This is a genomic window from Microbulbifer celer, assembly GCF_020991125.1.
Taxonomy (GTDB): Bacteria; Pseudomonadota; Gammaproteobacteria; order Pseudomonadales; family Cellvibrionaceae; genus Microbulbifer; species Microbulbifer celer.
This window is the reverse complement of the sequence record NZ_CP087715.1, coordinates 230,687-461,372: the sequence shown is the minus strand read 5'-3', so window position 1 is coordinate 461,372 and position 230,686 is coordinate 230,687. Positions and strand designations below refer to the sequence as shown.

The window sequence follows — 230,686 nt, the reverse complement described above, 5'->3', positions numbered from 1 at the left end:
ATAAGCACAGGTACGCGGTAACCAGGTGAAACTGCGCGCGTCAGCGGGCTTTAACTGGATACAGTCGGGCACATAACGACGCCTTACCGGATAGCGCGTACAACGGCAGCTATGGGTGTCCAACAGTTTACAGGAAACCCGCGTCGCATAGACCTCGCCGGTATCCTCATCTTCCAGCCGGTGCAGACAGCAGCGCCCACAACCGTCACAGAGCGACTCCCACTCCGTCTGTGTCATTTCTTCCAGCCGCTTGCGCTGCCAGAAAGGAACTGCACTCACCGTCAGCCCCGGGGCAATTTGGTGTTCTGGACTGCGATCGCCCGCATTTCGTCGTCCACCACGGGCGGCATCTGCAGATAATAGCCCTGTTCCTGCAACGCCTGCATGACCCGGTCCACATCTGCACGCGCCAGTTTACGCTCCGCAGTCAGCAACATGGTCGTTACGTGCACCGGTTTGCCGAACAGCGCCCTGAGCTTCTCCGGCACTTTCTCCATGCCCTGCTGTTTGTCCACATACAGATACAATTCTTCGTCTTTGGGACTGCGGTAAATATCACTCACGACTTTCATCAGGCAATTCTCGTCATTGGGTACTTCTCATGTTGGCCAGCTCGGCCAGTAATCGCTCGCCGATAATCTGTCGCCGCCATCCCGTAAGGCGCCCTTCCAGTTTTGGCTCGGAAGATTGCAGCAACGCCTCAAGCTCTTTTTTGCGCACCAGGATCTCTGGGGGCAAGTTATTCTCCTCCGCCCACTGATTCACCGCCTGTCGCAACGCCTTGAGTTGATCCCCCTGGCTGCGATTCAGTGGTTGCGGCAATGGCGGTGGCACATCTGTGCGTTCGGCTGCGCGGGCGATAATTTCCAGCAGTGTTTCGCCGTACTTGCGCACGGTTTTTCCTTCCAGCCCCGGCTGCGCCAGTGTCGCCAGATACCTGGGCATGGACTGGGCCAATGACAGGCAGACATTCTCTTTCAGCAGGTGATTGCGCGGCATGTCTCTTTCTCGCGCTTCCCGCTCACGCCATGCACAGAGGTCCTGCAACACTGCAACCTGATTCCCTCGCAGGCGCCAGGCACCTTTCACTCGGAGATAATAAAGTTCCGGTGGCTCCGGGTTGCGCGCGCTCGCCACCATGGCTGCGCAATCTTCCTGCAGCCATGCCAGGCGGTCGCGCTCACGCAGCTTTTTCAGTTCCAACCCGTAAACCAATGGCAGCCAGGCTACATCCAACGCCGCATAGTTTTTCTGGGACTCACTCAACGGGCGCTGCAACCAGTCAGAGCGCGTCTCGCTTTTGGGCAACTCGATTTGCAGTAGTTGACTGACCGTTGCCGCGTAACCCAGACCGTGCCCCAGCCCGGTAAGTGCACCGGCAATCTGGGTATCAAAAATCGGATCCGGCACGATACCGAGCAAACGATCAAAGGTTTCCAGGTCTTCGCTGCAGGAGTGCATGATTTTCACCACGCGGGTATCCAGCAGTAACGCCTTGAGTGGCGACAGGTCAGCGATAGCGAGGTTATCGATCAGGTAGCAGTTTTTGCCATCCCCCACCTGCACCAGCGCCGGCACCGGATAAAAAGTGCGGCTGCGCATAAACTCGGTATCCAGCGCTATGGCATTCTGTTGCTGCCACTGTTCACACAGCCGGGCCAGCTCTTTGCCGCTATCGACCCAGATGGGTGTGGTATCCACCAGTTTTTTAGCCTGTTCCATCACTCTCCCCCGGTCTCTCTGCTGCCCCATTTGAGACGCATCATCAGACACCCACTCCAATCAAACATCAGAGCACCGTACGACTGTTGAAGGCGTGCGCGAGTGTACCGCCGTCGATGTATTCCAGCTCACCCCCAATAGGTACACCGTGAGCAATCCGACTGACGGATACGCCCTTGGCGCGGGCACGCTCGGCGATGAACTGGGCCGTAGCCTCGCCCTCTACCGTCGGATTGGTGGCAATGATGAGCTCCGCAATTTCGTCGTTGCCGAATCGCTCGCCCAGCACGTCCAACCCCAAGTCCGCCGGGCCGACACCATCGATGGGCGAGAGGTGGCCGTGCAGCACAAAATAGAGACCGTGGTAATTGCCCGCCTGCTCGATGGCGAGCACATCCGCCGGTGTTTCCACCACGCATAACAGACTGTGATCGCGCCGGGTGCTGCTACACAGGGAACAGACGTCCTGCTCGGTGAGTGTGCGGCAGCGATTACAGCGCCCTACTTTCTCCACGGCCTGCTGCAAGGTACTGGCCAACAGTCCCGCGGCGTCGCGGTCTTTCTCTAGTAGGTACATGGCCATACGCTGGGCGGATTTCGGTCCAACCCCGGGCAGGCAGCGCAGGGCGCGAATCAGGTCTTCAATCAGTGGGCTGAACATACAATGGGCTAAACGTCGTTATTTCTGAGAAACAAAAGGGCCCGCTGGCGGGCCCTGGGAATGCATTGCGTTTCGGACTCAAGCAGTTTGGGCTCAACCAAAGGGAAACTTGAATCCTTCCGGCAGGTTCATACCTGCAGTCATGCCACCCATCTGCTCTTTCTGCATTTTCTGGGTGATTTCCTCTACCCGACGCACCGTATCATTGACGGCCGCGGCCAGCAGGTCTTCGAGCATTTCTTTGTCTTCCCCCAGCAGGCTGGGATCAATATCCACACTGGTCACATCGTGGCGACCATTCATGGTGACTTTGACCATGCCGGCGCCGGCTTCGCCGGTCACCCGAAGTTCCACCAGTTCCTTCTGCATCTTCTCCATGCGTTCCTGCATGTCGGACTGCATTTTCTGCGCCTGCTGCATCAGGTCGCCCAAACCTTTCATCATATCGTTCACCGCTTTGTGTAAATTGCGTTGGCTGCTATCTGATCACTATCTGATTCCGGCTACCACTTTATTCAAGCGATCAGCCCAAATATTCCACGGACTCCGGGTCCAGCCGCGCACCTAGCTCTGATTGCAGCTCCTGTACCAATGGGTCTTTCTGCAGGGACTCGCGCGCGGCCTGTATCTGCGCCTCTTTGGTAGCGGCAATCAGGCGCGCGGGGGTGCCCCCGTGCACTTCGCCCACCTGAATCTGTACGGATAGCGGTTGCTGAAAAAAGTCTCTCAGCACATCCGCGAGACGGCGCTGATGCCCCTCGTCGTACAGACTGCTGAAAGAATGGTCCAGCGTAAATGACAGTATATTGTCGTGCCGCCCCAACAGCTCCAGATGCGAGGCAATGGAGTGCAGGATACCCGTTACCCCAATCTGGGGGTACATCGCCGGCCAACTACCGGGCGTAAGCGCATCCAGTCGCGCAGGCGGCTCAGACTCAGTAGCCGGGGCCGGCGGCGCTTTCACTGGCTGCGGTTCCGCTGCAGACACCGGCGCCGACTCAACCTGGGCAACCTGTTGACGCAACTGAGCACGCAGCGCCTCGCGGGAGTCTTCTTGAGGTGTGGGGGCCGCCTCGGGGGGCGCGGTCATCACCTCAGGTGCCACAGGGGATTCCGGTTTTGGTTTTGGTTGCGACCGCGGCTCCGGCTGACGGTCGCTTACAGACTGGGGAGCGTCTTCCCACGGCGGCGTTTCCTGCGGCTGGGGGCTCTTACTCTCAGGCACCGGTTGCGGCGGTGTGAACTGGGGCTCTGCGGACTTCACAGGAGCCGGCGCCGCAGCAGGCTGCGGTGCGGCGTCAACCGGGGGCTTTTTTTCTGAGATCGACGTCTCTTGGGGCCCCGGCGGGGTGACCGCTGGGGGAGCTGGAGAAATGTCCGCGGCGGGCTCTTGAGAAATACCCGCAGACGGCGCTGGAGGTGGAGCAGGCTGAGCTTGCGCCTGCGTAGCCTCTCCCGCTGACGGCAGACTGGCGGTAGGAATGTCGGCGACGCCCTGAGGCTTGAACGCCAGCATACGCAGCAGCGCCATTTCAAATCCGCCGCGGGGATCCGGGGCCATGGGTAGATCCCGTCGAGCCAGTAGCGCCATCTGGTAAAACAGCTGTACGTTCTCACTTGGCAGGGTGGCGGCAGTCTGCTGCAGCAGCTCCCCATCCCCCAGCGCATTGTCGATCGCCTGGGGCAAAACCTGGGCGATGGCGATGCGGTGCAGAATGGCCGCCAGTTCTGCCAGTGCGCCGCTGTAGTCCGGTGCCTGTTGTGACAGCTCTTCGACAGCGGCAAACAGGGCCGCGGGATCATCGGCGGCGAGCGCCTGGATCAGTTTCCATACCAGCGCACTGTCGAGGGTGCCAAGCATCGCCCGCACTTCCCCTTCGCTGACTTTACCGCCACCGAAAGCTATCGCCTGGTCGGTCAGGCTCATGGCGTCGCGCATGCTGCCGTCGGCAGCGCGCCCCAGATGCCAAAGTGCAGCCTCCTCGAAGGGCACCATTTCCTGTTCGAGTACGAAACGCAGGTGTTCCACCACCCGTTCCAGGCCCATGTTCTTGAGATTGAACTGTAAACAGCGGGACAGCACGGTCACCGGCAACTTCTGCGGATCCGTGGTGGCGAGCAGGAACTTGACGTGGGGAGGCGGCTCTTCGAGCGTCTTCAGCAGGGCGTTGAAGGAGCTGTTGGAGAGCATGTGCACTTCGTCGATCAGATAGACCTTGTAGCGCCCTCTTGTAGGCGCGTACTGGACGTTCTCCAGCAGTTCGCGGGTATCTTCCACCTTGGTGCGGGAGGCGGCGTCCACTTCGATCAGATCGACAAAGCGGCCATCGGCAATCTCGGTACAAATGGAGCACTGGCCACAGGGCTCCGAGCTCACGCCGGTCTCGCAATTGAGGCACTTGGCCAGAATCCGGGCAATGGTAGTTTTGCCCACCCCGCGGGTACCAGCGAACAGGTAGGCGTGATGCAGACGATTGTTGTCCAGGGCATTGATCAGCGCCTGGAGCACATGCTCCTGACCAACCATTTCCCGAAACAATCTCGGCCGCCACTTGCGTGCCAGTACTTGATAACTCATTCAATCTCCGCGCTGGTTTGCGAGTCTCTGTCGGGGCACCACAGATTCGGCGGAATACCCCGAGATTCAAGAAGGCGGCCATTATACCGGCATCCCCCGCGAGGGATAGACGCCAGTGGTGTTCCCCCCCATTTCGCTTTGCCGCGCCACAACCACCACTCGTCGACAGCGACTTCGTTGTGTTATAACTGACTCCACCCGCCTTATAACAACGAAAATGCGTGCAGTTCCCGGGATTTTACTGACTGATGAATAACGACCGGAAGACACTTCTGGAAAAGCTTTTTACCGACCACGGCCAAGCCCTGGTGCGCTTCGTGACGCGTATCGTCCGCAGCACTGAAGATGCTGAGGATATCGCTCAGTACGCATACCTGCGGCTGCAGAAGCTCACTAGTGAGAAAGAGCTGGAAAACCCCCGCGCCTACCTGTTCCAGATTGCAAACAATCTGGCGGTCGATCAACTTCGCCGTGGCAAACTGCACATCGACTACGTCAGCCAGCAAATGCCCGCAGAGGGCGCGACACCGGCCGAAGACGACTACGCCAATCATCACTCTCCAGAACGGGTGCTTGCCGCCAGGCAACAGCTGCAGGCCATTCACAACGCGATGGACAACCTGCCACTCAAATGTCGCCAGGCGTTTTTACTGCATCGCAACCGGGGGCTTTCCTACTCCGACATTGCCCATGAAATGAATATTTCTGTCAGCAGCGTGGAGAAATATATCCTTCAGGCGCTCAAAGCCTGCAGGAGAACAGCCGGGAGTTGAACATTTCCCCTCACAGCCGCTTCCACTACTTTCAACCCGCTGCGTAGAATCAGACTGCAGCGCACCATAACGGTGCAATCCTGACCCGCGACGCACAGCGTTGCCGCAGCCAGCTCAAATTTTTGTTGAGGCACTGCTCTTCTAATCCGTCTTATCGGTAACCCCGGATAAAAGTCCATGAAAAGCCGGACTCCCGGGACAATATGTGCTAAATTTTGCTTTAATTCATTGCAAAGATTGCGCAGATTGCATGAAATCACAGTTTTTTAGTTAAGACAGGTTGCACCGATTTGGCGCACCTGACTTTTCTGGCAAATTGCACACCCCAGACCTGCAGGTGGAACAAGTCGACTCTGGAGGCTTTTCAAGTACAGCAGGTAATCGGTCATAAAAGGTATTGGTGCGGTGAACCCTCAGGAAGTACAAGACGTGCACTCGGAAGACAGACTCGATCAGGCCTGCACCTGGATCGCCCGCCTGCGTTCCGACTCAATCAGCCAGGCTGACCGCCGGGCTTTTGCCGCATGGATGGCCGCGTCTGAAGAAAATCACAAAGCATTCGATGAAATGGCGGAGCTGTGGGGCGACCTCGGTGCCCTCTCTCACCTGCCACTGGATGAACTCTACCCCGAAAGCGTGCCCAGCGCGCAATTCCGCGAACAGACAGGCGCCGGTTGTTCTGGCGCTACTGACGCCTTCAATACCGGTAAAGCTCAAGCAGGGAAAGCCCGGGAGAGTACCGGCAGCTGGCACCTGCCACAGTGGTTGATGGGGGGCAGCGCAGTAGCGGCCTGCCTGGCCGTAGCCCTCTGGGTTGGCAATCAATGGTTGCGGCAGAGCCCGGTACAACAACAGATGTACACAACGGCGGTGGGCGAGACCCGCATACTTTCCCTGCCAGATGGCTCCGAAGTCCAACTCAATACCAATTCCGAGCTGATCGTCAACTTCAGCCGCGAAGAGCGTCGCACCCAGCTGGTTCGTGGCGAGGCCTATTTCGACGTTGCCCGCCAGACTGCCCGCCCCTTCACCGTGGCGGCAGGCCGCGCTAACATCCGCGTACTGGGCACCCGGTTCAATGTGGAACGCAACCCGGAAAATACCCGGGTATCCGTTACCGGCGGCACCGTGGCCGTCAGCGAATCCCGCAGTGCTCACGGTCTGCAGCCGGACTCCGTCAAGCTGACCCGCAATCAGAAAGTGAGCGTATCCCAAAGTGGGCTTGGCAATGTAGACCGCACGTCAGAAGACGAGGCGATCGACTGGATTCACGGCCAGCTGGTGTTCGATGAAACCCCGCTTACAGAGGCCCTGGAAGAACTCAACCGCTACCTGAAAGTCCCCGCCGCCGCCGCGCCGGGCGCCGGAGAGAGAAGACTCTCCGGTACTTTCGAGTTGACGGATCCAGAGAGCACCCTCTCCGCCATCGCCACTGCGCTGGATCTGGACACAGACACCAGCGATCCCAAACTGACTCTCTTGTCTCCCAAGTCTAACTAGGATATAACCTTCCCCTGGGTGATCGTTTATTAGCCAAAAGCAACGATTACCCCCGCCACACTCAGGGCAATCTGGCCCGAACGACAACAACAAATCTGATGCTGACCGCTGATCGCGCAAGGCACAGGAGTGGGACGAGAAGGTGAGAATCCGGCATTGGGCACCCCTGCCACTGACAGGTCTGATAGCGCTCGGCGTATTGTCCGAAAGCGCAATTGCCGCCTGCCCGGAATCCGGCGTCCGGCTGCCTGCCGGCAACCTTTCCCGCGCCCTGATCTCCTTCGGTCGCCAGTGTCGTGTATCACTGCTGGTTCAGACCGACAGCGCCAACGCCATCATTATTCCCGAACAGCAACTGGAAACACCAGACGGCAGGATTGCCCCTGCGCTCACGCAGTTACTGAAGCATACGCCGCTCACCTATACGCATGCAGGCACCAATGCTGTGGCGATTGTTTCGCGTGGGCCGGTCGCGGAAGAGTTGGAAGAGTATGGGGCGCAGACCCATTTACCCGCAGAAGAAGTCACGGTTACCGGTCACAGCCTCACGGGTAGCCACCTGCGCCACCTGAAGTTGGACAGCTATGCACCGATTGATGTGCTGGCGCAACCAGAGCTGGAAATTACTGGCGCGCAAACGGTATCAGAGCTCCTCAAGTACCTGCCCGCGGTTTCCGGCAACTCCACCAGTACCTCAGTCACCAACGGCGGCAACGGTACTGCGACAGTCACACTGCGTGGCCTGCCTGCCAGCAATACCCTGGTGTTGATCAACGGGCGTCGCATTGTCAGCAATGGTTTTGGTGGCGAGGCCGCAGATCTCAACACCATTCCCCTGTCCGCTGTGGACCGTATCGAGATCCTGAAAGACGGCGCTTCCGCCGTGTATGGCTCTGACGCGATTGCCGGCGTAGTCAATGTCATACTGCGACGGGACTTTGAAGGGCTGGACATCAATACCTACTACGGCCAGAGTCGATACAACGATCAGCAAACCGAATCCCATTCCCTGACCTGGGGGGCGGGCAGCGATTCCGGGCACCTGATGTTGAGCCTGGCCCACTATCGTCAGGGAGAGGTGCTAAGCCGGGATCGCGCGCTTTCTGACAATGCCGACAACCGGCTTCGCGGCGGCACCGACCAGCGTTCATCCGCTTCCCCCCAGGGTTATATTGCGTTGTCAGATCGGGTTGTTACCAACTCGGATACTGGCTATCGGGAGTGGACCAGCGAAGACCTGTACAACTTCCGCGACTATACCTCTGCGTTGGTACCGTCAGAACGCCAGTCTCTTTATCTTTCCGCGGATCGCACGCTCTCCGATTCGGTAGATGCGTTTGCAGAACTGATGGCGGTGCGCACCCGCTCGGAATCCGATCTGGCCCCCACACCGCTCTTCACCCGATTCGACAATGGCGACCTGCGTATTTCAGCCGATCAGGTGTACAACCCCTTTGGCGAAGAAATCACCGATGTACGAAAGCGCCTACTGGAGCTCGGCCCACGGGTTCAATACAACGGCACCGATACGCTGCGTTTCAATACCGGCCTGAAGGGCTTGATCAACGATTGGCAATGGGAGCTGACCGCGGCAACGCACTACACACACGCCCAGGAGACCCTCAGCAATCTGGTAAACCCCGAGCACCTTACTCTCGGCCTGAAAGGCCCCGATATCTGCAACGCAAGTACAGAGTGTGTGCCGATCAACCTGCTCGGTCCTACGGGCAGCATTACCAGTGAGCAGATCAGCTATATCCGTGCGGCAAACGATGTGGACGGTGTGAGCCGGATGACATCACTGACTTATATCGCCAACGGCGCCCTGGGAGAAAATACCGCTGGGGAAATTCTCGCCGCCGCCGGTGTCGAGCTGCGCCGGGAGTCCATTGATTTCAATTCCACCGACCACACGGGGCAATCCCCCATTGGTAGCGTAGCGTCCGGTTCCGCATTGGGCCGAAGAATCATCGGTGAAGCCTTTGCCGAGATTTCTCTCCCGTTACGTAGAGATTCCCTGTGGCTGGATGGGGCCGTTCGATACTCCGACTACAGCGACTTTGGTAACAGCGGCAACCCCAAAATAGCCTTGCGGTGGCGACCATGGCCCGCATTAATGGTGCGGGCCAGTTATGCTACCGGCTTTAAAGCACCCACACTGGTGGATATGAATCAGTCGGGGCACCAGAGCCAGGAATACCTGTTTGACCCCTGTACCAACAGCAACGCGAATACACTACCGGGGTGTAACGGCCAGGCGGACCAGGCGCGCATCCAGTATCTGACGGAGTTCGGTGGCAACCGGAACCTGCAGCCGGAAACCTCCGACAACCGTTCGCTCGGTATTGTGTGGACTCCCGGCGACTTCACCGGTTTTCACGCCAGTCTGGATCTGTTTGAAATCCGCCAGAACGAGGTAATCGATACCAGCCCCCAGTACCTGATAAATCAGAATGCGCACTACGGTCTGTTCCGCGATCGGGTGCATCGTGATACCCAAGGCGATATCACCAGTGTCACCGCAACCCGCCTCAATATCGGCTCGCGAGAAGTGATGGGTGCCGACGCTACTCTGCGTTACCAGTATCAATCAAAAGAGCTGGGCCTGCTGCGCTGGTCTTTTAATAGCAGCCACATTCACCGCTACCTGAATCAGCTCGCGCCCGGCAGCCCGGTAGAAGATCTGGCCGGTACTTTTGTTGACGCCGCCAGTGGTGGTGCCGGCGCATTGCCACACTGGAAAGCGAACACCGGCGTCTACTGGCAACGAGGACGCTGGGAAGGCGGGTACACTATTCATTTTGTCGGAGAGCTCGAAGAGCAATTTACGCTCAACGATGCGCCTGTGACCCGCACCATTGAGAGCTGGACTTCGCACGATTTACAAGTCGCTTACAACATTCCCAGCGGATTCCGATTCGCTCTCGGGGTTGATAACCTGATGGACACACCGCCGCCCTTCGCAGCAACCGCATTTAACGACAATTTTGATGCCCGCACGTACGACCTCACCGGACGCTACTGGTATACCACTTTTGGCGTCAGTTTCTGAATTTCCTGCCTAATAATTCTTGGACCTCAGTAATAACCGTCTACGCTTGTGCTGAGTTCACTGTTTACAGCCACTGACTCAAAAATCCCGCCTACTAAGGGGAATTGCGCACAGTTTATTCGCTTTTTCCGTCTGCCTTGACGCCACAATTGGTACCAGCGAACCAAAGGCGCAATTTCATTCACGATTTACCTTGAAGAAAGAAAAATTGTTCTAGGGTTGTAAGCATGCCTCTATTGATAGAAGTACGCAGTTGTCAGGGAGGGCGTGGCCAAATTCGGCGAACATTACCGGTATCAGGAGAGGTATACCATGGACAGAACCCGTCTTTCTCGGGCAATCAAGGGTGTCATCGCGACCGCAGCCATAACATCCACTTTTTCTAGTGCTTCTTTTGCCCAGGATACTCAGGCCCAGGTAGAAGAAATCGTCGTCACCGGTTCGCGTATTCAACGCGCCACGGACGCCAACAGTGCAACGCCAATCAGTGTTTTTGATGCTGCGCAGCTAGAACAATCCGGCCAGACAACACTGGAGGACTTCCTGCAGGATGTCCCCTCCATGACCGGTGGCCAACTGGGCTCGTCAGTGAACAATGGCAGTGCCGGTCTCGCAACCGTTTCGCTGCGCGGTCTGGGCTCAGCCCGCACATTGATTCTGATGAATGGCCGCCGTTTGAGCTCTGCGGCAGGGGCGACCGGCGTGGTCGACCTGAACACCATTCCTACATCCATTATCGAGCGCGTAGAAATTCTGCGCGACGGCGCCTCCACCATTTACGGCTCCGATGCTATCGCCGGCGTGATCAACATCATCACTCGCAAAAATTTTGAAGGTGCCGAGATCACCGCTGACTACGGTGCATCCACCCACGGTGATGGTGACGAGTACCTTGCCGCGATGACCTTCGGCACCGGCAACGACAAAGGCCATGTGATGCTCAACGCGCAATATACGAAACGCGAAGACATCTGGCAGTATGAGCGCAACTTTTCAGAATGTCCGCTGGCTGAAATCGGCGGCAGCATCGTATGTTCCGGTAGCTTTACCACGACCCCGGCGCGCTTTTCTCCGACCGCCAATGACGATCAACTGATCGTTGACCCAGTAACCGGTGTGGTTCGGGATTTCAGTGCGACGACCGATAGCTATAACTTCGCAGCAGCCAGTTACCTGAGTACACCGCAAGAAGTCGCTTCCATGTATGGCTACGGCACCTACGAGCTGTGGGACTGGAAAGACGTCACCACGGTTAATGGTTTCTCGGAGCTATCCTTCGTAAATCGCCGTTCCGACCAGCTACTCGCGGCAGAGGGTACTTTCTGGGGACCGGAAGTTCCAGTCAGCAACCCGTACAACCCCATCGGAGAGCCAGTGAACATCGGCCGCCGCCTGGAAGAAACCGGTGGCCGCCAATTTACTCAGGATCTGAACACCTGGCGCGGTGTACTCGGCCTCGAAGGTGAAATCTGTAACGAGTGGACCTGGGACCTGTCCTACAACTATGCACGCTGGGTCGATTCCCAGATTGACCGCGGTCGCGGTAATACCGTGCGCTTCCAGAATCTGCTGGACCCAGTAGCTTGTGCAGAAGACCCAGATTGCCAAGCCGCGCTGGATGCATCCGGAGTACCAGCCTGGAACCCCTTTGCTCGGGATACACTGACCCAGGAAATGCAGGACTATGCACTGGTCACAAACTCGCCGGTAGAGCGCTCTACCCTGCGCAGCTTGCAAGCCAACCTGGTAGGCGACTTTGGAGAGTGGGCACTGACCGGTGAAGCCCCAGCTTGGGCGATCGGCTATGAGCACCGTTCTGAAAGTGTCGATATCATCGCTGATGGCGCCGCACAAATCGGCCAGATTTATTTCGTCAGTGGCGATAGCTGGGACGGCCACTATAGCGTCGATGAATTCTACGGTGAGGTTCGCGTGCCGATCCTTGAAGGGCGCCCGTGGGCCGACATCCTGGCATTCGAGGCTTCCGCCCGTTACTCCGACTACAATACCATTGGTAGCGACACCACATTCGGTGCGGTACTCGAGTACGCACCTCTGGAAGAGCTGCGCTTCCGCGCGACCTATTCCGAAGGCTTCCGTGCACCGGGTCTGGATGACCTCTTTCTACCACCCACAGTTTCCGCGGAAACCTACGCCGATCCATGCGATGAGTACAGCAGTGGTGATAACGCCAATGTTGTTGCTAACTGCCAGGCGGACGGCATCGCTCCGGGCACCACCATCGGCACCCAGGCAACGGGCCTGTTTGGCGGTAACGAGGATCTGAAAGCGGAGAAATCGGAGAGCTGGACTCTGGGTATTGTGTGGACCCCCAGCTGGACCGACGATATGGGCTTCACCGTCGATTACTTCGATATCAGCATCGACGATGCAATCGGTACGCTCACTACCAACACCATTGTTCAGGGATGCTATGAGAGCGCCAACTTCAGCTCACCACTATGTGACCTGATTACCGGCGGTTCTGCAGTGGGCACCAGCCCATCACCATCCGCGCCCACTCGCCGGGCCAACGACAACACCATTGCCGGCCAGCTGCTGAATAGCCAGAACGTTGCCACCTTTGAAACCTCCGGTGTCGACTTCGGTTTCGACTACAGCATGGAAGCCGGTCCGGGACTTGTGACTTTTAATGCTACTGCTACTTATCTCCACGAGTGGAAGTATCGCGGCAGCCCAGAGGATCCCACCATCGACCTCGCCGGCTACTTCGGTGCTGATCCGGTAACCACTGCCATCGTGGCGTTCCCCGAATGGAAATTCTACGGAACAGTGGGCTACGAGTACGACTGCTGGAGTGCATTCACTACAGTGCGCATGCTCGGTGAAGTAGATGACTTCGATCCCGCCCCCGGCGATTTCGCAACCCACATCGACAACACCTGGTACCAGGATGTGAACTTCAACTACTTCCGCTGGGAGAACGTGACCCTCTCCGGCGGCATCCGCAACGTCTGGAACCAGCAACCGCCTTATGTCACCAACAACGATGACATGAATACCCTGATGAGAAGCTACGACACCGTCGGCCGCTTCTTCTACGGCAGTGTGACTTTCCAGTTCTAACCCTTCGAGAACAACGTAGCTCTTACCTTCAGCCCCGTCATTTGACGGGGCTTTTTTGTTTTCTGATGATCCAGCAATTAGAAACCACCATTAAAGACCACATAACATGCAAAACCTGACTTTTTAACCCACGTAAACTCCATTCATCTCTTGAGGGACTCCTTTCCTCGCCCGTTATACAAACGTTGGGAACGGAGGTGGCCGCTTGGGGGTAGCCATTTCCAAAGCCAAAAAAGGCAAAACTATACAAGTCCAACGTTCAAGAGAGGATTTCCAATGAAAAAGAACCTTCTGTCCGTAGCCGTTGCTGCGTCGATTATGGTTCCAGCTCTGCCCGCGTTCGCGCAAGAAGATGCGACTCTAGTTGAAGAGGTCGTTGTAACCGGGTCACGGATTGCACGAGACGATTTTAGTTCTTCCAGTCCTATCAATTCATACGGAACTGAAGAGTTGAGTAAAGCTGGCCTAGCCAGTGTCGATGAGTTCCTGAAAGAAGATCCCGCATTCACCGGTTATCAGATGGGCGCCTCTACCAATAATGGTAGTGATCAGGGGCAGAAGAAGGTCGACATGCGCGGTCTTGGCTTCAACCGTACTCTGGTATTGATCAACGGCCGCCGCCAGGCCGGCGACGCAACCGGTGATGGTGCTGTAGATATCAACACTATCCCTGAAGCCATGATCGAACGCGTAGAAGTTCTGAAGGACGGTGCTTCTACCATCTATGGCTCTGACGCTCTCGCAGGTGTAGTCAACTTCATCCTTAAAGATGACTTCGAAGGCTTCGAGATAAACGCCAACCTGGGGCAGGGCATGGAAGATGGCCAGGCTCAGAATAGCGGCTTCTCCATGCTCGCAGGCATTAATGGCGACCGTGGCAATATGGTCATGTCTTTGGGCTACTCCGTTCAGGAAGAGATGTATCAGGCTGAGCGCCCCTGGGCAACAGAAGCGCTTTACCCGGTTCTACAGGAAGATGGCACATTCAAAGCCATCGGTTCCGGCTCTTCCAATAGCCGGAAAATCGCCGTCCCGGGACATGGCAACTACATTTACGATTCAGCATTAGGCAAGGCTCGTCCGTTCACCTCTGACGACGTATATAACTATGCACCGGTGAATGCCCTGATCACCCCCAACGAGCGTTGGCAGTTTGGTGCTCTAGGTAGCGTGGAAATTTCCGATAACGTGGAGGGCTACGTAGAAGCGCTCTATACCCGCCGAACGTCCCATCAGCGCCTCGCACCAGATGCATCCTTTGCAGTAACCGACGATATTCAAACTCCAAACAACGGCCTGCAGTGGAACGATTGGGTGCCGGCAAACAACCCGTACAACCCTTTCGGAGATAATGCACAAAACGATCTCGGCATTTCTGGAATCGGTGTTCGTGTGAACCGTCGCTTCGAAGAGTCAGGCGGCCGCCTTTTCACTCAAACAGCTGACTCCTACCGTATGGTTGCTGGCTTCACGGGCGAAATCGCTGGAAAAGTTGACTGGGACTTCAGCTATACGTTTGCCGAAAACCAAACTATGGATGAAACGACTAATTATGGTCGTTTCGACCGCTGGGCAATTGCAGTAGACCCTGATGCTTGCGCTGCTAATGCAGCGTGTGCCGAAGCTGGTGTACTCAACCCATTTGGTGAATTTGGAAGTATTTCCCCTGCACAAATGGCGTTCCTCACTGCAGGCTCTCTGAAAGACGTCTACAAATCCCGCATGGAAGTCGCTTCATTGTCGTTTAGTGGTGACATGATCGAAATGCCAGGCGGTACCGCAGGCTGGGCAGTTGGGTTTGACAGCCGTCAGGAAGAAGGTCAGTACGTCCCGGATGAATTTGTTTCTGAAGGTCTGACTACTGGCGGTGCCGGCGATCCGCTGAAAGGTGGCTACGGGGTTAAAGAAGTATTTGCCGAAGTACTTCTGCCTGTTATGGACAACCTGGACGTGAACGCCTCCACTCGTTACTCCGACTACGACACTTCCGCCGGTGAAGCTACCACCTACAAAATTGGTGCTGACTACCAGCCGCTGGAAGATCTGCGTATTCGTGCCGGTTTCGCGACAGGCTTCCGCGCTCCGAACATCTCTGAGCTGAACCAGGGTCAATCCGGCGGCTTCCCGATCGTTGAGCCGCTGTGTGAGTTCGGTGATCGTCGTCTGGAATCAGGGGATATCACTCAAACGCTGTACGACAACTGTCAGGCTCTGGGTATTGATACTACCGATGCAGGCGAACTTGGTTTCGCGTGGCAGTCTTATTACGAGACATCTGCTCCCGCAGAGCCGCTGGAACCAGAAGAGTCTGAGTCCATCAACTTTGGCTTCGTTTACACTCCTGGTTTCGCTGAAGGTCTGTCCCTCAGCGTTGACTACTGGAGCATCGAAATCGATAACGTGATTGGTTCCGAGGACATCAACGACCTGATGTCTGCCTGTATGAACTCCGTAGAACTGAGTAGTGCTGCGTGCTCCGTACTGTATGGGTTTGACGGAAGCGAACAGGGCAATCCGTACCTGAACGCATACGGTGGTGTTCCGTATCCGGGTGATGCTTACGCCGCATTCGGTAACCTGGGTACTCTAACGACCAGTGGTTTCGATTTTGCCGCGAAATACCACGGCGACCTGAGCGTAGGCCCGATGCAAGGGTATACCTTGGGCTGGATGGCGACCCTGGTAGACAGCTATGAACGCGCTTACCCATTGGCGGGATCCCGCGAACTGGTTGGCACCGCCAACGGCTTTGAGGTATTCCCTGAGTGGCGCTGGAATAGCAACGTTGGCGTTTTCGGCGATAACTGGACTCTGGACTGGGATATGCGTTTTATCGATAAAACCGTCGACGCGCTGCGCCCAGCTTCCGTGACAGACGACGCAGTAGCTGAAAGCATCATCTACCATGACCTGATCGGTACTTATACTTGGCAGAACATCAACTTCTCCTTCGGTATCAACAATGTTACTGACGAAGATGCACCTCGCTTCCACAGCGCGTTCAATGCCAATACCGAACCGGGCATGTACGATGTAATCGGCCGCCGCTTCTTTACAGGTGCTAACATTAAGTTCTAACATCTGCAAAGTTTTAGCGATAGAAGGGGCCCTCAGGGGCCCCTTTTTTAATTCAGAGTCGAATAGAATTTGAGCACCATATGGACACATTAACCGCCTTCCTCACCCTCCTCTTCGTCATGGACCCCCTGGGTAACATCCCGGTGTTCCTGTCCGCCCTGAAGAACGTCCCCCCCAAACGCCAGCTCTATGTGATCATGCGCGAGCTCATTTTTGCGCTGATTGTGTTGCTGGTGTTCCTCTACGGCGGGCGCTTTGTGCTGGCCTGGCTGGGGTTGTCGCAGGAGGCGATCCGGATTGCGGGGGCGATTATTCTGTTCCTGATTGCGATTCGGATGGTGTTTCCCATCGAGGGCGGCATTATGGGTGAGCGGCTGGAAGGGGAGCCGTTCTTTGTACCGTTGGCGGTGCCGCTGGTGGCGGGCCCCTCGACAATGGCAATTTTGATGCTGATGACCAACAGCGAGGGGGAACAACTCTGGAATTGGACGCTGGCGTTGCTGGGCGCTTGGGGGGTCTCCGCGGTTATTCTGCTGGCATCATCCCCCTTGGCGAAATTGCTGGGGAACCGGGGTTTGATCGCCGTAGAGCGATTGATGGGGATGGTATTGGTTATGCTGGCCGTGCAATTGTTTCTCGATGGAATGAAACAGAGCTTAGGCTAATCGGTTCGCATCTCATACGGTGTGCGGGGCTCAGCCCCGCACCACACTCGTAATACCCTCAGCGCCCACCCCTACCCATTTTCAACGAAAAAAATGTTATTTGCAGTTAAAAAGTCTGAAAATATTCCAACTTACAAACAATTAGGCCAAGATGGCTCGCCCTATCATTTTAGTTACACTCATCCTAAATTTTTATTAAAAATCGCAATCCCCTCATAATTTTTACGTCTATAAGCGACAATCTCCCCCCACCTCCGAACACAAAGCAACCACACCGGTCAATAAGCAACCACCTTGACTGAATCGTACGCGACTCACAAATGTCACGTTAGTTCCCTAAAAGATTTACATCCTTTAAAGTCACGCCGCACTCAAATTACAACAACCAGATAATTTCTTTGTAAGTGCCCCAAGTACATAAAGGATGCATTATGATCAAGACCAAGTTGAGTATTGCTGTTGCAGCATTCAGCGCTGTCGCCGCTGCTGGCGTATCAGCCCAAGAAGCGGTTCCCGGCCCTACCGTTGAAGAAGTGATCGTTACCGGCTCTCGCATTGCCCGCGATCCGCTCTCCACTACTGGCCCCATCACTATCGTTGATTCCGAAGCGATCAGCCGCTCCGGCGTCGGCACCATCGACGAGCTGCTGAACCAGCTGCCGTCCATGGGCACCACCGGCATCAACGCCAACGACAACAACGGCGGCATGGGTCTGGCATTTGTCGACCTGCGCAACCTGGGCTCTGCTCGTACTCTGGTACTGGTAAATGGCCGTCGCTTCGTATCCTCCGCATCCGGCGTTAGCTCCGCGGTTGATATGAATAACATCCCGGTAGACATGATTGACCGTATCGAAGTTCTGACCGACGGTGCATCTGCGGTATACGGCGCCGACGCGGTTGCCGGTGTTATCAACGTCGTGATGAAAGATTCCTACGACGGTCTGCGCATCAATGCGCGCGCCGGTTCCACCACTGAAGGTGGCGGCGAGAACGGCGAGATCTCCTTCACTTTCGGTAACGAAGGTGAGCGCGGTAACTTCATCGCCAACATTTCCCACAGCCAGCGCGATGAAATCACTTACAACGATCGCGACTGGGCTGGCCTGCAGAGCTCCATGTCTCCCAACGGCAACATCCTGACCAGCTACGGCAACTTCGCGATCGGCGAAGACGGCGTATCTCTGGGCGAGTACAGCACTTACGACATCGGCCAGCACATGTGGCTGTCCGGCGCGATGGAGCGGACTTCTGCGACGGCATCCGGCACTTTCTCCCTGACCAACTCTGTTGAGCTGTTCGGTGAAGCGAGCTACACCACCAAAACCACCAATCAGCAGCTGGCTGCACAGCCTATGTACGCTGGTAATGGCTTCGAGTTGGATGCGGAAAAACACCTGCCGGCTGAAATCCAGTCCCAGCTGCAAGAAGCCTGGCAAGAAGCCTACGACGCATGGGAAGCCAATGGCTCCAACCCGGATGACGAAAAATTCCCCTACCCGGGCGACACTTGGGCTTACGGTATCGGTGACGATGGCATTGACGGGTTCAATGACCTGCGCATCCGTCCAGTTGCCGGCGGTACCCGTGACTCCGAACAGAAAACCGACACTTACCGTTTCCTCGGCGGTATTCGCGGTGACCTGAACAACGGCTGGAGCTGGGACGCATTCGCAAGCTACGGCAAGAACGAAGGCGAGAACGTTACTGCAAACTCCTATAACAAGACCAAGCTGAATGAAATTTTCAGCGGTGAAGCAGGTCTGGATTACGAGTTTGCCGGTGGCATGAGCCCGGAAATCATCAACTACTTCAGCTACGACGACCGTGAAGACAACGAGTACGAGCTGATCAACATCGGTGCGAGCCTGACCGGTGACATCGAAGCGGTTCAGTTCCAGGGCGGCGCACTCGGTTTTGCTACCGGTGTGGAATACCGTGAAGAGTCTGGTGAGTTCAACCCGTCTCCAGAAACCCAGAGCGGAGAGACCTTCGGTAACCAGCAAGACGCCACCGGTGGCGAGTACGATGTTGCTGAAGTATTTGCCGAATTCAACCTGCCGATTCTGGCGGGTGTGAAAGGCGCCGAAGAGCTGACTGCCGACGTAGCCGTGCGCTACTCCGACTTCAGTACCTTCGGCGGCGAGAGCACTGGTAAAGTTGGCCTGCTTTACGCGCCGATCGAAGACGTGCGTATACGCTCCAGCTTCTCCACCTCTTTCCGTGCACCGGGCATCTACGAGCTGTTCAGCGGTAGCGCCCAGAGCTACGAAACCCTGACCGACCCCTGCAGCACCGGCGAAGCCAACACCAAGGGCCAGGGTGCCTACTGTGACAAGGTCAGCCCGGGCTTTGAACAGGCTGGCAGCCAGGTTCCGACCAACATTGGCGGTAACCAGGAACTGCAACCGGAAGAAGCGGAATCCTTCACTTTCGGTGTCGTCTGGACTCCGAGCTTCGTAGACGATCTGTCCATCACACTGGACTACTACGACATCTCCGTAGAAAACGCGATCACCAATCCGGACCTGCAGCGTATCCTGGACGACTGCTTCCGTGACGGTATCGCAACTGCCTGTAACTCTGTTACTCGCGGTGCCGGCGATCAGATCGTTCGCCTGGAAGGTGCGCAGATGAATATCGGTCAGATCGACACCCGCGGTGTTGATATCGATATCGTCCAGAACCTGCACTTCGACGCCGGCCGTCTGGCGCTGCGTGCTCAGGCAACCCGTATGCTCGAGTACACCGAGTACAACGAACAGACCGAAACTGAATCCGATTACCTGGGTGAAGTAGGTCTCACCGGCGGTATGTACGTCGATTGGCGCGGTCTGGCTAGTGCCACCTGGTACGGCAACGGCTGGGATGCGGGCATCCAGGCACAGTACTTTGACAGTGGCATCAGCGCCTCTCCGTACGAGCTGGCGATCGATAGCCAAACCTACCTGAACCTGCGTGGTGGCTGGGATGCGACTGACTCTCTGCGCGTATCTGCCGGTCTGGACAATGTAACCAACGAGGAGCCGCAAGACACCTCCGGTTACAGCGACTGGAACAGCTTCTACGACTTCCAGGGTCGTTACTACTGGGCTGGTGTTTCTTACCAGTTCTAAGAGCTGACTTCGGTCACACTAAAAAGGGGATGCCGCAAGGCATCCCCTTTTTTATTGCTCAAAGATTTTTTTCTATTTCCCATCCCGCAACACGTCCAGCTTGCGCGAATAGGCCTGTCTGGTACCCGCATTCTCCGCCAGGGAAAACGCTTGCGAAAGATGCGTACGGGAATCGTCGTAGTCTCCCAGCCGATAGCTGGTAAGCCCCATCAGAAAATGGAAGCGATGGTCGTTTTCATGCTGCCATAGCGCCCGTTTCAGCTGCTTTCTGGCGGAGCGATAATCTCCGTGTTCGTAGGCATTGCGTGCCTGATAATAGAGGAAGTACGGGTTGCGCTCGCGGTGATAACGGGAACGTCCAGCGTAGTAATCGGCCAGCTCATTACGCTGTGCATTCCGATACAATCGCTCAAGGTTACTCAGCGCGATGGCGTGCCCCGAGTCCAACACCAAAGCCTGCTGATAACCCTGCTCCGCCAGATCAAAAAGCCGGTTACGGCTGTACAGCGCCCCCAGATTCGCCCACAGGTCGGCGCTGCCGGGCTTCAGATCCAAGGCCTTGCGCATATAGCGAAACGCATTCTCCTGATCTCCCTCCTGCATCAGCTCCAGGCCGCGATTACTGTAATACTGGGCAAGTGCTTCGATATCGGAGAGCTTCCGTTGGTCATAAAGAGGATCGTAGGCAGCGAGATTGAAATCCACGACCCGGCGGCCGCGGACATTTTCAGACACCATATTGATATGGCGGTACACCACAAACGTGCGCGCCTCGTCATGATCCCAGACCGGTGGCACCTCCGCCTGGTTGAAGCTGGCATCCGCCCCCAGAGCCCGCGCCATGGCCACCATCATCAGGGTAAAGGCCATGCAGTTGCCTTTCTGCTGCCGGTAGGTTTCCTCGGCGGTCAGTGTTGCCTGGGCATCGTATTCGACGACAAATTCGCGGTTCTGGAAAGCCCGCAGTAGCGCCTGCAGGCGCGCATCGCCGCCTGCCCCGGGGGAGATCTGCGCGAGATAGGCGCGCATCTCCGAGGATAATGTCAGGGTGCCGTCTTCGGGTAACGTGGCGATGTCAATGGGACTACCCAGCAACGCGGTACCAGTGAGCAGTGCGTTCGTATCAATGCGAGGGGCAGATTGTGGTGGACTGGCAGCACAGCCTGCTAGTACGGCAGCACCGAGAAGAAACCATGCCGTCAGGGGGCCGGAATACCGGCGCTTCAGGCTTATTTGTGACTGGTTCCACCGCTGCAGTGCAGAATTATGCGGGGTTTTCATCGTTATTTTCCCCATTTGATTTCCCGAAACGGTAGTTTTCCACTATTCCTGTCGTGATGGAATCCTTTTTGCAGTTGCATGCCCTGTTTCATTTGTAACCATTCGCCTGATTTAAACACCGCTGGTAAACTCGGGCTGTTTACTAAAGCTATAACAACTGGAATCCCTGATATGTCGTCAAATACGCATCAGAACAGTGCCGGCTTCTTCGGCCACCCCAAGGGGCTCTCGACCCTCTTCTTTACCGAAATGTGGGAGCGCATGAGTTACTACGGCATGCGGGCGCTGCTGGTCCTGTTTATGACCGCCAGCCTGCAGCAGGAAGGCCTCGCCTTTACGGTAGCCGCCGCCACCGCCATCTACGGCCTCTACACCGGTGCGGTGTACTTTCTGGGGCTCCCCGGCGGCTGGATTGCCGACCGGCTGCTCGGCGGCCAGAGAACCGTATGGTACGGCGGCATCATCATCATGTGTGGCCATATCGTGCTGGCCATCCCCAGTGACAGTACCTTCTTTATCGGCCTGATCCTGGTAGCTACCGGTACCGGCCTGTTGAAGCCAAATATCAGCGCCCTGGTGGGTCACCTCTATGCACACGACGACGTACGCCGTGACAGTGGCTACGCGCTCTACTACATGGGCATCAACATCGGCTCCATGCTGGGTTACCTCGTCTGTGGCTACTTCGGCGAGAAAATCGGCTGGCACTGGGGCTTCGGCGCTGCCGCGGTAGGCATGGGCATCGGCCTGATCCAGTACCGCAAGACCATCGGCAACCTGGGGGATGCGAGCCTGAAGCCGGAGCACCCGATGACGCCGGAAGGCGCCAAAAAGGCCTGGGGAGCGATCTGGGCAATTGTGGCCATTGTTACAGTGGTTGCCGTGCTGTCCATCGCCGGCGTGATCATCATTAACCCGGTGGCAGTTGCCCAGAATACCGCCATCATCTTCACCCTGATCTTCTTCGCCTACTACGCCTACATCTACTTTGGCGGCAAGCTGAGCCAGGTGGAAAAAAAGCGCATGTGGGCTCTGTTCCTGGTGTGTATTGCTTCTGCCTGCTTCTGGTCCGGCTTTGAACAGGCTGGCTCCTCGCTAAACCTGTTCGGCCGCGATTACACCGATCGCCTGATCGGCTCCTTCGAGATCCCGGCGTCCTGGTTCCAGAACGTGAACCCGATGTTCATCATCATCCTGTCACCGTTCTTCGCCGCCCTGTGGATCAATCTGGGCAAGCGCATGATCTCCCCGTCTTACGGCATGAAATGTGCGATCGGCCTGATGATCATGGCCAGTGGCTTTATCGTCATGTTCTTCGCGGCCCAACAGGCGGCACAGGGCCTGAAAGTCGCCCCCATGTGGCTGGTAACCACTTACTTCCTGCATACTGTGGGTGAACTGTGCCTGAGCCCGGTAGCCCTGAGTGCGGTGAGCAAGCTGTCTCCACGCCGCTTCGCCGGCCAGATGATGGGTGTGTTTGTACTCACCTACTCCATCGGCAATGTAATCGCCGGCCTGCTGGCGGGTAACTTCGATCCAGAGAATGTCTCTGCACTGCCCAATCTGTACATCCAGATCGCAATATTCAGTATTGGTATCGGTGCGGTAATTGCGCTGATCAGCCTGAAATCCAAGACTTGGGAAGGTGAGGGGCAGGATCACATTGAAGCGGTGGAGCCGGCGGAAGCGCCAGCGAAGACCGTCTGATCTGAAGACGCTTATTCAAGCTGAAAAAGGCCGCTGCGGGAAACCGCAGCGGCCTTTTTATTGCCTTATTCCCTACAATGGGGATTGGTCAACTCGCCAACACGGCCGTGTAGTTCAGCCAGATAAACCGCGCACCGATAATAAACAGCAATCCGGCAAAGCAGTTCTTAAGCAGCTGTGGCGACAGCCGGTGGGCCAGAATCGCGCCCAAGCGGGCAAACCAGGTACTGGCCAGTACAATACCAAGAAACGCCGGCCAGTAGATGTAGCCGGTACTCCACTCGGGCAACTGCGGGCTGTTCCAGCCCTGTACCGCAAAACTCAATGCACCGGCTACCGCGATGGGCAGACCACAGGCCGCAGAGGTGGCGACTGAACGCTGCATGATGACATGACAGCGGTTCAGGAACGGCACAGTGAGTGAGCCCCCACCAATGCCGAAGATCGCTGACGCCCAGCCGATAAACGCACCGACCGCGGACAATCCCACCCTGCCCGGCACGCGGCTGCCGTCGGTGGGCAGCTCGGCTTTGCGCAGTCCATCCCGCCACATTTTCAGGGCGATCCCCACGGCAAAGACACCAATCAGCAATTGCAGCCAGGCGCCACTCAGCCAATCGGCGGTCATGCCCCCCAGCCAGGAGCCGATGAGAATCCCCGGCGCCATGGCGGCAAAGATCTTCCAGTCCACGGCGCGCTTGGCGTGATGGGTACGGATAGAGCTGATCGATGTGATGATGATGGTGGCCAGCGATGTGCCCACCGCCATATGGGTGAGGATCTCCGGGGCAATCCCCTGGGCGGTAAATACCAGTACCAGTGCCGGTACGATGATCAGGCCACCACCAACGCCGAACAGACCGGCGATGGTCCCCGCCGCCATACCCAGCACCAGATAGATCAGTAAAATTTCCATGACTTTCTCCTTAAGCCCCGATGAGCCAAATTCAGGGCAAAAAAAACGGTGGCCTGTAGCCACCGTTCTTGGATCCGCCCCCGCACCTTTCAACAAAGTACGGTGGCGGTCAGGCACCGGGTATTCACTTTTGAAACCGCTGTAAATACATCCCTGTACGCTGCGTCGGCGACATCCCTGTCGCCGACGCTTTCAAAAGTGAATCCCCGCCACCTGCCCTTCTCATTCGGCTTCAGGTATTTATCCCGAACTGAATGGAAGGTGAGGATTACTCCTCGCCAGTAGCCTCATCCGCCTGTTCGGCTTCTTCAGCTTTGGCTTCCTTGATGGACAGCTTGATGCGGCCGCGCTGGTCTACGTCCAGTACCTTGACCTTCACCATCTGACCTTCGCTCAGGTAGTCGGAAACCGCGTTGACACGCTCTTCCGCGATCTGGGAGATATGGACCAGACCGTCTTTACCCGGCAGGAAGTTAACGAATGCACCGAAGTCCACAATGCGGACCACTTTACCTTCATAGATAGCCCCAATTTCGGCTTCCGCGGTGATTTCCTCGATGCGGGTGACTGCCGCTTCCAGGCTCTCACCGTCTTCACCGAATACCTTGATGCTGCCATCGTCTTCGATATCGATGGAGGCACCGGTCTCTTCGGTGATGGAGCGGATGGTCGCACCGCCTTTACCGATCACGTCGCGGATCTTGTCCGGGTGGATCTTCAGGGTGGCGTAGCGCGGTGCGTTCTCGTTGACCACATCGCGGGAGGTGCCGATTACCTTGTTCATTTCCGCCAGGATATGCAGGCGTGCGTGCAGGGCCTGCTCCAGCGCGGTTTCCATGATCTCTTCGGTGATACCTTCGATCTTGATGTCCATCTGCAGCGCGGTCACACCAGAGGCGGTACCGGCTACTTTGAAGTCCATGTCGCCGAGGTGGTCTTCGTCACCCAGGATGTCGGTCAGGACCGCAACACCTTCGTCTTCTTTCACCAGGCCCATGGCGATACCGGCAACCGGCGCTTTCAGCGGGACACCCGCGTCCATCAGTGCCAGGCTGGAACCACATACGGAAGCCATGGAGCTGGAACCGTTGGATTCGGTGATCTCGGATACCACACGCAGGGTGTAGGGGAACTCTTCTGGATTCGGCAGTACCGCGGCGATACCGCGACGGGCCAGACGACCGTGGCCGATTTCGCGGCGGCCGGTTGCACCAACACGGCCCGCTTCACCTACGGAGTAGGGAGGGAAGTTGTAGTGCAGCATGAAGTAGTCTTTGCGCTCGCCTTCCAGGGCGTCGATGATCTGTGCATCGCGGGTCGCGCCGAGGGTGGAGACTACCAGTGCCTGGGTTTCACCGCGGGTGAACAGCGCGGAACCGTGGGCTTTCGGCAGTACGCCAACTTCTACGGAAATCGGACGTACGGTCTTGGTGTCGCGACCGTCGATACGGGGCTCACCGCGTACCACAGCACCGCGTACGGTTTTCTTCTCAAGCTTGCCGAAGTAGCTTTTTACGGTGCCTTCGTCCAGCTCTTCAGTGGCCAGGGCCGCTACCGCTTCATTGCGCAGTTCGCCCAGGCGGGTGGTGCGCTGCTGCTTGTCGGTGATTTTATAGGCTTCGGCGACTTTCTCGCCAAACTGAGCTTCCAGTGCAGACTTCAACTCTTCGTTGACCGCTTCCGGCTGCCAGTCCCAGGTGGGCTTGCCCGCTTCCGCTTTCAGCTCTTCACAGACCTTAACCACGGCCTGCATTTCCTGGTGCGCGAACAGTACTGCGCCCAGCATGATGTCTTCGGGCAGCTCGGCGGCTTCGGATTCAACCATCAGTACGGCGTCTTTGGTACCGGCCACAACCATGTCCAGCTCGGACTCTTTCAGCTCGCTGTAACGCGGATTCAGCAGGTAGCCGTCTTTCTCGGTGTAACCCACGCGCGCAGCGCCAATCGGGCCACCGAACGGGATGCCGGATACGGACAGCGCCGCGGAGGTACCGATCATACCGGCGATATCCGGATCCACGTCTTTTTCTGCAGACAGTACGGTGATCATCACCTGTACTTCGTTCATGAAACCATTCGGGAACAGCGGGCGGATAGGACGGTCGATCAGACGGGAGGTCAGGGTTTCTTTCTCTGACGGGCGACCTTCACGCTTGAAAAAGCCACCGGGAATTTTGCCGGCCGCGTAGGCCTTTTCTACATAGTGCACGGACAGCGGGAAGAAGCTCTGGTCAGGCTTCGCTTCCTTGGCACCGACAACGGTACACAGCACCACGGTTTCACCCATGGTGACCAGCGCGGCACCGGTGGCCTGGCGCGCAACCCGGCCAGTCTCGATGGTGACCTGCTGATTTCCGTACTGGAATGTTTTAGTTACTGGATTCACTAGACTCTTTTCCTGTTTCCTGTGCGTGCTGGCCCATTCCAGCAACGCCTTACCTACAGATATGAACAACACTCTGTTCATCTGTGCGCTGTACTTCACCCTACTTCGGTCCATACAAACGCGAAAATCCGCTGACGGCGCACCGACAGCGGAAATAGTTGCGGGCTGTACCCGCCTGCTCCGGGAGAGCCTCTCACGGAACACGAATTTTATATAGAACAATGCCCGCCAGAGGCGGGCATTGCAGGGTCTTAACGACGCAGGCCGAGCTTGGCAATCAGCTGTGCGTAACGGTTGAGATCCTTACTCTTCAGGTAATCCAGCAGCTTACGACGCTGGTTTACCATGCGGATCAGACCACGACGAGAGTGGTGGTCTTGCTTGTGAGAAGCAAAGTGACCCTGAAGCTTGTTGATGTTGGCAGTCAGCAGGGCTACCTGGACTTCCGGAGAACCGGTATCACCTTCAGACTGGCCGTGCTCTTTCAGGATGGCTGCTTTTTCGTTTGCAGACAGTGCCATAACGAATTACCTCGTTCGTAACATGCTTTAAAGATCCGGCTGGCCCGTGCATGTTTACAGACCAGCTAGTCGTCGTTTGCGGACATAGCCCGCTGTAGTCGCTCCACTCGTCATTCCGCACTAGATCCGGTATGACGACGGTGAGGAACGATTACTTTACCAACCGGCGGGGAGCGACCCGCCCGTCATCAGTAATCTCTCCAACGCCCAGAAATTCACCACTTTCCAGGAAAAGGCGCACCATATCACCTTCATCGCCCAAGCGGTAGACCTGCATATCCATTACCGGCTGGCCCTGACGCAGATAGTAACCCGTGTCGTCGTCGAGGGTCATTTGGGGCAGTCCCGAGGCGGGAGAGTCCACCGGCAGCAGGTGGTGATCCAGCACTTCCGCCCGATCTTCCCCACGCTCCTCAGTGAGCTCGTCCAGGGTGATTGAGTCGTCCTCGTGGTACGGGCCGGCAGCGCTGCGGTGCAGCTTCTCGACAAAGGCACCCACTCCCAGCGCTTTACCGAGATCTTCGGCCAGGCTGCGCACATAAGTGCCCTTGGAGCAGTGGACCTCGATTTCCGCACGAGGCAAGTTGTCCGCTGAATCGGCACTCGGGATAAATCGCAGCAACTCGTAAGAGTAGATTTTTACCTGCCGCGGCTCCCGCTCCACCTCGATCCCCTGGCGTGCCAGCTTGTACAGCGGCTGGCCATTGTGCTTGAGGGCGGAATACATGGAAGGCACCTGGCTGATGGTGCCGCGGAACGCCTCCATCGCATCGCGAACCTGCTGTTCGGTCACGCCAGAGGCATCGCTGGTGGACACTACATTGCCATCGGCATCACCGGTTTCCGTGGTCATACCCAGGCAGAAAGTGCTGCGATAGCGTTTGTCGGCATCCAACAGATACTGGGAGAACTTGGTGGCTTCACCGAAGCAGACAGGCAATACACCGGTCGCCAACGGATCCAACGCGCCGGTATGACCGGCGCGATTGGCAAAGAAGAGGCGTTTGGCTTTCTGCAGGGCGTCGTTGGCGGAGATGCCGGCGGGCTTGTTCAGCAACAGCACGCCATTTACCTGCCGGCCCCATTTTGGTCGGCGGCCCATCAGTCGTTGTCTTTCCCGCTGTCTTCGTCGCGCTCACCAGATTTACTCTGGTCCGACTTGACCGCCTTGTCGATCAGCGCCGAGAGTTGCTGACCCCGTACGGAAGTCTCGTCGTAGCGGAACTGCAGACGGGGAATGGTGCGAATCTGGATCGCCTTCGCCAGCTGGCTGCGCAGGAATCCCGCGGCCTTGTTCAGGGCTTCCAGAGAGGCATCGATCTTGCTGCGATCGTCTTCTCCCACCAGGGTGACATACACCTTGGCGAAAGCGAGGTCGCGGCTCACTTCGACGTCGTTGATATTGACCATACCAACCCGCGGATCACGCACTTCGTGCTGAATCAGCTGGGCCAGCTCCCGACGCATGGCGTCGGCGACGCGGTCGGCGCGGTGGAATTCTTTGGCCATTGTTTACCTATTCAGAATGGCAGGCGTATTGCCATTCCGGCGCATGCCGGAATCCAGAAAACACAGGAGGCCGACTAGCCCCGGTGCGGATTCCCTGGATTCCGGCATGCGCCGGGATGACGATTTTATATTCGCCGCGGTGACAGACAATTACAGTTCGCGAGCAACCTTCACGATATCGTAGACCTCGATCTGGTCACCGGACTTGACGTCATTGTAGTCTTTAACGCCAATACCACACTCCATCCCGTTGCGCACTTCCTGGACATCGTCCTTGAAGCGACGCAGGGACTCGAGTTCGCCCTGATAGATCACCACGTTGTCGCGCAGTACGCGGATCGGCTTGTTGCGGTATACGGTCCCTTCGATGACCATACAGCCGGCAATCGCACCAAACTTCGGAGAGCGGAACACATCGCGCACCTGCGCGATACCTACAATCTCTTCGCGCAGCTCCGGGTCCAGCATACCGGACAGGGCCTGTTTCACTTCGTCCAGCAGGTTGTAGATCACGCTGTAGTAACGGATTTCAACGCTTTCGGTTTCTGCCAGCTTACGTGCGGACACGTCGGCACGGGTATTGAAGCCGATCACGATGGCACCAGAGGTCAACGCCAGGTTGATATCGTTCTCCACGATGCCACCAACGCCGCTGGAGACCACATTGACGGACACTTCTTCGTTGCCGATCTCGGCCAGCGCGGACTGGATCGCCTCGAGGGAACCGCGCACGTCGGCCTTGACGATCACCGGCAGCACTTTCTTCTCGCCGGCTTCCATGTTGGCAAACATATTCTCCAGCTTCGCCGCCTGCTGGCGCTGCATGCGCTCGGAACGCTCTTTGTCTGAACGCTGCTGAGCCACTTCACGGGCTTTGCGCTCATCGGCTACCACCAGGAACTCATCACCCGCATTGGGCGTGCTATCCAAGCCCAGAAGCTCCACCGGCGTGGACGGGCCGGCTTCCTTGACGGATTTGCCCAGCTCGTTGGTCATGGCGCGGACACGGCCGTAAGCCTGACCCGCCAGCACGATATCGCCGCGCTTCAGTTCGCCGCTCTGTACCAGCAACGTGGCAACCACACCGCGGCCTTTTTCCAGGCGGGATTCGATCACTACGCCAGTTGCGGGTACGCCAACTTTGGTTTTCAGTTCCAGCATTTCCGCCTGCAGAGAAACCGCTTCCAGCAGTTCGTCGATGCCCTGGCCGGTATGGGCAGAGACTTCAATAAACTGTGTATCACCACCCCAGTCTTCCGGGATCACGTCCTTGGCAGCCAGTTCGTTCTTGACGCGATCCGGGTCCGCACCTTCTTTGTCGCACTTGTTAATCGCGACAACCAGCGGCACCCCGGCAGCCTTGGCGTGAGCCACGGCCTCTTCGGTCTGTGGCATTACACCATCGTCTGCGGCTACTACCAGGATCACCACATCGGTGGCCTGGGCACCGCGGGCGCGCATGGCGGTAAACGCGGCGTGTCCGGGGGTATCCAGGAAGGCGACTTCGCCCTGGCTGGTTTTCACCCGGTAGGCGCCAATGTGCTGGGTAATGCCACCGGCTTCACCGGACGCGACCTTGGTTTTACGGATGTAATCGAGCAGGGAAGTTTTACCGTGGTCAACGTGACCCATGACGGTAACGACCGGCGCGCGGCCTGCCTCTTCACCTTCTATATCCTGTGTTTGCGCAACCAGCTTTTCTTCAAGCTCATTCTCGGAGCGCAGTACGACTTTGTGGCCCATCTCTTCAACGATCAGGGACGCAGTTTCGCGATCCAGGCTTTGATTGATGGTGACCATTTCACCCATTTTCATCAGGTGCTTGATCAGTTCGCCGGCCTTGATATTCAACTGCTTGGCAAGATCGCCGACGGTGATCGTCTCGCCCAGTTGTACTTCGTACACTTGCTTTCCTGTCGGCCTTTTGAAGCCGTGTGTGTTCTTGACCTTGAGGGTCGGACGAGACAGCGAGCGGGTGCTGCGCTTTTCGTGCTCGTCAGATTCAAACGCTTCCAGCGCTGCATCGTACAGCGATGTCTTGCTGGTTTTCTTGGGACCGCTCTTGCTACGACGGCTGCGACGCTTGCGCGGTTGCTCATCATCGTCGCGATCATTGTCTGCCAGCTGCTTGCGGCGCAGCGAAGGCTTGACCGCAGCTGAGTCCGCTTCCGTGGCCGCGGGCTGCTGCTTGGCTTTCTCCGCACGCTCTTTCTGCTCTTGCTCAAGGCGCGCACGCTCTGCTTCCACGCGGGCCTTTTTCTCTTCCAGCTCTGCCGCTTCGCGCTCCGCTTCTTTCTTGCGGCGCTCCATGGCGGCAATACGCATGGCTTCGATATCGTCTACATAGGTAGAGCGGATAGGCGCGGGTTCGGGTTTGGGCTGGGGTTTTGCTTGAGGTTTGGGTTCTGGCTTGGCTTCGGACTCAGCCTCGGGCTTCGCCTCGGCAGCTTCGCTCTTGCTCTCGGCTTCAGAGGCCTTTTTCGCCGCCTCGGCAGCCCTGGCCTCTTCTTCTGCTTTTGCTTTGGCCTCTTCTTCGGCCTTGGCTTCCTCTTCAGCGCGGGCCTTGGCTTCAGCCTCGGCAGCTTCCGCCTCGAGACGAGCACGCTCTTCCGCCGCTTTTTCTGCCGCCGCAAGCTCTTCTTCCGCCTGCTGCAGCGCAGAGGTATCCGGCTCTTGCTCCTGCTCTTCCTCGGCGCGCTTGACGTAAGTGCGCTTTTTACGCACTTCCACATTCACGGTCTTGCGGCCGGTGCCAGAGCCGGTTTTGAGCGTGGTGGTCGTCTTGCGTTTGAGGGTGATTTTTTTCGGCGACGCGCCCTGCTCCCCATGACTGGTTTTAAGGAAGTTGAGCAGGACCTGTTTCTCTTCTGCGGATACAGGCGCATCTGCTGAAGTGTGGGGCAAACCCGCTTCCTGCATCTGCTTAAGCAGACGCTCTTCGGTGGCACCAACCGATTTGGCGAGTTCGCTAACTGTTACTTCGGCCATTCTCTCTCCTAAAAGTCTCTGGGTAGCGGCGCAGTCTTAATTCATTTTACTGCTCCGCCCTTGACCTGCTGAGCAGGCAATTCGGAACACACGGAACATCAACGTGTGTGTTGCCGGGGCCAGCCCCGGCACTCGGGCATTAAGCCTCTTGATCACTGTCTTCAGCGAACCAGGGCTCGCGGGCTTTCATGATCAGGGCGGCGGCGCGTTCCTGGTCCACGCCTTCAATATCCAGCAGGTCATCGACGGCCTGCTCGGCCAGGTCTTCCATGGTGGCCACACCACGGCTCGCCAGCTTAAACGCCAGCTGACGATCCATACCTTCCATGTTCAACAAATCTTCCTGAGGCTCGGAGGCGTCCAGCTCCTCTTCAGAAGCCAGCGCCTGTGTGAGCAGCGCGTCTTTGGCACGCGCACGCAATTCCTCGGCAATGTCTTCATCAAACCCTTCGATACCGAGCATTTCTTCCATCGGCACGTAGGCCACCTCTTCCAAGGTGGTGAAACCTTCTTCGACCAGGACACTGGCGACATCTTCATCGATATCCAGGCGCGCCATAAAGGTTTCCATGATGCTGCCGGATTCCGCTTCCTGCTTGGCCTGCCACTCGTCAATGCTCATGACATTGATCTGCCACTGGGTCAGCTCAGAGGCGAGGCGCACGTTCTGGCCACTGCGGCCAATGGCCATGGCCAGGTTTTCTTCCGCGACGGCAACGTCCATGGACCCAGCATCTTCGTCCACTACGATGGACTCGATTTCTGCCGGGGCCATCGCGTTGATCACGAACTGGGCCGGGTTGTCGTCCCACAGCACAATGTCGACACGCTCACCGGACAGCTCGTTGGAGACCGCCTGAACCCGCGCACCGCGCATGCCAACACACGCCCCTACCGGGTCGATACGACCGTCATTGGTATTGACGGCAATTTTTGCACGCAGGCCAGGATCGCGAGCTGCACCGCGGATCTCGATCACCTGCTCGGAAATCTCCGGCACTTCAATGCGGAACAGCTCGATCAGCATTTCAGGGCAGGAACGGCTCAATTTCAATTGTGGCCCGCGGGCTTCCGGCTCAATTTCCAGCAGGATCGCACGCACGCGATCGCCGAGACGGAAGATTTCACGGCCAACCAGTTGATCGCGCGGCAGACGCGCTTCTGCATTGTTGCCCAGGTCTACGGCAATAAAGTCGCGAGTCACTTTTTTCACGGTGCCGCTCACCAGGTCACCGACGCGATCGCGATATTCATCAACGATCTTGGCGCGCTCGGCTTCGCGTACTTTCTGCACAATCACCTGCTTGGCAGTCTGCGCGGCGATACGGCCAAACTCTACGTTCTCAACCAGCTCGCGGTGCACATCTCCGGCTTTCAGTTCCGGATTCACTTCGTGCGCCTCCTCCAGAGTGAACTGGGTGCCAAGCTCTGCGAGGGTATCGTCATCCACCACTTCCCAACTACGGTAAGTCTCGTAGTCACCGGAGCGACGATCAATGATCACTTCGATGCTGGAATCTTCGTCGTAGCGCTTCTTGGTGGCCGTTGCCAGGGCCGCCTCGATTGCCTGGAAGATGATATCCCGGTCAACGCCCTTCTCGTTGGACACTGCCTCGGCTACCAGCAAGATCTCTTTGTTCATGCAGCTGCCTCTTCAAAAACGCTACGTGCTTGGACTGCAATGCTCAAAAGGCCTGCAATAACCTCTTGCATCTCTAGCATTGCCCTGTGAATTCACTATGACGACCCGGCAATTCTTTCCGGGCTCCCGGCCGAACTTACTTCTTGTCGAACTGGGGAATGATATTGGCCTTCTCGATACTGTCGATTGGCAAAAGATATTCGTTTTCGCTGTCGATCCGCAGAACGATCTCATCGCCTTCAACGCCGGCGAGCAAACCGCGCCACTTGCGCTGTCCGTCCAGAGGCATTCGCAGACGCAACTCCACCTGGGCACCGACAAAACGCTGATAATGGTCCAGCTTATACAGCGGACGATCCATCCCCGGGGAAGAAACTTCCAGGGTGTACCTGCTGCTGATAGGGTCTTCCACATCCAGCACCGCGCTGGACTGACGACTCACCTTTTCACAGTCATCGACACTGATACCACGCTCCGCATCAATATAGATACGCAGTAGAGCGTTGCGGCCGTGGGTCTGATACTCGATCCCCCATAGCTCACAATCCAGTGATTCCACCACCGGAGCCAACAACTCTTCCAACTGTTCGCGTTTGCTTGCCATATCACCACTTTGGCCCGACCTGGAGGTCGGATCGTTGCATCTGCCCAGCAGATTACAAAAACAAAAAATGGGCAGCGGAGCTGACCCCACGGTCCGAATGAGAAACCGCGGCGCCGACTCCCGGCCCATTCGGATGGCAAACCAGCCCAGGCTGTTTGCCGCAGATACGAAAAAGCCCCTAACAGGGGCTTTTACTACGCAAAAGCGCCCTCAAGCACTTTTGCAAAATTTGGTAGCGGAGGCAGGATTTAAACCCTAGACCTTCGCCCGGCCATGCCGGCCAGAGGTAAAAGAGAGCCCGTCGGGCGTCTCGCCAAGTACCACTGGCACCGAATTTGGTAGCGGGGGCAGGATTTGAACCTACGACCTTCGGGTTATGAGCCCGACGAGCTACCAGGCTGCTCCACCCCGCAACAACTCTGGGGATTGGCGACCGACTTAAACCTCATGAAGTATAAGCAGTATCTGATATCAGCGACAGACATTGAAGCCTGATATATCGACGACTAAGCCGCCAAAATTTCCAACATCAAATTTGGTAGCGGGGGCAGGATTCGAACCTACGACCTTCGGGTTATGAGCCCGACGAGCTACCAGGCTGCTCCACCCCGCACCAACAAACCCTTGAAAGCCGCCCTGGTAAATGTTCGGCTTTCTGCGGTGGGTTGCCCCAACCGCTCAGAGGCTGCGCATTCTATGGGTGACACCCAGGTGAGTCAAGTTACTTTTGGCATTTATTCACTCAATGGCAAGACATCCATCGAGCCGGGCTCGAACGCCTTCCCTGCAACGCGCTTCTCTCTTCCTTAAGGTGGCCTCGCCAGGCAAAATCTAACCGGCTACTGACGCCCGGCATACGCACGGCGCGTACAGCCAGTCACCGTCAGAGCAATGCCCACCAACACCCGATATTGATAAACATTCTCACTTGCAATAAGATCCGCGACAATCTGGCGGGCCACGCATCTCATCGATAACACCAATCACCGATGACGCCAATGCCTAAACCCGCCCACCGGGTTTCCCCATAAAAATCCACTGCCTTCATCACTATTACCATTGCAAGGAGCATCCATGCGTCGCTTCAAGACCTCTCTCGCACTGGCCGTTGCCACCGCCGGCACCAACACGATTGCCGCTGCAGATACTAACCAGCGTATTGATGAGGAAGTCGTCGTTACCGCCAGCCGTACCGAAAAGCCGCTGAGCTCGATTCCCAACACTGTCACCCTGATCGACAAACAGGCCCTGAACGAGCAGTTGGCCGCCACCAGTGACCTGTCCACCATTCTCGGCAACCTGATCCCCGGTTTTTCCCCCAGCCGTCAGAAAATGACCAGCTCCGGCGAGAGCCTGCGCGGGCGCAAGCCGCTGTACCTGATCGACGGTGTGCCTCAGTCCAATCCATTGCGCAACGGCGGCCGCGATGGTCACACCATTGACCCGCTGATGCTGGAGCGTGTGGAAGTGATCCACGGTGCCAATGCCATTCACGGTATGGGCGCTTCCGGTGGCATCATCAACCTGATTACCCGCACCCCCAGTGACGAGCTCCAGCAGCGTGTGCGGGTCGAATCGGCCCTGCAGACCGAATCACTGAGTGACTCACTGGGTTACAACGGCAGTTACAGCGTATCCGGCAAGGTCGAGGACATCGATGTGCTCGCCAGCGTGACCTACCGCGATACCGGCATCCGCTATGACGCCAACGGTGACATTGTCGGTTTCGACAATACCCAGGGCGACACCATGGACAGCAATACCACCAACGCGTTTATCAAGACTGGCTATAGCTGGGGAGAGCAGCGGGTCCAACTGACGATCAACCACTATCTGGTAGAAGGCAACAACAACTGGTTGAGTGTGGACGGCGATATTTCGGAAGGCATCGCCACCGGTGCCATCGAAGCGGAAGTACCGGGCAAATCCCCATCCAATGAAGTCACCACCATCAACCTGCAGTACACCAACGAGGCATTCCTCGGGCAAAAGCTGCGCGCGCAAATATTTTCCCAGGATTTTGCCGGCACCTACGGCGCCACCAACAGCGGCACTTTCCAGGATGAGGATGCCTACGGTCCGGATTTATTCGATCAATCCCAGAACAATTCCGAGAAACGCGGCCTCAAACTGACCCTGATCAAAGATGACATCGCCGGCGCGCCGGTGAGTCTGGCCTACGGTGTGGACTTCCTGCAGGACGAGACCTGGCAGCAACTGATCCTTACCAATCGCGCCTGGGTTCCGCCCACCCAATATGAAAACATCGCCCCTTACGTGCAGGCGGAATTCAGCGGCATCGATAGCATGACCATCACCGCCGGCGTGCGCCATGAGATCTCCGAGCTCAAAGTGGACGATTTCACCACCCTCCACTCCTATAACGGCGGCCAGTCAGTAGAAGGCGGTAACCCGGAGTTCAGCGAGACCCTCGGCAACATCGGTGCCACCTACGCGATCAACGATGGGTGGCGGGTGTACGCCAATTACTCGGAAGGTTTTTCCATGCCGGATGTGGGCCGTGTTCTGCGCGGTATCAATACCCCAGGACAAGATGTTGAGAGCTTTCTCGATATGCAGCCCATCCTCACCCAGAACCAGGAAATGGGTGTGGACTTCAGTGGTGAACAGTTTGCCGCGCAACTGGCCTACTACACCTCGGACTCCGATTTTGGCCAGCGACTCGCCCTGGGCGATGATGGTATTTACAGTGTAAAACGGGAACAGACGGAAATTGACGGCCTGGAACTGCGCGGCCAATGGTTCGCCTCTGCGACGGATACCATCGAAGCGCGTTACGCCTATACCGATGGCCGCTACGACTCCGATCAGGACGGCAAGGTAGATACCGATCTCGGCGGCCGTAACATTGCGCCCAACCGCTTCAACCTGAGCTGGGCACGCAACTGGAGCGACGCGTTCAGCACCCGACTGCAGGCCAACTGGCTGCTGGACCGCAACTTCGAAAACAGTGCCGGTGAAGTCACCACCAAATTCAAAGGCTACACCATCATCGATGCCAGCGCACAGCTGGAAGCACTGGGTGGAGAGTTCACGCTGGGTATCCAGAACCTCACGAATGAAGACTATTTCACGTACTATTCCCAGACCGCCGGCAACGATATCCGCAACTTCAAGGGACTGGGCCGAAACATGAACCTGTCTTACTCCCGGGTTTTCTGATTTTTCGCCATAGCCGCGCAAGCGGGAGTCCGGTCTGTATGATCTGCCCCCGGTAAGAACAACAGCACTGGATTCCGGCCTGCGCCGGAATGACGACATCACTGAATCACCATGCGTAAAACGTTTTTCATTCTGCACAAATACGCCGGCCTCACTCTGGGGCTACTGTTGTCGTTGATCGGTCTCACCGGCAGCCTGCTGGTGTTCGATCATGTGCTGGATGAAACCCTGGAGCCCCACACTGTCGCTTTCCGTCCTTCAGCGCGCCCTGCAACCTACGCAGAAGTCCTGGACGCGGCACGCGCGGCGATGCCGGGCAATCCCGCCCCCACGCGACTGATGACCCAGCGCCAAGCTGGCAGTCCGCACGTGGTGCGCTTCCCTACTCCGGAAGGCGCGCCCGGGCCGATTGAGGTCAATGTTTCACCCACCGATGCGGAAGTACTTTCGGTGCGCGGCTGGGGCACCCCCGAGTACACCATGACCTGGCTTTACCGCCTGCACTACACCCTCTTGGCCGGCAAGAACGGCAAAACCGTCGTCGGCCTGACGGGACTGCTGTTGATGGTGTTCTGTATCACCGGCGCAGTGCTGTGGTGGCCAAAGCGGACCCGGCGGGGCAAACGCCAGTGGCGTCGTGCGTTTCGCATTGACCGCAACGGCAACCGCTTCCGCTTCTATTTCGATGTGCACAAGGTCTTTGGTATTTACTTCCTGCCGGTGTTGCTGATGGTAAGCTTTTCCGGTGTCACCCTGGTGTTTCCGACCCAGGTCGAGGCGGTGGTCGACAGTCTGTTCGAGGTCGAGCCACGCCCGGCTCTGCCCCGCTCCCGCACTGACAGCGGCAACCCCATCTCGCCGGATGAAGCCGTCGCCATCGGCCAGCGGGCTTTTCCCGGCGGGGAACTGAAGCGCCTCTATCTACCGCGGGATGCGGGAGATAGCTACGGCCTGACGTTTCGCGCCCGAGGGGAAGCGTGGACCAATTATGGTGCCAGTATCGCCCGCGTTGATCAGTACAGCGGCGAGTTGCTGATGACGCGGAACGTGACCGAGATTCCACTGGGCAACAAGATCCTGCGCTGGCAGTTTCCCCTACACAATGGCGATGCACTGGGGATCTGGGGCCGCTGGCTGGTTCTGATCTCCGGGCTAGTGCCCACCCTGCTGTTCGGCACGGGGATCTATCTATGGTGGAAGAAGCGTGTACTAAAACGCAACGCCAGCAAGATTGCCGCCAAGCGCCCTACCAAGCACCCCAACAAGCACCAGGGGAAAAGTGCAGAGCCACCGAATCCAGGTTCGTCGCTGGCTCGGTAACGCGGTAAATTAAACAAGCACCCCAAAGCGTCAATCACCGCATCTTCAGACGAAGATCACAGTCCTATCTTCTATGCTCTCCTACTATTGATTGTTAACTAGCGCACTTGAACTGATGCGGCTATTGAAAGTCCCAAATCGAGATTTGTAAAAGCGAATAAGCATCATCAGGACGCCAAAGCTCACAAGGCACGGATCTAAAAGGCGCCGGTGAAGAGAACAGAAAAGGGAGTTTCCACATGAAAGCTGTCGGCTTGTATCAATACCTGCCTATCGACAACGAAGAGTCCCTCGTTGACGTCCAGATTGACCGCCCAGAGCCCGGGCCACGAGATTTGCTGGTCGCGGTCAAGGCGATTGCCGTCAACCCGGTCGATACCAAACTACGCGCACCGAAATCGGAGCCGATCGTCGAAACCACACCAAGGATCCTCGGCTGGGATGCCGCGGGAGAAGTGGTTGCGGTCGGGGATGCGGTCAGCCAATTCCAGGTGGGAGAGCGGGTGTACTACGCCGGGGATGTACGGCGGCCCGGTTGCTACAGCGAGTTTCAGCTGGTAGACGAGCGTCTGGTCGGCAAGATGCCCCGCACTCAGGACTTTACTGCGGCCGCCGCGATGCCGCTGACCAGCCTTACGGCCTGGGAGGCGCTATTTGATCGCCTGGGTATTTCCCGCAGCGGCGATGATGCGGGCAAATCCATCCTGATCATTGGTGGCGCCGGCGGCGTTGGCTCCGTTGCGATTCAACTGGCCACCACCTTGGCCGGGTTGAAGGTGACTGCCACCGCTTCGCGCACCAAATCGAGTATGTGGATCAAACAGCTGGGAGCGACGCATGTGGTCAACCACCGAAATCCGGTGGACCAAGGCTTGCACGACATCGGCATCGATGCCGTGGATTACGTCCTGTGTCTGGCGGATACTGACCAGCACTTTATGGCCATGGTCAATGCCATCAAGCCACAGGGGAAAATCTGCTGCGTTGTGGATAATCGCGAGCCCCTGCCCCTCAACCTTCTGAAACCCAAAAGCGCTACTTTTGTGTGGGAATTCATGTTTACCCGCAGCAAATTTGAAACGGAAGATATGGATCGTCAGGGGTGGATTCTGGATCGGATCGCGGAACTCATCGACAATGATCAACTGATCACCACCGTAGGAGACAGCATCGAGCCCATCAATGCCGCCAATCTGCGACTGGCACACAGACAGTTGGAGACCGGCAGCACCGTGGGCAAGATTGTATTGGCGGGCTGGGAGTAGTCTGGAGTCAGGCCCCCGGGGCGGCACATCGCCCCTCGGAAACCTCCCCCCCGGAACCTCAACTCGGGAACGTCCGTTAGAACTTGCCTACCATATTCAGGAATATGCCCTGACTGTCGTAATCCAGATCCGTCAGGTCATCTGAGAAGTCGGTAAAGTTGTAACCCACACCGGCTTTAAAATTGCGTCCCATCTGACGGTACAACGCCAACAGCACACCACTTCTGCTATCGCCGGCATCCGGCAGGTCGAGCATGCGGCCTTCGATCAACAGATCCCATTTGTTGACGAAGTGCCAGTCGGCGCGCAGTACATACAGGCTCGCGGTACTGTCGAAAAACTCTGGATCTTCCCGATCCATGCTCAACTGACCGAGGCGGTAGGCGTACTTGGCACCAATGGTCCAACGCTGGCTGATGTCGTAGTTGGTGTCCACAGAGAAGATATGACTCTTCTGAACAAACTCCGAGGCGCTGCTGGTACTGTTGGAAGTAACCAGCACTTGGTCGGTGGTGGGCACATTGTAGAAGTAGGTGTACTTCAGCAGCGTGTTCCAGCGATCGTTATCCACAGGGCGGTAGGCGTAGCCCATCACGCCTTCGGTGAACTTGCCATCGTAGAACTCACCCTGTGAACTCTGGCTGTCGGAATAATTCAGTTTACCCACAAGACGCCAGTCCGGACTGATCTGGAAACCCAGGGTATTTTTCATCAGCCAGGTCTTGCGCTCGTTTTCCACCACGGTTTCAGGGTCAGTCAACGTCTGCATATTGTCGATGCGATACTCCACCGCACTGGACAGGCGCAGATCGCCGTCGTTGAACCCCATGCTGGCGCCCAACGCACGGCGCTCGGTCTCCGCGCCGGTGCGGGGATCTTCCAGGGTACCCGCTTCCAGGCTGGTGCCGTAATTCCACACATCGCTGGGAGCCAGATCCACGCCCAGTGCGTGGGTCAGGCCGGTGGAGACATCGCCGTGGGTGTAGCGCTCTTCACCATAGATACTCGTAGTATCGCTGAAACGGCTGCGGAAACCGCTGTTCAGATTCCCCTTGCGCGCGCGCACGCCGGTATCGGTGCGCTCGTTATCCAGGGTGTAATTCAGGTAGAGATTGGTGCGATCGGTGACCAGAAAATCGGTACCCACACGTGCGGCCGTCCCGGTATCACCACCGGAGAGTTCACTATCCAGGGTCAACCGCTCACTGACACGATAGGCGCCGCCAAAACCGACACGATTGTTTTCATCCCGGTTACCGGAGATTTCTGCCGTGCGCTGCACAAAGCCGAAGGCATTCCAGTCTGCGCCGGAATCGTAACTGGCCTGCATGGCCACGTCGGTGCGGTCGCCCTGGCGTTGCGTAACAGGAACCACGGACGATAAGTCTTCACGGGAGTCGGAGCGGGCCGCGGCGGCAATCCGCCAGCGCTCGCTGAGCCGGTATCCGAGTTCCACATCGGTAGCAGAAGTCTGCAGCCCCTGCTGCTGTTCTTTGGTGTCCGCTTTCAGGCCCACATCAAAACGCTCGCCGACGGGCATATTGATCATGGCACCGTACTGTTCTGTCTCTCGGGTAGCCAGCTGTCCGGGGCCAGAGAAGCCCGCATCCCGCTGTTGTGCATAGACAGATGCAGAGCCGCGCGCGCCTTCAAAAAAATCTCCAACCTGCAGTGCGGCCTCAAACTTGCTGGCGCCGGCTCTGGCGTCGGGATCAAACGGCTCGCCCTGGTCCAAACCGGGCTGATTGAAGCTGTAACCACCATCGAGGGACGACAGGCTGTCCAGGGTGTTGCCCTCGCTCTCAGCCACTTCCACTTTCATCCAGGTACCCGCGCTCTTGCGCAGGGTCAGGTCGACACCATTGAGAGAGGACTCGTTGTCTTCCTCGTCCTGCTGGCTGGCACTCACTCCAATCTTGACGTGATCACCGGCCCAGTAGTGAGCGCGGCCACCCACGGCGAGGGTATCCAGATCATCAAAGCCCGGAGTGTATTCATAGCGTGCCACCAGATATTGGGGATTACCATTGTAGGAGCCGTCCTGGACAATCAGATTGTCGTTGGCAATGGCCGACAGCGGACGGTTCAACAGTACCCGCCCCTGAATATAGTCCACATCGTAATCGATCACCGGAGTAAGGTTTTTCACTCCCAGTACCAGGCCGGAGTTTTTATCCCGCACTTCAATACGCAGACGTTCGGATCCGGTAAGAATATCCTGGTGACGCATGTAGTAGAGCGAACCGCCGGTGCCCCGGAATTCATCGCGGCCGGCAATGGTGCCCGGTTCCGCACTGAAGGCATCAATCTGGAAGCGCTTGTCACCAAAGTCGGTGACGTCGTCGGTTTCGAAATGGAAGTTCGCCCCGTACAGCGCGCGGTCGATATGCGCCAGCTCGTTATCGGTATAGGACGCGTTGAAGTTACCCCACAGGCCGTAGTCGTCGTAGTTTTCCAGCTTGATGTAGAACTTGCCGGAGGTGGGCGCATCTTCCACCACGGTGGAGTCATCACCAAACGTGGGATAGTAAAGATCGCTATCGAGACGACGGAACAGCGCGTCCGGATTTTTCTCCATAAAGTTGGTGAACAGATCCTCTACCGGGCCTTCTTCCGTATCCGCACTGGCAGACAGGCGCCAGCCATCGCCGAAACTGCCGCTGGTGTAGAACGCCAGGCGGCCGTCATAGCTGGCGGAATTTTCGTAGTGGGTTTCGTCACCGGTCACCAGCGCCGCGGGACCATTGGTATCGTCCCGCGCGACGGTGAGGTCGGCAATGCCCACGGTAAACCAGTCATCGCGGGTAAATTCCAGATCCCGCAGGAACAGCTCACCATTACCCGCATCGTCCAGTACGGCCACTTCTACGGTATGCAGCCCCTTGGCAAAAATTTCCTCGGCAACAAACTCGCCGCTGTTGCTTACCGGTACCTCACGGCCCGCCAGCCACACACTGTGATTGGCCGGGATATCCGCACCGTTAACCAGCACTGCGTTGCCGTTAACTGGAATATGCTGCTCGGCGAGACGGTTTTCCCCGTACCCCACCAACAGCTCTTCTTCCGTTGTGGCCTCCTGCAATTGCGGTTCGAAGTTATCCACAAGCCACAGGGTCTGCGGCCGGGTTTCATCAAAACGCTGTTTCCAGTCGTAGACCCGCAACACGTACTGCAATTTTTTCAGGGGCGCCTGATAAGCTTCGAAATCCGCATCCCAGCTGCCCTCCCCGTTCTGATCCAGAGTGACCACAGCCAGCGGTGCATCGCGCAGGGACTGATCCTCTTCAAAAATACGTACTTCGGCACGGGTAATAAACGACGGATAATTGGTATAACGCTTGAACTGCACCCGGCTGTCGACAATCTCCGTTTCGGGGTCGTCCGCATAGCGGATGGTGCTGGGAAAGGCACTGACATTCAGCCGCGGCTGCATGCTCTGGTTATCAAAGCGGAACTGGATATTGGCACTTTCCAACGCGACGTCGGTACAGCGCTGCAGGTCAGCAGAGTTTTTGTAAGGGTCGTATTCCGGCGCACCGTCCACGGTAATACGCATCAGATTCAGCGCGTAAGGGTTATGGGCTTCGGCCTCCTGCTGAATGCGTTCAATCTCAAGACGGTCTTTTTCCGCCAGCACTGCCAACTCATCGTAGAGCACCTGCACTTCTACCCGGGCGCCATCCATGTGAATAAAGCCGGTCTGCACCACATCTTTGGATTCCACATAACCGCGGCCTTCAAACTCCACCTGCTCATCGGTCAACCCGAGGTGCTGCTGTACCGCGTGCATGGTTTTCTCGGCGCGCGCGGATGACAATCCCACATCGTCGCCATAGACCATCGCCTCACGGCGCTCCATGCGTTCGTTGTCGCTGTAACCGACAAAACTCAGGCGCACGTTCTGTTTGCCGGCAACTTCGTCCATCATGCGCTGCATCTGCCCCAGCTGGGCGGCGGTAATCTGCGGCTCACCACTGTTGATGGAGATCGGTGGAATGGTGCCGGTGGGCGATTCATGCGCGATGGTGATGGTTTCTGCGGTGGCAGATTCCGGGCAGGCCTGGAGGCCATCAGACGCTGTTTCCAATAAATCGTCGTACCAGAATTCCACTTCCACCCGGCGGTTCAGGGCGCGGCCTTTCGCGGTGTCATTGGCGGCGATGGGCTGGCTGGAACCTTTGCCACTACTGGTTACCATGTACCCGGGCAGGTTCAACTGGTCGGCCACTGCCAGCGCCACCCGGCGCGCTTCCGCGCGCGAGAGCATCATATTATCGTTGTACAGTTCCGCCGGCCCCTCCGGCAGCGGTTTGCCGTCGGTGTGACCGACAAAGTGAATGCGCAGATTGGGCTTATCCAACAGGGTGTTGCGCACTTCCTGAATCCGGCGCACAAACGCTCGTGGCAGATCGATCTGCCCCGGGGCCAGGCGCAGGGGAGATACCAGATTCTTGAGTCGCGCGCGCTTGTCGGCACCGGCGGTATAGCGCAGTTTACATACGGTTTCCTGGCGGCAGACCTTCACCCGGTTCAATTGCGCGGCTTCCGCGCGACGCTGGGCTTCGCGGGCTTGTTGATCCAGCTCGAAATAGCGCAGCTGTACCTGTACCCGACGGTTCTGCTCCCGTCCCTGAGCAGTGATGTTTTCCGTTAGCGGCTCGCTGTCGCCCCGGCCTTTGAATACCACCGCCGTTTCCGGCAGGTCCAGAGAAGTCTGGAAATATTCCGCCACCCGTTTGGCGCGCGCCTCGGTAAAAGTCTCTTTATCCGCAAACGCCGACTGTTGCTCCTCGGTGAGAGGATCGCTGCCGGTATGGCCGGTAAAAATCAGCTGTAGTTCGTGGGAATCCTCAAGCTCGGCAAGCTTTTCCTGCAGGATTTCCACCAGGTCGGGATCGATCTCATCGTCCACTTCCCGGTACCGTAGCGGAGCCAACACCGCATCTTCTACAACCGCCTCTTCAGCGACGACAAAGACTTCTGCATCCTGCACCCATAACTGTCCTGCAGCCGGGATCAAAGAAGCCTCGGTATTGTTGCCCAACGGCTTTTCACTGTAATCCGCGGTGGTCTCGACTTCGGGGGAGAGTCCGGGGATTTTCTGCCACCAGGACTCTACCTCAACTGGCTGCACATCGCTGTTTTCACTGCCCGTATCCTGGGCAAACACACACACACTCGCCGACAGTGCAACAACAAAGGCACAGGCTGGCTGAATGGCTCGTTTCCATTTATTAGAAGTAGAAGGACGGAACATCACTGGAATCCTCCCTGATCGCTGTCATTTCCCAATGCGCGATCCACACTGCGTTTAAGGCCATCGAGCAATCCACCCCGGGTTGGGGGCGCACCACGGCGCCAGAATATTTCGGTTTCGATATTGAGCGGATAACAGCAGTCGAGCGCTGCCCAGTCTTGTGCAATCCGTGCCTTGATGGTTTCAAGGCGCGCCTCTACCAGCGACGGATCTTCGTTTTCCGCCAGGTAGGACAGACGCAGTACGGACGGCGCCTGCTGCAGTTTTTCCAGCAACAGTTCCGTGCGGGAATTCCACTGCGGACGCAGCTCGGTGGAACCGGGCTCGAACACCGCTTCCGCCAGATCCAGACGCACTACGCGGTGCAGGCTGGTACCGAAGTTGAACTCCAGCATCTTGCCTCGGGTAGCGCGCTGGACACGCGGGTTTTCCGTGGTCAGGCGATAGCCACTGGGCAGGCTGCGATCATCCAGCTTCAGAACAAAGTTGGAACCGCGATCCTGGTTCGGCACCGCTGCACAGGTGATGTGGAAGCGACCGTGGGCATCGGACGTGGCCTTGAGGCCATTCGCCGTCACCACACGCGCACCAGCCACACCGCCTTCACCCTGATCCTGGTAACCGTTCAGGTTTTTATCGTCGTACACCTTGCCGATCACATCGGTACAGTCGAAGGTCGGATCCGGCACCACGCGCACCGTCGCCGTGGCTTCGCCAGACGCCTGCTGACCGGAAAGCTCGTTGAACATCCGCGCACGGTTCACATACTTGCCTTCACCCACACCGGAGCCCACCACCAGCAACAGCTTCAGGGTACGGGTCTGTTCCCCTTCGGCGCGCAGGTGCGGCCACTGCAGTTGCAGGCCGTTGACCACCGGCTCCACCGGCACACCGTCGAGGTTTGCGGAACCCGCCACATACTTGAAGCCGGCCGGGAAGTAATCCACCAGCTGCAGGTCGGTCAGCGGTACCGGCATGGTGTTGGTAAAGGTGATGGTGTACGGCACCAGCTGGCTGCGGGTCACATTGAGCATGGCCGCGGTTTTGGTCAGCGCCAGGGCGCCTTCCAGTTGCGGGTCCAGGGCAATGTGGTTGTTGAACAGCTGGCTGCTGCCGGGCTGGTTGCTGTCGTCCAGGTTCAGGCGGAGGTAATAATCCGTCTCGCTGGAACGCGCATCCATATCAATCGTCGGTGCCAGTTCGGAAAGTTGTATCTCACAGTGATTCGCCGTGGCCGGAATCACGTCCGAGCCGCTGCCAAGGCAGGCGCCCACATCGAAGCTGCCGGTTTCCACGCCCGTTTGCGGCGGAATGATCTGCGACGGACCGGAGACGTAATCGTCACTGGGCACTTCCACTTCGATCAGGTAATCCGCGTTAGTCGCACAGGCGGCACTGCTGAAGTTCAGATCGAACTTGTAATAACCCCCCGGCAGGGTCAACTGATTCTGTTGCGCGGGATCCTCGAAGCAGCTATCCGGCAGTGGCTGACCGCTGGAGGCCTGCAGCATGCGCACCATCGCGCCCGCGATGGGGGCACGCTGTACGGAATCGTAGATCACTCCGTTGGGGGTAATCGGCAGATTCAGGTTCTGCGGGTTGGCACCAGAGCCGATGTAAATCTGGCGGATCTCCTGCGGACCATTGGCGAAGTCGGAACTGGCGGTACCCAGAGACGCGGTGGATTCCACCGCGTTCGGCGCCAGGTAGCGCAGCTCGTAACTGGCGCCTTCCATATTCGCACCGTCCATGTTCGGTACCAGACCGTCGAACTGGAAGTAGCCGTTCTCATCACTCTGCCCGGTTTCCAGCAGCGCATTGTTGAAGTACAGCTCCACGGTCCAGTTGGTGAGCAGCCGCTCCTCACTGTCTGCGGTTTCGCTGAAGTTCACATCGTGCCAGAGGTAACCGGAGAGGTTGGCAATGCCCGGGGTACCACCGATATCGATGGCCACGGAGGCCTCGTTGGACACCGGCGGATCATTCCATTTCACCTCGGCGGTATTCACCACCGAGTAACCCATCTCCAGGTTCTCACCCAGCTTGGCCTGGAAGCGCAGGGTGATGGATTCACTGGGTTCCAGATCCCCGTAATTGGTGCTGTAGTCGACGGTAATCAGAGAGCCGTTGACCATCACACCATCCGGCCGGCCGTTCAGGCGCGCGGAGTCTTCCACGTAAGTGAGCACACCCTCACCGGCGGTAAGCAGGTCATCGTAAATGCTCACCAGGCTCGCGGGCACCGCACTGATATTGGTGACCTCTACCAGGTATTCCAGCACCTCACCGGGTTCGGCAGCACCGCCGCCAACCACAGCCACTTCTTTGGTAATGGACAGCTGCTGTGCATCACCAACGACTACTTCTGTCGGCTGCGCTCCGTTACCGGTATTGCCGTCGGCATCGGTCAGGGTCAGCGGCAGCTCCAGGCTGTACACATTACCCTGGTTGCTGATGATGGTGCCGCGCTCAGTTTCCGCATCCACCATCACATCAAACACGATGGTCGCGGTCTGCGCTGTGGTGATCACACCCTCGCCTGTTGCCGGCAGCGGCGGCGTCAGGTCTTCACTGCTGATGGCAATGCCGGCCACCAGTGGCGATTCCGTGCCGTCATCGGCTACCGCAGTGCCATTCAACAGGGTGCTGCCAGCGACATAAGTGGTGTGCTCCGGCACCAGGTCCACCAGGCGTGCTTCGGTGGCGTCTTTGCCGCCCCGATTGCTGACGGTGATGGTGTAACGCAGCACGTCTTCCGGATCGACGATGCCCGCGGTCATGTTATCCACAACCAGCTCGACGGTTTTCTGCACCCGCAACAGCGGTACATTACCGACAATATCGATGGTGGGATCGTCGGCCACTTCGGTAGTGGGATCGTCCGACGGCTTTTCATCCAGTGGCGCCCCGCCACCGGCGCCGACGCCGTTGGCGAAGCCCTGGTTGGAAATCACCGTACCGTCGTTAACCTCATTGATGGTCACATCAAAGGTGACTACCGCTGCGTGAGCGCCGCCCGCTTCCGGATCCGCCAGCAGCTCACCGGCTTCTGCACCGGGAGACTGGATTTCCAGTGTCTGTGCCAGCGGCGTGCTGCCGTCGATATCGTCCAGCGCGGTACCGTTCAGCGTGGTGGAACCGGCAACGTACACGGTGTTGGCCGGCACCTGGTCGCGCAGGCTGGCCTCCAACATGTTTTCGTTGCCGATGTTTTCCACCCGCAGGGTGTAGCGCAGGGTATCGCCGGGCATCAGGCTGTCTGCTTCGCCGGTGAGATCTTCGGAAGTTTTTTCAACCTGGAAGATCGGGGCGGATTCGATGATGACCCGGGTGGGGTCTTCATCGCCGGAAACCTGCGGGTCCGCGGCGCCGTTGATATTCGGGTCGTCACTGTCGATCAGCGGCTGACCGGGCAGCTGTACCTGGGCCTGATTCAGTACCGCGGATGCACTGTCGATCACATTGATCAACTGCACCTGATACACCAGCTGGACTTCAGCGGTGCCACTGCCCGCAGCGCCCAGGGTCAGGCTGGAGACATCCACCAGGCCGGTACCGTTGCCACCGCCAGTGGCGTTGGTCGCGGAGCTGTCTGCATCCACCGGCGCGGAGATCAATTGCAAAGTGCCCGCTGCAAACAATGCCGGCGCATTGAGGCGGTCCAGTTCATCGGTAATAGAAACATCTTCCACTTCCATATCACTGACGTTGCGCAGGGTCAGGGTGTACTGCAATACATCCCCCGGAGCCGCCATGGTCGCGGGGCTGTCACCGGAAGTGATGTTTTCCACCACTTTTTCGAATACCACACTCGGCACCGCGGCGATCACGGTAAACACATCCTCGTGATCTTCCACCGACGGCGTGCCGTTGGGTGGGTCCGCAGCGTAGGTGCGCTCATAAACGCGCGCGTCCGGGCCGGTGCTGTCCCAGCTGTACCAGCGCTCGGCGCCGGCGACATTATCCAGTTCAGTGCCATCGACGGTGTTCTCATCCAACCATGCGTCGTAGGCAAATTGCAGGTGATGATCCACCGGCAGTGCCGCGTTGGCACCACTGGCAGTGAACATCAGAGTGCAGTTTTCCGCATCAAATACGCTGGTGAAGTCACTGCCTTCACTCAGTGTGGCAACCGCGTTTCCGCCGGCATCCACTACTGTGGCTGCAAAGTTGGCCGGCGGTGTCTCACACATGCCGCCCTGCTCGGTAGCGGGCAGGAAATCGCGCACGGTCAGATCCCACGCCGGGCCGGTGCCACGGTTATGGACATCCAGGGTGAAGCGACCCGGCTGACCGGATTGCACCTGTGCATCACCGGTTTTGGTCATCACCAGCTCAGTGGGCTCCACGATCTCGATCGGTGCCGAGTATTCGCTGACTTCACCCATGCCGCGGCCCGCATTCGGGTCGTCGTTGGCATAGCTATAGCTGTAGCTGGCGCGAGAGCTGAAGGCGTTCCCGAACTGGTTCTGGTCGGTATCGCGCAGTCGCAGGGTGACATCGATCACCGCTTCGCTACCGGCTTCGATATCAATACCGCTGGCGTTATCGGTAATCGTCAGCAGTCCGCCATCGATGGAGCCCTGAGGATTGAACGCGATGTTGCCGGAGACCTGCTCGGCGCTGACAAATGCCAGGTCCACCGGGTCAATACCGGAATCAGCGAGGTCCATCTGTACCGCCACATCGTGCAGCGCCCCCGCAGCCGGAATCGTCAGGCGATAGACAAACGGTTCGCCAATGGAAGCCAGTTCGCGGGTGGCAGGCTCAACGGCAATCTGCAGCGGCTCGGCATCCGGTGTGCTGAACTGCACACTCACCGCATCACTGGGGCCGTAGGGCTGACGGTTTTCCAGCACCGCGCCTTCGGGAACCTCTCTCTCGCCGAAGGAGTAATACCATTCGATAAACGCGTTGTTGCCGATCTGCAGGCCAGCGGCGAGATCGCTGTCGGTCGTTACCTGATACACCACCTCCAACACATCCCCGGCGGGAATAGCATCGGCAAAATTCCATACGGCTTCGCCGGTAGCCGGATCAAAGGTTGGCTGTACCAACCCAGAAGTAGCGCCATTGATCGAAATGGTCTCCACTCCAGCATTGCGCATGCCCACAGGGATTTCATCGCGCAGCACAGGGTCATACGCGGGTGCGGTACCGTTATTGGTAATCGTCGCGGTAAAGGTGATGGTCTGCTCCGGCATCAATGCCGCGGTACCATCGGGCGTGGCGGTCAGAGCAAACTGGAGATCCGGTTGCAGCAGATTCAGGGCCTGCTCCGTCAACAGTGGCTCACTCGGGCCTGCGGCCGTGTCGAACTGGAAGCTCGCCGCATTGCGCATTTCGATACTGGCCGCATTCAACGTCAGTACATCTTTCTGCACTCGCGTGCGGTAGGTAATTACCAGCTCTTCTCCCGCGGTATTCACCAGTGACCCCAGATTCCAGATAATTTCGCCGGCAGCTTCTGCAACCGGCTCCTGGGTGAGGTCATAGGTCATGCCATCGGCAGCGATGGAAACGGTATCCACAAACACCATGCCTTCCGGCAGGGTATCGCTCACAACCGCATTGGGAAGCGTGCCGCGCTGGGCACCCAAGCGCAGTTCATAAGTGACCAGGTCACCGATACGCAACTCGCCATCGTTCAGCGGTGCGGTTTCACTGAGGACGTTTTTCTCAAGCGTGGCGGTATTGCTAATTGCCAGTGGCGGCAACTGTTCCGGGCCGAGGAAATAATTATTTAGTGCAGACGCATCCGGCATATCGGAACCGTCCCGCTCCACATGCTCGGCCGTTCCAGCCTGGCTGGTCCACTGTGCAGTAGTGCTGCCGGTCAGCTCCTGGCCCGCGAGCACGCTGTCCAGTACGCGCACAGCAAATTCCAGGGTGCGGGTTTCACCGGCAGGTATATCGGTATTGGCCACCGCATCCCAATTCAGGCTCTGGGCGGTAGCAACACCGTCACCGACAATTGTTGGATCTGCAATGGCAGTACCATTGAAAGTCGCCGTGCCAGCCTCGTAAACCCAGCCGGTACTCAGCTCTTCCAGTACCGACAGATCGTATGCTGCAGAGCCATTAGCACCCTGCTCCGCCAGCGCCAGACTGAAGCGATAAATATCACCGGCTACCGGCTCGGTATTCCCGCTCTGGTTGACGGCGCTCTGGGTCAGCCTCAGTTCGGGCTCGACAATGGTGAGGGTTTCGGAACCGCCCCCCATTTCTGTCACCACGCCGGCTTCGCTATAGGTATAAGTGGCGCTGATATCAAAGGTCTGCCCGGACTGGGCGTTTGCATGGTTCGCGACCCAGCCGGTGAAAACTATTTCACGCACTTCGTTGGGCGGAATATCTCCCACAGCGATGGTGAACTGCTCGCCCGCGGGAACCGTTACCGGCTCACCGTCGATGGTCACGGTGTCCAGCGCAATCGCGGTGTCGCGGCCTTCGAGGGTATGTTCGACCTGCACGTCCGCCAGGGTAGAACTCGCGATGGGACTCGCCGGCACCGTAATGCGATAGCTGACCGGTGCACCGATGGGCGCGCGGCCGTCGGACGGCTCCATCAATTGCAGGGTGAGGTCTTCCGGATCAGCGACCGAAGTCATCAACTGGAAGCAGTTGTTTGAGAGTGCGGATTCACAGGCCGGTACAGTGCCCTCATAAAGGCGACTGCTGGTACTGTCGATATCGTTGGAAACGTAGTTATCGATATGGAAGCGGTTGTACCAGGTATGGCCGCTGGGAATATCGAGATTCAAGCCGACTTCGTAATCGATCTGGATAACGGCGTTTTCAGGCACTACATCGGCAAGGGTAAATTCGATGATGCCGCCGTTCACCACGTGGGTGTAGTTGGCCGGCTGGCCGTCGACCTGTACCTCAATATTATTGAGTGTTGTTTCATCGAACTCCGGATTGGCCGGATCACTATTCAGGATATCTGCAATCACAACACCGTAGGCGGGAGCGCCGCCGAGGTTCTGTGCCCGTAGACGGAAGTTCATGACTTCGTTGGTGATATCCACCACCGTGTGGGGGCTGGTAACACCAGAGCGGGTATCGGTTTTCTGCAGATCGGTGATGTTCGGCTGTACTACCCAGATACTCGCCTGATCCTCGAGTAATTCCGCAGCACCATCGTAAATCAACTCGGCGCTGTTTGTGCGTTCTATCTCGCCGCTGTTGGCCGGGAACACGGTCTCGTCATCGAGCACTACCGCGGTATACACAATGGTAAACGGCGGAGTTGAATCGCTTTCCGCGTCGATATTTCCCAGCTGCCACTGGAGTGTGCCGGTTGCGCCGGGGGCCGGCTCGACCGGTGTCAGAGAACAGGTAAAGCCGTTGGTGCCGCAATCGATACTATCTACGGAAACCAGCTCCAGGCCCGCCGGTAGTTCATCGGTAACGACAACGTTGCGGGTAAGTCCCGGCTGGATACCGAGGTTCAGGGTGTACTGCACCGTATCGCCGATACGCGCGCGGTCGGCATCACCCCAGGCGTCAGACACTGCGGTTTTGGAGAAATCGGTGCTGTCTTCGGTAGCTACCGTTTCATTAATAAAAGTGCAGTACTCATTCGGTGCAACCGTAACCGGGCAGCCTTTGCCGTGTCGCTGATAGTCGCCGGGATAGGTATCCTGACCGGGAACACCGTGATCCAGCGAGGTCCAGTCCACGTGCACGGTATTTTCGATTTCACTGCCAAACGCCGATAGCACCGTGGTGTTGTAGATCAGCGTCATGGATTCACCGGGGGCGATATCCAGGCTGTTGTCGTCACCGTTTTCACGTCCCCAGACAAAGGCGCCGTCAGCACGTGTACCGGGCATATAGTCGGCACCATCAAGCGTCGCGTTGTCCAAACGTAACTGCTCCGGTAGCAGGTCGGCAATATTGACATCGAACGCGGTGGAAACATTCGCACCGGTGTCGTTGGTGATCTCGATGGTGTACTCGAGGGTATCGCCACTGACCGCGCTGGTTGCACCGGCGGTTTTGGTTACCGTCAGAGCCGGTTCCGCCACTTCAATGGGGTCGACATCCGCAGTCAGCGTGGTCGGTGCATTCATGTAATCCAGCTCCGCACTGTTGGAAAGCACGGTGCCGGCAACAACGCTGCCGTCGTTCTCGATACGGGCGACATAGTAGATATGAATAACCGGGTCGATAGCATTGGTGGCGCCCTCACCGGTGTCGTCTTCGGTGTGAGTTGCGACTTTACCTATGTTCCAAGAGAGCGTGCCGGTATCGCCATTTTGCGGCAGCGCGCCGGCAAACTGACCACAGGAAGCATCTGGAGACTGATCATTAATCTCCAGAATGGTGTCGTCGTACTCACAGCGAATTTCGTAACCGTGGTCTGAATTGGCGATCGCATAGCCATTGGACAATGTATCGGTTACCACCACATTTTCGGTCACGCCTTCTGGCAGGAAAATATCCAGTCGGAAGGTACGGTGGGCGCCGATGGTGCGGGACTCCGGTGTAGTGCCGTTTTCGGTGACGTCCGCTTTTACCAGCTCAAGGCCGCCGACTTCGGTACGATCTTCGGCGGTAGTTTCGTAGTCATTGATATTCGGCTGAGGATCGGTTTCCGTGGTAAACCAGCCGTTGCGTATCCCGTCTTCCGCACCATCCTCACCAATCGCACCGTCCTTAGAGGCGGGATCAATATTCAGATTCAGGTTGCGATTGGGCAGGGACTGCCAGGTGGCCTCAATGGTATTGGGCAGCTCTTCATGAGGCGCGATATCGGCAGCGTCATCGTTTTCGCCAACCACTCGCACCTGGAAACTGAACGCTACGCTAGCCCCCTGGGTAATGGCGTAAGGCGCCGCCCAGTTAGTGCCGGCAGGCGCATCCGGAGACGGATCGTCCCAATAGAAAATAGGCGCGTCGGGGTTATCGTCGGCAAAACGCACCTGCGGCGCGGGCACACCATTCACGCCCTGCTGGCTGTCAGGAACGTAGCGGTATTTGGTATCCCGCAGATCGTCCAGCACTTCCAGATTAAACGCCGTGGCACTGGTGGAACCTTCATCGTTGTCAGTGTTGGTCGCCGTCACCGTTACGGTAATGACATCGTCACCATCCACGCTGGCGATCGCGTCATCAAAGGTTTTTTCCAGTGCGATGCGCGGTCCGTTGACATGCACGGTAATGGGCGGCGGCACAAATACACTGCGCTCACCGCTGCTGGCGCCCGCCGGCAGGTAGGACATGTACGCGTCGCCAGCGCCATTGACCACCAGCTCTGCACCGTGACTGGCCGTCACATTGTTTTCTACCCGCACCACAAAAGTGACTTCAACCGGAATCAGCCCGTCTGGGTAGGTATTGCGGTTGTACTCAAGCAAGTGCTGATCGCCGTAATCCCAGTGCACGAAGGTGCCGTCGCCACCACTGCTTTCACAACCGGTAACGGTTGGGGTCAGCGGAGTGCTTCCATCTCCAGGAAACCAGGTAGTATCCGGGATACTACGCAGGTCTTTCTGTTCCGCATCAATACAGCGTAGTCCTTCCGGTAACGGTGCATGGAAGGTGAACTCTCCCAGGCGTGCGGCCGGCACTTCACCGGTGAGGCGCAAACGAACTTCTTCGCCCACAACCGCTTCAATTTCTCCCTGCTTCGGAGCATATTCTCCCAGCGTCGACTGGCCAACGGCCTCAATGGGATCAACTTCTACCTGGTAAATGGTGACGTTGGCGCTGTCCGATTCGCAGTACTCACTCTCATCGTCGGCATTGATACAGTAAATACGCGCACCACCGGAGCGTGGAGTGTCCGGGGTAGCCGGCAATTCGCTGCCATCCGTCAGCGGGTGGTTCAGGTTTGTAACGGGGATCACCGTCTGGTTACCGGCGTCTTCAAACAGGCTGTCGTAGCGGTAAATATCCGCAACCGCATCAAACACCTGACCCGGTGCCACGGTACGGTGCGGCGTTACCCGGTATTGCAACACCACTTCCGCACCCGGATTTATCTGTTTGAGCAGGCTCGACTCTTTGTAGGAAAAAGTGATATGCGCCGGACTGCCACCGTTCAGGCAGTGCGGTGAGGCTTCCGGGTCCAGATGGTCGTAGGTGTAGTTCGTCAGGCCGATAGCCGTGCCGATTTCCCCGGCATCGGGGTTGGCATCACCGGGAATATTATCAATACCATCGTCACCAAAGGCACCATCAACGGCCCAGACACACATCTGGCCGCCGTCGTCCTGCACATCGGTGATGACCACATCGTAGGCAGGTGCCCGATTGATGCCCTCTGCTGCCGCCTCATTGGCAACGGTCAGGCGGTAAACAAAATCATCGAACTTGCTGCCTTCAGCGGACTCCGCCCAACTGCAGCCATTCACATCGCCGGCGGCTTCGCTCAGGTTACAGACTTCTTTGGTGACGCTCAGGCGCGGTTCGGTAATCTGGGTTTGCGCGGTCCAATCCTGCCATTGTGGATAACCCGGGTAATCCGGATTACAGCTCTGCCCACTGCCGAATACCGGATTTTCCCATTCGTCGTTCTGCTTGAAACAGGCACTATTGGATACATTATCGGGCGTGCCAACTGGCGTGCCATCCTCCATTTCAAAACGCACACTGAAATCGCTGCGCCCATAGTCGACACTGCGGTCACCATGTACGTTGGAACCTGCAACCTGATCGGCGTCAGTATTGCGCATCCTGGTAGTCAGGTTTGCGAGAAACCAGCGGTCTTTAATAGTGATTTCGGTACCGCTGAAAGCCCAGCTTAGGTCACCATCAGTCAGCTCACTCCCCGGCATAAAACCGGAAGGCGAGATCACGTCACTACATACGGAGTTCGGCGAATCCGGCAGGCCTCCTGCATGGCAGATATCGGTGAGTTCCCGTTTGCTCACGTAGTACTGCAAGCCCGTATTACTGTCATCACCACCGGCGTGTACTGGCAACGCGTCCGCCACACTGATGTTGGCTACCGTGATATTCCAGCCGGGGGTCTCAAACCCGAACCAGCCGCCGGCGTAAATGTCGAAGTCACACTCTTCCCCCAATAGAATCTGGGGCGGGATACTTTGGCCATCGCCATCACCACTGGGGCGGGTATCCGCTTCCTTGCAGCTGCCCGGCACATAGCGCTTCAGCAGGTTGAACCCGAGCGCCTTGGCCCGCACCGCATCCAGGGTGTAATTATTAGAGAGCTGTTGCGACGGCGTGGTGCCGTCAACGCCGGTCAGATTGGCCGGCGTCGGATAAACCAGGGCTTCACCACTGCTGGTCCAATCCGCCTCCTGGCCGGGTACCGCCAGGGTAATCTGGCCGATCACGTCGGCACGCATGGTCAGGTCATCGCCGTTACCGTGATTTTTACTTACGGTAAAGGTCAGGGTGCTACTGTCCCCACCAGCCAAGTCACCGACTGTACACGCATAAACCACCGCATTGTCCGGCAACGGATTGCCATCGCCATTCGGATCAGAATCACCTCTCCACGCGGGAGTATTCCACAACGGCGCCTGCTGCCCATCAATCTCCGGAGGATTGCCAGGCTCAGTACACTGCCCACCATCAATGGACTCCACATTGATGGTTTGGCCAAAAGTCACATAGAAAGAATAATCACTCGCCGTGTGGCCACCACTGTTCCAGATGTTGACCGTTACTGGCGTGGTTCCCTCATCGCGAATGATATACAAGGGGTGCGGGATATCGACGTTGAGGTTTTCCGGGTCGGGAGTAAACTCGGTAGTGACAATGTCGCTTTGATCGAAGCCGTTTTCGCTACAGAAATCACTCCAGTCCACCTGCAGCTGATTCTCCAGCGGCCCGATGTCTGGCGGGTCAATACGCGTATCGCTACCACCACTTTCATCGTGATTGTCCAGGTTAGCTCTCAGATCGTAAAAGTCCCATGGGTGGCTGGGGTCCTGGTTGACCTGCACGATACGAAAGGTGATGACCGCGGTATCACCGTGACGCATCAGGTTTACCTGATCTGGATTTTCGTTTGCCTCGGGGCCTGCGTCGTTACCGTCGCTGACCAGGCGAAATACCGGTTTTTTCAGACCGGAATCCGCCAAATAGCTCTGGTTACCCGCCGTTGGCGTTACGCTGTTTGTCCAATCGATCTCGGAAATACGTCCCGCATAATTGCTATATCCATCAAACGAGGTGACTTCCAGCTGCGGCTCAAAGTTGGGATCGAGAATGTATTGGTCCGGCAGCGTATCGGTCAGTACCAGATTGTTGACGGTACCGCCGGAGAGGTTCTGCAGGGTGATTCGTACCATCCCGCGCATACCGACGGGCTCACTGGTACCATTCAGGCCGAAAAACTCAACCTGATAATTCAGGTCATTTTCAGAATTCGGATTTTGCAAGGGATTGCCGAGTTCGCCCGAGGACAGTACCCGGAACTCTGCCTGGCTGTTGGAGTAATCGGGTAGACCGTTGGCAATTGCTTGCTCGATATCGCCATGGTTGTTTTCGGGCAAACTATTATTATTGAAGCAGCCCCACTCCACACCATTGGCAGTATTGACCTGAGAAGTACAGGAATTGCGTAGGCGACCGGCGATAAACATTTCCACGCGCCTGTTTATACCAATGGTATTCGGGTAACCAAATTCCTCAATGCGACGATCAGATAGTGAATCACCAGAGATGGCCGTACAGGTATCTCCAAGCGATTCGCCATTGGCCACCGCCTCGGCCTGCCCCTCATCGCGACACAGGGCGAGCATCTCCATATTGGCTGCGCCCGCAGGGTTCATAGAATCATCGAACAACACGTCGCGCATCGGCGCGTCGCCACCATTTTCAATACGTATACGCCAGATAATGCCGTCATCTTCATGGCCGTAGACGCGGTCACCACTGGGTGCAGCTACATCGGAAAATTGGCCGGGCACCATACCCGCATCAATATTACGTACATCTTTGGTAACAACCGCACCCGGTTCGCGAACGCTCAGATTGCTGGTGCCGATTTCTTGTTCGCCCGTCGGGCTCCCTTGACCCGGTAGCGATTCCCAGTCGCCCCAGTTGCTGTTCCAACCGCCGCAGCCACCCCAACCATTATTCTCACACCGCCGATACTCTTCCCCACCGCAATTTGCATACTCAAATGTGGCGGTTGCGGTAATTTCCTGTGGGTCGAAACGATCGACCAGATCTTCGCGCACACCGTCTTGCGCAATCAGGCTGAAAGTCTGGGTTTCCGTCTGACCCCGACCGAGGTTGCCGAAATTAAAATTGTACTGGCTGGCGTTGTAGACGGCCTCCAGGTCCCCGAGATCAACTGCTACCCAAACATTGGAAAAATCCCGGTTCTCATCTCGATATTCCAGCCAGTTGGAATCGCCGGGCTGGCCATTGGTGCCATTGGAAACAGTGAGTCTCACCTGCCCACCACCGCAAAGCTCGCAATAACCGGTAATCTGAATATTGAGTTCGGCAGAGGGGCAAGACTGCTGCGCCCAGGCCCCTCCTACAGGCAGCAAAATGCCAACACAGGTCAAAACCAACGTTGCCAGTGCATTTCTGAAAGATTTTCGCCCTGTTACTTCAGACTTCATCGCTTTCCGCTGCCAGTGAAATTATAAATTTGCCAACTGCCGCACAGGCGACAGCGCCGGGAGAGACTCCGGCGATGGAACTTTATTGCAGGGAGATAGTCGGCGCCGTGAAGCAAGTCATACTTGCGGCACCAGGGAGGGAACTTTTTCTACGTTTGCCAAACAGTTCTCGGGCAAACTTCAGGTGGTTTGTGAAGTGGTAGCACAACCACTTCGCCAGAGGCGAAATGGTTGTGCTGATTGCGGAGCTGGAGCTCCGCGGTCCCGGCTGGTCAGGCGGCCGGCAGGAAGTCGATCGGGTAGAGGATGGTGATTGTTGGCACGCCCTCTTTGGCCCCGAAGTTGAACCGCTTTACACGGGCAACAATTTTGCTGTCCAGTGTGGGCGAATCCATATCACTGCTCTCGACCTGTGCCAGTGATACCGAACCGTCGGGCTCGATGGTAATCTTGAGTACCATTTTGCCCTGCAGTGCGGGGTTGTTACGCAGTTCGCGGTTGTAGATCCGGTACAGGGCCGCTTTGTAGCGGTCGAATACGATCTGGATCTCTTCGTCGGTACGGGACGGGCCCATGCCTTCGCTGAGCGGGCGTTCTTCCCCGGCAAAGTCACCTTCGGTGCCAATACCACTGGAAACCCGGGAGAAACTCACCCCATCCAACGCAGTACCTACACCACCGGCGTTGCGGCTGAGGGCTTCGGTATTGATGCCGTCGGAGCCGGACTTCGCAGCGGCGGTAATAAGCGAGCGCTGACTGCGGTTTTCTTTCTTACCTTCGGTGCTCAGCTGGGTCTGTTTGCCAAGGCGTTTGTCGAGATCGTCCTCGATAAGATCCTGGAAGTTATCCTTGAACGCGAGTACGCCAGAGCGCTCGACCTTCTTGCGAACCTGCTTTTTCTCCTGATTGGAGGGCTTGGGTTCTTCCTTGGCCACTTCCTGCTTCGGCTTTTCAGGGTCTTTCTGTTTCTCCTCGAGCTTTTTCTTTTCGGGCTCGGGTGGCGGCTTGGGCTTAGTTTTCTTCTCCAGTACCAGCTTGGCCAGGCGCTCGGGCACCTCAACCACTTCGTCTTCGTCCGGTTCCGGCAACTGCCAGATATGGATTCCGAAGCCCAGGGTAAATGCCATAAACAGACACGCCAGCACACTGATGCGGAAACGGCGTTCGTCTTCGCCATTGGTGTTCCACGGCATGATGGCACTGCGGAAGGCGCCGTCACCGAGTTCACGGGTGACCTCAAACTCGTAATGTACCTCTTCCTCTTCCTGACGGATCTCGCGGAAGCAGGCATCCAGGTCGAAGAGGTCATCGCGGCAGTCCTCGATCTGATCGTGGACCTTACGTTGACGCTCCTGTAGCAGGTCGAGGTTGGCATTAAAGATACTGACAGTCTGCTGCAGGCGTTGGATCAGGGCCTTTGAGGCATTCTCCCGATAGTGTTCCGCCCAGAACAGCTCCCCTGCGCCTTCGTCTTCCAGTTGACCCAGGCGCTCGGAAATCTCATCCAGCAACTGATGCTTGCCTTCATCCCGGTGCAGCGCTTCCAGCTTGCCATCAATCTCTTCGCGTTCGGACTCGAGCGCGGACAGACGACGGCGCACAGCTTCCTGCTGCGCAGTCAGTGCTTGCTTTTGCTGATCAAAATTACTCACAAACGTTCACTAACTCTGAGATGCTTTCTGAATTACCGCCAGGGAAATTCGCGTATAACCAGCGTTGGTACAGCTGGACATGACTTTCTTGAGCACAGTAAATGGCACGGTACGGTCGGCCAGAATGTTCACTTCCGGCGGTTCCGCCAGTAGTTCGGCCATGGCTTCGCGCACGTCTTCGCCCGCGGCGGCACGCTCTGCCAGGTCTGCCTTGGCCTCTTCCAGCTCGGTTTCTGCCATGGTCACGGCCTTGCCGACTTCTTCCACCATGGCCTGCTGAATGGCCGCGATCACCAGCTCTTCACTCTGATAAAGCTCTTCGGTGGTCATGACCGGCTTGGCTTCGATCAGTACTTCGTCGTGGGTCACCATGAGGGTAACGGTTTCCCGCGGTTTTGATTCCACCACCGAATCCGGCAACGTAATGACCTTGGGCGCCTCGATGGCTTCGTTACTGGCACTGTTGGTCAGTAGGAAGAACACCAGAATGGTAAAAACATCCATCAGGGAGGTCAGATTCATTCCCTGCGTTTTGCGCTTGCGGCTGCGCGCCATGCGCTTCATGCGTCTACTTTCACGTTTCATGGCGCGTCTCCCAGGGAAATATCGGGGAACAGTTCCATTCTCTGCGGAGAAGCCTCCGGGTCGGGCTCGGCACCCTCTTCGGGCTTGGGCATGACCTCAGTGCCGCGCACCGCGTCCATAATGCCCACAAGGTGCTCGTAGGCCACATCCGGTTCCATCAATATGGTGGAGTCGGTCTTGTCCGGGTAGGTCTCTTTAATCCGCAGCAGGTTCTCTCTCAACTGTACGAGGTCGTAGACTTCAGCCGTGGGCGGGATGATCGGCAGTCCGTTTTCATCCACAGCACCCTCAGCTCCCGCGTCTTCGGTTTCGGCCGTCTCGGCTACTGCGCCTTCCTCGCCCTGATTCAGGTTAGGGAAGCGCGCAATGACCTTTTCACCGTCGCTGATTTCGAGAACATCTTTACGCACGACAACTTCCAGCGAGACACCAGGATCTTCCGCTCCGCCACCGGCACCGGTGGGCATATTGAGTTCCAGGATTGTGACCCGCGAAAACACGGCAGAAACCAGCAGAAACGGCACCAGTACCACCATCAAGTTCAGGAAGGCGGTGATGTCCAGTTCCGGCGCTTCTTTTACTCTAGCGTGACGCCTGCTTCTCATTACGCAGATTCCGGCTTGCTGTTCTCTTCACTTTCCGTCGCGTTCGCTTGTGCTTCCTGGGTTTGCGCTACGTCGGGGTTTACCGGCTTCTCTTCGGCCTTGGGCTCGTCATTCCTGGAGGACTCGCTGGCAACCTCACTGCGGCGACGGGTACCGGAGGACATGATATTCAATGCCTTGACCGATACCATCTCCAGGCTGTCGACAATCTGGCCGGTAAGGGAGTTCAGCAGCGCGTGTACGATCAGCAGTGCAATACCCACCATCAGGCCGAATGCGGTGGTGTTCATGGCAACAGAAATACTGGCGGACAGCAGGTCTGCTTTCTCTGCCGGGTTGGCGTTGGCCACCGCGGTAAAGGCTTCAATCAGCCCCATAATGGTACCGAGCAGACCGAGCAGTGTGGCGATGTTGGAACCGAGCGCCACATAGGGAGTGCGTTTTTCCAGCTGGGGAATACTCTCCATGATGCTCTCTTCCATGGCGATCTCGATATCTTCACGGCGACGCACTGCCCCCTGACGCTCGAGGCCCATGGCCAACAGCCGGCCAACACCGGTGTTGTCGTCTTTGACCAGATTGCGCGCGCGGTCAAAATCACCAGAGTTGAGTACCGGCTGTACCTTGTCCCAGGTGGCGCGGTTGGTGTGCCGCTCGTAGACCAGGCGGATGTAGCGCTCAATGGCTACGGCGGTGCCCAGCGCGAATACCACCAGAATGGGGTACATGAACGCACCACCAGTCTGAAAAAACGCGATTACGCTGTTAAAGAAATCCATCACAAGCCCTCTTGGTTTTCTTTTCGGTTCCGCGGTTGAGCCGCCTTCCCCGTAATTTGACCGTTTTGGTCACTGTTGAAATTAAACGTCAAAATTAAAGGCTGGGTCAGTCTTCAGTCTGACTCAGCTCGTAAAACTCCAGCTCACGCATAAACACTTCTTTGTCTAATGGCTGCAAGCTGGGATCCAGCAAACTGGAATTCAATCCGGTTTCCACGCCGACTTCGGAGCTCTTCCAAGGCACGATGTAGAGCGACTTGGGCGCTTCTTCGTTACCGATAATGGAGATGCCGGACAGCTCCTTGACCTCACTATCGACTTTCTTTTCCGCCGCTTTCTCTGCCGTCTTGGCCGTGTCCGACTCCGAACTTTCCTGAGCGCTCAGAACCGGCGTGGCGAGAATGGCCGTTGCCGCGACTATGGAACAAACAATCTGTTGTATGTGCTGCATCAATTAGCCCGCCGTTTCAGTCCTGCCACCCAGATTGAGACCTTGGAGTCATCCGGCGCATATTTCAGGTATTGCTGAAATTGCGCGAGTGCACAATTCACATCCTGAAGATAGAGATCACAAAGGATTCCCAGATTCTTGATCAGTGGCAGGTTTTCAGGATTGTTCTGCAACGCTTCTTCGTAAGTAGTGCGCGCTTCGTCGAAACGCCCCTGACGACGGTACAGCACTGCAAGCTCGTTGCTGGCAACGGGGTCAAGCGGGGCTGCGCGCAAGGCTTCCAAAAATGCTTCCTCCGCCTGCTTTTGATCGCCGGAGCGGTAATAAGCGATTCCCAGATTGACATAGGGGGCAGAAAGGCGCTGCTCGCGATCGACCACACTTTGCAGCAGCTCAATGGCCTCTGGATAGCGCTCCCCCTGTATCAGCTGCACGGCCTCCAGGAAATCGCGATTTACACTCCCGGACACATCGACGCTCATGGGATCGACAGGCTTATTGGAGGTTTTGGGACCGCTGGCACAGCCCCCAAGCAGCAATACCAGAACACATATACAGAGGCGTAATAGATTATTCTTCAGCATCAACCCTGACCCCCTTCGGCTGTATTCTCAGCAACGACGTCTGCCGGTTGCGCTTCACCAGACGGCTCACCTTCGGTTGCCGGCGCGGTGGGATCCGCCGCGGCCTGTGCCGGAGCTGCCGGCTCTTCGGGTTGCTTCGGAACGGGAACGATCGTCTGCACAATTTTGCCCGCGTCTTCTTTACGGTCGTAGCGCGCGGGCACCAGATCCGCCAACTGATCGATACTCTTCGCCACCCACTGGTTGTAAATCCCCGTGCCCAGCAGTTCGATGTTCTTTTCGTGCACTGATATCGATTTTTCCTCAAACGGATAGATCTGCTCTTCCAGTGCCAGCTCGTATTCTTCCAGCTCCATCGGGTTCAGGTTGGTGGGTCGCTCGGACTCTTTTAGCGCGCGACTGAAATGCAGGTAAATTTCGCCCAGATAGAAAGTGGCTGCAGTGGTGACGTCGGCCACTTGGTAATCCACCAGGTCTGAGAGTTCAGAAATTGCCGCTTTCATACGGGCACGTTTGGCATTCAGGTTGCGCTCCAGTGGCGCAACCAGTTGGATCTCGCGGAAGGCTTCGTAACTCGGCTCCGCAAGTACCAGTGCCGCATTGCCAGCGAGGTAGCGCGTTCGATCATTGCGCTCGTTACCCGCACGCAGTTCGACCCGTACCATCTCTTCCAGAGTCTTGAAGTACGCTTCACGATTGCCGCCATCGTTGTAGATATCCGCAATCTTCCGACGGGTCTCCAGTGCCGGCTCTACCGGGTTGGGGAACAGCTTCACGTAACGATTCAATACCGCCAGCGCTTTCTGTGGGTTTTTCGCCGCAGCGTAGAGGTCCGCGGCCTGGGTCAAGGCTTCACGACGAACATCCTCGTCTTCAGACTCCCGCTCGATACGTTCAAACTCGGCGCCGGCGAGAAGCAGTTCGCCGCTTTCCTGGTAAACCACCGCCAGCTTTTTGGTGACTTCTTTCTGCAACTCATGCTGTGGATGATTGGAGCGGAAAGCTTTCAGGACACTGGCTGCCCGGCCCCAGTTTTCCAGTTCAATCAGGGAAGCCGCGGCATCATATTCGGCGGTCGCCAGAATACTTGCGCCCGGGGCAGCTACGCGGATGCGCAGGAAGTGTTCCGCTGCGGCCAGGTGATTCTCCGCTTTGCGTTCCACATCCCCCTGTTGATAAATGGAACCCGCGAGGTTATCCACAAGGTCGGCGCGATCCTTGGCATCACTGGCAGTGAGTGCCAGCGCCTGTTGATAAGCACCTTCCGCATCAACGTAAGCCTCGGTATCAAACGAGGCGTGCGCAACCAGAACCCAGGCGGTGCGACGAATTTCCTGCTCTGCGCTGGGAAATTTCTCCAGTAGCAGGCGGCCGTTCTGGATGGTTTCCGGGAAACTCTTCAGCTTGTACAGATCATCCACCGCACCCAGCAGGATCTGCGGTGCCTTGCCGTGCTCAGGAAAGGTTTCCGAGAAGGTCAGGGAGGAGCGGATAATCTCTTTTTTGACTGCGACTTTTTCTACCGCGGCACTTTCGCCCATGTTGTTTTTCAGATGTTCGCGATAGGCGAATACAGCTGCGTAGCCGGCTTCGCTGGCATCCTTGTGTACCGGATACTGATACGCGGTGCGCTCGTATTCCTGCGCCGCATTCATGAAATCGCGATTTTCCAGCATCAGGCCGGCGAGCTGGTAGTTGATACCGGGCGCCTTGGGCTGATCTGCGAAGGAGTTGAGGTAACGGCGATACCAGTGGATCGCTTCCGCGTAGCTCTCACTTTTCTTTTTCTGGAACTGCTGGTCCTCGGGCTTCACGTTCTGGTAAGCCGCATGGTAGTGGCTTGCCAGATCAACCAGGTTGGTCTGCAGGAATTCCACCACCGTGGCGTATTCCTGAATATCAAATACGCTCCAGTACTCTGCTTCCAGCGCGTAGGTATTGGCAAAGGCTTTTTTCGCTTCCAGCACCAGACGTGGGAAGCCGCCCTTCTGATAAATTTCGATCACACGGATGGAGAAGTCAGGCGCAACCTTGTGTAGCGGGTTGCGCTCCACAAATACATCGTAGGCTTTCGCCGCATCCTGATAGCGGCGCTTCTCCAGGTAGTATTCACCGAGGTGGCTGTATACGTACGATTCGTAGTCCCGCGCCCCTTTGCGGCTGAAGTAATCCACAATGGAATCCGCACCACCGAGATAAGAGAAACTCAGGCTGACGACGCGGAAGGTATCTTCAATATGCTTGCGCTGGGTTTCGTTGGTCTGCTGCTCGAAGTCGTAACCCTCGGCGACCTTGTAATCGAGCATGCGCACGAAGTCGTCCAGGGCCATTTCGTACATATCCTGCTTGAACAGGGCCCAGCCGCGCTTGTACAGCGCAATTTCGTAGAAACTGGAAGACTCGCCCATATCCACCACGCGGCCGTAGGACTCTTCCGCATCGAGGAATTTTTTGCGAACGAAGTAGTACTCGCCGAGACGGAAGTGCGCCTCATCCAGGTGACGGGATGCCGGGTATTCCGCGACCAGTTTGCGCAACACTGCTACGGCCTCGTCAATCTCTCCCGTTTCTTCATAGGCCCGGGAGAGCTGGTACATCACCTGGTCATTGCGTTCGTATTGCGGATACTGAGTCAGGAGCTTTTTATACAGCGCAATCGCTTCGCGGGCATTCGCCGCCAACAAAGCGTCGGGGTTGTCGCCGGGCAGACTGGCATTGAGATCCTGACTGCCACCAGCACTGTCCGCGATATCCACCGCGGCACTGGCACGGGCCTCAAAATCTGCCTGGCTTTCGCCGCTCGCCGGATTCCCGCTGCCCTGCGCCACTGCCGTCACAGCAATCGCTGAGGACCGGGGTGCGTCCAGTTCTCCGGATCCGGTGGCTGCGCGCTTGGCTGCCGCCGCGTCCACCGCCGCGCTCACTTCTTCTGCAGACAATGTACGCGCCTCGGTATTCGATGCGTAAGCGCCCTCTTCCGCACGGTGTGCCTGTTTGATTTTCAGGTCGGCAATCCGGCGGATGGCTTCCGGTGTCAGTGCGGTTTCCGGCGTTTCCTGCAGGTATTTCTGATAACTGGCCAATGCCTTTTCCAGGCTGCCGTCAATGCGGGTTTCCTGAATCTGGATATCCACTTTCTGCAGGCTGCCAATGGTTTTACCACTATTGCTGGCACAGGCGGACAGCAACAGCGCGGCGGAGGCCATTCCAATCAGACCGACATTTCCAAACATTGAACCAAGGCGTGACTTATTCACCCGACGCCTCCTGCTCTGCATTGTCCGGCGTCAGCTCCGGCGGGTTATCCGTGGGCAGCGCCTCACCATCCGCGGTCGCTGCCGCCTCGGCCTCTTTCATCTGCTCCACTTTCTGGCGGTATTGCTCGATTTTCTGCTCGTCCTGCCTGCGTTCCTGCAGCTCGTTGGCGCGGTCGTAACTGTCGGCGAGCGCAAAGCGGGCCTTGATCTGGTAGTTCTCGAGCTTCGCGCGATGTGCCTCCAACTCTTGAATGGCCAGCTGTTCCAGCATGTTCCCCTGTCGCGCCATCAGTTGATCAATCGTACCCTGAGCACGGTTCAGGCCGGCTCTCAACGTGACAATCTGATCGCTGTAACCTTCGTAACTATGGGTGGCAGCCTGACGGCTGCGTACGTAGCGTTGGTAGGTGTCCTGCAGGGTTTCAATGACCTCATCCAGCGCCTGCAGGCGCTTATAGGCCCTGGTCAGACGCTCGTCGAATTCGCGGGATAGACGGAATTTCAGAATCCCCTCTAGACGCGCGACGCGCGCATCTGTCTCTTCGCTGTTCAGCTGTGGGTTGGATGACAGGATGTTGCGAATGTTTTCCAGCAACAGGCGGGATTCGGTTTCCTCACTTTTTGCCAGCAGTTCCGGGCGGCGATTTACCAGCAGGTTGTCGATACGACTGGCGAGACGCTGGCGCTGTTCCAGACGCATCGTGATGCGCGCATCGATCTGCCGGAACTGGACATCCAGCCCCGGCAAAATGGGTTCGTAATAACTGCGACGCAAAGCGATGATCTCTTCAAACGCATCGAGGCTCTGCAACCAGGACTTGTTGCGCTCAAACAGGTCATTGAGATCCTGATAGTTACGCAGAAATTCCTGGTAATCGTTAGACGCCATCAGGTCCAGAAGATAGTGGGTTTCCGGTGCACCGGGCAGTTTGCGCAGCTCCACCACCCAGTTTTGCACCTGGCTCGCTTCTTTGCGGCGCAGGGCTTCGAGCAATTTGCCTTCACGGATGCTTTCGATGGAATGGGTCAGCGTATCCACCTGCTCGCCGAACAGATCCAGCGCCTGGCCATAATTCACTGCCGCAGTGCTGTGTACATCGAGCTTGCCGTAGGCATAGGGTACCGCCAGCATGGCCTCATGCACTGCGGCATCGGTAGCGCGGCGCTGCTTCAGCAATTGCCAGGGGACCAGCGCGCGATCGTAGCGCCCCGCATGGGCTTCCACCCAGCCCGCCCCCAGCAGCGCTTGATCAGAAAATGGGCCGGACAACTGCACGCGATCAAAGTAGTTGCGCGCGCGATCAAACTCTTCCGCTTTCATCAGCTGGTTGCCCAGCAACAGGTTGGTTTTATCCTGCAGCGCCTGTATTCCCGGGGTTGATCCGGTTTTACGGCCGAGCCCATCCAGCTCGAGAATACCCTCTTCCGTTTCTCCCGCTTTCAGCAGAGCAATGCCGAGGTTGTACTGCACAAACCCGGAGAGCGCTTTTTCTCCTTTCAATTCCTGCAACAGGGTAACCGCTTCCTCAAAGCGCCCCAGCTGCATATATACCCGCGCGCGCAGAAACTGTTCTTCGGCACGCACCCGCTCCGGCACTCGCCCCTGGATCATTTCCAGCGCGTGCAGGGCATTGGCAAACTGCTGCTTGTGGTAGTGAATCTTTGCCAGACGGTAGGCGGCTTCATTCTTGATCGGCTGGGAGACGTTGCCCTCGAGCACGGCCTGAATTGCGCGTCCCGCTTCCCGGTGCATACGGTAGGACAGCTCCAGATCGCCTACGGCAAAGGCCGCCTGGCCGTAGTGGATACTGAATGGATCGAGTTCAGGGTCGTCTAGCAGGCGATGCTGTTTGAGTTCTGTATCCAGCCCGACAATGGCATCAAAGTATTCGTCTTGATAGGCGTGAAACAGTGCCTCGCCAAAGAACAGGTCTTTCAGCTCCCTGGTCTCCAGCGCGGTCGGGTCAACGGGTTCTTCGGCCTGAGCAGATATCGGCAAACTACCGAGCGCCATCGCTACCGACAGCACAGTACCGGCGAAGGCACCGGCAAAGGTACAGGCCAGACGGGGAAACATGCTTACCAGTCCTTGAAGTTGATAGCGGACTGAGTGCCGGCGATCTGGATTTCAACAAACTTGGGGCCTACCGCCTTGTCGACACTGTAACTTGCGGAAGCGCGGTACTCTTTACCGGATTTGGATTTGCCGAAATAACTGACTTCCAGGGTGTGCGCACCGGTCTGAACATTGGCGGTATGGATGCGCTGTACTCCCCCCTGCTGCAGGGCCTCGATTTCACGGTAGGTGTAGAGATGGTGAGCGACGACCTGGTTATCCAACTTGACCTCGACAGACTCGAGGCTGAACTCGTTGCCGTCGGGTAGCGAAACAAAGAATGCGGCCTCGGTATTGGAGGGGTACAGCAGCTTCTCTTCCAGACGGTTCAGCTCGGAAGTGAGACCGATCACATCCTGCTTGACGTCCTGAATCTGTTCGTCGAGACCGCGGATTTCTTCGCGGCTCACATTTTGCGCACTGGCAACCATCGAAACAGATAGCAACCAGGCTGCTACCAGAGAGATCAGAATTCTGCACATATCCCTTTTACCTCAGACCCGCCCCTGACTCGGAAGCAAAACACCCGTGAACGGACTCCACGGGCAATCAGCGCGGGAATTGTATTGCAAGGAAGGCAGGGGGGTATGTGAGGCGCGTCAAAACTCACGCAGAGAGTTAGAGATGACTTTTTTCTTAAAATTCAAAGGACAAGAGCAAAAAACTCGAAAATGTGACAGGTTTCTCTCACCGCTTGCTCGAACCGCCGTGAACAGGTTGGCAATTTACCTGTGATTTTTTGATAGCAGGTCGATATTCCGAAATTAAAAAAGTGCAATGAAGGTGACAGGGTATGCGCATCGATAGCGACCACTCACTAACAAATACGGACAAACCGGACTCACCATTTTTTCAGCGCGTCCTCATCACTGTTTCGCGCCTCTACCCAATTGCCCTCCATTTCCCCTGCAGCCCGCTCTTTTTTCCAGAAAGGTGCGCGGCTTTTGAGGAAATCCATAATATAAGCGCAGGCATCGAAAGCGGCCTGGCGGTGCGGGGAGGTCACCCCCACGAACACGATTTCTTCACCAGCTTTCAGGGGGCCGTAGCGATGAATCACTCGTACCCGGCCCAGGGGCCAGCGATCCGCCGCGGCACGCGCAATGGCAGTGAGCGCCGACTCCGCCATGCCGGGATAGTGCTCCAGCTCCAAGACGCTGGCTGCCGCTTTGTGTCCAATGGAAGCGGAAGAGATATCCCGCACATTGCCCACAAACATTGCGGTGGCACCATCGGCGTGATTGGTGCTGCGCAATTGCTGGTACTCGACGCCGGGATCAAACCCTTCGGGCTGCACCGCAATGGAGATACTGGGAGATAAATCGGCTGTAGACATCTCAGCCTCCGGTAACCGGCGGAAAAAAGGCCACTTCATCGCCGTCACTCACCACCGCATCGGCACTACTCAGCTGCTGGTTCAATGCGACCTGCAGTCGCTCATCGGCAAGGGCGGTTTGCCACACCGCGCCTTTTCCGGCGAGTTGCTGGCGCAGGTCGCCGACCGTGCTCAGGCCATCTACTGCGACTTCGAGCGCATCGCAATCCAGTTGCTCGCGCAGGCTGGCAAAGAACAGTACTTTGATCATTGCTTTTTCTCCTCTTCCGTTGGCGACGCTTCCGCCTGCCAGTGTCCGCGCTTGCCACCCACTTTTTCCTGCAGTTTGGTGGGCCCGATCACCATGGCCGGGTCCACAGCTTTGCACATGTCGTAAATGGTCAGTGCGGCGACACTCGCCGCAGTGAGCGCTTCCATTTCCACCCCGGTACGGCCGGCAAGGCGACAGTAGCTTTCGATATGGACGGTATGGTTTTCGTCATCGAGGGCAAAGTCGACTTTCACTTTGGTGAGTGCGAGAGGGTGGCACAGGGGAATCAGGTCTGCGGTTTTCTTGGCGGCCTGGATACCTGCGATGCGGGCGGTGGCAAGCACATCGCCTTTTTTGTTGTTGCCGGCTTGCAGCTGCGCGAAGGCGTCCGCTGACATGGCAACTGCCGATTGTGCGCGGGCGGCGCGGTCGGTGATGTCTTTCTCGGTGACGTCCACCATGCTGGCTTCGCCCTGTTGGTTCAGGTGTGTGAGGGTCATTGCAATTCTGATGTTCTGTTATCGGGTGGTGTGCGGTTACTTGGTCAGATAGCCGACGAAGTTGCAGGGCATGTGGGTAGCGGTGAGCTGTTCCTGTAGCAGTTTGCTCCAGCCGGTTTTGCACGCGCCCGTGGAGCCTGGGAGGCAGGCGATGAGGGTGCGATTGGCGAGGCCGGCGACGGCGCGGGACTGGATGGTGGAGGAGCCGATTTCCTCGTAACTGATGGAGCGGAACATTTCGCCGAAGCCGTCGATGTGTTTGTCGAACAGGGGGACGAGGGCTTCGGGGGTGGAGTCGCGCCCGGCGAAGCCGGTGCCGCCGGTGGTGAGGATGACTTGGATTTCGGGGTCGGCGATCCAGGCGGAGACTTGGGCGCGCAGTCGGTATTTGTCATCGATGACGATGGCTTTGTCGGCGAGGTGGTGGCCGTCTGCCTGCAGTGCTTCGACGAGGTATTGTCCGGAGGTGTCGTTTTCTTCGGTTCGGGTATCGGACACGGTCAGGACGGCGATATTGAGTTTCTGGTTTTTATCGATTGGCTCGTGTGCCATTTTTGTGCTCCGTAGCGATTAGGTGCTTTGGTTACATCCGGTGGCGACCGGTCATCGGGTGAAGGGTTTCAGGACCGCTGTGAATACATCCCTGTACGCTTCGTCGGCAACGTCCCTGTTGCCGACGATCCTGAAACCCTTCACCCGACGCCCAGTCTTCAATTCTTACTTGTGTACTTCGTAAGCCTGCAATTCCTGGTTATCCGCCAATAATCGAGAGATTCTGGGTTCCCCCGGTATCTCCCCGCTGCAGGTAGTGGCTCAACTCTTTATTACCAATCAATGCCCGTACCCGTTCCGCCACCGCTTGCACGTCGCCGGTACGGATGGTTTCTCTGAGATCCAGCCCGGCGTCGGCGAACAGGCACAGGTGCAGTTTGCCCTGGGCGGAGATGCGCAGGCGGTTGCAGCTGTCGCAGAAGTCTTTGCTGTACGGGGTGATCAACCCGATGCGGCCGGCGTAGCCCGGGTGGACGTATTCCCGGGCGGGGCCGGCGTCGATGGAGCGCGGGAGCAGTTGCCAGCCGCTGTCGATGAGCTGCTGCTCTATGGTGGCGCCGCGCAGGTGGTTGCTGGCGAAGTAGTCGCGGTTGTCGCCGGTCTGCATGAGTTCGATAAAGCGCAGGGTGACCGGGGTGGTTTTGAGCCAGGCGAGGAATTGCTGCAGGCGGGCTTGGGCGCCGTCGCTCAGCAGTACGGCGTTGGTTTTTACCTGTACGCCGAGTTCCAGTGCGCGGTCGATGCCGGTGAGGATTTTGGGCAGGCAGTCGTGGCCGGTGATGCGGGCGAATTCGTCCGTATCGAGGCTGTCGATGCTGATGTTCAACTGGTCGAGGCCGTTCTGGTGCCAGGTGTCGATGACGCTGGGGAGTTTGTAGCCATTGCTGGTGATTGCCACGCGCTCAATGCCGGGGGTCTGGCTGGCGGCGCGGATCATTTCTGGCAGGTCTTTGCGCAGGGAGGGTTCGCCGCCGCTCAGGCGTACTTTGCGGGTGCCCAGTTGTGCGAAGGCGCGGATGACGGTCTCGGCTTCCGCTGTGGATAACTCCGGTTGCTGGTGTCCACTGGCCCGGTAGCCATCGGGCAAGCAGTAGTCGCAGCGGAAGTTGCAGACGTCGGTCACGGACAGGCGCAGGTAGTAGAACCGGCGGCCGTAGCGGTCCTGCAGGGGTTCTTGCAGGTTTTTTTGCGAAATTTCTTGTTTATTCATCACCTTTCCAAATTCGGGAGGCCGGTCGGTTTCCCTTGCGACCCTGGCGAGCTGGCGGTGCCGCTCGCGGCCTTTCGCGCGTATATCCAGAGGTCGGTTGCTCTGGGGACTTAGCGCGGGAGGCTCGGTGTATTGTCAGATTATCGGCTGATTAGTGGTTCAGTGCGCTTCCTCATCTCAACGGTCAGTGACTCTATTCGGCCAACCAGTACAGTAAAAGGCTGGCGGTCTTCCAGTTAACTGGCCCGCTGTCCGAGTATGGACATCAGGTCAATGCTGGCATCTCTAGCGCTCAGGTCCATAAGATGTTCCAGGCTGTTGAGGTGGTCCACGATGGCTTTGCGGGCCCCTTCGCCATCGCCGGAGCGGAGGCTTTTCAACAGACGGGTATGATCTCCCTTGAGAAAACAGGACGCCAGCCCTTCCCGCTTGTACAGCGCAATCACGATGGATGTGCGCAGTACCAAGTCTGTCAGGAAATTCCCCAGCACACGGTTTGGCGACAGATCCGCCAACATGTGGTGAATTGCCAAGGAGTGCTCGATCCGGGCGGGCTCATCCCCTGCCCCGTGCGCATCCACTTCTGCTTGCACCAATTTTTCCAGCGCTTTCAGCTGGGCGGGTTTCAGTTGTCCCGCCAGCAGCGCACAGACTTCGCCTTCCACCAGTCTGCGCGCGGCGAAGGTCTCGCGGGTCTCGTCGATGGAGGGGGCCCGTACCCGGGCGACCTGGTTTGGCGCCTGGGTGATCACATGGTCAGCATCCAGCCGGGTCAGCGCCTTGCGGATCACAGAGCGGCTGACCCCGAAGATTTCCCCCAGGGTCACTTCCGGCAGCCGGGTGTTGGGTGGCAACCGCTGAGTCAGCACTGCCTTGCGGATTTTGTCCACAACGTGCTGGTCGGTGACTCTGGCACCTATCTTCGCCCCCGCCTTTACCTCTGCCAGCACTTCTTGCTGCCAGGATTCACTCATGTCGCTATTCCCGCTGGTGGCTGTACAGCATGGGCGAGTCGTCGCCCCGCCGGTGTGGCAGCCAATTATCTTCTCAACTGTTGCCACCCAGTGTATACGATCTGCCCACTCCCATGTAATCAACCTGCGCCATCAATTCTCGACCTGCAGGATCTTCAGGGTATTGGTACCACCGTGAGACTGCATCAGGTCCCCGCGGATCAGGATCACGTGGTCCCCCGCGGCAACGATGCCGCGCTCTTTCAGGGTCTCCAGGGCGCGCAGGTTCAGTTCTTTATCCCCTTCATTTTCGCCGGGCTCGAACAACACCGAGATCACCCCCCGGTACAGGGCCATCCGCCGCTGGGCGACGGGATCGTGGGCCAGTCCAACAATGGGCAGGCCGGAGCGGATGCGGGAGGCGATCAGGGCGGTGTAGCCGGTCTGGGTCATGCAGGCAATGGCTGTGACACCTTCCATATGGTTGGCGGCGTACATGGCGGACAGGGAGATGGTTTCATCAATCCGGGTAAAACCCTGATGCATTCGGTGGCCGGACTCCTGCGCCGAACGCTCGCGCTCGGCGCCCAGGCACAGCCGCTGCATGGTTTCCACCGCCTCTACCGGGTACCCTCCGGCGGCGGTCTCCGCAGACAGCATGACCGCATCGGTGCCGTCGAGTACCGCGTTGGCCACGTCGAACACTTCGGCCCGTGTGGGCATGGGGGCGGTGATCATGGTTTCCATCATCTGGGTGGCGGTGATCACCGCGCGATTCAGTTGCCGGGCACGTTTGATCATGCGCTTCTGCACGCCGATCAATGCCGCATCACCGATTTCCACCCCCAGGTCGCCGCGGGCAACCATCACCGCATCGGATGCCTTGATAATCTCGTCCAGGGTCTGGTCACTGGCGACCGCTTCGGCGCGCTCCACCTTGGCCACCAGGCCGATATGTTCGCCGGCTTTGCCCAGCAGCGCGCGCGCTTCCTGCATATCCTCGGCGCTGCGGGGGAAGGACACCGCCAGGTAGTCCACCCCGATGTCGATCGCGGTTTTCAGGTCGGCTTTGTCTTTATCGGTCAATGCTGCCGCCGACAGTCCACCGCCCTGCTTATTGATGCCTTTGTTGTTGGACAGCCGCCCACCCACGGTGACGCGAGTATGGACCTCGGTATCGGAGACCGAATCCACCTGCAGCACCACGCGGCCGTCATCCAGCAGCAGGGTGTCGCCGGCGGCGACATCTTGCACCAGGTCTTTGTAATCGCAGCCAACACGCTTCTCGTCGCCTTCATTGGCATCCAGGGCCATGTCCAGCACGAATTCCTGGCCTTCCTGCAGGATGATGGCGTTGTCGCGGAAGCGGGCAATGCGGATCTTAGGCCCCTGTAGATCCCCCAGGGCGGCGACGGTTTTTCCCAGGCGATCGGCAATTTCCCGCACCTGCTGCAGGCGACGGCGATGGTCGTCTGCGGTGCCGTGGGAGAAGTTCAGTCGCACCACGTCCACGCCGGCCTTCAACATCCGTTCGAGCACGCCCTCTTTATCGCTGGCCGGACCGAGGGTAGCGACAATTTTGGTACGACGGATCGGGCTGGAGACGCGCTCGATCACTGGGGAAGAACCTGAGGAGGAACTCATGAAAACCTCGTTATATTTCTCAAAGCCATTTCTTACACCGCCGGCAAAATCAGAATTGCGCGGAAATCATTGACGTTGGTTCGTGTCGGGCCGGTCACAATCAGATTTTCCAGTTCTGCAAAGAAACTATAGGCATCGTTGTTGGCCAGGTATTCCCGCGGGTTCAGCCCCTGCGCCTGCATCTTCGCCCAGTCGTCCGGTGTAAACAGGGCACCGGCGTTGTCTTCCGAGCCATCGATGCCATCGGTGTCGATGGCCAGGCCATAGATACCAACTGCACCTGCGAGCGCGGTAAACAGGCCCAGCAGATACTCCACATTGCGCCCACCGCGACCATTGCCTTTGACGGTCACGCTGGTTTCACCGCCGGAGAGGATCACCAGCGGATGGGTGATTTCCCGCTGCGCCTGCAGCGCCAACCGGGCATGCGCTTGCCCCAGATCACGAGCCTCGCCTTCCAGGTTGTCTCCCAGCACGCGCACGTCGACGCCGGCCTTGATGGACGCGTCGCTGGCGGCGTCCAGCGCATCGCTGGCTTTTGCCAGTACCCGCGCGGTATCCCGATTGAAAGCACGATCTCCAAACTTCGGCGCTTTTGTATCGCCCTGCAGGTGGTCGCGTACGGCGTCATCGATTTCGATCTTGTAGCGCTGGAGGATTTCCAGTGCATCTGCCGGCGTGGAGGTATCCGGCAATGTGGGGCCGGAGGCGATAAGGGTGGGGTCGTCACCGGGTACGTCGGAGATAAGATAGGTGACGACCCGCGCCGGATGTGCGGCGGCGGCGAGGCGGCCGCCTTTGATCGCGGACAGGTGACGACGCACGGTGTTGATTTCGCGAATGGGCGCGCCGCATCGCAGTAGGGCTTTGTTGATGGCCTGTTTTTGCTCTAGTTTGAGTCCTGGTGCGGGCAGGGTCATGAGGGCGGAGCCGCCGCCGGAGATGAGGGCGATGACGAGGTCGTTTTTACCCAGGCCTTTTACTGCGGAGAGCATTCGCTTGGCGGCAACTTCTCCCATGTTGTCGGGCATGGGGTGGGAGGCTTCGAGCACTTCGATTTTTTTGCAGGGGGCGCCGTGGTCGTAGCGGGTGACGACGAGGCCTTGGATGTCGGCGCGCATGTATTTTTTGGCCCAGGCTTTTTCGAGCGCGGCGGCCATGGCGGCGGCGGCTTTGCCGGCGCCGATGACGATGGTACGGCCGGTGGGGGGCTCGGGAAGACGCGAGGGCAACAGGGTCTCCGGGTGCACCGAGGAGACAGCAATTTCGGAGAGCCCCCGCAGCCAGGCAGAGTAGTCCGCCGGACGGTTCAGGGTCTCGAGTTTGGGCAGTTTGTTCATCGGCGAAGACCTCTTCATTTTTATTCCTGGGCTCGAGCTTCGATCGACCCTCGAACTCTTCTTACCAAGGCTCAATGGCGGGGCGGCCCAGGGTGAAAGGTTTCGAAACCACTGTGAATACATCCCTGTACGCTGCGGCGGCGACGTCCCTGTCGCCGACGCTTTCGAAACCTTTCCCCCAGCACCGCCCCTTCTATTCTCAGCTCAATACTCCGTAAGCTTGCATCTCGCAACATTGTAGTGGAGTAACGCATCATGCAAGCCGGATAAGGGAAACGTGTCCGACAGCTTGGCTCACGGAGAAGAGCCTTACTGGGGAGTCCGTGGACACGTCTCCCTTATCCAGCCTGTTTTGCGATTCTGCTTCTAGTCTAAATAGAACAATGCAAAAACAGTTCCGGAAAAAGCCGCTGGCAACGGCGATTCATCGTTGCCAGCGGAAACACTGGGTTACTTTCCTATCTCATGGTCGGCCAGATTCTCAAGAGCACGCACGATGCCGGCGTGATCCCAGTCGGCGCCGCCGTTGGCGGCGCAGGCCTGGAACAGTTGCTGGGCATTGGCGGTGCCCGGCAGGCTGAGGTTGAAGGCGCGGGCGCTTTCCAGGGCCAGGTTGAGATCCTTCTGGTGCAGACGGATACGGAAGCCGGGGTCGAAGGTGCGGTTGATCATGCGTTCGCCGTGGACTTCCAGGATTTTGGAAGATGCGAGGCCGCCCAGCAGGGATTCCCGTACCTTGGCGACGTCGGCACCGGCGCGGGAGGCAAACAGCAGGCCTTCGGATACGGCTTCGATGGTGAGCGCGACAATGATCTGGTTGGCCACCTTGCAGGTCTGGCCGGCACCCTGGGGGCCGATGTGAGTAATGGTTTTGCCCATTACTTCAAGGATCGGCTGGGCGCGGACAAAGCCTTCTTCGGTGGCGCCGACCATAATGGTCAGTGCGGCATTGATGGCACCGCCCTCGCCGCCGGATACCGGTGCGTCTACGTATTCCCCACCCGCTGCGGCGATGCGCTTGGCAAATTCCTGGGTGGGCACCGGGGCGATGGAGCTCATGTCGATCACCAGGGTGCCCGGCTGCAGGCCTTCGATAACGCCATCCTCGCCAAACAGAACGGACTCCACGTCTGGGGTGTCCGGTACCATGGTGATGACGACTTCACAGTGTTCCGCTACGGCCTTGGGACTGGCGACGACCTGCATGCCCTTTTCTGCGAGACCTTTATCCAGTTCGCGGCCGCGGTCGTTGGTGTAGAGTTCGTGGCCAGCGTCCAGCAGGTGTCCGGCCATTGGGCGGCCCATGATGCCGAGGCCGATAAATCCGATCTTGCTCATTTTCTCTCTCCAGATTTCTGCATTTATTGTCAACGGTGATTCGCGATCTCACCCGTGCGCGCTGTCCAACCAGCCAAGCCCTTCAGTGGTGGTGGCTTTGGGCTTGTACTCACAACCGATCCAGCCCTGATACCCCAGCTTGTCCAGGTGCTGGAACAGGAAGGGATAGTTGATTTCGCCGGTACCCGGTTCGTGACGGCCGGGGTTGTCGGCGAGTTGGATATGCGCGATACGGTCGAGATGCTTTTCCATCGTAGGCGCGAGATCGCCTTCCATGATCTGCATGTGGTAGATGTCGTACTGCAGCTTGAGATTCGAGCTGCCCACCTCGTCAAATATTTCCAGCGCTTGCTCGGTGCGGTTGAGGAAAAAACCGGGAATGTCGCGGGTGTTGATGGGCTCGGCAATCAGCAGGATACCGGCGGCTTTCAGTTTATCTGCAGCAAAACACAGGTTTCCCACCAAGGTCGCACGCGCCTGCTGCTTCGAGACACCATCGGGCACGATGCCGGCGAGGCAGTTCACCTGTTTGCAGCCCAGCGCGGTGGCGTATTCAATAGCCTTGTCCACGCCCGCGCGAAACTCTTCCACACGATCCGGATGGCAGGCGATCCCGCGCTCACCGGCACCCCAGTCACCGGCGGGCAGGTTGTGCAATACCTGGGTCAAGCCGTTGTCATCCAGACGCTGTTTGATTTCTTCAATGCTGTAATCGTAGGGAAACAGATATTCCACCCCCTTGAAGCCGGCCTCTGCGGCGGCCTGGAAGCGATCGAGAAAATCCACTTCGGTGAACAGCATGCTCAGGTTCGCGGTGAATTTTGGCATTGAGCTTCTCCTGTTATTGAGTTCGTCAGTTCCAAATGGACGCTGATCCCGCACTCCGAATACTGGATCCCGGCCTTCACCGGGATGACGGGAATGAGTCAACGCATCTTTTCTATCTGCTCAGTTCTATCAGGTCAGTGCAGCGATCGAGGTGGGCGCATCGCTATCGCCTTCCGCCAGCGCTTCAAATTCGTTGACGCCATCCAGATCCACACCCATGGAAATATTGGTGACGCGCTCCAGAATTACCTCGACCACAACCGGTACCCGGTGTTTATTCATCAGCTCGCGGGCCTGCTCCAATGCCGGTGCAATATCATCCGGGTGGGTAACCCGTAGCGCTTTACAACCGAGGCCTTCCACCACGGATACGTGATCCACGCCGTATCCGTCGATCTCCGGGCAATTGATGTTTTCGAATGCCAGCTGCACGCAGTAATCCATATCGAAATTGCGCTGTGCCTGACGAATCAACCCGAGGTAGGAATTGTTTACCAGCACATGGATATACGGCAGGTTGAACTGTGCTCCAGCAGCAAGTTCTTCCACCATAAACTGGAAATCGTAGTCACCGGAGAGTGCGACAATTTCCGCCTCCGGGTCCGCCTTGGCGACACCCAGCGCTGCAGGTACGGTCCAGCCCAGAGGGCCGGCCTGGCCGCAGTTGATCCAGTGGCGCGGCTTGTACACGTGCAGGAACTGCGCGCCGGCAATCTGTGAGAGACCAATAGTGGAAACGTAGCGGGCGTTTTTGCCGAACACCTTGTTCATTTCTTCGTACACGCGCTGGGGTTTTACCGGCACATTGTCGAAGTGGGTTTTGCGCAGCAGGGTGCGCTTGCGCTCCTGACAATCGTTCACCCATTCCGAGCGATCTTTCAGGCGACCGGCGGCCTTCCACTCGCTGGCCACTTCAATAAACAATTGCAGCGCTGCTTTGGCATCGGAAACGATGCCGTAGTCCGGACCGAAGATACGACCGATCTGGGTCGGCTCGATATCCACGTGCACGAACTTGCGGCCTTCCGTGTAGGTATCCACATTACCGGTGTGACGGTTGGCCCAGCGGTTGCCGATCCCCATGACAAAGTCCGAAGCCAGTAGCGTGGCATTGCCGTAGCGGTGGGAAGTCTGCAGGCCGACCATGCCCGCCATCAGAGGATGGTCATCCGGAATCGTGCCCCAGCCCATCAGGGTGGGGATCACCGGCACTCCGGTGATTTCCGCAAATTCCGTAAGCAGATCGCTGGCATCGGCGTTGATTACACCACCACCGGCAACTAGCAGAGGTCTGTCGGCTTCGTTCAACATGGTCAGGGCTTTTTCAACCTGTGCACGAGTAGCCTCCGGCTTGTAGGCGGGCAGCGGCTCGTAGGTGTCCGGGTCGAATTCGATTTCAGTCATCTGCACATCGATGGGCAGATCGATCAGAACCGGTCCCGGGCGCGCGCTGCGCATCAGGTGGAATGCCTGCTGGAAGGCGCGCGGTACCTGCGCCGCCTCGAGTACGGTTACCGCCCACTTGGTAACCGGGCCGGCAATGGCTTTGATATCGACTGCCTGGAAATCTTCCTTGTGCAGTTTGGATACCGGCGCCTGACCGGTAATACACAGGATGGGAATGGAATCCGCGCTGGCGGAGTACAGCCCGGTCACCATATCGGTGCCGGCGGGGCCGGAGGTGCCAATACACACGCCGATATTGCCGGCTTTGGTGCGGGTATAGCCCTCCGCCATGTGTGAGGCGCCCTCTACGTGTCGCGCCAGGGTGTGATCGATTCCACCTACTTTGCGCAGAGCGGAATAGAACGGGTTGATTGCCGCACCGGGCACGCCAAAGGCAACATCAATGCCTTCTTTTCTCAGAACGTGAACCGCGGCTTCAGCAGCTGTCATGCGAGCCATAGTTTTCTCCCACTGAAGATCGCTTCTTCAGAAATTGCTTGGTTATTCTTTATTCCTGCACCGGTACAGCTGGTGCTTTTGGAGCTTTCTTTTTTCGTCGTTTCCGCGCACGCGGGAATTCAGGTTCTCCGGGCTCTGGATCCCGTACCGGATCAAGTCCCGCATGACGTACGCCGGGATGACGCTTTATTCAGTTCAGGCAGTAGCCAGGGCTTCTTCACCGACCACAACATCCTCTACATGCACCCGGATATCCATCGGGTACTCATCGCAGTTTTTTCCTTTACCTCCGCGATCGACCACCACAAACTCTCCCTTGCGCTCGATTACCGACTGCACCCCGTGCCACAGCCCCGCGCGGTAATTCACGCCCTGACGGCCATCGGTAATAAATGCGCGCACATCTTTTGGATCAATGGTTTCGCCCTTGGGCGCCACCACGATGACAAAGCGCTCTTCGTGCATTGGAATAAACGCCTGACTGCCCAGCGGGTGTCGCTCGAGGTAGGTCAGTTCCAGTGGCAGTTCAACAGGCTCACTGATGAAAATACTCACCAGCGGGCGCGCTTCTTCACCCAGAGTTTCGACCTGTACCAGGTCGTGATAACGCTGCGCTTTGCCACCGTTGATGGAAAAAGAATCCGCGTTACGACTGTCGATGACATCGCCGTAGGGCGCGAAGGCTTCTGCGGTCAGCGGTTGTGCCTTGAGTTCGAGCATGGTGGTTCTCTCCATTTTTTATTGAAATTTTGGGCGCATGTGGGCCGTGCGTGAAGCGCTGTAGCAAAGGAGCACAGCCAAAATTTTCAGATCAAGGCGAGAATGCGCTGGAATAGTGGTTCTATTTCGAGCTTTCTCAACGCAGAGCTGGACATTTTGGCGAAGCGAACTGTTACAGAGCTTTGCGTACGGCCCACTCCTTCCGTGTATACGCATAGCAATTAGCGCTGCCCGAATCCGCCCAGCTTCATTTGACGGTTCACGTCTTTGTAGAGGAGGTATCGGAACGGGCCGGGGCCGCCGGCATAACAGGCCTGGGGGCAGAAAGCGCGCAGCCACATGTAGTCTCCCGCCTCGACTTCCACCCAGTCTTTATTCAGCAGGTAAGCCGCTTTCCCCTGCAGGACATAGAGGCCGTGTTCCATCACGTGAGTCTCCGCAAACGGAATCACGCCGCCGGGCTGGAATGTCACGATGTTCACGTGCATGTCGTGCCGGAAGTCCTCGATATCCACGAAGCGGGTAGTGGCCCAGCAACCCTCGGTGTCGGGCATCTCGATGGGTTTGATATCTTTTTCGTTGGTTACAAACGCTTCCGGCACATCAATGCCTTCCACACGCTCGTAATATTTTCTGATCCAGTGAAAACGCAGGGTGGAAGCGCATTCGTTGTGTACCTTCCAGTCACTGCCGGGCGGGATAAAGGCATAGCCGCCCTCTTCCATGCGGAAGCGTTGGCCGTTGAGGGTCAGAGTCAGCTCCCCCTCCACAACAAACAGTACGCCCTCCGCGTTGGGGTCTGACTCAGGGCGGTCACTACCACCACCGGACTGCACTTCCATAATGTACTGGGAGAAAGTCTCGGCAAATCCTGATAATGGGCGCGACAACACCCACAGGCGGGTCTTCTCCCAGAACGGCAGGTAACTGGTGACGATATCGCGCATGACACCTTTGGGAATGACCGCGTAGGCCTCGGTAAATACCGCGCGATCAGATAACAATTGTGTCTGCGGCGGATGCCCTCCTTTGGGTGCGTAATAGGTATGCATTGGGTACTTCAAGTTAGTCATTGTTAATCCAGTGCTGTGTCCAAACTGCTACAAACCGATTTTTTATCTGCCCTTCGGAATTCACCTTGGGCGGGGTGGTGTTCTGCCCAGTGACGGGCAATATCGACGCGACGGGTTACCCATACCCGATCGTGCCGCTCGATATGATCGAGAAATTTCTGTAACCCGCGGAACCGGCCTGGGCGCCCGACCAGTCGACAGTGCAGACCGACGCTCATCATTTTTGGGGTTTCCTCCCCTTCGGCATAAAGCACATCGAATGCATCGCGCAGGTATTCGAAGAAGTGTTCGCCTGTGTTGAACCCCTGGGGCGTGGCAAAACGCATATCGTTAGTGTCGAGGGTATAGGGCACCACGAGATGACGGTGTTGCACGCCTTCACTGTCTGCTCCCAGGGTCCAGAACGGCAGGTCGTCGCCGTAGTTGTCGCTGTCGTACAGAAAGCTGCCCTCATCCAGCACCAGGCGCCGGGTATTGGGGCTGTCGCGCCCGGTGTACCAGCCCTGCGGCTTGTGCCCGTACAGTTTCTGAAAGATCTCGATGGCACGACGCATGTGCTCGCGCTCTATGTTCTCTGGCACATGCTGGTAGTGAATCCAGCGCAACCCATGACACGCCACCTCGTGACCGAGCTCCTGAAAAGCCAGAGCCACTTCCGGGTGACGCTCCAGCGCCATGGCCACACCGAATACCGTGAGTGGCAGGCCGCGCTGTTCAAATTCTTTGAGGATCCGCCAGACCCCTGCACGGGAGCCGTACTCGTAAATTGATTCCATACTCATATGGCGATCGGTATAGGCTTCCGCACCCACGATTTCCGAAAGGAAGCGCTCCGAGTGACTGTCTCCATGCAAGACACAGCTCTCCCCGCCCTCTTCGTAATTCAGCACAAACTGCACGGCGATCTTTGCCCGCCCGGGCCAGTTGGCCTGGGGCTGCGCACGCCCGTAGCCGATCAGGTCACGGGGATACGAATCGCGGTCTGAAAAATTCACGGTGGTTATTCCTTTGCTTCGCTGCGGGTACTTCTGGCAACCGGCCGCCGGAGACGCTCAGCAGCGACCCCATCCGAGGTTTCTCCGGCGACGAGCCTCACATTGAATACAATCCTGTGGACCAATTTGGCAACGCTTTTGTATACAAGAAAACAATATAGTGTATTCAAGAAGAATGCAATCACTGCATGGTGATTTATCGGGAGATTTTTATGGGTGCGCCGGGAAGCCGCGGCGACTGCCGCGCCTAAAAAGTAGAAAGAGGAATGGGAATAGATTTCAGGTACAGGAAGCGAGTGCAGGGTGGATAAGCGTTGCGCCTATCCACCATAAAGGGCTTGGAAGAAGGATCAGGCTGGGGAGATCAACTGCCGAAAATACTGTAGAGATCCGGCACTTCTTCGGCACCCTCGACGATAGACAGGGAAGCTTCTACTGACTTCAGATGATTCAGCATAAACTGGGAGGCGCCGGCCCCATCCCCATCTTTCAGTAAGCGTACGAGTTCATTGTGATCGTGGGACTCACACCCCATAGGCTCACCGCCGGAACTGCCGTAAACCGCCAGGATCAACGAGGAGCGGGAGCACAGGCGCCCGACAAACTCCGCCAGGGTTTTATTCCCCGACATCTGCGCAAGGCGCTCGTGGAATTCCGAGGAGGTGCGGATCGCGAGGCTTTTATTCCCCTCCGCCAGTGCATTCACTTCCCGCCGGGTCAAGGCATCCAGCTCCATCAGTTCTCCCGAAGTGATGCGACTCGCGACCTCAGCCATCAGGCCACACTCCACCATCTGCCGCGCCGCAAACACCTCGTGCGCCTCATCCGCGGTGGGGCGGGCAACACTCGCACCGCGGCGCGGCGCGATGGTCACCAGCTGCTCTATCGCTAGGCGTTGCAACACCTTGCGGATACCGGTGCGGCTCACGCCAAACACTTCTGCCAGCGCATCTTCACGCAGACGGGAGCCCGGTTTCAGACGGTGTTCGACGATGGCGTCACTGATCGACTGATGGATCGCATCTTCGCGCTCAGTACCATCCTGACGTTTGCGCTTGGTACCGGGTGCCGCGCCTGCTGTTGCTTGAACCATTCTCCTCGCGTTCCTGTATTCAGATAGTGGTATTGGAAACCGCCTATTGTATACAAAAACGGGATAACAATCCTATTCGCGCCAGGCAGCAATCACTGCCCGCTCTTCGTCGCTCATGCCGGTCATATTGCCAAGCGGCATATACCCACTGGCCACCGCCGCCTGAATCTTGGCTTTGGTCCGCTCGATCTGCTCGCGGTTGTCGAAGGCAAATCCGGCGGGCGGTGCTGAGAAGCCTGGCTGAGTCGGCGCCTGGGAATGGCAGGAGGCGCAGTGTTGTTCCACTAAAGCGAACGGGCCTTCCTGCTCTTCATGTCCAGCTTCAGATTCCGGCTGTTGACCCGATTCCACGATTTCTGCCTTCGTTTGCTCGTCAATTTCTGCAGCCGTTTCTTCTTGGGGTGCTTGCTTTGCGTCACTTGCTTTGGCGTCATTCACTGCGGCAACCTTCACTTCTTCGGGCTGAGATGGATCATTTGTCTGGGCTGAGGACTCTTTCCCCGCTGAGGGCTCTTTCCCCGCTGAGGGCTCTTTCCCCGCTGAGGGCTCTTTCATTTTCGCTGAGAGCTCTTCCCCCTCCGCTGGTGCGCTTTTTTCCTCCGCTGATGGCTCATTCACCCCCGCTGACGGCTCCTCCACCTGCGCCACCGGGGCTTCAGGCTGGGGTGCCGCCTGTGGCGAGACGATCCAGAAGGCGACCATGATCATTGCTACACCGGCGACCGGGTAGGCGGGTTTGATCTGGCCCGAGTGCATGAGTACGAAGAATTGACGGATGGTAGCGCCGGCAAAAATAAACAGGGCCATGATTACCCAGGCGTATTCATGGGTGTAGGTGAAGGCGTAGTGGTTGCTGATCATGAGCAGCACTACTGGCAGGGTGAAGTAGGTATTGTGTACGGAGCGCTGCTTACCGCGTTTGCCGTCCAGCGGGTTCGGTTCTTCACCGTTTTTCATGGCGTTGACCATGCGACGCTGCCCGGGAATGATCCAGAAAAATACGTTGGCAGACATGGCGGTGGCCATGACGGCGCCGGTCATGAGGAAGGCGGCGCGGCCGGCGAACAGTTGGGTGCTGACGTAGGCGACGCCGATCATCATGACACCGACGGCAATACTGAGGAGGCCGTCCCGTTCCATGTTGGGGCTGATACGTTTACACAGTTCGTTGTAGATGACCCAGCCTGAAAGCAGAAAGAGGATGGCGGTGAGGTTGGCTTGCCAGCCGGTGAGGTTTGCAGCCCACGCCCAGTCGCTCTGGGTGTTGATGAGGTAGAAGGCCGGGTTGGTCATATACAGCAATATGAACAGGGCGAAACCGGAGAGCCAGGTGGTGTAGGATTTCCAGAAGGACCAGTGGAGGTCGTCCGGTAGCTTTTCGGGGCTGGTTGCGTATTTCTGGTTGTGATAGAAACCGCCGCCGTGCACGGCCCACATTTCTCCGAAGACGCCTTTTTTGCGGCAGGCTTCGCTTTCCGGTTTTTTCAGGCCGTTGTCCAGCATGACGAAGTAGATGGATTCGCCAATCCAGGCGATGGCGGCAATCACGTGCAGCCAGCGCAGCATAAAGTTTGCAAATTCCAGGATAAAAGATTCCATAGCCCGCTCTCTTCTCGCATTATTTTTTTGAAAAAGTGCAAAACTCAGGTCTTGCCCTTCCGGGCCCACTCTCTCCGTATAAGCAGGCCCTGTGGCGGACGGGCACCGGGTATCGGTTTTCAAAACCGCTGTAAACCCATCCCTGGGCGCTGCGGCGCAAACATCCTGTTTGCGACGCTTTTGAAAACCGATCCCCGGCACCCGCCCTTCGCATCCGGCTTTTGGCTTCGTTAGCAAGCCAGAAAAAAACGACTCCCTTTGAACTCTTGTCAGCTACCCCGGTACGTGGAGTAGCTGTACGGGGACACCAGCAATGGCACGTGATAGTGCTGCGAAGCATCGGCAACGCCGAAGCGCAGCGGGATCACATCCAGAAAGCGCGGCTCGCCGTTTTTGTTGCCCTGGCGGCGCAGGTAGTCGCCGGCATGGAACACCAGCTCGTATTCACCGACTTCGAGGTCATCACCTTCAAGGATCGGGCCGTCGCAGCGTCCGTCGTCGTTGGTGACCACCTCTTTCAGCCAGGTGCGGTTGCCGCCGGTCAGGCGGTATACCTCTACCCGGATCCCCTGCCCCGGTAGGCCGAGAGCGGTGTCCAGTACATGCGTGGTCAGTCGTCCCATGGTTTTCTCCTGAATCTGTCTTCTCGCTATTACTTGCCCATTACCAGCTGTTTATACGGTTGCGCTCTACACCGTTGCATGCAGCGCCCATGTATCAGGCTGGTGATTACAGCGCTATCTGTACGCTGCATTATGGATTCATTTTTACACCAATTATGGATACATATTCAAACACTTTTTGTATACAATGAATACATCAAAATAAATACACCTGTTTTGCACCCGCAGGAGGGATTGATATGACCGCAATGACCGAGGCACTGAAACTGACGCCAAGCCCGAGCTCGCTCACCCGTGAGGATTTTGTTGCGCAGTTTGGGGATATCTTCGAACACTCGCCCTGGATTGCCGCTGAGGCCTGGGATTCAGGGCTTACCAGTACCCATGACGATCCTCTGGTGCTGGCGGAGTCGATGGCGGAGATTCTGCGGAGTGCAGCGAGCGAGCGGCAGATGCAGGTGATCTGTGCTCACCCGGATCTGGCGGGCAAGGCGGCTCTGGCCGGTGAGTTGACGGATGATTCGACCAGGGAGCAGGCCGGCGTGGGCCTGGATCAGTGTACGCCGGAGGAGCTTGCGCGTTTCGAGACGCTGAACAATGCCTATAAGGAACGCTTCGGTTTTCCGTTCATCATGGCGGTGAAAGGCAGCAACCGGTTTCTGATTCTGGATGCATTTGAAGTAAGGCTGAAAAACAGCATTGAAGAGGAACAGAAAACCGCAGTGGAACAGATCAACAAGATTGCGCGTTTGCGGCTCGTAGATAGAGCTGAGTAACAACCTAAAAGTTGCACCGACAGGTACCTCGCTTTTAGCTACAAAGCGATGCTCTTGATGCGAAGGTGGAGTGCTGGGGATTGTTTTTCGGAAGCGTCGGCGACAGGGACGTCGCCGCCGCAGCGCCCATGGATGGGTTCACAGCGGTTTCGAAAAACAATACCCAGTGATCCACCGCCACTGCACGGTAAACGAGCGAACCACTGAACGCCGACCAATAAAAATGCCCGAGTATTACTACCCGGGCATTTTCATAACGTGAACTCAGTAGTTAAAAGTAAAACTTCACCAACGCACTTACCGCGTTCTCGGTATCAATGGCGCGGCTACCGAACTTGTTGCGCCAGTAGGAGTACTCGATACCGGCAAACATCACGCCCGGATTATCCGTCAGGCTGCCCACATCCAGAGTCAGCTGTGGGTTGATATGGGTCTCGGCGGCCTGGGCGCCGCCGACACCGGAGGAATAATCAGCATAGCCATCGAACAGGAACTTGGCAGAGCCAATCTCGAACGGCGCGCCCCAGGTAATGGTTGCCTGCCAGTCGTTGGGGTCATCGAACGCGGTATTGTTATCCACGTAATATACATTGGTATTAAAGTACTGCAGACCGGGCAAGTCCCAGCTTACGCCAACACCCGCGAGATAGTTATCCGCATCGGCGCCACCACCAAACTCATAAGTACCTGCCAATAGTACATCTTTTATTACACCAAACTGCAGGTCGTTGCCCGTCAGCCAGCTCAGGCTGACCCGGGGTGCAAACTCGCCGTAGAGATCATTGACTCCGGTGTCTTCATCTTCGACCTGATAACGGTCAATAAAGAAGAAGCTGTCACCCCAGTTGTTGGCGGCGATATTTTCAAAGGTGAAGACAGTGGCATCTTCCCGTACACCGCCGAAGGTCTGGTACTGGCCACTGTGCAGTAATGACAAGGTCGATGTGCCGAAAAAGCGTTCTGCATGTGCCGCCGGTGAAATGGCTGCGGCCACTGCGGTGGCCATCAGGATTTTTTTGAATACTTTCACAACTCAGTCTCTCAGGTTATTTTTCTGGAAATGCGCTTGGGATTGCGCATGGTCGAAATTGGTCGTCGACTGCGAACTTCCAACAACCGGATTGCGAGCTCTTGGTGGCCCGTTAATTCCTCAATATCCGTGCCCCACTCGAACAGGCAAGGGGCCGTCCAAGCCGGGAAATAATTCCCGGCAGGATATGTGCAGGTGATATCGGTTCAGTCTTGCTTGAGGGTAAAACTCAGAGAACGTCGCGCTATAAAGCGACTTACAGGAACGCAAACTTCGCGATAAAAATCACACTCAGCACATACAGGCTGATGGACACTTTCTCATGCTGCCCGGTAAACAGCTTCATCACGGTGTAAGTCAGGAAGCCCAGGGCGATACCGTTGGCAATGGAGAAGGTCAGCGGCATCATCACCACAGTGACAATCGCGGGAATGGTATCGGTGTGATCCTTCCAGTTGATGTGCGCCATACCACTCATCATCAGCATTGCGACATAGATGAGGGCACCAGCGGTAGCGTAGGCCGGAATCATGCCCGCCAGCGGAGCAAAGAACATAGCCAGCAGGAACAGGATACCCACGGTGACAGCAGTGAGACCGGTGCGGCCACCAGCGGCAACGCCGGACGCGCTTTCCACATAACTGGTTACCGGTGGGCAGCCGACGAAGGAACCCATCACACTGGAGGTGGAATCCGCTTTCAACGCCCGCGATAGGTTCTTGATGCGACCATCGTCGTCCACCAGGTGCGCGCGGTGTGCAACCCCCATCAGCGTACCGGCGGTATCAAACATATTCACGAACAGGAATGCCAGAATCACACTCACCATGCCTACGTTCAACGCACCTGCGATGTCCATCGCCATCCAGGTCGGCCCCAAGCTCGGCGGAGCGGAAACCAGCCCCTGATATTCCACCAACCCCATCGCCCAACCGACGGCCGTCACCCCCAGCATACTGAACAGGATGGCACCAAACATTTTGCGCTGACTGAGAATGGCGATCAGAAGAAAACAGACGCCGGCGAGCAGGGTCGACGGTTCGCCAAAGCTGCCCATGGACAACAGAGTCGCCGGGTTATCCACAACGATGCCCGCCGTTTTGAGGCCAATCAGCCCCAGGAATAGGCCCACACCGGCACCCATGGCAAATCGCAGGCTGAGAGGAATACTGTTCAACAGCCACTCGCGGATACGCGACAGGCTCATGATCATGAACAGTACACCGGACAGGAATACGGCCCCTAAGGCAACCTGCCAGCTGTAGCCCATATCCCCCACCACGGTGTAGGTGAAGAAGGCGTTGAGCCCCATCCCCGGTGCCAGGCCCACAGGCCAGTTGGCATACAGCCCCATCAGGAAACAGGCCAACGCGGCACCGATACAGGTAGCGACAAACGCCGCTCCGTGGTCCACACCAGCTGCGGCCATGATATTCGGGTTCACGAAAATCACGTATGCCATGGTGAAGAAGGTCGTCAGACCCGCCACCAGTTCCGTTTTGATCGTGGTTTCGTGCTGCCGCAGCTTGAATATCCGGTCCAGAAGGCCGGGGTTTGCTGAATTCACAGAACTCGGTATCGCGCTGTCCGATTGATTGAGTACATGCTGGTCTTGCTTGATCGTTTCCACAAGTGATCCTCTCATTATTGTTGTTTCACCCGGAGTACGCACTTCAGTCTCAGGGAGGTGATGGCCTGGCCCGCCTTTCCTGCGTTTTTTACTGCCGTCCTGATCGCCCTTGATTTCCTCTCTCTACTTCCTTTCAGGGTTTATAAACAGTATTTGTTAATTATTTTTTGACTTAAAGGTCAAGAAGTAAGGCCTGATTCGATAATAATTCTGTATACAATGATTGCAACAATATTTTTTTAAATAGTACATCATCTATTAACAATCAAAATAACCATCATATATATCAATAAATTAAGAATTATTTTTACCAAGTAACCGTAAATAAACAGTATGACTATAACGAACCAATATGATCATTTTTCAACCGCCAGACTAGTTCACAGTTATTTTCCGAACTAGTCGACACAATCGCTTGAGTATGAAAATAATTATCGCGCCATTAACCACCCATCGCTCAGGAGATTTGGTCCACGTAGATCGCGGGCATAAAAAAGGGGCCTGCAGCCCCTGAGATATGTAAAAGACAAACTAGACGACATGCGGATTATTTGCGGTGTCGACAGACACCAGCGGCATAAGTGGCCTTAACGGCGCGGTCATCCCCAAGGATCATCAGCGCAAAAAGTTTTTCAGTCAGATTGGACGCCTGCGCCATCCGGCGGCTGATCAGCGGCGTTGCCTGGTAGTCGAGGACCACGAAATCCGCATCTTTACCAGGATCCAGGTTGCCGATACGGTCGTCCAGATACAGGGAGCGGGCGCCCCCCAGAGTGGCGAGATACAGTGCCTTAAACGGATCCAGCTTTTTGCCCTGTAACTGCATGACTTTGTACGCCTCATTGAGGCTCTGCAATTGTGAGAAACTGGTGCCGGCACCCACGTCTGTACCCAGCCCCACACGCACACCACGCTCTTCAAGTAAATCCAGGTTCAGCAAGCCACTGCCGAGGAACAGATTGGACGTAGGACAGAAGGCAACCGCAGATCCGGTTTCACCGAGGCGCTGGCACTCTTCATCACACAGGTGCACGCCGTGGGCAAACACCGAGCGCTCACCAATCAGGCCGTGATGATCGTACACATCCAGGTACCCTTTGCGCTCGGGGAAAAGGGACTTCACCCATTCGATCTCCTGCTTGTTCTCGGAGATGTGCGTATGCATATACAGCCCGGGATATTCGTGAAACAGCTTGCCCGCCAGGGTCAATTGCTCCGGGGTACTCGTCGGCGCAAACCTCGGGGTAACGGCGTAATGCAACCGCCCCTTGCCATGCCAGCGCTCGATCAGCTCTTTGCTGTCTGAATAGGCGCTCTCGGGGGTATCACAGAGGTATTCCGGGGCGTTGCGGTCCATCATCACCTTGCCGGCGATCATGCGCAGATCGAGCTTTTCCGCCTCGGTGAAGAAGGCGTCGATAGATTCCTTGTGAACGGAGCCGAACACCAGTGCCGTGGTGGTACCGTTGCGGAGCAGTTCCTTGAGGAACACCCCGGCCAGTTCACTGGCGTGTTGCGGGCTTTCAAATTTACGCTCGGCGGGGAAGGTATAGGTTTCCAGCCATTCCAGCAGCTGCTCACCATAGGCGCCAATAATATCCACCTGCGGATAGTGAATATGGGTGTCGATAAAGCCGGAGGTGATCAGGGTATCGGTATATTCCACCAGATCGGCATCCTGAAACTGGCCGAGCAGGGTTTCGGCGTGCCCGATGGCGAGGATTTTACCGTTTTCGACCACGAGGAGGCCGTCGTCGAAATATTCGTAAGAAGCCTCGATTCCGACCTCCCGGGGGTCGCCGATACTGTGGAGAATGGCGGAACGGTGGGCTGTGCGATGGGACATGCTGACTCTCATTACTGTTTTATTTTAATGCCGCCAGCGGTCTCTCCCCTCCGCAGGCAGGAAAAAATTAAACCAGTGATGATGGTTGCGTCAAGAAAAACCTGATCAAATGGTCAGAAACTGAAAGGGACATCGTGCCGGACTCGATCCGGCATCCAGCTTCGTACCACTGGATTCCGGGTCAGATCCGGAATGACGATTTGGCTTATTCGAAATCCAGATCCACTTCCACCGACTCAAATGGCGGCACTTCCAGCCCGCATCCGCGCAGAATCACCTCAATCAGAAACTTCGCCGCGTGATCGAAATCCTCCCGGGTGTATTCCGCCTTGTTCTCGATCACCAGAATCTGGGTCTGGAAGTCCGCATAGTGCTGGGTGGAGGACCAGATCAGCAGGATCAGTTGCACCGGGTCCACCGGGGCCATACGGCCTTCATCGATCCACTGCTGTATCACCCCGGAGCGGTCGCGCACCCAGTCGCGCATGTTGGTGCGCAGATGCTCTTTCAATACCGGCGCCCCCTGGATCACTTCCATGGCAAACAGGCGCGATGCCAGGGGATGGGTGCGGGACATTTCCACCTTGGCCTTGATAAACCGCGCCAGGGTCATGGCCGGATCATCTTCCGGCCTGATCGACTCGAGCATCACATTCCAGCGCCCGGTAATGGCGTCGAAAAGGGCGGTGTAAATGCGCTCCTTGTTACTGAAGTAGTAGAGCACGTTGGATTTCGGCAGCTCCGCCCGCTCGGCGATGCGCTGGATGGTGGTGCCGCGAAAGCCATGCTGGGCGAACTCCTCCTCCGCCGCCGCCAGAATCCGCTCGCGGTTGCGCACGCGGATTTTCCCCGGGCGTTTCTTGCGGCCCGGCTTGTCCGGGCCTTCGGCATCCATATCCAGTGCGCGGGCGAGTTCGGCTTCTTCGGTACTCTGACGGGGTTCGGATTTCTGGTGAGGCATAGCGGCAATTTGTGATTGTTTCCTACAAGCGGCCGACAATAGCTCAACCACCGGGCTCAGGCAAAGTGACGCCGCGGCCAGACCAGACTCCACCGCTCTTCCCACCCTTCCTGAAGAACCCAAAACGCGCTTTCGGTCACCGAAAATAATCGACCACATGATCAGCTTTCATGCCGCTCCCCGCTGTGCCACCCGAAAAACCTGACCATTCAATCTAAATTTTTACTTGTCCATTTGGTCAAGAAAATGTAAAACATTGGTTCGCCGGGTTATTCGGAGCGCTGTCCTGGCGGCTCTATGTTCAGCGTGAAGTAGAGATAGAGAGAAAACCGGCCGGCACCTGGAACCAGAAACTAACCAGTGAGCCGGCAAGAACCGTCGCAAAACCAATAAGCAAACGAGAAATGCGGGGATAACAGTGATCGAGTTTTATCTGAATGGTCGGCATCAGCAGCTGGCGAGCGTCGACCCCAACCTCACCGTGCTGGAATGGCTGCGCACACAAGCCCGCCTGACCGGAACCAAAGAAGGCTGTGCTTCCGGAGACTGCGGTGCCTGTACCGTGGCCATCGGTAGCCTTGAACCATCCGACCAGAAATCCACAGGCACCGGCGACCGACTGCGCTACGACGCGGTCAACAGTTGCATCGCCCTGGTGGGCAGCCTGCACGGCAAACACCTGATCAGTGTGGATGGCCTGCAGACGGAACCGGCGCACCCGGTGCAAAAAGAAATGGTGGAATGCCACGGTGCCCAGTGCGGCTTCTGTACCCCGGGCATCATCATGTCCCTGTTCGCACTGCACACCGAAAGCGTCGCCACTGGCAAAACCTCAGACGACGCGGCGCTGATGGAATCCCTCTCCGGAAACCTGTGCCGCTGCACCGGCTACCGTCCGATTGTGGAAGCCGGGCGCAAGGCGGCAGTGCAGAGCTGGGAACCGGCTGACGGGGCCGAGCAGAAAACGTCTTCTTCCGAGATCGACCTGCGCGGCCCCGCCTGGCTGCAGCACCCGGACATGATCGCCACCCTGAAACAGGTACAGAACAAAAGCGTTTCCATCACCGCCGAATCCGGCCGACGCTACGATGCCCCTAACAGTCTCGAACAACTGCGCCAGTTGCGCGCAGAATTCCCCGAAGCGCGACTGGTGGCCGGTGCCACCGATCTGTCTCTGGAAATCACCCAGCTCCTGAGAGACCTGGAACATGTGATCGGGGTGAACAATATTCCCGAACTGCAGCAGATCCGCGAGCAGCAAGACGGGCTCTACCTCGGTGCCGCCGCCAGCTATCGCGCCGCGCAGCACGCACTGGCCAGCCGCTGGCCGCACTTCCACACCATGCTGGAACGCCTCGGCTCCTTGCAGATCCGCAACCGCGGCACCGTGGGTGGCAATATCGGCAACGCGTCTCCCATCGGCGATATGCCGCCGGCGCTGATCGCCCTCGGCGCAGAGCTGGAACTGGACAGCGTGGACGGCGTACGCCGTTTACCGATTCAGGATTTTTTCCACGATTACAAAAAAACCGATCTGCGCAAAAACGAATTTATTCGCGGGGTGTGGATTCCTGCACCGGCGGCGGACGAACAGCTGTTGATCTACAAGATCTCCAAACGTCTGGACGACGATATCTCCGCAGTGCTGGGCGCATTCTGGTTCCGGCTCGACGGCGCCATTGTGGAAGATTGCCGGCTCGCCTTTGGGGGCATGGCTGCCATTCCCAAGCGTGCGGCCCATGCGGAAAACGCGCTCCGCGGCCAGCCGTGGACACTGAGCACCGTGGCCAATGCCATTGCTGCGCTGGACCGTGATTTCACCCCCATGAGTGACGTGCGCAGTTCCGCCGCCTACCGCCAGCAGGTGGCCGGCAACCTGCTGCGCCGCGCTTTACTCGACTCCGCGCGCAGTGACTTCAAGCCCGTCCAACACCACGACCAGAACCAGAAAAAACCGCTGATGGTGACCGAATATGCGTAAACTCCCGGAAATCGATCGCACCCCAAACCCCGCGGGCCACGCCAACAGCGCCCGCGGTGTCGCCGGCAATTCTGCCATGCACGACAGCGCGTGGAAGCATGTGCGCGGCGAAGCCCGTTATATCGACGACATGCCGGAACCGGAAGGTGTACTGCACGCGGCGGTGGGGCACAGCACCCACGCCCACGCCAAGATCAAATCCATGGACCTGTCTGCGGTGCGCGCTTTCCCCGGTGTGGTGGCCGTGCTTACCGTGGACGATGTCCCCGGGCATATCGATATCGGCCCGGTGTTCCCCGGCGATCCAGTGCTCGCCAACGGCCTGGTGGAACACGTGGGCCAACCCCTGTTCGCCGTCGCCGCCACCAGCCTGCGCGCCGCGCGCCAGGCCGCGCGCCAGGCAAAAGTGGAATACGAGCCACTGGATCACGCGGTCACCGTGCACGACGCGCTGGAAAAACAATTGTTCGTGCGTCCGGATCACACCCAGCAGCGAGGGGATTTTGAAAAAGCACTAAACGAATCCCCCCATCGCCTGCAGGGCGCCATCAACGTGGGCGGCCAGGAACACTTTTATCTGGAAAGCCAGGCCTGTCTGGTAGAGCCCAGTGAAGATGCGGGCGTACACGTCCACACCTCCAGCCAGCACCCGTCGGAAGTGCAGACCCTGGTGGCAGAAGTACTCGGCCTGCCGATTCACGAAGTCACCGCGGAAGTCCGCCGTATGGGTGGCGGCTTCGGCGGCAAGGAAACCCAGGCCGCACCGCTCGCCTGTGTGGCCGCGCTACTGGCCCGACACACCGGCCGCGCGGTGAAGTACCGCCTCGCCCGTTACGACGATATGGTGCAGACCGGTAAACGTCACGACTTTTACAACACCTACGACATCGGTTTTGATGACGACGGTGTATTGCAGGGCGCCGACATAATGGTCGCCGGCCGCTGTGGTTACTCCCCGGATCTGTCCGATGCCATCGTCGACCGCGCCATGTTCCATTCGGACAATGCCTACAGTCTCGGCCCCGCGCGTGTCACCGGTCACCGCTGTAAAACCCACACGGTATCCAATACCGCGTTCCGCGGCTTCGGCGGTCCCCAGGGCATGATGACCATTGAAATGGCCATGGACGATATCGCCCGTCACCTGGGCCAGGATCCGCTGGATATCCGCAAACGCAATCTCTACCGTCCGGGACGCGACACCACCCATTACGGTCAGGTGGTGGAACAGCATGTGCTGGCGGAGCTGATGGAAAAACTGGAAATCAGCGCCGACTACCGCAAGCGCCGCGAAGAGATTGTCACCTTCAACCGCGACAACCCGGTGCTGAAACGGGGCATTGCCCTCACGCCGGTGAAGTTCGGTATTTCCTTTACCGTGCAGCACCTGAACCAGGCCGGCGCGCTGGTACATATCTACACCGATGGCAGCATCCTGGTGAACCACGGCGGTACCGAAATGGGCCAGGGGCTGTATATCAAGGTCGCGCAGGTCGTCGCAGCAGCGTTCCAGGTGGATCTCGAGCGGATCAAGGTCACTTCCACCCGCACCGACAAGGTCCCCAATACCTCCCCCACCGCCGCCTCTTCCGGCTCGGACCTTAACGGCATGGCGGCGCTGGATGCCTGTGAAAAAATCAAAGCCAATCTGGCCGACTACGCCGCACAAAAGTTCGGTGTGGACGCAAGCGAAGTGCGTTTTGCCAACAACCAGGTCATCGCTGGCGAACACGCCGTGGACTGGGCCGAGTTTGTGCAGGGCGCCTACACCGCGCGCATCCCGCTGTTCTCCAGCGGCTACTACCAAACCCCCAAAATCCACTACGACCGCAACACCGGCCAGGGCCGACCGTTCTACTACTACGCCAACGGTGCCGCCTGCTCCGAAGTGATTGTGGATACCCTCACCGGGGAGTACCGCATTCTGCGCTCGGATATCCTTCACGATGTGGGCCAGTCCCTGAACCCGGCAATCGATATCGGCCAGATTGAAGGCGCGTTTATCCAGGGCGCCGGCTGGCTGACCACCGAAGAACTGGTGTACGCGGACGACGGCCGCCTGCTCTCCAACGGGCCGGCCACCTACAAGATCCCCGCCGTATCCGACGCGCCGCTGGACTTCCGTGTCAGCCTGCTGGAAAACAGTCCCAATAAAGAGGCCACGGTGTTCCGCTCCAAGGCCGTGGGCGAACCGCCATTTATGCTTGGCATGTCGGTGTGGTCCGCGCTGCGCGACGCCGTCGCCAGTGTTGCCGACTACCGTCACAGCACACCGCTGGACACACCCGCCACACCGGAACGCGTGCTCGGCGCCGTTACCCGCACCCAGGAGTGGCTGGAGCAACAGCGCGCAAAAGACACCGCACATAAGGGTGAAAAGGAAGGTAACAGGAAAGGTGCACCGGCATGATGCAATCCCTCCCCTGGCACAAGGCCGTGGCAGACTGCGAACAACGTGGAACACCCTACGTACTGGTCACGGTACTCGGGGTAGCCGGCTCTGTGCCGCGGGAGCCCGCGAGCAAAATGGTGATCACCACCACCGATACGTTCGACACCATTGGTGGTGGCCACCTGGAGTACAAGGTCATCGAGCGCGCCCGCGGACGCCTCGAGCAGCGAGAATACGGCTTTGACCTCTCGCACTTCCCCCTGGGCGCCAGCCTGGGGCAGTGCTGCGGCGGCAGTGTGGCGGTATTGCTCGAGGCCCATGGCAGCAGTGATGCACGCCTGGTGGTATTCGGTGCGGGCCATGTGGCCCAGGCCATCATGACCATTGCCGGCCAACTCCCGTGGCAGATCACCTGGGTGGATTCCCGTGCGGAAACCTTTCCCACTGAAGTGCCGGCCAATGTCACCGTGCATCACACCGACGACCCGGCAGGCGATGCCGCGGAACTCTGCCACAACGCCCACGTGCTGATCCTCACTCACAATCACGCGCTGGACTTTGACCTGTGCTGGAAGCTGCTCGAACAACAACGTAACGGCAAAGCGCCGGCCTCCATCGGTCTGATCGGATCGCAGACCAAAGCGGTGCGTTTTCAACAACGGCTGCAGCAGCGGGGATTCGGTGAAGAAGAGATTGGCTCCATCCGCTGCCCGGTCGGGCGCACGGATGTACCCGGGAAACGTCCCATGGAAGTGGCGGTCTCCATTACCGCGGAAATGATTGCACTGGTGGCAACGGGAACCGGTACAGCAGAAAAGCAAACCCGACGTGGATTGCAGTGGAACCAGCTCAAGGCATTGAAAGTGGCAGATTCAGCGGAGGCAGTAAACGCGAAGGCCGGCTAAAACCGGCCCCGCCAAACGATGTTCACTCAAGGGTATTAACACCTACCCTGTCTTTTTGACCGGCCTGGTAAACCACTAGCGCCGGTCTTTTTTTAGGCCCCGAATCGCTTCATTTCCCCCGGCGCCGCCATTAAAATCATCGCTCTATCGGATACCAGAGATACCGGAGCACCCACCCATGGGCAGAGCTTACCAAAACCGCAAAGAATCAATGGCCAAGACCTCGAACATGAAGGCCCGGGTCTACAGTCGCTATGGCCGCGAAATCTACGTGAGCGCAAAGTCTGGAGGCACCGACCCCAACGGCAACCTCGCGCTCCGCAGCCTGATCGAGCGCGCCAAGAAAGACCAGGTGCCCAGCCACGTCATCGAGAAAGCCATCGACAAAGCCAAAGGCGGTGCCGGTGAAGACTTTGCCCGCGCCCGCTACGAAGGCTTCGGCCCCGGCGGCTGCATGGCCATCATCGAATGTCTCACCGACAACCCCAACCGCACCTTTGGTGACGTGCGCCAGGCCTTCACCAAAACCCACTGCAAGATCGGCACCGAAGGTTCCGTCAGCCACAGCTTCGATCACCTGGCCATCCTCGTGTTCAAACACGATGACGAAGAAGCGGTACTGGAAGCGCTGATGGAAGCGGATGTGGATGTGACCGATATCGAGAATGAGGACGGCAAACTCTCCGTCTTCGCCCCACATACCGACTACAACAAAGCCAAGCAGGCGTTAATTGAAGCGTTTGGTGAGATCGATTTTGAGGTGGACGAAATTCAGTTTGTACCGCAGACGTATACCACGGTGAGCGGGGATGATGTGGCGCTGTTCGAGAAGTTTACCGCCATGCTGGATGACTTAGAGGATGTGCAGGCGGTTTATCATAATGTGGAGGGTGTGTAGACAAACTTCGCACACTGCCGTTTCTCCCCCAACAGTAGGCAAAAAAGCGCTCCTTGACTGCTGCATAAACCCTGAATGCACTGGTCCAGATTCCGGACTCTGGACCAGATCGTGAAATTTCAGAGCTCTCACACTCTCATCTGGAGGGGCACGCCACTATCTGGAACGGCAACGCCTGTTCCGATAAATGCTACTTTCCAATATCCCAAAAGGCCTATTTATGGGAACTCAAAAGCAGGCACTCCTCTTTCTGAGTCTCTGTCTGCTCTCTGCCTGCAGCAAAAGCACTGCATCAGATAATCAGAAAACCACCAAAGAAGAACAGGATTTCCGCAAGTACGCCACTGCCATCTGCCTGGGATCTTCTTTCAGTGAAGAGTCAATAATGGCCGACGCCAATCGCTCTGCGAATGTCTATTTAGGCAATGTGGATCTCGCCGCATATGACGCCTTGAGAACTCAATTGAAGGAATGGAAGCCAGACGGATTCACCACCAAGAATGGCCCACAGGCCGCCATTGCTCGCTGTATGGAATTCTCGGAATCTGAGGCAGTCAACGATGTATTCCTACAGTTTGATCCCTGTGGGAATGAGGAAGCCTGGCTAGACGAAAAGGACTTTACGGCTCAATGCAAATGACTCATTGAAAGTGAAGAACTGACCAAGTTAAGCGATTTCATTGAATCGCTTTCGTATCAGCGAAACCACGCGAAATAAAGGGCCATCTAATTAATCAACCGGCCAGTAGATCCGCACAAGTGGTACCAGTGCCCGGCCTTCCAAATCGAAACTCTCGTAGTGGCTGACAATCAAATCGGCCAGATCGTCGAGGTCGACTAGGGTGAGCGGGAAAGTAGAACGGTCGGCCTCGTAGCGCGCCTCTCGGCTGAAGCCCCCCGTGCTGACGAACAGGCCGGAATCCCCTTCCCTCAGCGCGCCGATAAATCCGCGGATTGCCGGGGCACCCATGGATCCATCGCGGTGCTTTACCTCCGCCTTGATGCGCGGCTGAGTAAGGCCAAGGCCGTCAGGTGAGGCTATAACGTCGACACCGCGATCCGGGCCCTTGGGGGATACCTTGGCCTTATTTTGACTCTTTTAGGGTACTCATAGTGCCAATATAGGAAATTTTTTAAACCCAATCGATAATTTTGTTTAATTATTTTTCAATATGGGTACTTAAAGTACCTAAATACGGAAAAATATAAACTCTAATTATAGAAACAAGTAAGGAAGAATCCATTGGGTAAATAAGAATGAAGAACGGCTGCTGGAGTGGGCGAAACGCACCCTCAGGAACACAAAAGCCCCGCAATGCGGGGCTTTCGGAAGAAACCGGTCGAACGATCCGGCTTTTGATGTGGTGCCCAGGGCGGGACTTGAACCCGCACGAGCATAGCTCACTACCCCCTCAAGATAGCGTGTCTACCAATTCCACCACCTGGGCAAAAACTTTCGTTTTTGATTTAAGCCTTTCGGCTTACTGAGGCTGCTCCTCAGTTTCTGCTTCGCTGCCGGCTTCCGGCAGTTCGGCTTGCGGCGCTTCCTCTACGGAGGGCAGCTCGTCGGAAGCCGGGGCTTCCTGCTGCACTTCCGGGATGTCGTCGGAAGCGGCCGGTGCGTCACCGGACTGCTCTCTGGATTCGACTGCGGCCGGTACTTGCGGCATGCCGTCGATTGCCGGTGCTTCGTCGCGGCTGGCGAGGATGGCCAAGCCGAAGCTGGTGACGAAGAATACGGTTGCCAGAATTCCTGTCAAGCGGGAAAAGAAATTTCCGCTGCCCTGGCTACCAAATACGGTGTTGGAAGCACCCGCGCCGAAAGAGGCACCGGCTTCTGCGCCTTTACCCTGCTGCAGCAGAATCAGGCCGATGATGGCCAGTGCTGTCAGGATATGGACGATCAATACCAGTTTTTCCATTGTCCAGAAAACCTGTTGCTCGGGCCTTGGCCCATAAATGAAATTTACTCGCTGCCCGCGGTGGCCAGGTTAAAACTGGCACTCAACCCGCCGCGCGACAGATACTTACAAACTCTTCCGCCTTTAAAGAGGCGCCGCCCACCAGGGCTCCATCGATGTCCGCCTGGGCGAACAGTTCTGCAGCGTTTGCACTCTTAACGCTGCCCCCGTACAGGATTTGTACGGATGCGCCTTTGTCGCCCAGTTGCTCGCGGATAAACCGGTGCACTTCCTGGGCCTGTTCCGGCGTTGCGGTCTTGCCGGTGCCGATGGCCCAGACGGGCTCGTAGGCAACCACGGCATTGTGCCAAGTATCCGCCAGATTAAGCTGGCTTACCGCGGCGATCTGCTCGGCGACCACATCGAGGGTCTTGCCGGATTCCCGCTCCTCGAGGGACTCGCCCACACACAGGATCGGGATCAGGCCGGCGCCTTTAGCGGCGGCAAACTTGTCCGCGACCAGGGCACTGCTTTCGCCGTACAGGCTGCGCCGCTCGGAGTGACCAACAATCACATAACGGACGCCGCAATCCTGCAGCATCTCGGCGGATACTTCGCCGGTAAATGCACCACTGGCATGCTCGCTGAGGTTCTGCGCCCCCAGTTGCAGTCTGCTACTTCCGGCTTCCGCCACCTGGGTCAGGTAGGGGAAAGGCGGACAGATCACCACGCTGGTGGAACACTCATCGGATGCCAGCCCTTCGGCCAGCGCCGCCAGCAACTGGTCGGCAAATGCCTTGGTTCCGTGCATTTTCCAGTTGGCAGCTACTAGGGGTGTGCGCATGTGTGCTCCTCCAAGGGGCGCAAATCTTAGCGACATTGCCGGCAACATACAACCAGCGACGCGCAATATTTACCGGTTAATCAACAACTTCCAGCGCGCCGCCGACGATCGGCGGAAATCGGGCCGGGGAACGGGCCTCAGGCGTTGCCGGCCTGCTCCACTACGGCGGCGATATCCGCGGCCAGCTTCTCCACCAGGGCGTGATCCTTGCCTTCGACCATGACCCGGATCAATGGCTCGGTGCCGGACGGGCGCAACAGCACGCGGCCGTTGTCCGCCAGCTCGCCTTCCGCCTCTTCTACCGCCTTGATCACCCGGGCATTCTCCAGCACCCCGTCGCGGCTGGTGAGACGGACATTGATCATGTGTTGGGGCAGCATCTGCATGCGCTGGCTGAGCTGATCCAGCGGCTCACCGAAATCGCTCACCGCGCGCAACACCTGCAGCGCGGAGATGATGCCGTCGCCGGTGGTGGTGACATCGGTACAGACGATATGCCCGGAGGATTCGCCGCCCACGTGCCAGCCATTCTTGCTCATCATCTCCAGCACATAGCGGTCGCCCACCTTGGCGCGAACAAACGGGATCTTGCGCTCTTTCAGGGCCAGCTCAAAACCGTAGTTGCTCATCTGGGTGCCCACCACGCCGTTACAACCGCCGAGGAACTGCTGGCGGTGGATGGCGATGAGGAACAGCAGCTGGTCGCCGTCGATCAGGTTGCCCCTGCTGTCCACGAACATGACCCGGTCGCCGTCACCATCGAAGGCGATACCGAGATCCGCGCCCTGTTCAACCACCACCTTCTGCAGCTGCTCCGGTTTGGTGGAACCGCAATCGAGGTTGATGTTCACGCCGTCCGGCTGAATGCCGATGGCGTGCACCTCCGCGCCCAGTTCGCGGAATACCTTGGGGGCGATGTGATAGGTGGCGCCGTTGGCGCAATCAAGCACGATCTTGAGCCCTTCGAGGGAGTAGCGCCAGGGTGTGCTGGCCTTGCAGAATTCGATATAGCGGCCCACCGCATCGTCGATGCGCCAGGCCTTGCCGAGATCTTTGGCGGTGACCATAGGCAGGTCCAGCGCGGCCTCGATATCCTGCTCTACCTGATCCGGCAGCTTGCTGCCGTCGGCACTGAAGAACTTGATGCCGTTATCCTGGTAGGGATTGTGGGAGGCACTGATCACGATCCCCGCCTGAGCGTGGAAGGTGCGGGTGAGATAGGCGATGGCCGGGGTGGGCATGGGGCCCAGCAGGCCGACATCGACACCGGCATTGATCAGGCCGGCTTCCAACGCGGCCTCGAACATGTAGCCGGATACCCGGGTGTCTTTACCGATCAGGATACGGTTGCGACCGCCGGATTGGTTGGTGGCGCCCAGCACCTTGCCCGCGGCATAGCCGAGGCGCAGCATGAAATCCGGGGTAATGGCGCCTTCGCCTACCTGCCCGCGGATGCCGTCGGTGCCAAAATACTTTCTCGCCATCTTTAAACTCTCTTACTTCTCATTGGTACGCACTCGTACTGATCAATTTCTTTTTCTTTCAAATCGACATCAGGGACAGTCGACCATCTGCTGTAATTTCAGCACGTCTACGGTTTCCGCCACGTCGTGTACGCGGATAATACCAGCACCGCGCTGGGCAGACAGCATCGCCAGCGCCAGGCTGCCGGGCAGGCGCTCGTCCACGGGGCGGTCCAGCAGGCGGCCGATCATGGATTTGCGCGACATGCCCACCAGCAGCGGAATATCTTCCGGCGCCAGTTCACGCTGACGGCGCAGCAGTGTCAGGTTGTGTTCGTCGTTTTTGCCGAAGCCGAATCCCGGATCGTAGATCACCCGCTCGCGGGGAATGCCGGCGGCGATGCAGGCTGCCAGGCGCTCGTCGAGAAACGCACGCACTTCTGCCACCACGTCGGTGTACTCGGGGTTGGACTGCATGGAGCCGGGCTCGCCCTGCATATGCATCACGCAAACCGGCAGCCCGGTCTCAGCGGCGGTTTCCAGCGCACCGTCTCGTTTGAGCGCGCGCACGTCGTTGATCAGGCCGGCGCCGGCGCTCGCGGACTCGCGCATGACGGCGGGGGTACTGGTATCCACCGAAATCACCACATCCAGGCGTTGGGCGATGGCTTCCACTACCGGCACCACCCGCTCCAGTTCCTGCTGCTCGGTCACTGTTGCGGCACCGGGACGCGTGGATTCGCCGCCGATGTCGATGATAGCGCCGCCCTCGCTGCAAATCTGCTCGGCGCGTCGCAGCGCGAGCTCCAGGTCGAGGCCGCCTTGCGCGTAATAGCTGCCGCCGTCAGAGAAGGAATCCGGAGTGGTATTCAGGATGCCCATTACTTGTGGGCGGGAGAGATCCAGAATGCGCTTGCCGCAGGTTAGTTGCATGGGAGGGATACCGCTCAGCAGGAAGTTATTTTAAAGATTTAGACTTACAGGCTTGGATTGACATGCCACTAGCTGGAAAGCCAGCACGCAAAAGCGGGCCAGAGGCCCGCTTTTGCGGACGGGAGCCTGAGCTTCAGGCGTCCCGACGGGGACGAGAGTGCGCCGGGTCAGTGGTCGTTGACCGGGCCGCCCACCGGAGTATCGCCGTCTTTGGCATCGTCTAACGGCTTGGGTGGCACGTCGGAAACTTTTTCCGCCGGGCCGCCACCACCATAGTCGTTGTCGTGCCAGTCCTTGGGCGGACGCACTTTGCGACGGGCCATAAGATCGTCCACCTGCTCCGCATCCAGGGTCTCGTATTCCATCAGAGCGTCTTTCATTGCTTCGAGAATATCGCGGTTCTCTTGCAGCAGGGTCTCCGCGCGCTCGTAACAGGTGTCGATGATGCGGCGCACCTCGGTGTCGATCTCGTTAGACGTATTGCCGGATACCGGGTTGCCATGTCCGGGCTGGCCGGTCTCATCTTCACCGTAGTGCAGCGGGCCGAGTTTCTCCGACAGGCCCCACTTGGTCACCATGTTGCGGGCGATATCCGTGGCGCGCTCGATATCGTTGGAGGCACCGGTGGTCACTCCGTCCGCTCCCAGGGTCATCTCTTCGGCGATACGGCCACCGAACAGGGAGCACAGCTGGGATTCCAGGGCGCGCTTGGACAGGCTGTACTTGTCCTCTTCCGGCAGGAACTGGGTCACCCCAAGAGCACGGCCGCGGGGAATGATGGTGACCTTGTGCACCGGGTCGTGCTCCGGCACCAGGCGACCAATAATGGCGTGGCCGGCTTCGTGGTACGCGGTATTGGTCTTTTCTTTTTCGTTCATCACCATGGACTTGCGCTCGGCACCCATCATGATCTTGTCGCGGGCGCGTTCGAACTCTTCCATGCTCACCATGCGGCGGTTGGCGCGGGCGGCAAACAGCGCGGCCTCGTTCACCAGGTTGGCCAAGTCCGCACCGGAGAAGCCGGGGGTGCCACGGGCGATAGTCTGCGGGTCCACATGCTCTTCCATCGGCACTTTGCGCATGTGCACTTTGAGGATCTGTTCACGGCCGCGGATATCCGGTAGGCCGACGAATACCTGGCGGTCGAAACGGCCCGGGCGCAGCAGGGCCTTATCCAGTACGTCGGGACGGTTGGTGGCGGCGATGACGATCACGCCCTCGTTGCCTTCAAAGCCGTCCATTTCCACCAGCAACTGGTTCAGGGTCTGCTCGCGCTCGTCGTGGCCACCGCCCATACCGGCGCCGCGGTGACGGCCTACGGCGTCGATCTCATCGATAAAGATGATGCACGGAGCCTGTTTTTTGGCCTGCTCGAACATGTCGCGCACCCGGGAGGCACCCACACCCACGAACATCTCCACGAAGTCGGAACCGGAGATCGAGAAGAACGGTACCTTGGCCTCACCGGCAATCGCCTTGGCCAGCAGGGTTTTACCGGTACCGGGAGGGCCCGCCATCAGTACGCCGCGGGGAATGGCACCGCCGAGACGCTGGAACTTGGATGGGTCCTGCAGGAACTCCACCAGCTCCTGCACGTCTTCTTTGGCTTCATCCACCCCGGCCACATCGGCGAAGGTGGTCTTGATCTGGTCTTCACCCAGCAGGCGCGCCTTGCTCTTGCCAAAGGACATGGGGCCGGAACGCCCGCCGGCGCCGCCCTGCATCTGGCGCATGAAGAACATGAACACGGCAATGATGATCAGGATCGGGAAGCTGGCCACCAGCAGCTGCTGCCAGATGCTGGGGGATTCGGGCTCGCGGCCGTTGAACTGCACGCCACTGCGCACCATCTCGTTGATCAGTTCATCGTCAATGATCTGCGGCTGGATGGTTTTAAAGTGGCTGCCATCGGCTTTTTCGCCGGTGATGACCAGGCCGTCGACCAGTACGTTTTTCACCTGACCGGCCTGAACGTCCTCCACAAAGGCGGAATAGTTGATGGATTCGTCCCGGGATTGCGGTTTGAAATTCTGAAAGACCATCAGCAGCACCGCCGCGATGATCAACCACAACACCAGATTCTTTGCCATATCATTCAAAGGGATTGCCCTCTTGCCGTTGCCTTTGCAGGTACATCCATTCCACCCAGTATAGGCGGCGGTATAAATCGATTGTGTCGGCGCCGGTCTGGCGCCGAACAGGACCCGTGGTGACGGGCCGGGTTCAGCCTTGCGGTGTGCTTCTACGACGCCTTACTGCGATCGGCTCCCTACACCAGATAGCTGTGCTATCGGCTGGTTGCAAATCCGCTACCGTCCTGACCGCCTTCCTTTTGTGCCTTCAGGCGGTCGCCGGTCAAACCACAGCCTTTTAACACACAGAGACGCCGGCGCCCAAACTTTCGGCCGGCGAATCTGTGAGCGGGTCATCCCTTGAAGCCTTTGGCCACCACGTAGACCTCTCGTGAGCGCGGCCGGGATGCACCGGGCTTGCGGGTCACCACGGTCTGGAAGCGGGCGCGCAGGTCGCGGTAGAGTTCGTCAAAACCCTCGCCCTGGAACACTTTGGCCACAAAGGCACCGCCCGGCTTCAGTACATGACCGGCCATGTCCACCGCCAGTTCCACCAGATACATGGAGGCCGGCTGATCTACAGCACGCACTCCACTCATATTGGGGGCCATATCAGAAATCACAAGGTCGGCGCGCTCTTCGCCGAGGGTTTCCAGCAGGGTTTCGAATACCGATTCTTCGGTAAAGTCCCCCTGCACAAACTCGACCCCGGCGAGGGCGTCCATTTCGAGGATATCCGAGGCCAGCACACGGCCTTTGTGACCCACCAGTTCCGCCGCCACCTGGGACCAGCCGCCGGGGGCGGCGCCGAGGTCCACCACGGTCATGCCGGGTTTGATCAGTCGGTCTTTGTCCTGCAGTTCCTGCAGCTTGTAGGAAGCACGGGATCTGTAGCCTTCCTTCTGGGACTGTTTGACGTACTGGTCGTTAAAATGTTCACGCAGCCAGCGATGGCTGCTCTTGGATCGGCCCATCAGTTACAATACATCGTCAAAGGGTTGATCGGGCAGGAGACACAGACTGCCATCAGCCGTGCCACTCGCAAGCCCCCCGTTCTTTCGAATCTCCCGATTCTCTCGGTTTTCTCGAACCTGACGGACGGAGCCTGCCACTAATCCTACTGGAAATCCTGCTGTAAGGATGGAGTATTGTATGCCTTTAACCGCCGAGCGTAAAAAAGCCCTGCGCACAGTCGGTCATAACCTCAAGCCGGTGGTCACCGTTGCCGACAAGGGACTGACCGAAGGGGTGCTCGAAGAACTGAACCGCGCACTGGAAGATCACGAGCTGATCAAGGTGAAACTGGCGGTGAATGACCGCGATGTACGCCGCGAAGTGATCGCAGAACTGTGCCAGAAAAGCGGCGCCGAACTGGTGCAGGAAATCGGCAAGATCGCGCTGATCTTCCGCAAGGCCGAGAAGCCCAACGCACGGCTATCCAACCTGCTGCGCCCGTAATTGCCCACCGGCTACCACACCTGAACGGGGCACAGCATCGGCCTGCCCCCGCCCCGGGGCTGGACGCCCGATCCAGCCCCACCGGTTGATCCCGACAACTCCTCTACACTGAAAACGAGCTACTGCCCGCGCCAGGCGCCATTCCCAGGCGTATTTCAATGTACCGGAGGCCCCCTGTGAAGATTCCGCCCAAGATCTGGGTGCTACCTGCCCTGCTCTGCGGTGCATTGCTGGCAGCGATTTCCGGTAATGCCCAGAATGCCGAGGACAACACGGCTCAGGACGAGGGGATCAAACCCCGCGGTGAACCTTTCACCCCCCAGCAAGACACCACCCCCACCCCGCCGGAACCAGTAGGCGACGCCACCCGCGATATTCCGGGTTTCCCCAAAGAAGCCGAAGTCTGCGTTGAATGCCACGACCTTCAGGGGGAAGGACGCCCGGGGCTGGGGCCACGCCTCGCCGGGTTGCCGGTGGAGTACTTCCGCGAGCAGGTGCACGGGTTCCAGGCCGATAAGCGCAAAAACACCACCATGCATGTGCTGTCCGGGGAAGTCACAGACCCGGTGCTGAACAGGATCGCCGCCTACTTTTCCTCACGGCCACTGCCTCCAATCACCCCCAAACTCCGTGGTACTCAGGTGGTATTCCGCAACCCGGCGGAGAAACTCGCCTATCAGGGTGACTGGTCCCGCGAGATACCCGCTTGTGTCACCTGCCACGGCGCCTCCGGAATCGGCTCCGGGAATATTCCGCCCCTCGCCGGACAGCAGGAGGCATACCTCAGCGCACAATTGCAGGACTGGAAAAGCGGCAAACGCACCACCGACCAGGACAAGGTGATGACAAAGATCACCAGCCAACTGAGCAAAGAAGAAATAGACGCGCTGGCCAGTTACTTCTCCAATATCGGCCAGCAGGGAGAATAGTGATGCGTCAATTTCTATCCACACTGCTCATCGTTGCGCTCGGCGTGACACTCACCGCCTGTGACCGCGGCGAATCGGGCCAGCCCGATACCGAATTACCGGACCGCCAGGCGCCGATTCCGAACCCGGATGCGGACTCCGGCCTGCCCAGAATCCAGCCGCGCCCTCTGGAGCAGATTCCCGAAGGCGCGTTTGGCGATAAAGTGAAGCGCGGCTATCAACTGTTTGTGAACACCCAGGAACTGCGCGGCAAATATGTGGGCAACGCGCTCAACTGCGTGCACTGCCATATGGATGCCGGGCGCCGCGCCAATGCCGCGCCCCTGTGGGCGGCCTATTTCGCCTACCCCGCCTACCGCAAGAAAAACGACAAGGTAAACAGTTTTGCCGAACGCGTTCAGGGCTGCTTCACCTATTCCACCAACGGCGCCCCGCCACCGGCCGACAGCCCGGAAATGATCGCCATTGCCGCCTACGCCTACTGGCTGGCCATGGGCGGGCTGATGGATCACTTTGGCATCAATGGCGAGGTCCCGGAAATCTCCGACACGGACCTGGTAACCGGAGCCAAACGGGAAGACTTCCCGCTGCCCGTCGACATCGCCAGGGCGCTGCCGGTGGACCAGCGGGACAAACTGCCGGGGCGCGGTTACCCGAAGCTGGACAAGCCTGCGCGCGACTATTCGCCGGAAAAAGGCGCGGAAGTGTATACCGCCCACTGCATGGCCTGTCACGGCCCGGACGGTCAGGGCTACGAAGCCGCAGGGGTTCACAACCTGCCGCCGTTGTGGGGGAAAGACAGCTACAACTGGGGCGCAGGCATGCACCGGGTCAACACCGCGGCGGCGTTTATCCACGAGAATATGCCGCTGGGCAAAGGTATCCAGCTGACACCGCAGCAGGCGTGGGATGTAGCGGCGTATATCAATTCACGGGAGCGCCCGCAGGACCCGCGCTTTGAGGGCGACGTGGAAGCATTGCGCAAACGGTATCACAATCATCCCGGTTACTACGGAAAAGCGGTGGATGGGAAAGTCCTGGGGGAAAATGCGTTCCCGGACTTCAAGCAGATGCAGCAGGAAAATTAAAAAGGGAGAACGCAAGGCGAGCAATAAAAGACGAGCAGAGTGCTGAAAGATTCTCAGCACTCTACTCGGTCAAATCAGTATTTTAAAGCCAGGTGCTTCGGATCCGGTGTCCGCAGGCGTTTGCTCAGTGGATGCTCGCGCTTGCGCAATTCATCCAGAACCAACTGCGCCACTTCCCGCGCGCCCATATGGTTCAAGTGGGTATCGTCGCGCACACCCACCGGATAATTGGGATGCTTGCCCGGGGCGATGTGCATAAAGCGCAGGGCACTGTCCCGATCTCCCATGACCTGGAAATATTCCCGGGTCACCACTTCCATATCGATGAAGAATACATCTTCTTCCGCAGCCACTTCGCGCACCAACGGCGCGTAGGGATGGGTGTGCTTGATCTTGTTGGCACCGTCAAAATAGCGACGGGTGATGGGAGACATCAGGATCGGTTCGGCATCTGCCGCGCGTACATCGTTGATAAAGCGCGCCAGGTTGGCCTTGTATTCTTTGGGCGTGGTGTAGCGGTCTTTTTTGCTTTCGGACTCGTCATTGTGGCCGAACTGGATGACGACGTAATCTCCCGCCTGCAGTTCTTCCATGATGCCGGCCCAGCGGCCTTCCTCGATAAAGGTGCGGGTACTGCGGCCATTGCGGGCCCGGTTGTCCACCTCGATACCGTCTTCAAAAAATACCGCAAAGGGCACGCCCCAGCCGGTTTCCGGGTAGTCCTTGATATCCTTGATGGACATGGTGGAGTCACCGGCCATGAATACCTTGGTGGTCTCGCGCTCGGCGGCCTCTTCCGCCGCCAACGCACTGGACGCGCCGAGGGCGAGGCTGCCCAGTAGTAGCAGCTGTTTTGATAGGGATTTAAAGGTTCTCGTCATCACACTCTCCTTCTTCGAGTTTTTTATCTGTGTTCGCCGGACTGCTGGTATTCCCGGGCTACGCAAAGTCAGAACCGCGTGGGCGGATTGAAGCTCCGAGGTAGCTGTGTCGGCATAGGGGCTTTTGCATTGGGTTTGGATACCTCGTAGCGCAGTACGCCGTAGCTGCCGGCGCAGGACGGATTCAGGTTTTGCACCCAGTTTTCACCGGCGCAAAGGCTGATCGGCGTCAGTCCCAGCAGGTGATCCTCCGCCTGGGGCCCAGCTTCCGGCAGCAGTTCATAAACAGCAGCCTTGGCCCGCTCGCGAATATTCTCATCACCAATGCGGTTGCGCTGGCCCTGGGCCACCACATAATCCTCGGCATAGGGCGAATTCGGCTGGTTGGTGACCGCGATATCCCGCTGGATGCCGTAGCGCAGGCTCATCATGGTCTCCTCGAACAGCATCGCGGTGTCTTCCCACTTTGAGGAATAGGCATAGAAATCGTTGGCGGTATCGGGAAAGAAAAAGTCGGCGATATCCTCTGCCAGATAACTCTTCTGCATTTCACTGGCCTCGGCACCGGCGTAACGCACCTCTGCCAGATCAAACAGTGGCTGGGACAACAGCGGATTGATGCTGGCCACATACTCATTGACCGGGTCACCGGAAGAGGCCTCATTGAAGAAAATTTCGCTCTCATCCAGGCCGGCATCGATTCTGGCCGGCGACATGGCGTCATTGGCGTGGGCCAGTTCGTGATACATCAGAGATCCCAAATCGAGTTCCACCTCCTGCAGAGTACGGCTTTCCCGATTCGCCACCGGGTAGCTGGTGAACGCGTAATTGTTGTTTTTCACGTAGCGCCAGGGCGTGGCGAACTGCAGTGCGGAACCGAAGCCACTGCGGTAATCCGGCTGCTCGTTGATCACGTCCCGCTCAGCCGGGGTCAACCACAGGCTGTCCGGATCCAGATAGATGGCGCCGGTGAGCTGCCAGTAGAACGAGGGGCGGATATCGCTGGAAATGACGATCGCGGTGGTGGACCGCAGCAGACGCGCAAAATCGTGATTGGTCTTGTCCATCTCCCGCAGGAAAGTCTCAAAGCGCTGCCCCATCCAGTCGTGGGAGACCAGCACGTGATCCATGATCTGGTCCACGGTGGGCATGTCGCTTTGCATACCGATCAGCGGCAGCGCTCCCAGAGTACAGAAGCGTTCGTCGGTGAGCTGATTGGAATAGACACAGTCCGCGAGATAATCCCGGTAGGGGCTGTCGCTGCGGTAGGTGTAAACGTTATTCAGAGGCGAGTCAGTGCCGCAGTATTCACCACTGCCATCACAAAAATATTCACTGGTGACCTCGGGGCGGTCCTGCACCACCACATAGGCGGTATCCGTAATCCGGCGGCCATCCACTTGCAGCTCCGCCTCGAATTCCAGCACCCGGTCTCCTGACACCTTGGGCGCGGTGACAAACGCCACCACCTCGTAATCGTCAAACTCAACGGTGGCCGTAGGGCCGGACACCTGGCGGATATTCCAGTCGTCAGGCTCCGTATACAGACCGCTGGCGGTCAGACGCAGGGAGAACTCTGCGCCTTCACTCACCGCGCGGTCCGCCCGCAGGTGTGCGCGGACATCATCGTCGCCCGGGGACACCCACAGGCTGTAGGTGTCCGAGACGCTGTCGCCCTGGCGGTTGGTGGCGGTAAAACTGAATGCATAGGTATCGGCGGCGGGCGCGTCGAAGCTGATCCCGGCGGTGCCCTGACCGGCGAGAGGCACCTTGGGCCCGGCAATCTGCTCCCATTCAAAACGGTGGTAGCCGGATTCGGAAACAGCGGCGACAACCCCCACAGAGTCGTAGCGATCGGCGTTGCTGTCACCAGCAAAAGTTACCGACACGGGCTTCGGCCCCGGCGCGGGGCCGCCGGTATCCGGATCTGAAGAGGAGCCGCCTCCGCCACCACAAGCGGTGAGCAGGGAGACAATCAAGGAGACACTGGAGGTAAACAGGGCGGTTCGAACGGTGCAGGAAAGGTTTCGGTTCATAGTCTGACTTTTTTGTTATAGACCTGATTTGTAAAAGCAGCGTTCAAGGTTATCACCGACGCCAACCAGCGGCGACCGGATGTCGTGTCTAGTGCTCCGAGCAAATTGGCCTGTCCACTTTACTACTCTGTCCGACCAGTCTCAATCCCTTTACTGTCCTCCTGTACTATCCCCCTTATCTACCCCCTCCCCTGTCGTCTCTTACTTCTCATCTTCATCTAACAACGGCTTCAGCAAACAGTGACCCCGCAAACAAAAAACGGGCGAGCCCCGAAGGGCCCGCCCGTTTTTAGAGAACCTCTGACGCAGGTTGCGTCAGGCGCTTATCATCATGCGCCAGCCATTTTACCCAACACACTCTGCAGGCTGTCTTTGGCATCGCCGAACAGCATGCGCGAGTTGTCTTTGTAGAACAGCGGGTTGGCAACGCCGGCATAACCGGAGGCCATGGAGCGCTTCAGCACGACCACTTTGCCCGCCTTCCACACTTCCAGCACTGGCATACCGGCGATGGGAGAACCGGGTTTTTCCACCGCATCCGGGTTGACGGTGTCGTTGGCGCCGATCACCAGAACTAGGTCGGTTTCCGGAAAGTCGTCGTTGATTTCTTCCATCTCCAGCACGATGTCGTAAGGCACATTGGCTTCCGCCAGCAGTACGTTCATGTGTCCGGGCAGGCGGCCCGCTACCGGATGAATACCGAAACGTACGGTCTTGCCCGCTTTGCGAAGCTTGTCGGTGAGGTCGCTCACCGCCTGCTGAGCGTGGGCCACGGCCATACCGAATCCGGGCACGATCACTACGCTGTCGGCGTTTTTGAGGTCGTCCGCCAGCTCGTCGTGGGTGGTGGCAACCGCTTCGCCTTGCTCTTCACCTTCACCACTGACGTCCGCGCCATCGGAGCCGAAGCCGCCCAGGATCACGCTGATAAAGGAACGGTTCATACCGCGACACATGATGTAGCTCAGGATGGCACCGGAGGAACCGACAAGGGCACCCGTCACAATCAGCAGGTCGTTGCTGAGCATGAAGCCGGTGGCTGCCGCCGCCCAGCCGGAGTAGCTGTTCAGCATGGAGATCACCACCGGCATGTCCGCACCGCCGATCGCCGCGATCAGGTGGATACCCAACAGCAGTGCGATGGAGGTCATCACCAGCAGGTTGATGATAGTGGTGGAGCTCTGGTCGGCGGGGATGAACTGCGCTCCCAGTACCACACACACCAGTATGGCGATCAGGTTCAGCCAGTGGCGCGCCGGCAGCATCAGCGGTTTACCGGAGATCAACCCCTGCAGCTTGCCGAAAGCGACGATGGAACCGGTCAGAGTGATGGCACCAATAAACACACCGATGTAGATCTCACTATTGTGCACAATGTGCTCGGCACCGTGCAGGTCCAGGCGCGGATCCAGGTAGCCGCCCCAGCCGATCAGTACCGCGGCCAGACCCACAAAGCTGTGCAGCAGGGCCACCAGCTGTGGCATCGCGGTCATCTCCACCTTGCGTGCCAGGTGGATACCCACCACGGCGCCGACGCCCATGGCGATGCCGACCGGCAGGTAAGCTCCGCTGGTAACGCCGGCAACGGTGGCGATGATGGCAACCGCCATCCCCACCATGCCGTAGTAGTTACCGCGACGCGCGGTTTCATGTGTGGACAGTCCGCCGAGGCTCAGGATAAACATCACCGCGGAGAACAGATAAGCCATGGAAATTACACTATTCATGTCTGCTTCTCCTTAGCGACGGAACATTTTCAGCATGCGGTGGGTCACGAAGAAACCACCGAAGATGTTGATGCTGGCAAACAGCACCGCGATAAACGCGAGCACCGTCACCAGGAAGGAACCGGTGGCTCCCACCTGCAACAGCGCACCGACAATGACGATGCCGGAAATGGCGTTGGTCACACTCATCAGCGGCGTGTGCAACGCGTGGGACACATTCCAGATCACCTGCCAGCCGATAAAGATCGACAATACAAACACGGTGAAGTGGGCCACGAAGTCCGCCGGGGCAGATTTACCCAGCCCCAGCAGCAGTGCACCGGCAATGGCCCAGAAGGCCACCAGCGACAGCGGTGAGGTTTTCTTCTCCGGCTTCGGTTCCACGTCGATTTGCGGCTCCGGCTCTTTCGGCTTCTGCGGCGCGGCAGAGATTTTCGGCGCGGGCGGCGGCCAGGTGATTTCCCCCTCCTTCACCACGGTGGCACCGCGGATGGCCTCGTCCTCGAAATTGATGGTGATCTGGCCATCCTTCTCCGGCGTCATGTCCGTCAACAGATGACACAGGTTGGTGGCATACAGGGTGGAAGACTGGGTAGCGGCCCGGCTCGCGAGATTGGTGTAACCGAGAATAGTCACGCCACTCTTGACCACCTTCTGGTCCGCCTCGGTGAAATCGCAGTTACCGCCCATTTCCGCCGCCAGATCCACAACCACTGAGCCCTCGGCCATGGTTTCCACCATGTCCGCCAGCCACAGTTTGGGGGCCGGTTTGCCCGGGATCAGGGCGGTGGTGATGACAATGTCCACTTCCTTGGCCTGTTCACGGAACAGGGCCATTTCCGCATCGATGAATTCCTTCGACATCTGCTTGGCATAACCGCCAGAGCCGGAACCGTCTTCCTCGATCTCCACGGTGAGGAATTCCGCTCCCATGGACTCTACCTGCTCGCGGACTTCCGGGCGGGTATCGAAGGCGCGCACAATGGCACCCATGCTCTTGGCGGTACCGATGGCGGAAAGGCCCGCAACACCGGCGCCAATGACCAGTACCTTGGCCGGCGGAACCTTGCCCGCCGCGGTAATCTGGCCGGTAAAGAAGCGACCAAACTCGTGCGCCGCCTCGATCACCGCGCGGTAGCCAGCAATGTTGGCCATGGAGCTGAGTGCGTCCATTTTCTGCGCGCGGGAAATACGCGGGATGGACTCCACCGCCAGCGCATTGATGTTTTTGTCGGCAAACTTCTTCAGCAGCGCTTCGTTCTGGGCCGGCTTCAGGAACGCCACCAGGGTGGCGCCACTGGGGATCAGGTCCAGCTCCTCATCACTGGGCTGCTGTACTTTCAGTACGATGCCCGCCTGCCCCAGGCAGTCGGCGGCGCTGTCACTGAGTTTCGCACCCGCCTTTTCATACTCTGCGTCGGGAAAGCTGGCCGCTTCCCCCGCGCCTTTCTCGATTACAACGTCAAAGCCCAGCGCCTGTAATCGCTTAACGCTGGCTGGCGTTGCCGCGACCCGCGCCTCTCCCGGCGCTGTCTCCTTTGGTATGGCAATAATCACCGTTTGTGCTCCCGTTTTATTGATTTCTCATTTTTATTGCGCTCCGGAAAGCGGAGCTTTTCTTGTGAAGGTCAATCCCTCGAATACAGCGGACATTTAATCCTGAAACCGGACAGATTAATACGGGCCGTGAAAAGAAATATTCCACTAAGAACATTCCCGCGTCTGAATTCATGACCGGAGTATTGGCGACCACAGTATTCGTGAAGAGAGCCGAGCATTAAAGGGAAAATATCCGGATATAGGAAATAGAGGATTCTTATTACTCGTTTTGTGGAATTCTATTAAGAACTGCGGAAAATCGCTCAAAAAACCGCACATACGGTTGCCAACGTGACAACATTGCCGAATTTTTGCCTGAAATGTGCTTAAAGCAGGCGATTTCCGACAATCCTCTTATCCCGAACATAAACGTTTGCATCGCACTTTTCATTTCATATAAGGAATTCTTTAATCAGGTATTCCAAAGAGTTTAACTTGAGAATAACCCTTTGAAATAGTTATCAGTCAATATTGGAATAGGTAACAGTTAAAACCAAATATTTGCCAGTTTGATTACCTCGATATTGGTTTTACCTGAAACCGTAATCACTGAAACCGATATCCGAAATAGGCGCCACTGATATCAATTGGCGTTATTTTCCGCGCACAAATCCGAGGTCGGATAAACGGGCCTGTACCCGATCCGAGCGTAGAAACTGCACAAACTGGATTGCCAGGGTGCGCTCGCGGGTGCTGCGGAGAATGACCAACTGATGATTCAGAGCCGGGTAAAAACGCTGAGGGACCCGCATATACTGCCCACGGTTGCCGGAAGCCAGCGCCAGGCTGTGGGGAATCAGCCCCATCTCTCCCTCCCCCTGCACCAGCATGATCTGGGCGTGGCCGGCATTGCCGGCGTAGATCATGCGGCTGCGCAAACGCGGCCAAAGTCGCAGCTTCTTCAACATGCTTACCGCGCTGTGCCCATCTGCGGCCAGTTGCGGATCGGCCACCACCACCCGGTGTTTGCCGCGGCCGAGCAACAGGATCAGCTGGCGCGGTGTCAGTTCTTCACTGGAAAGGCTGGCGAGGGTGGAAAAGCCGGAATTGTGATCGCGGGAGATATCCCGGCTGACCCACAGCGCGAGCTGACCGCGGGCGTAGGTCTGGCGGCTGGCTGGCACAATCAGGGATGCCTGTTGCAACTGCCGGGGGCGGTCGCTGTCGGCGGAGAGAAATACATCGTATTCCCCGCCTTCGCGAATCTGGCTATAGAGCAGGCCACTGGCTCCGGCGGTGACTTCCAGACGACAGCCACACTGCTGTTCAAACTCGCCGCGCAGGGCCGCGAGTGCGGGCAGGAATCCCGCCGCCACCGCAACCTTGAGGGTCGCCGGCGGGCGCGGGCCACAACTGGCCAGTAGCAAAACCGCGAGCAAGATCGGACTCAGCTTCCAGTGCAGCGGCCAATTCACAGTATGCGTCCCGGTTCCAATGGATTCATCCGCTTTCACCCGCAATCGCTTTCCACCCCCAGAGCCACGGTCCTGGAGTCTCGCCACAATTACATACCGGTCAACGATCAAACACCGCGACGATACGGGCAAAGTCCTCCGGGCGATTGGCGTTCAGGTGCCAGTCACCCACCGGCACCGGTAACTGCCTGCAGCCCAGATAGCCGTAAAGAGCACGCATGGAACCAATGGCTTCTCCGGCGGCGGCCGCATCCAGATACCGCACGGTGCGATCGGTCAGCGGCAGCCAGGCGGGCAGATAGTAGTCGCCGAAGCACACCGCCTGTTCCACACCCCGACCAGTGGCACACAGGGTCTGCAACTCCCCGGCGCCCAGCAACGGCATATCCACCGGGATCACCAGCAGCGCATCACAGGGCTGCTCACCCTTGCTGAGTTCTCTGAGCCGATGCGCAATGGCGTGCAGTCCTCCCAGCGGCCCTGCCCGCGGCACACGATCCGGAATACCATTGGCGCGATCGCCGCTGATCAGGACCGGGGCAAAGCATACGCCCGCAGGCGGCTTCACCCCTTCCAGCAACGTCTGCGCGCGGGACAATAACGTCTCGCCATCTGGTAATTCTAGCAGCGCCTTGTCGCGCCCCATGCGACTGGACAGACCGCCCGCCAACACCACGGGACAGACGTTTCTGTGGGTATTGCGGGAGGCGGTTTGAGCATTGGCATCCATGTGGCCAGCTGACACTGGTGGTATGTTCATCTTGCGGTTGTCGCTTTTTTATCTGATCCGGTTGTTCCAATTCCGGTGCTATAGCGCATGGACCGCTAGAAACGCCATACGACTAACGCCTGCACTGCACTCTCATCCACATCGGTGCCCAGTTTGTTGCGCCAGTACTGGTACTCAATACCGATGAACAACTGCTTCGGGCTTTTGAACAGCGCCTTGCCAAGATCCCAGCGAAACTGCGGTTGCGCAAATATCCAGCCTTTCACGGTGCCGAACTCACTGGTGCGATTGTGGATGTATTCAATGTGCCCCTCAATACTGAAGTCCTGATCACCGATACTGAATGGGAAAGCACCATTAAAGTCGATCATGTAGCTGTCGCTTTCTTTCGGCGCACCATCGCCGTAACCAATATCCTGGTATCCGGTGATATCGGTATTCAGGAATCCATCTCCGGGAATGGCCCAGGCGACACGTACCCCCGGTAGGAACTTTTCCACATTGGCGTCCGAGGAGAAATTGAACCCGGCCAGCACACCAAAATCCTCGACCGGTCCAAAGCTCAGATCACACCCGGTAATCTTTCCCAGACTGAAGTTTGGATACCACTCGGCGTAAACGTCCGTGTCATTGAAGCCATCACGCAGGCCATCATTGATGAAATCGACAAAGAAAAAATTGTCGCCATATTTCCAGCCGCTCGCATGCTGCAGGGTAAGAATCGTGGTATCGGCCGTCTCCCCGTTATAGGGATTATCCAGGCTGCCGTACTGTAGCTGCGCTTCGGTCGTTGACCACTCCGCCGCCTGGGCAGACATCACTATCGACGTTAGCGGGAACAGAAGCAGGTTGAAAGCGGCAGGGTTGCGCAGCCGACCGACACTTTTCATTCTGCCACATCCAGATAGCCGTGCTCCTGCAACTGGTGGCGGATTTCCGCCACATCCTCCAACGACACTTCTTGTTCGGCGCCCCCCCAGGCGGTGCGCATAAAATTCACCAGCCCGGCCACCCGCTCGTCGTTCAGCTCACGGTGGAATCCCGGCATACCCGCGCGCGCGTTTGTACGGCTCATACGCTGGGCCGGCAGGCCACGCAGTATGACGGCGATCGTATTGTGTGCATTGCCGCTGCGAATTGCCGCGTTGCGATCCAGGGGAGGAGCAAAGGGAAGGGTTATCCCGCTGCCCTCCCGGCCATGACAGGCGGCGCAGTAGGCGACAAAGTCTGCACGCCCCTGTGTGTATCGCTCTGCCGCAACCTGGGGATCGCCCCTGTCAACGGATACCGCCTGGCTGTCATCAAGCAGGTAGGTAATGATTGCATTGATGTCATCTTCAGAAAGGTGCCTGAGGCTGTGCTTCACCACGCTGTACATTTCGCCAAAGGCAGTGCCGTGCTCACTGGCGCCAGTGGTGAACAGTTGCTGCAGATGCTCCCTGTCCCAACCCTGGCGGCGCAGCGCCGCGGGCCGGATATCGACCGCGTCCCATCCTTCGAGTACATTGCCAGAGAACGTCTCATCCTTTTTCATCGCAAAGGCGAAATTGCGCGGCGTATGACATTCGCCACAATGACCTAACGCATTGACGAGGTAATTGCCCCGCTGCCATTCGGGACTTTTGTTTTCCCCCTGTGCCAGTGGCGATGCATCAAAGAACATCCAGTTCCAGAGGTTCAGACCAAACCGAAGATTCGCGGGGAAATACAGATCGTTTTTCGGCGCCACATACTCTACCGGCGGTAGCTGCATAAAGTAGGCATACAGCGCCGCGATATCTTCGTCCGTAATCAGGTAATAGGACGTATACGGCATCGCCGGATAGAGGTTTCCGTGAACGCCTTTTCCCCGCCGCATGGCGGCCGTAAAATCCTTGAGCGTATAGTTGCCGATACCGGTTTTTTTATCCGGCGTGATATTGGTGGAGTACAGGGTTCCAAACGGGGTGTGAAAGGGCCTTCCACCAATCAGCGGGCGGCCATTGGTCGCCGTGTGACAGGCAACGCAGTCTCCAGCGGCAGCCAGGTAACGACCTTTTTCCACCGCGGACTGCGCGATTGCGCCATGTCCCACCAATAGAGTGAGGAGAAGAGCAAGGAGTCTGTTCATTTATTCCTTCTCCTTCAGCAACCCGGGGGTGGATTCAATAACCTCCCTCACCGCACGGAAGTAGCGCACATATCCGGTACAGCGGCAGATATGCTCACCCAACGCTTTATCGATAACATCTTCCACCTCGTTCGCCGCCACCGGCTCACGTTTGAGACGGTCGAGTAGCGCCGTGGCCGCGTTGACGAAACCCGAGGTACACCAGCCGCACTGGAAAGAAAAATTGCGCAGGAATGCCTGTTGGATCGGCGACAGCGACAGGATTTCGCCCTCGCTATCCGTTTCAGCCTGCCCTTCGACCGTTGTCACCGTTGCACCATTGAAACGCCCCACGTTATTGGTACAGGCGCGCACCGGTGCCAGCGAGCCATCGTCACCTTCGACCACGATTGTACACGCGCGACAGACGCCGATACCGCAGCCGAGTTTGGTGCCGGTCAGGTTCAGGTACTCCTGCAGGAAATCCAGCATGGAGGTGTATTCATCCACCTCGATCGGGCCAACCTTGTCGCCATTCACTATCATCGAAACCGGAATCTTCGCCATCTGTTTCACCTCCTCACAGTATCTGCGGATTGAGCGCGCGGCGTAGTTTTTCCGGCGTGATCGGTGTGTCGGTAAAGCGTTTGCCGGTAGCCTGGTAAATCGCTTCCGCCAGGGCGGGGACAATCGGAATCATCACGACTTCGGCGATCCCTTTGTGCGGGTCCTGTTCGGATTCCGGTGGTAGAATTTCGTGCTGCTGCCGCCACACCGGCACATGTTTCGCCAGGGGCACCTGATAGCGATTAAGATTCCAGGTGCCATTACCCCCTCCCTCGCCTAGGGGCGGCAGAACTTCGTACAAGGCATGGCCGATCCCCATCGCCACCCCGCCTTCAATCTGCCCCTCCACCAACTGGCGCACGATGGGGCGGCCACAATCCATATAGTTCTGCAGTCCGTGAATTTTGACTTCACCCGTGCCCGGGTTTACGGCCACCTCTACCAGTGCAGCGGTGGGCGCATAGTAGGTAACCATCGCATTATTCAACGCGGTGCCGGGATAGCGCACCCCGGTGCGCTTCTGAACCTGGTATTCGTCGGCGCGCACTTTCTCGGCACTGCCGCCGCGGCGCAGTGCCAAGCCATCAATACGCCAGGTGGCCTGCTCTCCATTCACGTCAAAATCCGCCTCGGCCCACTCCCAGCGATTGAAGCCATGCACCATCACGCCGGTGATATCCCCATTGCGGTGGGCCTCTGCAGCAAGTTGTGCCAGCGTCAATGGCGGCAGATCCGCGCAATGCAAACTGCCCTCACGCCACTGCACCTGCTGCCGGTCAAGCTCTGGCCTCTTCCACAGGCGGCGGGCAACGGGCAACAAACTGTGCTGGAACAGTATTTCCGCCGCCCGCTGGGTCGCGTGGCTCTGGAAATACGAGGACATGGACGCGGAACTCGCCATGGCCGTCACCGGTGTCCACAGGGGATCACGGGACATCTGATCCTGGTGTTGCTGACTCATGGTATAGGGGCTTTCAGTCTGGAACTGCTGCAGGGCGTGCCAGGCATCCACCTCCCCCAGCTCGCAGTGGTCTGCGGCCCGCCCGAGTATTTCCTCGAGCAGCATGGACTGGGAGGTGCCGACACCGGTGCCCATCTCCATAAACTCAATCGCCATGACCAGCCGCCCCTTGGCATCAAACTGGATCGCGGTGCTCGGCGCCGCCGCCCCGGTGCCGTAATCCTTGGTGGCGATGGCATAACCGGTACCGAACAGCTGCCCGGGATTATCTCGTTCGAAGGCTTTCTTGCGCTCCGCCCGCTCCCGCCAGATGGGGTGTTCCCTGGCGCGCTCCAGTAATTCGCGGTAGCGCACACTCACCTGAGGTATCGCTCCCTGGGTATTGCGCCAACCGGTCTGGAACGCATTGCGCAGTCGCAGTTCTATCGGATCAATGCCCAGCTCTTCGGCTGCCTGGTTCACCATCATTTCCATTGCCGACATCGTCTGCAGCGTGCCATAGCCTCGCATGGACCCGGAGTCCACATTCATGGATTGATTGGCGACCGAAGAAATATCATTGCGCGGCAGATAGTAGATACTCTGGATCGCACTGGCACCCACCATCGACACTGAGGGACTGAAGTTTTGCCGGCCGCCACCGTCCACCTGCATTTCTGCAATCAATGCCTGAAATTTTCCGCTCTTCTTGTCGATTGCCAGTGTATTGCGCATATGGAAAGGATGCCGCTTCAGACCGGCCTGAAACTGCTCAAACCGGTTATTGGGCAAGCGCACCGGCGCGGTACCGAACAGCCCGGCAACCAGCCCGTAGTAGGGGAAAATAGAGTGGTCCTTGGCACCAAAACCGCCGCCGACGACAGAGGAATGCACCACGATATTTTTTATCTCACCAGAAAAAGTGCTTTCCGCAATCAACTGTGCAGCCAGTTCCTGGAAGTCCTGTGGCGACTGGCTGGTGATGACTACATGTAACGTTTGCTGCGCACGGTCGAGCCAGACGTTAGCCGCCTCCGGCTCCATCATCATCGGATCGACGATCTGGGTATGGTATTCACCGCGCACCAGGTGCCAATTACCGGAAGCGGCTTCACTCCGGATCTGATTGCGAATCTCCTGCGCATAGAAGATACCGCGCTCACTGACGCTGCCGGATTGATCCGCGGTGGTCGGCCACTCCGCTTTGCGATCGCGATAGCTGGGGAAGAAGAGACCATCCTGCAGTGGAGAGTAGAGGTCCTCCCCCGTGGGCCCCTGTGGGCCTTCAACGCGAATGATCCGCCAGCTGGCATAGGGATCTCTCTCGAACGGCGGAGTTTGCTCACCGTAGCGAATCACGCGAGGATTAAATTGCAGGGCCTGTTTTGCGGTGGCGTATTTTTCGAAGTCGTCGAACAGCAGTATGGCCACTGCATGGCCGTAGTAGTGTGGTGAACTCCCCTCGGGCAATAGCATCGCTTCGCCATAGAAAGGCGGCAGTTTCACTTTTTTATCCGCCAGCGTCTGCGCGGTGATCGTTGTATACGGCTGGGCGTCTGTGGGAATCTGACTCCAGTCGACACCATTGAAGCGCCGTTCAACCCGGTCACAACGCAGTATCAGGGCATAGTGTTGTTGCTGCTGCCACCCCGGCATGTCTCTGGCGCGAAAGTCCCGGCCAAATATTTTCTGACCGGTTACCTTGGCGATACCATCGGTACGGAATGCGGGGTCCTGGCCAGCGCCTCGCCAGTTCAGAGACTCACCGATGGCCTTAACCTGCCGGGCGTTGCCTAGCTGCCACAGCGCGGGGGCCGCAAATAATGTGATACCTGCAACGGTGCAGAGTTTGATGAAGTTGCGCCGATCGGGGTGGAATCCTTCCATAATGATCCTTTTTTATTGATCCTTTTTTAGCCGCAATCGCGCCCTGAACAGCAGTGATGGGGATTGAGACTGCGCTTATAGCCGCCGACACCCGATCATCCGCCTGTTTTCCACACCGAGCCCATAGAGCTGCCCACAAAACTAATAGCTCCTAGTCCGCCGAAGTTCCACACGCTCGGCGCCGAATTCCCCAACAGCGCCATCCACTCCAGGCACTAAAAGGGCGCATTGCCGTCGCGACTCGCACCGTCTGCGTGCAAAACTCTGCCAGTGCCAAGGTATGGAATCAGCACCGGGCTTCAGGGCTAGTGGTCCATGCGGAAAATTTGGTAACTAAAGCACACAGTCACAGGCTCCAGAGTGGCGTTGAAAAAACGCAGGACTAGCAGCGTTAATTCAAGCTTTTTCAGCGTCGCCCTGTAGCCTGTGACGAAGTGATCGGTTACGGGGTTTTCCGTATGGACTACTAGATTGCGGCGTCTGGCATCAAGATTGCAGCAATACTGCATAAGCTCCGCAGCGAGCGTGATACCCGGGATTACGGCAACAGGCTGGATCTGGTCGCCTCCACTGCGCTATAAAAATATTGATCTGCGGGTCGGGTACACCAGTGTGCGACGCTGATACATTCAATATCGGTTCCGGCTGCAGTTCGACTTGAAGTTTTAAATGCGATGACGACAACAATCAGTATTCTGCTGGTAGACGACCAACCCGAACGCGCCACCATGGTGGCCGAGCAGCTGACTGCTGCCGGGTACGATCTGCTGGCACAGCTCACCAGTGCCGAGGGCCTGTTGTTCCAGGTGGAGAAGTACCGCCCGGATATCGTCCTGATCGATATCGAGTCCCCGGATCGCGACATTCTCGAAAGTCTCTCGGTCATCAATCAACACAACCCCACGCCCGTTGCCATGTTTTCCGCCCGCGGTGGAGCCGAGTTCATCACCAGCGCGGTGGAAGCCGGTGTCAGCGCGTATATGTCTGAGGGTATGTCTCCGGACCGGGTTGCACCGGCCATCGAAATCGCCATGGCCCAGTTCCGCAGCTACCAGCAACTGCGCCTGTCTCTGGCGCGTACCCAGAAGCAGCTGGACGAGCGCAAGATCATCGAGCGTGCCAAAGGGCTGTTGATGGCCCGCAAGAACATCTCCGAACAGTCCGCCCACCAGACCCTGCGCACCCTGGCAATGAACAGTAATTCCACCATGCAGCAGGTGGCAGAGCAGGTGGTGGAGCATCTGCAGTCACCGGTGCGCTGAAATCGCGGAACAGACCATTGAAGCCCGCGCCCCGCTCACCGGAAGACGCAGTGGCAGAACAGAACAACAGTGAGTATTCGATCGTGACAAGCCTGCAAGCAGAAAAGCGTAACCTGAAGCTGCTCTATCTCCGCCTGACCGACAGCGCGCCCTTGATCGTGGCCCGCGAACTGGGCTACTTCAAGCGATACGGACTCAATGTGGAACTGCAGCGGGAAACATCCTGGGCCACCCTGCGCGATAAATTGATCGGTGGCGCCGCCGACGCCGCGGCCATGCTGGCACCGATGCCGCTGACCGTGAAGCAGACTCTGCCGCACTGTGAGGAGGCCCTGCTGACCGGACTGATCCTGAGCTGCAACGGCAACGCCATTACCCTGTCGGAAAAACTGGTACAACAGCTGAACGTCCCCAGAGGCTCCACCAATGGCGATCTACTGGGCACCGCACTGAAAACACATATCGAGCATCGAAAAGGCAAACCGTCACTGAAATTCGCCAGCGTGTATCCCTTTGCCAGCCACACCCTGCAGTTGCGCCACTGGCTTGCCAGTGCCGGCATCAGCCCCGATACCGACGTCCAGCTGCTGGTACTGCCGCCGGAGCAGATGGTGGATCACCTGCGCCGAGGTGATATCGATGGCTATTGCGTCGGCGAGCCCTGGAACACCCTTGCGGTACAGAAAGGTATCGGTGTGATCGCTACCCCCTGTAACCGCCTGATGCCCGCGATGCCAGAGAAAGTACTCGCGGTCACCGCCAGCTGGCACGAACAGAATCCGGCCACCCACCTGGCACTGCGCGCGGCGCTGCTGGAAGCCTGCAGCTGGCTCAATGATGGCGCCCAACGCCGGGATGCCGTGGGCTTGCTGGGCCGTGAAAATTACCTGAACCTGCCCCGGGAGACGCTGACCCCTTCATTGGATGACAGGCTCAGCATCCGTCCCGGCTCCCCTCCCACCACCAACCCAGGCTGGCACCTGTTTTCCAATTTCCAGAGCGATCATGGCCGCCCAACGGAAAAGAAAGCGCGAGAATTGCTTTCACTATGCAACGAAATTGCCTCCATAAATGAAGAGGAAGCACAAGTATTCCGCGCTGACCTGTATCAGCAGACGCTGGATTTCCTACGCAACCTGAACTCACATAACACGCGCACCGTTTGATGGCAGGGCGCCCAGCAAAAGTGCAGTCATAACCCCAAAACGGGGCGTGGCACTTTATGCTTGCGCCCCACGTATTCTCCCTGCCCTACCACAAGCCGCCGCCGCGCACCGCACAGAGCGAGTCGCACAGCAATGGCACAGATATTGAATATCTTGCAATGAAGGTCGCCGCTGATCCGCTCCGTTCCAGATTCAGACGGCACCTCAAACACAACAATAAGTGAAGCAAGACGGATAGCCGTCAGGCAACGCTTCACCACGGGCAATGAAGTCCACCGGCTACAGCACCGCTGTACCCGTGGACTTTTTTTATGCCCGCAAAACGCTCAATTGATGTAGACCGATGGTGAGAGAAGCATGTCCACTCGATCAAACACCGGTGGGAATCACACCGAATCGCTCAACCTGTTGTCTTTCCGCGGCAACGTAAAAGTACTGCACCTGACGTGGCTGGCATTTTTCCTGTGCTTTTTTACCTGGTTCAGTCACGCCCCACTGATGATGGCGATCGCCGAGAGTCTCTCCCTGACACCGGATCAGGTGAAGACCCTGTTAATCCTGAATGTGGCGCTGACCATTCCCGCGCGCATGATCATCGGCATGCTGACCGACAAATACGGTCCGCGCCTGACATTTTCTGTGCTGCTCGCGGTGGGCAGCCTCCCCTGCTTCGTGTTTGCGCTGGCCGACAACTTTGTTCAGGCGGCGATCGCGCGCTTCCTGATGGGCTTTATCGGCGCCGGCTTTGTGATCGGCATCCGCATGGTTTCCGAATGGTTTCCCGCGCGCCACTTGGGCACTGCGGAGGGCGTATACGGTGGCTGGGGCAACTTCGGCTCCGCCGTCGGCGCCATCTGCCTGCCCGCCATTGCGCTGCTGTTTGGCGGAGAAGACGGCTGGCGCTACGCCATTGGCGTCACCGGCGTGATCGCACTGATTTACAGCGTGATCTACTACAACAGCGTGACCGATACCCCCAAGGGGGCTACCTATTTCAAGCCGAAAAAGATCGGCGCGATGGAAGTGACCAGTGCCGGGGATTTCTTTTTACTGCTGCTGATGAAACTGCCCATGTACGGCGCCCTGGCGCTGCTGGCGTGGAAGCTCTCCCCCGCCGGCGTTGGCCTGTTGAGCGAGTTCTGGACCTGGGCTATTTACTCCGCGTTGACCGGGCTGTATCTGCTGGAGCTGAAAAAAACCTGGAGCATCAATCGCGAAGTATTCAGCAGCCCGCCGGCGCCGATCCACCGCTACAAGTTCAAGCAGGTGGCGATTCTCAACGTGCTGTACTTCGCCACCTTCGGCTCCGAACTGGCGGTAATCTCCATGTTGCCGCTGTTCTTCTTCGAGACCTTTACCCTCGATCCGGTGAAGGCTGGTCTGGTCGCCTCCGCCTACTCCTTCATGAACCTGGTTTCCCGCCCCACCGGTGGCCTGCTGAGTGACAAGTACGGTCGCAAGCCGGTACTGATGATCCTGGTGGCGGGCCTGGCCTGTGGTTACCTGCTGATGAGCCAGATCGGCGCTAGCTGGCCGCTGTACCTGGCGGTAGCGGCGGCCATGGCGTGCTCTTTCTTTGTTCAGGCCGGTGCCGGTGCGGTATTCGCTGTGGTGCCACTGGTGAAACGTCGTTTGACCGGGCAGGTGGCGGGCATGACCGGTGCCTACGGCAATGTGGGCGCAGTGTTTTTTCTGACGGTGCTGTCGCTGGTTTCTTACCAGACGTTCTTCCTGGTGATCGCCGGTACCGCGGTATTCAGTTTTGTCATTCTCCTGCTGCTGGAAGAGCCCGAAGGGCACATGGCTGAAGTCATGCCAGACGGCAGTGTTTCCCTGATTGATGTGGCCTGATTGACTTCGCCTGGCTCAGGTGTGTGGTCCATTGTTCAGAAGATATGGAGGAGACATGAAAGTTCATACACTAACGGGATAGAACGATGTCCAGTGACTCCTTAAATCTGTTTTCCTTCAAGGGAAAAATCCGGGTGCTGCACCTGACCTGGATCGCTTTCTTTATTACTTTTTTTGCCTGGTTCAACCATGCACCGTTGCTGGTGGCTATTGCCGACAGCCTATCGCTGACCAAGGATCAGGTGAAAACCCTGCTGATCCTGAACGTGGCGCTCACTATTCCGGCACGGGTCATCATCGGTATGCTGACGGATAAGTACGGGCCGCGTGTAACCTATTCACTGCTATTGGCGGTGAGCAGTATTCCCTGCTTTATCTTTGCGCTGGCGGAGAACTTTATTCAGGCGGCCATTGGTCGTTTCCTGCTGGGCTTTATCGGTGCAGGCTTTGTGATCGGTATCCGCATGGTATCCGAGTGGTTCCCGGCCAAACAGCTGGGTACCGCGGAAGGTATCTACGGCGGCTGGGGTAATTTCGGTTCTGCCGCGGGCGCCATGAGTCTGCCCACAATAGCCCTGCTGTTTGGCGGTGAGGATGGCTGGCGCTACGCCATCGGTATTACCGGGATCATGGCGCTGGTTTACAGTGTGATTTACTACAAGTCCGTGACCGATACCCCCAAAGGCGGCACCTATTTCAAGCCGAAAAAAATTGGCGGTATGGAGGTTTCCAGCCCTTCGGATTTTGTGCTGCTGCTGATCATGAAGATTCCGATGTATGCGGCACTGGCACTGCTGACCTGGAAGCTGTCTCCGGCGGGTGTGGATATGCTGGCGATGCCGCTGGCCATTGCGATCTATCTCTCGCTCGCCGCGCTCTATGTGTTTGATGCGAAGAAGTGTTACGACATCAATAAAGAAGTTTTCGTGAAGCTGCCGGAGCCGATACACCGTTACAAGTTCAAGCAGGTGGCGGTGCTGAATATTCTGTACTTTGCCACTTTTGGTTCCGAGCTTGCGGTCATCTCCATGCTGCCGTTGTTTTTCTCGGAGACGTTTACCCTGGATCCGGTGCAGGCGGGTTTGCTGGCTTCGGCGTATGCGTTCATGAACCTGATGTCGCGCCCGGCGGGCGGTCTGATCAGTGATCGCTTCGGGCGCAAGAGTACGCTGCTGATTCTGACTGCGGGCCTGGCGATCGGGTATTTTGTGATGAGTACAATCGATGCCGAGTGGCCGTTGTATCTGGCGGTGGCTGCGGCGATGGCGTGCTCTTTCTTTGTGCAGTCTGGTGAGGGGGCGGTGTTTGCGGTGGTGCCGTTGATCAAGCGTCGTCTGACGGGTCAGATTGCGGGGATGACGGGTGCCTACGGGAATGTGGGCGCGGTGTTTTATCTAACGATTTTGAGTATGGTCTCTTATGAGACGTTCTTTCTGGTGATTGCGAGTACGGCGGTGCTGGGCTTTGTAACGCTGCTGTTCCTGGAAGAACCGGAAGGCCAGATGGCAGAAGTCATGCCCGATGGCAGTGTTTCATTGATTGATGTTGCCTGATTCTGGATTTTATCGCGCTCCGGAACTCGTTCCGGGCGCCGAGTGCTGGTAAGCCTTTGCAGGACACGAGCTAGGCGCCCCCCCTCAACCCATCCATGGGGGCTCTGCAAAAACATCCTGTTTTTGAAGGTCCTGCAAAGGCTTACCAGCACCCGGCTTCACATCAACCTTCATACTAGTAACCACCTATTTTGAAAGATATCTGCGAAACGACATTGCCTGAACCCTACACACAATCCACGACCATGGAAAAACTGGAGTTCGCCACTGCCACCGAGTCCGGCCAGCGCGCCTATAACGATGATGCGGTGGCGGTCTATCGGGCAAGCGGCAGTGAGTTGCGTTATCGCGGTTCGCTGGCGGCGATTGCCGATGGGGTGGGCAGTGCGGAGGCCGGCGGGGCGGCGGCGCGGGCGGCGGTGAGTGGGTTTATTTCCGACTATTACAGTACGCCGGATTCGTGGTCGGTGAATCAGGCGGCGGCGCGGGTGTTGCACGCGTTGAACGGTTGGTTGTATCGCCAGAGCGGTGGTGCGGATGAGGTGCAGCGGGGTTGGCTGACGACGTTTTCTGCGGTGGTGCTAAAAGGGGCGACGGCGCATCTGATTCATATCGGGGATTCGCGGATTTACCGGCTGCGGGATGGCAGGCTGGAGTGTCTGACGCGGGATCACAGCCGTACGCTGGGGCCGGGGCGCACTTTTCTGAGCCGGGCGCTGGGGATGGATGCGCATATCGAGGTGGATTACCGACAGGAGCCACTGGAGACGGGGGACCTGTTTTGTGTGACTACGGACGGGATTCACGATTTTGTGCCGCAGCCGCTGTTCGCACAGATTCTGTCCGAGCACAGCCTGGAGTCCACGCGTCCACTGATCACTGCGGCACTGGAAAACGGCAGTAAGGATAATCTGAGCGTAGCGCTGTGCCGGGTGAATGCACTCGAGTCTCCGGAGACGGATGATCTGATGCTGGCGACCCGTCAGCTGCCCTTTCCGCCACCGCTACAGGCCGGGAACAGGATTGATGGCTTCGAGGTTTTGCAGGAACTCCATGCTTCCAGCCGCAGCTACCTGTACCTGGTGCGAGATATGGAAACGGATGCGCTGCGGGCGCTGAAGGCGCCGTCGGAAAATTTCGTCGATGATCCGACCTACATCGAGCGCTTTATCGCCGAGGAGTGGACTGGGCGCCGGCTGGATCACCCCGGAGTGGTGAAAATCTTCCCGCCGAAGAAGGATCGCCGCTTTCTCTACCATGTAATGGAGTATGTGGAAGGCCAGAACCTGCGGCAGTGGATGCAGCTGAATCCGGAGCCAGCACTGGATCAGGTGCGCAATATGGTCCAGCAGCTGGTGAGTGCGTTGCGCCGGTTGCAGCGACTGGAAATTGTGCACGGAGACCTGAAGCCGGAAAATATCATGGTGGATAACAGTGGTCGCCTGAAACTGATCGACCTGGGGGGTGCCCACGCGGCAGGGCTTGAGGAGTTGCTGCGCTACCAGGACAGTGCGCCACCGGGAAGCAAAAATTACTGTGCCCCGGAATACTTCATCTCCGATGCCGCGAGCCATCGCTCGGATATATTTTCCCTGGGAATAATCTGCTACGAGATGCTCACCGGCGAATACCCATATAAGGAGCGCTTCGGCAGCAGTCAGTACCGGCTGAAGAATTACGCCAGCCTGCGTTATATCAGCGCCTGTCAGCGTCGCGAGGACCTGCCGGAATGGGTAGACGGCGCCTTGCGTCGGGCCTGTGCTCCGGACCCACAGTATCGTTACCCGGCGCTTTCGGAAATGGTGCACGATCTCGGCACGCCCAACAAGAAGTTCATCAGCAGGAACAAGGCGCCGCTGATGGAGCGTAATCCATTACTGTTCTGGCAACTGATTGCGCTGCTGTTGTTACTGTCTCACCTGCTGCACTTTCTCTGATGACATCTCCCCTGGCACTTTCAGACAGGAAAGTGCCATCCTGGGGCGAAAAAACAAACTGCACACCAACTTGGTGCATCGCTGGGTGCGCAATCATCGTTTTTTCTCACAATCCCTGCGGATTCCCCACTATCCGGTGCCCTTCCGGAGTTGGCACAGAGATTGAATAACCTTAAACACAATTCCAAATTTTTTAGCAAGGCAACGGCGCCTGAAACTCTTCGGCAGAGAAGAGGGAACGTCCGTGCTGCGCTGACACCCGCCCCACGCCCTTTCCTTCCTGCCGTGAACTTCAGACAGCAACGGCAGAGATTATGGTTAAGCAAAAAATCGTCGTCATCGGCAACGGCATGGTGGGTCACCACTTCCTGGAACAACTGGCGAACCGCCCCGAGCGGGAAATGTTCGACGTGTTGGTATTCTGCGCCGAACCCCGCCCCGCGTACGACCGGGTACACCTCTCTGAATATTTCGGCGGCCGTACCGCGGACGACCTGGCCATGGGCAAGGTTGAACAGTACCGCGAATGGGGTTACGACCTGCGCCTGAATGATGCGGCTGTCAGCATCGACCGCGAGGCCAAAGTCGTCACTTCCGCCAGCGGTGCTTCTGAACCCTACGATCACCTGGTGCTGGCTACCGGCTCCTATCCCTTTGTTCCGCCCATTCCCGGCCACAAACACGACAAGTGCTTTGTCTACCGCACCCTGGAAGATCTCGACAAAATCCAGGCCGCGGCCAAAGACGGCAAGATAGGCGTGGTTGTTGGCGGCGGTCTGCTGGGCCTTGAGGCGGCCAACGCGCTGAAGCAACTGGGTCTGGAAGCCCATGTGGTGGAATTTGCCCCCGGCCTGATGTCGGTCCAGCTGGATGAAGGCGGTTCCAACCTGCTGCGGGAGAAAATTGAAGATCTGGGTGTGACGGTACACACCAGCACCGCTACCGAATTGATTGAGGAGGTTGATGGCGGCCGTCTGCGTATGCAGTTCAAAGGCGACAAAGAACTGAAAACCGATCTGATCGTCTTCTCCGCCGGTATCCGTCCGGAAGACTCACTGGCAAAATCTGCCGGCATTGAGCTGGGCGAGCGCGGCGGTATCGTGATCGACAATCACTGCCGCACGTCGGACAAGAATATTTTTGCCATCGGCGAATGTGCCCTGTTCAACAACTTCATCTACGGCCTGGTGGCTCCGGGCTACACCATGGCCCGCACCGCGGTATCTCTGCTGTGTGGTGAAGCCGGTGAGTTCAACGGCGCGGACATGAGTACCAAGCTGAAGCTGCTGGGTGTGGATGTGGGCTCCATCGGCGATGCCCACGGCCGCGCCGAAGGATCCGCTGCAATTACCTTCGTGGATGAACAGACCGGCGTGTACAAGCGCATGATCACCGACAGCGAAGGCAAGAAACTGCGCGGTGCGGTGCTGGTGGGCGACGCCGCCGATTACGACACCCTGCTGCAGTATCACCTGAACGATATGGATCTGCCGGAGCACCCGGAACAGTTGATTCTACCGGCACTGGATGGCGCCGCGCCCGCCCTCGGTGCCGATGCACTACCGGATACCGCCACTATCTGTTCCTGCCACAACGTGAGCAAGGGCGATATCGTCGGCGCGGTACAGGGCGGTTGCTGCTCTGTGGGCGAGGTCAAAGATTGCACCAAAGCGGCAACCGGTTGCGGCGGTTGTTCCGCGCTACTGAAAAATGTGGTGGATACGGAACTGGCGGCGCTGGGTATGGAGGTCAATAACGACCTGTGCCCCCACTTCCCCTATACCCGTCAGGAAATTTTCCACATGGTACAGGTGGAAGAGATCAAGACTTTCGACGAGTTACTGAAGAAGCACGGCTCCGGTAGGGGCTGTGAAATCTGCAAGCCTACCGCGGCTTCCATTTTTGCTTCCCTTTGGAACGATCACATCCTGGAAAAACCCCACGTTGGTCTGCAGGACACCAACGATACGTTTATGGCCAATATGCAGAAGAACGGTACCTATTCTGTGGTACCGCGTGTGCCGGGCGGTGAAATTACCCCGGACAAGCTGATTGTGCTGGGCCAGGTGGCAAAGAAATACGATCTGTACACGAAGATTACCGGTGGTCAGCGGGTGGATCTGTTCGGTGCCCGGTTGGAGGAGTTGCCGGAGATCTGGCGCGAGCTGATCGATGCGGGCTTTGAGACGGGCCATGCTTACGGCAAGTCTCTGCGTACGGTGAAGTCCTGTGTCGGTTCTACCTGGTGTCGCTTCGGTGTGCAGGACAGTGTGGGTATGGCGCTGACGGTTGAGAACCGCTACAAGGGGCTGCGTTCGCCGCACAAGATCAAGATGGCGGTGTCCGGTTGTACCCGTGAGTGTGCGGAGGCGCAGAGTAAGGATATCGGTGTGATTGCAACGGAGAATGGTTGGAATCTGTTTGTCTGTGGCAACGGTGGTATGCGCCCGCGCCATGCTGATCTGTTTGCGACGGATCTGGATGATGTGACGCTGATTAAGTATATCGATCGTATTCTGATGTTTTATGTGCGCACGGCGGATAAGTTGCAGCGGACGTCGGTGTGGCTGGAGAACCTGGAGGGTGGCCTGGATTATCTGCGTGAGGTGGTGATCGAGGATAAGTTGGGTATCTGCGAGGAGCTGGAGCGTCAGATGGGCAATGTGGTCGGTACTTACCAGTGCGAGTGGAAGACGGCGATCAATGATCCGGAGATGCTGAAGCGCTTCCGCCAGTTTGTGAATACCGATGAGAAGGACGAAAAGATTGTCTTCGTGGAAGAGCGCGATCAGCGCCGCCCGGCTACCGAGGAAGAGATCGTCAAGATTGCCGAGCCGGCCTAGTATTTTCTGCCCTGCCGCTGGTTTTTTTACACGCAGTGGCGGTGGAGCACCGGGTGTAAGGTTTCAGGACCGCTGTGAATACATCCATGTAAGCTGCGGCGCAAACATCCTGTTTGCGACGCTCCTGAAACCTTACACCCGGTGCTCCACCTTTGCATCGAAGTGTTCGGCTCCGTATTCAAGTAAATATTTTCGTCATTCCGGCGCCGTCAAGCCGGACTCGATCCGGTACGGAATCCAGCCCCACTGAGGCTGAATAAGAACACCAAAATCAAGAATTTCACCACCCTACTCTTTCCATACAGATGTGGAGAACCAGAATGAGCGAAGTTGCCATAACCCGCGCCGAGTGGCTGCAAGTCTGCAAGCGATCAGATCTTGTAGCCAATTCCGGAGTGTGTGCTCTTGTGGGCGATCAACAGGTTGCCCTATTTTTTATTCCCGATCAGGAGCCCCAGTTATTCGCTATCGATAACTGGGATCCGATTGCCAATGCCGGTGTGATCGGCCGCGGTATTGTGGCGGAGGTCGATGAAGTATTGACCGTCGCTTCGCCACTGTACAAGCAGCATTATCGTCTGACCGATGGTCAGTGCCTGGAGGAAGAGGACATCAGGCTGGCAACTTTCCCGGTGGCGTTTGACGGTAATGATGTGCTGATCAAGATCGATCAGTAAAAGTTTTGATAACAATAAGCAGTGAAAGATGGCTTTAACAGAACTGTTCAGTGCCCGTAAGTCCTGTACGACCTGTCCGTATTGTGGCGTGGGTTGTGGGGTTGCCGCGACACAGGCGTTGCAGCCGGGCGACGGTGACCCGGTCATTCGCATTCAGGGCGATGAGCAGCATCCGGCCAACCACGGCAAGCTTTGTGTGAAGGGCTCTTCGCTGGCGGATACCCTGGGTAATCACGGGCGTCTGTTGAAGCCGCAGTTGCACGGTAGTGACTGCGATTGGGACACGGCGCTGGACTACGCGGCGTCGAAGCTGCGTGCCACGATCGATGAATACGGGCCGGATTCGGTGGCGTTTTATCTGTCCGGGCAGTTGTTGACGGAAGACTATTACGTTGCCAACAAGCTGATGAAGGGCTTTATCGGCACGGCGAATGTGGATACCAATTCCCGCCTGTGTATGTCTTCCGCGGTAGCGGCGTACAAGCGCGCACTGGGTGCGGATGCGGTGCCGTGTAATTACGAGGATCTGGACGAGGCGGAGCTGGTGGTGTTGATCGGTTCCAATGCGGCCTGGACCCATCCGATCCTGTTCCAGCGCATGCAGGCGGGGAAAGCCAGGCTGGTGGTGGTGGACCCGCGCGCTAGTGCGACCAGTGAAATGGCGGATCTGCATCTGGCGATTACGCCGGGTAGCGACGGCGCGCTGTTCAATGGTCTGCTGCACTATTTAACAGAATACGGTGCGCTGGATCAGACATTTATCGACAATCACACCGAGCACTTCACCGACGCGCTGTACGCAGCAGCGGAGTGGACGCCGGAGAAGGTGGCAGAATACTGCAGTGTGGCGTTGGACCAGCTGCTGGCGTTTTACGAGCTGTTCCGCTCCACGGAAAAAGCTGTCAGCTTCTATTCCCAGGGCGTCAATCAGTCCAGCAGCGGTACCGATAAAAACAATTCCATCATCAACTGCCACCTGGCCACCGGCCGCATCGGCAAGCCCGGTTGTGGTCCCTTCTCCATCACCGGCCAGCCCAATGCCATGGGCGGGCGTGAGGTGGGCGGACTGGCGAATATGCTCGCCGCCCACATGGATTTCAGTGACGACAATATCAACCGCGTGGGCCGTTTCTGGCAGGCATCCAATATGGCCAAAGGCCCGGGCCTGAAAGCGGTGGATCTGTTCGATGCCATCGACAGCGGCAAGGTGAAGGCGGTGTGGATCATGGCCACCAATCCAGCGGTCAGCATGCCGGACGCACGCAAGGTCGCCGCTGCCCTGAGAAAATGTCCCACGGTGATCGTCTCCGATTGCGTCGGCGACACCGACACCGCCCGCTGCGCGGACCTGTTGTTGCCGGCCACCACATGGGGCGAAAAAAACGGTACCGTGACCAATTCCGAGCGCCGCATTTCTCGTCAGAAAGGTTTTCTGGAAATACCCGGCGAGGCCCGGCACGATTGGGACATCATCTGTGACGTCGCCCATCGCCTGGGCTACGGTGAAGCCTTCGACTATCAGCACCCGGTGGAAATTTTCCGCGAACACGCGGCCCTGTCCGGCTTTGAAAACAACCGCGCACAGACCCGCCGCGCATTCGACATTTCCGCGCTGGCAGAGATCAGTGAACAGGAATACGACCACTACTTCACCCCGGTGCAGTGGCCGGTCAACGCCGACAACCCCGACGGCACCCCGCGCCTGTTCAGCGACGGTGATTTCTTCACCCCCAACGGCCGCGCCCGTTTTATCGCCGTAGACCCACAGTGCCCGAAGCAGGCCACCGGTAACCAGTACCCCCTGGTGATGAACAGCGGCCGCCTGCGCGATCAGTGGCACACCATGACCCGCACCGGCCGCGCCCGCAAACTGCTCGACCACAGCGAAGCCCCCGAGGTACACGTACACCCGCAGGAGGCGCAGAAGTTTGGTATCGAAGATGCGCAACTGGTGCGGGTGGAAAGCGAAACAGGCCAGTTCTTCGGCCGCGCCCGCGTCACCGCCAGCCAGAAACCGGGCCAGCTGTTTGCCCCCATCCACTGGAGCGACAGCCTCGCCCACAACGCCACCGTCAGCGCGCTGGCGGTACCGGTTACCGATCCGTTTTCCGGCCAGCCCGAGTTCAAGCAGATGGCGGTCAACATCGAGCCGCTCAAGGCACACAGTTACGCCTGCCTGCTGTTGCGCACCAGTACTGCCACCGAGCTTCACAGCCGGCTGCAGGCGGGAGACCGGTTGCTGGAAGACACAATCCTGCACTGGTACCGGGTACCGGTTGAGGGCGGCTACCGCTTCGAGCTGGCGTTGAAACAACAACCGGACTGGCAGGCGATTGCAGACAAGCTGTTCAATCTCAGCGGCCAGCAACTCAATCGCCAGCGTTTGCAGTTGCCGAGTGGCGAGCGCTGGCTGTTGCACAGTGAGCAGATGGAGCTGCTGGTATTCACCAGCGCCGACTGGCAATCATTGCCAGACCGCAAAACCCTGGAAGACGCGCTGAACAAGCCCCTGCCGGAAGTCCCGGCACAGTTGCTGCAGAACGTTCCGGCCGGTGCGCAGATGGTCTGTACCTGCCTGCAGGTTTCCCGCAAGGAAATTGAAGCGGCCATTGCCGATGGCGCGGCGAGTGTGGATGAACTCGGAGAGCTGTTGGGTTGCGGCACCAATTGCGGTTCCTGCAAGCCGGAGATTTCTGCGTTGTTGAATACGAATCTGGCCGTAGCCGTCGGCTAATCCTCCAACATACAAACACCCTACACTCGTGGCTCGCAAACAACCACGATAGCCAAATGCGAAGGCAGAGTGCCGGGTGCGGGTTTTCAGGAGCGTCGCAAACAGGATGTTTGCGCCGCAGCGCCCAGGGATGGGTTTACTGGGGGGCGCCTAGCTCGGTCCTGAAACCCCATACCCGGTGCTCTGCCGCCACACCATGGTCCAAGTACGCACCAAAAACCCTCTACGCCCCCTCCACGCCCTCCGAGGCGGCGACGCTAGCGGGAACCACCTTGTGAGACACGCCGTGCACCCATCCCTGGGGGCTCTGCAAAAACATCCCTGTTTTTGAAGGTCTCACAAGGTGGTTCCCGCTATCGCCGCCTTAGCCCATACCTCTGTGGATCTATCAGCCCTTGGCAAGCCCCACCTTGGGGAGCTATCTTCCCAAACAAGCAGAATAGAAATAAGGCATGAGAGATGACTGACGCCTGTGCAGAAAACGGCCTGCGTTCCGTAGAAGCCGCCAAGCAGATGCTGATCGATAGCATCAACCCCATCACCCAATCCGAAACCATTCCCCTGGAACAGGCCTGCGGCCGAGTCCTCGCCGAACCGGTACTCGCCGCACTCGACCTCCCCCCCTGTGACAACTCCGCCATGGACGGCTACGCCCTCGGTGGTGACCACGACAGCTACACCCTGATCGGCAAAAGCCTCGCCGGCCACCCCTTCTATGGCACGATAGAGCCAGGCCAAGCCATCCGCATCACCACCGGCGCCGCAGTTCCCAAAGGCACCGACCGGGTACAGATGCAGGAAAACTGCACCGTAGATGGCAATCAGCTCAGCATGAGCCGCCCCGCCAGCCCCGGCGAGAATATCCGCCGCCGCGGCGAAGACGTACATACCGGCCAGAGCCTCGTTCCAGTCGGCAGCAAAATCAAAGTCCCCCACATCGCCCTGCTCGCCGCCGCCGGGGTCGAAGAAGTGACCGTGATACGACCGCTCAAGGCCGCCCTGCTCTCCATCGGTGACGAGCTGAAACCCATCGGTACCCCGCCCTCCGAACTGGGCGACGGCGATATCTATGACAGCAACCGGATTGCGCTGAAGGCGGCTTTGAATCAACTGGATATAGAAATTCTGGATCTCGATTGCTGGCCGGATCAGCCAGACAAGATTCGTGAGGCATTTATTCTGGCGCGCGACAGTGCGGATTTTGTAATTACCAGTGGTGGCGTTTCCGTAGGTGAGGCAGATTTCACCAAGACTGTTTTGCAGGAATTGGGGGAAATCGGTTTCTGGAAGCTGGCGATCAAGCCGGGCAAGCCTTTCGCTTTTGGCAGGTTACCCAAAACCGAGGGAGAAACACTGTTCTTCGGCCTCCCGGGCAATCCGGTCTCGGCTATTGTCACCCTGTATCAACTGGTCATCCCCGCTTTGGAAAAACTCCGCGGCACCGCCGACGAATATCGACAGCCGCCGCTACAGACTCGGGCACGGTTGCTGAACGCTATCTGCAAGAAACCCGGGCGAACCGATTTCCAGCGCGGCTTTACCTATCGGGATGCTGACGGTATTCAGGTTGTGGAGACCCGGGGGATTCAGGGAAGTCATATTCTTTCCGGGTTTGCCCAGGCGAACTGTTTTGTTGTTCTTCCCAGAGAGGGCGGAGACTGTGAGACCGGAGACTGGGTTACGGTAGAGCCATTCTCTGCGCCCTTGAAATAGTCTCGAGGCTCGGGGGTGGGTCCGCGGCCTCGAGTAAGAAAGCTCAGTGGCGGCAAAGCACTGGGTGCAGGTTTTCAGGACCGCTGTGTATACATCCCTGTACGCTGCGGCGGCGACGTCCCTGTCGCCGACGCTCCTGAAAACCTGCACCCAGCACTTTGCCTTCACTCGTGAGTCCTGTACTTTGAATTGGCTACTTAGTAGCAGTAGGAAAACTGATTGTGATACTTGAAGTTGCTGTTTTGGATGTAAAGCCCGGTCTAACTCAAGAGTTTGAGGCAGCTTTCGCCAAAGCTCAGAAGATTATCTCTTCGATGAGTGGCTATATCAGCCACCAGCTTCAGAAATGTCTGGAGAAAGAAAACCGCTACATTCTACTGGTCAACTGGGGAAAACTCGAAGACCACACCGAAGGCTTCCGAAAATCTCCCGAGTACCAGGAGTGGAAAGCCCTCCTCCACCATTTCTACGATCCTTTTCCCGAAGTGGAACACTACACAGCTGTTAGCCCGTAACCACTATCCACCCCAAATTCTCATAAAACACTACGAACCAAGATGCGAAGGCAAAGCATCGGGTGTGGGGTTTCAGGAGCGTCGCAAACAGGATGTTTGCGCCGCAGCGCCCAAGGATGGATTCACTGGGGGGCGCCTAGCTCGGTCCTGAAACCCCACACCCGATGATTTGTCGTCACCTCACCACCCAAGCGCGTCCCCCAACCTCCGATGCTATAATCCGCAGCCAGAAAAGAACCAGACTACGAAAGAAGTACCATGAGCCGCGCCCGCTACGAGAAATTCAAACAGGTGCTCCGCCAGCGCCAGCACGACATGACCCTGCTCACCGACCAGGTGCACAAAGGCCAGAACATCTCCGCCATGCTGCGCACCGCCGACGCCGTCGGCATTCCCGAAATCCACATGGTACAACCCAGCTACGGGCACCTGCTGTATCACAATACCGCCGGCGGTAGCGGCCGCTTTACCGGCAACGCCGTCTACCCTGACATCCAGACCGGCATGACCGAACTCAAAAGCCGCGGCATGCACCTCTACGCCGCCCACTGGTCCGACCGCGCCATCGACTTCCGCCAAGCCGACTACACCAGACCCTTCGCCCTCGTCATGGGCGCCGAAAAACACGGCCTCAGCGACTACGCCGCCGAACACGCCGACGACCACATCACCATCCCCATCATCGGCATGGTAGAAAGCTACAACGTCAGCGTCGCCGCCGCGATCATTTTGCAGGAAGCCATGTACCAGCGGCAGCAGGCGGGGATGTATGACAATAAAACGCTGGACGAGGACGACCCGGCGATCAAGGAAACCCTGTTCCGGTGGATGCATCCGAAACTGGTGAAATACTGCGAGAAGCACGGGTTGCCGTTTCCGGAGATGGATGAGGATGGGGATATCATCCCGCCGAAAGATCCGAAGTACCGTCAGCCAAATAGTTAGATTGATATCCCAGTTCTAGTTGGTGGATGCGCTTTTCCACCCTGCAACTACCCGAACGTTCATCGGACGGTAAAACTTTGATGCGAAGGCGAAGTGCCGGGTGCGGGTTTTCAGGAGCGTCGGCAACAGGGACGTTGCCGACGCAGCTTACATGGACGTACTCGTAGCGGTCCTGAAAACCCGCACCCGGTGCTTCGCCGCCACAAAAATACCCAACCGCCACACAGAGACCCGCCCCACCGCCGTTGCTTTGACCAACCGACCCATCTAATCTGTGCACACTCAATCAGAAAGCCCTTTCTCCAAGGAGGACACAGTGCATACCGAGAATATCGAATACACCGTCGATGGCGAATCTTTCACCGGCTACCTGGCCTATGACGAAACCGTTGAAGGCAAACGCCCGGCCATCCTCCTCGTCCACGAATGGTGGGGCCTCAACGACTTTACCCGCGAAGAAGCCGAACGCCTCGCCGCCGAAGGCTACATCGCCTTCGCCCTCGACATGTTCGGTACCGGCGTCGGCGCCGACAACCCCACCGACGCCGCCGCCCTCATGAACAAAACATTGGAAACCGAAGGCGCCGCCCGCAAACGCTTCCAGGCCGCCCTCGACCTCATCAATAACCACGAAACCGTAGAAACCGGCGAGATCGCCGCCCAGGGCTACTGCTTCGGCGGTGCCGTCGCCCTCACCATGGCCCGCCTGGGCCTGCCGCTGAAAGGCGTGGTCAGCTTCCACGGCGATCTAGGAACCGATGTAAAGATCAAACCCGGTGACGTCAAAGCCCAGATCCAGGTCTACACCGGCGGCGATGACGATATGATCCCCGCAGAGCAGGTCGCCAACTTCGTGCAGGAAATGCAGACCGCCGGCGTGCGCTTTGATGTCATCAGCTACCCCAGCGCCAAACACGGCTTCACCAACCCCGCCGCCACCGGCCGTGGTGAAAAGTTCGGCATTCCATTGGCGTACAACGAAGAAGCCGCCAACGATGCCTACGAAGGTGCCGTCGCCTTCTACAACAAGATCTTTGACTTCTAAAAGGCTGCTGAAGAACACGCTTTTCACTGTTTCGAGTGGCGCCGGCCACCGCCTTCAGGGCAAAATAGCCGGCGCTAGCGAATTCCAAAAGGGGGAAGCGTGCAACCAATTATCTCCATCCAGGGCGTCGGCAAAACCTATGCCGGCGGTTTTACCGCACTCAAGTCCGTCGACCTCGATATTGAGCGTGGTGAAATCTTCGCCCTGCTCGGCCCCAACGGCGCCGGCAAGACCACACTGATCAGTATCATCTGCGGCATCGTCAATTCCAGTGTCGGCACCGTGCTTGCGGACGGGCACGATATCCAGCGCGAGTTTCGCCACGCCCGCAGCAAGATCGGCCTGGTGCCTCAGGAACTTTCCACCGACTCCTTCGAAAGTGTCTGGGCAACGGTCAACTTCAGCCGCGGCCTGTTTGGTAAGGCCCCAGACCCCGCCTATATCGAAAAAATCCTGCGTCAGCTCTCCCTGTGGGAAAAGCGCGACAGCAAAATCATGGCCTTGTCCGGCGGTATGAAACGCCGGGTGATGATTGCCAAGGCCCTCTCCCACGAGCCCAAGATCCTGTTTCTCGACGAACCCACCGCCGGTGTGGATGTGGAGCTGCGCCGGGATATGTGGGAAATGGTGCGGGAGCTGCGCGAGAATGGCGTAACCATTATTCTCACCACCCATTACATCGAGGAAGCCGAGGAAATGGCGGACCGTATCGGGGTAATCAACCACGGCCAGCTGGTACTGGTAGAAGATAAACACACCCTGATGCGCAAACTGGGCAAAAAACAGCTGACGGTCCATTTGCAGAATCCGCTACAGACACTGCCAGAGGCGTTGGCGGAGTTTGACCTGGAACTGGCAGATGACGGTCACCAGCTGATCTACACCTTTGATACCCAACGTGAGCAAACCGGTATCGCCGAGCTGTTGCGCAGCCTCAACCAGCAAGGTGTCGAATTCCGGGACCTGCACTCCAGCGAGAGTTCGTTGGAAGAAATTTTTGTCAATCTGGTACATCAGAACCAGAACGAGCGACTGCAGGCCGGGTGAAGGAGAAAAACACCATGAATATTTACGGCATCCGCGCCATCTATAAATTTGAAATGGCCCGCACTGCGCGCACCCTGATGCAAAGCATCGCCTGGCCGGTGATATCCACCTGCCTGTACTTTATCGTGTTCGGCACCGCCATCGGCAGCCGCCTGGGAGATATTGAGGGTGTGAGTTACGGGGCATTTATCATCCCGGGGCTGATCATGCTGTCGTTACTGTCCGAGAGTATTTCCAACGCCTCGTTCGGGATCTTCTTTCCCAAGTTCAGCGGCACCATTTACGAAGTACTATCGGCACCTGTCTCGGCGTTCGAGATTGTCGCCGGCTATGTGGGCGCGGCGGCGACCAAGTCGGTGATTATCGGCATCCTGATTCTGATTACCGCACGCTTTTTTGTGGATTATGAGATTGCGCACCCGTTCTGGATGTTCGGCTTCCTGATCCTCACTGCAGTCACCTTCAGTATGTTCGGGTTTATCATCGGCGTATGGGCGGACGATTTCCAGAAACTGCAGATCATTCCGCTGATGGTGATCACGCCGCTGACTTTTCTCGGCGGCGCCTTCTATTCCATCAATATGTTGCCGGAATTCTGGCAGAAGGTGACCCTGTTCAACCCGGTGGTGTACCTGATCAGTGGTTTCCGCTGGGCATTTTACGGCGTGGCGGATGTGAACGTGGGCATCAGCCTGGGAATGACGATACTGTTTTTACTGCTGTGTATGTTCAGCGTGTGGTGGATATTCCGCACTGGTTACAAGATCCGTACGTGATTCTCCCCGGGACCTATCAAATAAAAAAGGCCCGCATGGATATTCCATGCGGGCCTTTTTTCTCCCGAACCAACAGCGTATCCCACCAGTTCAAACACCGAACGCGCGCAAGAATATCCGCACCGCTTCCGCCACATGCTCCCGGCTCTCTTCCCTGCTAGGAGGAGGACGGCACCCAAGCATGATCTGGAGATGCCGGCAGCCCCCCTGTAACATGCCAAAAAACAACTCCACCGCACGCTCCGGGGACGGCACCTGTAGCTGCTGCAACTCGTTGGCACGCTGGAAAAAACTGACCATGGCGCTCTGGGTTCGTTGCGGGCCCGCCTCGCAAAAGAGTCGCGCCATTTTCGGGTCATCGGCACCGATGGCGTTGATCAGACGCATCGAGTCTTCGCTGTAGACCATCTCCAGAAACGCTTCGCCGATGTTCTGCAGCATTTCCGCCACCGAACCACCGGGTTCAAGGGTGAACATCGGCAACGGCATCAAATTTTCGCACTTGGCCTCAATCGCGGCGAAATACAGGGCCTCCTTGCCGGAGAAATGGCTGTACACCGTCAACTTGGAGACGCCCGCCTCCCGGGCCACGGCATCCATGCTGGTGCTGGTGAAGCCGTGGGTCAGAAACAGGGATTTGGCCGCATCCAGAATCGCATGTCGCTTGGCGGGGTCTTTGGGGCGACCACGGCCCGCTGGGGGCTCTGCCGATGTAGGGGAAGTCTGTTCGCTCATGGTTGTCATCATTTTGCCGGCCGCGTCTCCGATCCCTATCGCACCCGCGAAGGAGCACAGATCTGTGTAGAAACAGGCGCACACCGCCACTGAATTAGTGGACTCTCCAGTTCAATATATTTACTATACTCAATAGTATAGCAATTAAGCTTGGCCCGCTTCGAATAGCGGGTATAGAGACTACTGTACCAGTTTCCCGGGAAGCGATACGGCGATGTGGCACTTTTTCGCCATCTGGCCGACAACTCCGGTTGGTCGGCAGTCGCTCTCCACCAACAACCGCAAGGAACGAGGTAACCATGAACCGCTTCCAATCCGCCAGTCGACCTGCCCTCGGCCTGCTGCTGACCGCTGCGCTGGGTGTGTCGCTCACCGCGTGCTCTCCGCCGGAGTCCAATCAGCAGAAGCCGCCCCGCCCCGCCGTAGTGGTCCAACCCACCGCTGCCGAAGGCCAGCTTGCGGTCTATCCCGGCGAGGTGCGTGCGCGCCATGAACCCGCGCTGGCATTCCGGGTTGGTGGTGAGGTAACCCGCCGGCTCGTACAGGTGGGGGACCGGGTAAAAAAGGGACAACCGCTGGCGCAGCTGGACGCGGAAGACCTTTTGCTGCAGCGTGATAGCGCCCGCGCTCAGCTCACCGCCGCCGAGGCCGAACACCGCAATGCCAAAAGCGAGCACACCCGATATGAGGAACTACTGGCACGCAAGCTGGTGGGAGAATCCCGCTTCGACGCGGTCAAAACCCGCCTGGACGCCAGCGCCGCGCAGCTCAGACAGGCCCGCGCCCAACTGGAAGTAGCGGAGAACCAGGCCGCCTATGCAGTACTGAAAGCCCCCCGCGACGGTGTTATTGCCCAACGTATGGTGGAAGCCGGCCAGGTGGTGAATGCGGGCCAGACCGTATTCACCCTCGCAGCCGAGGGCGAACGGGAAATACGCATCGACCTGCCAGAACAGAATATCGCCCGCTTCAAAGTGGGCCAGCCGGTAACACTGGAACTCTGGTCGCGTCCGGGCGAGCCCTACAGCGGCCAGATCCGCGAACTCTCCCCCGCCGCCGACCCCACCCTGCGTACCTATGAAGCCCGGGTGGCCTTCGACAACTCTTCCGCAGATGCAGAACTGGGACAGAGTGCACGGGTGTATGTGCAGAACACCATTGGCGCACCACTGCTCAGCGTACCTATGTCCGCCGTCACCGCCGATGGCGATAGCGCGCACCTGTGGAAGCTGGACCAGCACAATTTCACGCTGGTCAAAACTCCCGTCGTGGTCGCGAACTACGGCAACGAGTTCGCCCAGATCCAGTCCGGGCTCAGCCCGCGCGACTGGATTGTCGCCGCCGGCACACAGTTGGTACGGGAAGGCCAGCGGGTACGGCCGGTAGACCGCAACAACCGCCCCATCGAATTCGAGGTTGCCGGACAACCCTGAGAAAAAACGGATAGCGTCACGCGCCTTTCTTAGCCACATGCGAAGGCGTCGATACCGGGTGTGGTCTTGTGAGACCGCCACTCAACAGCTTTAGCCGTAGAACGAATCAAAGAGTACGGACCACTAAATCATGCGATTCAACCTCTCCGAGTGGGCGCTGAAAAACCGCCCGCTGGTACTCTACGCCATGCTGGTCATCAGCATCATGGGTGCCATTTCCTACACCCAGCTTGGCCAGAGCGAAGACCCGCCCTTCACGTTCAAGGTGATGGTCGTGAATACCCTGTGGCCCGGCGCCAGCGCCGAAGAAGTCTCGCGACAGATCACAGAGCGTGTGGAAAAGAAACTGATGGAGACCGGGGACTATGACAAGATCACCTCCTTCTCCCGTCCCGGCCAATCCCAGGTTATGTTTATGGCCCGCGACGATATGCGCTCCAAGGATATTCCCGATCTCTGGTATCAGGTGCGTAAAAAAGTCGGCGACATCCGCCACACCCTCCCACCAGATATCCAGGGACCGTTCTTTAACGATGAGTTCGGCACCACCTACGGCAATATTTACGCCCTCACCGGTGACGGTTTCGACTACGCCCTGATGAAAGACTACGCCGACCGCCTGCAGCTGGCCCTGCAACGGGTAGAGGACGTGGGTAAAGTGGAATTGCTCGGCGTACAGGACGAACGTATCTGGGTTGAAATCTCCAATACCAAGCTGGCGTCACTGGGTATTCCCATGAGTGCGGTGCAGTCCGCATTACAGGGACAGAACAGCATCGCCGATGCGGGCTTTGTGGAGGCCAGCAGTGACCGCGTGCGTATTCGCGTGAGCGGCCAGTTCCGCACCGTGGAAGAGATCCGTGATTTTCCCATCCGTGCCGGTGAACGTACCCAGCGGCTGGGTGATATCGCCGATATCCATCGCGGCTTCAGTGATCCGCCCCAGCCCCGAGTGCGGTTTATGGGCGACAACGCCATCGGTATCGCCGTGTCGATGAAAAAAGGCGGTGATATTCTCGCCCTGGGAGAAAACCTCGATGCCACCTTTGCCGAATTGCAACAGGACCTGCCACTGGGCCTGACACTCAGCAAGGTGTCCGATCAGCCGGCGGCGGTGCAGCAGAGTGTGGGAGAATTCGTCAAGGTGCTCGCCGAAGCGCTCATCATCGTCATGCTGGTGAGCTTCTTCTCCCTCGGTGTGCGCACCGGGCTGGTGGTCGCCCTGTCGATTCCCCTGGTGCTGGCGATGACCTTTGCGCTGATGCATTACTTCGGTATCGGCCTGCACAAGATTTCCCTGGGCGCACTGGTGCTGGCACTGGGATTGATGGTGGACGATGCCATCATCGCCGTGGAAATGATGGCGATCAAAATGGAACAGGGGCTCAGCCGGCTGAAGGCGGCCGGCTTTGCCTGGACCAGTACCGCCTTCCCCATGCTGACCGGCACCCTGATCACGGCGGCGGGCTTTCTGCCGATTGCCACCGCGCAGTCCGGCACCGGTGAATATACCCGCTCGATTTTCCAGGTCGTTACCCTGGCCCTGCTCGCCTCCTGGGTGGCCGCCGTGGTATTCGTCCCCTACCTGGGTGCACGCCTGCTACCATCTCCGGCGGAAACCGGTGATCAAGGATCGGGTAAAGGTGCAGAGCAAGATCCCTACGACAAGCCTTTCTACCGTCGCTTCCGCAAAGTCGTAAACGGGTGCCTGCAGTACCGTAAAACCGTTCTGCTCGCAACGGTACTGATCTTTGCCGGCGCGATTTTCCTGTTCCGGTTTGTACCGCAACAGTTCTTTCCCTCCTCTGCGCGGCTGGAGCTGATGGTGGACCTGAAACTGAACGAGGGTGCCTCACTCAATGCCACCAGCGAGCAGGTGACGCGGCTTGAAACCCTGCTGGCCCAGCACCCGAAAGTCGAAAACTATGTAGCCTATGTGGGTACCGGTTCGCCGCGTTTTTATCTGCCGCTGGATCAGCAACTACCGGCGGCGAGCTTCGCCCAGCTCGTGGTGCTGACCCGCTCGGTGGAGGAGCGGGAAGAAGTGCGCAGCTGGCTGATCGACACTTTACGCGAGCAGTTCCCCAGTGTGCGCACGCGGATATCGCGACTGGAGAATGGACCGCCGGTGGGGTATCCGGTGCAGTTCCGTGTATCCGGAGAACACATACCCGAGGTTCGGAAGATTGCCCGAGCAGTGGCAGACAAGGTACGTGAAAACTCCGCGGTGGCCAATGTACACCTCGACTGGGAGGAGCCGAGCAAAGTCGTGCGCCTGCATGTAGATCAGGCCCGGGCGCGAGCCCTGGGGGTCAGCAGTGCCGGACTGTCGCGCGCACTGGAAGGGTCACTGTCCGGCACGACGGTAGGCCAGTTCCGCGAGGACAATGAACTGATCGGGGTCCAGGTGCGCGGTGGCGAGACCGAGCGCAATGCGTTACATCAAGTGGGCCACCTGGCGGTACAGACCAGCAGCGGCCGCAGTGTGCCACTGAACCAGGTCGCAACGCTGGAGTACGGTTTCGAGGAAGGGGTGATCTGGCATCGCAACCGCCTGCCTACGGTTACAGTGCGCGCGGACATTTATGGCAAGCAGCTGCCGGCGACGGTGGTGAATGCGGTGTGGCCGCAGTTGCAGGAGATTCGCGATGAGTTACCACCGGGTTACCTGCTGGAGATTGGCGGCAGTGTGGAGGAGTCTGCCCGCGGTCAGGAATCGGTGAATGCGGGCATGCCCCTGTTTCTGCTGGTGGTGTTTACCCTACTGATGTTACAGCTGCGCCGCTTTTCTCTGGCGACGATGGTGTTCCTTACTGCACCGCTGGGGATTATCGGGGTGACCTTGTTCCTGCTGTTATTCAATCAGCCATTCGGGTTTGTGGCGATGCTGGGTACGATTGCGCTGGCGGGGATGATCATGCGCAACTCGGTGATTCTGGTGGATCAGATTGAACAGGATATTGCCCAGGGACTTTCTCAATGGGAGGCGATTGTGGAGTCTACGGTGCGCCGTTTCCGGCCGATTGTGTTGACCGGGTTGACGGCGGTGCTGGCGATGATTCCGCTTTCACGCAGTGACTTTTTCGGGCCGATGGCGGTGGCGATCATGGGTGGACTGATTGTAGCCACGGCGCTGACCTTGCTGTTTTTACCGGCTTTGTATGCGGCGTGGTTCCGGGTTAAGCGCGAAGACTGATGGAGTGGGACTGTTCTTTCCTGATCCAGAGGTATAGCTACTTCCTTGCGCAGTGGCGGTGCCGCTACCGTGTATCGCCTTCCGGGACACGCCGTAAACCCAGTCCGGCCGCTTCAGCGCGGCGCCTTCGGCCCATGGGGGCTCGTCTGCGACCGTCCCGGCCGCAGACGGTCCCGGAAGGTGATACACCGTATCAGCACCTGCGCGCGGGGCTTCAGAGACCCAAACTGAACTGGAAGCGAGTCCCCACACCAGACAGAGTGATAGCTGGCTAAAAGAGCTACTGCATCTCCGCATTCAATTTTTTTCTGCCTCCATCTCATCCAGTACTTTGCGCAGGCGATCCGGCCTGTCAGTCATAATGCCGTCTACGCCCATTTCCGCCAGTCTGCGCATCTCTTCCTCCTCATTGACCGTCCACACGTCTACCCGGATGCCGCGAGACTGGGCCTGTTCGACGGATTCCGGTGAAATCAATTTAATACCGTTGTACTCCACCGGGATATGCAGTGCCTGATAGCGCGGGGTGACCAGGCGCATGGCCTTTAACCGGGAAGCAATCGCGAACAGGCGCACTTCATCGGAACCCGCACCGGTAGCCACGTGGGGGCAGTGTTCTCGGAAGGCATCGATGGCGGGTTGGTGGAAGGAGGAGATGATTACCTGGTTGCTTTTGTTGAAGGCGCGCACGGTGCGGCAGAGGCTATCTGCGGCTGCGGGATCGGGGGTTTTGAGTTCAATGACCATGGGGTATCTGGGGAAGGTTTCAAATACTTCATCGAGGGTGAGGATTTTTTGGGGGTTCTCCCGGTAGGGAAATGTTTTGCCATCCTGGGTCCAGTTGTGAGCGACATTGAGTTCTCGCAACTGCGCGAGGGTCAGGTCGCGGATCGCACCGTTGCCGTCAGTGGTTCTGTCCACGGTGTCGTCGTGCATCAATACCAGTTCGCCATCAGCGGTGGCGTGGATGTCCATCTCCAGACTATCCACTTTCAGGGCTGCCATCTGCTGCAGGAATTCCCGCGTGTTCCCCGGATACAGGCCCTGCCCGCTGTCGTCGGCGTGAGAAATAATCAGTGGCCGCGGCTGGCCGCTGTCGTTGATGGCGGGAATAGGGAACTGTAAGCCGGTATCTGGAGCAGGTTTGGCGGCGAGCCAACGCCAGCCGATAAATATCACCATCGCCAGCAACAGTAAGTACAGGATTTTCTTCAGCATTTTATTAGAGGTGTTGTGATTGCGTTTTACGGACCTGGCAGTGCGCCAGGATCGTCTGCGTCACCTACTCTAGCGCAGAGCCAGCAGCCTGTCTGGTCGATTGGTGACAATCCCATCCAGCCCCAATTCGATGTAGCGCTGCATATCGAGCTCCTCATCCACGGTCCAGACCGAGAGGTGCAGGCGGTGGCGGCGGGCGGCACGGATAAAGCGGCGGGTGAATACCGGGATGCCATGAAAGCGCATGGGAAGTTGCATGGTCTGGTAGGCGGGATTGAGCAATCGCTCGACGCCGACAAGTTGGGCGACGAAGAACTTCAACGCTTCTCTCATGGTCGCGCCGGTTGCAACGGTGGGAGACAAAGCGCGAAACCTACTGATAACGGCCTGGTGGAAGGAGGAAACAATCACCCGATCCTGACAGCGGGCGTTGTCGATTGCACGGCTCAGCACCTCGGCTGCCGCCGGATCATCGTTTTTCAGTTCGATGATCTTCGGGGTATCTGGCACGGCCTCGAAGACCTCGTCGATGGTAACAATGGGCAGGGAGTTGTCGCGATAGGGGTATGGCCCGGGCTCACCCGAGATATCCACAGCCCGCCAATGATAGGCGGCATTCAGTTGGCGCAACTCCGCGAGGCTGTGCTCCCTCACTTGGCCCTGGCCATCAGTCGTGCGTTCGAGCGTAGGATCGTGCATCAGCACCAGCTGATTATCTGCCGTGAGGTTGAGGTCCATTTCCAGGGCGCCCACTCCAAGCGCCACCATCTGCTGTAGATACAACAGGGTATTGCCCGGGAACAATCCCTGGCCGGACTCATCACCATGGGCGATCACCAGCGGACGATGATCGGCCTCGGGAGCGAACGGGCGCCCACCCCCCATGTCCAGAGAAGGTGCCATCAGTGAAAGAGCGTCTCCAGGGGTTCCAGATCATTGATGACCTGCCGCTGAAACACCTGCTTTCTGACAATGAGCTCCCCGCGGCTGCTCAACCACAGAAGCGGAAACTGAGTCGCGAGATATGTTGCAGGTATTCCCTGAATAAACTGAAATTTCATGAAGGCTGCTCCATCTTTTCCATTGAGTTCAGCTCCGCTTTTTGTGCACTTTTCTCACGCCAGCTCAGATAGCGGTTTTCCAGCCATAACGGGAAGAAGATCACGATATCGTAGACCCTGACCAGTATATTGCCTGCACCCAGTAGCCCGGCACCCAGCAGTCGCAAGAATACGCAAATCAGACGCAGAGTAAAGGCAGACAGCGCACCGATCACAGTACGTGTCGTGGCAATGAAATTCTCCAGGGGAATAGCGACAAAGGCCAGAGCAAACGGCAGGATAAATCCCATTCCCATCTGTGCCACTGTTGTAATCCAGTAGACGCCAGCGGCAGGTTCCGCCAGAGCTTCTCCATGTAACTGCGCACTCACTGCCAGATTTTCCTGCGTCAGGATTTCGCGCATAAACGCGAGTCCCGCTTCTACTGTAGCGAGAGAGAACAACAGGAAGAAGGCAGACCACATCATACGTGTACGCAACTTGTCACTGAGCGCACCGATAACCGGGAACAGCCGTGTAATACGCAGGCACTCCATCACAAACAAACCCATGGTGATCTCAACCAGAATAATCACCAACGCGGATATATCGGCGACCTTGAAACTGCCGATATAACTGGTACCCCCCACTATTTCGGTCATCGGCCGCGCGATCAAGTGGAAATTGATCAATACCCCACCCACCCCTATCGCAAGAACAAACGCAGAAATGAAAAACTGGCTGAGGGAAGATGAGGACAGCAGACGCTGCGCGCGGTCGCTGGATTGCAGAATTTCCTCGTAGCGCTCCATATGCCCATCCACCACACTCGACCGCTGCTGCACACTGAGGAACGTTTTATTCACGCGGCCCAGGCTGTTCAGGATCGAACGCCAGGCGGGCATCATGCGCTTCAGCAGCTGATGCCTTTCCCGCGCGGCTTCACGGTAGGCTTCCAGCGCCTTGGCCTCCGCCTTGCGCATGGAGACGTGAATAGTTTCCAGCACATCCCCCACTACCGGGTCTTTTTTCGCAGGAATTTCCGCTACGGCTTGGATGGCCTTAGCCCAGTTACTGGGCTCCGGCGGCACTTCAGAGCTCCGCACGTAGTCTTGATCAATGACTGTCAGTTGTTCACAGAGCTTGCGGTGCAGATCCGGGTACTGACTGAGCTCTTTCTTCATTGCCGCTTCGATGCGGTCAAACTCACGCTCGATATTTCGCTCGGTAGCCTCGCGCCCCACGGCCAGCAATACCTCCCGGTTGCGCTGTTGCAACCGGAACTCGGTGGCAGCTACCGCATTGGCTGCCAGGCGGAAAGAATGATGAAAAAAGCGGGCCAGTGAGAAAACGCCCTGATGGACCGGCTTGCGGGCAAGAAACAGTGCAATCAGCGCGACAATAAACCACAACCACGGCGGCAGACTGTGAAAAAGTTCGGTCATGCTACAGCTCCTTTTCTGCCATTCGGCAGGTTGCAGTCAATATGTACAGACCCTACTTCAGTCTCTCATGGTGTCTGATTACTTCTTATTCACGGGTTCTTGAATGGGCTATAGGTTGGTTGTGGGCCAATGGCAGAAGTCGACATTGACAAGCACATCGATATCGTACCAACTGTCGACAATCTTATCCGCCGCAAAGTCACACTTGGAGGGCTTTGATGGCCGGAAAGTTCGCCTTTCGGTGGAATTCAGCGTCAGCCCAACTGTTTGCGGAAGTACAAGGTAGAAAGCCTCATCACTACCGCGATACTCCCAGCAGTGCCAGACTAAGCCTGAGGATACCGACATCCCGCAGCTTGATCCCTAACCTGAACGGAATGTTCCCGGTTACAGGGTCCGCGACCGCGCGCTGCGCCTCCACTTCCACCTGCACCGTCTCCGATTCTACCAGTACGCCTCCGGCACCCCCATTTCAACTAATCGTCCCTTAGCAAAAAATGAAAAATATTACGAAACAATCTAAAAAATCAGCATTCCAACTATTTAATTATTAGAAAATTTCCTTTTACACCAGATTAATCTTAGAGCCTGTCACCAAAACTTTCTTACCCATAGATAATCACTACTACACTCCAAACAAATTTCTCAAGCGATGAGATTTTCGGCTCATCGGCACCAATTTCCGCCGCGATAGATTGCAGCAAGCGACGAAAAGTTTCGAGTTTTTGTCACATCAAAGCTCGTATAAAAAATGGCGCCGTAGAGTTCTTTTCAGAGAAGTACAGCTTGAGTGGCGACAAAATCAATTCTGGGGTTATATATGCCGATTCTCTTTTTGAGCAATTCCGGCCTGCATGGGGACTTGTTGTATTCACTTATTTCCGAATCTCTTCCCTTCAACTGGGAGAAATCGGAATTCGGCAAGCAAAGGCACTGTTTGCATCTTTATGAGGCCGTTGTTGTTGACTGCTTTTCATTGGCAGATGAGTCCACTACTGGTGGCTACACAGCCCTCAAGAAATTGAGCCACCCGAAGATCCTTCTAATCAATTTTTCCCCCAATATTCCACTGCAAACCAAGTCAGTATTGGCGGAGCACAATATTCATTTTCTGTGCAGCAACCGCGCCAGCCAGAAGGAACTAATCAGCCAGCTGCGCCAGTCGATTCAAATCAGCGCAGAAGGCAGTAGTCAGGACTTGAAAAACCGCCTGCTGCTGACCAGGCGGGAACAAGAGATCCTCGCCCAACTTACTACCGGTGAGCCCAACAGCAGCATTGCCTCCAAGTTACATTTAAGCGAGCACACCGTAAAAAATCACATGTACAACATTTTTCGCAAGATTGGTGTCAAGAACCGGGTCCAGGCCAGTAACTGGGCCAAGCTCTATCTACAGCCGGAGCAGATATGAGACTCTGCCTGCTCCTGTTTCTTCTCGTGTCACTGGACACTGCGGCGCAAGCTCTAGATGAAAGCAACAAAACGCTGGAAGAAGCCGCGGTAGCCACAGAAGACAGCGGTCGCATTGAAGATGAGATCAGCGGATTCAACATCGACCAGACCATCACCCGAACTGGACATGACCTGGCCCGATTCATGAGTGAGTACCGCAACCTGCACTATCCGGACAGCACCTACAACCTCAGTATTCACGAGCGACCTTCAGCCCGCTGGGGCAACCTGATCTGGATTACGTACAACAACAAAACGGTGTTTCGGCAATTTATCAGTCCCAGCACCAACAATATCCGGGATCTCGCAGAACAGGCATCGCAGAAAATTCACGAAATGGTACTGCAGGAAAAAATCCGGCAGGCCCTGACAGACCACCACGATCTAGCCAAGGATGAATTCTAATGAAGCGCGCAATAATAACAGGGGTCGCGTTAGCACCTTGCATTGCCCTGAGCAGTAATCTAGTGCTCGCGACAGAACTGATTTATGAGCCAACCAATCCCAACTTTGGTGGCAACCCCCTCAATGGCAGCTTCCTGCTCTCCAATGCTCAGTCTCAGGACGATCACGAGGACCCCAACAGTCCAGCAGACCTTTATGAACAACCCAGTGCCCTGGACCGATTTTCTGATTCACTGGAAACCCGGTTGCTCAATCAGCTTCTTACGGATGTTGGTGATGGCAATAGCGGCGAGCTGATTACAGATGACTTTATCGTACAGATCGTCGATACCGACGGGGTATTAACGGTGCTGATCACTGATCGCGCCACCGGGGACAAAAGTGAAATTGTAGTGAGTGGCCTGAACCCCACCAACTAATCGTAACACCACCGTTTCCCTGAAAATTACACACGGATAGACAGACAAAGGAATCACATCGTCAGAAAAACCCAAGAGGCATCCCGGGCTGACTCATAGATCCTAATAATCGTAAGGGCACCTCTAGAAATCGTAGTGTGCGGGTGGCTGTGGTGGCCACCGGAACGTAGGAAGCTGAGTGTATAAGTCATACCTGAGCATTCTGACCGGGCTGGCGTACCAGCACCGCCGGACTCCACCAGGCGCACGCACAGTAGATTTATAGAAGTGCCCGCAAATAATACTGGAGACAAGTGAGATGTTTACTAGAGGTTCCAAACTTGCGATCGCCGCAATATCCCTCGCATTTACCCTGAGTGGGTGTAGCGCAGTAAAAAACACCGGTGAAGCGCTGTTTGGCCCTGGGCGCACCGATGCACAATTGACACCCAGGAAAGCGACATATCGCGACCTGGTCAACCTGCCGCAGCCGAAAGGGAAAATACTTGCAGCAGTGTACAACTTCCGCGACCAGACGGGTCAGTACAAGCCCTCCCCTGCCAGCAGTTTCTCTACAGCAGTCACCCAGGGGGCGGCCTCAATGTTGATGAACGTGTTGAATGAATCGGGCTGGTTTATTCCACTTGAGCGCGAAGGTCTGCAAAACCTGCTGACAGAGCGCAAGATTATTCGCGCCGCGTTGGCGAAACCCGATGCTGCCGATGCCAATCTGCCATCTCTGGTGGCCGCCAATGTGCTGCTGGAAGGAGGCATCGTTGCCTACGACACGAATATTCGCACTGGTGGGGCAGGTGCGCGGTATTTTGGCATCGGCGCCGACGAACAGTATCGGGTAGATCAGATCACGGTCAATCTACGCGCTGTAGATATTCGCTCCGGACGGGTACTGCATACCGTTTTGACATCTAAAACCGTCTACTCCAAGGCAATCGGAGCGGATGTTTTTCGCTACATAAAATTCAAGCGTCTGCTGGAAATTGAAATGGGCACGACTACCAACGAGCCCGCACAGCTGGCAATGCTGTCGGCGATGGAGTCTGCCGTTATCCATTTGATTGGCCAGGGTATTGTGAATAATTCCTGGGCGCTCCAGAATCCGGAAGATATCAATAATCCAGTACTTCAGTACTACCTGAATGAAAACACAGTCATTCTATAATCGAGTCAACCCGAAAAATGTTTAGGGAATCAGCGCTATTCCGGGCGTACATCAACGCTACCTGTTTAGCAGTTATCATATTCTCCGCACCGCTGGCGGCCCAGGAGACATCAGCGGACACAGAGTTGCCAATCGGCAGTGAACTGGACCTGTATGGAGGATATTCTGCGGCAAACCTGGCGGTGATCCTGCAGGAGGGTAATTTCAACCACGCCTCTATCGATCAATCCGGCGCCGTGAACTATATCTCTTCACTGCAATCCGGCCATGGAAACGTGCTGTATGCCACACAAGCAGGTGAGGCCAACAGCACCCTTTCCAAGCAGGAGGGTGAGTCCAATATCGCCGCACTGGTTCAGATCGGGTATGAGAACATGGTCCTCCTCGAGCAGGTGGGCTACGGTCACAGGGCCGGTATCCGCCAGTACGGCATCAACAACTCTGCCAATGTCCAACAAATTGGTGTTTACCATCAGATTACGATCAATCAGCGCGGTAACGGTTTGCACACGTCGGTGACCCAGACCGGGGTTTCGATGAATACCACGATCAATCAATACGATTGAAATCAGAGCCACAAGTTCGAATCAACCCTCCCCATCAAAGTGTAGATTTATGCGCACAGACAAAAGTTTTACGCTTCCGGCCATTTTCATGCCCACTTTTATTGCCCTGCTGATACCCGGAGGGCCGGTACTCGCTGAAGATAATCGTGCACAGCAGATGCAGGACGGTATCATCAATATCGCGATTTCCGGTCAGAGCACACCCAACACGAATGGAAATACGCAGAGCCAGCAGCAGGAAGGGGCTCAAAACACCGTAGAGGCAACTCAGGAGGGAGAATCCAGCAGCGAAATCATCCAGATTCAGGATGGAGCATTCAATGACATCCGGGCACAACAGGAATGGGGCTGGGCTAACAGGATTCACGTGCAGCAGGTTGGGGCACAAAATACGTCGCGTAATTTGCAGTCCAGTACTTATGAAAGCACCGTAATTACCCGCCAGGGTGGGTTCGGCAATGAGGCCGATACTCGGCAGATTATTGCCACTTTCAGTACCATTCAAATTACCCAGGTGGGGCAGGCAAATACAGCCGAAATACAACAGGACTTGAGCCACCGAGGCCAGATTTTTACGCGCCAGGAAGGGAATGACAATTCAACAAGCGCGGCGCAAACTGGATTCGCGCATTTTCTCAGCTCCGCGCAGGAAGGTGGGTTCAATCGCGCCCGCGCCACACAAAGTGGCACTCTGCAGGAGGCAGAGCTGTTACAGAGTGGTCTAGCGAATCAGGTAGATTTGGTGCAGGCAGACAATTACAACACACTGAGCGCCAGCCAGAGTGGATCATTCAATCGCTCGGCCGTCGTGCAACAGGGCTCTTTCGGTCTTGGTGGCGGGCACCAGGCCATCATCAGCCAGTCCGGAAGTCTGAACAGTACCGCCATTTCCCAGTCCGGCGTCACTTCCACCGCCATTGTCACTCAGTACGGCAATGGCAACTCCGTATCACTCTCCCATTGAGTTCTGCTCTACCGCAACGGTAACCCCTACCCCCTCTTTCATCCGCAAATTACGCAAGGAAATGTTCTCCTCTCCTGGTTCATCTCCTTTTTTCCTAGCCATCTCCTTTCCTAATCCGGTTGCTGCCTTCCGCTGCTTCAGTAAGGTCCTTCAGACAAGAAATTGGCACCTGCAACCAAGCCTCTGGTTATGAATTAGGCGCAATCCAAGCAAAAACTGATTAAAAACTGAACTTTTTTCCTAGGGTTTAGTGACTTCCCTCCCATAGCGCCCGTCCCTTTGAGCAACAAGACTCAAAAACATGATGGTTATTTATCGATCAAATTGATCACTATCAATTCAGATTGACCACCCATCATACAATCGATCAGAGCGGTCTGAGTGCTTACTCAGGTTGATAGCGAAAATGCTATCGAGTCTGGTGTCGCCCAATCGTAGCAGTCGATCGATGAAATACCGGTCAGGAGCCGGATCTTTCGGAGTTCCAGAGGCTCAGGGCCAGACCAACATGGCGCCTAGTTTTACGCCATTGCCAATCAGCCCCCAGGGGCCGGTTGTTTTAACGTCCGAAGTAAAGGAGCAACTCATGAAGACGTTTTCCCCCATCGCCGCCGCAGTACTGTTCGCTGTTAGTGGAGCCGCTTTCGCCGGTGGTAACACCGCTAATCAAACTCAGATAGGTCTCGCAAACGGTGCCATTGCTGATCAAACCGGTCCCGCTACCTGGTTCAACCAGATCGATCAGCTGCAGGTGGGTATTGCCAACCAAGCGTACGCAGAGCAAGACGTTCAACTGCTCAGCACCATTGATCAAACTCAGGTTGGTGTGCTGAACGACGCTACCGCTCTGCAGGAATTCGGTGCATTCAACAGCAGCTCCAGCCTGCAAATTGGTGTTCTGAACGATTCCTTCACCCTGCAGCAAGCACAGCTGTTGAGCAGCGCTTCTACCACTCAGATCGGCGCACTGAACGATTCTTTCACCATCCAGACACTGGGTGTCGGCAACTCTGCCAACGCGACCCAAATCGGTATCGACAACACGCAACTGACCCTGCAAGTAGCCAGCTTCGGCTCTACTGCCAATACCACCCAGATCGGTATCGCCAACGATGCCACCACTGTACAAACTGGCATTGCACAGGATTCCGATATCCTGCAGGTGGGCGTTGCCAATACCGCGGGTGTTGGCCAGGCTGGCCTGGGCAACTCATCCTCTGTCACTCAAGTTGGCGCGGGCAACCTGGCTCTGGTGGGGCAGCTGGGTGCGTTCAACGATCAGTCCACTTTCCAGGTGGGCTTCGTGAACAATGCAGCTACCTTCCAACTGGGTCTCGGTCATGACTCCATGACGACCCAGGTTGGTGTATTCAATAACCACCTGACCACTCAAGTTGGTTTGTTCGAAAACGCCAATGCGGTACAAGTAGGTGTAGCCAACTTCGGCCTTATCACCCAGTAATCTGGAAGCCTGTCTTTCAAGCTCCTGGGGCGGCCGCAAGGCCGCCCACTTTTTCAGGGCAATGAAACAGAGGTAACTCCACAAGCTTCCTTTGAGGCCAGAAGTAAAGGAGATACTTGTGAAACCCTTAGCTCCTCTCGCCACCTCGATGTTACTCGCATTAAGCGGGGCAGCATTCGCAGTGGAAAATACGGCGACGGTCAGCCAGATCGGGATTACCAACACTGCGGTTGCAGACCAGAGCGATTCCGGCGCAGTGGCCAATACCATTGTGCAGAGCCAGTCTGGCTTGGGAAATGAAGCCTTTGCCGAACAGGTATCCGTGTCCAACAGCACTATTATCCAGGTGCAACAGGGCGCGCTGAATAATGCCTACTCTCTCCAGCAGGGTGGCGTCGACAACACGGCGATCATCCAGCAGAACGGGATTGGCAATATTGCCAACACATATCAGTATGGAGGCAATAACAACACCGCCATCATTCAGCAGCAGGGTACTGCCAACAATGCAACAGTTCTGCAGGTAGGCGGAAGCGGTAACACAGCTTCGATCCAGCAATCCGGTTCTTATCACAACGCCTTTGTCACTCGCTTCGGAACTGTAGACTCCGACGTATACCTGATCCAGAATGGTAGTGATCACGAAGCAGAACTATCACAATTCGGTACCGGACACTCTATCACCCTCAATCAAAGCGGGCTGATGAACTATGCATCCGGTAATCAGGTGGGTTACTACAACCACGCGGATATTTCGCAGGACGGTTACGGGAACCTGGCATGGGTATCACAAACCGGATGGTTTAACTCCGCGGCCGTCAGCCAGGTTGGCGCGCTCAACAGTACTGTGATCAACCAGCTGGGCCTCGGGCATTCAGCCATTGTGAGCCAGACCGGCATCCTCAACAATGCCTACGTCAACCAGACAGGTATCGGGGATACCGCCATCGTCACACAGGTGGGCGCGGGCAATAGTGCCGTGGTTCTGCAATAAGCAAAGTCTTCGAGTACTCGTAAACCAAAAAGGGCGGCCAAATGGCCGCCCTTTTCCATACGGAGTCACCCTTGTTCAGAGGTGCTCGACTGCATCAATCTCATACTCCACTGCACCGCTGGGCGTATTCACCACCACAACATCGCCGATCTCCTTGCCGATCAATGCGCGGGCAATGGGAGAGTTCACGGAGATCTTGTGCTGCTTCACGTCGGACTCATCGTCGCCGACAATGCGATAAGTCACTTCGTTATCGTTCTCCATATGAATAATGGTGACGGTAGTACCGAAAATCACCTTGCCGGAAGGCTCGATGGTTTTCACATCGATAACCTGCGCCAGGGACAGTTTGCCTTCGATTTCCTGAATACGCCCTTCGATAAAACCCTGCTTCTCGCGGGCCGCGTGGTACTCGGCATTTTCCTTCAGGTCACCGTGCTCGCGGGCTTCGGCAATCGCCTGCACAACAGCCGGGCGCTGTACTTTTTTCAGGTCTTCCAGTTCTGCGCGCAAAGCTTCTGCGCCTTCAACAGTCATCGGTACACGGTTCACGGGAACCTCCAGAATATCAGTGTTCTTGTTAGCGTTTTTTTAACGAATAACGAAAAGTTTCAATAACGAAAAAGCTCCGCCAAACGGCAGAGCTTTTTCAATGGCCGTAGAGTTTACGGCCGGCCAGGAAGCAAAAATCAGCCTTTCAGTCGCACCACACGCTGGTGTAATTCCTGCAGGCTACGCACCTTCTGCGGCTCCTTGATCTGCATCGCCATCGCCATCGCCTGGGCCGCGGCAAGTGTCGTGGTGTAGCAGACCTGGTGATTCTCCGCACTGCGGCGAATATCAGCAGAGTCGCGAATGGCCTGACGGCCTTCGGTGGTATTGACGACCAGCGCGATTTCGTCGTTTTTGATCATATCGACGATATGCGGGCGGCCTTCGCTCATCTTGTTCACTGTTTTAACCGCAATATCCGCGTCTTGCAAGACCTTCGCGGTTCCGCGGGTGGCCACCAGCTCAAAACCGAGGCCGACCAGCTCCCGGGCAACATCCACAGCACCGGGCTTGTCCACTTCCTTCACAGAGATGAATACCTTGCCGGAAACCGGCAACTTGTCGCCAGCACCCAGCAGGCCTTTGTCGAATGCCTCCGCAAAAGTTTCACCGACCCCCATCACTTCACCGGTGGATTTCATTTCCGGGCCGAGAATAGGGTCCACTTTCGGGAACTTGTTGAACGGGAATACCGATTCCTTCACGGAGAAGTAATCCGGCACAATTTCCTCATTAAAGCCCTGTTCCGCCAAGCTCATTCCGGCCTGTACCCGGGCGGCAACCTTGGCCAGGGAGGTACCGATGCACTTGGATACAAACGGTACGGTACGGGAGGCACGCGGGTTGACCTCAATCACAAAGATTTCTCCGTCCTGATACGCTAGCTGGGTATTCATCAGGCCGACAACGCCCAGTTCACGGGCCATCGCCTTCACTTCCTCGCGCATACGGTCCTGCACGTCCATGGGCAGGCTGTAGGGCGGCAGGGAACAGGCGGAGTCACCTGAGTGTACGCCACACTGTTCGATGTGCTGCATGATTGCGCCAATCACCACGTCTTTGCCATCGGATACCGCGTCGATATCCACTTCAATGGCAGACTCCAGGAAGTGGTCGAGCAGTACCGGCGCCTCGTCGGACACCTCTACCGCTTCCTTCATGTAGTTCTTGAGTTCGTCTTCCTTGTAGACGATCTCCATTGCGCGGCCGCCCAGCACGTAGGAAGGACGTACCACCAGCGGGTAGCCCACTTCTTTTGCGCGCTGAATCGCCTCAAACTCGGAGCGCACGATGGCGTTCTGGGGCTGCTTGAGCCCCAGGCGCATGATCATCTGCTGGAAGCGTTCGCGGTCTTCCGCGCGGTCGATCTGCTCCGGCGTAGTCCCGATGATGGGCACGCCTTCGTTGGCGAGGAAGCGTGCCAGGTTCAACGGCGTCTGGCCGCCGAACTGAACGATCACGCCGGCGGGCTTTTCCTTGCGCACGATTTCCAGTACGTCTTCCAGGGTGACCGGTTCAAAGTACAGGCGGTCGGAGGTGTCGTAATCGGTGGAAACCGTCTCCGGGTTACAGTTGACCATGATGGTCTCGTAACCGTCTTCCCGCATGGCCAGCGCCGCGTGCACACAGCAGTAATCGAATTCGATACCCTGGCCGATCCGGTTGGGACCACCACCAAGCACCATGATCTTTTTCTTGTCCGACGGCTCGGCTTCGCACTCTTCATCGTAGGTGGAATACATGTAGGCAGTGCTGGTGGCAAATTCCGCAGCGCAGGTGTCCACACGCTTGTAGGATGGGAATACGCCAAGCTTGTGGCGGAATTCACGCACAGTCTTCTGGCTCACACCGAGGAGGTCCGCCAGGCGCTTGTCGGAGAAGCCTTTGCGCTTCAGGAAGCGCATGGTGTCTGTATCCAGAGCAGAAGTCGGCATGGACTTCAGCGGCTCTTCGATCTCCATCAGCTCCTTGATCTGCACCAGGAACCAGGGATCAATGCCAGACAGTTCGTAGACTTCCTCAATGGTCATGCCGACGCGGAAGGCATCGCCCACATACCAGATACGCTCGGCGCCGGGTACGGACAGCTCGCGACGCAGACGCTCGATGGAGCCCGCTTCGGAAGGATCAATCTTGGGTTCAAACCCGAAGGAGCCCACTTCCAGACCGCGCAGGGCTTTCTGCAGGGACTCTTGGAAGTTGCGACCGATGGCCATCACCTCACCCACAGATTTCATCTGCGTGGTCAGGCGCGCGTCCGCTTCACCGAACTTCTCGAAGGTGAAGCGCGGAATCTTGGTCACGACATAGTCGATGCTCGGCTCGAAAGAGGCCGGGGTGGCACCGCCGGTAATATCGTTCTGCAGTTCGTCCAGGGTGTAACCCACCGCCAGCTTGGCGGCGACCTTGGCGATCGGGAAGCCGGTCGCTTTGGAGGCCAGTGCCGAGGAGCGGGATACCCGCGGGTTCATCTCGATCACCACCATGCGACCGGTTTTCGGATCCATACCAAACTGCACGTTGGAGCCGCCGGTTTCCACGCCGATCTCGCGCAATACCGCGATGGAGGCGTTGCGCATCAACTGGTATTCCTTGTCGGTCAGCGTCTGCGAAGGCGCCACGGTGATGGAGTCACCGGTGTGCACCCCCATGGGGTCGAAGTTCTCGATCGCACACACGATGATGCAGTTGTCGTTCTTATCGCGAACCACCTCCATCTCGTACTCTTTCCAGCCGAGCAGGGATTCGTCGATCAGCAGCTCGTTGGTGGGGGAGAGGTCGAGACCGCGTTTACAGATTTCCTCGAACTCCGGCCAGTTGTAGGCCACACCGCCACCGGAGCCACCCATGGTGAAGGACGGGCGGATGATCACCGGGAAGCCGAATTCCTCCGGTACTTTCTTTGCCTCATCCATGGAATGGACGATCTTCGCGCGCGGCGTTTCCAGGCCGATGGCTTTCATCGCCTTGTCGAACAGGTCGCGGTCTTCCGCTTTCTCGATCGCGTCTTTGTCCGCACCGATCAGCTCACAGCCGAATTCCTTGAGTACGCCGTGCTTGTCCAGGTCCAGGGCGCAGTTCAGCGCGGTCTGCCCGCCCATAGTGGGCAGAATAGCGTCGGGGCGCTCTTTCTCGATGATCTTGGCAACGGTCTTCCACTCTACCGGCTCGATGTAGGTGGCGTCTGCCATAGACGGGTCGGTCATGATGGTGGCCGGGTTGGAGTTCACCAGGATCACCCGGAACCCCTCTTCCCGCAGCGCTTTACACGCCTGGGCGCCGGAGTAGTCGAATTCACAGGCCTGACCGATGACGATGGGGCCTGCACCGATGATCAGAATGCTTTTAATGTCTGTGCGTTTTGGCATCTTTCTTCCGTATCTAACCGGCCGTTAACCGGCGGATAAAAATCTTGGGCGAAGGTGACAATGACTGAAGCGCGATCAGCGGCGCGCCTCCATCATCTCGATAAACTGGTCAAACAGCGGCGCCAGATCGTGCGGGCCGGGACTCGCCTCCGGGTGCCCCTGGAAACTGAAGACCGGTTTATCGGTCAGGCGGATCCCCTGCAGGGTACCGTCGAACAGGGACTTGTGGGTAACTTCCACATGCTCTGGCAGGGAATCCTCATCCACCGCAAAACCGTGGTTTTGCGCAGTGATCATCACCTTGGCGGTTTTCAGGTCCTGTACCGGATGGTTGCCGCCGTGGTGGCCAAACTTCATCTTCGCAGACTTGCCGCCCACCGCGAGGCCGAGCAGCTGGTGTCCGAGGCAGATGCCGTAAGTGGGCAGGTCGGCGTCAATGATTTCCTTGATCGCGGCAATGGCGTAATCACAGGGCTCGGGGTCGCCGGGGCCATTGGACAGGAACACACCGTCAGGGTTCATGGCCAGCACCTCGGAAGCCGGCGTCTCTGCCGGTACCACGGTCACGCGGCAGCCGCGGTCCACCAGCATGCGCAGGATATTGCGCTTGACGCCGAAGTCGTAAGCCACCACGTTGTAGGGCTGAGCCGCCGGTGCCGGCTTGTGGCCGTCACCCAGTTCCCAGCTCCCTTCGTTGAATTCGTACTTCTCTTTGGTGGAAACCACCTTGGCCAGGTCCATACCCTTGAGGCCGGCAAACGCCTTCGCCTTGGCCAGCGCGGCCGCTTCATCAATCTCTTCGTTAACAGAGCCGCCCGCAATGATGCAGCCGCTCTGCGCGCCTTTGTCGCGCAGGATACGGGTGAGGCGACGGGTATCGATATCGGCAATGCCGACGATGTTGCGCGCCTTCAGATAGTCCTCGAGGGATTGCTCGCTGCGAAAACTGCTGGCCAGCAGTGGCAGGTCGCGAATTACCAGGCCTGCAGACCAGACTTCTGAACACTCTTCATCTTCGGCGTTGGTGCCGGTATTGCCGATGTGCGGGTATGTCAGAGTCACGATCTGGCGAGCGTAGGATGGGTCGGTCAGGATTTCCTGATAACCGGTCATGGAGGTGTTGAAAACCACCTCACCAACAGTTGAGCCTTCGGCACCAATGGCGCGGCCACGGAAGACACTGCCATCGGCGAGCACCAGCAGGGCCGGGGTAGTGCTGGGCATCAGGGATTCCGGCGTGAGAACGGCGTTGTTCAATTCAATCTCCAGTCGTCAGAACAGCTTCCAGGCGGGGTGTGAGCGCGCGATCGCGGCGGAGCAGTTGCAACTGCAACTTTTACCAGACGCCCTTTATAAAAAAGCGAGATGAAACGTCTGCTTCATCTCGCTTTTTATAAATTTGTTCACGCGCTGCTCTCACTGTGTGTCCGGCGCTTGCCGCCGGCACTAATCGGGCGGGAAAGCCACGGTTCCTGTGCACCGGAAACCGCCAATGAGGGGCTTCAACGGGCATGGACGACTACTGTGGGACCTTTCCAAGCCGGGCGCAGATTCTACGGGAAAACCGCGAAGATCGCCAGTATAAAAATGCGCCCGAACGCTAAGGGGAGTGCCAGCCCCGTGACCGGCCAATCATTCCACAGGGCGGCTTACCCGGAAAAGGCTGTTGCCCATTTTCAGCTCGGCGCGGTCCAGACGGGTCTTGTTCAACTGCAGCGCCATATTGGCCCCCTGCCCCGCGAACTGGACCATTCCCCCGATCACGGCGAATCGCTCTGCATCGCTGACCGTCAGCACCGGAAAAAACTCCAGCGCACCCACGGTCTGCAACAGGCTGGTACTGTCCAGGTTGTCCATTATCACGATCTGGCAGCTGCGGGCATAAATCAGCTCACCGTCTTTCACCTTTTCCAGCTCCGCCATACGCCCCTGGACCCGGTGGCGATGGAAGCGCTTCCGCAGAGGCGCGACCAGTTCATCATCCCCCATGACACAGATGCGAAATCGCGCGCCGGTGCCGGTGAATACCTCGACAGGCCACTGCAGATGGTGCGCAAAGTGCACGATGTAATCCACCATGACTCTGCGTCCAAGCTCGGTATCAGACAGTTGGCCCGCCGCGCGTGCGGGAGACATCGCCACCAGCAAGGCGCACAATACACCAACGGAAAATAGCCCCGACCAGCGGAGGCCACCCTGACTGAAACACCGAACAAAATTCCACATAGCGGCCGTCACTGGTTTGGATTAGTCCCGGCATCACCTGCCGGCCAACACGGCACAGATACAACTGTGAAAAACAGCAATACTCGCCCCGTCCCGCCCGCATAACAGCGCAATACACAGCTTCAAACAGTGCACCCGCCGATTCAAACCGGGCCTATAAAGACTAGTACCACCCTCGATCCAGAACCAAAGGAAGTGCATCAGCGGCGCGCCAGATATGACCGGGGAAAACAGGTGCGGGTAACAGCGGGCGCCTTAATGACCAGAGCGACGCAAGAAGTCGGTAGCGCTCAACTCTCGCTGCCACTCTCGCTACGACTCTCACCACCACGCCCGGCACTGCTCTCAGTGACGGACGGACGCCACTTCAGGGCCTTTTCAATCCCCATGATCATGGACCCCGCCACGTCCTTGCGGGTGGCACTTTCAATCCCCTCGAGCCCCGGCGAGGAGTTCACCTCCAACAGCAGCGGGCCCTTCTTCGAGCGGATGATATCCACGCCGGCCACTTTGAGCCCGAGTACTTTGGCGGCCTTGATCGCCAGCTTGCGCTCCTCGGGCAGGATCTTGACCACGGAGGCGGTCCCGCCCTGGTGAATATTGGCGCGGAACTCTCCGGGCGCGGCTTCGCGCTGGATCGCGGCCACCACTTTGCCATCGATCACGAACAGGCGCAGGTCCTTGCCCTGCGCCTCGCGGATAAACTCCTGCACCAGCAGGTTCACCTTCAGCGACTTGAACGCATTGACCACCGACTCCGCTGCCTTGCGGGTTTCCGCCAGTACCACGCCGCGCCCCTGGGTGCCCTCAAGCAATTTAACGATCAGCGGCGCGCCGCCCACCATTTCGATCAGCTCACTGGTATCCATGGGCGAGTTGGCAAAACCCGAGATGGGAATATTCAGCCCCCCCTCCTGCAGCAATTGCAGAGAGTACAGTTTGTCCCGGGACTGGCTGACTGCCGCCGAGCTATTCAGGGCAAAAACACCCATGCTTTCGAAGTGTCGCGTCAGTGCGCAACCGTAAAACGTCAGGCTGGGACGGATACGCGGAATGATTGCATCCAGGTTATTCAGAATGCGACCATCGCGATAATGTACTGCGGGCTCCGCTGAATCCAGCTTCATGTAACACTGGCGGATGTTCAGGAAGGTCATGCGGTGGCCGCGCTCGGTTCCAGCCTCCATGATCCGCTGGTTGCTGTACAGGTCCGGGTTGGAGGCAAGCACGCCGATGCGCAATCCACTGCCGGAGATATGGTGTTCATCCCGGTAGTACTCTTCCAGCTCGCTGGGCGTAATCTCCCCGAGACAGAAGCTTTCGGAGGGGTCTACCATCATGCGCCCCATCATGGCCTCGCGCCCGAGCAGCATGCGGTAACCCATAGTATCGCGGTTGGTCAGGGTAAGTTCGATATCCCAAACACTGCCGCCGATACTGAGGCTGGTGCGGATCACAAAACGCTTTTCGGAATCCCCGGAGGAGCTGCGCACCGTGCGCCGATCCAGCAGGCGCGCCTCACAACGCACCCGGGGGCGGCGCAGGTTCTGCACGGGGTGCGCCTCAAAACTGACCCAGGCCTCCCCGCCGCGGTTGAACGTCTGAATATTGTAGGCGTGCAGGGAGGACGTTTTGGCCCCGGAGTCCACACGCGCCTTGATCGCCGGAATACCCAGCCCGGGGAAAGAGCACCACTCTTCGCTGCCGACGATGATTTTTTTATCCAAGACTCGCTCCTTAAAAAGCGTATCGAGCGCAACCGAACTGCTATTTCAGTCCCAGTACATCGCGCATATCGTAATGACCGGCATTGCGGCCGATCAGCCAGACCGCGGCGCGCACGGCACCGCGGGAAAATGCCAGCCTGCTGCTGGCCTTGTGAGTGATTTCAACGCGCTCGCCATCGGCGAGGAATGACACCGTATGCTCACCGACCACATCGCCACCACGCACGGTGGCAAAACCGATGGTTTCGCGCTCGCGGGCACCAGTCTGGCCTTCGCGGCCGTACACGGCCACTTTCGCCAAATCCCGCTCCAGGGTATCGGCGATCACCTCGCCCATACTCAGCGCGGTGCCGGAAGGCGCGTCCACCTTGTGACGGTGATGGGCTTCGACAATCTCGATATCCGCATCATCTCCCAGCACCCGTGCCGCAGTCTCCAGCAGGTTAAAGCACAGGTTCACCCCGGTGGAAAAGTTGGAGGCGAAACACAGGGGAACCCGATCCGCCGCCTGCAGCATCTGCGTTTTTTCATCTGCCGCAAAGCCGGTGGTCCCGATCACGATAGCCTTCTGATTGGCGGCACAGTAGGCTGCATTGCTCAACGTCGCCGCCGGCGCAGTGAAATCGATCAGGACATCGAAATCGGCTTTCTCGAGGCTATCCACAATGGCCACGCCGTTGCGACCAAGCCCGGCCACTTCGCCCGCGTCTGCGCCTGTCAGGCTGGATCCGGGGCGAACGATCGCCGCAGAGAGCTTCGCAGTGCCCGCCGCTTCCGCCTGGGTGAGCGCTTCCGCCAGCGAGCGCCCCATCCGCCCGCCAAACCCCGTTACCGCCACTTTCACTGTCATAACCCTGCCTCCTGTCTGTGTGCCCGCACTGACCATCTGTCCGGTCAGTAAAAGGCGCGGATTCTAACCTGAATTTCGCAACCGGCAATACTGCGACGGCTGCGGTATCCGCAGCGTCAGACTCGGTGAAATACGCCATATTGACCACAGAGTATTACTTGCCGCGCAGTTTTCCTTGTCTATGCTTTCAATACACGTTGATTGGAGCGCCAAGCATGTCTGCTGAAGTCCGCGAACCATTCTGGTCCAACTTTTCCGCTACCGTCGGTGTCCTGCTGATGTTTTTTCTGCTTTCCAGTAATCAGGTGCATGGCCAGGAGGGGCCGGGGGAAGGCTCCTGGAAAGAATATGACGGTATCACTGACCGGGCGCCCCCTACCTCACACTCGACCTCATTGCGGAACAGCGGGACAAAGTGAACAAAACTCTGAGCCAAGTCTGAATCAAAATTGGCGTACTGCAGGCGAGCAGTACGCTAATGCCCCTAGCGGTCTGGGTCAGACCTCAGCTTCCAGTGAGACCACCCACTCATCGACTGCCTGCTTCAGTACCGATAGTGGCAACGCGCCATTCCCCAGCACCAGGTCATGGAATGCTCGAATATCAAAGTCCTCGCCCAGTCGCTCCTTTGCGTACTCGCGCAGACGTAACATCTGCAGGTGGCCAATCTTATAGGAGCTCGCCTGCCCCGGTTGTACCAGATAGCGGTTAATCTCAGTGCGTACGTCGCGCGGGCTCATCCCCGTCTTTTCAATCATGTAGGCTTCAGCCTGCTCGGGTGTCCAGCGCTTGCGATGCAGACCGGTATCAACCACAAGGCGTACCGAGCGGAACATCTCCGCCTGCAGCCGCCCGAGATCACCGAGCGGATCGCCTTCATAGACTCCCATCTCAGCAACAAGCTGCTCGGCGTAAAGCGCCCAACCTTCAGTGAAAGGACTTGGATTAAGGATGCGTCGCAGTAGCGGTAGGTCTTCGAGGGTTTGATTTAACGATATTTGGAAATGATGCCCAGGCGCCCCCTCGTGATATGCGAGTGTCGGCAGGCTCCAGCGATTTTTCGACTCGATATCACCGAGATTAATAAAGAAGGTTCCCGGCCGCGAACCATCCATCGCCGGCGGAAAATAGTAGCCTCCGGGAGAGGTTGCCTCTGCATGCTCCGGGACCGGCAGTACCTGCAATGACTGCTCCGGCACTCGGTTAAAGTATTTGGGGATCAAAGGTTCAAGGCGTGCAATGGCCGCCTCAATATCGGCAACCACGTCAGCCCTGCCTGCCTCAGAATCCTCATAGCCATATCGCGGGTCTTTCGCGAGTATCGTCAGCCGTTCCCCCACGCTACCTTCAGTCAACTCTCGACTGCGCAGCAACTCATCCATCTCCTGCTCAACACGCGCGACTTCTTCAAGTCCAATTTGATGAATAGCTTCAGCGTCAAGATCAGTGCTGGTATTCCAGCGTAGTGCCGCATCATAAAATGCCTTACCGCCAGGCAACGCCCACACGCCCCTGTTCGGCGGATTTTCAGCGAGAGTCTCCTCCAAGCGCGCTAACAGCCGTTGGTAAGCCGGGTTGGTGTGTTGTTGAACAGCTTTTTCTGCCAACCCCAACAGAGACTGGCGTCGCCCGGCGTCGATTTCGGAAACCCCTTCCAGTTTATCCCGCAGTGATTCAACAAAAACATTTGCGCCAATTTCCGCTGCCAGTAACGTCCGAATCTGCGTAGCCGCGCCCTCCAACGCCACCTTCGGTGGTACGACCCCATGCTCCGCCTGCATATCGAAGTTAGCGAGAACCTGGTCGAGCTTTTGACCAATGGCTCTCAGTCGGGCGATGTAGTTCAGGGCGTCGTCCTCATCCGCGATGGCGTGATGATTTTGCATGAACTGAGGAATCATCACCGGAATGCTGAATAGCTGGTCGACAGCGTATACCGAGCCTCCACCTGGCATCCAGGCAGGCGCCCATTCAAACGCCAGCAGATCGAGCTGAGTCCGGTATAACCAGGCCGCCATATCGTGGCTCCAGCGCTCCTGCCCTGCCAGCGTTTTACGATCAAACTCACCCAAGGCCTCCAGCGCCTGCTCAAACTCAGTGCGCAACTGGGCACGCCGTGGTAGTGATACATCACTCATCAGGTGAGACAGATCGTCTATCCCATCATCCTTGAGCCCTAATATACTGCGCAGTTCCGGGTCTGCATTGATAACCTGAGAGGTGAATTCATCCAACTTTTGGTGAAAGCTGGTCGCAGTGCCATTTACTTCATCTGCAACAGCAGACGCCATTAAAGGCGCGGCAGCGCTGAGGAAAATAGTCAAAAGCAGCTTTTTCATCTGATATCCCTTTTATTATGTAAGCTGGTGAAGAAGCAGATATGAGACCTTTCATACTGCCCGGTAAGCACACCAGTGATCAATGCAGGGTTTATCATCCACGCACAAAAAAACCGGCAAAGGTGCCGGTTTTTTTGGTGCTGCACTCTGCGTCGCGTTACAGCTTCATATCCCCAAAGAAGCTCTTCACACCCTCAAACCAACCGGTCTGGCGCGGAGAGTTCTTCTTCTCGCTCAGAGTGTCGGAAAATGCTTCCAGCAGCTCTCTCTGCTTGGCTGTCAGGTTTACCGGGGTTTCCACCACCACACGGCACAGCAGGTCGCCGGCGGGGCCACCACGTACCGGGGTGACGCCTTTCCCGCGCAGGCGGAACAGCTTGCCGGTCTGGCTCTCGGCCGGGATCTTCAATTTCACTTTGCCGTCGAGTGTGGGCACTTCCATCTCACCACCAAGCGCCGCGGTAACGAAGCTGATCGGCACTTCGCAATACAGATTGCGACCGTCCCGCTGGAACAGTTCGTGCTCGCGCACCATCACCTGAACGTACAGATCGCCGGCGGGACCACCATCCGGCCCGGCCTCGCCTTCACCAGCGAGACGGATACGATCGCCGGTGTCTACCCCCGGCGGCACCTTGACCGACAGGGTTTTGGTCTCTTCCACGCGTCCGCGACCGTGACAACTGGTACAGGGATCGGTGACTACAGTGCCCTTTCCACGACAGTTGGGGCAGGTCTGCTGTACCGAGAAAAAGCCCTGCTGCATGCGCACCTGGCCGACACCGCCACAGGTGCCGCAGGTCTGGGGCTGGGAACCGGCCTTGGCACCGGAGCCATGGCAGGTGCCACAGTTGGCCAGGGTAGGTATCTTGATCTTGACCGTGGTGCCGCGCACCGCATCTTCGAGATCCAGATCCAGGTCGTAGCGCAGGTCAGACCCACGCTGCGGGCCGCGACGACCACCACCAGCGCCGCCACCAAAGATATCGCCAAACACGTCACCGAAAATATCGGAGAATCCGCCGAAGCCGCCAGCACCGGCACCGCCCGCCTGACCGTCTACACCGGCGTGGCCGAACTGGTCATAGGCCGCTTTTTTCTGTGGATCGGACAGGACTTCGTAGGCCTCGTTGGCCTCCTTGAATTTGTTCTCCGCCTCTGCGTCGCCGGGATTGCGGTCCGGGTGAAATTTCATTGCCACCCGGCGGTAAGCTTTTTTCAGCTCCTTTTCGTCCGCCCCCTTGGAAACACCGAGGATTTCGTAGTAATCGCGTTTGGACATAGCTCTGTGTGTTCTTTTTAAACTGCTCTCTTTTTCAGGGGCGCCGTATAACAGCGCAAGGCGCGACGGCCCAATCGAGTGATCAGACAGCCGCGCCCCTGAGCGAGTAAGCTGCAAGCAGCCACCGGTGAACCCGGTGGCCGTCAGTGCTTACTTATCTTCTTTCTTGTCGTCTTTGACTTCTTCGAACTCAGCGTCCACTGCATCGTCACCACCGGACTGCTGGGCCTGTTCGGCCTGCTCTCCGGCCGCTTCGCTGGCCTGGGCCTGCTCCGCGTACATCTTCTGGGCTACCGGGCCAGAGGCTTCGGTCAGCTTGGTGGTCGCGGCTTCCATGGCAGCCTTGTCGTTGCCTTTCACCGCTTCTTCGGCTTCGGCAAGCGCGGCGTCGATCGCAGCCTTCTCTTCCTCAGTCGCCTTGTCGCCTGCTTCTTCCAGGGTCTTTTTGGTGGCCGAGATCAGACCGTCGAGAGTGTTGCGGGTAGTCACCAGCTCCTCGAACTGTTTGTCCGCTTCGGCATTGGCCTCGGCGTCCTGCACCATCTGGTCGATCTCTTCCTCGGACAGGCCGGAAGAGGCCTTGATCACGATGGACTGCTCTTTGCCGGTGGCTTTGTCTTTAGCGTGCACGTGCAGGATACCGTTGGCATCGATATCGAAGGTCACTTCGATCTGCGGCATGCCGCGCGGCGCGGGCGGAATATCGGCCAGGTCGAATTTGCCCAGCGACTTGTTCTGCGCCGCCTGTTTGCGCTCGCCCTGAACCACGTGGATGGTTACAGCGGTCTGGTTGTCGTCCGCGGTGGAGAACACCTGAGACTTTTTAGTCGGGATGGTGGTGTTCTTGTCGATCAGCGGTGTGGCAACGCCACCCATGGTTTCGATACCCAGGGTCAGCGGGGTGACGTCCAGCAGCAGCACGTCTTTTACGTCGCCGGCCAGTACCGCCCCCTGAATGGCGGCACCCATGGCAACCGCTTCGTCCGGGTTCACGTCTTTGCGCGGCTCTTTGCCGAAGAACTCGGTCACTTTGGACTGTACCAGCGGCATGCGGGTCTGGCCGCCCACCAGAATCACTTCGTCTACACCGGATGCTGCCATATCGGCATCCGCCAGTGCGGTTTTTACCGGCTCCAGGGAGCGGGTAACCAGGTCTTCTACCAGACTTTCCAGCTTGGCACGGGTCAGCTTGACCACCAAGTGCTTGGGACCGGTGGCGTCTGCGGTGATGTACGGCAGGTTCACTTCGGTCTGCTGGCTGGAGGACAGCTCAATCTTGGCTTTTTCCGCGGCTTCCTTCAGGCGCTGCATGGCCAGGGGATCGCCCTTCAGGTCGATGCTCTGCTCTTTCTTGAACTGTTCGGCCAGGTAGTCGATCAGACGCAGGTCGAAGTCTTCACCACCGAGGAAGGTATCACCATTGGTGGACAGTACTTCAAACTGCTTCTCGCCATCGACGTCGGCGATCTCGATGATGGAGATATCGAAGGTACCACCACCCAGGTCGTACACCGCGATGGTGCGGTCGCCGCCGGCTTTGTCCATGCCGTAGGCCAGTGCAGCTGCAGTAGGCTCGTTGATGATGCGCTTCACATCCAGACCGGCAATGCGGCCGGCGTCTTTGGTTGCCTGACGCTGGGAATCATTGAAGTAGGCCGGCACGGTGATCACCGCGGCGTCTACTTTCTCACCGAGGAAGTCTTCCGCGGTTTTCTTCATTTTCTTCAGTACTTCGGCAGAAACCTGTGGCGGTGCCTTCTTGTCGCCCTTCACTTCTACCCAGGCATCGCCGTTTTCGGCTTCAACGATGGAGTAAGGCACCATCTTGATGTCTTTCTGTACCACATCGTCTTTGAACTTGCGGCCGATCAGGCGCTTGACGGCGTACAGGGTATTCTGCGGGTTGGTAACCGCCTGGCGCTTGGCGGACTGGCCGACCAGTACTTCGTTGTCATCGGTAAACGCAACGATGGAGGGGGTTGTACGATCGCCCTCTGCGTTTTCGATAACACGCGCCTTGTCGCCGTCGAGTACTGACACACAGCTGTTGGTCGTACCCAGGTCGATGCCGATGATTTTTCCCATTGATCTGTATCCTCACTTTGCGGCGCACGCCGGCTCTGGACTATTCTGCCTGGCCTCAGCGCTGCGCGATTGAATTCGGTTGCTTGCTTATATTGGTGCCGTCGCCCCGTTTTCAAGGGCCGATGACAAATCTCCGTCTCGCAGTCAGCAAAGCGCTGTTACGGCGCCTTGCTGACCACCACCATTGCCGGACGGATCAGGCGGCCGTTGAGGCGGTAGCCCTTCTGGAATACGTCCAGCACGGTGTTCGGCTCCACATCGCCATTCGGCACCTGGGTCATGGCCTGGTGCAGCTCCGGATCGAAGGGCTCGCCCGCCGGATTGATCACTTCCACGCTGTACTTGACCAGGGTGTCGATAAAGGACTTGTGGGTCAGCTCGATACCCTCGACCACGGCTTTATGCGCCTCGTGCTCGGTATCGATGGTGGAAAGCGCGCGCTCCAGGTTGTCCACAACCGGCAACAGGTCTTTCAGCAGCTTTTCCACGCCGAACTTGTGTGCCTTCTCCACATCCTGCTGAGCGCGGCGACGGGCATTCTGCACTTCCGCCTGGGCGCGCAGCACCATGTCTTTGTGCTGTGCCAGCTGCTCGTGCAGAGACGCGATCTCGGCGTCCTGTGCACTTTCATCGGCGAGCTCTTCATTCAACGCCTCTTCCGCGGCGTGCTGCTCCTCTGGCGAGGGCGATTCCACTTCTGCGGCCGGGTCTGCTGCCTGGTCGCCGGTTTCGATCTGCTCTTCTTCGCTGCGCTCTTTGGCCACTGCTGTCTCCGTCTGTGTCCGTCGGCAATCTGCCGGTTAGGTCAAAAACCGGGGATACCCGGCAATGCAGGGCTATATGGGGTCACCCTCCGGCACTTCAAGGTGCCGGCTTCAGGCACATGCAATCTGCCTATTCGACCCACACGCTCGCGGGCAGCACCCGGATTGAATCCCCTAGCAGGGTATAGTGAAGTCTGCCCTCCGGCGAACCGCGATTACCCCGCATTTGGGCCCCGCAGCGATTGAAAGCCCGCCGCCATATACTGTATAAACAACCACTACTTTAACCGGTATAAAAACAATCTTATGTTGCTGCACCTGTCTATCAGTCAGTTCACCCTGGTCGACCAGCTGGAGCTGGAGTTCGGCCGCGGAACCAGTACCCTCACCGGCGAGACCGGTGCGGGCAAATCCATCACCCTTGATGCCCTGGGCCTCGCACTGGGGGATCGCGGCAATGCCGAGCTGGTGCGCCCCGGTGCCAAGCGTGCCGATATCCACGCCACCTTTGATATCAGCGAGCACCAGGAGGCCCGCACCTGGCTCGAGGAACACGAAATGGACGCGGGCCGCGAAGTCATCCTGCGCCGCGCCATTGGCGCCGACGGCCGTTCCCGCGCCTATATCAATGGTCAGCCGGTGACCCTGCTGCAGCTGCGGGCTCTGGGCGAACAGCTGATCGACATCCACAGCCAGCACGAACACCAGTCGCTGCTGAAAAAAGACACCCACCGCCGCCTGCTGGATGAATACGCCCATGCCGAGGGCCAGTGCGCCGAAGTGCGTATTCACTTCAAGCACTGGCAGGATCAGTACCGCCGCTATCGCAAACTCGCCGACAGTGCCGAGGAGACCCAGGCCCGCCGCAATCTACTGGAATACCAACTGGAAGAGCTGGAACAGCTCGACATCAAACCCGGCGAAATCGAAGAACTGGAAAGCGAACAGCGCCAGCTGGCCAATGCCGGCGATATTCTGAACGGCAGTTACCAGCTGGCAGCAATGCTGAACGGCGGCGAGGGTGATATCGCCGAGCAACTGCACCGCGCGCTGCAGCTGGTGGGTGCCATGCCGGAGCAGAGCCCGGCGCTGGTGGAGGTGGCACAGATGCTCGACAGTGCGCGGATTCAGGTGGATGAAGCCGCGAGTACACTGTCGCGCCATGTGGACAGTTTTGAAATGAACCCGGAGCGGTTGGCGGAAGTGGAAGAGCGCCTGTCCGCCATCTACTCCACCGCCCGCAAACACCGGGTACAGCCGCACCAACTGGCAGACCTGCAGCAGCAATGGCGGCAGGAACTGGACGAGATCGGTGCACCGGATACCCTCGACAAGCTGGCGGGAGAGTGCGAACAGCTGGAGCAAAACTACCGCGACAGCGCGGCCAGGCTCAGTCAACTGCGCGCTGCGGCCGCTACCCGACTGGCGGAGGCGGTCAACGCCCAACTGGCGGACCTCGCGATGCCCCATGCGCGAGTGGAGTTGGCACTCACTGTGCTGGAAAAGCCTGCCGCCACCGGCCTTGAAGAAGTGGAAGTACTGATCGCCACCAACCCCGGGCAACCGGCCCGCGCCCTGAGCAAGGTCGCCTCCGGCGGTGAATTGTCGCGTGTAAGCCTGGCGATTCAGGTGGTCACGGCGCAGACGTCCCGCACCCCCACCCTGGTATTTGACGAGGTGGATGTGGGGATCGGCGGCGTCACCGGTGATGTGGTGGGGAAGCTGCTGCGTCAGCTCGGCGAGCGCGGCCAGGTCATCTGTGTGACCCACCTGGCGCAGGTGGCAGCCCGCGCCCACCGCCAATACCTGGTGGAAAAGCACAGCGATGGCGCCTCTGCGTTTGTGGCCCTGCGGGAACTGAAAGACGCCGAACGCAGTGCGGAAATCGCGCGTATGCTGGGTGGTGAAGCGACCGCACAATCCCTGGCGCACGCCGAAGAGATGCTGTCGCGCGCCTGAGCAGTCACAGATAGAGCGGCGCCGGGACCGCAATTGACCGAAAGTGGCAGCCAATTCATTTTATACTGTCGCGCTCTCTGAATCAGATAAACCTCCGCGCGCGGATATGCCCGTCCTACACTCTCAAAAATGATGAGTGGACTCGGCTACCCCGGATTAGCGGACATAGAATTGCGGTCACACCATGCAGACAACCATTTTCAACACCCCCATCCTTACGCCCTGCCTGCGCCTGCTTGCCCGGCTACTGCTGAAGTTACACGGTTGGAAAGTCGTTGCCGATGAGCGCGCGCTCAAGTTGAAAAAATATGTCCTGCTGGCGGCGCCACACACCTCCAATTGGGACGGCTATTTCTTTATTCTCGCGGCTCTGAAACTGAAGGTAAACCCGCAGTGGATGGGGAAAGACAAGCTGTTTCAATTCCCTCTCGGCGGTACCATGCGCTGGTTTGGCGGTATCGCGGTCAACCGCAGCAAGGCTAACAATCTGGTGGAAGCCACGGTCAACCAGTACAACGCCCGCGAACAGCTGGTGATTGCCGTGCCCCCGGAAGGTACCCGCGGTCGCACCGAGCGCTGGAAAACCGGCTTCTATCACATCGCCCGCGGGGCTGCGGTGCCAGTGGTGTGCGGCTTTATCGACTTCGCCAGGAAAGAAGTGGGCATGGGACCGGTGATGGAAATGGGCGAAAGCCTGGCCAAAGAGCTGGCGAGGTTCGGTGCGTTTTATGCGGATAAGGTCGGCAAGTACCCGGAGGACTACACCGCACCGGTGTAAATTCAGGCACAAACCAGCTACAAACAAAAAGGGAGCTTGCAAGCTCCCTTTTTTGTGCTTTATCTGTCGACGAGCCGATCGCTCAGTCTTTCTTCTTTACATACAGTACCAGGCTGTGCCCGGTCAGCTCGTAACCGTGTTCTTCCGCAATCTGGTGCTGCAGCTCCTCGATCTGTTCGTTGTGGAATTCGATTACCTTGCCGGTATCGGTGCACACCATGTGGTCGTGGTGATCGCCTCGATCCAGCTCGAAGACGGAATGGCCGCCGTCAAAGTTGTGGCGAATCACCAGGCCGGCGCTTTCGAACTGGGTCAACACCCGGTATACGGTGGCAAGGCCCACGTCTTCCCCGGCTTCCAGCAGCAGCTTGTACACATCCTCGGCGCTCAGATGCTGCTCACTGGCATTTTCCAGCAGCTGCAGGATTTTGACTCGCGGCAAGGTGACTTTGAGGCCCGCTTTGCGCAGTTCCTGATTTTCGTTCGACATGAGTAGTAACTTTCCGGATGTGTGTGTATGTGCTCGTAATCATTGTGCCCCGCCTGTCGGCAGGCAGATAGATCGGGTATTATCCACGCACAAAGCAGGCAGCGGAACCCCAGTATACTTTTTGTTCAAACCGCGAAGTTTTGGCCTTGCTGAAGCGATTTCCGCCGGACATTGGCCGCCTGGGGAACTAAATCCCGGAATCAGCGCCTATTATCAGGCCTTTCTGGTGCCCGGTCACTCTGCGCAGCAAGTACAGGCGCCCAGTTCGCCACCTGTACTCGCTGCCAATTGGCCGGCTATGCTGTCCGGTAGCGCTCGCGCACCGGCGATCGCCAATGTAATGAATCAATAAAAATTCCAGATGGAGCATTCAATGCCCGCAGTTGTAAAAGTCCTGGCTCTTGCCGTCCTCTGCAGCCTCGCCACCGCCTGCAGTCTGTTCAAATTCCCTGGTGTGCACCGGATTGAAGTGCAGCAAGGCAACATCGTGAACCAGGAGATGGTGGACCAATTGAAGCCGGGCATGACCCGCCGTCAGGTACGCTTTGTGCTGGGCACACCGCTGCTGGAAGATACCTTCAACCCCAACCGTTGGGATTACGTCAATCGCGTGCGCGACCGGGACGGGGAAGAAACCCAGAAACGTTTCACCGTCTACTTCAATGGTGACCAACTGATCGCCACCAGTGGCGACTGGCAACCGGCCAGCTGGCCCGGCTGAATCGGTGACCGAACCCGCGAGTAGCGCCTGTGCGTTGCTCGCCCCCTGCTGTTCCGTACTCTGCTAGGCCTACTTACCCTCCGACTCCCGGCCTCGACATCCGCTTGCCGCTGGATCTACTTTTCCGCTGCCGCCAGGTCTATTTTTCCGCTTGCCGCCGGGCTTTGGCCGCACGCTGTTTGCGGGCCTCTTTGGGGTCCGCAATCAGGGGCCGGTATACCTCTACCCGGTCTCCCGGCTGCAGCACATACTCCGCCGCCACCGCCAATCCCTTGGTGCCGAGCGCCTGACCAAATATCCCCAGTTTGGCAGTCTCGGGATCCACTTCGGGGTACTCCCGCGGGATTCCAGACAACGTCAGCGCCTGTAGCGCAGTGGTACCCGGCTCTACCAGTAGACTCATCAGGCGCTGCTCGTGTGGCAGGGCATAGACCACCTCGACGGCGATGGTTTTCTGATCGCTCATTTCAACGTTCTCCGTAAATCTGCCCCGCGCGCTCGCACATGGCATCCACCATCTGGTTGGCAATACCGCTGAACAGCTTGCCCGCGGCCGCACCCAGCAATCGGTTCTGGGCACGGAAACGCAGGGTAAACACCACTTTGCAGGCATTGTCATTCAGTGGGGTAAATTGCCAGTGGCCATTGAACTCGCTGAAGGGGCCATCCACCAGCTCCAGGGTCATGGAGTGTGGCCGCAGCAACCGATTGCGGGTGACAAAACTCTGGGAGATGCCTGCGCGGGAGAGCTCCAGCCGCGCTTCCAGCGTGCCTGCATCCTCGTGCAGCACTTCCGCACCGCGGCAACCGGGTAAAAACTGCGGGTAGCTGGCGACATCATTCACCAGGTCGAACATCTGCTCCGCACTGAACATTACCAGCGCACTGCGCTCAATCTCTGTCATGTCAACACTTGCTCACTAACCGAAGGCTCACCCAGTTCTTGCACGAAAAGTACGACATTCTTGCCTATCCTGTGTCACGTAGGGGGATTTTGTGCCCGCGACGCTACTCAAGGCGGATAAATCCTGCAACAATCGGTCTTTTAGCGCCTTCTCTTTCCCCGGTCATTCCCCCGGAAAAGCGCTCGGGCACATGGGCACGGCGCGCTATATAACCATTCACTCGACAAGAATAACAGGCAAGTGAGAAATCTATGTCCGCAGCGAGAGAACATTTTGGGTCCCGTCTCGGTTTTATCCTGGCTGCCGCGGGTTCCGCGGTGGGGATCGGCAACCTGGTGTCCTTCCCGGTTGCAGCCACCAAGAGTGGCGGCGGTGCCTTCCTGTTGGTGTACGCGCTGTTCGTTTTCCTGATCTGCCTGCCGGTGATGATGGCCGAGCTGGCGCTTGGCCGCAAAAGTGACAAAGACCCGGTGGGCGCTTATCGCCAGCTCTCTGGTGGTTCGACGCTGTGGCGTATCCCCGGCTGGTTCGCCCTGATCACCCCCTATATGATCGCCGTGTTCTACATGGTGGTGACGGTGTGGGTGCTGGGCTATCTGGTGGAAACCCTCAAGGGCAACCTGGATGTGCTGGCCACAGAATCGTATTTCGGCACCTTTATCAATTCCAAGGTGGTGTTTCTCTACCTCATCGTCCTGATGCTACTTATCAATGGGGTGCTGTCCCTGGGGGTCAAAGACGGTATCGAACGGGCCGCCAAGACGCTGATGCCGATGCTGTTCGTGTTGCTACTGGGGCTGGTGGTATTCGTGCTCACCCGCGAGGGCGCCGGCACCGGTCTCAGTTACTACCTGATCCCCGACTTCAGTAAGCTGGATGCGGAGGTGGTCAGCAAGGCCATGTCCCAGGCGTTCTTCTCGCTGTCTCTGGGTATGGGCATCATGATTACCTACGGCTCATATATGAAGAAGCGGGACTCCATTCCCGGCTCCGCCAAGGCCGTGGCACTCACCGATACCATGGTGGCCTTCACCGCCGGCCTGCTGATCCTGCCGAGCGTGTTCCACTTTAACCCCAACATTGATCCCAGCACCCTGAGCGACTCCTCCGCGGGTATGATCTTCCTGTTCCTGCCCAAGATCTTCCTGTCCCTGCAGGACGGGATCGGCTACTTTGGTGCCAGTGCGGTGGCTGCGATCTTCTTCTTCCTGGTATTCGTCGCCGCGCTCACCTCCCTGGTCTCGATTATCGAGGTGCCCATCGCCTCCCTGCGGGACGAGCGCGGCATGTCGCGCAAGAAAGCCATCTATACGGTAGCTGCCAGCCAGTTTATCCTCGCGGTACTGTGCGCCATGTCCTTCGGTATGGCAGACTGGCTGACCCAGTTCGTGAAACTGGCCGGCAGCGACAAATCCTTTTTCGACTTGGTAGAAATCCTGTTTTACGACACCATATTGCCCCTCAATGGCCTGCTGGTTTGTCTGTTTGTGATTTACAAGTGGAAGCGGGCCAATTTCGACCGGGAACTACAGGAGGGAGACAGCGGCTTCGCCGGCACCCTGTCGCAGAAGTACGTCAACTTCTCCCTGGGTACGTTCATCCCGTTTATTCTGCTGATCATCTTCATCAACACCGTTGCCCTGAAGTTCTTCGGCAGCAGTTTCATTTAAGAATTTATTCGAGACGTCGCCGACAAGGCGCAAGTTGTATCCATGGCAAAAAAGAAAAAGGCTCCATCTTCAAACACTATCGCCCTCAACAAGAAGGCGAAGCACGATTACTTTATCGAGGAAAAGTTTGAAGCGGGCCTGGAATTACAGGGCTGGGAAGTAAAGGCCTGCCGCGAAGGCAAGGCCCAGCTCACCGACAGCTACGTACTGTTCAAAGACGGCCAGGCATGGCTGCTGGGTGCCCGCATCCAGCCGCTGGCCAGCGCTTCCACTCACTTCGTGACCGAACCGGACCGCACCCGCCGCCTGCTCTTGAAGCGTCGCGAGATCGCCAAACTGATGGCCTCCGTGAACCAGAAAGGCTATGCCTGCGTGTGCACCGCCATGTACTGGAAAAAGCACCTGATCAAGTGCGAAGTGGCCCTGGCCAAAGGTAAGGCCATGCACGACAAGCGCGAAACCCTGAAAGAGCGTGACTGGAACCGGCAGAAGCAGCGTGTCCTGCGCACCGACAACCGCTAACGCGACAATTGATAAAAGGCTCCCACGGGCAAGCAAAACAGAACAATAACGACGGGATTTACCATGAGTGCACCGCGAGGACAGTTCAGTTCCAACTTCGGCTTTCTGATGGCAGCCGCCGGCTCCGCCGTCGGCCTGGGCAATATCTGGGGTTTCCCCACCAATGTCGCCGCCAACGGCGGTGCCGCCTTTGTGGTGGTCTACCTGATTCTGGCATTCATACTGGCCTATCCGGTACTGATGGCAGAGCTCGCCATCGGCCGCCACGCCCGCCGCAACATGGTACAGGCGCTACGCGGTATCTCCACCGGCCCGGTAAGCCGCGGCGCGGGTACCCTGGCCGGTTTTGGCGGCATTGTGGTGGCCTCACTGATCCTCAGCTTCTATGCCATTGTCGCCGGCTGGATGTTGGCACATCTGGCAGACCCCTTTGTCACCCTGGTTGGCGCTGAGCGCTCGGCGGAATGGCTGACCGCTAACAGCGCCGCGCGCAACTTCACTTTTACCGCCATTTTCAGCGGTCTCACCATGGCGATCATTGCCGCCGGGGTAGAAAAAGGTATCGAGCGCTGGTCCACCCTGTTGATGCCGTCACTGATCATCCTGCTGCTGTTGCTGATTGCCTATGTACTGAGCCAGCCCGGTGCCATTGCCGGGCTCGAAGCCTACCTGATGCCGGATTTCAGCGAGCTTTCCCCGGAACTGATGTTGTCTGCTATGGGACAGGCCTTCTTCTCCCTGTCGCTCGGCGTCGGCACCATGCTGATCTACGGCTCCTACCTCAGCAAGCAGGAAAGCCTGCCGCGCCTCGGCGCCCTGGTGACGCTGATTGACGTGGGCATCGCCTTTACTGCCGGCCTGCTGATTGTTCCCGCCATGTACGTGGCTCAGGAAGCGGGCACCCAGATCTTCTCAGATGGCGGTCAGTTGATGGCAGGCCCGGATCTGATCCTGCAGGTACTGCCAGCCCTGTTCGACACCATGGGCACCAGCGGCCTGTTCGTCGCCATCGCTTTCTTCGCGCTGATGACCATTGCCTCGCTGACCTCCTCTATTTCCATGCTGGAAGTACCGGTGGCATTCTGCATCGAGAACCTCGGTCTCAAACGCCGTCCGGCGACCCTGCTGGTGGGCCTGGTCATTTTCTGCATCAGCTCCGTGATCATTTTCAATTTCGGCGCCCTGTTCGGACTGGTGGTCTCTGTCAGTACGGAATACGGCCAGCCCATCCTGGGTATCGCCCTATGTATCTTTGCCGGCTGGATCTGGCGCCGAGACCAGTTATTGAAGGAGCTTCAGGAAGGCCACCCGGACATCGAGAAGACCCTGTTCTGGAAAATCTGGCCCTGGTATGTGCGCCTCGTCTGCCCACTGCTGATCCTGGCCGCCTTTATCCAATCGGTGCTCTAACCAGCCGTTAAAAAGAGCCAGAAATCGCAATGATCAGAAAGCCCGGCCGTCGGCCCGGACCACCACGCAGGCCGGGATTGGCTCGCAGCCAGTCCACACAGCGAACCACCCAGTCTCCGGTGGTGCAGATCGACAAGCTCAGCCACGAAGTGCGCGGCATCGCGCGCTATCCGGTGGACGGCAAAAACAAAACCCTGTTTGTGGATAACGCGCTGCCCGGCGAAGAGGTGAAAGTAAAGATCACCGCGAGCCGCGCCAGGTTCGACGAGGGCATTGCCAGCGAGATTATCCAGCCCTCCGCGGACCGCCGCACACCGCCCTGCCCCCACTTCGAACACTGCGGCGGCTGCGCCATCCAGTATATGGACCCGGCGGCACAGATCGCCGCCAAGCAACAGATCCTGCTCGATCAACTGCAGCGCTTTGCCCATGCCACACCGGAGCAGGTACTCCCGCCGCTGACGGGAGACAACTTCGGCTACCGTCGCCGCGCCCGTCTCGGTGTGCGTTTTGTGAAACAGGCCGGCAGCCGCAAACCGCAACTGGTGTTGGGGTTTCGGGAAAAGCGCTCCAACAACCTGGTGGATATCACTGAATGCGGGGTATTACCCGCGGACTTTTCCGCGCAAATCCCCGCGTTGCATCAGCTGGTCGACAGCTGCACCGGGCGCAAACAGATCTCCCATATCGAAGTCGCCATTGGCGACGACGCCACCGCACTGGTGGTCCGCCATCTGCAGCCGCTGAGCGAGGAAGACCGACAGCGCCTGCTCGACTATGTAAAAACGCGCGACTACCACCTGTACCTGCAGGACGACAGCGGTGCCAGCACAGTCTGGCCCGAACAGGGTGCAGAGCGCCTCGCCTACGGGCTGGCGGATTTCGGTCTGACCCTACAGTTTCATCCTCAGGACTTTATCCAGGTCAACTTCGACATCAACCGGCAGATGGTCAGCCGCGCAATCGAGCTGCTGGACCCACAGGCGGATGAACGCGTACTGGATCTGTTCTGCGGCCTCGGCAATTTCACCCTGCCACTGGCCACCCGCGCCGCAGAGGTGGTGGGAGTAGAAGGCGCAAAAGTGCTGACCGAACGCGGGCGGGAGAACGCCGCGCACAACAACCTGGACAATATCCACTTCCAGGCCGCCGACCTCACTGCCGACTTCACCCGCAGCCCCTGGGCACGGGGTGGGTTCGATAAAATCCTGCTCGACCCGCCGCGCACCGGCGCACTGGAAGTGGTGCGCAATATCGCCACCTTCGGCGCCCGTCGCATCGTCTACGTCTCCTGCAACCCCGCCACCCTGGCGCGGGACACCGCGGAACTAATCCAGCGCGGCTACCGTCTAAGCAAAGCAGGCGTGATGGATATGTTCCCCCACACCACCCATGTGGAGTCCATCGCCCTGTTTGAGAAGACTTGAACGTACAGTCATTATTTTCCAACTTACGGGTATTGTGACACACCTGCTTCAGGTATAATGAAGGTTAAGCAAACGTGCTTTTGCACGGCCAGATTCCGGGGGTGACTTGGATTCGACGCCGGTGACGAAACCATGGGTGCATGCCGTGATGGTAGCGAATCACGTAAATCCAAAGCTGCATTTTATTAGTTGCCAACGACGACAACTACGGTGCCCAACTCGCTGCGTAAGCAGCCTGTGAAGCACTAACTAAGGGTTCGCCCTTAGCGGCCTTCAGCAAGGTGCCAGTACCGCGCTGCAGGCTGTCATACAGAACTGGATCGTCCTGAAGCGTGCCTGACGTGGATGGCCTAAAACTTATTCAGGCTCGCGAGTTACGTCCTGCCCGTTGGGCTGTAACGAGCTAAATCAATAGACGGACCTAAGCATGTAGAGCCTCTGGCGGAGTGCTGACGGACGCGGGTTCGACTCCCGCCACCTCCACCAAATTAAAAAGGCCCGGTACCGCAAGGTACCGGGCCTTTTTAATTTGGTGGAGGTGGCGCGGGAGACTCCGATAAGAGAAAGGACACCCCCACAGGGTTACCCCACCGTCTCGGCCATCAGGCGTCCAGGTGATTTCTGAAAAAGGGCACCACCTGCTCCAGCGCCTTGGCAGTGGCTTCAGGCTTGTCGTACAGGTCGTAATGGCTTGCGCCGTCCACGATCTGCAGGGTTTTCTGGCCGGAGCGGGCGCGGTTGTAGAGTTCGAAACCGTCCCGGTAGGAGCCGAATCCGCCAGGTACACTGCCGATGACCACATGCAGCGGTTGGGTAAGCAACACTTCCGCAAGGTGGAAAGCATCCCAACCCACAGCGGCGGCCGTGCTCGTCACGCGAAGCTTGTTTGGGGAGCCCGGCTGCTGACCACGTGACGTGGTGTAGTAGTCTACGGCCTCTTTGATATCAATATCGTCGATACCGGCTGCCTCGCGCTCAGCTTCGGAATTGGGAATATATCCCGTGATCAGTGGCTCAGCTCCCCGAGCTTCGGCGGTGCGCTGCTCGGCAATGGCATCCAGAGTCCTCAACGCCGCGTCAGGTGTCATATCTCCCTCGCGCATCAGGCGGCCGTAATTAGCCCCAACCACGGTGGCCACGGCCTTGAAGCGGCGCTCGGTCATGGCGGCGCTGACGGCATAGCCACCACCGCCACACACACCCAGCACGCCGATGCGATCAGCATCCACGTAGGGCAGGGTCACCAGGTAGTCCACCGCGCAGCGGAAGTCTTCAATACGGGTAGCGGGATCTTCGCTGAAGCGTGGCTCGCCGCCGCTGGCCCCCTGGGTGGAGGCGTCGAATGCCAGGGTGATGAAGCCGGCCCGTGTCAGTGCCTCACCATAGACGGCGCCGGAGGTCTGCTCTTTGCAGCTGCTGATCGGGTGGGCGCAAACGATCGCCGCGTATTGCTTGTTCGCATCAAAGCCCTCGGGCAGTCGTAGAGTGGCAGCCACATCCCAGGTGCGATTTTTGAAAGTGACGGTTTCCATCAGGTGTTTCCTCCCGGTAGTAAAGGTGTCGGTAACTGGCTTTGGGAAGAAATCATAGCGATCCGGCTTTGATCTGATTAGCCGCTATAATCAGATTGCTTTTATCCGAATTTCTTATAAATCATGAAAGAAAACCTGAACGAACTGTCCGCCTTTATGGTGGTAGCAAAGGAACAGAGCTTCACCCGGGCGGCCAGCAAGCTGGCAACCTCGCAGTCGGCCATCAGCCAAACAGTGAAGAACCTGGAGCAACGTCTCGGCATCAAACTGCTATCCCGCACTACCCGCAGCGTCACCCCGACGGAGGCGGGTGAACGCCTGATGGCCCTGATCGGACCAGCGCTTGAGCAGATCAATGCCGGGCTGAACCAGATGAGCGCCCTGAAGGACAAGCCCGCGGGTACCATTCGCATCACGGCAGACGAATACGCCGTCAGCGCAGTGCTGTGGCCCAAGATCAGGGAATTTTTGTACCAGTACCCCGACATCAAGATCGAGCTCAGTACGGACTATGGCCTGGTGGACATTGTGGAAGGGCGTTATGACGCAGGGGTCAGACGGGGTGGATTGGTAGCCAAGGATATGATTGCCGTGCCCATCAGTGATGAGATCAAGATGATGGTGGTGGCTTCCCCCCGTTACCTGGAGCGTCGCGGTATACCGAAGAAGCCGCAGGAGCTGGCCACCCGACACGATTGTATCAATCTGCGGTTACCCACCCACGGTGGCCTTTGGCCATGGAGTTTCAGAGAGAAGGGACGGGAAGTGAAGATCAGGGGAGAGGGGCAGCTGGTTTTCAACAGTATCAACAGTGTGCTGGAAGCCGCCCTGGCGGGGTACGGCCTGGCCTATGTGCCCGAAAGCATGGCAGAGCCTTATATCAAAGAAGGCGAACTGGCGGAAGTGCTGGCGGGCTACAACATGGTACATCCCGGCTATTACCTCTATTACACCAGCCGTCTGCAATCGTCCCCGGCCTTTTCACTGTTGCTGGAGGCCCTGCGATAGAGCGCGGTGACCAGCCAGACGAAGCTGGGCCTTACTTTGCACCTCACTTGAAGAAATACTTTGACTTCGCTCACAAGGAGGCCTACAGTGAACTTAGTTAAAAGTAAGCCTATTGTTTAAATCCTCAGTTTCGTCGTAGCAGTCCTTCTTCGTCCTGTAGCATCTAAATTCCAGACTTTTTTTTGCTATTCATGCCTCATGAAGGCGTATCTTTATTTGTTTACAGGAAATCATCATGTCAAACACTACTACCGGCACTGTTAAGTGGTTTAACGAATCCAAAGGCTTTGGCTTTATTGAACAGAAATCTGGTCCTGACGTGTTCGCGCACTTCAGCGCCATTGCAAGCTCAGGATTCAAAACCCTGAACGAAGGCCAGGCCGTTGAGTTCACCGTGACTCAAGGCCCGAAAGGCCCGCAAGCTGAAAATATCGTTTGCGCGTGAGCCAATAGGCTCCCGTTTGAAGCAGCCCTTACTGGCCTGCTGCCGAGTGGCCCTGACGGCCACTCCGGTCGGGATACCCTCCCGGTATCTCGACCTTAAAAGGTGACCTTAATGGTCACAACTTTAACCCCCACTTGTTTTACTCCCCTGACCCCATTGCGCATTATCCGCCTGCATACCTTGCCGAGTAACATCTGATCTGCCCTGACACATCACTCCAGTTTTTACCCTGCGCAATCTTATTGGCGGCTTTCCCGAGAGGAAATCATGAGAAAATCCCCAATAGCTGCGTTTAATCCGCAGGACGCTGAAAAATACAGCAACCCTATTCCCGCACGCGAGTTCATTATGAGCTTGCTTGAAAATAACAAAAAGAAGCTGGATCGCGAGCAGCTGGCTAAAGTTCTGGAACTCTCCGAAGACGGAGAAAAAGAAGCATTGCGCCGTCGATTGCGCGCCATGGAGCGCGATGGACAGATCCTGTTCGATCGTCGCGATGGCTACAGCCTGGTAAAACCCGAAGACCTGATAAGCGGACGAGTGATTGGTCACCCGGATGGCTTCGGCTTCCTGACCAGCGACGAGTCTGAAGAAGACCTGTTTTTATCCGACAACGAGATGCTGACCGTGTTTGACGGTGACCGCGTGCAGGCCCGCATCAGCGGCAGTGACCGCCGCGGTCGTAAAACCGGCGTTATTGTCAATGTACTCGAACGCAATACCACCCAACTGGTAGGACGCTTACAGTGTGACGACGGCGACTATTTCCTCAAGCCGGAAAACAGCCGTATTGCCCATGAAATTGATCTTGATCGAGACCAGCTAATGGGCGCCGAGGTCGGACAGTATATTTCCGTGGAAATCACCGATTACCCGAATCGCCGCTACAATGCCTCCGCACGGGTGACCGAGGTACTGGGCAATGCCATGGGCCCCGGAATGGAGATCGATGTAGCGATCCGCAGCCACGATATCCCCCACGACTGGCCAAAGGATGCTTTGCGCGCGGCGAAACAGCTGGGCAGCGAAGTACCCGAGGCGGACAAGCACCATCGTGCCGACCTGAGACATCTTCCGTTTGTCACCATCGATGGTGAAGATGCCAAAGATTTCGACGATGCCGTCTACTGTGAAAAAGGGAAATCCGGCAGCTGGCGTTTGTATGTGGCCATTGCGGATGTGTCCCACTATGTTGAACCGGACAGTGCGCTCGACCAGGAAGCGCAAATACGTGCTACCTCCGTCTACTTTCCCGGTCGCGTAGTGCCTATGCTGCCGGAGTCCTTGTCGAATGGACTCTGCTCGCTCAATCCGCGGGTAGACCGACTGGTGATGGTCTGCGAAATGACAATCGACAAGTCCGGGAAAATGACCGGTTACACCTTTTCCGAAGGCGTCATCCATTCCCATGCGCGCCTCACCTACAACCAGGTGAACGCTTTCATCACCGCCCCTGACTCATCTCTGGGACAGAAAACCGCTCGGCAGCTGAAAGATACGGCACCGCATATACACGCCCTGCACCAGCTGTACGCGGTACTGAAGAAAGCCCGGAAAAAACGCGGTGCGATGGATTTTGAAAGGCCGGAAGTCAAATTCGAATTCACTGAAGGCCGCAAGATAGAGCGGATTGTCCCGGTCATACGCAACGACGCGCATAAAATGATTGAGGAGTTCATGCTGAGTGCCAATGTGGCAACGGCCGACTTCCTCGAAAAACAGAAGATGCCGGCGCTGTTTCGTGTGCATGACGGACCGCGGGATAAAAAATTGACCGCGTTGCGCGCTTTCCTTGGCGAAAAAGGTCTCAAGCTGGCGGGCGGTAACAAACCGTCGCCCGTACATTACGACCAGCTGATGAGCAGTATTGAACACCGTCCCGATGCGCAAACCATCCGCACCATGATGCTGCGATCACTGAGCCAGGCTGAGTACAGCCCGCAGAATCGCGGCCACTTTGGGCTGGTGTACTCCGCTTACGCGCACTTTACCTCGCCCATTCGCCGCTATCCGGATCTGCTGGTGCACAGAGCCATTCGCTCAGTGATCCGCCAGCCCCAAGCGCGCAACCCTGTGCGCCGCGCGTTAAAGTTTGTCCTCGGCGCAGGCAGCGCACCAGTGCAGCGTTTCCACAGTGCAGAAACGCTCCCCCAGGGAAAAAGTTATCCCTATGACAAAACGGGAATGCAGGCTCTGGCCGTGCACTGCTCAAACGCCTCGCGCCGCGCCGATAAGGCGAGCTGGGATGTAGAAGCCTGGTTGAAGTGTGAGTATATGCAGGATTTTGTCGGCGATACTTTTGAAGGGCTTGTCAGTAGTGTTACGGGCTTTGGCTTGTTTATCGAAATCAATGACATTCAGGTTGAAGGTCTGGTGCATATATCGGCGCTAAAAAAGGACTATTACCACTTTGATGCCGCCAAGCAACGTCTGATCGGCGAGCGTGGCAATAGTAGTTTTGCCATTGGCGATACCATCAAAGTGCGTGTTGTACGTGTCGATATGGAACGACGGAAAATAGAACTTTCCCTCGCCAACTAGATCTCCAACAACTGGACCTCCAACAACCAGGTCTCCGATAACCATAGAGACCAAGCTCCCCGGAGCTTGTCGCCGCTCAGGTCTCATGCCGACCTGAGCGGACCAACATCTCGGCTCAGCGCGTAAACTTCAGGATATACCCCTTGAAGACACCATCAAGATAATCGGTGTGTTCGGGTTTCCGGTGTTCGGATGTAAAACCGTAGTTCTGCATGAGCGCCGTCAATTTGTTTTTCCGCCCCCGACCCGGATCAACAATAATCACTTCACAGCTCGGCTTTGCGTGATTTTCAATAAAGGTGGCCAACAGCTCGATATGCTCATCTTCATATAGCAGATCACTACCAATAATCAGATCAAATAAACCGAGCGTATCGTTACTATCCGCCCAGTCGACCTGTTCAAAAGCAATGGGCTTACCCTCATTAAGTAGCGCATTTCTTTGCAGGAACACATTTACTTCAGGGTGATAATCCGTCGCGGTAATATCAGCACACTGTTTGTTCAGGAGGAGGCTTGAAAGGGCCATGCCACACCCGACTTCAAGGATGCGTTTCGAGCCGGTTTCGTAATCACAGATGTAGTGAGCAAGAACCATGCTGGAGGGCCAGACCACGCCGAATATTGGCCAGGACGCAGACGATATACCGAGCTTCTCGGCGATGCCCGACGGGTCGTGAAACTCCTGCTTGTTGCGCAACGTGCAAAGGTGGATGTCAGTTTTACCGAACTCAACGGTCTGGTATCGCAATCGGAGATTTGTCATTTATCTGGCCGCAAATGGAAGCGCTGAGCCAGCTATCGAAGATGGATAAGTGACAAAACGATAAGGATCGCTAGATTATCGCAATCTCGAAATAAGGCAACTTATTTAAACCCGGATACAGGAAACAATGCATCGACACGAAACTGTACCGGTAGAGCGCCCGTTAAAGACATCAAGATGAGGATAGCCGTGTGCGCACCTGTATCACCGATGTCAGCGTACGATGCACCGGGCAGCGGTTGGCTATATCCAGCAGCTGCTCGCGTTGCTCACCGGTGAGTGCTCCCTCAAGCGTCACTTCCCTGACTATTTCATCAATTTTCCCCTTCTTCGATTCACAACTCTCACAGTCTTCCACGTGTACCTTCTGATGAGAGAGAATTACCCGGACCCGCTCTAGCGGTATATTTTTTCGTTCTGCATACATCCGGATCGTCATACTGGTGCAGGCGCCCAGCCCCATCAGTAAATACTCGTAGGGGCCCGGACCGAGATTCTCTCCGCCGACACTCTCCGGCTCATCGGCAATCAGATGGTGAGGACCAGAGGTCATTGTTTGGGTGAATTTACCGTCACCTTTTTCCTCTACTGTTACCACCGTTGGGGTTTGACTATTCACTGGATTTTCCTCTTGGGTTTGATACTTTAGAGCACCTCTATTAATCAGATCCCGCACTTTCCTCTCATAATCTGGCGATGCGGACGCCAACAATGTCCGATTGATCATTCTGGCAGGACAGAAATCTTCGAGCTTTAAACATAGTTCAATACACCGGTCACACTCGGTCCGGCAAGCTTGCTCAGGCCTGCTATTTTTACAGGTAATTTCTCACTTACTGCCGGAATAACCCGCTGATAAATCTGGCAACTCCAGTGCTGCAGTTCAGTACTACCGGCGCCATTTCCCCAGGACGTATGGGTCAAGAGTGATCCGTATTCTGTATTGCCTGCTGATATTGCGGGACGGAATGTGACATGGAGTCCAACTATGAATAAAGCCGCCGGCTTGAGCGCTGTACTGGCGCTGGCACTTTCTCTCATTACCACCCCCTCAGCCAGAGCACAGATTCAGGCTTCCGACATAGATCTGACACGTTTTTACTTACGGCTCGGAGTCAGTTTCGTTTACCCCGACGATGACGCGACATCTCTGAAGTATTACCTGCTGCAGGATTGGGAGCTCTATCGCACCCATTGGGAGGTTGAGGAAGACACTACCTGGAATATCTCCGCCGTTTGGCGACCACTGCCTTACGCAGGGTTGGAGCTGCTTTATATAAACGGTGCCGATCACTCTTTGACGGTTGAGAATTTTCGCGCTTACCCCGGGCGGGATTTTATTAAATTTGGTCGCTTTGCCAGCTCTTCCGCCAACCTGTTCGTGAACTGGTACATGCTGGACGACGACTGTCTCGCGCAGCCCTACCTGGGAATTGGCGTCAATTACTCAGACTTTTACGACGATGCCCTGAACTCCGACTTCCAGCATTACCTGCAGGATAGCGGCATCTCTACCGGCCCCGCCAAATTCGGTATGGGTCACTCCTGGGGTGCAAGCGCCCAACTGGGCATAGACTGGCGCCTGGGCCGTGGACGCGCCAGCTCCTGGATGATCAACGCCTCAGTGATGTATACCGATGCCAATACCGATGGTGTGGTGACCTATCCCATCTCTCCCGGCTACGACCGCCTGTATTCCGATTTCGAGACCAACCCCTGGACCCTGAATCTGGGTGTTACCTATGAGTTCTGATACGGCACCGTACTGCCACTCCCCTCGTTGGCACCAGCTCTGCCTTACACTCGGACTTGTCACTTTGTCAGCAAGCGTATTTGCGGACTGTACCCCCGGTAATACCGGTACCGCCGGACCCGACCAGATTCTTTGCGATAATGACAATGACCCCAATGGTGCCGATGTATCGAGTCTCGGCGGTGACGATGTCCTGGACCTGAATGGCGGCACCATCGGCACCCTTGATAGCGGCAGTGGCAGAGATACCATCAACCTGAATGGCAGTCTGGTTGAAAACAATCTGTTGACCGGTGACGGCGACGATACCGTCATCATTTCCAACCGCGATTCGGAAGTGGGCACCTACTTTTCCGGCGGTCTGGATACCGGTGCCGGCAATGATCGTATCGAAATCTCTGATGGACTGATATTCAGACTTGATGCCGGCGACGGTGACGACAGCCTGCTGCTGGATGAAGGGTATATCTTTTTCGAAACAAACATGGGCGCCGGCGACGACACGTTTTACTGGGATGAAGGTGTCATTGAACACTTTATCGGCGGTACCGGTTCCGATGAAGTAGTCATTGATGCGTTCGCTTACGAAGGCGAAGCCATTCTGGATGGCGGCGACGACCTGACCGCTGATGACGGTTATATCGATACCCTCAAGTTTATTCTCGACCATGAAATCGACGGCCAGCTGCTGCGCAACTGGGAACGAATTATCGTTCAGGGCAGCTCGAAAATCGACTTTTTCGGCAGCCTGGATGTAGGAGGCGGTCGCGCCAGTGACGGTCAACAACTGGGCCTGGATATCTGGTTTGGCGGCGTGGTGGAATTTGTGCCTCGCACCTTCAATATCCGCGGCGACGTCATCAATGCCGGCACCTTGTGGCTGAACGACAACCGCATTAATCAAGTAAATATTGCCAGCCACGATAGCGGACGTTTCGGCAACTACACCGGGCGCAACGGCAGATTGTGGATGGAAACAACGTTTGGAGATGACAGCAGCCCCTCAGATCTGTTGACCATCGCAGGAGATGCAGCAGGCACAACGTTCGTGCGCATCTACAACCTGGACGGCGATGGTGGAGAAACCCACGGCGACGGGATAAAAGTGATCGACATCGCCGGAAAATCACCGGCCAATGCGTTTATTCTCGACGGCGACTACATGGGCTACGACGGACGCCCCGCCACCGTTGGCGGCGCCTACGGCTATACCCTGCACCACGGCGGTCTCGATAATCCTGACGACGGCAACTGGTATCTGCGCTCTACGTTACCCGACCCGTTTGGCGGCGGTGAAAAACGGATACCGCGCTGGCAGCCGGGCGCGGTGCTCTACGAAACCTATGCCCAGGCCATTCGATTAATGAGTCAGCCGGAGTCCCTGCGCCAACGAGTGGGTAACCGGTTCTGGGCAGGTAGCAGCCACAATGACCGCGGGGAGTGCTGCTACACCAATGCGGTAGAAAAGACCATTGATGGTGGAGGCCTGTGGTTGCGTACCCGGGGGCACTACTACGATGTTGAGCCGGAACATTCCACGGCCAATGCGAAATGGCAGCAGGATTTCGGACTGGTACAGATCGGCTCCGACTTTTCCGTCGATCCCGCGGTTTATGGTGGCCGGCTGATTTTTGGGGTTTCCGCCCGCTACGGCTACGGCAATACCGAGCTGGACAGTTTCTTTGGCCACGGGAAAATTCGCACCGATAACTGGGGCGTTGGCAGCAGCCTCACCTGGTATGGCCACCAGGGGACCTATGCCGATTTGCAAATGCAGTTCAACTGGTTCGACTCGGAGCTTTATTCCCACGAGCTCTACTATCTCGGCCACGGCAACGACGCGGTGGCCTTCTCCTTCTCTGCCGAGGCCGGCCACAGTATCAAGCTGTGTGATTACTACTCACTTACACCACAGGTGCAGCTGACCTTTAACGCCGAAGAAATCGACGATAACTACGATCAGTACGGTGTTTTCATGAAGGACACCAAGAACCGGGGCGGGTCCGCCCGTTTTGGCCTCGCGTTTGAACAGCGCGCCAGTCGACGAAAATCTTTCGCCAACATGTATGGCGTCCTCCCGCTGGAGCGTATCGGGCTCTATGCCATCGCCAATGCCCATTATTATTTTGATGATGAAACCGAAGTAAAAGTCTCCCATACCCCGCTCTACCAGGCGCGGGACGACTGGTGGGGGCAGCTTGGTGTTGGGGTAACCTATGACGAGTGCGGTGATCGCTGTTCGTTTTATGCGGAAGCCGATTACAGCACCAGTCTGAGTAACTTCGGTGACAGCTACGGGGCCAGCCTGACGGTCGGCTTTCGCTTCAAGTGGTAGCCGCTGACAACCCGTGCGGGTTTTCCCTATACTCGCGGGATGACTGACCGCCGTTTATCCAGCGCCCCCCTTCCCAAGGCGATTCCCGACCACTGGCAGAACCTGCTGTGGTCACTGGTATCACCAGACATTTCCGCCGACACCAGGCTCCCCTGGCTGCCGGCATCCCGCCGCAAGCACCTGGGCGACTTTTTCCAGCAACCGCGCACTCGCGCCACTCTGGAACCGGAGCTGGTTGCGCGACTGGAGCAAAAACGCAGCCATCGCCTTGGTATCTACTTTGAAAATCTGTGGGCCTTCGCTTTCCACCATCATCCCGACTATCGCTTACTGGCCCGAAACCTGCCGATCCGCAATGCCGGTAAAACACTGGGCGAACTGGACTTTGTGGTCGAGTACCTGCCCGACAACGTCACAGAGCACTGGGAGTTGGCGGTAAAGTTTTATTTGCAGGTGGGAGACTGCTGGGTAGGTCCCGGCCAACGGGACCGCCTGGATATCAAACTGGCCCGTATGGCGGACCACCAGATTCCCATTGCACGCTGCGCAGAAGCAGAGTCCACGCTGGCTGCGCAGAATGTTCAACTGGATCGCCAGTGGACCCTGATGCCGGGACGGCTGTTCACCCCGTTAGACTCCACCACGCCATCAGAACCCGGATTCTGGTGGGCAGATTGCACACAGTTTCAACGGCACTTTTCCGCCTCCCCCCTTTCATTGCTGCACCTGCCCAAGCAGGCCTGGCTCGCGTCTTGCGATCTGGCATATCCGTCTCGGACACTGCCAGTACCCCTGCCAATTCATCAATTCAACCCGGAAACACTGCGCAGCTCTCTGGATGGCCGCGGCCCGCTGTACATCGCCGTCACCGGTGACACAGGCGAGGTCAGCCGCGGCTTTCTGGTGCCCGACCACTGGCTGCAGAGCGCCACAATCACCCTGCCCCCGGAATAATTACACGCGTAATCCCTTGACACAGATCAGATTACATTTACAATTTTCAGAAATTTCTGAAACTTAAGAAAACTCTAAAGGGAAGTATGAATTTATCCAGCCAGGCACAGGCATTCGTTCTGCACTTTGGAGAGATGGGCAGCCGTTGGGGCTTTAACCGCACCGTGGGGCAGATGTTTGCCCTGCTGACCATTCACAGCGAGCCGGTAAATGCCGATCAACTGGCTGAGGCCCTGAAAATCAGCCGCGGCAATGTGAGCATGGGGCTCAAGGAGCTACAGGCCTGGCGACTGATCGAGCTGCACCACCAGCCCGGCGACCGCAAGGATTATTTCACCGCAGCCGGCTCCATCTGGGATCTGGCACGCACCGTGTTCGAGGAGCGCCGCAAGCGCGAGCTCGACCCCACCCTGACACTTCTGCGCCAACTGTTACTGACCGACCCTGGCGACGAACAGGAAGCGCTGGCACAGGAAAAAATCCAGGAGGTCTACAGCCTGCTGGAGATGCTCGATCGGTTTGCCAACACCCTGAGCAAACTGGACGAGAAAGATCTGCTCAAACTGATGAAACTGGGCTCCGGCCTCAGCAAGCTGCTGGAGCTGAAGTCCAGAGCCGGCACTAAAAAGAGCCCGCCCAAAGAGCGTTAGTCAGAGCAGGAATTTCGCCGCTCTAACCCGGGGCGGCCCGTGGTATACGAGGTGCCCATGCTGGATACTCTGATACTGTCGCGCATACAGTTCGCGGCCAACATCAGCTTTCATATTCTTTTCCCCACCATCACCATTGCACTGTGCTGGATCCTTTTCTTTTTCAAGCTGCGCTTCGACCTCACCGGTAACCCGGTATGGATGCGGGCCTACCGCTTCTGGGTGAAGATATTCGCGCTTACCTTTGCCCTCGGGGTGGTCAGCGGCCTGACCATGTCGTTCCAGTTCGGTACCAACTGGCCGGGCTTTATGGAAAAAGTGGGCAATATTGCCGGCCCGCTTCTGGGTTACGAAGTGCTCACCGCCTTCTTTCTGGAGGCGACTTTTCTCGGGATTATGCTGTTTGGTATCAAGCGCGTTTCCAGCCGGGTGCATACGCTCTCGGCCCTGATTGTCGCCATCGGCACCACCCTGTCGGCGTTCTGGATTCTGGCGCTCAACTCCTGGATGCAGACACCGGCGGGCTACGAGATTCGCGATGGCGTGGTCCACGCTACCGACTGGATGGCGGTGATATTCAATCCCTCCTTCCCCTACCGGCTGACACACATGTTGCTCGCATCCGGTTTGACCGCAGCTTTTTTTGTCGCCGGTCTGTCCGCCTACCGCATCCTTAAGGGAGATCACAAGCAGGCACCGAGACTGGCGCTGAAAACCGGCCTGATCATCGCTGCGGTGCTGGCGCCACTACAGGCATTTGTGGGTGACTTGCACGGGCTCAATACTCTTGAGCATCAACCGCAGAAGATTGCCGCCATGGAAGGGGTGTGGGAGACCGAGCAGGGGGCCCCGCTGCTGCTGTTTGCGATCCCCGATGAAGCGCAGCGCACCAACCACCTGAGCATCGGGATTCCCAAACTGGCGAGCCTGATCCTGACCCACGAAACCGACGGCGAAATCAAAGGACTCAACGACTTCGAGGACAACCACCCGCCGGTCAAACCGCTGTTTTTCGGCTTCCGCATCATGGTGGGTATGGGGCTGCTGATGCTCGCTACCGCCTGGGCCGGCTGTTACCTGTTACGCAGGCGTGATGAGCTGCCACGCTGGATGCTGAAGCTGCTGGTTGCTATGACATTCTCCGGATGGGTGGCCACACTCGCAGGCTGGTATGTCACTGAAGTAGGCCGGCAACCCTGGCTGGTCAGCGGGGTTTTGCGTACCGCGGATGCCGTCACTCCGGTTGCGCCGGCCAACGTGGGCCTTTCCCTGACACTCTACCTGATCACCTACGCAGTATTGATGTGGGCCTATATCCACACGCTCAAGGTGATGGCACTGAAGTCGGTCAAGGTGGAAGAGTTTGAAACCGAGGAACCGGTGGCGGATGGCAGCCTTACCAACCTGTCGCAACACACGGCTTCGGAATACGGTTACAGCGCGCGCGGAGGTGTTCAATGAGTGATGCAACCAGCATGATCAGCGGCGACTGGCTGCCGGTGGTTTTTATCGGCCTGATGGGTTTGGCGGTCATCGTTTACGCGATTCTGGATGGCTACGACCTGGGCGTGGGCATCCTGTTGCCGATGGGTGAGAGCGACGAAGGTCAGCGGGATACAATGATCGCCTCCATCGGCCCCTTCTGGGATGCCAATGAAACCTGGCTGGTACTGGCCATCGGCCTGCTGCTGATCGCATTTCCCGAAGCACACAGTATTGTGCTGACCAACCTGTATATTCCCGCAGCAATTATGCTGATCGGATTGATCATGCGCGGGGTGGCTTTCGACTTCCGCGCGAAGGCAGCGGTGGATCACAAGCTGGCCTGGGACCGCACTTTCAAATTCGGTTCACTACTCACCACCCTCACCCAGGGCTACATGCTCGGGCAGTATGTAATGGGATTTGAGCACAGCTGGTCGGCGCAGCTTTTCTGCCTGTTGAGCGCTCTGGGGGTCACCGCGGCCTACACCTATATCGGTGCCACCTGGCTGGTGATGAAAACGGAGCAGGGGCTGCAGCAACGGGCTGTGGTGTGGGCAAAAAATGCGGGGCGGGCGGCACTACTGGGCGTGGTTGCGGTCTGCGTCATCAACCCGCTGGTCAACCCCGGAGTATTCGACCGCTGGTTTACCTTCCCGCTGGTGATGTTCGTGCTGCTGATTCCCACCCTGTGTTTCCTGGGATTCGTCACCAACGATATTCTGCTGCGCCGACTCCCCAAACCCGAGGACCGACACTGCAGCCTGCCGTTTTATACCGTGGTGGGGATTTTTATTCTGAGCTTTATCGGCCTGGCGTTCAGCTTCTACCCGGAGATCGTTCCGGGGCAACTGAATATCTGGGAAGCAGCCAGCGCCCGCGCGTCGTTGCAGTTTATTCTGGTGGGCGCGGTCATCGTGGTGCCGGTGATCCTGCTGTACACCGCGTTTTCCTACCGGGTGTTTCGTGGCAAGGCCACGGATCTCAGCTATCACTGAGGTCCCGATGGGGAGAGAAGAGTAGCGATAGGAGAGAAGAAAGCGCTCAGCCCGAGGGCCGATGCGCTTCCTTTCGCTCCTTCTGCCATTTAGCGTAACGCTTCATCACCTTGTAAGGCTGTTCGGTATACCAGCCGTAACCCGCCCGGCGCTCTTTCGAAACCTTTTCGATATCAAAATACACCGCACCGTTGCGATCACCGAATACCGGCTTGTCCGCCTCAATATCGTAAAAGCGGGCCCAGATGGGGTCTGCGCCCTCCTCTGCAATCAGCTCTTTGTATTCGTGTTCGACGCGCCTGTAGCTGTATCCGTCGATCTGACGTTCTGCAAACCATTGCGTGGCACTGTCGATCATGCCCACAACCACCGGCGGTGGATTATCCAGGCTCATCAGGAATAACAGGATATCCGCGCTCTCACTGGTAGCCAGCGCCACCGGCTCGAAGGCCCGCGCGGAGGTGGGCGCCAGGGTTTCTGCATCGTGCTGTGCGCCCCAGATCGTCGGCCTGCCATTCACCACTACCTGAGTATCCGCCAGCATCTGCAGAGCGCGGGCCAGGCTGTCCCGGGACTGAGTGCGCACAGCTTCAGAGATGAATGACAGTGACGGCTCTTCGTGCGCAGCTGCGCCAACAATCTTCAACAGGTTGGCGATAGCATCGTCATTAAAGGTGATGTCGTCGTGGTAATCGCCCCGCAACGGGAACGTCTGCGGCCAACCACCGTTGGGGTATTGCGCCGCCAGGATCAGCTTCAGCGCGCGCTCGGCAGAGTCACAGTAAGGCTTTTCACCGATGGCATTGCAGGCGTTCACCATCACCCAGAACTGCACACTGGTGGCACTGTTGTCGAAGGTGGGCACGTAGTTTTTCTCGGTACCAAACGCCTGCCCGGGCTTGCGCGGTTCCGCGCCCATATCGGTGCGCTTGGACCAGCCGCCCGAGGGCGTCTGGAAAGAGAGCACGATATCCACAAGCCGCCGCCCCGCTTCACTGGCGATAAATGCAGGGTCGCGGGTAGCGGCCTTGACGTCAAAGCCGAAACGCTTGGTATGGGGCGCCTCCAGCGCTTCCTCCAGTCCGGATGCCTCGATTTCCGCGGCGAGAACCGCCTGATCGCGCCGGTACAGCCGCTCGGATTGCGCACGATACGCTGCCATGCCGGAGACCGGCTGCGGCGCGGACCAGGCACCGGAATCCTGAGCACAGCCGGTGAGCGCGAGAAGTACGCAGGAGGCGATCGTTCTGAATGTCATGGAGACGGTCATAGGGCCACACTGTCAGGCAGATTTGTATTTTGGTAAGGCCAAATGATGGTATCAGAAGGTGCTGCCGGTGAACAATCGTGTGATTGGCGGGCATAAAAAACCCGGGCATCGCCCGGGTTCCTGTTCATTCTGGTCGTCAGGTAGCGGCAGCTCCTGCGGCCATCGCTGCAGCCTTCGCCCGGCGTTTCTCCCGCGCCGCCTTGCGCTTGCCCCGGCGTTGATTCCAGATGTAGATCCCGGTAATGGAGAGCAGCAACGGTGTCAGGCCGATGATGCACCAGAGGATCTTGCTCACCAGGCCGGCAAAGTTGCCAAAGTGCAGGCGCCGGTAGCTGTCGATAATCTTCGCGCCCAGGGTGGCTTCGCGAATGTCGTAGCTCAGCATGTGATCGCCGGTCTGGGCGTTGTAGCTGACATTGCTGGCGTACTCGCTCAGCAACGGGTTGCCGGAATGGACATCGCCCCAAAAGGTGAAATTGGTATCCGGTTCCCAGGGGAAGGAAATGTAGGTGGTTTCAAAATTCTGTATACGGTTGCCGGTGTCGTCCATCAGCCCCTGCAGAGACAGGTCGTCGTTGTACAGCCGCTCCGCCATCTTGTAATGCTCGTGGCCGTCCGCGTGCTCTTCCATCTCGTGGGCAAAGTGGGTGATATTCCACCAGGCACCGGTGAAGCCCAGGATCAGCAGAATCGGCGCGCCGATAATACCGGTCATTTTATGCAGATCGGAAAAGTAGACGATCATGCGCGCATTCCAGCGTAGGGTGAAAAAATTTTTCCAGAATTTACGGTAAAGAATAAAACCGGTGATCCCGAGCCCGCACAGCAGGATCGAGAACACACTGGTGATCAGCATGCCCCAGTCCCCCGCCAGCAGGGTGAAATGCAGGTCGAGTAGCCAGTCGGTCAGGTGATGGGTGAGCCCCATGGGCGGGCGTAGCGGTTCGCCGGTATATTGGTCCAGCAGTGCATAGGTCCACTCGTCGGTGCCGTGCTCCATGGTGTACACCAGGTCCGCGCGGTTCTCATCCTGGAACAATGCCCAGCCGACGATTTCGTAGTCCGGAAAATGGCTGTTCACCGATGATGCCAGACTGTCCAGGCTCTGGCGCTCGCGGCCGGCAGCGTCTACCCGCACTTTATCTTCGATCAGCAGCGAGTCGATCTCGTACTTGAATACCAGAATGCTGCCGGTGACACAGATGACTAACAACGGCACAAAGGCAATCAGGGCCATCCAGCTATGCAGTTTGAACAGGGTCTTATTCATGCTTTTTTACACTGCTTCTTAAACACAGAAGGGGCGACGGCCTTTTTCAAGTCCGCCACCCCGTTTTTACTACACCTGTCCGGTGATCAGTAGCGCCAGTTTACCGACGCGCTGAAGTTGCGCGGTGCCGCGTAAAAGGCCTGGTCCCAGTACAGGCTGCTGATGTACTTTTCGTCGGTCAGGTTATTGCCGTTGACGGAGAAACTCAGCTGTTCGCTCACCTGGTAGTTGGCGAACAATCGCAGGGTCGCGTAGGCGTCCTGCTGGATAGTGGCGCCAGTGGCGCTGACACGCTGGATATCGTCCTGCCAGTTTACACCACCACCAACTTTCAACTGATCCAGCATCGGGGGACGGTAGCTCGCATACAGGCGCACCACCTTGGAAGGCACGTAATCGCGATTCAGCTCACCACCGACCTTGTTGGCGATATTGACCTTGGTAAAGCTCAGATCGGCCTGCAACCCTTCTGCCAGCATACCGCTCAGGGTGAGGTCGTAGCCGTCACTATCGTAGTCTTCGCCGGCGTATACCGATAGCGGACCACCGGAAATCGGGTCCTCAATCTCCTTGAGGAATTCCGCCACATTGTTCTGCTCGGTTTGATAATAAGACGCGGTCGCCACCAGCTTGCCGTCAAAGAAAGCACCCTTGGCACCGATCTCCTGGTTAACCCCTTCGGTGGGATCCATGTAGGTCAGGTCTTCGCTAATGTCGTCCTGGGGCATAAAGGTTTCGGTGTGGCTGGCATAGACCGAGTAGTTGTCGTCAATCCGGTAAACGACACCGGCGTATGGCAATACGCGGCCACTTTCTCGGGTAGCCTTGCTGGTGCCGTAACCAGTGCCCTCACTCTCCCAGTCGATTACCCGCGCACCGCCGATAACCGACAGGGCATCGGTCAGGTTCAGGCGGGTGGCCGCGAAATAGGCGCCCTGCTCGGAGTTGAAGTCACTGCCGGTCAGCCCATCGGTAAAACTCGGGCGCACTGGGGTCTGGCCATTCCATTGAGTGAAATCGCCGATAGGGGGATACCCATTGGTGTAGTCGTACAGGGAGGTCTCTTCGATATTGTCCTTGGCCCAGTTGTAGCCGAACATCACCTCGTGCTCACGGCCGAACAGGCTGTAATCGCCGTTGACACGCACGTCGAACACTTCCCGCTTCTGGTCTTTGTCGTAACCGCTGGCATAGCCAATCAGGCCCACGTCGGTATCCGGGGCCGGCAGGCTGTACATATAGAACAGCTCACTGTCGCCTTCGACATCCGCCTGATTGTAGTAGGCCTTCACCTGCCAGCCATTGCTGAACTCGTGCTTCAGTTCCGCAAAGACCTCGGTCTGGATATTGTCCCAGTAGGCCCACTCTGCGGAGGTGGATGCGGAAACGTCATAGTCTGTGGGGGAGCCATCGGTGTAGTGCATCGGCAATGCACCCCACAGCGGACTGTCGGCCAGGCTACTCTGGTAGCTGCCACCCAGGGTAAACAGCGTGGACTCGCCCAGGTCTTTTTCGATCACGCCGTAGGCTACGGTTTTGTCCATGGCGTAGTAGTCCAGCCAGGATTCACGGTCTTCCTTCACCAGTACCGCGCGGCCACGCAGCCCCTCGGTGAGGGTGCCGGAAACGTCGGTCTCGGCGCGCAGCTTGTCCCAGGATCCTACGGTAGAGCTGAAAGACAGTTGCAGGTCATCGGTAGGACGTTTGCGCACCAGATTCACGGTCGCAGACGGGTTACCGGCACCGGCCATCAGGCCATTTGCGCCGCGCACTACCTCGATACGCTCGTACAGCGCCGTATCCAGCTCGCCGTCCTGGTTACCATAGGCAGACACCATACCGACGCCGTCCACCTGGAAGTTGGTGATATCGAACCCGCGGGACGTGTAGTAGGTGCGGTCGGTCTCAACACTCTCGACCTGAATCCCGGGCACGGTAACCAGCGCATCATTCAGGCTTTGCAGTTTGAAGTCCTGGAGCTGTACCTGGCTGATGGCAGAGACAGACTGGGGAGTATCCATGATGGAGAGACCGAGGCCGGTGGAGGCATCCATCTCCTGAGTCAGGTAAGACTCGACCTGCTCACCAGTCACTTCCACATTTTCCAGCTGCTCAGACTTTTCAGCCTCTTTCTCAGCAGCAATGGCACCGTTAGCCAGGCACAGGGCGGAAGCCAGCAGTGCTCGGGAGAAAATTCGCGAATTCGATGACATCAATACGTCCCCAGAAGTTACCCCTTAAATTCGGCCGGCAGTCTAGTGGACAACAAAAGCAAATGCAACCAATTCTCATTTAGTTTTTATGTGTATAGCGCTTACTCTTAATTACTCTCGCCCTGTCGACGGAGTGGCGACGCTAAGCCCACTCGGAAATCCCCCTCTCTGTCGTCCAATCCAACACTAAACTGTCATCAGGGGCTCTTCCCTGTCTTTTACCTGCAACCCGGAGACAGTTTCATGCCAATACAGCCGCATACACTGGAGTCTGATTTCCCCCAATACACCGATACCATCCGTCACCTGCGCGAGGAGAATCTGGCGTTCAGGAACGATAGCGAGACCTATCACCGGTTGGATAAAGAGATTCGCGGGCTGGAGGAGCGCGGGGTGGCAACGGACGATGCGCACTTTACGGAACTGAAAGTCCGCCGTGCGCGCATGAAAGACCAGCTGTACCGGCGCATCAGGAGTGGTGACAGTGGCCACTGAGTGAGAAAAACGGGCAAAGAGGAACTGGCAAAGAGCAACGGGCAAAAAGTGAGCGGCATGCCGGTGATGACACCGGCAGCCGGTTAGAAATCAACGCTCCGCTTTCAGATTGCGATCGAAGAAATCCTTCATCATCTGGAACCAGTGCTTGCGGGTTTCCTTGCCGCGCAGACTGTGTTTCTTACCCGGATAAGTCATCAGCTCGAACTGCTGACCATTGTCCTGCAACTGCTTGATGAGTTTGGTGGTATTGGTAAACAACACGTTGTCATCGGCCATTCCATGGTAAATCAACAGCGGGCCCTTGAGGCCATCGGCGTAAGGGAATACCGAAGCGGCCTTGTAGGCTTCGGGTACTTCATTGGGATTGCCCATGTAGCGCTCGGTATAGTGGGTATCGTACAGCCCCCAGTCGGTTACCGGTGCGCCGGAAATGCCGGCCTTGAAATAATCTCCCGCCTTGAACATGGTCATCAGCGCCATGTAGCCGCCGTAGCTGTGGCCGTATACACCGATGCGCTCGGGGTCCACGAATGGCAGTGAGCGCAGGAATTTAACTCCGCTTACCTGATCATCGACTTCCACCGATCCCATTTTCTTGAAAATGGGATCCTCAAACGCTTTACCGCGATTGGCGGAGCCGCGGTTATCCAGGGTGAATACCACATACCCCTGCTGGGCCATGTACTGATTAAACGGGCGATCCCAACTGTTGGTCACGAGCTGCGCATGGGGGCCACCGTAGAGGTAGACCATCACCGGATATTGTTTGCTCGCATCGAAGCCAGCCGGCTTGTACATGCGGTAGTAGAGGGTATGACCTTCCGGCGCATCGATGGTGCCGAACTCGGGCTCGATCCAGTCGCTCACGTAGGGGAACAATGGGTGGCCCTGCTCCACTTTGTTTTCCTGCAACCAGGTCACACGCTCACCGTCCGCACTGTGCAGACTTACCTGGGCGGGAGTGGTGGGATTGGAATAGGTATCGATATAGCCGGAAGCATCTTTGGCAAAGGCGATGCGATGCATACCGGCGCGTCGGGAAATCTTTTCAACCTCACCGGATCCATCGAGATTCGCCACGTAAAGGTGACGCTCCAGGGGCGTATCTTTACGGCCCGTGAAATAGACCTTGCCGGCCCCCTCATCCACGGCTTCCAGCGCGTCGATGGCCCAACCTCCCTTGGTGATCTGCGCCAGCTGCTTACCGTCCAGATCAAACAGATACAGGTGTTTAAATCCGTCCTTTTCCGATGCCCAGATGAAGCGATCGCTGTCTTTCAGGAAACGCAGGTCGTGGAAGAGATTGACCCAGGTATCACTGGTTTCAGTAAGGCCGGTGCGGGTTTTGCCACTGGGGATATCCACAAAGCGCAGTTCCAGCTTTTGCTGGCTGCGGTTCTGCCATTGGTAAGAGAGCAGGTCGCTACGCGCCCACTTTACCCGGGGAATGTAGATATCTTCGTTCCCGCCCAGGTTCAGCCACCGGGTCTTACCGCTGTCCAGATTCAGTACGCCCAGCTTGATTTTGACATTGGGACGGCCGGCTGCGGGATAGCGCTGTTTGATCATATCGATGCGATCCGCATAGATTTCACTGCGGGTGACTTCGTCTACCGGGCTCTCATCCACCCGCAGGAAGGCGATATTTTTCTCATCCGGAGACCACCAGTAGCCGGTCATGCGGTCCATTTCTTCCTGGGCCACAAATTCCGCCATGCCATTTTTGATCGGACCTTTACCATCGGTGGTGAGCTGGCGTTCTTTACCGGTTTTCAGGTCGACCACAAAGATATTCTGGTCGCGGATAAACGACACCAGATTGCCTTTGGGGGAAACGCGGACGTCGGTCTCAAATGCTTCGGTTTCTGTCAGGCGCTTGGGCTGACCATTGTTGAGATCGTAATAGAACACATCGCCGGCGAGAGGGAACAGCAGTGACCTACCGTCTTTCGACCAGCTGTATTCCATGATCCCGCTGCCGAAGATCCGCTGACGCTCACGGCGGGCTTTCTCTTCATCGGACAGGTTTTCTTCGCCACTGTGGAGCTTGTCGGAATTGACCAGCATGCGGGTTTCACCATCTTTCAGGCGGTACTCCCACAGGTCGTAGCGGTTGTAATCGTCTTTGCGCCCCTTGAGGAAGGTAACGCGGCTGCCATCGGGGGAATACTGCAGCGCGCGCGGGCTGGTGCCGCTCAAGGCAGGATCGGAGAATATTCTATCAATGGTCAACTGTTCTGCAGAAGAATAACTGGCAAACATGCCGGCCAGCAGGAAAATCAATTTCCGTTTCATACAGCCTCTCGCACTCTAATCATTATTAATCGGAAGCTGCATTACAGCTCCCCCGAAGCAGGCGGATGATGATAGAGCGCGAGGGGTTTGAGCGCCAGATTTTGCGGCGATGTGACCTCAGCGAGCGTCGAGTTTAATCTCCCTCTCTGCGCGGGTGGACGCCTCGGCCCCCGTCCCGGTCGGGGCAGTCATAACACTGACCAGCCCCCCCGCGAGCAACGCCGTCAGCACCGCCGGCAACACCGGGTTTCCCCAGAAAACATTGAACCAACCCATCACACCCAGAGAAGCAAAAGATCCCGCTATGATGGCTGCCATAGCGCCCTGCCAGGTGAAGCGCGACCAGAAGCGTCCGAGCAGGCCACAGACAAATAGCCCGGACATTACGGTGGAGATCATTTTGCTGATATAGCCAATCAGGTCGTCGGACAATAGTGCCAGTGCCAGCGCGACGCCGATCACCAGTAACAGGCCAATTCGAGACTGGGTAACCGTCTCCGCTACGGATTGCGCACGTAAATCCCGCACCAGCACCGATACCCCGGCAATGGCATCGGAACTGGCGCTGGACATGGTGGCAGAAAGGCCCGCGAGCAACACCAGAACCCCGACTCCCAGTGGCAATACTTCCAGCGCGAGATAGGGAAACGCGTAGTTTCGGTTTTCCAATGCCGGATTCAGCAAGAAGGCGCAAATGCCGATGATCGCCGGCACCAGAGAAAACAGGAGATACACACCGCCTGACACATAAAAGGAACGGCGCACCGATTGCACACTGCGCCCGGAATAAATACGCTGCCGAAAAGAAGGCGTTGCCAACACGCCCACTGCGATCACAGCAGCCAGTGAAATGCCAGGGAGAAGACGGCCGGATTCACGGCTGGTTGCCAGTGCGGAAGTCTCACCAGAAGCCTCACTATAAGCCCCACTATAAGACCAGGCCCCCACCATCGTATTCCAGCCGCCCACCTGATCGACGGCAAAACCCGCCATCAGCAGAAAGCCGACGAACAGCACTATCGCCTGCAGGGTATCTGTCCACACCACCGCATGATAGCCCCCGATCACCACGAAAATACCGAACCCCAGTGCCACCAGCAGCTTGGCCAGCTGCAGGTCAATACCACTGACCCAGGACAGATAGAGACTGCCCCCGAGAATGTGAGCGCCCAGCCACCCCACACACGCCAGCAGAATCAGCACAGCCACGGTTTTCTTGACCAGCAGGTGATCACCCACATAGGAAGCGAGCTCTTCACTCATGGTGGCAAAGCGCTGCGCACGCACGGGTGCAAACAACAGCCCCAGTAACAGAATACCCACCGCACCACCAAACCCGTACAGCGCCCCCACCCAGCCATTGGCATAACCGAAACCGACCGCCCCCATGGACGAACCGGTGCCAACCATCGTTGCAACCGTGGTGCCAATAGTGAGAAAAACGGGTAGACCTCTGCCCGCCAGTAGAAAATCGTCACTGTCTTGCGCACGACGAGAGAAAAACCAGCCGATACCAATCAGCAGCACGATGTAGAGCCCGAAAGCGGCGAGAAAGTAGTTGGCATTCATTGGGTTGATCGAGCGATATTCTTTATTCTTGAAGATTTCTTGCTATCGAGTCCGACCTGATTAAATACCTCTTTCAGGTTTGCTTAAAGTACCACCTTGTCACATGACCGGCTGCTTATAGCAGACCAGGCCCACTTCCACCTTGCAGTCTACAACCAGATCACTGACAGAACAGATCCGCGCCGGCGGGTTTTTACCGAACCGCTCCTTGAACACCTTATTGAAAGACTGAAAGTATCTTGCATCGGTCAGAATCACTGTGACATGCACCACGTCCGAAGCACTGTAGCCGGCGCGATCCATGATTGAAAAACAGTTGTCGATGGCCAGTCGTGACTGCTCGACGATCCCACCTTCCACAACTTCACCATCCAACATCGGCGTCTGACCGGACACGTATAAAAAGCCACCGGCTTCTACCGCACTGGAAAAGGGCAAGTGCTGCCCCCCGGTTCCGGTTCCACCTTCTGCACCGAATCTCTGGATCATGATTACCTCACATTTTGTATAAAAAATTGCTGCAAATACTTTCCGCAGTGCAGTGAACAGATAGGTCGCCGCGCCGGTTTATCGCGCACTACGAAACAGGAATGCACCACTTCTCCCCTCGAGTACCTTGCCTTCAGAATAACTACATACTCCGTTCACCCACACCCGGTGAATCCCCCGGGCCGCTTTCTGCGGCTCGGAATAACTTGCTGCTGACTCGAGAGCGTCGTAATCGAACAACACCAGGTCTGCACAGAATCCCTCGCGAATCAGCCCGCGTCCCTGCAAACCAAAGTTTTTCGCGGACAGTCCCGTCATTTTGTGCACCGCCTGTGGCAGGTCCAGCAGCCCCAGCTCCCTACCATAATGGGCAAGCACTCTGGGAAAAGCGCCCCACAGCCTCGGGTGCGGATGCGGGTCATTGGGCAGGCCATCTGACCCCACCATGGTCAACGGGTGACGCAGAATATTCTGCACATCACTGTCGCTCATACAGTGATAGACCGCGCCGGCCGGCTGCAATCTTTGCGCGGCCTGATAACGGGTAAGGTTCCAGGCTTTGGCAATCTCCGCCAACGGCCGGCCTCCCTGATCCGGATAAGGCTCCGACCAGGTAATGAAAATATCGATATCGTCAGTGACTTGTGCCAGGTCCAGGGTGCTGGAGCTGGCGGTATAGGGGTAACAGTCACAGGCCAGCGTTTGGTGTTTGGCAGCCGACTCCAGCGAAGACAACACCGCATCACTGCGACCCCAGTTTCCGCGTCCGGCACATTTCAGGTGGGAAATAATCAGTGGCACCCGATGTTCACGGGCAGTGAGCAGCGCCTCATCAATCGCCTCCAGAATCTGTTCAAACTCCGTGCGCAGGTGCGTGGTGTAAACCCCACCCTGCTCGGCAAGTACCGAGACCATCTCCAGCACTTCCGCGGTATCGGCACATTTGGCATTGCCGTAGGCGAGGCCGGAACTGAGACCGATGGCGCCCTGCTGCAGGGCGCGTCGCAACTGTTGCTTCATGGCGGTCAGCTCGGCTTGCGTGGCCGTGCGCTGGAGACTGCTCATGTGATTGTTGCGCAGGGAAGTATGGCCAATCAGCGCGGCTACATTTACATTCGGTCGCGCTTTTTGCACGGCGCGGGCATAGTCGGAAAAGTTCGGGTAGCAAAACCGCGCTTTCGGCCCCAGAAGATTGAGAGGATCCGGCGGATCACTGTCGAGACTTACCGGACTGGCACTGATTCCACAGTTGCCGACCACCACCGTGGTCACTCCCTGGGTGATTTTTGCCGGCACCTGTGGATTGTGAATCACTGCCAGGTCGTCATGGGTGTGCACATCAATAAAGCCCGGCGCCAGCACCAGACCGCGGGCATCCATGATTTCCTCGACGTCCAGCTGGCGTAACTCGCTATCGGAAAAACCGCCGCCGCTGGACGGGGCAATTCGCAGAATATGACCACCGCTGATGGCCAGGTCTCCGTAATAGGCGGGAGCGCCACTACCATCGACGATCTGCGCATTGCGAATTACCGAGGTAAAAGTCATTCACTTTCCTGTGAGTGTCGGTCAGTCTCCCAATGGCAGGCGGTCTTCACCGTGCTTGTGACTGTCCAGAGTATGTTTAAGACGCCTGAGCGCCTCGCGGCTTTTGCGCTTCTGTTTCACGGCAAGCTCCGTTGCCAGTACATCGATCGCGGCAAGCATCACGTAACGGGCTGCGGTTGGCTTGAAAATGTAATCTGTCTCCAGGGGCTCCATGGGCACCAGATGGTGCAGCACTTTCGACAGCGGCGAATCGGCAACCGTAACCCCCACCAGTGTCGCGCCATATTCGCGGGCAATTTCCGCAGCTTCCTGTACGTCCGGGCTGTATCCGCCGAGGGACAGACACAACACCACATCGTTGCTGTCGATGGTGGAGGCGGCCATGCGCATCAGCATCGGATCGGAATAGGCGGTGGCGGGAAATCCGAGGCGGAAAAAGCGATGCTGGCACTCCTGGGCCATCACCGTGGATCCGCCGCCAACGCCGAATACCAATATCTGTCGCGCCGTTGCCAGCGCGGCAACCGCCGGCTCAATCACCGCCTCGGTAATCAACCCGGCGTTGTGATCCAGCGCCGTTTTGATTTCCTCATACACGCCATAATGCGACCCCGGCTCTGCCTTCACTTCGGTATAGAAGCGCTGACCTACGGCCAGCGCCTGGGCCAGGCGCAACTTGAGGTCGCGTACATTCTTGCAGTCGATCGCTTTGGCAAAGCGGGTAATCGTCGCCTCGCTCACACCGGCTTTGGTCGCCAGCTCACTGATACTGGCATGGGCGGCAAAGCTGATATCGTCCAGCACCAGCGCGGCAATTTTCTGCTCCGCATCCCGAAGCTGGCCGTAGTGGGCGTTGATTTTCGACACAATATCCGGTTCGTGACTCACGGCGATTTATCCTGTTCTTCTATGATTTCCAACTTTCTAAGCGGCTTTTTAGCTGCTGTATTAACCGGATATGGATGTTACGTAAGTCGGCCCAGTATAGGTATCGTGTTTGATATTTTCAATACTTGTTTATTTTTATGGTAATTTCTTTCAGAATACCCGCCATACACAGAGGCAGTTTTTCCGGCATCGTCATTGACGCCAGTGCATCCTTAGAACAGTCAGGAAAGAGTTCATGCGTTCACCCTCCGATTCCGCCCCTCTCAACCTGCTCCGGGAAGAGATCGCACTGCCCGCCGCAGTGATCTATTGCACACGGCTCCAGCACAACCTGCACTGGATGCAGCGCTTTGCCGATGAGCGCGGGGTCAAACTGGCCCCCCATGGAAAGACCACCATGGTGCCGGCGTTCTTTCGCCACCAGGTGGCCGCCGGCGCCTGGGGCATGACGCTGGCGACCCCGGCACAGGCCCGGGTGGCGGCTGAAGCGGGCGTGTCACGTATCCTGATGGCGAACCAGCTGGTGGGAAAACAGAACTGCGCAGATGTCAGTGCGCTGCTGCGTGATTTCCCGGGCCTGGACTTTTACTGCCTGGTGGACTCGGCGCAGAACGCAAGTCAGCTCGGCGCATTCTTTTCCCAGCAGGAGCAGTGCCTGCAACTGTTGCTGGAATTCGGGGTATCCGGCGGGCGCACCGGGTGTCGCAATGCCGATCAGGCCATCGAGGTTTGTGAGGAAATCGCCCACTGGCGATCACTGAAATTGTGCGGCGTGGAAACCTACGAAGGCCTGATCCACGGAGAAGATGCGGAAGCCAGAGTGCGCACCCACCTGCAACAGACCCGGGATCTCTGTCTCGACCTGATCGCGCAAGGGTATATCCAGTGCGAACCGGTCATCCTGAGTGGCGCGGGCTCCGCCTGGTACGACGTGGTCAGTGCCGTATTTACCGATCATGACGATCAACGCATCCTGCCGGTGATCCGCCCGGGCTGCTACCTCACCCACGATCGCGGCATTTACCAGCAGGCACAGGCAGCTGTGATGGCCCGGCTGCAAAACCAGTGCTGTCCCGTCGGCGACCTGCAGTCGAGTCTGGAAATCTGGGCTTATGTGCAATCCCGACCGGAACCCGATATGGCGATTATCGCTTTCGGAAAGCGCGATGCCGCCTACGATGCCGGGCTGCCGCAGCCGGAACTGCACTTTCGCCCCGGCAGCGACCAGAAACCGACAGCAGCCCCGACAGCGTGGAAGCTTACCGCCATCATGGATCAGCATGCGATGATGCAGGTACCGCAAAATGCGGATTTGCAAGTAGGCGACATAATCGCATTCTCCACCTCTCACCCCTGTCTCACTTTCGACAAGTGGCGACAGCTTCTGGTAGTCGACGATGATTACACGGTTGTCGAGCGAGTGGAGACGTTTTTCTGAATCGCATCCGAGCAAGCCCAGTCATTCAATAATAACGACGGACTACTATGGCAATCACAATGGAAAGCCCAGTTTCCCAACAAGACCGTGTGATAAAGAATACGCTGACGGGCCTGCTCGCACTTGCCTGTCTACCACTGGCAAAAGCAGAAACCGCTAATCACGCACCACACGATCCGCGTATCCCGGCACTCATACCCTATCCACAGCAGGTCGAACTACAGGTCGGACTGGAGCGCAATCAGTCATCGGCGCTGCGACTGGACCAAAGCACCCGGCTTTGTTTCACCATACCGCCCACGCCGCGTGTAAGCGCCGCCAGCGCGCGATTCCGGGAACGCCTGGTGCGACAGCAGGATATCCAGCTGGACGCCGCCACAGACTGCTCAACGCTGACTGACGACAGCGCACTCACTCGACTGGTGCTGACGGTAGAAAATACCGCAGATGACCACGATGAAACCACCCTTGCCGCATTGGACACAAAGCGCGAATCCTATCACCTGCGAATCAATACTGACGGGGTTCAAGTCAGCGCAAAAAATGAACCGGGCCTGCTACACGGGTTGCAGACACTGTCACAGCTGATTGGTATCTCCGATAGTAAACCGGGCTATAGCGAACTACCGGCGCTGAAAATCCTCGACTACCCTCGATTTCGCTGGCGCGGGTTAATGCTCGATTCTGCGCGTCACTTTTTTTCTGTGGACACCATCAAGCGTCAACTCGATGGCATGGCAGCGTCAAAGCTCAATGTATTCCACTGGCATCTCACCGATGACCAGGGCTGGCGACTGGAAAGCAAGGCTTATCCGCGCCTGCACGAAACGGCACCGGGTGGCGATTATTATTCTCGTGAACAGGTACGGGAGATTGTCCGCTATGCCCGTGACCGCGGGATCGTAGTGGTGCCGGAAATCGATATGCCAGGGCACGCCAGTGCAATCGCCCATGCCTATCCGGAACTGATATCGGCGCCAGGCCCTTACCCGCCGGAAGATCGCTGGGGCGTACACAAGCCGCTATTGAATCCCGCCGATCCGGCGGTGTATGAATTTGCGGAAAAAATTCTTGCGGAAGTAGCGGACCTGTTTCCGTTTGAATACGTGCATATCGGTGGTGATGAAGTCGATCCGGCGCAGTGGCTGAACAATCCACAGATCCGCGAGTATATGAACCAGCACCAGCTCACCGACAGCCGCGCGCTACACAATGATTTCAATCACCGCCTGGCAGAAATCCTCGCCCGTCACGGCCGCAAAATGATCGGCTGGGACGAAATATTGCATCCCGGGCTTGCGCCCAGCGCAGCAGTACAGTCCTGGCGCGGCCCCGACGCCCTCGGCGATATTGCCCGCGCCGGCCACTTCGGAATCCTATCCACCGGATTTTACCTGGATCAGCCCCAGTACGCCGGCTATCACTATCGCAACAATATCCTGCCACGGCCAACAGATGTCACAGCCCCAAGAGCGGGAGCGCAATGGCAGACCTGGGCATTTTCCGCCCCGCGCAAACGTGGCAGTGCGGTCAGTGGACACTTCACCCTGATCAAGCCGGAAACCGGCCCCGCACGCGGCATCATGGTATTTGCCGGCAAACGCCCGCAGCCACTGAACAACGTATCGCAAATAGGCCCCTATACCACATTCAGTCTCGATACCTGGATGGGGCCGCTCACCGCACGGCTACAGTTACAGAAGAACACGCTTGAAGGCGAGTTCCTGGTGGGGAACGCACCTTACCACCCCAGCGGCCACCTGCTCGCCAGTAGCGCCAACGAAGACACAGCCCCCACATTTACCGACACAGATACGCCGCTGACTTCCGCACAGGCGGACCGAATCCTCGGCGGCGAAGTGGCACTATGGTCAGAGATGGTGACCGAGCAAAATATCGACGTAAAACTGTGGCCACGCGCATTTGCAGTAGCAGAGCGGCTGTGGTCCAACGGAGAATTGCGCAACGAGGATTTCCTTTACCGACGTCTGCATACCATCAGTGACTGGACGCAAACGGCCACCGGCCTGCAACACCGGCAACAACAATCCGCCGCATTGGAACAGCTCTTCCCCGACCCACTACTGCCGCAGGCACGGGAGCTCGCCGCCGTTCTGGAACCGGCACACTATTACCATCGCCACCACGAAAAGTCCGCAAGTGAAACCTACTCCCGCCGCGATCCACTGGATCGCCTTGCGGACAGCCTGCCGGCGGAGAGTGTCGCCCTGGGGCCGCTACGTCTGTTTGCGGGACAATCGAAACTACCGGGCAACGAGATAACCGATGAAACGCACCCGGCGCTGGAAAGCAGCCTGATGCAACTGTGGAAAAGTCATCGGGCAGCAAGCACGATTTTGCAGTCCCGCAATACGGTGCCGGCGGAAGTCACCAGCATCGCCAAACTCGCTCAACAGCAATCCGAGCTCGCCTTCCTGGTGGTCGAGCGCTATCTGGATACGACGCCGTTTTCTCCCACCGAGGAAGTCGCCTTGCGCAACCGCCTGCAACCACTCAAAGGAATACACCACGAAATGATACTACCCGCCGTTCCCGCGCTCGAACGGTTACTGGATCATCTGCAGCACTCCTCTGCCGATAGATCAAATACCGGTTCAGGCACCGGTTCAAAGTCTGCTGCGAGAGCAATCCCACAAGGAAAGGAACACGAACATGATTAAAACAACGCTCGCACTCGCGCTATTGCTCGCCACTGGCTCGCTGTACACAACGGCATCGACCAAAAATCCCGACACCCGGGACTGGATGCCGGAAGGCAGCTTCACCGATGGTGTTGAAGGTCCGGCTATAGGCCCCGACGGCAACCTCTATGCGGTCAATTTTTCCCACCAGGGTACGATCGGAAAAATCTCGGCAAAAAAAGCGGGGGAGGTATGGCTACAGCTGCCCGAAGGCAGTACTGGCAACAGTCTGCGTTTTCATAACAACCGTCTCTATGTAGCGGACTACACCGGCCATAATATTCTGGTGATAGACCCGGACAGCCGGAAAATCCAGCGCACACTGCACAACCCGCAGATGCACCAGCCCAATGATATTGCTATTGCCGACAACGGCACCCTCTATGCCAGTGACCCCGACTGGAACAACAACAGCGGCCAGCTCTGGCGGGTTAGCCCGGAAGGTATTTTTACTCTGCTGGAAAAAGATATGGGTACGACCAACGGGATCGAACTGAGCCCGGATGGTAAAAAGCTGTACCTGAATGAGAGCGTCCAGCGGCGGGTATGGGTCTACGATGTTCTGGACAACGGCGACGTGACCAATAAAAAACTGCTGATGGCGTTTGAAGACTTCGGTCTCGATGGCATGCAGACCGACAGCACCGGCAACCTGTATATCACCCGCTATGGTGCCGGTGTGGTTTTGAAAGTTTCTCCCGCGGGCAAGATCCTGAGAACCATTCAGCTCAAGGGGCAGCATCCAACGAATATTGCGCTCAGTGCCGATGGTCAGTCTGCTTTTGTGACCATGCAGAAGCGTGGTGCTATTGAGCGGTTCTTTATTCGCTCCAAATAACGGTTATGGCAGTGGCATTCCCAGGATAGCGCTACCTTCACATATATCCTGAAGTTCGTTAATAAACACTGTATTGAGTCTGAAGCGAAGGTGTCGATGCTGGGAACTGCTTTGTGAGACCGTCTGCGGCCAGGACGGCCGCAGCCGAGCCCCCATGGATGGGTTTACGGCGTGTCTCACAAAGCAGTTACCAGCAGCGGCGCCGCCACCATAGCGGAGCAATAACCACTCAGCAAAAAAGCCCACCCGCTTTTGACAGGTGAGCTTCTTCATTTTGCACCGGTGGATAACTCGGTACAGGACAGACTTTAGAACTTCGCGCGCAGGCTCAAGGCATAGCGGCGATCGGTAATAAAGTTCAGGGAATCCGTGCGGGTACCCTGCTGATCCAATTGCAGCTCCGTGCGGGTTTCCGTATTCAGGATATTGCTTGCCTCCAGGCCCACCTGAATATTATCTGTCAGGTGATAATACGCAGAGCCATCCAGGAAGCCCGCCGCCTTCGCATACACCGGCGCAAACTCATTCGAATCGCGACGGGTCACCAGATACTCGGAACGCCAGTTATACGCCAGGCGCATCGACAGATCCTCATACTCGTACATACCCACAATGTTGTAACTCTCATCCGAATAGCCCGGCAGCGGCAGATCCGTAAACGCACGGAAACTGTTGCGCCCGTCGGAAATCGGCGCACCCGTGGTATCAAACCGCACCGCCCCCAACTGCGCATCGCTCATCGGATCGTTCAGATCATTCTGGTCAATGTAGGTGTAGTTCATCTGCACCCCCAGGCCGCTCCAGGCACCCGGCAGGTTGTCGAAGAACTGACTGTAGGAAACCTCGAAGCCCTGAATGGAACCGGAACCATCATTGGCCGGACCATTGAAGGAAACCGACTCCGTAACACCGGTACGCGGGTTGGTCACCTCCTGCAGAAAAGGACGCTCGCGGAACAGATTGTCGATATCCTTGCGGAACAGCGCCAACGCCAGCGCACCGGTATCCGAGAAATACCACTCCGTGGACAGGTCGATATTGAGCGCCTCCTCCGGTTCCAGGAACGGGTTACGGGAAGTACCGTTGATCTGCACACTGCCGGGAACAATCCCCGTCGCCGGACCGCCTTCACCGTCGGTCTCGACGTTGTAGCTCAGGTTGACAATACGAGAGTTGCGGGTATCCCGCAGGTTGGGGAAATACAGGCTCTCGGAGGCACCGAAACGCATGACCACATCTTCCCGCAGATTGAGCGCGAGGTTGAAGCTGGGCAATACGGTCGTGTAATCGGTGCCGTCCACCGTGCTCACCGCGCCCATGCCATCGGCAAACGCCTGCAGGTTTTCGCTCAGGAATTCGGCCCCTTCGCCGCTCACATTCGGCATCACCGTGTAACCGGTGGACTCCAGCTGATAGCTGACGTAGCGCAAACCGAAATTACCGCGATAAGGCGTGTCAAGTTCATCGTCCGCGAAATCAAAGCGCACATAGGCTTCCGCGCGTTTTTCATTAGTGGAAGTAATATCGTGGGGCGCAAACGGACTGCCGGGGGCAACACGGCCGGCCATATCTTCCATGGCCTGATAACAGTCAGGGTTGCTCTGGCCCACATCGGAGGCGCCACCAATATTGGTTTCCCCGTAAGGTGCGGTATTGAATCCCTCCTCACAGGCGCGTCGCATAAAGTTGGCAAAGTCTTTTGCCGATGCCATGTCGATCATCAGAAAATCATTGCGCCCCTCGAGAATACCGCCCTGATAGAAACCACCCCAGTTCTGGCGCTCGAATTCGTCGCTGATCGCGTTGTAGTCACCGTTCATGGACAGTGCAGTATTCCACGGCGTGTTGACTGCGCCCCAGTTGGAATATTCACTGTCCCGCACGGTAAGATCTTTGTCAGAACTGTACACACCGCCGCTCAGGGTGCGCGCCCAGCCGTCACCCAGCTCGTAATCCAGATCCAGTTTGACCGCGTTCATACTGGCATCGGAGTCGGTGGCGGTATCCAGTGCGGTGGCGAGGAACACATCCGGGCGATCGCCATCCCAGTTGGGTGTGTAGTCCGGGGTGAACAGACGCTCATTCAGAAATTCGATACTCGGGCGGCTGCCGCTCAAATCCAGATAGACATCGGACACGGTGTGCTGGGCGCGGGCATTGATACCGTTGTTGATCATCTCTTCATTGGAGTCCACCCGCTGCACGTCCAAAGCCACGTTCAGGCGATCGGTAGCCTGCCAGTTGACGTTGAACGACAGGTCCTCCACCGAGGTTTCGGTTTCGTTATAGCGGGACGACAGGTGCATGGGCATATTGGCACCGAAGCTGAGCACCCCGCTGGTGAAGCGGTTGCTTTCATCCCAGGTGGGTTCCATGCCCGCCGGTACATCGGTAAGCACCCGGGAATCAAACCACTGCACCTGCTCAAAACCCTGGGCCTGGGGGCCAATCACGTTCTCGCGCCACTCCAGGGACGCATCGGAGCGCACGTATTCCAGCGTGGTGATAACGCTGTCATCCGGGCTCCGCCATTGAAACGAGGAAGCGAACCCGGTGCGCTCGCGATCGTTTTCGGCACTGCGCAGGGAGTACTGGCCAGGAGTGTAATAGACAGAACCTTCCGGCTGGCCGTCAAACGCCACCGGGCCCTCTACCGGGGAGTCCGGCGCGGTGCCGGCAACCACAGAGGGATCCCAACCAGCCCCTACGTGAATATGGGAGTCGCCGCGGGAATAGTAGTTGGCGACACCAATACCATCACCGCGGGTGGCGAGTTCAGAATGGGACGCGGAAACCAGCACGCCAAAATCCCCGGCATCGGTTTCCCACACATCACTGAACAGACCGGAGCTGGTGGGTGTCGCTTCTTCGCGGAAGTCGCCGTAGTTGCTCTTTACGGTACCGGCAACCATGCGACCGTCAGCGTCGAAGGGTTTGCGGGTCACCAGGTTCACGGTACCGGCAATGCCGCCGGCAATCATGTCTGCGGTCTGGTTTTTGACCACCTCTACCGCGCCCAGCAGCTCCGGGGAAATATCCTCGAAATTGAGTCCGCCATTGGGATTGGCACTGAAGGAATCGCGGCCGTTGATTTCACTGCGCACGCGATCCAGGCCGCGCACCAGCACGCCGGTACCTTCATCGGCATAGTGGTTGGGATCATCGGACGCGGCGAAACGCTCGATACTGACACCGGGCACCCGCTGCAGGGCCTCGGTGACGGACTTGTCCGGCAGCGCGCCAATGTCCGATGCGGTTATCACATCTTTTACGGTATCCGCATCGCGCTTGATCGCCTGGGCAGACTGTAATGTCGCGCGGATATCCCCATATACGACGACTTCTTCCACGGACTCTGGCGCAATCTTTTCTTGCGCGGCGTCCTGGGCAACGGCATTGCCCGGCAGCAGGCCATAAACGGCACTGCAGACCGCAATACTGAGCAGCTTGTGATTGTATTTTCCTTGCATGGTGCACCCTCGGTGGATTTATTTATTGTTAGTCGGCTACCGCTGGACCTGACCACCTGCCCGCGGTAACTGGCTCTCGACTACCCGGCTATTTGCCGGCAAGGCCGAGGCCATTCCTTCGAGCCCAGCCCTCACCTGCTTTAAAAAAAGCGGGAGTTGCACGGATATCGCGGCTCCTCCCGACCGACAAGCGGTACAAGGTGAAACTCGATGGATGATAGGAACATAACAACTGGGAAAATAACTTTCAATAAAAATGAAATATTGTGAAAACTATTTTCACAAATTCTACTGAGGACCTGCTCACTTAAGTCAGTAAATAGATAAAAGTCATGCAAGTCTTGGCGAGAGCCAAAAAAGGGGGGGGGACGTATTTGACGCTGCGGGCACTTCCCCTAACGAGGAACTGCCCACTATCACTGATCACCGCAGAAGGGCCGTAATCACGTTCAGCAAACGGCTTTATCTAAGGATTACCGGTTCCGGTGACATCACATACCACCGTAAAGATGACTTCGCTGTTGGCAGGCAGTGACGGAATGATTACACCGCTGCCGAGCAGCGCATTGACATCAATCGGCGGCGCAGGGCACTGCGCGCCGCCGCTGGCGCTACAGGTGACGCTATCGGGGGCTGCACAGTTCTGATTATTGTCCGGCGTGTCGGTAAGTACCGCGTTGGTGGTGTCATTGGGGCCGAGATTGTCCACCGTCAGGGTGTAGGTCACCTGATCCCCGGTCTGCACGGTATCTACCGGTGCGGTTTTGGTCACCGCCAGGTCGGTGGCCAGGCGGGTATTGGTGAAGGTGCAGACAATATCGGTATTGGGGGCGATCGCGGCAGCGTCGAGTGTGACGCTACCGCCGCTCAGGTCGACACTGGCGGTACCGCCGCTGCCGAGCCCCGTACAGCTGATCGCAGACAACTCAAACGTATCGGGTATTGAGCCTTCTGTGATCGTGGTTTCCGTATCCGCCGACAACAGGTAAATCAGCTGTGAGTCCACCGCAACGCCCTCACTGACGGTAGTGAGATCCAGCGAAGGAATCCCGTTATTGCCAGAGAAACCAAAGGTGCCCACATCACCTTCGGTAATTTTCTCAATCGTCACCGCAGGCGCCCGCTGGTCAATATCCGTGGCTGCATTGTTGTCCGGGTTCGGGTCAACAAAACCATCCGGTACCGCCACGGTCGCGGTATTGGCAAGACTGCCGGAGTAATCCGCCGGCACCGAGAGGGTAAAGGTGTAAGTCACATTTCCCCCTACAGGGATATCCGGCATGTCATTGATCGCACCGCTGCCACTGGCTGCGCCACAACTTGCCCCACCGGCGGCACTGCAGGTCCAACTTGCGTTGCTGATCGCCGAAGGTAAGGCATCGGTTAACGTCGCCTCGGACACATCGTCAGGCCCATTATTGCTGACCACAATCTGATAGGTTACATCGCTACCGGGAGTGTAGATATCGCTGTTATCCGTTTTGGTTACCGCCAGATCCGCCTGGCGATCGAGGGGCGTATTGGTGAAGGTACAGCTCAACTGGTCGCCCTGATTCAGGGTAAAACTGAAACTGCTGCCATCACCGCTGGGCATCTGACCACCGGACAACGCGTTGGTGCAGGCATAGGAGGTCGCATAGTTACCCAGGTTGGTCGACCCGTTTCCGGCTTCCGAGAGTGTGTAACTCTGCCCCACTACCGGGTTGGTAGCACTGATGACAGGAGAAACCTGACTTCCCGAGCCCTGGGTGGTGGCACTTGTACCACCCGCACCACTGATGGTCAGATCAAATTGATCACTATCCACAAAACGTCCGTTCGGCAGCGCCTTCTGCAGCGTGATACTGGCCGGCGGCGTCGCGGTATTGGTAAAAGTACAGATGATATCGGCGCCCAGTTGAGTGCCGGCACCGTCAATGGTTACCCGACGCCCATCCAGATCCACGTCGGCACTACCGCCATCGGAAAGCCCCGTACAACTGATATCAGTCAGGGTAAAACCATCGGGAAGTGTAGGTTCACTGACGCTGACCTGCTGGCCCGGATTGACGATCGTCTGCGTTGGCGCCTGGACTGCGACCCCCTCTTCCACAGTGGTGATATTGGGCGAGCCACCGGCATTGCTGACGCTGAAGCTGAAACTGCCCACACCACCAATGGATATTTTCTCAATCGTGAGTGTCGCCTGTTGCGATTCATTGGTAAAAGTACAGAAGATATCAGCACCGGGCTGCGTGGCGGCGCTGTCAAAGGTCACGTTGCGCGCGTTCAGATCTACCGTCGCGTTACCGCCGGGAGACATACCAGTGCAGCTGATATCGGTCAGGCTGAAGCTGGGATCGTTGATCGCATTCTCCGTGATCGTTATCGGCTGCCCCGGATTGATCGCCGGATACAGGCCACTCTGAACTGGCACCCCCTCCTGTTGGGTAACCAGATAAGGCCCACCGTCCTGCACATTGGTGGTCTGGAATCCAAAACCACCAACGCCACCGATGGAAACTTTTTCAAACTGCACCAGTGGGATACGTTGCTGGTTGTATGTACTCGTATTGTCATCAGGGTTGGAATCTACAATTCCCTCCGGTGGCTCCACGGTGGCCGTGTTGGTCAGATCACCGGTGAAATCGCGCGGAATCTGTATTGTTATCAGGTATGTCACCTGCCCGTTTACCTGCAGATCCGGCGTATCCAGCAGGTCGCCACTGCCACTGGCCGCACCGCAGCTGGCCAGCCCGTTAGCACTACAGGTCCAGGTAGCATCGGTAATTCCCGCCGGCAACGGGTCACTCACTACGGCATCCTGAACCGGCGTGGGGCCATTGTTATAAACTAGAACCTGATAGGTTACTTCACCAGTGGGCTTGTAATACTGATTGAAATCCAGTGCAGACTTGAATATGCCAAGATCCGTAGAGAGCTCAAACGGCGCCTCGTTGCAGTGGGAGCCGTCACTTACGCTGGAGGTTGGCGCTGAGCCGACTCGGGTGGGCACGCCGGTGGTCAAATCAAACTGGTAAACATTACCCGCATCGTCGGCTCCGAACACGCCGTTAGTGCCGGACCACATCGAGGTTACCGGTGCCCCTGAATAGCCATTGCCAATTTTCGTTACAGACAAAACCGCACCGTTCGGCTGGCCCACCACATCATAGGAACGCAGCTGGTTATTACCCGTATCCACCGTGTACATCCGACCGTTATAGAACGCCAAATCCCCCGAGCTGGTCACTTGGGTGGTGTCAAAGAGCAGTTGCTGGGAGACAAACGGATCCTGCAATGTGACATCAATACGGTATACGTTCTGAATTGCACCGCTGGTAGTGACGTACATATAGCCATCACTGGCGAAAGTACCGGCAACCCAGTCTGCCGCCGGAACAATATTGATCCGTACGACTTCGGAGGTCCCATCACTGGAGATTCTGATCAGCGAATAATCTGAAGAAATGGCGTAGATGTAATTATCATCGGGATTGTAGGCGGCCGCGTTGTACTGCACGTTGGGAGAATTGCCAATAAATGTCGTCGCTCCGCTTCCCGGCTCCAGTAACAGCAGATTGGTGGTACCCGCGCCCTGATGGATGAATACCCGACTGTCACAGCGGCCAAAATCTTCCTGCAATACACGGGTATTGGTATGACGGATATTGTTGTTACTCGGGTTCGGATCTACCGTGCCCGCGGGCGGTGCTGCGGAAACGGTAGTGGTGACAGAGCCGACAAGCTGCTCTGCTATCTGCTGCTCGATGATAAAGCGGACGGTCCCGCCGTCCAGATGCACGAGGGTATCAATCGGGCCGGTGCCCGACGCCACTTCGCAGCGCGCACCGGCTTCGGCGACGCAACGCCAGGCGACTCTGGTAACACCCGCGGGTACCGGTACGGTTACGGGAAGGTTCTCCACCCTGCCTGGGCTATTACTGCCCACGGTAAGGCTGTAGCGCTGCACTCCACCTGCGGTAAAGCTGCTGTCGTCATCCTGCAGCTCCAGATAGATATCTGCCGACGGCATACGCTGGCTACCCACTTCGCCTTCAACGTGGGACTTACGGCTCATATGGAAACGCTGGCCAGGGGATGTGGCCTGGAACGGCGACTGTACACATCGCACCGGCATACCATTTGTCACCGGTCCCCAAAGGGCGACCTGGCTGGCTACGCCGGTTTCCGCGTGCAAGCGATAAACTCGGCCTTCGGCGTCATAGCCATATACGCCCTCTGTCGCAGAAAACAATCCGCGGAGGTCCAGATCAGAATCTGCCCCCAAGAGCGGCGTTATCGAGAGCGGGCCTTCTGGCTCGCTGGAATCCAATACCACAACCTTCCGGTCACCGGTCAAACCATACAGATGGCCGTCATACCAGGTGAGTCCACTCAACAGAAGTGACCGGTCCATTGGCAGCTTATGCACTTCACCATCATTCAGGTTTATCCGGTAAAGCGCTTTGGAATTCCCTGCTGCGACAAAATAGTTATCGTCGAGATCAATGGCCCCGGCGGCTGGCTGCCAGTCCGCCACGACACCGTTCAGGGACGCTTCCGCGGTAACCGCGCCATCACCGTGTACACGCAGTAACTGAAAGCGGCCATCGCTGCCGGCGCCGATGCCGAAGACCTGACGCTCACCGTGATGGAACGCCGGCGCGCTTATCTGAATTTCTGCACCGGGATCACCGGCAGGGTGCAGGTCGATTTCAGGCCCATCGTGATCCACCGGCATCAACGCCGTGCGCCCGGATGCGCTGGCTCCCACAATCCAGATACGACTATCGCAGGCTCCGAAATCCGGCTGCGATTGATCGGATTGCCCGTAGGTGGACTGCGCCAGTAACGGTGCACAGCACAGCATCAACCACAGTACTGGCGGGCAAAAAAATGAGTTTCGACTGCTGGCACTTTCTGACATAGCTTGCGATCTGATTATTGTCTTTATCCGGGGAAAGCTCATAGAGCACCTCCCCTCTCGGCCCGGCTGGTCTGACTCTTACCGGTATCGCTCAGGGGAACGGCCGTATCCGGCGTTGGCAACTGCACCCCAAAGTCGAACCGTACCGGTAACCCCGGGGTGATGCGACGAATCAGGGGATTGTCGGTAGTGATACGACTACCTTTGGGCAGCGTGGCCGGATCCACTTTGAGAATAAAGTTGCGCCCGCGCCCCCAGTCACCACCATCAATGCCTACCAGGTGGTAGCGGCCGAATTGATCGGTTTCCATCAACAGGCCTTCTACCGAGGCAATGCGCACACCCGGCAGCCCGTTTTCATCCACTCCGTGATTGCGGATCAGGTATTCCACCAGGTAGACATCCCCTTCTCTCTGCACGCGGCGCTCTACCGTCACCTGCGCTCGGAACCCTTCCGCAGAGGCAACGGTCTCCACCCGCAACTGGTCCTGTCCCTCGAGACGCACCGTGTACCCCTGGTTACTGGTGAGGCGGAAGCCATTGGTAAACTTCAGTGCAGTGAGCCGCTGCCCTACCACCACCGTTGCTGCATCACGCTCTTCACCGCGGGCAGCAAGCACACCGAGGTCAATTCCGCGCAATAGCGGCGCACTGGCATCCGGTACGGGCACGCCATTGACGGTGGTAGAACCGGGGACATAAACCTCCGGTGTATAACCGCCCCGAATTCGCACGCCGGTGAGCGTGGCCGAATCCTGGCGACCATTACCGTTCCGGTCGTGGAACACCCGCCCCATAATCAGGGATTCATCCAGCAGTGGATCTGCGGCAAGCACCACGCTGGCCGTTGCCTCGTTGGATATGCCCGTACCGTCAACATCCTGTACCTGGGCGCGGTTGGTATGGACACCGGTGCGGACACCCGCGCCCACACGCATACCGTAAATAATGGTGGCACTGTCTCCGGCGGCGATATCAATATCACCGACCACCAATGGTTGTGTATTGAGTAACGTGCCACTGCCATCCAGGTCTTCTACCTGCAAGGTGTCATCCACATAGGTGAAGCCCGCTGCGGGGGTGTCCACAATCACTCCGTCGGTGAGATCGCGGCGGCCAATATTTTCCGCCACCAAGGTGTAGAACACGATTTCGCCGATCTGGACTTCGCTGCGTGCAACGGTTTTGGTCAGAACAATTTCAGGGGCGCGTACCGGGTGTTCGGTTCTGCAGGGAGAACACTCGGGATCCAAGTCCCCGCCGCCGGAGGGAGAAACTTCGTTGGTAATCAGGTTACCGGCGCTGCTGTCGACCTCAGCAACATAGTTGTACTGGTAAATGCCCGCCGGCGTTCCCGCCGGCAATGTGCAGGTAATTTCTTTATCCAGTCGGGTGCAGCCATCCGGTAGCGGACCGCCGGACAATCCCTGGCTGGGTGTATCGGACAAGATCAGGTCTTCGGTAAGCGCCGAGTCCTCCACCCGGACTTCAATGGTAAAGGCGATCGGGTCACCCACTGCCACCTCTGTCCCGGATTCGGGATTGGCGACTTTGCTGACACTGACCTGCGGTGCCAGTACCGGAATCGTTACCGCACATTCATCGTCGCAGACCGGGTTCGAGCCACCATTGCCGTCCGCAAGCACCTGGTTATCCACTTCTACCGCGGCATCACTGGTAACCCGTGCGGTATAACTCAGGTTATAGGTACCCGGTTCGGTGCCGGCAGGCAGGGTACATACCAGCGGGGATTCTTCGTTGCAGTTGTAGTCACCGCTGTCTGTGACCTCAATCAGGGACAGACCGGAGCCCGCGGTATCCGTTAGTGTCAGAGGGGCGCTGAGCGGTGCACCATTGACGGTAGCAGAAAGGGTGTAGGTAACGGTGTCACCAACGGCGACTTCACTCCGGTTGGCCGACTTGCTGTAGGTCACCTGTGAAGCGATTACAGGAATGATTACCGTGCACGCATCACTGCACTGCGGGTCGACATCCTCACCAGCGGTGGCGGTCACGGTATTCTGAACTTCGCCCGCCGCGCCCGAGGTGATCAGTGCGGTGTAACTCAGGCTGTAAACACCGGGCCCTGTGCCGGCGGGCAATGCACAGTGCAGTGGCGAACCGTCGTCACAGCTGAATTCACCGCTATCGGTGACCTGTTGGAACTCCAGGCCAGCACCCGGTATATCTTCCAGAATTACCGCTTCCGTCAGGGTTGCACTTTCGACCTCAACCGACAGAGTGTAGGTCACCAGGTCACCCACTTCCGCTTCACTGGTATCGGCAGACTTTTCATACAATACCGTGGGGCGCAGTGGAATCTCCAGTTCACACTGGGCGTCGCAGACAGGGTTATCATCCCCGCGGGCACGCAGGTTATTGGTCACGCTTTGCGAGGCTTCTGCAGTAACGGTTGCGGTATAACTGATCGAATAAGTACCCGGTTCAGATCCAGCCGGAAGCGTGCACTGTAAAGGCGTACCTTGCGAGCAGATAAAAGGGTTCACCGGTTCAATAAAGCTGTCGAATTCCAGCCCAACACCGAGCGCATCACTCAATACCACGTCATCGCGGGTAGCGGCATTGGCCACGCTGACCGTGGCGGTATACGTGACAGCATCACCCACTTGCACCGATGTTTTGTCTGCAGTTTTGTTGAAACCGACATCCGGTGCTGTAACCGGGATCTCCAGGTCACAGTCACCGCGACACTGTGGCGCCGTGCCACCGCCGCCCGTTGCAATCGCGCTGTTGACGACTGAATCCTGCGCATCACTGGTGACGACTGCGGTATAACGGAAGGTGTAGTCGCCCGCGGGCGTGCCACTGGGCAAGACGCAGCGGGGGGGTATTTCTCCACAATTAAACGGGTCCGTGGGCTCCACAAATCCATCAAGTGCCAATCCGAACCCGAGCGCATCATCCACCACAAGCGGTCGTGTCAGGGCTGCACCGGTGACAGAAACCTCCACGCTGTAGGTGATGGTATCCCCCACTTCCACTTCGCTTTTATCTGCGCTTTTCTCGTAGGTGATGTCGGGCTGAGTCAGAGCCGTGACCACGGTACAGCTGGGGGCACTGCATTGCGGGGGCTCCCCTTCGGGACTGGAGGCTGTAACCACATTCTCTACGCTATCTCGAGCGTCGTCGGTTATCGTTGCCGTGTATTGGAAGGTATAAATACCGGGCTCGCTCCCTTGCGGTAAGTCGCAATTGAACAGGTTACCGGTAGAGCAGACAAATGGCGCAACAGGCTCAACAAAGCTGTCAAAGGTAAGGCCCGTTCCCAGTGTATCGGTGACCCTCACGGTGTCTGTCAGCGTATAATCTTCTACCACCACGGTAACGGTGTAGGTGAGTGTATCGCCTATCGCGGCTTCGCTTTTGTCCACCGCTTTTTCGTAAGTCACCGATGGGCGCACCACCGGTGTATCCGTGGCACAGGCACCGTCACATACTGGTGGGTTCTCGCTGCCGCTGGTTACGGTCACACTATTGCTGACCACATCGCCCGCGTCACTGGTAACAGTGGCGGTGTAGATCAGTTGATAGGTGCCCGGCGCCGTGCCGGCGGGCATGGAACAGCCAAGCGGGTTGCCCTGCGCACATTGAAACTCCGGGTCCGAGGCGGGATCGAGCTGATCGAATACCAGCCCTGTCCCGAAGGCATCAGTCCCCTGAAGATCTTCGGTCAGGGCGCCGCCGCTGATATTGACTGTCACCGTGTAGGTGATGGTATCGCCAATCTCTACCTGATCGGGGCTGGCGGATTTGCTGTAGGTCACGTCCGGCAGCTGTACCGGCACCACCGTGCTGCAATTATCCCCATCACACTGCGGATTATCGTTGCCGGTGGCAACAACCGCATTTTCCACCTGCAGTTGTGCCTGAGTGTTGACCGAGGCGGTATAAGAGAGCGTGTAGCTGTCGGGCTCAGAACCCGCCGGCAGGGTGCAGGTAAATGCATTGCCGCTGGTGCAGGTGAACGGGTCGGTACTGCCACTGAATGCAACAAAGTCCTGCCCCGGGCCCAGCGTATCCTCCAGGGTGAGATCATCGGTCAGCCGCGCACCTTCGACAGTCACGGTGATGGTGTAGGTGATTTCCTCTCCCACCGACACCATATCGCTGGGGTCGGCAACCTTGCTGTAGGTTACCTCAGGACGGATCACCGGCGTCTCAATGGAACAGTCACCGATACAGTCGGGGCCGCCACCACCGCCACCGGTCGCGACCGCAGCGTTGTTTACCGTATCGCCGGCGTCATCGGTGACCGTGGCGGTGTAGGTCAGGGTGTAGGTGCCCTCGCCCGTACCCGCAGGCAAGCTGCAGAGCAGTGGATTTCCGGGCTGGCAGATATATTCAGCGGCGGTCTCGGCACTGACGATAGCGTCGAACTGCAATCCGCCACCCAGCGTATCCTCCAGTGAAGTATCTGCGCTAGTAACGCCCTCAGCGATGGTAATATCGACGGTATAGGTAATCGTATCCCCAACCTGTACCTCGCCCGGTGCAGCGGACTTCCGATACGTAATGTAAGTCTGATCCTGTGCGTCAACCGGCGTATCCGGGCTGCATTCGCTATCGCAAACCGGATCCGACTCGCCGCCTCCACCACTGGCGGTAACGGTGTTGGTAACGAAGTTTTCCGCCTCGTCATTGACCTCCACCGTAAGCTGGAATTCATAGGTTCCCGGCTGGGTACCGGCCGGCAGGGTACAGGTGAAACTATTACCGCTGGAACAGCTGAACGGATTGGTACCGCCGACGAAGCCGACAAAGTCCAACCCCACTCCCAGCTGGTCCGCTACCTGTAGCGGATCGACCAATGCCGCGTCTTCAATCGTTACTGACACGGTGTAAATGAACTGATCACCGGAGGTGACCGGGCCCGACTCGTCGGTGGATTTGTTGTAATGAACACTCGGGTACCGTACCGGAACAACCGTGGAACAGCTCACATCACAAACCGGGTCGCTACCACCACCGCTGGCTACCAGATCATTACTCACGGAATCGCCGGCGGCATCTGTTACGGTCGCGGTGTAACTCACACTGTAAGTGCCCTGGGCAGTACCTGCAGGCAGGACGCACTGTAACGGTGTACCCGCAGAGCAATTGAACGGTGCAGTACTGATAAACGTATCAAAGGCGAGACCGACACCGAGGGTATCCTCCAGTGTCAGGTCTTCCGCCAGCGGACCATTGTCCACGGTAACGTCGAAGGTGTAGGTAATCGCATCCCCGATCTCCACACCATCGGCAGGATCGGCAACCTTGTTGTAGGTGATCTGCGGTAATACCGGGATATCCAGTGCACACTCGGCGTCGCACACCGGCGTATCGTCACCCCCCCCGCTTGCGGTGACGCTGTTGCTCACTTCGGTATCGGCATCTTCAGTCACCAGTGCGGTATAAGTAAGGCTGTAGGTGCCTTCGGGCGTACCTGTTGGCAGGGCACAGACCAGAGGATTGGAATTGTTGCAGGTAAAGCTGCCGGCATCCGTGACAGCACTGAATTGCAGGCCGGCACCCAGGGTATCCGTGATCTGCAGGTCTGCACTCAGGGGCGCATCGGCTACGGTGACTGTCACGGTGTAAGTGACGGTATCCCCCACCGCCACTTCGGAAACATCCGCCACCTTGTTGTAACTGATCTCCGGCGGCGGCAGAACGTTCAGGGTTTCGGTGGAGGTATTGTTATCGGGATTGCTGTCGACCAGATTGCTGTCCGGTGACAGGCTGATATTCGCCGTGTTCTCCATCTGCTGTGCAGACGCGGGACCAGCAGCCGCCGAGAAGACCACCGCCAGTAACAAAAGCAGGCGCCAGATAAAAGTGCGTCCGCAGTTCAGGCAGCGT

General features: G+C 57.5%; 158 protein-coding genes, 3 tRNA genes, 1 other RNA gene, 1 pseudogene and 1 riboswitch (2 of these 164 cut by a window edge). Of the genes and pseudogenes, 65 read left to right on the top strand and 98 right to left on the bottom strand.

The window, feature by feature from the left end; genetic code table 11:
• The 6 genes from LPW13_RS01700 to dnaX form a co-directional block, all read right to left on the bottom strand.
• On the bottom strand, positions 1 to 279 hold the 5' portion of the coding sequence (locus tag LPW13_RS01700) for a YcgN family cysteine cluster protein (protein ID WP_230437726.1). The gene continues 168 nt to the left of window position 1, outside the view; the window shows 279 of its 447 coding nt (coding positions 1–279); it begins with the start codon at positions 277 to 279; the stop codon falls past the left edge of the window.
• A 2-nt stretch (positions 280 to 281) separates the two neighbouring features.
• Entirely contained in the window at positions 282 to 572 is a 291-nt protein-coding gene (locus LPW13_RS01695) for a YcgL domain-containing protein (protein ID WP_230437725.1), read from the bottom strand.
• Positions 573 to 585: 13 nt separating this feature from the next.
• Positions 586 to 1,722 carry a ribonuclease D gene (gene rnd / locus LPW13_RS01690; protein ID WP_230437724.1) on the bottom strand — a complete coding sequence of 379 codons (1,137 nt, stop codon included), beginning with the start codon at positions 1,720 to 1,722 and terminating at the stop codon, positions 586 to 588.
• A 67-nt stretch (positions 1,723 to 1,789) separates the two neighbouring features.
• Positions 1,790 to 2,383, bottom strand: a complete 594-nt coding sequence (gene recR, locus LPW13_RS01685; RefSeq protein ID WP_230437723.1) for a recombination mediator RecR — start codon at positions 2,381 to 2,383, stop codon at positions 1,790 to 1,792.
• Positions 2,384 to 2,476: 93 nt separating this feature from the next.
• Positions 2,477 to 2,824: a YbaB/EbfC family nucleoid-associated protein gene (locus LPW13_RS01680; RefSeq protein WP_377563362.1), complete on the bottom strand. Its 348-nt coding sequence runs from the start codon at positions 2,822 to 2,824 to the stop codon at positions 2,477 to 2,479.
• 82 nt (positions 2,825 to 2,906) lie between these two features.
• Positions 2,907 to 4,961, bottom strand: coding sequence for a DNA polymerase III subunit gamma/tau (gene dnaX, locus LPW13_RS01675; protein ID WP_230437721.1), 2,055 nt, complete (start codon positions 4,959 to 4,961; stop codon positions 2,907 to 2,909).
• A 248-nt stretch (positions 4,962 to 5,209) separates the two neighbouring features.
• On the opposite strand from dnaX, the gene LPW13_RS01670 reads away from it, so the two are divergent.
• From LPW13_RS01670 to LPW13_RS01640, 7 genes are all read left to right on the top strand, one after another.
• Entirely contained in the window at positions 5,210 to 5,734 is a 525-nt protein-coding gene (locus tag LPW13_RS01670; RefSeq protein WP_230437720.1) for an RNA polymerase sigma factor, read from the top strand.
• Between the two features lie 405 nt (positions 5,735 to 6,139).
• A complete protein-coding gene (locus LPW13_RS01665; RefSeq protein ID WP_230437719.1) occupies positions 6,140 to 7,234 on the top strand; it encodes a FecR family protein in 1,095 nt (364 codons plus the stop codon).
• 142 nt (positions 7,235 to 7,376) lie between these two features.
• Positions 7,377 to 10,286, top strand: coding sequence for a TonB-dependent receptor (locus LPW13_RS01660; protein ID WP_230437718.1), 2,910 nt, complete (start codon positions 7,377 to 7,379; stop codon positions 10,284 to 10,286).
• Between the two features lie 312 nt (positions 10,287 to 10,598).
• Positions 10,599 to 13,373 carry a TonB-dependent receptor plug domain-containing protein gene (locus tag LPW13_RS01655; RefSeq protein WP_230437717.1) on the top strand — a complete coding sequence of 925 codons (2,775 nt, stop codon included), beginning with the start codon at positions 10,599 to 10,601 and terminating at the stop codon, positions 13,371 to 13,373.
• Positions 13,374 to 13,649: 276 nt separating this feature from the next.
• Entirely contained in the window at positions 13,650 to 16,451 is a 2,802-nt protein-coding gene (locus LPW13_RS01650) for a TonB-dependent receptor plug domain-containing protein (protein WP_230437716.1), read from the top strand.
• An 80-nt stretch (positions 16,452 to 16,531) separates the two neighbouring features.
• Positions 16,532 to 17,116, top strand: coding sequence for a MarC family protein (locus tag LPW13_RS01645; RefSeq protein WP_230437715.1), 585 nt, complete (start codon positions 16,532 to 16,534; stop codon positions 17,114 to 17,116).
• Between the two features lie 431 nt (positions 17,117 to 17,547).
• Complete coding sequence (locus LPW13_RS01640; RefSeq protein WP_230437714.1) at positions 17,548 to 20,232, top strand: TonB-dependent receptor plug domain-containing protein; 2,685 nt, start codon at positions 17,548 to 17,550, stop codon at positions 20,230 to 20,232.
• Between the two features lie 72 nt (positions 20,233 to 20,304).
• On the opposite strand, the gene LPW13_RS01635 is transcribed toward LPW13_RS01640, so the two are convergent.
• The gene (locus LPW13_RS01635; RefSeq protein WP_230437713.1) at positions 20,305 to 21,513 is read right to left on the bottom strand and encodes a CDC27 family protein; all 1,209 of its coding nucleotides are present in this window, start codon (positions 21,511 to 21,513) and stop codon (positions 20,305 to 20,307) included.
• A 171-nt stretch (positions 21,514 to 21,684) separates the two neighbouring features.
• On the opposite strand from LPW13_RS01635, the gene LPW13_RS01630 reads away from it, so the two are divergent.
• The gene (locus LPW13_RS01630) at positions 21,685 to 23,220 is read left to right on the top strand and encodes a peptide MFS transporter (RefSeq protein ID WP_230437712.1); all 1,536 of its coding nucleotides are present in this window, start codon (positions 21,685 to 21,687) and stop codon (positions 23,218 to 23,220) included.
• 88 nt (positions 23,221 to 23,308) lie between these two features.
• On the opposite strand, the gene LPW13_RS01625 is transcribed toward LPW13_RS01630, so the two are convergent.
• The 10 genes from LPW13_RS01625 to LPW13_RS01580 all read right to left on the bottom strand — a co-directional run bounded on the left by LPW13_RS01625 (position 23,309) and on the right by LPW13_RS01580 (position 34,399).
• Positions 23,309 to 24,136, bottom strand: a complete 828-nt coding sequence (locus LPW13_RS01625; RefSeq protein WP_230437711.1) for a sulfite exporter TauE/SafE family protein — start codon at positions 24,134 to 24,136, stop codon at positions 23,309 to 23,311.
• Positions 24,137 to 24,404: 268 nt separating this feature from the next.
• Complete coding sequence (gene pnp / locus LPW13_RS01620) at positions 24,405 to 26,522, bottom strand: polyribonucleotide nucleotidyltransferase (protein WP_230437710.1); 2,118 nt, start codon at positions 26,520 to 26,522, stop codon at positions 24,405 to 24,407.
• Positions 26,523 to 26,773: 251 nt separating this feature from the next.
• A complete protein-coding gene (gene rpsO / locus LPW13_RS01615) occupies positions 26,774 to 27,043 on the bottom strand; it encodes a 30S ribosomal protein S15 (protein WP_230437709.1) in 270 nt (89 codons plus the stop codon).
• Positions 27,044 to 27,194: 151 nt separating this feature from the next.
• Complete coding sequence (truB, locus tag LPW13_RS01610; RefSeq protein ID WP_230437708.1) at positions 27,195 to 28,145, bottom strand: tRNA pseudouridine(55) synthase TruB; 951 nt, start codon at positions 28,143 to 28,145, stop codon at positions 27,195 to 27,197.
• Positions 28,145 to 28,552, bottom strand: coding sequence for a 30S ribosome-binding factor RbfA (rbfA, locus tag LPW13_RS01605; protein ID WP_230437707.1), 408 nt, complete (start codon positions 28,550 to 28,552; stop codon positions 28,145 to 28,147). Before rbfA ends, truB begins: the two co-directional genes overlap by 1 nt.
• 150 nt (positions 28,553 to 28,702) lie before the next feature.
• Entirely contained in the window at positions 28,703 to 31,540 is a 2,838-nt protein-coding gene (gene infB / locus LPW13_RS01600) for a translation initiation factor IF-2 (RefSeq protein WP_230437706.1), read from the bottom strand.
• 139 nt (positions 31,541 to 31,679) lie between these two features.
• Positions 31,680 to 33,182, bottom strand: coding sequence for a transcription termination factor NusA (gene nusA / locus LPW13_RS01595; RefSeq protein WP_230437705.1), 1,503 nt, complete (start codon positions 33,180 to 33,182; stop codon positions 31,680 to 31,682).
• A gap of 136 nt (positions 33,183 to 33,318) precedes the next feature.
• Complete coding sequence (gene rimP, locus LPW13_RS01590) at positions 33,319 to 33,786, bottom strand: ribosome maturation factor RimP (protein ID WP_230437704.1); 468 nt, start codon at positions 33,784 to 33,786, stop codon at positions 33,319 to 33,321.
• A 336-nt stretch (positions 33,787 to 34,122) separates the two neighbouring features.
• A tRNA-Met gene (locus LPW13_RS01585) sits at positions 34,123 to 34,199 on the bottom strand.
• A gap of 123 nt (positions 34,200 to 34,322) precedes the next feature.
• Positions 34,323 to 34,399, bottom strand: a tRNA-Met gene (locus tag LPW13_RS01580).
• A 461-nt stretch (positions 34,400 to 34,860) separates the two neighbouring features.
• Here LPW13_RS01580 and LPW13_RS01575 point away from each other — a divergent pair.
• The 3 genes from LPW13_RS01575 to LPW13_RS01565 all read left to right on the top strand — a co-directional run bounded on the left by LPW13_RS01575 (position 34,861) and on the right by LPW13_RS01565 (position 39,554).
• Positions 34,861 to 36,969 carry a TonB-dependent receptor gene (locus tag LPW13_RS01575; protein ID WP_230437703.1) on the top strand — a complete coding sequence of 703 codons (2,109 nt, stop codon included), beginning with the start codon at positions 34,861 to 34,863 and terminating at the stop codon, positions 36,967 to 36,969.
• 111 nt (positions 36,970 to 37,080) lie between these two features.
• Positions 37,081 to 38,289: a PepSY-associated TM helix domain-containing protein gene (locus tag LPW13_RS01570; protein WP_230437702.1), complete on the top strand. Its 1,209-nt coding sequence runs from the start codon at positions 37,081 to 37,083 to the stop codon at positions 38,287 to 38,289.
• 239 nt (positions 38,290 to 38,528) lie between these two features.
• Entirely contained in the window at positions 38,529 to 39,554 is a 1,026-nt protein-coding gene (locus LPW13_RS01565; RefSeq protein ID WP_230437701.1) for a zinc-binding alcohol dehydrogenase family protein, read from the top strand.
• 76 nt (positions 39,555 to 39,630) lie between these two features.
• Here the strand turns inward: LPW13_RS01565 and LPW13_RS01560 are convergent, their stop codons facing one another.
• From LPW13_RS01560 to uraH, 28 genes are all read right to left on the bottom strand, one after another.
• Positions 39,631 to 44,724, bottom strand: coding sequence for an OmpA family protein (locus tag LPW13_RS01560; protein WP_230437700.1), 5,094 nt, complete (start codon positions 44,722 to 44,724; stop codon positions 39,631 to 39,633).
• 86 nt (positions 44,725 to 44,810) lie between these two features.
• Positions 44,811 to 58,196 carry a DUF11 domain-containing protein gene (locus LPW13_RS01555; protein ID WP_230437699.1) on the bottom strand — a complete coding sequence of 4,462 codons (13,386 nt, stop codon included), beginning with the start codon at positions 58,194 to 58,196 and terminating at the stop codon, positions 44,811 to 44,813.
• Positions 58,197 to 58,642: 446 nt separating this feature from the next.
• Complete coding sequence (locus LPW13_RS01550) at positions 58,643 to 60,022, bottom strand: AgmX/PglI C-terminal domain-containing protein (RefSeq protein WP_230437698.1); 1,380 nt, start codon at positions 60,020 to 60,022, stop codon at positions 58,643 to 58,645.
• A 9-nt stretch (positions 60,023 to 60,031) separates the two neighbouring features.
• Positions 60,032 to 60,607 carry an ExbD/TolR family protein gene (locus LPW13_RS01545; protein WP_230437697.1) on the bottom strand — a complete coding sequence of 192 codons (576 nt, stop codon included), beginning with the start codon at positions 60,605 to 60,607 and terminating at the stop codon, positions 60,032 to 60,034.
• Positions 60,604 to 61,212, bottom strand: a complete 609-nt coding sequence (locus tag LPW13_RS01540; protein WP_230437696.1) for an ExbD/TolR family protein — start codon at positions 61,210 to 61,212, stop codon at positions 60,604 to 60,606. Before LPW13_RS01540 ends, LPW13_RS01545 begins: the two co-directional genes overlap by 4 nt.
• Positions 61,212 to 61,991, bottom strand: a complete 780-nt coding sequence (locus LPW13_RS01535) for a MotA/TolQ/ExbB proton channel family protein (RefSeq protein ID WP_230437695.1) — start codon at positions 61,989 to 61,991, stop codon at positions 61,212 to 61,214. The genes LPW13_RS01540 and LPW13_RS01535 overlap by 1 nt, the downstream gene beginning before the upstream one ends.
• 106 nt (positions 61,992 to 62,097) lie before the next feature.
• The gene (locus LPW13_RS01530; protein ID WP_230437694.1) at positions 62,098 to 62,442 is read right to left on the bottom strand and encodes a hypothetical protein; all 345 of its coding nucleotides are present in this window, start codon (positions 62,440 to 62,442) and stop codon (positions 62,098 to 62,100) included.
• Positions 62,442 to 63,026, bottom strand: a complete 585-nt coding sequence (locus tag LPW13_RS01525; protein WP_230437693.1) for a tetratricopeptide repeat protein — start codon at positions 63,024 to 63,026, stop codon at positions 62,442 to 62,444. Before LPW13_RS01525 ends, LPW13_RS01530 begins: the two co-directional genes overlap by 1 nt.
• Complete coding sequence (locus LPW13_RS01520) at positions 63,026 to 66,283, bottom strand: tetratricopeptide repeat protein (RefSeq protein ID WP_230437692.1); 3,258 nt, start codon at positions 66,281 to 66,283, stop codon at positions 63,026 to 63,028. The genes LPW13_RS01525 and LPW13_RS01520 overlap by 1 nt, the downstream gene beginning before the upstream one ends.
• Positions 66,276 to 68,360: a tetratricopeptide repeat protein gene (locus LPW13_RS01515; protein ID WP_230437691.1), complete on the bottom strand. Its 2,085-nt coding sequence runs from the start codon at positions 68,358 to 68,360 to the stop codon at positions 66,276 to 66,278. Before LPW13_RS01515 ends, LPW13_RS01520 begins: the two co-directional genes overlap by 8 nt.
• A 2-nt stretch (positions 68,361 to 68,362) precedes the next feature.
• Positions 68,363 to 68,881, bottom strand: coding sequence for a hypothetical protein (locus tag LPW13_RS01510; protein WP_230437690.1), 519 nt, complete (start codon positions 68,879 to 68,881; stop codon positions 68,363 to 68,365).
• 359 nt (positions 68,882 to 69,240) lie between these two features.
• Positions 69,241 to 69,735: a molybdenum cofactor biosynthesis protein MoaE gene (locus LPW13_RS01505; protein ID WP_230437689.1), complete on the bottom strand. Its 495-nt coding sequence runs from the start codon at positions 69,733 to 69,735 to the stop codon at positions 69,241 to 69,243.
• A gap of 1 nt (position 69,736) precedes the next feature.
• Positions 69,737 to 69,985: a molybdopterin synthase sulfur carrier subunit gene (gene moaD, locus LPW13_RS01500; RefSeq protein WP_230437688.1), complete on the bottom strand. Its 249-nt coding sequence runs from the start codon at positions 69,983 to 69,985 to the stop codon at positions 69,737 to 69,739.
• Entirely contained in the window at positions 69,982 to 70,485 is a 504-nt protein-coding gene (gene moaC / locus LPW13_RS01495; protein WP_230437687.1) for a cyclic pyranopterin monophosphate synthase MoaC, read from the bottom strand. The genes moaD and moaC overlap by 4 nt, the downstream gene beginning before the upstream one ends.
• 36 nt (positions 70,486 to 70,521) lie before the next feature.
• On the bottom strand, positions 70,522 to 71,037 hold the full coding sequence (gene moaB / locus LPW13_RS01490; protein ID WP_230437686.1) for a molybdenum cofactor biosynthesis protein B: 516 nt from the start codon (positions 71,035 to 71,037) through the stop codon (positions 70,522 to 70,524).
• Positions 71,038 to 71,236: 199 nt separating this feature from the next.
• A complete protein-coding gene (gene moaA, locus LPW13_RS01485) occupies positions 71,237 to 72,247 on the bottom strand; it encodes a GTP 3',8-cyclase MoaA (protein ID WP_230437685.1) in 1,011 nt (336 codons plus the stop codon).
• Positions 72,231 to 72,389, bottom strand: a riboswitch (molybdenum cofactor riboswitch). It overlaps the preceding gene by 17 nt.
• 94 nt (positions 72,390 to 72,483) lie before the next feature.
• Positions 72,484 to 73,221, bottom strand: coding sequence for a GntR family transcriptional regulator (locus LPW13_RS01480; protein ID WP_230437684.1), 738 nt, complete (start codon positions 73,219 to 73,221; stop codon positions 72,484 to 72,486).
• Positions 73,222 to 73,353: 132 nt separating this feature from the next.
• A complete protein-coding gene (pyk, locus tag LPW13_RS01475) occupies positions 73,354 to 74,844 on the bottom strand; it encodes a pyruvate kinase (protein WP_230437683.1) in 1,491 nt (496 codons plus the stop codon).
• Positions 74,845 to 74,876: 32 nt separating this feature from the next.
• Positions 74,877 to 76,202 (bottom strand): glycerate kinase type-2 family protein, encoded by a 1,326-nt coding sequence (locus LPW13_RS01470; RefSeq protein WP_230437682.1) that lies wholly within the window; start codon positions 76,200 to 76,202, stop codon positions 74,877 to 74,879.
• A 432-nt stretch (positions 76,203 to 76,634) separates the two neighbouring features.
• On the bottom strand, positions 76,635 to 77,522 hold the full coding sequence (locus LPW13_RS01465; protein ID WP_230437681.1) for a 2-hydroxy-3-oxopropionate reductase: 888 nt from the start codon (positions 77,520 to 77,522) through the stop codon (positions 76,635 to 76,637).
• Between the two features lie 48 nt (positions 77,523 to 77,570).
• Positions 77,571 to 78,350: a hydroxypyruvate isomerase gene (gene hyi / locus LPW13_RS01460; RefSeq protein ID WP_230437680.1), complete on the bottom strand. Its 780-nt coding sequence runs from the start codon at positions 78,348 to 78,350 to the stop codon at positions 77,571 to 77,573.
• A gap of 129 nt (positions 78,351 to 78,479) precedes the next feature.
• Positions 78,480 to 80,255, bottom strand: a complete 1,776-nt coding sequence (gene gcl, locus LPW13_RS01455; protein ID WP_230437679.1) for a glyoxylate carboligase — start codon at positions 80,253 to 80,255, stop codon at positions 78,480 to 78,482.
• A gap of 195 nt (positions 80,256 to 80,450) precedes the next feature.
• Positions 80,451 to 80,975 (bottom strand): ureidoglycolate lyase, encoded by a 525-nt coding sequence (locus LPW13_RS01450; RefSeq protein WP_230437678.1) that lies wholly within the window; start codon positions 80,973 to 80,975, stop codon positions 80,451 to 80,453.
• 221 nt (positions 80,976 to 81,196) lie between these two features.
• Entirely contained in the window at positions 81,197 to 82,048 is an 852-nt protein-coding gene (locus LPW13_RS01445) for a bifunctional allantoicase/(S)-ureidoglycine aminohydrolase (RefSeq protein WP_230437677.1), read from the bottom strand.
• Between the two features lie 2 nt (positions 82,049 to 82,050).
• Positions 82,051 to 83,043 carry an allantoinase PuuE gene (gene puuE / locus LPW13_RS01440; RefSeq protein WP_230437676.1) on the bottom strand — a complete coding sequence of 331 codons (993 nt, stop codon included), beginning with the start codon at positions 83,041 to 83,043 and terminating at the stop codon, positions 82,051 to 82,053.
• Positions 83,044 to 83,407: 364 nt separating this feature from the next.
• A complete protein-coding gene (locus LPW13_RS01435) occupies positions 83,408 to 84,136 on the bottom strand; it encodes a GntR family transcriptional regulator (protein WP_230437675.1) in 729 nt (242 codons plus the stop codon).
• 72 nt (positions 84,137 to 84,208) lie between these two features.
• The gene (locus LPW13_RS01430) at positions 84,209 to 85,735 is read right to left on the bottom strand and encodes a urate hydroxylase PuuD (RefSeq protein ID WP_230437674.1); all 1,527 of its coding nucleotides are present in this window, start codon (positions 85,733 to 85,735) and stop codon (positions 84,209 to 84,211) included.
• A gap of 269 nt (positions 85,736 to 86,004) precedes the next feature.
• Entirely contained in the window at positions 86,005 to 86,358 is a 354-nt protein-coding gene (uraH, locus tag LPW13_RS01425) for a hydroxyisourate hydrolase (RefSeq protein ID WP_230437673.1), read from the bottom strand.
• Between the two features lie 239 nt (positions 86,359 to 86,597).
• Here uraH and uraD point away from each other — a divergent pair, with 239 nt between their 5' ends.
• On the top strand, positions 86,598 to 87,134 hold the full coding sequence (uraD, locus tag LPW13_RS01420; protein WP_230437672.1) for a 2-oxo-4-hydroxy-4-carboxy-5-ureidoimidazoline decarboxylase: 537 nt from the start codon (positions 86,598 to 86,600) through the stop codon (positions 87,132 to 87,134).
• Positions 87,135 to 87,405: 271 nt separating this feature from the next.
• Here uraD and LPW13_RS01415 read toward each other — a convergent pair whose 3' ends face one another.
• The 4 genes from LPW13_RS01415 to LPW13_RS01400 form a co-directional block, all read right to left on the bottom strand.
• Positions 87,406 to 88,164: an outer membrane protein OmpK gene (locus LPW13_RS01415; protein WP_230437671.1), complete on the bottom strand. Its 759-nt coding sequence runs from the start codon at positions 88,162 to 88,164 to the stop codon at positions 87,406 to 87,408.
• Between the two features lie 256 nt (positions 88,165 to 88,420).
• Positions 88,421 to 89,809 (bottom strand): NCS2 family permease, encoded by a 1,389-nt coding sequence (locus LPW13_RS01410; RefSeq protein ID WP_230437670.1) that lies wholly within the window; start codon positions 89,807 to 89,809, stop codon positions 88,421 to 88,423.
• 532 nt (positions 89,810 to 90,341) lie between these two features.
• Entirely contained in the window at positions 90,342 to 91,640 is a 1,299-nt protein-coding gene (gene guaD, locus LPW13_RS01405; RefSeq protein ID WP_230437669.1) for a guanine deaminase, read from the bottom strand.
• Between the two features lie 205 nt (positions 91,641 to 91,845).
• Entirely contained in the window at positions 91,846 to 92,601 is a 756-nt protein-coding gene (locus LPW13_RS01400) for a TetR/AcrR family transcriptional regulator (RefSeq protein ID WP_230437668.1), read from the bottom strand.
• A 418-nt stretch (positions 92,602 to 93,019) separates the two neighbouring features.
• Between LPW13_RS01400 and xdhA the strand changes: the two genes are divergently transcribed.
• The 5 genes from xdhA to LPW13_RS01375 all read left to right on the top strand — a co-directional run bounded on the left by xdhA (position 93,020) and on the right by LPW13_RS01375 (position 99,417).
• On the top strand, positions 93,020 to 94,582 hold the full coding sequence (gene xdhA / locus LPW13_RS01395; RefSeq protein WP_230437667.1) for a xanthine dehydrogenase small subunit: 1,563 nt from the start codon (positions 93,020 to 93,022) through the stop codon (positions 94,580 to 94,582).
• Positions 94,575 to 96,992 (top strand): xanthine dehydrogenase molybdopterin binding subunit, encoded by a 2,418-nt coding sequence (gene xdhB / locus LPW13_RS01390; protein WP_230437666.1) that lies wholly within the window; start codon positions 94,575 to 94,577, stop codon positions 96,990 to 96,992. The genes xdhA and xdhB overlap by 8 nt, the downstream gene beginning before the upstream one ends.
• Positions 96,989 to 97,879 carry a xanthine dehydrogenase accessory protein XdhC gene (xdhC, locus tag LPW13_RS01385; RefSeq protein WP_230437665.1) on the top strand — a complete coding sequence of 297 codons (891 nt, stop codon included), beginning with the start codon at positions 96,989 to 96,991 and terminating at the stop codon, positions 97,877 to 97,879. Before xdhB ends, xdhC begins: the two co-directional genes overlap by 4 nt.
• 178 nt (positions 97,880 to 98,057) lie before the next feature.
• Positions 98,058 to 98,777, top strand: a complete 720-nt coding sequence (locus LPW13_RS01380; RefSeq protein ID WP_230437664.1) for a YebC/PmpR family DNA-binding transcriptional regulator — start codon at positions 98,058 to 98,060, stop codon at positions 98,775 to 98,777.
• Positions 98,778 to 98,997: 220 nt separating this feature from the next.
• A complete protein-coding gene (locus LPW13_RS01375) occupies positions 98,998 to 99,417 on the top strand; it encodes a hypothetical protein (RefSeq protein WP_230437663.1) in 420 nt (139 codons plus the stop codon).
• A gap of 90 nt (positions 99,418 to 99,507) precedes the next feature.
• Here LPW13_RS01375 and LPW13_RS01370 read toward each other — a convergent pair.
• The 8 genes and pseudogenes from LPW13_RS01370 to rlmE all read right to left on the bottom strand — a co-directional run.
• Positions 99,508 to 99,849, bottom strand: a pseudogene (locus tag LPW13_RS01370) (restriction endonuclease); the annotation flags it as partial.
• 290 nt (positions 99,850 to 100,139) lie between these two features.
• Positions 100,140 to 100,225 (bottom strand) — tRNA-Leu (locus tag LPW13_RS01365).
• Between the two features lie 33 nt (positions 100,226 to 100,258).
• Positions 100,259 to 100,699: a preprotein translocase subunit SecG gene (gene secG, locus LPW13_RS01360; RefSeq protein ID WP_230437662.1), complete on the bottom strand. Its 441-nt coding sequence runs from the start codon at positions 100,697 to 100,699 to the stop codon at positions 100,259 to 100,261.
• Positions 100,700 to 100,781: 82 nt separating this feature from the next.
• Entirely contained in the window at positions 100,782 to 101,522 is a 741-nt protein-coding gene (tpiA, locus tag LPW13_RS01355; RefSeq protein ID WP_230437661.1) for a triose-phosphate isomerase, read from the bottom strand.
• A 137-nt stretch (positions 101,523 to 101,659) separates the two neighbouring features.
• The gene (gene glmM / locus LPW13_RS01350; RefSeq protein WP_230437660.1) at positions 101,660 to 103,006 is read right to left on the bottom strand and encodes a phosphoglucosamine mutase; all 1,347 of its coding nucleotides are present in this window, start codon (positions 103,004 to 103,006) and stop codon (positions 101,660 to 101,662) included.
• Positions 103,007 to 103,075: 69 nt separating this feature from the next.
• On the bottom strand, positions 103,076 to 103,918 hold the full coding sequence (folP, locus tag LPW13_RS01345) for a dihydropteroate synthase (protein WP_230437659.1): 843 nt from the start codon (positions 103,916 to 103,918) through the stop codon (positions 103,076 to 103,078).
• Between the two features lie 167 nt (positions 103,919 to 104,085).
• Entirely contained in the window at positions 104,086 to 106,008 is a 1,923-nt protein-coding gene (gene ftsH, locus LPW13_RS01340) for an ATP-dependent zinc metalloprotease FtsH (protein WP_230437658.1), read from the bottom strand.
• 335 nt (positions 106,009 to 106,343) lie between these two features.
• Positions 106,344 to 106,964 (bottom strand): 23S rRNA (uridine(2552)-2'-O)-methyltransferase RlmE, encoded by a 621-nt coding sequence (gene rlmE / locus LPW13_RS01335; RefSeq protein WP_230437657.1) that lies wholly within the window; start codon positions 106,962 to 106,964, stop codon positions 106,344 to 106,346.
• Between the two features lie 178 nt (positions 106,965 to 107,142).
• Here rlmE and yhbY point away from each other — a divergent pair, with 178 nt between their 5' ends.
• The 3 genes from yhbY (at position 107,143) to LPW13_RS01320 (ending at position 109,465) form a co-directional block, all read left to right on the top strand.
• The gene (gene yhbY / locus LPW13_RS01330; protein WP_230437656.1) at positions 107,143 to 107,448 is read left to right on the top strand and encodes a ribosome assembly RNA-binding protein YhbY; all 306 of its coding nucleotides are present in this window, start codon (positions 107,143 to 107,145) and stop codon (positions 107,446 to 107,448) included.
• Between the two features lie 176 nt (positions 107,449 to 107,624).
• Positions 107,625 to 108,377: a c-type cytochrome gene (locus LPW13_RS01325; protein WP_230437655.1), complete on the top strand. Its 753-nt coding sequence runs from the start codon at positions 107,625 to 107,627 to the stop codon at positions 108,375 to 108,377.
• Between the two features lie 2 nt (positions 108,378 to 108,379).
• Positions 108,380 to 109,465, top strand: a complete 1,086-nt coding sequence (locus tag LPW13_RS01320; RefSeq protein WP_230437654.1) for a c-type cytochrome — start codon at positions 108,380 to 108,382, stop codon at positions 109,463 to 109,465.
• 74 nt (positions 109,466 to 109,539) lie between these two features.
• On the opposite strand, the gene LPW13_RS01315 is transcribed toward LPW13_RS01320, so the two are convergent.
• From LPW13_RS01315 to LPW13_RS01270, 10 genes are all read right to left on the bottom strand, one after another.
• Positions 109,540 to 110,346, bottom strand: coding sequence for a rhamnogalacturonan acetylesterase (locus tag LPW13_RS01315; RefSeq protein ID WP_230437653.1), 807 nt, complete (start codon positions 110,344 to 110,346; stop codon positions 109,540 to 109,542).
• 68 nt (positions 110,347 to 110,414) lie between these two features.
• Complete coding sequence (locus LPW13_RS01310) at positions 110,415 to 112,382, bottom strand: hypothetical protein (RefSeq protein WP_230437652.1); 1,968 nt, start codon at positions 112,380 to 112,382, stop codon at positions 110,415 to 110,417.
• A 329-nt stretch (positions 112,383 to 112,711) separates the two neighbouring features.
• Positions 112,712 to 114,109: a Re/Si-specific NAD(P)(+) transhydrogenase subunit beta gene (gene pntB, locus LPW13_RS01305; RefSeq protein ID WP_230437651.1), complete on the bottom strand. Its 1,398-nt coding sequence runs from the start codon at positions 114,107 to 114,109 to the stop codon at positions 112,712 to 112,714.
• A 12-nt stretch (positions 114,110 to 114,121) separates the two neighbouring features.
• Positions 114,122 to 115,666, bottom strand: coding sequence for a Re/Si-specific NAD(P)(+) transhydrogenase subunit alpha (locus tag LPW13_RS01300; RefSeq protein WP_230437650.1), 1,545 nt, complete (start codon positions 115,664 to 115,666; stop codon positions 114,122 to 114,124).
• 635 nt (positions 115,667 to 116,301) lie between these two features.
• Complete coding sequence (modA, locus tag LPW13_RS01295) at positions 116,302 to 117,123, bottom strand: molybdate ABC transporter substrate-binding protein (RefSeq protein ID WP_230437649.1); 822 nt, start codon at positions 117,121 to 117,123, stop codon at positions 116,302 to 116,304.
• Between the two features lie 100 nt (positions 117,124 to 117,223).
• Positions 117,224 to 117,853, bottom strand: a complete 630-nt coding sequence (mobA, locus tag LPW13_RS01290) for a molybdenum cofactor guanylyltransferase (protein ID WP_230437648.1) — start codon at positions 117,851 to 117,853, stop codon at positions 117,224 to 117,226.
• Between the two features lie 95 nt (positions 117,854 to 117,948).
• A complete protein-coding gene (locus LPW13_RS01285) occupies positions 117,949 to 118,743 on the bottom strand; it encodes an outer membrane protein OmpK (protein WP_230437647.1) in 795 nt (264 codons plus the stop codon).
• The gene (locus LPW13_RS01280) at positions 118,740 to 119,963 is read right to left on the bottom strand and encodes a cytochrome c (RefSeq protein ID WP_230437646.1); all 1,224 of its coding nucleotides are present in this window, start codon (positions 119,961 to 119,963) and stop codon (positions 118,740 to 118,742) included. The genes LPW13_RS01285 and LPW13_RS01280 overlap by 4 nt, the downstream gene beginning before the upstream one ends.
• Positions 119,964 to 120,509 carry a (2Fe-2S)-binding protein gene (locus LPW13_RS01275; protein WP_230437645.1) on the bottom strand — a complete coding sequence of 182 codons (546 nt, stop codon included), beginning with the start codon at positions 120,507 to 120,509 and terminating at the stop codon, positions 119,964 to 119,966.
• 13 nt (positions 120,510 to 120,522) lie between these two features.
• Positions 120,523 to 123,336 carry a xanthine dehydrogenase family protein molybdopterin-binding subunit gene (locus tag LPW13_RS01270; RefSeq protein WP_230437644.1) on the bottom strand — a complete coding sequence of 938 codons (2,814 nt, stop codon included), beginning with the start codon at positions 123,334 to 123,336 and terminating at the stop codon, positions 120,523 to 120,525.
• 674 nt (positions 123,337 to 124,010) lie between these two features.
• On the opposite strand from LPW13_RS01270, the gene LPW13_RS01265 reads away from it, so the two are divergent.
• The 14 genes from LPW13_RS01265 to LPW13_RS01200 all read left to right on the top strand — a co-directional run bounded on the left by LPW13_RS01265 (position 124,011) and on the right by LPW13_RS01200 (position 143,400).
• Complete coding sequence (locus LPW13_RS01265) at positions 124,011 to 124,598, top strand: ANTAR domain-containing response regulator (protein WP_230437643.1); 588 nt, start codon at positions 124,011 to 124,013, stop codon at positions 124,596 to 124,598.
• Positions 124,599 to 124,615: 17 nt separating this feature from the next.
• On the top strand, positions 124,616 to 125,764 hold the full coding sequence (locus LPW13_RS01260) for a CmpA/NrtA family ABC transporter substrate-binding protein (protein ID WP_230437642.1): 1,149 nt from the start codon (positions 124,616 to 124,618) through the stop codon (positions 125,762 to 125,764).
• A 357-nt stretch (positions 125,765 to 126,121) separates the two neighbouring features.
• Positions 126,122 to 127,615: a NarK family nitrate/nitrite MFS transporter gene (locus LPW13_RS01255; protein ID WP_230437641.1), complete on the top strand. Its 1,494-nt coding sequence runs from the start codon at positions 126,122 to 126,124 to the stop codon at positions 127,613 to 127,615.
• An 86-nt stretch (positions 127,616 to 127,701) separates the two neighbouring features.
• Positions 127,702 to 129,168 carry a NarK family nitrate/nitrite MFS transporter gene (locus LPW13_RS01250; protein WP_230437640.1) on the top strand — a complete coding sequence of 489 codons (1,467 nt, stop codon included), beginning with the start codon at positions 127,702 to 127,704 and terminating at the stop codon, positions 129,166 to 129,168.
• A gap of 215 nt (positions 129,169 to 129,383) precedes the next feature.
• Complete coding sequence (locus LPW13_RS01245; protein ID WP_230437639.1) at positions 129,384 to 131,105, top strand: bifunctional protein-serine/threonine kinase/phosphatase; 1,722 nt, start codon at positions 129,384 to 129,386, stop codon at positions 131,103 to 131,105.
• 314 nt (positions 131,106 to 131,419) lie between these two features.
• Positions 131,420 to 133,948 (top strand): nitrite reductase large subunit NirB, encoded by a 2,529-nt coding sequence (nirB, locus tag LPW13_RS01240; RefSeq protein WP_230437638.1) that lies wholly within the window; start codon positions 131,420 to 131,422, stop codon positions 133,946 to 133,948.
• Between the two features lie 320 nt (positions 133,949 to 134,268).
• Positions 134,269 to 134,625, top strand: coding sequence for a nitrite reductase small subunit NirD (nirD, locus tag LPW13_RS01235; protein ID WP_230437637.1), 357 nt, complete (start codon positions 134,269 to 134,271; stop codon positions 134,623 to 134,625).
• A 28-nt stretch (positions 134,626 to 134,653) separates the two neighbouring features.
• Complete coding sequence (locus LPW13_RS01230) at positions 134,654 to 137,359, top strand: nitrate reductase (protein WP_230437636.1); 2,706 nt, start codon at positions 134,654 to 134,656, stop codon at positions 137,357 to 137,359.
• 459 nt (positions 137,360 to 137,818) lie between these two features.
• Positions 137,819 to 139,072: a molybdopterin molybdotransferase MoeA gene (gene moeA / locus LPW13_RS01225; RefSeq protein WP_230437635.1), complete on the top strand. Its 1,254-nt coding sequence runs from the start codon at positions 137,819 to 137,821 to the stop codon at positions 139,070 to 139,072.
• 221 nt (positions 139,073 to 139,293) lie between these two features.
• On the top strand, positions 139,294 to 139,587 hold the full coding sequence (locus LPW13_RS01220; protein ID WP_230437634.1) for an antibiotic biosynthesis monooxygenase family protein: 294 nt from the start codon (positions 139,294 to 139,296) through the stop codon (positions 139,585 to 139,587).
• A gap of 258 nt (positions 139,588 to 139,845) precedes the next feature.
• Positions 139,846 to 140,532, top strand: coding sequence for a tRNA (guanosine(18)-2'-O)-methyltransferase TrmH (gene trmH / locus LPW13_RS01215; RefSeq protein ID WP_230437633.1), 687 nt, complete (start codon positions 139,846 to 139,848; stop codon positions 140,530 to 140,532).
• A gap of 316 nt (positions 140,533 to 140,848) precedes the next feature.
• Complete coding sequence (locus tag LPW13_RS01210; RefSeq protein WP_230437632.1) at positions 140,849 to 141,577, top strand: dienelactone hydrolase family protein; 729 nt, start codon at positions 140,849 to 140,851, stop codon at positions 141,575 to 141,577.
• 99 nt (positions 141,578 to 141,676) lie between these two features.
• Positions 141,677 to 142,624: an ABC transporter ATP-binding protein gene (locus LPW13_RS01205; protein ID WP_230437631.1), complete on the top strand. Its 948-nt coding sequence runs from the start codon at positions 141,677 to 141,679 to the stop codon at positions 142,622 to 142,624.
• A gap of 14 nt (positions 142,625 to 142,638) precedes the next feature.
• Positions 142,639 to 143,400 (top strand): ABC transporter permease, encoded by a 762-nt coding sequence (locus LPW13_RS01200; protein WP_230437630.1) that lies wholly within the window; start codon positions 142,639 to 142,641, stop codon positions 143,398 to 143,400.
• 90 nt (positions 143,401 to 143,490) lie between these two features.
• Here the strand turns inward: LPW13_RS01200 and LPW13_RS01195 are convergent, their stop codons facing one another.
• Positions 143,491 to 144,147, bottom strand: coding sequence for a TetR/AcrR family transcriptional regulator (locus LPW13_RS01195; RefSeq protein ID WP_230437629.1), 657 nt, complete (start codon positions 144,145 to 144,147; stop codon positions 143,491 to 143,493).
• A gap of 287 nt (positions 144,148 to 144,434) precedes the next feature.
• Here LPW13_RS01195 and LPW13_RS01190 point away from each other — a divergent pair, with 287 nt between their 5' ends.
• Positions 144,435 to 145,568, top strand: coding sequence for an efflux RND transporter periplasmic adaptor subunit (locus tag LPW13_RS01190; RefSeq protein WP_230437628.1), 1,134 nt, complete (start codon positions 144,435 to 144,437; stop codon positions 145,566 to 145,568).
• Positions 145,569 to 145,698: 130 nt separating this feature from the next.
• Positions 145,699 to 148,764 (top strand): efflux RND transporter permease subunit, encoded by a 3,066-nt coding sequence (locus LPW13_RS01185; RefSeq protein ID WP_230437627.1) that lies wholly within the window; start codon positions 145,699 to 145,701, stop codon positions 148,762 to 148,764.
• 297 nt (positions 148,765 to 149,061) lie between these two features.
• On the opposite strand, the gene LPW13_RS01180 is transcribed toward LPW13_RS01185, so the two are convergent.
• From LPW13_RS01180 to LPW13_RS01170, 3 genes are all read right to left on the bottom strand, one after another.
• On the bottom strand, positions 149,062 to 149,982 hold the full coding sequence (locus tag LPW13_RS01180) for a glycerophosphodiester phosphodiesterase (protein ID WP_230437626.1): 921 nt from the start codon (positions 149,980 to 149,982) through the stop codon (positions 149,062 to 149,064).
• 69 nt (positions 149,983 to 150,051) lie between these two features.
• The gene (locus tag LPW13_RS01175; protein WP_230437625.1) at positions 150,052 to 150,885 is read right to left on the bottom strand and encodes a glycerophosphodiester phosphodiesterase; all 834 of its coding nucleotides are present in this window, start codon (positions 150,883 to 150,885) and stop codon (positions 150,052 to 150,054) included.
• 154 nt (positions 150,886 to 151,039) lie between these two features.
• Complete coding sequence (locus LPW13_RS01170; protein ID WP_230437624.1) at positions 151,040 to 152,467, bottom strand: DUF5129 domain-containing protein; 1,428 nt, start codon at positions 152,465 to 152,467, stop codon at positions 151,040 to 151,042.
• A gap of 820 nt (positions 152,468 to 153,287) precedes the next feature.
• Here LPW13_RS01170 and LPW13_RS01165 point away from each other — a divergent pair.
• The 8 genes from LPW13_RS01165 (at position 153,288) to LPW13_RS01130 (ending at position 159,888) form a co-directional block, all read left to right on the top strand.
• The gene (locus LPW13_RS01165; protein WP_230437623.1) at positions 153,288 to 153,878 is read left to right on the top strand and encodes a response regulator transcription factor; all 591 of its coding nucleotides are present in this window, start codon (positions 153,288 to 153,290) and stop codon (positions 153,876 to 153,878) included.
• Positions 153,875 to 154,324 (top strand): curli production assembly/transport protein CsgE, encoded by a 450-nt coding sequence (locus LPW13_RS01160; RefSeq protein ID WP_230437622.1) that lies wholly within the window; start codon positions 153,875 to 153,877, stop codon positions 154,322 to 154,324. Before LPW13_RS01165 ends, LPW13_RS01160 begins: the two co-directional genes overlap by 4 nt.
• The gene (locus tag LPW13_RS01155; RefSeq protein WP_268932661.1) at positions 154,324 to 154,743 is read left to right on the top strand and encodes a curli assembly protein CsgF; all 420 of its coding nucleotides are present in this window, start codon (positions 154,324 to 154,326) and stop codon (positions 154,741 to 154,743) included. Before LPW13_RS01160 ends, LPW13_RS01155 begins: the two co-directional genes overlap by 1 nt.
• 298 nt (positions 154,744 to 155,041) lie before the next feature.
• Positions 155,042 to 155,902, top strand: coding sequence for a CsgG/HfaB family protein (locus tag LPW13_RS01150; protein ID WP_230437620.1), 861 nt, complete (start codon positions 155,042 to 155,044; stop codon positions 155,900 to 155,902).
• Between the two features lie 125 nt (positions 155,903 to 156,027).
• A complete protein-coding gene (locus LPW13_RS01145) occupies positions 156,028 to 156,468 on the top strand; it encodes a hypothetical protein (RefSeq protein WP_230437619.1) in 441 nt (146 codons plus the stop codon).
• 49 nt (positions 156,469 to 156,517) lie between these two features.
• Entirely contained in the window at positions 156,518 to 157,432 is a 915-nt protein-coding gene (locus LPW13_RS01140) for a hypothetical protein (protein WP_230437618.1), read from the top strand.
• Positions 157,433 to 158,018: 586 nt separating this feature from the next.
• Positions 158,019 to 158,894, top strand: a complete 876-nt coding sequence (locus LPW13_RS01135) for a hypothetical protein (RefSeq protein WP_230437617.1) — start codon at positions 158,019 to 158,021, stop codon at positions 158,892 to 158,894.
• A 118-nt stretch (positions 158,895 to 159,012) separates the two neighbouring features.
• The gene (locus tag LPW13_RS01130; RefSeq protein WP_230437616.1) at positions 159,013 to 159,888 is read left to right on the top strand and encodes a hypothetical protein; all 876 of its coding nucleotides are present in this window, start codon (positions 159,013 to 159,015) and stop codon (positions 159,886 to 159,888) included.
• Between the two features lie 75 nt (positions 159,889 to 159,963).
• On the opposite strand, the gene greA is transcribed toward LPW13_RS01130, so the two are convergent.
• The 10 genes from greA to grpE form a co-directional block, all read right to left on the bottom strand.
• Positions 159,964 to 160,440, bottom strand: a complete 477-nt coding sequence (greA, locus tag LPW13_RS01125; protein ID WP_230437615.1) for a transcription elongation factor GreA — start codon at positions 160,438 to 160,440, stop codon at positions 159,964 to 159,966.
• 137 nt (positions 160,441 to 160,577) lie between these two features.
• A complete protein-coding gene (gene carB, locus LPW13_RS01120; RefSeq protein WP_230437614.1) occupies positions 160,578 to 163,808 on the bottom strand; it encodes a carbamoyl-phosphate synthase large subunit in 3,231 nt (1,076 codons plus the stop codon).
• A 75-nt stretch (positions 163,809 to 163,883) separates the two neighbouring features.
• Entirely contained in the window at positions 163,884 to 165,032 is a 1,149-nt protein-coding gene (carA, locus tag LPW13_RS01115) for a glutamine-hydrolyzing carbamoyl-phosphate synthase small subunit (protein WP_230439128.1), read from the bottom strand.
• A 408-nt stretch (positions 165,033 to 165,440) separates the two neighbouring features.
• The gene (locus tag LPW13_RS01110; RefSeq protein ID WP_230437613.1) at positions 165,441 to 165,944 is read right to left on the bottom strand and encodes a YfiR family protein; all 504 of its coding nucleotides are present in this window, start codon (positions 165,942 to 165,944) and stop codon (positions 165,441 to 165,443) included.
• A 380-nt stretch (positions 165,945 to 166,324) separates the two neighbouring features.
• Positions 166,325 to 167,761 (bottom strand): 30S ribosomal protein S6--L-glutamate ligase, encoded by a 1,437-nt coding sequence (gene rimK / locus LPW13_RS01105; protein WP_452308268.1) that lies wholly within the window; start codon positions 167,759 to 167,761, stop codon positions 166,325 to 166,327.
• Positions 167,762 to 167,801: 40 nt separating this feature from the next.
• The gene (dapB, locus tag LPW13_RS01095) at positions 167,802 to 168,611 is read right to left on the bottom strand and encodes a 4-hydroxy-tetrahydrodipicolinate reductase (RefSeq protein WP_230437612.1); all 810 of its coding nucleotides are present in this window, start codon (positions 168,609 to 168,611) and stop codon (positions 167,802 to 167,804) included.
• Positions 168,612 to 169,108: 497 nt separating this feature from the next.
• On the bottom strand, positions 169,109 to 170,950 hold the full coding sequence (locus LPW13_RS01090) for a DUF885 domain-containing protein (protein ID WP_230437611.1): 1,842 nt from the start codon (positions 170,948 to 170,950) through the stop codon (positions 169,109 to 169,111).
• A gap of 157 nt (positions 170,951 to 171,107) precedes the next feature.
• The gene (gene dnaJ, locus LPW13_RS01085) at positions 171,108 to 172,232 is read right to left on the bottom strand and encodes a molecular chaperone DnaJ (protein ID WP_230437610.1); all 1,125 of its coding nucleotides are present in this window, start codon (positions 172,230 to 172,232) and stop codon (positions 171,108 to 171,110) included.
• Positions 172,233 to 172,382: 150 nt separating this feature from the next.
• Positions 172,383 to 174,317 (bottom strand): molecular chaperone DnaK, encoded by a 1,935-nt coding sequence (dnaK, locus tag LPW13_RS01080; RefSeq protein WP_230437609.1) that lies wholly within the window; start codon positions 174,315 to 174,317, stop codon positions 172,383 to 172,385.
• A gap of 158 nt (positions 174,318 to 174,475) precedes the next feature.
• Positions 174,476 to 175,081 carry a nucleotide exchange factor GrpE gene (grpE, locus tag LPW13_RS01075; protein WP_230437608.1) on the bottom strand — a complete coding sequence of 202 codons (606 nt, stop codon included), beginning with the start codon at positions 175,079 to 175,081 and terminating at the stop codon, positions 174,476 to 174,478.
• Between the two features lie 306 nt (positions 175,082 to 175,387).
• On the opposite strand from grpE, the gene recN reads away from it, so the two are divergent.
• Entirely contained in the window at positions 175,388 to 177,040 is a 1,653-nt protein-coding gene (gene recN, locus LPW13_RS01070; protein ID WP_230437607.1) for a DNA repair protein RecN, read from the top strand.
• Between the two features lie 184 nt (positions 177,041 to 177,224).
• Entirely contained in the window at positions 177,225 to 177,818 is a 594-nt protein-coding gene (locus tag LPW13_RS01065) for a 1-acyl-sn-glycerol-3-phosphate acyltransferase (RefSeq protein WP_230437606.1), read from the top strand.
• 82 nt (positions 177,819 to 177,900) lie between these two features.
• Here the strand turns inward: LPW13_RS01065 and fur are convergent, their stop codons facing one another.
• Positions 177,901 to 178,308 carry a ferric iron uptake transcriptional regulator gene (gene fur / locus LPW13_RS01060; RefSeq protein WP_230437605.1) on the bottom strand — a complete coding sequence of 136 codons (408 nt, stop codon included), beginning with the start codon at positions 178,306 to 178,308 and terminating at the stop codon, positions 177,901 to 177,903.
• 373 nt (positions 178,309 to 178,681) lie between these two features.
• On the opposite strand from fur, the gene LPW13_RS01055 reads away from it, so the two are divergent.
• The gene (locus LPW13_RS01055; protein ID WP_230437604.1) at positions 178,682 to 179,029 is read left to right on the top strand and encodes an outer membrane protein assembly factor BamE; all 348 of its coding nucleotides are present in this window, start codon (positions 178,682 to 178,684) and stop codon (positions 179,027 to 179,029) included.
• 139 nt (positions 179,030 to 179,168) lie between these two features.
• Here LPW13_RS01055 and LPW13_RS01050 read toward each other — a convergent pair whose 3' ends face one another.
• Together LPW13_RS01050 and LPW13_RS01045 are read right to left on the bottom strand one after the other, a co-directional pair.
• Complete coding sequence (locus LPW13_RS01050; protein ID WP_230437603.1) at positions 179,169 to 179,495, bottom strand: RnfH family protein; 327 nt, start codon at positions 179,493 to 179,495, stop codon at positions 179,169 to 179,171.
• Position 179,496: 1 nt separating this feature from the next.
• Positions 179,497 to 179,934 carry a type II toxin-antitoxin system RatA family toxin gene (locus LPW13_RS01045; protein ID WP_230437602.1) on the bottom strand — a complete coding sequence of 146 codons (438 nt, stop codon included), beginning with the start codon at positions 179,932 to 179,934 and terminating at the stop codon, positions 179,497 to 179,499.
• A 251-nt stretch (positions 179,935 to 180,185) separates the two neighbouring features.
• On the opposite strand from LPW13_RS01045, the gene LPW13_RS01040 reads away from it, so the two are divergent.
• The 5 genes from LPW13_RS01040 (at position 180,186) to ssrA (ending at position 185,449) form a co-directional block, all read left to right on the top strand.
• Positions 180,186 to 181,604 (top strand): sodium-dependent transporter, encoded by a 1,419-nt coding sequence (locus LPW13_RS01040; RefSeq protein WP_230437601.1) that lies wholly within the window; start codon positions 180,186 to 180,188, stop codon positions 181,602 to 181,604.
• Positions 181,605 to 181,646: 42 nt separating this feature from the next.
• Positions 181,647 to 182,126 (top strand): SsrA-binding protein SmpB, encoded by a 480-nt coding sequence (gene smpB / locus LPW13_RS01035; RefSeq protein WP_230437600.1) that lies wholly within the window; start codon positions 181,647 to 181,649, stop codon positions 182,124 to 182,126.
• Positions 182,127 to 182,189: 63 nt separating this feature from the next.
• A complete protein-coding gene (locus LPW13_RS01030) occupies positions 182,190 to 183,536 on the top strand; it encodes a sodium-dependent transporter (RefSeq protein WP_230437599.1) in 1,347 nt (448 codons plus the stop codon).
• Between the two features lie 29 nt (positions 183,537 to 183,565).
• Positions 183,566 to 184,963 carry a 23S rRNA (uracil(1939)-C(5))-methyltransferase RlmD gene (gene rlmD, locus LPW13_RS01025; protein ID WP_230437598.1) on the top strand — a complete coding sequence of 466 codons (1,398 nt, stop codon included), beginning with the start codon at positions 183,566 to 183,568 and terminating at the stop codon, positions 184,961 to 184,963.
• A gap of 97 nt (positions 184,964 to 185,060) precedes the next feature.
• Positions 185,061 to 185,449, top strand: a transfer-messenger RNA (tmRNA) gene (gene ssrA / locus LPW13_RS01020).
• 116 nt (positions 185,450 to 185,565) lie between these two features.
• Here ssrA and LPW13_RS01015 read toward each other — a convergent pair.
• Positions 185,566 to 186,495, bottom strand: coding sequence for an alpha/beta hydrolase (locus tag LPW13_RS01015; RefSeq protein ID WP_230437597.1), 930 nt, complete (start codon positions 186,493 to 186,495; stop codon positions 185,566 to 185,568).
• Between the two features lie 123 nt (positions 186,496 to 186,618).
• Between LPW13_RS01015 and LPW13_RS01010 the strand changes: the two genes are divergently transcribed.
• The 3 genes from LPW13_RS01010 to rnr all read left to right on the top strand — a co-directional run bounded on the left by LPW13_RS01010 (position 186,619) and on the right by rnr (position 190,489).
• The gene (locus LPW13_RS01010; protein WP_230437596.1) at positions 186,619 to 187,503 is read left to right on the top strand and encodes a LysR family transcriptional regulator; all 885 of its coding nucleotides are present in this window, start codon (positions 186,619 to 186,621) and stop codon (positions 187,501 to 187,503) included.
• Positions 187,504 to 187,738: 235 nt separating this feature from the next.
• Positions 187,739 to 187,948, top strand: a complete 210-nt coding sequence (locus tag LPW13_RS01005) for a cold-shock protein (RefSeq protein WP_230437595.1) — start codon at positions 187,739 to 187,741, stop codon at positions 187,946 to 187,948.
• Between the two features lie 267 nt (positions 187,949 to 188,215).
• On the top strand, positions 188,216 to 190,489 hold the full coding sequence (gene rnr, locus LPW13_RS01000) for a ribonuclease R (protein WP_268932660.1): 2,274 nt from the start codon (positions 188,216 to 188,218) through the stop codon (positions 190,487 to 190,489).
• Positions 190,490 to 190,604: 115 nt separating this feature from the next.
• On the opposite strand, the gene LPW13_RS00995 is transcribed toward rnr, so the two are convergent.
• Together LPW13_RS00995 and LPW13_RS00990 are read right to left on the bottom strand one after the other, a co-directional pair.
• Entirely contained in the window at positions 190,605 to 191,255 is a 651-nt protein-coding gene (locus LPW13_RS00995; protein WP_230437593.1) for a class I SAM-dependent methyltransferase, read from the bottom strand.
• 172 nt (positions 191,256 to 191,427) lie between these two features.
• Positions 191,428 to 191,874: an OsmC family protein gene (locus LPW13_RS00990; RefSeq protein WP_230437592.1), complete on the bottom strand. Its 447-nt coding sequence runs from the start codon at positions 191,872 to 191,874 to the stop codon at positions 191,428 to 191,430.
• Positions 191,875 to 192,243: 369 nt separating this feature from the next.
• On the opposite strand from LPW13_RS00990, the gene LPW13_RS00985 reads away from it, so the two are divergent.
• The 6 genes from LPW13_RS00985 (at position 192,244) to LPW13_RS00960 (ending at position 199,427) form a co-directional block, all read left to right on the top strand.
• Positions 192,244 to 193,008, top strand: coding sequence for an OmpW/AlkL family protein (locus LPW13_RS00985; protein WP_230437591.1), 765 nt, complete (start codon positions 192,244 to 192,246; stop codon positions 193,006 to 193,008).
• A 64-nt stretch (positions 193,009 to 193,072) separates the two neighbouring features.
• The gene (locus LPW13_RS00980; protein ID WP_230437590.1) at positions 193,073 to 195,343 is read left to right on the top strand and encodes an autotransporter family protein; all 2,271 of its coding nucleotides are present in this window, start codon (positions 193,073 to 193,075) and stop codon (positions 195,341 to 195,343) included.
• A gap of 39 nt (positions 195,344 to 195,382) precedes the next feature.
• Positions 195,383 to 196,297: a DUF1853 family protein gene (locus tag LPW13_RS00975; RefSeq protein WP_230437589.1), complete on the top strand. Its 915-nt coding sequence runs from the start codon at positions 195,383 to 195,385 to the stop codon at positions 196,295 to 196,297.
• 86 nt (positions 196,298 to 196,383) lie between these two features.
• Positions 196,384 to 196,947: a GbsR/MarR family transcriptional regulator gene (locus tag LPW13_RS00970; RefSeq protein WP_230437588.1), complete on the top strand. Its 564-nt coding sequence runs from the start codon at positions 196,384 to 196,386 to the stop codon at positions 196,945 to 196,947.
• Positions 196,948 to 197,004: 57 nt separating this feature from the next.
• A complete protein-coding gene (locus LPW13_RS00965; protein ID WP_230437587.1) occupies positions 197,005 to 198,408 on the top strand; it encodes a cytochrome ubiquinol oxidase subunit I in 1,404 nt (467 codons plus the stop codon).
• Positions 198,405 to 199,427 carry a cytochrome d ubiquinol oxidase subunit II gene (locus tag LPW13_RS00960; protein ID WP_230437586.1) on the top strand — a complete coding sequence of 341 codons (1,023 nt, stop codon included), beginning with the start codon at positions 198,405 to 198,407 and terminating at the stop codon, positions 199,425 to 199,427. The genes LPW13_RS00965 and LPW13_RS00960 overlap by 4 nt, the downstream gene beginning before the upstream one ends.
• A 46-nt stretch (positions 199,428 to 199,473) precedes the next feature.
• On the opposite strand, the gene pelA is transcribed toward LPW13_RS00960, so the two are convergent.
• The 3 genes from pelA to LPW13_RS00945 all read right to left on the bottom strand — a co-directional run bounded on the left by pelA (position 199,474) and on the right by LPW13_RS00945 (position 204,180).
• Positions 199,474 to 200,685 carry a pectate lyase gene (pelA, locus tag LPW13_RS00955; protein ID WP_230437585.1) on the bottom strand — a complete coding sequence of 404 codons (1,212 nt, stop codon included), beginning with the start codon at positions 200,683 to 200,685 and terminating at the stop codon, positions 199,474 to 199,476.
• Between the two features lie 148 nt (positions 200,686 to 200,833).
• Positions 200,834 to 201,967, bottom strand: a complete 1,134-nt coding sequence (locus LPW13_RS00950; RefSeq protein ID WP_230437584.1) for a PepSY-associated TM helix domain-containing protein — start codon at positions 201,965 to 201,967, stop codon at positions 200,834 to 200,836.
• Between the two features lie 86 nt (positions 201,968 to 202,053).
• Positions 202,054 to 204,180 carry a TonB-dependent siderophore receptor gene (locus LPW13_RS00945; protein WP_230437583.1) on the bottom strand — a complete coding sequence of 709 codons (2,127 nt, stop codon included), beginning with the start codon at positions 204,178 to 204,180 and terminating at the stop codon, positions 202,054 to 202,056.
• A gap of 243 nt (positions 204,181 to 204,423) precedes the next feature.
• Between LPW13_RS00945 and LPW13_RS00940 the strand changes: the two genes are divergently transcribed.
• The gene (locus LPW13_RS00940) at positions 204,424 to 204,675 is read left to right on the top strand and encodes a YdcH family protein (RefSeq protein WP_230437582.1); all 252 of its coding nucleotides are present in this window, start codon (positions 204,424 to 204,426) and stop codon (positions 204,673 to 204,675) included.
• Between the two features lie 90 nt (positions 204,676 to 204,765).
• On the opposite strand, the gene LPW13_RS00935 is transcribed toward LPW13_RS00940, so the two are convergent.
• The 5 genes from LPW13_RS00935 to LPW13_RS00915 all read right to left on the bottom strand — a co-directional run bounded on the left by LPW13_RS00935 (position 204,766) and on the right by LPW13_RS00915 (position 211,467).
• Entirely contained in the window at positions 204,766 to 206,973 is a 2,208-nt protein-coding gene (locus LPW13_RS00935; protein WP_230437581.1) for a S9 family peptidase, read from the bottom strand.
• Between the two features lie 117 nt (positions 206,974 to 207,090).
• Positions 207,091 to 208,542 (bottom strand): sodium:solute symporter family protein, encoded by a 1,452-nt coding sequence (locus LPW13_RS00930; protein WP_230437580.1) that lies wholly within the window; start codon positions 208,540 to 208,542, stop codon positions 207,091 to 207,093.
• Positions 208,543 to 208,641: 99 nt separating this feature from the next.
• The gene (locus tag LPW13_RS00925; RefSeq protein WP_230437579.1) at positions 208,642 to 209,031 is read right to left on the bottom strand and encodes a RidA family protein; all 390 of its coding nucleotides are present in this window, start codon (positions 209,029 to 209,031) and stop codon (positions 208,642 to 208,644) included.
• Positions 209,032 to 209,109: 78 nt separating this feature from the next.
• Complete coding sequence (locus LPW13_RS00920; protein WP_230437578.1) at positions 209,110 to 210,579, bottom strand: N-acyl-D-amino-acid deacylase family protein; 1,470 nt, start codon at positions 210,577 to 210,579, stop codon at positions 209,110 to 209,112.
• Positions 210,580 to 210,600: 21 nt separating this feature from the next.
• Positions 210,601 to 211,467 carry a MurR/RpiR family transcriptional regulator gene (locus LPW13_RS00915; protein ID WP_230437577.1) on the bottom strand — a complete coding sequence of 289 codons (867 nt, stop codon included), beginning with the start codon at positions 211,465 to 211,467 and terminating at the stop codon, positions 210,601 to 210,603.
• Between the two features lie 235 nt (positions 211,468 to 211,702).
• On the opposite strand from LPW13_RS00915, the gene LPW13_RS00910 reads away from it, so the two are divergent.
• From LPW13_RS00910 to LPW13_RS00900, 3 genes are all read left to right on the top strand, one after another.
• Positions 211,703 to 212,905, top strand: coding sequence for an amino acid deaminase (locus LPW13_RS00910; RefSeq protein ID WP_230437576.1), 1,203 nt, complete (start codon positions 211,703 to 211,705; stop codon positions 212,903 to 212,905).
• A gap of 89 nt (positions 212,906 to 212,994) precedes the next feature.
• Complete coding sequence (locus LPW13_RS00905; RefSeq protein ID WP_230437575.1) at positions 212,995 to 215,586, top strand: beta-N-acetylhexosaminidase; 2,592 nt, start codon at positions 212,995 to 212,997, stop codon at positions 215,584 to 215,586.
• Positions 215,579 to 216,445 (top strand): SMP-30/gluconolactonase/LRE family protein, encoded by an 867-nt coding sequence (locus LPW13_RS00900; RefSeq protein WP_230437574.1) that lies wholly within the window; start codon positions 215,579 to 215,581, stop codon positions 216,443 to 216,445. The genes LPW13_RS00905 and LPW13_RS00900 overlap by 8 nt, the downstream gene beginning before the upstream one ends.
• Positions 216,446 to 216,753: 308 nt before the next feature.
• On the opposite strand, the gene LPW13_RS00895 is transcribed toward LPW13_RS00900, so the two are convergent.
• The 3 genes from LPW13_RS00895 to LPW13_RS00885 all read right to left on the bottom strand — a co-directional run.
• Positions 216,754 to 219,915 carry a TonB-dependent receptor gene (locus LPW13_RS00895; RefSeq protein ID WP_230437573.1) on the bottom strand — a complete coding sequence of 1,054 codons (3,162 nt, stop codon included), beginning with the start codon at positions 219,913 to 219,915 and terminating at the stop codon, positions 216,754 to 216,756.
• Between the two features lie 466 nt (positions 219,916 to 220,381).
• A complete protein-coding gene (locus tag LPW13_RS00890) occupies positions 220,382 to 224,767 on the bottom strand; it encodes a DUF11 domain-containing protein (RefSeq protein WP_230437572.1) in 4,386 nt (1,461 codons plus the stop codon).
• 95 nt (positions 224,768 to 224,862) lie between these two features.
• Positions 224,863 to 230,686 carry the 3' portion of an isopeptide-forming domain-containing fimbrial protein gene (locus LPW13_RS00885; protein ID WP_230437571.1) on the bottom strand. It continues 65 nt past the right edge of the window, so the window shows 5,824 of its 5,889 coding nt (coding positions 66–5,889); its start codon lies beyond the right edge, outside the window; the stop codon is at positions 224,863 to 224,865.

What these genes read in the sequence shown, in the direction of transcription:
- LPW13_RS01040 (WP_230437601.1), top strand. Translation starts at nt 180,186, where the DNA reads ATGTCCGCAGCGAGAGAACATTTTGGGTCCCGTCTCGGTTTTATCCTG.
- LPW13_RS01030 (WP_230437599.1), top strand. Translation starts at nt 182,190, where the DNA reads ATGAGTGCACCGCGAGGACAGTTCAGTTCCAACTTCGGCTTTCTGATG.
- LPW13_RS01635 (WP_230437713.1), bottom strand. Translation starts at nt 21,513, where the DNA reads ATGAAAACCCCGCATAATTCTGCACTGCAGCGGTGGAACCAGTCACAA.
- LPW13_RS01055 (WP_230437604.1), top strand. Translation starts at nt 178,682, where the DNA reads ATGCCCGCAGTTGTAAAAGTCCTGGCTCTTGCCGTCCTCTGCAGCCTC.
- moaA (WP_230437685.1), bottom strand. Translation starts at nt 72,247, where the DNA reads ATGAATAAACAAGAAATTTCGCAAAAAAACCTGCAAGAACCCCTGCAG.
- recN (WP_230437607.1), top strand. Translation starts at nt 175,388, where the DNA reads ATGTTGCTGCACCTGTCTATCAGTCAGTTCACCCTGGTCGACCAGCTG.
- LPW13_RS01050 (WP_230437603.1), bottom strand. Translation starts at nt 179,495, where the DNA reads ATGAGCGATCAGAAAACCATCGCCGTCGAGGTGGTCTATGCCCTGCCA.
- gcl (WP_230437679.1), bottom strand. Translation starts at nt 80,255, where the DNA reads ATGGCTCGCATGACAGCTGCTGAAGCCGCGGTTCACGTTCTGAGAAAA.
- LPW13_RS01175 (WP_230437625.1), bottom strand. Translation starts at nt 150,885, where the DNA reads ATGGCACCTTCTCTGGACATGGGGGGTGGGCGCCCGTTCGCTCCCGAG.
- rbfA (WP_230437707.1), bottom strand. Translation starts at nt 28,552, where the DNA reads ATGGCCAAAGAATTCCACCGCGCCGACCGCGTCGCCGACGCCATGCGT.
- nirB (WP_230437638.1), top strand. Translation starts at nt 131,420, where the DNA reads ATGGTTAAGCAAAAAATCGTCGTCATCGGCAACGGCATGGTGGGTCAC.
- LPW13_RS01530 (WP_230437694.1), bottom strand. Translation starts at nt 62,442, where the DNA reads ATGCAGCACATACAACAGATTGTTTGTTCCATAGTCGCGGCAACGGCC.
- LPW13_RS00995 (WP_230437593.1), bottom strand. Translation starts at nt 191,255, where the DNA reads ATGACAAATCTCCGATTGCGATACCAGACCGTTGAGTTCGGTAAAACT.
- LPW13_RS01010 (WP_230437596.1), top strand. Translation starts at nt 186,619, where the DNA reads ATGAAAGAAAACCTGAACGAACTGTCCGCCTTTATGGTGGTAGCAAAG.
- LPW13_RS01465 (WP_230437681.1), bottom strand. Translation starts at nt 77,522, where the DNA reads ATGAGCAAGATCGGATTTATCGGCCTCGGCATCATGGGCCGCCCAATG.
- LPW13_RS00960 (WP_230437586.1), top strand. Translation starts at nt 198,405, where the DNA reads ATGAGTGATGCAACCAGCATGATCAGCGGCGACTGGCTGCCGGTGGTT.
- mobA (WP_230437648.1), bottom strand. Translation starts at nt 117,853, where the DNA reads ATGGATGCCAATGCTCAAACCGCCTCCCGCAATACCCACAGAAACGTC.
- glmM (WP_230437660.1), bottom strand. Translation starts at nt 103,006, where the DNA reads ATGGCGAGAAAGTATTTTGGCACCGACGGCATCCGCGGGCAGGTAGGC.
- moeA (WP_230437635.1), top strand. Translation starts at nt 137,819, where the DNA reads ATGACTGACGCCTGTGCAGAAAACGGCCTGCGTTCCGTAGAAGCCGCC.
- LPW13_RS01480 (WP_230437684.1), bottom strand. Translation starts at nt 73,221, where the DNA reads ATGAGTGAATCCTGGCAGCAAGAAGTGCTGGCAGAGGTAAAGGCGGGG.
- LPW13_RS01535 (WP_230437695.1), bottom strand. Translation starts at nt 61,991, where the DNA reads ATGGATTTCTTTAACAGCGTAATCGCGTTTTTTCAGACTGGTGGTGCG.
- LPW13_RS00900 (WP_230437574.1), top strand. Translation starts at nt 215,579, where the DNA reads ATGATTAAAACAACGCTCGCACTCGCGCTATTGCTCGCCACTGGCTCG.
- LPW13_RS01310 (WP_230437652.1), bottom strand. Translation starts at nt 112,382, where the DNA reads ATGAACCGAAACCTTTCCTGCACCGTTCGAACCGCCCTGTTTACCTCC.
- LPW13_RS00920 (WP_230437578.1), bottom strand. Translation starts at nt 210,579, where the DNA reads ATGACTTTTACCTCGGTAATTCGCAATGCGCAGATCGTCGATGGTAGT.
- recR (WP_230437723.1), bottom strand. Translation starts at nt 2,383, where the DNA reads ATGTTCAGCCCACTGATTGAAGACCTGATTCGCGCCCTGCGCTGCCTG.
- LPW13_RS00945 (WP_230437583.1), bottom strand. Translation starts at nt 204,180, where the DNA reads ATGTCATCGAATTCGCGAATTTTCTCCCGAGCACTGCTGGCTTCCGCC.
- LPW13_RS01400 (WP_230437668.1), bottom strand. Translation starts at nt 92,601, where the DNA reads ATGCCTCACCAGAAATCCGAACCCCGTCAGAGTACCGAAGAAGCCGAA.
- LPW13_RS01320 (WP_230437654.1), top strand. Translation starts at nt 108,380, where the DNA reads ATGCGTCAATTTCTATCCACACTGCTCATCGTTGCGCTCGGCGTGACA.
- carA (WP_230439128.1), bottom strand. Translation starts at nt 165,032, where the DNA reads ATGCCCAGCACTACCCCGGCCCTGCTGGTGCTCGCCGATGGCAGTGTC.
- LPW13_RS01315 (WP_230437653.1), bottom strand. Translation starts at nt 110,346, where the DNA reads ATGACGAGAACCTTTAAATCCCTATCAAAACAGCTGCTACTACTGGGC.
- LPW13_RS01510 (WP_230437690.1), bottom strand. Translation starts at nt 68,881, where the DNA reads ATGTGCAGAATTCTGATCTCTCTGGTAGCAGCCTGGTTGCTATCTGTT.
- LPW13_RS00895 (WP_230437573.1), bottom strand. Translation starts at nt 219,915, where the DNA reads ATGCAAGGAAAATACAATCACAAGCTGCTCAGTATTGCGGTCTGCAGT.
- folP (WP_230437659.1), bottom strand. Translation starts at nt 103,918, where the DNA reads ATGCAACTAACCTGCGGCAAGCGCATTCTGGATCTCTCCCGCCCACAA.
- dnaK (WP_230437609.1), bottom strand. Translation starts at nt 174,317, where the DNA reads ATGGGAAAAATCATCGGCATCGACCTGGGTACGACCAACAGCTGTGTG.
- LPW13_RS00985 (WP_230437591.1), top strand. Translation starts at nt 192,244, where the DNA reads ATGAATAAAGCCGCCGGCTTGAGCGCTGTACTGGCGCTGGCACTTTCT.
- LPW13_RS01450 (WP_230437678.1), bottom strand. Translation starts at nt 80,975, where the DNA reads ATGCTCGAACTCAAGGCACAACCGCTGACCGCAGAAGCCTTCGCGCCC.
- uraD (WP_230437672.1), top strand. Translation starts at nt 86,598, where the DNA reads ATGACCGCAATGACCGAGGCACTGAAACTGACGCCAAGCCCGAGCTCG.
- LPW13_RS01185 (WP_230437627.1), top strand. Translation starts at nt 145,699, where the DNA reads ATGCGATTCAACCTCTCCGAGTGGGCGCTGAAAAACCGCCCGCTGGTA.
- LPW13_RS01445 (WP_230437677.1), bottom strand. Translation starts at nt 82,048, where the DNA reads ATGACTAACTTGAAGTACCCAATGCATACCTATTACGCACCCAAAGGA.
- rnr (WP_268932660.1), top strand. Translation starts at nt 188,216, where the DNA reads ATGAGAAAATCCCCAATAGCTGCGTTTAATCCGCAGGACGCTGAAAAA.
- guaD (WP_230437669.1), bottom strand. Translation starts at nt 91,640, where the DNA reads ATGTCCCATCGCACAGCCCACCGTTCCGCCATTCTCCACAGTATCGGC.
- LPW13_RS01155 (WP_268932661.1), top strand. Translation starts at nt 154,324, where the DNA reads ATGAAGCGCGCAATAATAACAGGGGTCGCGTTAGCACCTTGCATTGCC.
- LPW13_RS01695 (WP_230437725.1), bottom strand. Translation starts at nt 572, where the DNA reads ATGAAAGTCGTGAGTGATATTTACCGCAGTCCCAAAGACGAAGAATTG.
- LPW13_RS00935 (WP_230437581.1), bottom strand. Translation starts at nt 206,973, where the DNA reads ATGAAACGGAAATTGATTTTCCTGCTGGCCGGCATGTTTGCCAGTTAT.
- smpB (WP_230437600.1), top strand. Translation starts at nt 181,647, where the DNA reads ATGGCAAAAAAGAAAAAGGCTCCATCTTCAAACACTATCGCCCTCAAC.
- pyk (WP_230437683.1), bottom strand. Translation starts at nt 74,844, where the DNA reads ATGAGTTCCTCCTCAGGTTCTTCCCCAGTGATCGAGCGCGTCTCCAGC.
- LPW13_RS00940 (WP_230437582.1), top strand. Translation starts at nt 204,424, where the DNA reads ATGCCAATACAGCCGCATACACTGGAGTCTGATTTCCCCCAATACACC.
- LPW13_RS00965 (WP_230437587.1), top strand. Translation starts at nt 197,005, where the DNA reads ATGCTGGATACTCTGATACTGTCGCGCATACAGTTCGCGGCCAACATC.
- rlmD (WP_230437598.1), top strand. Translation starts at nt 183,566, where the DNA reads ATGATCAGAAAGCCCGGCCGTCGGCCCGGACCACCACGCAGGCCGGGA.
- LPW13_RS01065 (WP_230437606.1), top strand. Translation starts at nt 177,225, where the DNA reads ATGCAGACAACCATTTTCAACACCCCCATCCTTACGCCCTGCCTGCGC.
- LPW13_RS01230 (WP_230437636.1), top strand. Translation starts at nt 134,654, where the DNA reads ATGGCTTTAACAGAACTGTTCAGTGCCCGTAAGTCCTGTACGACCTGT.
- LPW13_RS01275 (WP_230437645.1), bottom strand. Translation starts at nt 120,509, where the DNA reads ATGGCGAAGATTCCGGTTTCGATGATAGTGAATGGCGACAAGGTTGGC.
- nirD (WP_230437637.1), top strand. Translation starts at nt 134,269, where the DNA reads ATGAGCGAAGTTGCCATAACCCGCGCCGAGTGGCTGCAAGTCTGCAAG.
- LPW13_RS01180 (WP_230437626.1), bottom strand. Translation starts at nt 149,982, where the DNA reads ATGCTGAAGAAAATCCTGTACTTACTGTTGCTGGCGATGGTGATATTT.
- LPW13_RS01545 (WP_230437697.1), bottom strand. Translation starts at nt 60,607, where the DNA reads ATGAAACGTGAAAGTAGACGCATGAAGCGCATGGCGCGCAGCCGCAAG.
- rimP (WP_230437704.1), bottom strand. Translation starts at nt 33,786, where the DNA reads ATGGCAAGCAAACGCGAACAGTTGGAAGAGTTGTTGGCTCCGGTGGTG.
- LPW13_RS01250 (WP_230437640.1), top strand. Translation starts at nt 127,702, where the DNA reads ATGTCCAGTGACTCCTTAAATCTGTTTTCCTTCAAGGGAAAAATCCGG.
- rlmE (WP_230437657.1), bottom strand. Translation starts at nt 106,964, where the DNA reads ATGGGCCGATCCAAGAGCAGCCATCGCTGGCTGCGTGAACATTTTAAC.
- LPW13_RS01575 (WP_230437703.1), top strand. Translation starts at nt 34,861, where the DNA reads ATGCGTCGCTTCAAGACCTCTCTCGCACTGGCCGTTGCCACCGCCGGC.
- dnaX (WP_230437721.1), bottom strand. Translation starts at nt 4,961, where the DNA reads ATGAGTTATCAAGTACTGGCACGCAAGTGGCGGCCGAGATTGTTTCGG.
- moaC (WP_230437687.1), bottom strand. Translation starts at nt 70,485, where the DNA reads ATGACCCTCACACACCTGAACCAACAGGGCGAAGCCAGCATGGTGGAC.
- LPW13_RS01140 (WP_230437618.1), top strand. Translation starts at nt 156,518, where the DNA reads ATGCGCACAGACAAAAGTTTTACGCTTCCGGCCATTTTCATGCCCACT.
- LPW13_RS01005 (WP_230437595.1), top strand. Translation starts at nt 187,739, where the DNA reads ATGTCAAACACTACTACCGGCACTGTTAAGTGGTTTAACGAATCCAAA.
- LPW13_RS01015 (WP_230437597.1), bottom strand. Translation starts at nt 186,495, where the DNA reads ATGGAAACCGTCACTTTCAAAAATCGCACCTGGGATGTGGCTGCCACT.
- yhbY (WP_230437656.1), top strand. Translation starts at nt 107,143, where the DNA reads ATGCCTTTAACCGCCGAGCGTAAAAAAGCCCTGCGCACAGTCGGTCAT.
- LPW13_RS01255 (WP_230437641.1), top strand. Translation starts at nt 126,122, where the DNA reads ATGTCCACTCGATCAAACACCGGTGGGAATCACACCGAATCGCTCAAC.
- LPW13_RS01170 (WP_230437624.1), bottom strand. Translation starts at nt 152,467, where the DNA reads ATGACCGAACTTTTTCACAGTCTGCCGCCGTGGTTGTGGTTTATTGTC.
- LPW13_RS01045 (WP_230437602.1), bottom strand. Translation starts at nt 179,934, where the DNA reads ATGACAGAGATTGAGCGCAGTGCGCTGGTAATGTTCAGTGCGGAGCAG.
- uraH (WP_230437673.1), bottom strand. Translation starts at nt 86,358, where the DNA reads ATGGGACGACTGACCACGCATGTACTGGACACCGCTCTCGGCCTACCG.
- LPW13_RS01430 (WP_230437674.1), bottom strand. Translation starts at nt 85,735, where the DNA reads ATGGAATCTTTTATCCTGGAATTTGCAAACTTTATGCTGCGCTGGCTG.
- moaD (WP_230437688.1), bottom strand. Translation starts at nt 69,985, where the DNA reads ATGATCAAAGTACTGTTCTTTGCCAGCCTGCGCGAGCAACTGGATTGC.
- LPW13_RS01195 (WP_230437629.1), bottom strand. Translation starts at nt 144,147, where the DNA reads ATGATGACAACCATGAGCGAACAGACTTCCCCTACATCGGCAGAGCCC.
- LPW13_RS01410 (WP_230437670.1), bottom strand. Translation starts at nt 89,809, where the DNA reads ATGAGAGGATCACTTGTGGAAACGATCAAGCAAGACCAGCATGTACTC.
- LPW13_RS01625 (WP_230437711.1), bottom strand. Translation starts at nt 24,136, where the DNA reads ATGGAAATTTTACTGATCTATCTGGTGCTGGGTATGGCGGCGGGGACC.
- LPW13_RS00975 (WP_230437589.1), top strand. Translation starts at nt 195,383, where the DNA reads ATGACTGACCGCCGTTTATCCAGCGCCCCCCTTCCCAAGGCGATTCCC.
- secG (WP_230437662.1), bottom strand. Translation starts at nt 100,699, where the DNA reads ATGGAAAAACTGGTATTGATCGTCCATATCCTGACAGCACTGGCCATC.
- LPW13_RS01630 (WP_230437712.1), top strand. Translation starts at nt 21,685, where the DNA reads ATGTCGTCAAATACGCATCAGAACAGTGCCGGCTTCTTCGGCCACCCC.
- LPW13_RS01655 (WP_230437717.1), top strand. Translation starts at nt 10,599, where the DNA reads ATGGACAGAACCCGTCTTTCTCGGGCAATCAAGGGTGTCATCGCGACC.
- LPW13_RS01135 (WP_230437617.1), top strand. Translation starts at nt 158,019, where the DNA reads ATGAAGACGTTTTCCCCCATCGCCGCCGCAGTACTGTTCGCTGTTAGT.
- LPW13_RS01110 (WP_230437613.1), bottom strand. Translation starts at nt 165,944, where the DNA reads ATGTCTCCCGCACGCGCGGCGGGCCAACTGTCTGATACCGAGCTTGGA.
- LPW13_RS01540 (WP_230437696.1), bottom strand. Translation starts at nt 61,212, where the DNA reads ATGAGAAGCAGGCGTCACGCTAGAGTAAAAGAAGCGCCGGAACTGGAC.
- LPW13_RS01380 (WP_230437664.1), top strand. Translation starts at nt 98,058, where the DNA reads ATGGGCAGAGCTTACCAAAACCGCAAAGAATCAATGGCCAAGACCTCG.
- LPW13_RS00925 (WP_230437579.1), bottom strand. Translation starts at nt 209,031, where the DNA reads ATGATCCAGAGATTCGGTGCAGAAGGTGGAACCGGAACCGGGGGGCAG.
- LPW13_RS01165 (WP_230437623.1), top strand. Translation starts at nt 153,288, where the DNA reads ATGCCGATTCTCTTTTTGAGCAATTCCGGCCTGCATGGGGACTTGTTG.
- LPW13_RS01270 (WP_230437644.1), bottom strand. Translation starts at nt 123,336, where the DNA reads ATGGAAGGATTCCACCCCGATCGGCGCAACTTCATCAAACTCTGCACC.
- LPW13_RS01505 (WP_230437689.1), bottom strand. Translation starts at nt 69,735, where the DNA reads ATGTCTACAGCCGATTTATCTCCCAGTATCTCCATTGCGGTGCAGCCC.
- LPW13_RS01640 (WP_230437714.1), top strand. Translation starts at nt 17,548, where the DNA reads ATGATCAAGACCAAGTTGAGTATTGCTGTTGCAGCATTCAGCGCTGTC.
- LPW13_RS00930 (WP_230437580.1), bottom strand. Translation starts at nt 208,542, where the DNA reads ATGAATGCCAACTACTTTCTCGCCGCTTTCGGGCTCTACATCGTGCTG.
- moaB (WP_230437686.1), bottom strand. Translation starts at nt 71,037, where the DNA reads ATGGCACACGAGCCAATCGATAAAAACCAGAAACTCAATATCGCCGTC.
- LPW13_RS01375 (WP_230437663.1), top strand. Translation starts at nt 98,998, where the DNA reads ATGGGAACTCAAAAGCAGGCACTCCTCTTTCTGAGTCTCTGTCTGCTC.
- dnaJ (WP_230437610.1), bottom strand. Translation starts at nt 172,232, where the DNA reads ATGTCCAAACGCGATTACTACGAAATCCTCGGTGTTTCCAAGGGGGCG.
- rpsO (WP_230437709.1), bottom strand. Translation starts at nt 27,043, where the DNA reads ATGGCACTGTCTGCAAACGAAAAAGCAGCCATCCTGAAAGAGCACGGC.
- LPW13_RS01280 (WP_230437646.1), bottom strand. Translation starts at nt 119,963, where the DNA reads ATGAACAGACTCCTTGCTCTTCTCCTCACTCTATTGGTGGGACATGGC.
- LPW13_RS01680 (WP_377563362.1), bottom strand. Translation starts at nt 2,824, where the DNA reads ATGAAAGGTTTGGGCGACCTGATGCAGCAGGCGCAGAAAATGCAGTCC.
- carB (WP_230437614.1), bottom strand. Translation starts at nt 163,808, where the DNA reads ATGCCAAAACGCACAGACATTAAAAGCATTCTGATCATCGGTGCAGGC.
- LPW13_RS01285 (WP_230437647.1), bottom strand. Translation starts at nt 118,743, where the DNA reads ATGAAAAGTGTCGGTCGGCTGCGCAACCCTGCCGCTTTCAACCTGCTT.
- LPW13_RS01200 (WP_230437630.1), top strand. Translation starts at nt 142,639, where the DNA reads ATGAATATTTACGGCATCCGCGCCATCTATAAATTTGAAATGGCCCGC.
- LPW13_RS00890 (WP_230437572.1), bottom strand. Translation starts at nt 224,767, where the DNA reads ATGCTGTGCTGTGCACCGTTACTGGCGCAGTCCACCTACGGGCAATCC.
- rnd (WP_230437724.1), bottom strand. Translation starts at nt 1,722, where the DNA reads ATGGAACAGGCTAAAAAACTGGTGGATACCACACCCATCTGGGTCGAT.
- xdhB (WP_230437666.1), top strand. Translation starts at nt 94,575, where the DNA reads ATGCGTAAACTCCCGGAAATCGATCGCACCCCAAACCCCGCGGGCCAC.
- truB (WP_230437708.1), bottom strand. Translation starts at nt 28,145, where the DNA reads ATGGGCCGCCGACCAAAATGGGGCCGGCAGGTAAATGGCGTGCTGTTG.
- tpiA (WP_230437661.1), bottom strand. Translation starts at nt 101,522, where the DNA reads ATGCGCACACCCCTAGTAGCTGCCAACTGGAAAATGCACGGAACCAAG.
- LPW13_RS01265 (WP_230437643.1), top strand. Translation starts at nt 124,011, where the DNA reads ATGACGACAACAATCAGTATTCTGCTGGTAGACGACCAACCCGAACGC.
- pntB (WP_230437651.1), bottom strand. Translation starts at nt 114,109, where the DNA reads ATGAATAGTGTAATTTCCATGGCTTATCTGTTCTCCGCGGTGATGTTT.
- LPW13_RS01190 (WP_230437628.1), top strand. Translation starts at nt 144,435, where the DNA reads ATGAACCGCTTCCAATCCGCCAGTCGACCTGCCCTCGGCCTGCTGCTG.
- infB (WP_230437706.1), bottom strand. Translation starts at nt 31,540, where the DNA reads ATGGCCGAAGTAACAGTTAGCGAACTCGCCAAATCGGTTGGTGCCACC.
- nusA (WP_230437705.1), bottom strand. Translation starts at nt 33,182, where the DNA reads ATGAACAAAGAGATCTTGCTGGTAGCCGAGGCAGTGTCCAACGAGAAG.
- LPW13_RS01525 (WP_230437693.1), bottom strand. Translation starts at nt 63,026, where the DNA reads ATGCTGAAGAATAATCTATTACGCCTCTGTATATGTGTTCTGGTATTG.
- LPW13_RS01160 (WP_230437622.1), top strand. Translation starts at nt 153,875, where the DNA reads ATGAGACTCTGCCTGCTCCTGTTTCTTCTCGTGTCACTGGACACTGCG.
- LPW13_RS01090 (WP_230437611.1), bottom strand. Translation starts at nt 170,950, where the DNA reads ATGAAAAAGCTGCTTTTGACTATTTTCCTCAGCGCTGCCGCGCCTTTA.
- ftsH (WP_230437658.1), bottom strand. Translation starts at nt 106,008, where the DNA reads ATGGCAAAGAATCTGGTGTTGTGGTTGATCATCGCGGCGGTGCTGCTG.
- LPW13_RS00910 (WP_230437576.1), top strand. Translation starts at nt 211,703, where the DNA reads ATGCGTTCACCCTCCGATTCCGCCCCTCTCAACCTGCTCCGGGAAGAG.
- xdhC (WP_230437665.1), top strand. Translation starts at nt 96,989, where the DNA reads ATGATGCAATCCCTCCCCTGGCACAAGGCCGTGGCAGACTGCGAACAA.
- trmH (WP_230437633.1), top strand. Translation starts at nt 139,846, where the DNA reads ATGAGCCGCGCCCGCTACGAGAAATTCAAACAGGTGCTCCGCCAGCGC.
- LPW13_RS01570 (WP_230437702.1), top strand. Translation starts at nt 37,081, where the DNA reads ATGCGTAAAACGTTTTTCATTCTGCACAAATACGCCGGCCTCACTCTG.
- LPW13_RS01645 (WP_230437715.1), top strand. Translation starts at nt 16,532, where the DNA reads ATGGACACATTAACCGCCTTCCTCACCCTCCTCTTCGTCATGGACCCC.
- LPW13_RS00950 (WP_230437584.1), bottom strand. Translation starts at nt 201,967, where the DNA reads ATGAATAAGACCCTGTTCAAACTGCATAGCTGGATGGCCCTGATTGCC.
- LPW13_RS01670 (WP_230437720.1), top strand. Translation starts at nt 5,210, where the DNA reads ATGAATAACGACCGGAAGACACTTCTGGAAAAGCTTTTTACCGACCAC.
- LPW13_RS01435 (WP_230437675.1), bottom strand. Translation starts at nt 84,136, where the DNA reads ATGGTTCAAGCAACAGCAGGCGCGGCACCCGGTACCAAGCGCAAACGT.
- LPW13_RS01150 (WP_230437620.1), top strand. Translation starts at nt 155,042, where the DNA reads ATGTTTACTAGAGGTTCCAAACTTGCGATCGCCGCAATATCCCTCGCA.
- dapB (WP_230437612.1), bottom strand. Translation starts at nt 168,611, where the DNA reads ATGACAGTGAAAGTGGCGGTAACGGGGTTTGGCGGGCGGATGGGGCGC.
- LPW13_RS01565 (WP_230437701.1), top strand. Translation starts at nt 38,529, where the DNA reads ATGAAAGCTGTCGGCTTGTATCAATACCTGCCTATCGACAACGAAGAG.
- hyi (WP_230437680.1), bottom strand. Translation starts at nt 78,350, where the DNA reads ATGCCAAAATTCACCGCGAACCTGAGCATGCTGTTCACCGAAGTGGAT.
- fur (WP_230437605.1), bottom strand. Translation starts at nt 178,308, where the DNA reads ATGTCGAACGAAAATCAGGAACTGCGCAAAGCGGGCCTCAAAGTCACC.
- LPW13_RS01515 (WP_230437691.1), bottom strand. Translation starts at nt 68,360, where the DNA reads ATGTTTCCCCGTCTGGCCTGTACCTTTGCCGGTGCCTTCGCCGGTACT.
- LPW13_RS00970 (WP_230437588.1), top strand. Translation starts at nt 196,384, where the DNA reads ATGAATTTATCCAGCCAGGCACAGGCATTCGTTCTGCACTTTGGAGAG.
- LPW13_RS01650 (WP_230437716.1), top strand. Translation starts at nt 13,650, where the DNA reads ATGAAAAAGAACCTTCTGTCCGTAGCCGTTGCTGCGTCGATTATGGTT.
- LPW13_RS01470 (WP_230437682.1), bottom strand. Translation starts at nt 76,202, where the DNA reads ATGAAGAGGTCTTCGCCGATGAACAAACTGCCCAAACTCGAGACCCTG.
- pelA (WP_230437585.1), bottom strand. Translation starts at nt 200,685, where the DNA reads ATGACATTCAGAACGATCGCCTCCTGCGTACTTCTCGCGCTCACCGGC.